Below are 230,686 nucleotides of genomic sequence, written 5' to 3'. Positions count from 1 at the left end.
CTCATTTGATAAGCTTCTTTACCTAATTTGTAATTTATACTTAACGAACTATCTACAAACCCTTCAAATTGTTGAAATGTTAGATTATTAAGTATAATTCTATTTTTTCTTAAAATTTGTTCATTTTGTTCTTCTATTTCTTTTAATTCTTGTAAAGTATTAGCTTCATTTATAATTAAGAAATTTACATCTAAAAGTGAATATTCATCTAAATTTATTTGATTAATTAATTCTAAAACTGCTGCATCATCTTTTTGGTGTCTAGCAATTTGTGTGATTTTTTCATCTGTAATTAAATCATTATCAATATTCATTTTAGCTTTATCTAATAATTTATTTGTTTTATCAAAATCTGTATATGGATAATTATTTCAAATAACTTTTGATTTTGTATTTAAAATATCATTTATTCACCCATTTTCTAATGTTGTAGGCAACTTGCTAATTGCTTTAATAGACATAAATTTATCGTTAATTTTTATGTATTTCTTATTAAAAATTACTTCATTATAGTTAAATAATTCATCTAAGAAATCTACATTTTCTTCAATAAAAAATTTATCTTTGTTTTCTTCGAAATATTTTTCGATATCTTTATCAGTTACCCCAAAACTTCTATATTTGTTTAAAAATTTTAATAAATCAACACCTTCAACTTTTTCTAAACCTATTTTTGAAGCATTAAAATAATTGAAAATGCCTTCTGCCTCAGTTGCTAATAATTCAAAATTAGGTGCATTAATAATTAAATAATAATTATTAACTTCAGAGTTTGCTTTAATATTTTCAAAATCATTAATATTGTTATTAATGTATTCTTTATATTCTTCTTTTATGTTTTTGCTTTTTATGAAATTTATATTTTGATTGAAGTTAATATCTTCATTTAAACAAACAAAACTAAATTTGTTCTTAAACATATCTAAACTTCTCGCTAAATTCTCCACATAAGCACTTTGTGTTTCTGGATCTTCAGATCAAATATTATTTCCGTGAATTTTAAAAACAACAAACATATTGTCATTTATATTAGTTTTAGCAATTAAAGAATCTCATTTTTAAATTAAAAAGATAATTACTTTTTCAAGCAACTATCTATAAATATTTTTTATTTTTTCAAAAATTGTATTTACTTTATTTTTAGCAATTAAAGAATCTTGTGTTTTTAAATTAAATTTATAATCAAAAGTGTCGATTCTTGCTATCTTATTTCTGTTTTTTACTCTTGGACTATGTTCAAAAATATAGTTTAAGTAAAAAAATGCATAGTCATAAACTGCTTTTCTTACGCTATCACTAGCATCACTTAAAACTGGCAGCACTTCATTAAGTTCTGTGTTTTCACTTAATCCAGTAAGGGTATAAAATGGCATTATTGTATTTAAAAGTTCATTATAAGCAAATCTGTATGTATATATAAAATCATCTGTTCTAGAATATCCAAATAAATCAGCTATTACATAGTTTTTTTCTTTATCCTTTATTATTTGTGATTCATTTAAAGCAAATGTATCTAATCCAACAAAATCTAAAATAGCTTTTCCATATTCCTTTAAAGCTATTTTAAAACTTTCATAATTATTTAAATTTTCTTTTTCTAAAGTTAAATCACCTTTTGAAATAGCGTATAAATACTCGCTAATACTTTTATCACTAGGTAAAATTTCATCAATTTTCATTAATGCTAATTGAAATTTTAAAGCCTTTAAATAAACCTGTCTTTCTCTTTCTTCTACAAAGTAATTTTTAGCAGCACTATATAAAGCTAAATCCAATACATTCGGCGATCCATAATTAGCTGTTTCTAGCATTTTTTGACCATCTATCGGATTATAAATATAACCATAATATTTTTCATCATAAGCATTAGCCACTCAATTTCTATATCTATTTTTTATTTTGAAATTTGTTGAAAATGAATATGGTAAAACTCCCATTTGAAAATCCTTATTATTTCATATATTATTATCATAATTAGTGCTTATTACATTATCAAACCATAGTTTATGAACTTGTGCTCTATTTCTATCTTTATCTTTCGAATGAACACTTGTCATTGTATCATTAGCTTCTCTATAAGGACTTGCTTTAAAAAATCTAACATATTTATTTTTATAATGCTCTTTTTCTTTTTCAGGATATTTATAAAAATACTCTTCATTTTCATTTTGATATCCTATTTCAGAAAAATATTTATGATTTGAACTTTCTAAGAATTCAATCATTTTTTGCACAAATTGTTTATTCATAGATTTGTTATTAAGTTTATTATCACCTTCTAAAAACATTCTTATCATACTGAAAAATTCGCCAAGTACTAAATATTCAATACTAAACTCATTTTTCATTCATTCTTGATATTCAGGATCATTTCTTTTAGTTTCATACTCAGCATCATGTTTTTCTATTTCTGCTTTGAATTTATCCCTTTGTGCTTTTGTCATTCACCAATCACTAACAAGATTCTTTTCTCTGCCTAATGTTTTAGCGTCTAATGATGAAATAAATGGCTTGGTAATTAATTCTTTTCATTTATCAGTGTAATAATAATCAACATCATAATTTTTTTCATTTAAAACAACATCTTTAAAATAGTATTTATGATTTGGTTTTAAAAAATAATTAGTGTCATTTTCTTTAAAATATAATCTACCTTCAGCTAAAAGTTGCTTATCAACTTCTGGATCATTTTCAGAATCTTTTTCATATCCGCCATGACTTGGTTGGCCTCCGCCTCTTAAATCTCTATAACTTGGAACTTGAATGCAAGAATTAACTAAAAATAAACTACTTATACTAGAAAGAGTAAATGAATAACTTAATATTTTTTTAACTTTTCTGCTCATCTTTACCTCTTATAATTTATTATTTATAAATAAATTATATCATAATTTATAGTTTTTGCTTTCGATTCAGTTTTCAAAGAACAATAATAATAACTCATTTTAATGTTACAAATGTAATAATGCCAATTGTTGCATATTTTTTTGCTTCTAAACTTCAACTTATCTCCGTTGTATTGATAGCAAAAAGATAAAATGCCAAAAATATTGATATAACTACAGCTATACCAGTTAAAATTGTTAAAAACTTTTTACTCATTTTAAAATGGCCTTTTTGACCTATTATCTTTCTGGCTCTTTTGGTATGCATAAGTTTCGTTAGTTACAAAATTCCTTTTTCCTGTCGAAACTTTTAAGACTTCAATTTTAAATTCATTAAAATCTAGCATTTTAGAAGCTTCAGAAAAAGTTTTGTAGAATCCAATTATTTTCCGCATACCGTTATCAAATACCTGTACACACATAAAATTTTCTTTTAACTGTGTCATAAAAACCTCCTACATATTTAATAATGATGATCCAATAAAGGTTGTTTCATATTCATTAGTTTTAGCATCTTTTCTAACACCTATCTCTCCTATAATTCTTACTTCTTTATCTTGTAATTCACCAAAATTCTTAAATATTTCACTATCAAAAAAAGTAATTCTATAAAAACTATTTTTTACCTTTAGATTAATTACAAAAAATTCTTGATAACTTTCTTTGAATTTGTCAAAGTATTTCCCTTTAAATGTAGAGCTAACTTTACCAATAAACAAAAAATTAGCTTTATGTTTTTCTGTATTTTGTTCTTGTATATTATCGTCAAACAATTTTTTTAATACTTGTTCTTGCAAATTATAATTATCATTATTCATTATCTAGCTCCTTTTCATATCTTCTTATTTGTTAGTCATTTTTATTCTTTGACTAACTCCATATACAAATTCATAATTTATATTTTTAATTTTTTGAGCATCATTAAAAACTTTTTTAACTTCTTTTGAATTTATACTTATACTTCCTGATGATTTTTTAGCATTAAATTTCTTTCTAATTAATTCATATCCTAAATTTCTTCAATGCTGTTTAACTTTTTGATAATTTTCTTTATTAATATCAAAATAATTAATCCATATATATTCTTCTTTTGATTTCTTCAATTTTAGATCCTCAATTCCATTTTAGTTTCTTTTTTATCGCAAAATTGTTTGACTAATTCATCAAATTGCTTGTTTGGCTTTTTTAATTTTTTTTGAATATATTCATCAGTAATAACCTCTAATGAAACTAAATTAATTTTATTTTCTTCACTATTTATTTTTACATAGTTATCTTCTTTAATGTTGTTTAATAATTCTAAATTTGTTGTCAAATCAGGTATATATTTTAAGTATTCAGTTTCAAGACCTTCTTCTTTACAATTATTGTGTAATTCAATGTATAAATCCTTAAATTTTTTAACATTAATTTCTTCTAAATAATCTTTAAATATTTTTTCACTCATTAATGTTTTTTTAAATTCAGCATAATTATTCTTGATAACAATATGCATTTTTTCTTTTTCACTTAATTCTTCTTGAGCATCATTCTCATCAAATTCAAATAACTTACTTTGTTTGTAATTAATTATTTTTTGCTCTACATGAGTATTAATTTCTTCTTCAAATTGTGTTTGTTTTTGTTTTTCGAGTTTTTCATTTATATGAAATATCTTTTCATACATATCAAAAAATCTTTTATTTGTATTTTCGTCTAAATATTTAAATACATCTTCTTTAACATCATCTAAAAAAGCTTCACTTTTATTAAACGAGCTTTCAAAACCAACTTTTACTAAATATCTTTCAAACCCTCTTGCGAAAATTTCTTCATGGTTCGTTAAATAATCTTTTAAATTACCATGAGCAATATTTTTTATTTCTCCTTTTCTTTCTAATTCATTAAATTTATTGATATAAATTTTTTTTAATTCCTGAAATTCAGGATTTATCAACGAAAAAGGAAGTGTAATATTTTTTTCATATAATTTTTTACCAAGTTCATAGTCAATGTAATGTGCATATTCATGCATAAAACTTTGAATATGCGGAACATCATTATCTTTATGTTGATTTACATTTATTGTTATATTCTTAGCATGTGGAAAATAAACACCTTTAGCTTTTAAATTATCTGTTTTTCTAAATCTTAAAGTCAAATCTTTATTAAATTCCTCAAGTAAAAATGGTTTTATTTTTTTAAACTCTTTTGACAAATTATCAATAACTTCAAAATTAGAATTTGGATCTATTTCAAATTTCTTAAATATTTCTACAAAACTTGTTGACTTAGCTTTTTCTAAAGCTTTTAATGTCATGTTCTTTAAATCTTCATAAGATTTAGCTTTTTTATGATAATTTGTCTCAAATGATTTAATAGCATTTAAAAAATTAAATTTTTCATTAATATACAAAATACTTTTATTTCGTATTTTAATAATTTCGCGATATCAGTCAGCTTGTGAATTTATTTCGTGTTCACTAGGAACTTTATCAATTACATTATTTTTCAATAACAATTCTTTAAATGTTTTAGATGAAAATGTAAGTATAGAGTTGGTATTAATTTTATGAATATCTCAAAAAACTTTGAATCTCATTGAGGTTCCTGTGTTATAGTACGTATGTGCTTTAAATATATATGATGGTTTATATACTTTTACATATTGGCCTTGTCCAAATTCAGCTTTATTAAATTTTTTATTATCCATATTTATATAAAGAAGATTATTTACTTCACTAAGACCTTTTACATCAATTGGGTTATTATATGTGTTTTCATTTATTTTTTTTCAAACCATGTCTTTTTTCTCCAAACCAAGAGAATAACTTAGTATTTCAAGGATAATTTTCTCTTTTTGTTCTTTGCTTTCGCAAAATTCATCTAACAAAAGCCAAAAAACTGAATTAGTAAGATCTGAATAATTATGTTTTGAAAATTGTTCTTGTTCTTTGGTTCCTCATTTAGGTACATAAAAATTTAATTTTTCATTATATTTATCTTTTCTTTCCTTTTTAGCAAAATAATCTTTTAAAATTCTGTTTAGTATTTTTTCATTTTCAAAAAAGTTCATTTTAGTTGCCCTCCGCTTCTAGATATTTAGCTAATTCATAAGAAGCAAGCAATAATTTATAATAATTTTCCTGTGTTTTTTCTACTTGTAAATGATGATATAAATTAAGAGTAATAATATTTATCTCTTTTTTGTTGTCTGTTGCTCATTCAATAAAATCGCTAAAATAAGAGCTTGTTACTCGTTGTGGCTTTCTGTTTTCTTTAACAGCCAGTTTGTTTTCTTCCTCTTGAAGTTTCTTTATTTCATTAATCATAGATTGCTTAATAGTTTCTTCTTTTGCTTCTTCTTCATCTAGATTATTTTCAATTAAATTTTTCATATATAAATCTTGTATTTCTTCATTAGGTTTTTCTTTAACTTCTTGTTTCTTTAGCTTTTTCTCCGCATTAAACTCTGGTCTATATAAAACATTACTTATTTCTATATAATCTTTTTCTATCTCTTTTTCTTTATTTATAAAATTTCCTTTCATTAATAACTCTATATCTTTTTCTGAATATCAAACTACATTGTCATAGCTTAATTCTACATATTTACCTTTTTTATTAACTAACTTAAGAGCAATTGAACTATAAATGCTCTCTAATCCTTTTTCTCTTAAGTCTTTATCTACTTTTTTAATTAGTTCATCATATAGATGAATGTTATTTTGCTTTAAAAATTCTTCTTTTTTCATTGATACTAGTCTCCTGTTCTTTCTATCTTTATAACTATCATTGTGTAAAGGAATTTTTTATTTAGTATTTGAACAATCTCGCTATCAAATTTACTAAATAAATATTACGAAATAAAACTAATCTTATTTTCTTTACTTTTCCCAGAATTTACATTTTTCCTCCTTTAGATTTCTTGTATTTTTTAATAACTTTATCATTGATAAATTCTTTTAATTCTTCCTTTGCTAATTCTTTAAAATCATCTTCTGAATTTTGATATTCTTTATAAAGATTGCTTATTCTTTGGAATTCATAATTTAAATTGTTTTTTTTCAAAATGTTTTTTATTTTGAAAAAGTTGCCATTATTTAAATATTCTTCAATTTCATTAATATTTAAATCTTTCTTTTGTTCACCAATATCATCATCTTCTTCATCATCTACGTCCTCTCTCATAGAAATTTGAGTAGTTTCAAATACATTTTGCCTAATCACTTTAAAGTCCTTATTATCATTTCTTAACTCCTTTTGATTCTTAATTTGCTCAAATCTCTTTTTAGCTTCAATTTCATTTAAGTTTTCTAATTGCATAATCTTATTTATTTCTTTTTGTATTAGGTTCTCTGTTAGGTTATTGCTTTCTTTTTTAAATCAACTATCAATATCAAAATGCTTAAATTGTAAGGAATTCTCATTATCATCAAATTTAAATTTATCATTAGAAAAATATTTATAAGTTAAATTTGTTTTGATATATAAAGGAGGTAATCCTTCAATAAAGACCAAAATATTTGAGGCGGCTTTTTTGCTTAATTCTTGTATTGAAATCAAGGGTTTTTCTTGATAAGAAATATTCTCACTTGTATTTTTTCCATTTTTTGAATATGAATATTTTTCAACTTGTTTAGTTCCTAGTTTATTAATGAAGTATTTTTTAGTATTTTCATCTGATGAATTTAAGAAATAAACAAATTGAAGATTAGAAAGAATGATATTATCAACTTCTCTATTTTCGTTAGTATTATATTTTTTAAGTTGATTTTTATCTTGTAACACTAAGCAAAATAAAATATTTCTAGAACGATTTATTGATAGTTTATTATCTAAATTAGGAATTTGGGGTAGGTTACCAAATTCTTCTAAAATAATCAATAATCTTCTTTCTAACTTTTCAAATCCTTTTTCTTCTAAATTTCTTTTTGCTTTATCAATAGCTCCTTGATAAAGTTCATCAATTAATAAACTTACTAATTTATGATTTGCAGTATTTTGATCTGCATAATGAATAAATACAACAAACTTTTGCTTTTCATTATTAAAAATATCGTTAATATTAAACCGCTCTGAATACGATGTTAAATTTTTAATAAATTCATCTTTTACAAACATATCTAATGATCTAAGTCCATTTTGAAGTTGAGACCCTAATGTAGCTTCTGCATTTGAAACCATACTTATATAATCTTTATAAATTGAATTTCATAATTCATTATCATTTTTATGTTTTTCCAAAATTTTATACAATGTTAAATTTTGATATTTGACGTTAAAATTAGAGGTAATATTTTGTGCAATATTAGTAAAATTAAAATCTTTTGCTTCAAAGTTATTTAAATAAAACTTCATTAACAAAAACGTTTTTGCAACTATTTCGATAAATTTTTTTCCTGAAGAATTTCAAAACTCATTAGCTTCGCCTCCTAATCCTCAATTAAGATTATCAATTAAAGCAATCAATCTTTTATATGACTCAAAAAGCAAATCTAAATTTTGCTTTTTTTGTGCTTCTTCAACAATTTGAAAAACTGTTAACAAAGGATTTCAATTTAGACTTTTTTTAGTGTTTTCAAAGTCTATAACATAAATTTTGTATCCTTGCTCTTTTAGTCTTTTTCCTGTAAAAGTTATTATTTCTCTTTTAGGATCATTAATTATTAAATTTGGTCTATATTCTTCATCTAAATTAATGTTATATAAAATATTAGGTAACAAAATTCTTTGTGTTTTACCTGAACCAGTCCCTCCAATTATTAGTGAATTTTTGTCTATATCTTCATGCTGAATATTTAACCATTTCTTTTTATTCTTTTCAAATTTTAAAACTCATGAACTAGATTTGTTAAAACCATAAGAACAATGCTTTTTAAATAATGAATAATCTTTCTCCTTATTAATTTCATTTAAAAGCCAATTAGAATTATGATCTTGTTTTCTTCTTAATACTTTTCATAATTTTTTTATATTTTCTTTAAATAAAAAGAAAGCAAAAACAAAATTAAGTATTAAGTAAATAAAAGTAATTGCTGTTAAAAAATTTTTATTACCCTTTTGAAAATTATTTACAAAACTAAAATTTAAAATATTTCAAATCTTTAAATTTTTAAAATTTCCCTTTTGTATAATTAAAAATTCAAATAACCCAAATAAAATTCAAAAACTTAGTAAACATACAATAATAAAAGCAAATAATTTAAAAACAATTAAGACTTTACTATTCATAACTAATTCCTTTCATTTTTTCATATTCCTCAATTGATTTGGATTCGAAAAATTGATAAGCCAGCCGTTTTAAGTATTTAGTATCTTTATCATAATAAGCAAAATCTTTTTCAAACATTTTTTTAAAGCTATTCTTGTATGTGTTTTTTGTTGAATTTGTCTTTTTATCTAGTCATTCTGATCTTTCAAATTTCAAAACTTCTTTTAAAATAGCATTATTTATTTTTCTTTCAAATTCTTTTTCCTCTTTCAAAAGTCTCCTCATAAATTCCTCTTTTAAAATTTGAGAATCGATTTCTAATTTTTTATATTCATTTAATGTCTTGTAAAAATTGTTGTAAATCATAAAGAAACTATGATTATTTTTCATTAGTGTTTCTTTTATTTTTAAAATTATTTTTTGTGAATGTGGTGTTAAATGTGAATATCATTGATTATTATTTATTTGACATTCTTTTTTTATTTCATCAATTTCAGATTTAAATTCCTTTTTGACTTCTCTAGAATTTTCATTTTCAATTAATTTTTTTTCAAATTTGATTTTAATATTTCTTAAATTGTTATTTAATTTATTAATTTTTTCAATATCTTCATCAAAAGTAAACTTACTTAAAATATCTAATTTCAATTCTTCGAATTTTCTTCTAGTAATATTTTGTTGTATTCCAAATAACTTTCTATCTTTATTTCTTTTTAATTTAGTTTCTCAAAAACTAATATGAATATGTGGATTATTTGTGTTACCATGAATAGCATAATAGATTTCTAAGTTACTGATATCAAACCCAAGGCCACTTGATTTTAATCATTTAAATAAACAATCTTCAATTAATTTTTTCCAAGCATCTTCCCCTATCATTCCATTTTTTAACATATCATCATTTGAACTAATCACCATATCATAAAATGGTGTTTTTAATTTAGCTGATGCTTCTTTTACTTCTTTAATATCGATATTCTTAAAATATTTTCCATTCTTAAAAGCATACAGGCCACTTGGCGGATTATCTAAATTCGCTTTTAAATATTCTCTGTATGTTTTTAAAATTTCATTTTTTTTTCTTTCGCCTAACAAAGTCAAATCACTTGTTAGCTCTTTTTCTCTTTCGGCATTTAGCTCACTCATTGCAACAGCTTTATCTTTTCTAATAAAGTAATCTACTCAAAAACCATTTTCAACTCAATCTTTATGATTTCTATAATTATTTAATCCAGTATAGTATCCTTTGTCATTTGTAATAAAATTAAAGCTTATATAAAGCTCTTTCTCTTTTTTTGTCAATTTGCCACCTTTCTAATTAAATTAATATATTAAGTTATTAATTTAATATTCTCACACATACTAAGGTCTATAGAAAAGAAAGCTATCACTTTCTTTGTATTTTACTTACATAAAATAAAGTTACATTTTTTGGCATTTTTTTAAAAATCAAAAAAAAATAGGAAATTTAAGAAAAAAACGTAACACTAAAAATCAGTTTCTTAAAAACCGTTCTTACAACCAATAAAACTAGATAAAATCAAAAATAAATAGAGGTTGTAAAAGTAAGTAATATTCCGACTTATAACAATCAGTAAGCAAGAATATTACTTACTTTTACTTTTATCAACATAATCTATTTAACAAAATTGAATTCGATCTAATTTATCATAAAAAGTTCTAAATCTTTTAATTACAGACTTTTCGAATTTATATTTAACACAAAATACATCTTCATATTTTTTGTTAGCAAAAATAAACAAAATTTGAGTTATAGCTTTTTTAATTCTTGAAGCATTTTCATTTTTTTTACTTGAATTAAATAAGTTATTGCTAAGTATTTTTTCATCTGCTTTTTTTATTTTTATGGTTAAAGCTTTTTTCTTATTATTTTGCTTTTTCAATCATTTTAAAAGCATTACTTTCTTAGCAAATTCTCTTCCGAAAGCAAGTAAACAAAAAAGTAAATTGTCTTTAAATTTAACAACAAAACCTGGTTGATTTTTTTGGTTTAAAATTAAGTTAAATTTTTTTATTTTTATTTTTTTAAAATCAATTTCAATCAAGCCAAGTTCCCCAAATTTTTTAAGACTGTTTTCAACTGTTTGCCTTGGAATTCTAAATTGATTTTTCATAATTTTTTTAAACTCTAAAATTTCAATATTGTTTTTAATTGTTTTGAATCGTTTGCCTCTTTTCCAAAAAGCTTTTAACAAACAAAAAACTAAAAGATCACATTGACTTAATAATTTAAGTAAATTCTCATTAGTTTTAAGTTTAATATTTTCAAATTCTAAAAATTTAAAAATATTTTTAAAATCAAAATCTTTATAAACTTTGATATCAAAACCTTTAGTTCCTAAAGACTCAACAACAGATTTGAGTATGTATTTTTGATTTCTAGTTTCTAAAGCTTCTATAATTCTTTCTGTTTTTAATTTTTGCTCCCATTCTTTAGAAGTCATAAAGATAATTTCTTCAAGATGATGTTTAATTACTGACATAATTTTTCTCCTTTATTTTTCAATTCATAAAAATTATGGTATAATATATTTATCAAGATGATGTATATGCGGGTTTGCTTTTAGGTCCCGCATATTTTTTTCATCTCTTTTTTATTACTTGATATAAAAACACTGACTTTTTGAGTCAGTGTTTTTATCGTTTTATTACCACCCCTTTTTCTGCCGGGTCCATATTAATTTAATTTTAACAGAAAAATATTTTAAATGCTTAATATTAGGGCTTAAAAACCCCAAACTAAAAATAAAGCTCATTCATATTTATGAGCTTTATTTTTTAGGTATTAAGCTGATGCTTCAGCGTTTCTTTGTTGTCTTCTTACGTCTCTAGCATGTTCTTTAGCTAATTTTTGTCTTCTTTTTTCAAGACGTAATTTATTTTTTAATCTTACGATTTTACGCATAATATGCTCCTTGTTCTATCTACATTTTTTATTATTTTATAATATTTTTAAAATTTACTTAAAAATATTTTTTATTTATTCAATTCCATTCTTATTTTTGAAATTTAATTTAATTGGACAACCATCAAAATTAAATGATTGTCTAAGTTGATTTTCTAGGAATCTTTCATAAGAAAAATGAACAAACTTATTATTATTTACAAAAAAAGTAAAGGTTGGAATTTTGGCAAGTTCTTTACGGGCGTAATATATATTTAAGCGCCCACCATTAAAGGGTTGTGCTGGCTGAATGCTTTGGGTTTCTAAAATAAGAGTGGATAATAATGAAGGTTTAATATCTCTTTCTAGGTTTGCCCTAACTTCGGTTAGTTTATCAGCAAGCTTATTTATTCTTTGGTTGTATTTAGCAGAAATAAATATAATTGGTACTCAAGGGACAAAATGAAATTTTTCACGCAGTTTTTTTTCGTATTGAGCCATTGTATTAGTTTCTTTTTTAATTAAGTCTCATTTATTAATTACAATAATAATTGGTTTATTATGATCTAAAGCATAACCAATTATTCTTGAGTCAAAATGAGAGATTTCAGGCTGAGTTGCATCAATTACTACAAGTGAAAGATCTGATTCCATTAAAGAGTTCATAGCCCTTAATAAAGCATAGTGATCAACACTTTCGACTAATTTAGATTTCTTTGTAATTCCAGCTGTATCAATAACCCTATAGCTTGTGCCATTGATATCTACAATTGATTTAACACTATCTCTTGTAGTTCCGGGTATTTCGGAGACAATTGAACGGTTTTCATTTGTTAAATTATTAAGCAGTGAACTTTTGCCAGCATTAGGTTTACCAATAATTGCTAGACTAAATAATTCTTGATCATCAGGTTCAGAAAAATCTAAATACTTCATACAAGCATCTAAAACTGAACCGACACCTTCACCATGTAATGCAGAAATAGGAAAGATTTCATCAACACCTAGTGCATATCAACCATAATCAAAATCTTGATTAGCTTCTAATTTATTGGCAACGGCAATTATGGGTTTGTTACTTTTTCTTAAAGTATTCATGATGAAAAGTTCATCATTCGAAATTTCAGTTCTTCCATCAAAAATAAATAAAATTACATCAGCTTCTTCAATTGCAATTTTAGCTTGAATTTGAATTTGTTGTTGAAATGGTTTATTTTCAATTTCGATTCCACCAGTATCAATTAATTTTATTTGTTCACCAGATCATGAAATTGTTTCGTATAAGCGATCCCTGGTTACACCTGGTTCATCGTAGACAATTGAAATCTTTTTACCTATAATACGATTAAATAAAGTGCTTTTACCAACATTTGGTTTTCCAATTATTGCTACTGTATTTTTCATTAGTTAATTGTTTTACTTTCTACAATTTTTAGAATTACATTAAGTAATTCTTCGAGTGTTAAATTTGTACAATCTATAAAGGTAGAATCATGAGTTTTATGCAAAGGATCTATTTCACGATTCATATCTTGTTCATCACGTTTTTGAATATCTAACAAGATTTCATTGAAATTAACATTATACATGAGCTCTCGGTTTTGTTTCATGCGACGGTGAGCCCTTTCTTCGGCGGAAGCTCAGAGAAAAATTTTAACTTCGGCATGAGGCATAATTTTAAAGGTAGTATCCCTACCATCAATAATATAACCTTTATTTTGATTTGTAATGGTTTTTATTTGATTCACTACATAATTACGAACTTCTGGTATTTTAGCTATATTTGGTGTTACTTGCGAAATATAATCTGCTCTTAGTTTAGTTGAAACATCAATTCCATATAGCTGCACTTTATCATTTTCTAGTAATTTAATCATTCCGTTTTCTAAGGTTTTGATTACATTTTGTGCATCACGAGTATCAATACCTTTATCAATAACATTTTTAGTAATTGCCCTATAGATGCTTCCGCTGTTTATAAAAGTATAGCCCAAGATTTTTGCTAATTCCTTTGCTACTGTGGATTTGCCTACACCACTAGGGCCATCAATTGCAATATTTACTTTCATCTATTCTCCTATTTCTTGGTTATATTATATATAACTTTTTTTAGTTTGGCAAAATATAAAAAATAAAAAGTTATAAATTATAACTTTTTTAAAATGTCAACCCCTTTAAATGATCAGCAAGATCCTTTACTGTTATTTGTATTTTATTGGTTTTATTAATTACTTTTACTGAAGAGATTAAGTAAACCATAATTATGTTTTTAGGCGTTTGGGGCTGATCAAAGGTTGGTATTTTACTTGGTAATGATAAACCAAAATAAATAGTTCTTTTGATAAGGGTTTTGAAAAATAATTTCTTGCCAAAACTAAGCATAAATGTACTATTTGAAATATAATTGTCAAAATTAATGATTTTATCAGGTCCATATCGTCTAAGGGATTGCTTTAAGACATAATAACTTTTTTCGGCTTGATCAAAATCAATAACTGCTTGTTGTGCAAATTCTATTAATTCTTCTGGTCGAATTTCATCTTTTGCTTTAATTTGAGTTAAATAATAAATTATTAAACCAATTGTTATTAAACACGCAACAACTAGTATATAACTAGTAATTGATTCACTACTTGTTATTACCTTATATTCACTGCCGGAACTGTCAATTCTAATTCCTTTATCGTTTGTTAAATATTCGCCTACTGTAATTATTTCTAGTTGGATTAAAATAGTGTATGCAAGAGCAATTAGCAGTAAAATAGTGGCAAAAGCCAATGTTTTTAACATATTTTTTTGGTTTGCTTTATAAACACTTTCGTTAAAAGTCCAAAGACGATATTTAGTAACTGAAATACCTAATGATGTTGTTAATGCTATAAAAAACATAGCAAAAGCTAAATGTCCTGTATTACTAAGATTCATAATATATTAATTATACAAAAGAAACTAAGATATTTAATCAGGTAAATATTTAAAATTTTAAAAAACAAGTTAAAATATATAAAGTATTTTATATGGAGTATAAATGAGTATAACAAATGACAAAATAATAATTACTGGTGCTAGAGAAAATAATTTAAAAAATATTTCTTTAGAAATTCCAAAAAACAAACTAGTGGTATTCACTGGTTTAAGTGGTAGTGGCAAAAGTTCATTAGCTTTTAACACAATTTATGAAGAAGGTAAGCGCAGATATGTTGATTCTCTAAGTTCGTATTCGAGAACTTTTTTAGGCGGAACCAAGAAACCAAATGTTGAAAAAATTGATGGATTAAATCCATCAATTGCTATCGAACAAAAAACAGTTCATAATAATCCTCGTTCAACAGTTGGTACTGTTACAGAAATTTATGATTACTTTAGACTTTTATATGCACGCATTGGGAAAGCATATTGCCCTAAACATAATTTAGAAATTACATCCCAGACTACTAAAGATATTTTAAATTCAATTTATAAATTAGGAGAAGGAACTAAGTTAATTATTTATGCTCCTTTAGTGGATCGCGAAAAAGGAACTCATATTAATTTGCTTGAAAAATTAAAAAATGAAGGTTATTTACGGGCTAAGATTAATGGAGAAATTTTAAGTTTAAGAGATAAAATTGAACTTGATAAAAACCATAAACACACAATTGATTTAGTCATTGATCGGGTAGTTTTAAATGAAGCAAATTACAACCGTATTTCAGAAGCTATAAATATAGCAACTGAAAAAAGTGAGGGTATTATAAAAATTGAAAATGTTGAAACTAAAGAAATTTTCAATTTTTCTAAATTACATTCATGCATTCACAAAGATTTCTCAATTTCTAAAATTGATACAAGATTATTTTCATTTAATGCGCCTTTTGGGATGTGTGACAATTGCAAGGGTCTTGGTTTTGAAACAAGAGCATCTGTTGATGCTTTAATTCCTGAATCATGAAAAACTATTGGCAATGGAGCTATTAAATATTTTGAAAACTTTATCAATACTCCTAATTTAGAATGACAAGAATTTAAAGCTTTATTAGACCATTATGAAATTTCGCTAGATACACCAATTGATGAAATTCCACAAGGTAAACTAAGATATATTCTTTATGGTTCAGATGTAGAAATCGAATATATGTTAGTTTCTTCATCTAATAATAAATATCGTAAAAAGCAATTTATCGAAGGAATATTAACTAAAATAGAAAGATTGTATTTTGAAACTGCTTCTGAACACCGCCGTGACTATCTTAAAAAATATATGAGTTCAGTTACTTGTAATGTATGTAAAGGAGCAAGGTTAAATCAAGCTGCTTTAAGCGTTAAAGTTGATAATAAAAATATTTATCAAATGACTAAATTATCAATTTCAGATGCTTTATTTACTTTTGAAAATTTAGTTAATAATCTTGATGAATATAGTAAAACAATCTCAAATATCATTACAACTGAAATTATTAATCGTCTAACTTTTTTAAACAATGTTGGTTTGGATTATTTAAGTTTAAATCGAAGTGCTGAAACTTTATCAGGTGGAGAAGCACAACGCATTAGATTAGCAACCCAAATTGGTGCAAATTTAAGTGGTGTTTTATATGTGCTTGATGAACCTTCGATTGGCTTGCACCAGCGTGATAATTTACGATTAATTGAAACTATGAAAAAGATGGTTGATTTAGGAAATACTTTAATTGTAGTTGAACATGATGAAGATACTATTTTTGCCGCAGATCATATTATTGATATAGGACCTCATGCTGGCGAATCAGGAGGTGAAGTAGTTGGTCAAGGAAGTATTGAAGATATTATTTCTAGCGAAAGATCAATTACAGGGAAATATTTATCTGGTGAGTGAGAAATACCAATTCCTGTTTCAAGACGTTCTGGTAATGGTAAAACAATTACTATTAAAGGAGCTAAAGAAAATAATTTAAAAAACATTGATATTACAATACCTTTAGGAAAATTAGTTGGTGTAACTGGTGTGTCTGGAAGTGGCAAAAGCACATTAATAAATGATATTTTAGTTAATGGATATAAACAAATGCAAGGTATTGCTGAAGGATTAAGCCATAAAAAAGCTGATTTCAAAAACATTGATGGATTAATCAATGTTGATAAAATTGTGCAAGTAAACCAAAGCCCAATTGGAAGAACTCCGCGCAGTAATCCAGCAACATATACTGGTGTTTTTGATGATATTCGCGAAATTTTTGCTAATGTTGAAGAATCACGAATAAGAGGTTACACAAAAGGGAGATTTAGTTTCAATACTCCAGGCGGACGATGTGAAAAATGTAGTGGCGATGGTTTTTTAGTAATTGAAATGCATTTTTTACCTAACGTATATATTACATGTGATCAATGTGATAGTAAACGTTACGATAAAGAAACCTTAGAAATTAAATATCAAGAAAAAAATATTAATGATGTTTTAGAAATGAGCGTGGATGAAGCAATCGTTTTCTTTGATTCTAAAATTAAAATTATTGAAAAATTAATGTTTTTACAAAATGTTGGTTTAGGATATATTAAATTAGGGCAAATCTCAACAACATTATCTGGAGGCGAAGCGCAAAGGGTTAAATTAGCAACTCATTTACAACGTAAACCTACTGGAAAAACAATTTATGTTTTAGATGAACCAACTACTGGATTACATAGTCATGATATTAAAAAATTAATCGAAATTTTCAATCATATTGTGGATAACGGAGACACAGTAGTTGTTATTGAACATAATTTAGATGTGATTAAATCTTGTGATCATTTAATTGATTTAGGACCCGGTGGTGGAATTCATGGTGGTAAAATAGTTGCTACAGGAACACCTGAACAGGTGGCCAAAAATATTCATAGTTTTACCGGTCAATTCCTTGAAAAAATATTTTCACGAAATCAAAAATAAATATTAATAACTTGTATAATAATAACATATTGTAAAAATCGAGGTCAAATGAATAAGAAAAAGAAAGTGAGTGTTGCTGAATTAATTAAATTTTTTGGTTGAAAGGTTTTAAATGATCCTGCAACTAAAATTAATTATAATTATATTTATCAACCAGCTATTAAACGTGTTGGTTTGGAATTAGCTGCATTTTTAGCTTATGATCGCTTGAAAAATAATGTTATTTCTTGGGGGACTAGCGAATCTTTATGATTTCAAAAAATAGGAAAAAATGCATCAATTAGAGCTATTGATCACGTTTTTAAATTACAACCACCTTTGGTAATCTTATCAAGAGGTGTGGCCAAACCAGCTTTAAATTGAATTATTGAATCTGCCAGTAGATATGGAGTACCAGTATGTCAAGTTAAAATGAGTTCTTCATTACTAACTTCAAATGTAGGGTCATATCTTAATAACCACTTTTTAGATGAAACACAAGTGCATGCTTGTTTAGTCTTAATTGGGGGAACTGGTGTTTTAATTATTGGTAATAGCGGGGTTGGTAAATCAGAAGCGGTATTAGAACTTATTCAACGAGGACATGTGTTTATTAGTGATGATTCTGTTTTAATTGGTGATGGAGGTAATATCTTTATAGGTCGCTCGCCCAGAATCACTGAACACTTACTTGAAGTACGCGGAATTGGGATGATTAATGTAAAACATATTTATGGAGTTAAATCTGTTGCCGAATCATCTGTAATTGATTTAGTTGTTGAATTAGTTAAAACTGATAAACAATACGAATTTGACCGTTTAGGTTTAGATTTTTTAAAATATCCAATCTTTGGAAGATATATCCATAAAATTCAAATTCCAATTAAAGAAGGCGGTTCAGCTGCATCTTTAATTGAAACTGCTGTTGGATTTTATCTTTCAAAGCGGGATGGTTTAAATGTAATTAAAGAAATAGAAAATAGGAGGTTAAAAGAAAATGAATAATTTAAATGGACCTAGTTATGTGCCTGAAGTTGCATTTCGTGAAGGGACACCAAGTATCTTATTTACCATTGGTTCTTTTCAATTCTATACATATTCATTAATGATTATGTTAGGATATTTAACTGCTATCTTAACCATTTTTTACTTCTGAAGAAGGGAAAAAATGAATATTGAGGTTTTATACGGGCTTATCTTGATCACCATACCAATGGGTATTATTGGTTCGCGTCTTGGGTTTGTATTTGAGGAACTTATATATGATAGTGAACCCTTTAAAGGGTCCGCCTGGTATGCGATATGAGATGGAGGTCTTAGTATCCAAGGTGGAGTTTTCTTCACCATTATAGCCGATATGACTTATGCTTATACTAAGAGGCATCTTGTTGATATACGTAAAGCAACTTCAATTATTATTCCAACTATTTTAGTTGGGCAATTTGTGGGGCGGTTTGGAAACTATGGAAACCATGAGGTTTATGGAAAAATTGACTGAACTGGAGCTAGCTCTATAATTTTTGGTAAAAGTTTTGCGGATAATATGTATATTGCCGATGCTTATACTGATTCTTTAGGACTTGAAGGGGCTTATAGATATCCATTATTCTTATATGAAGGTTTAGCAAACTTAGTTGGGTATTTAATCATTGTATGAATTTTTAATTTATTTTGAACATTTAAACCAGGCGCAACAGCCGGATTATATTTATTATGATACGGTGTTGTGCGGCTTGCCTTAGAACCACTAAGACAAGAATCATATTTATTCTATTCTATTGTGGCATTATTATTTGCATTATCAGGAAGTTTTATCTTCATTTACTTTGCTTTTTGATCACGTGTAAAATACGTCACAAATGTTAAATATAAAATTTTTAAACATTATGAATATAAAAATCCTGAATATTACTATGCATATGTAAACATTAGTTCATTTAGTAATATTTTCAAAAAAGTATTAACATATACAGTATTTAAGTAGGTATTAATGGAAACAAAAACAACATTTGATTTAGTGATTATTGGTGGTGGACCTGCAGGTTTAAATGCGGCTTTATACGCTTCAAGAGCAAATTTAAAAGTAGCATTTATTGAAAAAGGTGCTCCAGGAGGAAAACTTTCACAAACCAATAAAGTAGAAAATTGAATTGGCACAGAAATTATTGATGGTTGAGAATTAGCAACTCAATTTATGGATCATGCTACTAGTTTTGGTGCCCAATATAAATATGGGGAAGTTGTCGAAATTGTAAATCACGGTGATTTTGACAAGGAAGTTAAATTAGCGGATGGTTCTTCAATATATGGAAAAACTATTTTAATTTCAACTGGAATGAAAAACAGAGAGCCAAGTTTTATAAATGGGTATCATGAATTTTTACACCGCGGAATTAGTTTTTGCGCAATTTGCGATGGTCCTTTATTTAAAGGTTCCCCGACATTAGTTTTAGGTGGTGGAAATTCAGCTGTGGAGGAAGGAACCTATTTAACAAAAATAGCTTCACATGTTTATTTTGTAATTCGTGAAAAAGAATTTACAGCTGAAAAAAAACTCGTTGAAGATTTATATAAAGCTTCAAATATAACTATTTTTAAGGAATCACAAATTTCTTTATTAACTGGTGCTAATTCCTTAGAAAAAGCAGTTATTAAAAGCTTGGTTGATGGAACTGAGCAAACTATTGAAATTGCATCATTTTTCCCTTATATTGGAATGGAAGCAACAACAACCTTTGTTAAAGATTTAGATATTTTAGATGAGCGTGGTTTTATTATTACAGATGAGAACATGCAAACTAAAGTTAAAGGAATTTTTGCAGCCGGAGACATTCGTCAAAAAGAAATTCGCCAAATTGTTACTGCCGCTTCTGACGGAGCAATTGCGGCTAAAAAAATCTCAGATTTACTTAATTCACTATAATCAAAAATATGCGAAATTTATCGCATATTTTTTTTATAATCAGTTTGGCTCCAGTAAAAAAGTAACTAAAAAGATATTTATAAAGCCTTAGATGTTTGTAATTAAAAAATCTATTAATTGGAAATGTCACATGCAAGTTTTTTTGCATGTGACATTGTTTTTGTCTGCCTTGTAATAAAATAGTTGTATTAATAAATTTTAAAAAAATGAAAGGAGACCTTAAAATTATATGAAAAATTTAGAAAAATATATTTGTGTTTTTGACAAATATCGAAAAGAAAATAAATATCAACATTTTAAAATTGAAGAGAATTACAACACTATCTTGAAAATGCAAGGAGCTCTTGAGTCGCATCGAAAATTACGATCAGATCAAATCGATCTAGAACAACTTTTTAATATTTTACAAGAACTTTCTGAAGGCTTCTCAATCCAAGAAGTAGCTAAGATTTCTAACAGAGACATTCGAAGTATAAAAAGTAAAATCCAAATTATTACAAATCGCAAACCACTTAGTTTAGATAAACACAATCGCTATGTTTGTGCTAAGTGTTCAAAAAGAGTAATGCGGGTTAAAACCCTTAATTTTACTAAACTATACGAACATTTATTAGGTTATTCATTTTCGCGACTCTTTTTTGTAAGTGATGCAATTAAAGAGAAATGAAAGGCCTACAGAAAATATTGGTATAGTGAGCTTAATACATACAATAAAAATAGAAATAAAAAGAATTTGCAGCAAAAAGAAGTTAAGAAATCAGTTACCTATCTTGTGAATTCTTTTAAAAAATTATCCCCTGATGAATTTGCTCCTTCACCTAGTACAATTTATAAAATAATCAAAAAATACCCTTATTTCCTTGAATTTGACCACATTGTTAAAAAATCTGAAGGCAAATATGGCATAAGGAAGAAAAAACAAACCAAACCTAAAACATTAAAATATGCTACAGAAATTTCAAAACGTCCAGCTTATATTAATGATCGCTCTGAACACGGCCATTTTGAATTAGACACCGTTATTGGTAAAATCAATGATACATATTGTATTGTGACCATAATTGAACGGCAAACCAGAATGTCTTATGCTATGCTCTCAAAACGCAACTCCAAAGCTACAAAACAAACTCTTCTCAAACTAATCAAGAAACATAACTTAGACATTAAAACTTTAACAGTTGATAATGGTAGTGAAAATGTCTTATTGCACCAGGTTATTCCAACTGAAAGACTATTTAAATGCCAACCATATAGTTCATGACAAAAAGGTTCAATAGAAAATATGCACCGCTTAATTAGGTATTACATTCCCAAAGGAAAAAGCTTAGATAAATACTCTCAGCAAGAAATTGATTATATGATGGAAAAAATAAATAACTATCGACAAGTTGTACGGCAATATAAGATAACCTAAAATTTTTTTTAATCCCCCGCCTTTGATTGCAATCAAAGGGGCCTTACTTTTGGCAAAAGTAAGCAAAACCGACGAGAAAACACTGCCGTGTTTTCTGTTTTCGCATACATTTTTTTATCTAAAAATTATGTTAAAATTAAAAGACAATTATTTTGTTAACATCTCGCAAGTGACTTTTCCAAAAAACATAATTAAAAAATCAAAAATCTGTAATTTATAATATAATTATATTATATTTGATTTATAAATAAGTAATAAAGGAGAAATAATGTTAAAACGTAAACAAAAATTATTCTTATTGATTGGTTCAAGTGGACTTGTGTTTACTGGTGTTACCACAACACTTATTGCACAAACACAAACTACAACAGAGCCATTTAAATTTAGAATTGATACGGAGGCTACTCCGAATTTTCAAGCTGAAAAAGTTGATCAAACTAATTCAAAAACTAGTGCAACTGATTATAACTTACCTAAAGCTAAACAAGAAGAAAAAATAGTGGCCCCACCTGTCGAAGAGACACCACCACAAACTATTTTTAATCCAATTATTAAAGATCCAGAAAAAGAAAAAGAAAAGGAGGAAGAAGTTTTACCACCTTCAGCATCTGATCCAATTAAAGATGCACCAAAGAAAGATGTGGAAATACCTCCAACAGTGGTTCCTGAACCAGAACCTGAAAAACCTATTAAAGAAACTCGCAAAATCAAAATTGAAGATATTGAATTTGAAGCAGATATTCAAACAATTCCAAAACGTCAATATGAGCAATCGGACGTAGAAAAAGGGATAACCAATCGGATTCCATATTATGCTGAAATTACTTTTGATGTTATTAATGTAAAAAATGCCTTAACTGATGAAAATATTAAAAAGAGTACAGGTGCTGCACAAGGCAAGGCTGAAAAAATAGGGGCATATACAACTCCATATATTAGTGCATTGCAAGATGATAGAGATATTGAAGCAAAACAAGCCCAAATTGCGAATGATGGCAATGTATCTGAACACTTTGGTAATTTATGGTTTAGATACCATATGCTTTTAACTTCGAAAGAAAATGTTAAACAATATCTTTTAGATTCAGTTACAGATGAACAATTAGATAAGTGATGAAATATGAAAGAGACATTAACATGACCTAGAAGCATCGGCACTGAAACCAGAGAACTAGGTAAGATGTTAATCTTAATGCATATTGATCCTAAAAAAATTACTAAACTATCTCAAACTGAAAAAGATAGTTTAGCAAATGGTTATATTATTCCTGAATATGGTGGTGATGTTTATGTTAATGCAAATGGTGAATGAACATCATTAACTCATGAACCAGTTGTTAATACTGTTCAGGCTGAATATAAACGTAACAATCAAGTTTACCGTGTTATGGGTAATAACACATGGTATTGAAGAAGTTCTGAAGATGTGCTGTTAGGTAAATACCATAACTGAAACAAACGTGATATTACAGCACAATTTAGATCTGAAGGTTTAGATATTCCTGATCGTGGTATATCAATTAATGAATATACTAGAATTGAAAAAGTCGAAGGTTCTGACCGTGAAAAAACAGTTGTGGTTACAATTGATGTTGTACAACCAGATGCATACAAAAAAGCTGAAAAATTAATTGCTGATTTACAAGCCAAAGGTAAGGAAATCACCGGATATAGAATTATGAATATTGGGAAATCAGGGGCTGATCAAAACATGGATAAAATCTTTGCAGCTTTACCTAAAAAACTTCCATTATTAGAACTATTCTTTGAGTCTAAGAATACATCTGCTTTAAAATACCTTAAAGATAAAGAAATTGATGAACTTTCATTATTATCAAATAATAGATTAAATGTTAATGCTGACGATTGATCAATTAACCCATGAGCTTTAAATAAAGTTGCATGAGTTAATATGGCTGATTATAACACAACATTCTCAACTGATCCAAACCAACCTCCATTTTACTCACGGATTACCTTTGATAATTTAGGATTTGACGCAGAAGATTACAAAACACTTGGTGATTGAACAATTATCAATAATGGACTAAGAATGGCTTATTGAACAAGAAATAATGAAAGAATTTTCCAAGGAGCTTGAGGACCAGGATTAAAACCTGATCGTAGCAGTGATGGAAATTCATACCCTATGGGTGTTGATTTTTCACGGATTCCAACTATAAAAACTTTAAGAGGTATGGAATTTCATGATATTACTAACAAACAAAAATCGACACGTAAACTAAACAAAATTAAATTATTCAATGATGGTGCTGTATGAGAAGTTAATACAACTGATTTAAATGAAGCACAATTTGATGATATCTTAGCAAAACCAGTTGCACCTATGGAACCAAGACCTAAAATTACCTTTAGCAATGGTAAAAATACAAAAAGTATTAGAATCCGTCCAACACAAAACGTTCAAAACTTAAATAGCGACGGATTAAGACACTTAGCAACTTTAATTAAATATTCAGATAGTACATTTAACAGACAAACTCAGATTATTGTTACCGATGGAGCCGTTGACCTTTACAACACCTTGAAAAATGCAGGTTATAACGTAAGATACACCAGCACTGAAGATGAATTTGAAATTGTATAATTAAAGGAGAAAAACAAATGAAAAAAAGATTGATACTAAGCTTAGCAAGTGGTGGAATTTTATTTCCAGTAGTTGCTATAAGTTGTGGGCAAGAATCAAAACCCACCCCTTCTGATCCAGTTGCTGCTTATAAACAAAGCCATGCTGACATTTTAAGCAAAACTCAAGAAACAGTTGTTGTGGCTGATGAACCAAAAGTTACAACAGCATTAACTGCTTATAATACTTTAGATGCAAATATTAAAACATCTTTAACAAGTGAAAAAACATTACTAGATCAACTTAATTCTAAAATTGTAGAACTAAAACAACAAAATCCTACCCCTCCTGTTCAACAACCTCCATTATCGAGAGAAGAAATTACCCAACAAGTAAATTCTAAATCATTAAATGATTTAGGAACACTATATTTTGAAGTTGAACAGCAAACTTCAAATGGGTTTACTTTTAGCCAACGAATAACAGATTTTTCTCAACTTTCTATGTCGCAAGCTTTAAATGCTCGTTCTGGGTTTGCTCCAAAAGATGAAAGAATTCTTTCAACTTTACTAAATGTTCGACTAGCTGATGATAGAAGTGGGTTAATTGCTTTTATACAATTTGGCAATGGAGAAACTAAACAATATAAATTAACTGGATTTGCAGAAGAAAATGGTTATAATAGCCAAGGTAGATTAGAAACTGAAGAAGAGAAAAAAGCTCGTGAAACAACTCAAACTCAATATGCAGTTGAATATAATAATGTTCAAAAGTATGATTATGATTTAAATAATATTCAAAGAGCACTTGATTCTAATGCTTACCCAAGAAGTTTTACAACTACTAATGTAGCAAAAGAAAAATATAATAAAGTAGCAAAAGAATTAAATATGCTTGATTATGATACTGCATCAAAATTTGGGTTTGTTATTCCTAAATATGATGCTTCAGGAAATGTATCAGGTCTAGATGTTCCGACCAGGGGACCAAGAAGCACCACACATTGATATGACCACTATAAGACTTCTGCTCCAAGTCCACAAAGAAATACAGGTTTACCGAGAAAATTAGTTAATGATAATTATGCTGAAGCAGCACTACAATCATATTTACTAAGTTTTAGAGCACCAATATTTACTAATGATGAAGCAATTCAAATTAAACTTGAACAAGCTCTAGAAGCAGTAGAATTTGATATTTATAAAATGGCAGATTTATTAGATGATAAAACTGCAGCTGCTGAAATTAAAAAGCGTTTAGATGATGATAAGGTTTCAAATAGAACAGGTAAGAATACTGAAGCTGTGATTGATGCAGTATTTAAAGATATTATTGCAAAGTTGGAAGCAGAAGGCGGGGGAGATCCTGCTAAAACTGAGAAAATGTATGAAACTAAATATACTCCATTTATTAAAGAACATTGGCAGAAACTTTATGATGCTGTAGATTCTAAAAAAACTTTTTCACCAGATATCTTAACTCGTTTAAAGAATGATATTAATGAAAGAACAGTTCGTGATTATGAATCATTTAAAAATTACAAAAATAGAGCTAAATCTAAAGTTGGTAATGCCGGAACAGCATGAATTTTAGACTATGAGAAAAAAGATGATAATTCATATCCAACTAAATGGTATTTTGCAACTAATTACCATGTTATAAATGGGTGAAATGAAAAAACACTTGATAGCATCCGTATGGATATTCTTGGGAGAACTGACCAAAAACACATCTTTAATGCTATAAAAGTTTTAAGCATTGAAGATAAATTCAATAAAATAGATGTTAACAAAAATGCCTTTAAAAATATTTTTGATGGTCGTAATGTCTTAAAAACTAGTCCATATACTCTTTCAAAAGATGATACTGTTAAAGATAAAGAGGAGTTTATTGATTTTGCAGTTTTTGAAATTGACTTTACAAAATTTGAAGATAAGGATCGTAAAATTGGTGAAGAAATAAAATCCCCACAAGATTTTGCTAAATTCTTTACTAACGATTATGCTAATTTAGATGATAAATTAAAACTTAAAGTTCCTAAATACGATTATGTAAATGATTTTGATAAAATTAACCAACCATTACTTGCCAAACCTGGATCACCTGAAGCAACTAAAGCATATGATAATTTATACGTTGTTTCATATCCAAAAGCAAAACAACAAGGATTTTATGATTTTTACTTAAATGATCATACAGATATAGATCAAAAAGCAGTAATTGAATCAACTCATACTATGTGAACTAATGCTTCATCTACTTGATATGACGTATCTTCACCTAATAAATCAGATGAAAGAACCGTTAAACGTCTTGAAAAAGGTGGAACATTATCTCATATGCTTAACTTAAGACAATTCAAAGATAAACCTGGTGTATATGATAACTTCATCGTTGCTCCACGTTCATCGGGAGATAAATATTTAGAATCACATGATGATAAAAAACAATATGTAAGCAGCGGTATTGGTATGCTACTTAAAAACTTTGAAGTAGGTGGTGGAGCCAGTGGTTCGGCAATTAGAAATCAAAATAATGAAATCATGGGTATTTTAACTACAGTATTCCAATTTTCAACTACTTCAGCAGGGGTAGCAATTCGTTCAAATGGATTTGACTATAAAGGTCTTTATGGAACCTACAACTTACCACAATATGATTTAGTTTATGGTGGCGGGAAAGATCAAAGTAATTCATATCGTGAAGCTTTAGTTAAACTATATCCAAATTCAAATATGAAAACAAACTTAATGCCTGAATCTATTAATAAAGTTCCAACAGGCTACGAATTTAATAAATAATATAAAAACTATATGCAATTTGCATGCATATAGTTTTATTTTAAAAACTTTTATGATAAGTATTAGAATTTTGAATGTACATATAGAAATCATCATTAGGATTATGTGATTCATAGATATTCAATACTTATATGATATTAGTAGATATTAATAAATATTTAGCGGAAATAATTTTTGAATATTTTGTTATTTGTTTTTTGGAAAAGTCACACGCGAGATATTAACAAAATAATTGTCTTTTAATTTTAACATAATTTTTAGATAAAAAAATGTATGAGAAAACAGAAAACACAGCAGTGTTTTCTCGTCGGTTTTGCTTACTTTTGCCAAAAGTAAGGCCCCTTTGATTGCAATCAAAGGCGGGGGATTAAAAAAATTTTAGGTTATCTTATATTGCCGGACAACTTGTCGATAGTTATTTATTTTTTCCATCATATAATCAATTTCTTGCTGAGAGTATTTATCTAAGCTTTTTCCTTTGGGAATGTAATACCTAATTAAGCGGTGCATATTTTCTATTGAACCTTTTTGTCATGAACTATATGGTTGGCATTTAAATAATCTTTCAGTTGGAATAACCTGGTGCAATAAGACATTTTCACTACCATTATCAACTGTTAAAGTTTTAATGTCTAAGTTATGTTTCTTGATTAGTTTTAGAAGAGTTTGTTTGATAGCTTTGGAGTTACGTTTTGAGAGCATAGCATAAGACATTCTGGTTTGCCGTTCAATTATGGTCACAATACAATATGTATCATTGATTTTACCAATAACGGTGTCTAATTCAAAATGGCCGTGTTCAGAGCGATCATTAATATAAGCTGGACGTTTCGAAATTTCTGTAGCATATTTTAATGTTTTAGGTTTAGTTTGCTTCTTCTTTCTTATGCCATATTTGCCTTCAGATTTTTTAACAATATGGTCAAAATCAAGGAAATAAGGGTATTTTTTGATTATTTTATAAATTGTACTAGGTGAAGGAGCAAATTCATCATGGGATAATTTTTTAAAAGAATTCACAAGATAGGTAACTGATTTCTTAACTTCTTTTTGCTGCAAATTCTTTTTATTTCTATTTTTATTGTATGTATTAAGCTCACTATACCAATATTTTCTGTAGGCCTTTCATTTCTCTTTAATTGTATCACTTACAAAAAAGAGTCGCGAAAATGAATAACCTAATAAATGTTCGTATAGTTTAGTAAAATTAAGGGTTTTAACCCACATTACTCTTTTTGAACACTTAGGACAAACATAGCGATTTTGTTTATCTAAACTAAGTGGTTTGCGATTTGTAATAATTTTAATTTTACTTTTTATACTTCGAATGTCTCTATCAAAAATCTTAGCTACTTCTTGGATTGAGAAGCCTTCAGAAAGTTCTTGTAAAATATTATAAAGTTGTTCTAGATCGATTTGATCTGATCTTAATTTTCGTTGTGTCCCAAGAGCTCCTTGCATTTTCAAGATAGTGTTGTAATTCTCTTCGATTTTAAAATGTTGATATTTATTTTCTTTTCGATATTTGTCAAAAACACAAATATATTTTTCTAAATTTTTCATATAATTTTAAGGTCTCCTTTATTTTTTGAAAAATTATCAATACAACTATTTTATTACAAGGCAGACAAAAACAATGTCACATGCAAAAAACTTGCATGTGACATTTCCAATTAATATTAAATATTACTTTTTTATTGAAATTATTTCGAAGTTTTTTTAGCCTCTTCCGGAATATTAACTATTTGAGTTTTGTATTTATCTGCATTTAAATATGAAGATAAGGCACTTTCAAATTTATTTTGGTCTAGTGATGCTCCGGATGCTGAGACCTTCTTAGCATATTCAATTAAGGTATCAATATATTTATCACCTTCATATGCTAAAACTACTCCATCATTAGCATCAACATTTAACATACCATATCCATCACCACCAGCCAAAATAAAGTCATTTGTAACAATGTAGTAATTTTGATTTGGATCAATAGCTTTGTTATTTACCTTAAAGCTTGATGTATCTGCTTCTCAAACATATTCTTCTAATTGTGTTTTAGTATTTAGTTTTTTAACTGCATTAACAGTGTAAGAAATGTTGGTAGATAGTTGGGCAAAACCACCAGCTTTACCAGCACCTAAACCATGTTTTAAAGCTTCAATAACAACCGAACCTTTAACTCTAACAGCAGCGATTCTATTGCCAAATGGGCTGACTGCTAAAGCATCTCCACGTGATATTTCACCTTGTTTTAGGTCAGAACGTAATCCGCCACCATTTAGAAGGCCAATAGTATTATCTAAAGTTCCAACTTCAAAACCTTGTCTTGAACCCCAAGGCTCTTGAGTTACAAATCCTCAAGCTAGCGCATCAGCAGCATAAGTTCCGAGGCTTGTAGGCATTAATCTACCTTTCCAGTATGAAGTTCCATCAATGTTTACACTGGTCACGTGTTCAAATACTCCTGGAGAATCAAAAGCTTTAACTGAGTTTTCTTTAGCAAACACTGTTTTTAGACGTGCTAATAATTTATCACTTAAATTAGCATTGTAAATTTCAATTTGACTAATATCTCTTAAAACTTGGAAAACTTGAGTAATTTTACCAGTAGAAGTATCAAAAGTTATGTCAATATCACCTAAATATTTAGTATATGCTTCAGTTTGAGTTATATAAATATTTTTAGTATCAGTTACTTTATCCTTGTTATTTATTGGAACAAATGAATGGCTGTGGCCATCAATAATTAAATCTAAACCATCACCAGCATCTTGTTGTGCAAGATAATCTGATGTTCAAGTTGCATCGTTTCTACCTGTTCCAAGATGAGTAGCAGCAATAATTAATTTAATTTCAGGATTGTTTTGTTTAATTTCATTAACTGCTTTTTTTAGTTCATCACTTGGTGATCTAAATTCAACTAGTGCCGAATTTTTAGGGTGCGAAGTATAAACTGTATCAGGGGTTGTTAAACCAATGATTGCAACTTTGATTCCGCTTTCTAATTCTTTGATAATGTATGGTTTAAAGACTCTTTTACCAACTAAATTTTGATCATAACGATCTGGTTTGTTGGTTTCATTTGCATAATCTTTGTAGTATACATTAGCTGAGATAAATGGCATTTTAATACCCTCTTTATCTTGAGAAGTGCTTTCATTTAATGCTAAAATATGCTCTAAACCATAGTCAAACTCGTGGTTACCAACAGTAACTGAGTCATATTGCATATATTTAGCAATTTGTGAAATTGTTTTTCCTTTATCCGAATCTGATAAAGGTAAACCTTGAATCATATCACCTGCTGATATTAATAAATCACGTTTCTTATCAGCAAGGTATTTACTGGTTTCCACCATACCAGCATATTTGTTGTATTTAGAGTCATCAAACTCAATTCTTCCATGTTCGTCATTAGAGTGGAAAATCTTTACTGTTCTTAAAGTTGAATTTTCAGATTTTTCTGCTTCTCTTAAACGAGTAAAGAAATAATTGTAATTATGAACTAATGGGGTTAGTTTTGCTTTAGCATTAAAAAATAAATCAAAGATTTTATCTTCAATAGCTGTTTTTTTTGTTTCATCTTTTTCAGATGAAAGTTGTGCTTTTAATTTATCAAGTTCTTTTGCAAAAGTATCAATTGCTTCATTGTAACTTACATTATTTTTTCTATATAAGTCACGTCAGTGTTCTGCAGAATAAACTGGTTCAACACGTGGTATATCTGGATCACCAGCAATAGGTTTATTACTTCCAGAACAAGATACAGCAACTGCAAAACCTGATGATAATGCAGAAATTGTAGATAATTTAAATAGTAATTTCTTGTATTTCATAAATAAGCTCCTAATATATTTTATGTGTATATTTATATTATATAACATCTATAAGAATATGCAATTCATACAACAAGAAAATATTTTAAAATTAGTATTTTTAAAATAAATCTATTTAATATTTAAATTAAAAAATCATATGCAATGTTTTTGCATATGATTTGTTAGTGTTTTTTGGAAAAGTCACTTGCGAGATGTTAACAAAATAATTGTCTTTTAATTTTAACATAATTTTTAGATAAAAAAATGTATGCGAAAACAGAAAACACGGCAGTGTTTTCTCGTCGGTTTTGCTTACTTTTGCCAAAAGTAAGGCCCCTTTGATTGCAATCAAAGGCGGGGGATTAAAAAAAATTTTAGGTTATCTTATATTGCCGTACAACTTGTCGATAGTTATTTATTTTTTCCATCATATAATCAATTTCTTGCTGAGAGTATTTATCTAAGCTTTTTCCTTTGGGAATGTAATACCTAATTAAGCGGTGCATATTTTCTATTGAACCTTTTTGTCATGAACTATATGGTTGGCATTTAAATAGTCTTTCAGTTGGAATAACCTGGTGCAATAAGACATTTTCACTACCATTATCAACTGTTAAAGTTTTAATGTCTAAGTTATGTTTCTTGATTAGTTTGAGAAGAGTTTGTTTTGTAGCTTTGGAGTTGCGTTTTGAGAGCATAGCATAAGACATTCTGGTTTGCCGTTCAATTATGGTCACAATACAATATGTATCATTGATTTTACCAATAACGGTGTCTAATTCAAAATGGCCGTGTTCAGAGCGATCATTAATATAAGCTGGACGTTTTGAAATTTCTGTAGCATATTTTAATGTTTTAGGTTTGGTTTGTTTTTTCTTCCTTATGCCATATTTGCCTTCAGATTTTTTAACAATGTGGTCAAATTCAAGGAAATAAGGGTATTTTTTGATTATTTTATAAATTGTACTAGGTGAAGGAGCAAATTCATCAGGGGATAATTTTTTAAAAGAATTCACAAGATAGGTAACTGATTTCTTAACTTCTTTTTGCTGCAAATTCTTTTTATTTCTATTTTTATTGTATGTATTAAGCTCACTATACCAATATTTTCTGTAGGCCTTTCATTTCTCTTTAATTGCATCACTTACAAAAAAGAGTCGCGAAAATGAATAACCTAATAAATGTTCGTATAGTTTAGTAAAATTAAGGGTTTTAACCCGCATTACTCTTTTTGAACACTTAGCACAAACATAGCGATTGTGTTTATCTAAACTAAGTGGTTTGCGATTTGTAATAATTTGGATTTTACTTTTTATACTTCGAATGTCTCTGTTAGAAATCTTAGCTACTTCTTGGATTGAGAAGCCTTCAGAAAGTTCTTGTAAAATATTAAAAAGTTGTTCTAGATCGATTTGATCTGATCGTAATTTTCGATGCGACTCAAGAGCTCCTTGCATTTTCAAGATAGTGTTGTAATTCTCTTCAATTTTAAAATGTTGATATTTATTTTCTTTTCGATATTTGTCAAAAACACAAATATATTTTTCTAAATTTTTCATATAATTTTAAGGTCTCCTTTCATTTTTTTAAAATTTATTAATACAACTATTTTATTACAAGGCAGACAAAAACAATGTCACATGCAAAAAAACTTGCATGTGACATTTCCAATTAATATATGATTTGTTAGTTAAACTGAGATTGATATAAATTGTAGTAAAAACCTTTTTCTTGTAATAATGATTCGTGAGTTCCTCTTTCGATAATCATTCCATCATTAACTACAAGTATTAAATCAGAATTTTTAATTGTACTTAGCCGATGAGCAATTATAAAAGAAGTTTTATATTCCATTAACCTTAACATTGATTCTTGAACTATTTTTTCAGTGCTTGAATCAATGTTTGAAGTGGCTTCATCTAAAATTAAAATATTTCTATTGGTTAAAATCGCCCTTGTCAAAGACAATAATTGTTTTTGACCTTGAGAAATATTTGACCCATTATTTTCAATTAAGGTATCATATCCATTTTCTAAAGATAAAATAAAGTCATGTGCTTTTGTCATTTTGGCGGCATCGATAATTTCTTCCCTTGATGCTTTTGGATTTGCCTTCTTTAAATTATCAATAATTGTTTCATTAAATAAAAATGAATCTTGTAATACAATTGTCATAATATCCCTTAAATTATTTGTATCAATTTCTTTAAGTTCATGACCATCAATTGTAATGCTTCCAGATGTATAATCATAGTATTTAGACAATAAATTAACAATCGTAGTTTTTCCTGCTCCAGTAGGCCCAACAATAGCAATTTTTTGTCCCCGATTCGCAGAAAAACTTGCTTGTTTTAATTGATATTCTTGAGAATCATTAAGGTATTTAAAAAAAACATTTCTAAATTCTACTGTTCCTTTAACTGATTTATATTCCAATTCATTAGTATTATTATTAAAAGTTTTTCAAGCATAAAATCCATATGGATCATTTGCATCAGTTTCCTCAAATTTATTAGTTTCTTGGTTTAATGATACTTTGACTATTTTTATTTTTTTATCTTTTATAACTGGCTCAGGCTCATTTAATAAATTTCCTACCCGTGTTGCTGATGCCACAGCACTTTGTGCCCCAAATATAGTACCTAGTGCATTTTGAAATGGACCTAAGAAATTTCAATTAAGCGAGATATAAGTTACTATTAAACCAGAAGTAGCAATATTAGTAGTTTGTCCCATAATGCCTGGCACACCTCAAATTGGTTCTTGCCTAAAGAAGAAAAAGGCTGAAATGCCGGCAATCACTAAAATTATACTATTTGACATTATTGAATAAACAATTTCAAAACTTCGAGAAACCAAATCACTTTTAAAACTAACATTTCTAATATCTCTGGTTAACTGTTCAAGTTCTTTTAAAATAGGTTTTTGTTTTTCAAAGGAATTAGTAATTTTTGTATTTGTTAATGTTTCTTCAACAAATGCATTCAACCTTCCAAAAGCATTACGTACTTTTTCAAAGTAAGGTTGAGATTTTTTAATTAACACCATAACACTAAAAAGCATTAGTAAAGTTAATGGTATGACAATTAATGTCAATTTAGCAGAAACTAATAACATCATTATTAAAGATAAACTAATGTTAATAAAAGCATTAATAACCGCTGATAAAACTTGGTTTAATGAAAAAGCAATATTTGTCACATCACCTATAATTGTTGAAATTAAATCACCAGCTTTATTACGATCATAAAAGCTAATATTTAATTTAAGCATTTTCTTTATAATTTTTTTTCTGATATTTGTAGCAGTTCCAAAACTAACTTTAACAAAATATCTATTTTCTAAATATCTAAAAATTCCATAAATAATATAACAAGAAGCTAGAAGCACTAAAATTAGTGCAAAGCGGGTTGTATTAAAATTTTCAAAAGCACTTTTCCCGTTTGCGATAGGATCAAAAAAGGAACTTACAACTAGCCCAACTAATAAACTACCTAAAATATATGCAACGGCATTAATAAAGGAAAAAAGACCACCGAGCATAGTTTGTTTTTTAAAATCTCTAGCGAAAGAAAATAATAGTTTGACTGCTTGCCATGATGAATATTTTTGTTTCATATCTTTCTCCTTATCTTATTGTTCTAATTGATTGTGATAAATATCTTTATATCAATCACATCTAGCAATTAGTTCACTATGACTACCTCAATCAATAATTTCACCATTGTTTAACACTAAAATTTTATCAGCATCTTTAATTGAATTAACTTTTTGAGAAATAATAACCGTTGTACATATATAATTTTGTGCAATATTTTGCACCATTTTTCTGGCTGTTAAATTATCAAGAGCACTAGTTGTATCATCAAGGATTAAAACTTTTGGATTAGTTAATAAAGTACGAGCTACTGATAAACGTTGTTTTTGTCCACCAGATAAATTTTTCCCTCTTTGCTCAACAACATGTTGAAAAGTATCACTGAATGAGTTAACAAAATCAGTTGCACAAGCACTTTCAATTGCCTTATAAAGTTCTTCTTGTGTAGCGTCCTCTTTTGCAAATTTTAAATTTCTTTCAATGGTCCCAGAATAAAGCATAGCTTCTTGAAATACAATTCCAACTTGCTTATGTAATTGTGATGAATTAATTTCATTAACTTCTTTGCCAGCAATTTTTACACTACCTTCAGAATATTTCATATTATTAACTAAAATATTCGCCAGCGTTGATTTACCAGAACCAGTAGGGCCAATAATTCCTAAGGTTTGCCCAGCTTCTAATTTAAAATTAATATTTTTTAAAGCATACTTTTCAGCAGTTTCAGAATATTTATAACTAAAGTTTTTAAATTCAATTGAATATTTGCTTGGATCATTTGGCAATGATTTACCATTATATATTAGTAATTCATCATATTCACAAGTAATTACATCCATGATTCTTTTTGATGATACCCTTGCCCTAAAAAATGTCCCTAAAAACTGCCCAAACATTGAAACACCTAATGCCATCATAAACTCATACTCAATAAAAGTATTAATTTTAGCAATTAATTTACTTACATCTTGAGATGGATTAGCAGCAAGTAACCGATATCCCCCATAAAAAATAAACACAATAACTAAATTAACTGCAAAAAAGAAGAACGGCATACTAATAGAAAAAATATTAAAAATATTAATTCCATTTTTCTTCCATGCTTTATTTGTTTGTTTAAATTTTTGATATTGTTGTTCTTGTAAATTGTATGCTTTGATGAGTCTTGCTCCACTGATTATCTCATTAACTGATTTAGTATTATTATCAATAATTGTTCGACCCTTAATAATTAAAGGCATAACTTTTACTAAAATATATAAAATCGAACCAACAATTAAAGGAACAATTGCAACAATCGTTCAAGTTAAGGTTAAGTCTGTTAAAATTGCAAATGTTAATCCAAATGCTATAAATAATGGCGCTTTAATTAAAGCACTTGTAGCTCCAACTAAAAACTCTCAAAAAACTGCAACGTCATCAGTAATTCTTGTTATCAAAGATTCAACACTAAAATGTGAAATATCTTTTAAGCTAAGTTTTTGATATTTGGCATATAAAATATTCCGATAAAATTCAGAAGCATTTTCACCAGCTCATATTATTATAAATAAGCTGACAAATGATGTTAAAGCGCCGCCTATTATTAATCCTATTGTGCTCAATAATAAAAATATAAATGCTGAAACAAAGTCTTTTGAACTATAAATTACATTTTTAAAAACTTCAATTTCATACAATTCTTTTTTATCGATTAATAGTGGTAAAAATTGCGATATGAAAACTGGAGTTAACATTGTTAACCCAACATTAATGAATAAAAGTAATACACCAAATAAAAATTGAATTTTGATTTTTCTTGGTAAGATTATTAAAGTTTTTATCATAAAAACCTCTTATTCTACTTATAACTAAAATTGTTATAATATAATTATTTTATTAAATTATTTAAAAAAGTTATAAAAAAAATGGCGATCACGAGAGGATTCGAACCTCTGACCACAAGCTTAGAAGGCTCGTGCTCTGTCCTGCTGAGCTACGCGACCACGTGGTATAATTTTAACATAAATTAAAAAAAATCAAAAAAATTCATTATAATTTTTTAATATTAAACTAAAGGAGTAATATGGATATTTTAAAAAAACGAGTTGTTGTAGGACTTAGCGGCGGTGTTGATTCCTCTGTTGCAGCTTATTTGTTAAAAGAGCAAGGTTATGAAGTAGTAGGACTTTTTATGCGTAATTGAGATAGTCTTGCCAACAATGATATTTTAGGAAATAATACCTTAAATGATGAAGCATGCCCACAAGAAGTTGATTATAAAGATGCACTGTCTGTTGCTAAAAAACTTGATATTCCATTGCACCGTGTTGACTTTGTAAAAGAGTATTGGGATAATGTTTTTCAAAATTTTATCGATGAATATGCAAAAGGACGAACCCCTAATCCGGATATTTTATGCAATAAATATATTAAATTCAGTTCATTTGCGAAATATGCATTTGAACAATTAAAAGCTGATTATATTGCAATGGGCCATTATGCTAAAGTCGAAAATGGTTATTTACTGCGAGCGAAAGATCAAGATAAAGATCAAACTTATTTTTTAGCTCAATTGACTAAAAAACAGTTAGAAAAAGTTTTAATGCCACTTTCTGAGTTAACAAAATCAGAAATTCGTAAAATAGCTGCTAATTTAGGTTTAATAACAGCCAATAAAAAAGATTCCACTGGAATTTGTTTTATTGGTGAGCGTAGTTTTGGGAAATTTCTCCAAAATTATATTCCTGCACAAGAAGGAGATATCATCGATATAACTACAGAACAAATTATCGGAAAACATGTTGGTGTTTTTTATTACACAATTGGACAACGTAAAGGCTTGAATCTAGGGGGGATGAAAGAACCATATTATGTCTGTGGTCATGATGTATCACAAAATATTTTATACGTAGCTCAAGGCTCTAAACCCAAATACTTAATTTCAGATTCATTAATTGCTTCAAATTATACTTTTAATAATCTAAATTACAATCCTGAAAATTTAAGTGCTAAATTTAGGTACCGCCAAAAAGATATTAAGGTTAAAATAGAAATTTTAAATGATAAACAAATAAAAGTATTTTACCCAGATACTTCATCAGCAGTTACACCTGGACAACAAGTTGTTTTCTATGATGGAAATTATTGCATTGGCGGAGCTACTATTGATGAATTATTTATTAATAATAAAAAAATTGATTACCTTTAGGAGTAAATATGAAATCAAAAATAATTAGAGAAAAATGACTTAAATTTTTTGAGCAAAATGATCATTTAATAATTCCATCTAAAAGTTTAATCCCACAAAATGATCCTTCATTATTATGAATAAATAGTGGTGTAGCCACATTAAAGGATTATTTTGAAGGCAAAAAAATCCCACCTTCTGGAAAATTGGTTAACTCACAAAAAGTAATTAGAACTAATGATATCGAAAATGTCGGTGTCACTGCCCGCCATCATACCTTTTTTGAAATGTTAGGTAATTTTTCAATTGGAGATTACTTTAAAAAAGAAGCAATTGAATTAGCAACAAAATTTTTGCTTGAGGAATTAAAATTAGATAAATCAAAGTTATATTTTACATATTATTATGAAGATTTAGAAACAAAAGATTTATGAATTAAGCAAGGATTTAGCGAAGAGCATATGATACCCGGAGATAAATCTACTAACTTTTGGGAAGTTGGATCTGGACCATGTGGTCCTAATACTGAAATTTTTTATGACCGTGGGGAAAAATATGATAAAAGAGGTATTGAGCTTTTAAAAAATGATATTGAAAATGATCGTTATGTCGAAATCTGAAATATTGTATTTTCAACTTATAATTCAGATGGTGAAGGCAATTACACAGAATTAAAACAAAAAAATATTGATACTGGGGCAGGTTTTGAAAGAATTGTTTCGATCATGCAAGATGCTCCTACTAACTTTGATACAGATTTATTCCTGCCAATCATCCACCAAGTTGAAAAATATACAAAATATCAATATCAAACCCAAAACTACTTCATTAAAGATATTAAACAAACTGAAATTAACACCTACTTTAAAGTTATTGCGGACCACATGAGATCAGTTGTTAATGCAATTGCTGATGGAGCAAAACCATCTAACGTGGGCCGTGGCTACATAATTCGAAGATTAATTCGCCGCAGTTTATATTTTGCAATCTTACTTAATATTCAAGAACCGATCCTACATAAATTAGTAGAAACAATAAAAGAAACATTGCCATATGAATATGATATTAAACCAATAATAAAAATTATTATCGATGAAGAAGAATCTTTTTCAAGAACAGTTGAAAATGGTAGACAATTATTAAATAAACATATTTCAAGTGGACAAAGCATTTTTGATGGTGCCCTAGCATTCAAATTATTTGAAACGTATGGCTTCCCCATTGAATTAACAGAAGAAATTTTAGCTGCTAAGGGCATCTCAGTAGACAAAGATGCCTATTTAGAAGCAAAAAAACAACATGCAGATTCAAGCCGGGGAACTAAAATTTCGGGTATGGATAAAGTTATTAACTCACTAACTTTAATAAAACAAAAAATTGATAATTTTATAGGTTATGAATTTACACATAATAAAACCAATATACTTCATCTATTAGATGCTGATGCATTTAAAGATTCAATTAACGGAATTGGTTATTTAATTTTGAAAGATACACCTTTTTATGCAACCAGCGGTGGTCAGAGACATGATAAAGGTTATATCTTACAAAACAATATAAAAATTCAAATACTAGATGTATTTAAAGATAAATATGGAAATCATATACATAAAGTAGAAGGCTTAATAAACTTATCAGACCCAATCGAATGTTATGTTGATACACAAATTAGACTTGGTTTAGAAAGAAACCACTCTGGAACTCATTTTTTATTTGCAGCGCTTAGAGATGTTCTAGGACCTGAAATTAAACAACTGGGAAGTGATAATAACGAAGAAAGACTAACTTTTGACTTTCCAGCTGATTCAAAGCCCACTCTTGAACAAATTAACCAAGTTGAAAAATTGGTAAGAAGCTATATTAAATTAAATGCACAAAGACATTATTTAAATATGACTACTAACCAAGCTAAAGAAATGGGCGCTATTATGACACTAGAAGAAGCTGAATATATGAACCCTAATTCTGTAAGGATAGTAAAATTTGATAATATTACAGCTGACTTGTGCGGCGGAACTCACCTTAGTAATTCTGGAAAATTAGAAAACTTTAAAATAGTTAGTGTAGAAAAAAAATCTGCCGCTGTTTTCAGAATTCGTGCAATTTCATCACACAAGCTAGTTAATGAATATCTTGAAAACCAAAAAGATGAATTGCTTTTAGAAGTTAATAAACTTATAAATAGAAATATAAATCTAAACGACAACTATAAATTTAATTTAAATTTATCTGATGATTTAGAACTAGCAATACAACAACTCAATAAAGCAATCTCCTTAATCAGAAATGATTATGTTAAATTACAAAAAGAAAAAGAACAATCTACAATTTTTTCATATGATGAAATTAATTTTAAAAATGTGTCAAACCATAAATATGGATTTATAAAAGTTGCAGCAAATGAAAATATAAAAGTGATAGCAACTACACTAAGAGAAAAATACCAAAATTCAACTTTCTTCATTATTAATGATTTAGAAACTCCAATGCTTGTTGTAGCTTCCAAGACACATAATTCTAATTACCTTGCCCAACAAATATTTAAAGAATTTGGTGGCAAAGGTGGTGGGAATGCAATTTTATCCATGGGTAAAATAGCAAATACAACAAACTTGGAAATATTTATCCAAGAAAAATTAGTATGAGAAAATTAGGATTAGATATTGGAACTAGAACTTGCGGAGTTGCCATAACTGATGAATCAGAAATTATTTCCTCAAATTTGGAAACCCTTCGCTACAATGAAAAAGAAGCTAGCAAAGAGATTACCAATTACATTAGCCAATTATTAAAAACTCATAAAATTGATGGATTGATTATTGGATATCCCTTAAAAATAGATGGAGCCAAAAGCGCTACAACTTTATATGTTGAAAAAATTATTAATCATTTAAAAACAAACATAAATGTGCCAATTTTGTTAATTAATGAACAATATTCCACAAAAAAGGCGCATGAAATTATGCTTAGTGCTGGATTAACTAACCAAAAACGCAAGAAACATAAAGATAAAATAGCTGCCCAATTAATCTTAGATGATTATTTAGAATACTATAAAGATAGACAGGAGATACCATGACTTGAAGAACTATTTTAATAATTTCGGCTGGTGTCGCAATGTTTTTAGGTTTCGGAATTTATATTGGGATCTTAATTTGAACCAAGAAATATACCAAAAAATATAAAGATAAATTACAACGTGAATCATTAGAACAAATTAAATCGTTGCGTAACGATATTGGGATTTTGCCTTTTGAATTAGAAAATTATTTTAAATCCAATGTTAATCCATATGATATTGAAGGCATGATTAATACAATATTTCTTAATAATTATCAAGATAAGTTAATCTTGGCAAAAGAAGAAGAATTTGCTTTTTCGTGTTTAGCGATAAAAACCAAAGGCACAACATATTATGATATCAACAACCTCAGCTTAAATAAATTAAATCAAGGACGTTTAAATCACCCTGATTTATATACTAATCCAATTAACATTTATGATAATCATGTAATTGATTTCCTTGGTGTTTTTAACACTTCATATGACTTAAATACAATTTATAATATGTTTTATTCAAAACTTAAGCCAAATGGAATGATTTGCATTTCATTGGAAAAAATCAAACGTAAAGATCTTAATATTTTTATAAGTTTTCTAAAAGATAAAAAGATTAACTATGAGATATCATACTTTTCATCAAGATTTTTATTTATTACGAATAAAAATCTTGAAAATATAGTAAAATAAAAGGAATATTACATACTCAGGAGATATAATGAGCGAATTAAACAATAATAAAATACATTTATCAAAAGAAAAATATGATGAATACCTTAAAGAATATAATAAATTAATTAGTGTTGAGCGTCCTGCAGTTCAAGAAGCCTTAAAAGAAGCCCGCGCACAAGGTGACCTTTCTGAAAATGCTGAATATGATGCAGCCCGTGAAAGACAAGGAATCGTCGAAAGTAGAATTAAAGAATTAGAAGTTATCATCGATCGTGCCATTATTATTGAATCAAATGCAAATAGAAAAAATAATAATGTAGACATCAACACTGAAGTGGAATTTTATAATATTGATAAAAACACTACGCATTCCGTTAAAATAACCGGTTCACATGATGCAAATCCTTTTGACAATAAAATTTCAACCCGTTCACCATTAGCAACGGCAATGCTTGGAAAGACTATTGGTGATGAAATTGAAGTAGAAGCTCCAATTAAATATACTATTAGAATCTTATCAATCAAACATTTATAGAAATATTCAATCACTAGATCATGCACAAAATTTATTGCATATGATCTTTTGTTAATCTTTTTATTTACACAATAGCAAAAAACCCACAAATTAACTACTTTATTAATTTAATCCATATGTAAAATTTTATTACATATGGATTTTTATTAGTTTTCTATATATATATATATATATATTATATATTATGGTAAAATTATGCAATAAATTAAACAAGGAGGTTTTAAATGACAAAAGATAAAAAAATAGGTTTACTTTTATCTATAGCTATGATCGTTGGATCAGTAGTCGGGATTGGTATCTTTTTCAAAAACGGCTCTATTTCGCGGGCTACTGATGGAGATGGTTTAAGCTGATTATTTGCATGAATCATTGGAGGACTTATTTCAATGTGTGCTGCTGTATCATTTGCTGAAATAGGTTCCTTTAAAAATGGTAAGTTATCTGGATTAAGTAATTGAGTTTACAAAGTAACTAAGAATGAAAAATTAGCTTACCATAATTCGCTAGGATACTCAATATTTTATTGAGGTATTCTAAGTGCAGTATTAGGAATTTTTGCATCTGAAGCATTCTTTTATTTCTTAATATTAGCTGATGTTGAATTTGCAAAATCTGTTACGTTAGTAACACACGTCTTTGTGGGATTGTTCATAACAATTATTTATATCTCTTTAAATATATGGTCATACCAAGTAACCGCCAAATTTCAATTTGTAATTACAATTATTAAATTTATACCTTTATTTGCTGCGCTATTTATTGGAATTATTTTCCCAACAACTCATAATAATGATGGGACAAATGCATTTTTAAAAAATGCTTTCTCAATTAAAGGTATTGTGGCAGCATTGCCAGCTGTATTATTTGCTTATGATGCTTTTTTAGTTTCAAACTCTATGTCTGAGAAAACTAAAAATCCTACAAAAACGCTACCAAAAGCAATTTTAATTGCTATGACATTTATTGTTATTCTTTATTCATTAATTGCAGTTTCATCGATACTGCACTCATCTGGTTCAGTACATGGTGTATTAAATGACTCTTTACCAGATAAATGAAAAACAGGTATTACTACCGCTGTAATCTTCTTTATCTTCTTATCTGCTTTAGGAGTTACTAACGGTATTTCAGCTGCCTTTGTTAATGAAATGCGTATAAGTGTAAGGAATAAATTTTTATTTGGCTCAAGCTCATTATTAAAGAAATTTGGTGAATTAAAAACTACTATTATTTACATTGTATTAGTTCATGCATTTTACTTTTTAATAATTTTAGTACCAACTTTATCATTAAATACTGATATTATATTAGATGCAGTTTCAAACTTCACTACTCTATTCTTCTTCATTATTTATGGTTTAGTTATACTAAAATATAGCTTAAAAAGAAAATCATATTCAGAAACAAAAAAAATGAATGATTATCTATTTTACATTAGTGCAATATTGGCAGTACTTGGAATTTTATTTGTTGAATCTTCATACTTATATTTCCAATTTGCAAACCTTGCCTCAGATAAAACTAACCCTTCAGGTTGAGGTGTTTTCTGAGATAATGGGAAAAGTGATTTAATTAAAAATTATGTACCTATTTTACTTTATGTAATAACATTAGCATTTCTTATAGCTTTACCATGAATCAACTACTCTTTAGAAAAAGCAGTCTTCAAAAGAGATATCATAAAAGATTTTATAAGTTCTACTGATATTATTGAATAAAACTAAAAGATATTCATTATAATGAATATCTTTTTAAATAACAAAAACCTTTAGGTATTATCCTAAAGGTTTGTTTTCAGATTATTTTTTATTGATAAATAATTTAATAACTTTTTCAATTTCAACAAAGATTATTAAACCAAGTCCTAAAATAATTGGGATAAACCAATACACAATGTTATAATTTTTAATTTGTGAAATTTCAGCCATTTTAAAGACATCTCTTACTCCTGGAGTAAAGGCGGCAAATAAAACACATATTGTTGAAAAAATAGTTGCTAAATAAACTAATTTATATTTAGTTCAACTAAACATAAAGATAGATTTTTTAGACATTAGATTAAGAGAGTTGAGACTAGCCCCAATGCCTAAGGTAACAAACATACTTGTGGAAGTTAGCCTAATAAATTGATCACCTGCAATATTTTCACTTCTTGCATAAAATGCAACGATTACATATGATAAGATTGAGAAAAAACTTAAAATTAAACTATAAATTACTAAGTTCTTCCCCATACCACGTGAAAAGATACTTTCGGTTTTTTTAAATGGTTTACGTTTCATAGCATCAACATCATTAGGACTCATTCCTAATGCGATAGCTGGTAAACCATGGGTTAATAAGTTAATTCATAATAATTGTGAAGCAGAAAGAATAATTAAATCCTTTCCTTGAATATCATTTTTAAAGATAAATGATAAAACAAATAGTCCAATTAACATTACAATGATTTCAGTAAGCGATGATACTAATAAATTTAATATAACTGATTTAATACGGTCAAAAGTTTCGCGGCCACTTTTAATTCCTTTAACAATCGTAGTAAAATTATCATCCGTTAAAATAACATCTGCAGCTTGCTTAGAAACATCTGTTCCAGTAATTCCCATAGCAAGGCCTACATCACTTGCTTTTAAAGCTGGAGCATCGTTAACTCCGTCTCCCGTCATTGCGACAACTTTATCATGCGATTGCCATGCTTTTACAATTCTTAATTTGTCAGCTGGGCTTACTCTTGCATAAACAGAGATATGTTTAACTTCATTTTTTAATTCTTCATCAGACATATTTGCCAGGGTTGTTCCGTTAATTGACTTATCACCTTCTTGTGATATTCCTAATTCTTTTGCTATTGCTAAAGCAGTAGTTAAATGATCACCAGTAATCATAACTGGCTTAATTCCACCTTCTCTAGCTTCAACGATGCTCTCTTTAACACCTTGTCGAGGTGGATCAATCATGCCAACTAAACCAAGAAAAGTTAAATCTTGTTCATCTTCTAAAGATAATTTAGTTTTATCTTTAGAAACATCTTTGTAAGCTAAAGCAATTACTCTATAAGCTTGCTTTGATCATGATTCAATTTTTTCATAATATTTTGTATCTACATTTCTAGATTTACTTAAAATTACATCAGGAGCACCTTTAACAATTATTGTATTAAAATCATTTTCATTGTTAACTAAGATACTCATTGCCTTACGATCGCTATCAAAAGGTAATGAATCTAATCTATTATGCTTTAAATAAAAATTACCTGCTGAAATATTATTTTTCATTCCATAAATTAAGATTCCTGTTTCAGTAGGATCTCCAACTTCTTCATATTCTCCTCTTTCATTTAAAACAACAGATGCATCACAACATGCCACAAAATAAGATAAGGCTTTGGAATTGGCAAGTGAACTAGGGTTAGTAACATCCTCAAATTCAACCACTGTCATCTTATTTTCAGTTAGTGTCCCAGTTTTATCTGAACAAATAACATTTGTAGCACCTAATGTTTCAACTGAAGGGAAACTTTTAATAATAACATTTTCATTAGCCATTTTTGAAACACCAATAGCAAGCAATACAGTGGTAAAAGTAATTAACCCTTCCGGTATTGCTGCGACAGCAAGCGAAATACCTACGATTAGTGCACTAGAATAAGTTTCTGGTTGATTTCAACCATTTGGTATTAATAAAGTATTAGTAATAAGTAATTGGGTGATTGTGGTAATAAATAATAAAATAACACCACTAATACCAAAGATTTTACTCAATTTATTTAATTTAATTTGTAATGGTGTTAAATGTACTTCTTGAGTTTCAATTAAAGTATTAATTTTACCTATTTCTGTTTTTAAACCTGTTTCAGTTACTAAGATAATTCCACGACCTGTAGTAATGTAAGTTCCAGAAAATAAATAATTGCTTCTTTCCCCAAGCGGAAGTTCAGCAGCATCAAGTTCAAAATTAACTTGCTTATCTACTCCAGTAGATTCACCAGTTAAAGCTGATTCAACTGCTTGAAGCGAATAAGATTCAAGCAAAATACCGTCAGCACTTACATAATCACCTGCTTCAACAATTACTAAATCACCTGGAACAATTTCGCTAGCAGGTAATGAAATTGTTTCTCCATTACGAATAACCTTTGAATTTAATTGATTATTTTTTTCGAGCGCTTTAACGGCTTGATCACTTTTTATTTCCTGATATGTTCCAAGACATGAATTTAAAATAATGACAATTAAAATAATAAATGGTTCAACAAAACTAATTACAATTTCAGTTGTATCAGGTTTATGACTTGCACCAAATGTTTCATAAAATGCAACTGATAAACTAAAAATTGCGGCTATTAAAAGTAAAATAATCATAAAATCTTTAAATTGTGATAAAAAGATTTTAAAGATGCTTTTTTTCTGAGTAGTTTTTATGGTATTTGGTCCATATTTTTCTAAAAAGTCTTTTGCTTGTGCAGATGTTAAACCAAGACGCTTTTTAACATATTCTTGATTCAGATTTTTATTCAAAATTCCTCCTTAATTAAAAATATTATGCATATGGAATTGCAAATAATATTAATGAAATAATTATGTTTAATAATATTATTAAAAATAATGATTTTAGTTTCTTTATTAAATATCACGATGCTGGTATGCCTAGCAAAACATAAATTTTTAATAAAATATTTTTGTATCCTGAAAATACTTCTGAGGTAGGTTTTTGTATCAAAATATAATTATCACTAGTTTTATTAAATGAAAGTTGAGGCTCAAAAATACCTAAAAATAATTGAATTGCGAGTGCAAACATAATGCCAGCCACTAATGGTTTCATTATAATTAATAAATTCTTCATATATGTATTTTTCTTAAATTTATCAACATATTTCATGGCTAAAACCATAATGATAATTGCTGGTAAGCAAAATATAACATAGGTGATTAAAACAGCGATAATCATTCATCACTCATTATTAGCAACTAAATATCCTGTTATAAACCCAAATTTAGTAGATACAACTCCAGGTGTTGTATTTGAAACAGTAAAAATATTAATAATCTTTTCTTCACTAATACCTAAATCAAATTGATTATTTAAAAATTTTCAAAATCATTCAAATACAGGCATAAACACCTGCCCCCCACCAAATACTGATAACGATATCAATATTAAAAAAGGAATTGAAAATAATAATGCAATAAACATATTATTTGCTCTTTCGCTTTCATATTAGATAAACAATGCTGTAAACGAGTATAACACAAATGATCGCAAGAACCGGGGTATTGTATGGACTTGGGATAAATAAACAAAATGCCAAAGAAAAAATAAAAATAATAATTCAAATTGGACTTTTCATTCCTTGCTTTGCTTGCTTTAAAAATCGATAACTAAAATCAAGCAAGAAAGCAATAATTGAAACAAGCACACCAACTGAAATAATTTTTACATATTCAAAAGGTATTTTATTAAACATTAGTAAAATTCCAAATGCAACTAAGATATGGGGCAAAATACCTAATAAAGTTACTAAAGTTCCTTTTATTTTGCCGAGCATCTTAATTGCGATATAGGAAATAGTTTGAATTACTGAAGCCCCGGGCAACATATTAGTAACTATTACAACTTGGTTAAATTCTTCATTATCTAGTCACTTTTTTTTATCAACTACTTCCCTTTTAATAATTGGCATTAAGGCATTACCACCACCAAATGCAATAAAACTAATTTTTAATATTAATCAAAATACAACCCAAAAATTTACTTTTTTCTCCATATGCTCCTTAAAAAAATATTATTTAGATACTAAATAATATTTTTAAATTAAGCTAAGTATAATGGTATATAAATTAATGATATTAGATAGTAAAAGGTATATGTATCAACAATGAAGTCATTGTAAAGACTTTTAAATAATTTTTGTTTATTAAGTGTTGGCTTTCAATCTAAATCCATAAAGTAAAAATCACTTGAAAACTCAAAATAAATGTAATTCCCTAAAGATGTGATTGACAGCTTTCTAACTTTTGAATTTTTATTATCTTTAAATCTTTTTAATGATGTTTCCATAGCTAAAGGAGTGTACATCATTCTAATTTTAAGATCATCATCACTTCTTGGCACAAAAACTTTATTAAATTCCTTGTTTTCTAATTTTATGTCGTTAAATAACTTTTTATATAGTTTCTTATGATTTTGATTATTAAATAAACTGAAGTTAAATGCTTTTTCACCCAAATTAGTTGTATCAATAATTAAAAGACATGAATAATAATGCTCAGTTTTTCGGTTACCCTTAAAATCAGTTGTTACTCTTTCTCATTGTGCATTTCTTAAATAAGCAGGATATTTCTTATCTAAGTTTCACATTTTCTCAGGCCCCATTCTTATAACATAAGCATCATCAGGCACTTCATATCTATGGCTTTGAAAAGCAGATTGATTAATAGCAGTTTTGGCAGTTGCAGTTTTATAACCAATAAAATTAAAATTAGGGTCTAAAATTGCAAATGAATCTCGATAAACTTTTTCAACATTAATACGATCTTCCATATTTTGAAAAATTAAATCTTTAAGTCTTTTGTATTTTCTATATATCAATACCGTTGCAAAAAATAATATTGCGCCAATAATAATTAAGACAAATCCAGAAATAATCACAGTTAATATATTTTCCCCTTTAGGTGCTGCTGCAAAAACAATGAAAGCTATTAGAATTAATAAAACCCCAATGCCAGCAGTTGTATAACCGGCTAAAGCTCATTTCTTAGCTTGTTTATATTCTTCGCTATCAAAGGCATTCTCAATAGCTGCATTAAATAATGGTATTACCTTTTCATCCACTTTATCTTTATAAGTTTCAAAAGGCATATAATCAGATACTATTTTCATATAAGTTCTCCTTTATTTATATTTATATTAGTAAAATAATTATAACAAATTTATAGTAATGGTTATAAAAATAACTATAATAATAACATGTATAAAATTAAAAACTTATTTATTTCAACAACAGATACCGTTGTTGGCATTGGTGGGGTTGTAAATCAGCAAACATTGGATGAAATATACCTTGTGAAAAATCGAGACTTAAATAAAAAAATAATAATTTTAGTTAGCGATTATAAGCAACTTACACCATTCCCTGAATGAAACAAAAAAGCACAAGAAATTGCCCAAAAATATTGACCTGGACCAACCACAATTATTGTAAATAACCAAGGTTTTCGCATGCCTAATCATCAAGGGTTGTTGGATCTAATAACTAAAATTGGTCCAATATATATGTCAAGTGCAAATATTTCAGGATATCCTCCAATTAAAATAGAAGAAGCAAATGTAATTTTTCCGCAAATACAAAAAGTTTACAATTTTGGCCCGGGATCAGGAGTTCCAAGCACAATAATTAATTTAGATACTAACGAAGTAATAAAGAGGTAATATGCAAGAAAAAATTTATATTAACTGGAGCACATTTAAACGGGTTTTTGCATTAAACCCAACATTAATTTTCAATACTGAAAAAATTATTGAATACCTAAATAATCAAGCGAATTCAAAAATAGATATTGATGAATCTGAAGATGAAGTAAGTTTATCAAGTCAATTTGAACAACTACACGAATTAATGCTTGATTATGATGAGACCAATACCGATTCATATATTGAAATATTGGCTTCTAATTACCCAAAATATAAACAAAAAACTGAAGAGTTTTTAATACAAACTCTCAACCTTTCAAAAGAAAATATCAAAATTATATCCTTACAATCTAACAAAGATATAAAAATATTTCAAACTATAGAGGCAATAAATAATTCTATTAGTTTAAACCAAGAATTACTTATTATAAACCCTGTAATAGGTTTTGATAAAGTATCAAAGCTTAATACATTTACATTTTTATATAATCCTTTTGCATTGCATATTAAGCAAGGAAAAATAATTGCTTATTTATTATCTTATACTTCAACATCTAAACCTGAAACTTATTACCTTTCATATTATTTATACTCGCTATCAAATGAGCTAGGTTTAGAAATATACGACATTAAAAATATTATTATTGATCCACGAACCAAGATCTTTGGGTACCCACAAAAAAATAAAATTAATTTTTTAATCACACAGGCAGCTTGAATATCTAATTCAATTGTTAAAAGTCGAAATAATCCTTATTTAGATTATATAAATGATTTAGAATTTTTCTTTAAAAAATCTGGTTTAGGTCTTCAATTTTTAAACAAAAATTATGAAAATGATTCAATTCATAATTATCCTATAAATTATCAAAACCAACAATTTGATAATAGCTTTATTTCTTGTGCCAAAAATAAAAAAATAGTTCAAGATATCTGAGTAATTAATAAAGCATGTTATAAAGAACCAATGCTTTCATCTTTAAACAATTTTTATAATTCAATTAAATATGAAATAGATTCAGATAAATACATTGGAGATCAAAGTTGGCAAAATATCTTTTATGGTTTTGAAATATATCCTAATCATAACAAAAAAATTGTTATCCCAAATCTAAAACCAGCATCAAAAGCAAGTTCACTAAAGGAATTTTATGAATTTGAAGATTTTAGTTGGTATTTAAATATTGTAATAAAAGCATATGAAGAATTTAATGAAAATATAAATTTAAATGCTCTTTTATTTTTTGCATCTTATTATGATTCAAATGAGGCGCAAAACAATAAAATAAAACAACAAATTAATTATTGATTAAAAAATGATAATGTTAACTATCAAATAAATTATCAATGGTTAGAAATTAATGATTTTTTTATTAACGATAGTAAGGAATTAATCGCCTTATTAAGAGAATACTTATTAAAAAAGAATAACCAAGAATATATTCAATTTTCTGGTAAATTTAAACAATCTAAAAATCTTAGATCGATAAAGGATTTACAAAACTCTATAAATGATTTTAAATCAATTCCTAATTCTTTCAACCTAGAAACCTTAAATATTATTAAACAATTGCATATTAAAGATGCAATTGTCTCTTGGTACGATTATGAAGGTTTTTCAGATATATTCCCTCCAGTTGACGGAATAGCAAGTTATAATCAAGTAGTGTGCCAAGTTTCAGTTATTACAACCAAAAATGGCATAGAACAAAGTTGTGAAAATATTGTTAAAGACCCCAAAAACATCTCGTGTCAAGATTTTGTTGATATTATTGATTCAATATACCGTGATGGTTGTGATTATTACGTTGTATATAATAAAGGATACGAAAACACACGTAATTCAGAAATTTTAAAATTAGTAAAAAATAAACTATATAAAGGCGAGGACCTTGAATTCTCACAGTGACTAATTCATAAATACAATGCAAAAACAATAGACGAAGCATGTAATATTTTTGCTAATAAAATCCATCACATCAACTCAAATACTATTGATTTAGCAGATGTTTTTACTCCTAAAAAACAAGTTGATTTGCTAGAAGAAAATATTTTTTACTTCCAGCAAACTGATAATAACATTAAGCAAATAAAATTAGAAAGAGAAACAAATAGTTCTTTACCAATTTCATATATTCAACTTTCATATCTCAAGGCATTTTATTCAATCAAAAAAATTGAAAAATTTATTACAGAAAATAATATTCAACTAAAAAATATGATTTTTCCATATTCTGCATTAAAAATTCAAAAAGGAACAATGGCTATGAAGGAAGCAATAAATAGATTTCTTGATGCCACTAATGATTCTGTGTGAGAATATAATATAGTTCCGGAATTAAAAAAATATTGCGAAAATGATGTAAGAGCAATGATTATGGTTTATGACTTAATCATGTACTTAGCTCAAACCTTTTTTAACAATATTAGCGATTTTGAATATAAATTAGATAATACAAATGGTTTTGTTAACAATGGAAAATACCAAATTAAAGATGGTAATTTATATTTTGACTTACCACTATAGCATCAAAATATAATTTTATGGTAAAATAAAACTTAAGGACAGGGGTGCTATTACAAACGTATAGCTGAGAAATACTCTTATAAGCTGATCTAGTTAATACTAGCGTAGCGAGTCTATTTTCTCCATACTTTGTCCAGATTGGAGAAATATGAAACATCTATTTAAAAAAATAATATTTACATTTGGGCAATTGCCTTTAATCGGTGTTGTTGCTTTATCATGCACAAACCAAGAAAATAATAAAAATATCCTAAGGATAAATATCGGGGCAGGTTTAAATCCTACTCAGGTCAACGAATTTCAAACAACCCTTAATGAAGAAATTAAAAAACAAGGTGGACAATTTCAAGTCAAAATTTCTACTGAAGCTTCATTTAATGAATATAGTAAAAACTTTGATGATTTAATTAAAAATAAACAAGACTTGGTGTTTATATCACCAGGTAAAGTTCTCAACAAAAAGAAGGAAATCCAAGATAATAATATTGAACTTGGAATCCAGACTTATACTAAAGCTCTTATAGGGTCAAGTCCAGAAAATAATGAAACATATCAAAATGGTTTAGAAAATGATCCTCTTCGCAAACTTGCCCAATCTCAGCAAGTTCTTTTTGATAAACTTCCTAGGTCCCAATGAGATGATCTAGTTAACGGTAATAATTATGCAAGTTATTTATATAACAATTTTTATTCTGGTAATTTAACAAAATACTATCGCGGAGTAATTTATATAGTCGCAGATCCACAAACAACTCAGGAAATTATCGATGCATGAAATAAAAAAGATTTGAATAAATTTTTAAGTTTTGGGTATGTTCATAGCAATGACAAAGAATCTGCAAGCAAATACATCTTACAACAAGCACTGCTTAAAAAACACTTTGGTGATCAATTCACCTCATTGCTTGATTTAATTAATAAAAATGCTAATTATAAAATGGATCCAAAACCTTTAGTAAATATTTATAAAACCTCCCTAAATAACCAGAAAATCTTTTTTGATGCTGAAGGTCTTTATACTTATACTAAATACAAAGATAGCAATGATCCTTTCACAATTAACCAAGAAACTAGACCAAATCAAAAATTTACTTTTTTAACAACAACAGATCCACTTCCGAACAGTATTGGAATTTATAAAAAAAGTATTGATAAAGGTAAAATTCAAATTCTTGCAAAAGCATTAAAGTCGTTAGCAACCACTAAAAATGATTTATGAGGTCCTAGCCACGGATTTTATAGTTATGATTATATAAATGATCCAGAAAAAAATATTTGGTTAATTTTAGATAATATAGGAAATTAAAATTGTTATTCAAAAAAGTTCAAATTGCTTACAATAATTCAATAATTATTAATGGTTTTAATGCAAAATTTCTTACTGGGGAACTTTGTGGTTTAATTGGACCAAGTGGGTGTGGCAAAAGCACATTACTTAAATCAATTTTTAATCATTCATTAGTAAAAAATGGCATAATAACATATCAAAACAAAGATGTCTTAAAATTTAATAAAAAAGAGCTCTTAAATTTCAAAAAAAGCATTTTTTACTTAAGACCGGAAAATAACTTAGTTGAAGATTTGGATTTTTATCAAAATTTACTAAGTGATTTTAGTCAATATAAAAATTGATTTTATAGGCTTTTTAAAATAATTACAAAAACACAAAAAGAACAACTCTTTGATATTTTAACAAATTTAAAGGTTCAAAATCTTGCATTTCAAAAAATATCAAAACTATCTTCTGGGCAAAAACAACGTTTAAGTATTGCTAAAATGATCTTTAATAAACCAAAGATTATTTTAGCAGATGAACCAACAAGCAATTTAGACATTGAAAATACAAAAGTTATTTTTGAACTTTTAAATCAATATAAAATAGATAGCCATGTGATTGTTGCAATACATGACTTAAATGCAGCATTATCATATTTTGATAAATTGTTTGTATTTGATAAAAAAAATAACGATATCTTAGAAATTGACCCTAAGAATTTAAATTTTGAAGACTTAAAAAAATATTATGAAACATAATAATACTTTTACAACAAATTTAAAAAAGAAAGAATGAAAGCGCAATATCTTAATTATTCTTTCACTATTATTTTTTATATACTGTTTGTATCAAATTGGTGTTTTTAATAGTTTTTATCCTTCTGGATTTAAAAGATTTATAAACCATTTAAGAGATTTATTTACATTTAAAAATTCACATCCTGAGTTATCTAATAAAAATTTATGAGTTTTAAATTTTGAATATTTGTTTATAACTCTTAAATCAGTTGTTGGTGGTTCAATCTTTGGATATTTACTAGCTTTTCTAACCTCATATTCAGGTGCTAAAAATATTAACAAAAATAAATATCTAGCATTTTTTATTAGGTGGTTTGTAATATTCTTAAGGTCATTTCCTTTAATCATGTATTTATTTTTATTCCAAGGTATTTTTAGTCCTTATTTATCAGCATTTTTTATATTCTTTTGAAGCACATGATTATGAGTCCATAAATTCTTAATTCAAATAATTGAAAATACTGATTGTAAGTATTATTGAATTGATCGCTCATTAGGGGTAAGTAAATATTCTAGTTTTAAAAAGAATATTTACCTGCCTAATAAAAATAGATACACAATGAATATGTTGTTATCACTTGATACAAATATAAGATGAAGTTCAATTTTAGGAAGCATTGGTATAGTAGGAATTGGTTTTTGAATAGAAAACAATAAAACCCAATTTATTTATTTAGGAATTAGCCTTTTATATATATATTTAATTACAGTTTTCTTTGAAGTCTTAATAAGTCTTTATAATAATTACTTAAAAGATTATTTATATAAAGTTACTTCAAATAAAAACTATCATAAAACAGTCACATATAATTTTCCGAAATATATATGGGGTATTTTAAAACTACTGTTTTTAGTCATCTTGGTATGGAGCTTAGTTGAATTGTTTAATAATCAACATATTCAATGAAATATCCTATGGTTATTTTTAAAAGATTTTTTTAATTGAGATTTTAGTGATTTAGTAAATAATTCTTTCAACGATTATTATGATTATTTTTTAATCATAATTAATGTTTATGCTGCCGTTTATAGTGCTTATTGACTTTCTGTGCTATATTCCTTTTTTATGAGTGAAAAAACTGATAAAGTTTTTCTTTCTTGATTTTTAAGGGGATTCTTAGTATTTTTAAAAACTATACCAATAGTAGTTTTCTTTATTTTATTTAATGCTTTTTTAGATTCATTAACGGTTTTAAACATTGTTTTATTTATAAGTGCATTTCGAACCTTAGTTAAGCATTTAGTAAGTAAAATAAATAGTTTTTCAAATGACGAAATAAACCTATATAGAACCTTAGGTTTAAAAGATTTGCAAATCTATTTTCAAAAAATTTATCCACGTATTCAAAAAGATATTTTTTCACTTATTTTCTTTGAATATGAAAGTACGTTTAGAAATGCTTTGACATATGGAATTTTTTCAAGCATTTCATTAACTTCTAAAATTCAATATTACCATGAAAGAAATATTTATAATACAACAATACCGCTGCTTTTGCCGAGCATTCTATTTTTTATAACCTTAGAAATAATTTATTACCTTTATAAAAATAATTGGAATACACCAATACCATTTAACTGAATAAAGGCTTTAATTAAAAAATATAAATAAAAAGAACAATTACATGTTCTTTTTTCTATTAAAATTTATTCTTTGGTAAATAAATATGTCCATTAATGCTTGTGACATCGGAAACTGAAATAAATGCATCTTCATCAATTTTTCGAACGTCTTTAATAATTCGATCTACTTGTCTAAATAATGTAATAGTGGTAATAACATTAAATCGATCTTTAGAATATCCTCCGTTGGCATGAAACTCAGTAATACCTGTAACTATTTTTCTTTCGTGTGTTAGCAGTTCTGAAATTTCATCAGCTTTATTGAGTGAAAATACTTCAACACGTACTAGTTTAAACTTAGGATATAATTTATTTAATGCCATTATATAAACCACGTTAGTTAAAACAGTAGCCAAAAAGTTTGGTGATAAATATAATTCAAAACTTCAAGCTTTTTTGGTAATTTTCAATAATTCTGTATTATCAGAATTAGCAGATGTTATATTCTTGCCAGCTTCTTGAAGTAATAATGACCCAGGTAACCAAGAACCAACTAACACACCAATTAAGACAATAATAATGTTCATATAACCAGAAATTGTTCCGAATGATTTTTGTTTGGCATTAGCATATCATTCACCTATTACACCAGTTACACCAGCTGTTCCACCAATAATTTGTATTATTGCAAAAATTCACGCTAGTAAATAACCGTAAATAACAGCATAAGCAAAGAGTGCTATGATATTTCCACCATCGCTTCACAAAAGAGGTATAATAGAACTTAACTTTTGTTTAAATTCTGGTAATACTTCTTTAACTTTTGGATTCGAAAATTCCCCGATAATATATACTCCATTTGCTCCAGGAATCAGCCCAATTGAAAAAGATACAATTGACGAAACAACTAAAAATAATACTGTTAAATTACTAAATAATTTTCCAATTTTTCTATACCCAAAAATAAAAATGGGAATACTTAAAATTATATAAGCAATTCAGAAAATAAATTGCTCAATTAAATTACGAACAGTTTCTGTTACTTGACCTTCTTTAAATAAAACAACCACAAGCCTTGCTAGTGCTTGTCCAAATGCCGCAAGACCAAAATTATAAATTCCAACATTCTTTACAAAGAAAACGCTAATTACACCAAAAAATATTGCAGTTACAACAGTTATCAAAACTATTTTCCATGTTGGCATATAAGAATATAGTTTTGATAATTTTAAACCAAAGTTAGACATTTTGGTTCTCTTATAAACTGTATTCTTTTTAAAAATTTTGTCAACTCCTTCACCAATTATTGCTTTTTCAATTTCAATTGACTTAGCACTTTTAAAGGAATGACGTTTGTTTGCATTTTCATTATTATCTAATGAATTATGTTCTTCATTTTTTATATCCATGTTCCTCCTTTGCAGAAAAAAAGAAGATACATAAGATAACTACGAGTTATTTTATGTACTAATATAATTTTATAATATTTTTAAAAAATTGGTTCAAAAAAGTTAAAAAAAGTATTTTGTTTTTTTATTTTATGTTATAATATTAGAGCAATTAAGCAAGAAGTTAATTGCCCAGGTGGCGGAATGGTAGACGCAAGGGACTTAAAATCCCTCGGTCGCAAGACCGTGCTGGTTCAAGTCCAGTCCTGGGCACCAAATGATGTGCGTCCTTAGCTCAGCAGGTAGAGCAAATGGCTTTTAACCATTGGGTCAGAGGTTCGAATCCTCTAGGACGTACCATTTCAGAAATGACCTATAACACCTATTAAGGTGTTATTTTTTGTATTATTAATTCTTTATTATAAAATATTGAAAAAGGTAGTCTTAAGACTACCTTTTTTTGTTATCTAGTTTTGTCAAATTTGTAATTGCTAATTTGAGCATACACCATATCGTCTTTGCGATATTCAGAATATTTTAAGTCACTTTTTATAGTTCAAAGTAATAATGGTAAGCCAATTTCTTTGTAACGTGCTTTGTCTTTATCGTATAAAACTGTCCATGGGTGAAGAAATTGACACACTTCCTTGATTTCTTTTAACTCAATCTTTTTCAATTGTGATTCAGTTCAGAATAAAAATCCTAGTAAAAATCTCTCATTTAATAGTCTCATGTTACGTAAGGTTTGGAAATTAAATGATGAGAAGATAATTTTTTCAAAAAATTTATCACCATATTTTTCAGCTAATTTATTAATCTTAGACTCAATTCCATAATATGGTTTTTGGTCAGTTTTAATCTCAATATTGATTAATTTATATAGATCTAAATATTTGTCTAAAAATTCTTCTAAAGTTAGAATAGTTTGTTTTCTAGTTTTTACTTTAAAGAATTCACTATGGTCATCTTTTCTAAGTTCATCTAATGTGCTATGTTCAATTTCTCTATCAACTAAAGCAGTGCGTTTAGTATTTTCATCATGAATAATAACTAATTTTTTGTCTTTAGTTAAATGAACATCAATTTCTACTCCATCAAAGTCATATTGATAAGCCATTTCAAAAGCTAAATCAGTATTTTCAGGTGCGATTGCTGAATATCCGCGGTGTGCTAAAAGTAATTGTTTTTTAGGCATTTTCAAGAGTTCTCCATCTGTGATTTGTTTTACCTAGTTTTTTAAGTTCTTTAACATTTGATATGTATACAGCTAAACCAGCTAATACCCCTAGTAATGCAATAGATAAACAAATCACTAAAATAATTTGATAACCAACAACTGATGTGTTAGTTAAACCTGCTGGTGTATAGGCTTTCCCTACAGCACCAGTTATTTCATATAATCATGCATCAATTGAGAAACCAATAAATGATAATACACCTACACTTGAAGCATATGAATTTTTTTCAATTTCAATTTCACCAATTTGAGCATATCTTAAAGTTACCATTGCTCATGATAAAACACCAGCAAAGATAAATAAGGCAGATGTTAAAACGATAATAAATATATCAGTTGATGTTTTTGTATATGTAGCCGCAGTTACACCTTTAAGATCTGGGGCTCCATATCCTGTAAGAATAATTGCGCCAACAACTATAATTCCAATTCCTGTTGCAATTAATAAGAATAAGATGTATGATCTAAATTTATCAGCTCAACGACCAATAAAGGTTGATACAATACTTCTAAGTCCGTATGTTCTAATTCCTCCTAGCACTGCTGCTAAAATAGCTGGTGCTAAGAATGCGTTGTTTAAAAGTTGTACTAAGTAGTACGCAAAGACACTTTGGAATGTATACATTCCCATTAAGAATACAGATAAAGCTCAAAGTTTTCAGTTTTTCATTGCTTTGAAAACTTGAATAATGCTTTTCTTTACTCTTGCTCATGACATTTTTTCAGTGTTTTTTTCCATTGGTAATTCAGGTACCATGAATAACACTAAGAATGAGGTAAGGATTAAAAATCCTGCGATACAGAATGCATAAACTGCGAAAGGAAGTTGTGCATTATCTGTATCAACAACTTTAGGTGATCAAACATTGGTAATTAATAGTCCGAGTAGGAATACTAAAAATAACCCGATTACACCATTTGCTGTACCTTGAATCCCATAAGCTAAACCTTGGTTTTCTTTAGTTGTTTGTTGTGAAACAAGTTTTCAAAGTGGTGTCCAGAAGACTAAAGTAGATGAAACCCCTCATAGCCCTCAAATAGTTGCATATTGTCCAAATAATGAATCTGGAGATTGTGATTTAGCATTTAAAATGGTAATTCCAAATCAAACTGTGATTGCCCCAGTTGAAAAAACAGCGGATCAAAGTAATCATCTGGAACTAAATTTATTAGCTAAAAATCCTCCTGGTAGTTGAGTTGCTAACGTAACTCAACCAATAATAGCAGTTAGTCTCGCTACCTGATCTTCCCTTATATTTAAATAAGTATGTAAGTTAGGAATAATATTTTTAATATAGTAAGGGGCTGCAATAACAAATACATCAGCAGCCGCCAAAATAATTAAAGCTATAATTTGTTTGTACGTTAATCCTTGCAGTGATTTTTTAAATTTCTCTAAATAACCATTCATATTTATACCTTTCTATTTAAATATTTATTTAATTTAAAGTTTATGTGTAAACAAATTGCTATTTTATAAATTTTTAGTATTATACTTGGTCTAGTAGTATTTAAATTAATATGGGAATATTTTGAATTAGTTATATCACCATTGCATGTAGTATAAACTTCTATAAAGGGTGCAAAAATGAAAATACTAAATTAATTTTAATGTCTTGGCTTTAATAATTAGCTTTGTTCAAGACATCTTTATATTATTTGTATTTTCATTATAATAAACTTTAAATTTAGAGTTATGAATCTTTTTAAAAGCAATAATATTTTAACTTATATTACGAAAATAAATAAAATAAGCACATAAATAATAGTTAAAGCATAATTCTATTGTTAGATTCATAACTATCTTTTTTGTAAATTTTTAAAACTTACATATAAATTATATTAAAAAAAAAAAAAAAAACTTGTATCTTTCTTTGATATGTCAAGTTCTTAAAGCATATAAATACAGTATTTAAAGTGGTTTTATTTCTCTAACTTTTAAACCTCATAAGTACTAAAAAGCATGCATTTAATCTTAAAACTTTATAAATTTCTTGTTTTTTATTTTGTGTAAAAATATAATCCACAAATATTTTCTTAGAAAAATAAAAAAATAAAATAAATTAAAAAAAAAAAAAAACGAGTTTTGCAAACTCGTTTTGGGTCAAATTATGAAATGGTGCGAACGAATGGACTTGAACCATCGACCTCACGATTATCAGTCGTGTGCTCTAACCAGCTGAGCTACGCTCGCATTAGTAAGACTATTATACCATATTTTTGAATAATAGTCAAATATTTATTATTAAAATTAACGTTTTGAAAATTGTCTTGCACGACGGGCTGCTCGTAAACCAGGTTTTTTACGTTCTTTAGCACGAGCGTCTCTAGTAAGCATACCAGCAGCTTTTAAAACTGGGCGGTAATCAGCACTAGCTTCTAACAAAGCACGAGCAATACCTAATCTAATAGCACCAGCTTGCCCGCTTAAACCACCGCCTTTTACTTTAACTGAAACATCGAATTGACCTGTTGTTTCTGTTAGTACAAATGGTTGATTGGCATCTTTTAAGTAAATATCTGAAGTTAAGTATTCACGAGCGTCTCTAGAGTTAACAATGAATTTTCCTGCACCCTTTGTTAACTTAACACGGGCTACTGAAGATTTTCTTCTACCTAAGGCTTTAAATTCTAAATTTGCTGACATAATTATTTAACCTCTAATCTTTCTGGTTGTTGTGCTTCATGCTTGTGATCTGGTCCTGGATAAATAAATAAATTACGACGCTGTTTGTTCCCAAGTTTAGTGTGTGGTATCATACCATGCACAGCTTTTTCAATTAAAGCAGCAGGTCTTTTTACTCTTAATTTTGCAGCCACAATGCTTTTAAGTCCACCAGGATAGCCTGAGTGTGAGTAGTAAACTTTATTTTCTTCTTTTTTACCAGTTAAAACTACTTTTGCGGCATTTATTATGATAACATTATCACCCATATCTGCATTTGGAGTAAAAGTTGGTTTGTGTTTTCCTCTAAGTACTGAAGCAACAAAAGTTGATAGACGTCCTACAACTTGTCCTTCTGCATCAATTACATACCATTTTTTATCTGCTTTTTGTGAATTAACTATTGTTGTTTGTCTCATTCTTCCTCCACGTTAATTTGTAAACTTATAATATTATAGTTGTATGATTTTTTTAAATTTGCCTAGTTATTATATCATAAACATTAAAATATTAAAATTTTTATTTTGTTAAATTATTTACATTAAGTTTATCTATAAAAATTAAAATTAAATATTTAATTATTATAATATATAAATACTATTAATTGGAAATGTCACATGCAAGTTTTTTGCATGTGACATTGTTTTTGTCTGCCTTGTAATAAAATAGTTGTATTAATAAATTTTAAAAAAATTAAAGAGATAAAGCCGGACAGAAAAGTTAACATGTAAATGTTAGCTTTTCTGTTACCATTCGTTGGTACCAACGAAGAATTTTTTTGAAAGGATAAATTATGTCAAGACATTTAAAGAAAGAAGAATTTGCAAAAATATATGAAGAATATCAAAAATCAGGTTTCCCAGGTGCTTTCCAAGCTATTTACCAAATATCACCAGAAACAAAAAACTTACAAAGAAATAGTGTAAAAGTTAGAATTAATAAAATAATTAAGTATTATAATTTAGGTATGGAAGACTTATTGCAGACAAAGAAAGGTGAAAGCCGTAAAAAAGGAAGCGGCAAACCTAAGACGAAAAGAGAACCAAATTGAGATATTTTTGATCGTGATGATTTGTTACAAATAGCTAAAAGATATTATGAAATTACCAACGAATTACCTAAAAGTAAGAAAGTTATTGAATCTAAAAGTTTTAGTATAAGTTATGTTAAGCTTGCAGAAGTTTTTGGCATTTCTAGACAAACAATTTCTAAAACTCAAAATATTAAAATTGCACAAAAACTCCCTAAATATAGTGATGTAATCGAAAAATCGTTCGCAGAAACAAAGTCAAGATATGGAAGGTTAAAACTAAGTGTTTACATATCTAAAAAATACAAAATAGATATAAACGAACGTTCATTAGGGAGATATATGAACCTTTTAGGCCTAAAATGTAAGCTTAGACAAAAATCAAAACGAAAAGAAATTAAAAATCTATCTACTCAGATTGATAACTTCGTAAATCGTGATTATAATGATCAAAACAATCGAAATATTTATGCAACTGATGTTTCATATATAAAAGCGCCAAAAGATGTGTTAGAATCACACGTTTATTTGTCTGCAATTTTGTCTCATAAAACTAAACAAATTGTTGGTTTTAAATTATCAAAAAGTAATAATCTAGAACTAGTTTTAGACAATTTAAATTCATTAAAGCAATACAAATACAAAAACTTTATCATTCACTCAGATCATGGCTTTCAATATACACATCATCAATATATTAAAGAAGTTAAAAATCTTGGTGGGATTATTTCGTTATCAAGAGTGGGAAATTCTCTTGATAATCGAGAAATTGAATATTGGTTTGGAATCATTAAAACTGAATTATTAAATGATTTAGATTATTCAAAAATAACATTTAATGAACTTAATGATATGATACAAGAATATGTAATTTGGTACAACAATGACCGAATTCAATCAAACTTAAACTGAAAAACTCCACAGCAATTTGCTATGGAATTATAAATAACTAAAATGTTAAATTTTGCTGTCCATGTTTAAGACCTTAAAATTATATGAAAAATTTAGAAAAATATATTTGTGTTTTTGACAAATATCAAAAAGAAAATAAATATCAACATTTTAAAATCGAAGAGAATCATAATACTATTTTGAAAATGCAAGGAGCACTTGGGACACAACGAAAATTAAGATTAGACCAAATCGATCTAGAGCAACTTTATAATATTTTACAAGAACTTTCTGAAGGCTTCTCAATCCAAGAAGTAGCTAAGATTTTTAACAGAGACATTCGAAGTATAAAAAGCAAAATTAAAATTATTACAAGTCGCAGACCACTTAGTTTAGATAAACACAATCGCTATGTTTGCCCTAAGTGCTCAAAAAGAGTAATGCGTGTTAAAACCTTAATTTTAGTAAACTATACGAACATTTATTAGGCTATTCATTTTCGCGACTCTTTTTTGTAAGTGATACAATTAAAGAGAAATGAAAGTCATACAGAAAATATTGGTATAGTGAGCTTAATACATACAATAAAAATAGAAATAAAAAGAATTTGCAGCAAAAAGAAGTTAAGAAATCAGTTACCTATCTTGTGAATTCTTTTAAAAAATTATCCCCTGATGAATTTGCTCCTTCGCCTAGTACAATTTATAAAATAATCAAAAAATACCCTTATTTCCTTGATTTTGACCATATTGTTAAAAAATCTGAAGGCAAATATGGTATAAGGAAGAAAAAACAAACCAAACCTAAAACATTAAAATATGCTACAGAAATTTCAAAACGTCCAGCTTATATTAATGATCGCTTGGAACATGGTCATTTTGAATTAGACACTGTTATTGGTAAAATCAATGATACATATTGTATTGTGACGATAATTGAACGGCAAACCAGAATGTCTTATGCTATGCTCTCAAAACGCAACTCCAAAGCTATCAAACAAACTCTTCTAAAACTAATCAAGAAACATAACTTAGACATTAAAACTTTAACAGTTGATAATGGTAGTGAAAATGTCTTATTGCACCAGGTTATTCCAACTGAAAGACTATTTAAATGCCAACCATATAGTTCATGACAAAAAGGTTCAATAGAAAATATGCACCGCTTAATTAGGTATTACATTCCCAAAGGAAAAAGCTTAGATAAATACTCTCAGCAAGAAATTGATTATATGATGGAAAAAATAAATAACTATCGGCAAGTTGTCCGGAAATATAAGATAACCTAAAATTTTTTTAATCCCCCGCCTTTGATTGCAATCAAAGGAGCCTTACTTTTGGCAAAAGTAAGCAAAACCGACGAGAAAACACTGCCGTGTTTTCTGTTTTCGCATACATTTTTTATGTAAAATTTATGTTAAAATTAAAACGCAATTATTTTGTTAATATCTCGCAAGTGACTTTTCCAAAAAACATTTTCCAAAAAACAAATTTTTTTCTTTATATTTATATAATTTTATGTTATAATATAGTTCCTTAAATTATTTTATAATGTAAATTTTAATATAAGTGAGGCTTGAAAAAGCCTCATCTTTTTTATACAAAAATTTAAATGTTTATTACATAAAAATAACTAGAAAATACGGACAGGATTTTTAAGTAGTTACTACTTGCCTTATTTTTTGAATATCGTCAAGATTAAAAATGTAAAAAGTTACTTTATAATAATCCTTAGAATTAATTAAATAATTTTGGTATTTGTTTAAAATACCAACAATTTTAGAATTATGAAACAAAGGGCTACCGAAGAATTGATTATTAATATGTGCTGGATGATTATAAGTTACGGTTTGATCTGTTTTTTCTATTTCCGAAGATAAAGCAGTTATAGAAGAATGAATAGATTTAAACATGCCAAAGTAAATTTGTTTATATAGTATTGATGTTGGCTGTATAGGGGTGTATGATATAACTTCATCTATGTTAAGGTCTAAACTTTTAGCTGAACTAATTTGTTCAATTACATTATGATTATTTGAAAATTCATTTCTTATAGGTTCACCACCATGATTTGGAGCCTGAATAAGTCTATCTCCTCAACTTGAAGATAATTTAGATTTTTCTATTGCATAGACTATATAATTTTCGTGATTAAGAACTATGTCAAAGATAACCTTGCCACTAAAAAAATATAAAGGATAGTTATTTTCCAAATTTGTATTTGTTAGGCTGATATCAATTGTTTTTTGATTTAAATTTTTTAAATCTCCACGGCTTGTTAAAAAATAATATTTATCATTATTTGTTGTTAAGTAAGTAGAAGTAAAAGTTTGATATGTGTCTTGTTTGTTTTGAGCATCCTGAAACTTAACGATAGTTTCTAATATAAAATTTTGTTTTTCTTTATTTTCATTTGCCAACTCTTTTTTAAGTCTTATTTCTGGAACATCCCCACAAGAAATAGCAATAGGGAATATTGTTGATATTGATAATCCTGTTAAAAACATTTTAAATAAATACTTGCGCCATAACATAATTACTCACCATCAGTTAATTTCTTATAATACAAATATTTACCCCATGCCTCTGTTTTTTTATCTTCAAGATAGGAACTAGCTTTTTGTGTTAGTTCTTTTACTTTTGGAGCTAAGTAGGCAAAGGGACCATTAATAACAAGACTTTTTAAAAAAGAAGTTAAAAGTGCGGTCCTGCTAAGTGTATTTGATCATTTTTCTAAAATATCCAACACTACACCAGTTGATAGCCCAACGATCACACTATCATCATTAGTAGTCATTGCCATTAATATTTTAGCTATAATTCAACCTTTTTTGGCCTGAGCAGCCGGAATGTTAAGACTCAAATAATTAAGATAAAGTTCAATAAAATCTAAACCAAGTGGCAACATTTGAAATAATTCTCCAAAACCTTTGACAATAAATTCAACCGCCTCTAGAGCTATATAAACCGATCATCAAAAGGCCCTTGGAAATCAATGATATCAAGCCTCTTCTAAAAGTTCTTTATTTTGAAAGTTATCTTTTGTAGATTTAATTAAATTAAGTGCAATTGACTGTATTTCTTTTTCTGTTAACTTATTTTTTAATTGCTGTTGAACAATATGCTTAACTTAAGTTTCTATGCTATTTATATAATTTTTATTATTTTGGTTGCCTTCAAAAACAATTTTAATTAAAGAATCTCTTAAATATTGTTGAGGGCGATCTTTGTAGTCGATTGTAATTTCTCCTTGAAATTGTTTTTGCTGTATAGGCACACTAGCAAGTAATGTTAAAGGTGCAGCAATTACTACACCGGGAATATAATTAAAAACTGTTGTTTTTCATTTCTTAATTGGAAAATGCATTTACTAATAACTCCTTAATATTTTTGTATTATTTGCAAATAAATATTTAATTCTTTAGTATGTTATCTTGAAGATAACTTGCTTGGTTATTTAATGTTAACAGACATATAAATATTATAATAGATTTTTGTGTATTTTGCGATTTAGTGTATAATATATTTCTTAAACAGTTATGTTAAAATCTCATAAAATACGGTGCCAAGAAAGGTGCCGTATTTTTACTGTAATATAAGATATTCAGAGGAAAATGCAATATTTTAAAAGATAAATGCAGAAATAAAGATTTTATGGAGAATTTTTGCTATTTTTAAATTATTAACTGAAGATATGAAAAACCTTATTAATAAAAAACAAAACCAATAACTAATTTAGTTATTGGTTTTTAAACTCTTCTTTTAAATATTTATCAGGTATTGCATTTAGGTTAATATGGCAATAACCCATTGGATTTTTCATCAAATATTGTTGATGGTATTCTTCAGCTAAGGTTTGGTCGCTTACTGGCAAGAATTCTAAGTAATTTTTCTTACCTTCTTTTTTAACAAAATGATTATTTAATTCTTTAAATTTATTAAGTAATTCCTCATTATTTGTATAAATACCAACTCGGTATTGTGTTCCTTGATCTCCCCCTTGTTTATTTAAAGAATAAGGATCAATTATCTTTAAATAAAAATCTCAAATTGTTTCTTCGCTTATGATTGAATCATCATATTCTATGCAAACTGCTTCAACGTGCTTTGATGTAGTACACACCTCTTTGTATGATACACCTTCAAAACCTCCGTTAATATAATATGATTGTGCACTTAAAATACCTTTGATTCTTGAAAAGAAAGCCTCTACACCTCAAAAGCAACCACCTGCTATAAATAATTCTTTTTTCATGTGTTTATTATATTAAAAAAATAGTTATAAAAAATAACTATTTTTGATGTTTTATAGTTAATGTAAATTGAGCGCTAAAAAGTGAAATTGAAATTATTTGTCAAATAAGCCCTCCAACAAAAGATCCTATTGGAGCATTTGCAGCTGAGGCTTCGATAATTTGTAAAATTCATCAAATAATTCAAACGAAATTGTTTGTTATATAAATAACAAACATTCCATATGACAATCCTCCTCATTTGTGTGTTTTTAATGATTGTATGAATTGTGGTAAAAATGCTAAGGTTGTAAAAGCAGGGAAAACAAATCCCATAATTGCTTCAACTGTAGAAGGAATTAATAATGATGTTCATACTCCACCTGCATAAATAATTATATGTAAAACAACAAAAATTAAGCCAATAATAAGATATGCACCAAGAGCACTTCAGGCCTTAACTTTTAATTTTTTGTTAAATTCTGTTTTATATAAATACATTAAGCCCAGCGTTATTGTTTCAATAATTAATGTTATTGTATTTGGAATTATGATATTATGTAACGAATTTGGACTTAGCGCTGATCATACAATCCATAAAAGAATACCAGTATGAAAAATCCAAAAAGAATAGAAATTTACATCACCAGTTTTTTTGTCTTTTATTATTTTGAATAACTGAGGAATACTAAGCGAAGCCACTAAAATAGCTCCAATGTACCCTAATATAGTAATTGCTAATTGCATTATATAATTATACCACATTTCAAACATGATGGTTAATTAGACCTATCCATATGATTAAATATGAAAATTTTTTAAATAAATATATATAATTTATTTTATGAATGATACAATCGCAGCAATTAGTTCAGGATCTAGAATCAATCAACCAATATCAATAATACGTTTAGCGGGCCCTGATACCTTAAATATTATTAAAAAAATATTTAAAGGGAAAATAGGGACAGATCATGATATTACTTATGGTAATATTTATGATGAAGAAACATTAATTGACGAAGTTTTGGTTATGTGGTTTTTGGGCAAAGAAAAAAATGGTAAGATTATTTATAATAATTATGTCGGTGAACCAATTGTAGAAATAAATTGTCATGGAGGAATTGTTGTTACCAACAAAGTTTTAGAACTTTTATTATCAAATGGAGCAAGAATGGCTGAACCAGGAGAATTTACTCGCCGTGCTTTTTTAAATGGTAAATTAGACTTAATAAAAGCTGAAGCAATACATGATTTAATTATGGCTAAAACATTAACACAAGCTAAAGCTAGTGTTCACCGTTTTACTGGTCAAACTTCTAACTTAATAGATAGTTTATCGAACGATATCGCTCTTTTAATTGGGATGTCTGAAGTTAATATTGATTACCCTGAATATGATGATATAGAACAACTAGATAGCCAGATTATGCTTAAAAAACTTAAAGTTTTAAAAACTAAATTTGAAGAAATTATAAAAGTGTCGAATGATAGCCGCTATATGTTTGAAGGGGTTAAAGTTTCGATCTTAGGCAAACCAAATGTCGGGAAGAGTAGTATACTTAATGCATTGCTTTCGGAAGAAAAAGCTATTGTGACAGATATTGCAGGAACAACAAGGGATTTAGTAGAAGCTTCATATCAAATTAATGGTATTTTATTTAAATTAGTAGATACTGCTGGATTACGAAAAACTGATAATATAATTGAACAAATAGGAATTGAACGATCATTAAAGCAAATTGAAGAATCTGATTTAATAATTCATGTTGTTGATCCAATTCAAGCTGAGAATGATTTTGATAAAGTGATTCAGGAAGAAAGCAAAAAACAAGGTAAGTTTTATTTAAAAATTCAAAATAAGTCAGATTTAGCTAATAATCAAAAGCAAGATTTAATTTCTGTTAGTGCTTTAAATAATGATATAAAAGAACTTGAAAATGCATTAGTAAAAAACTTCGAAAATTTAGATATTATGGATAAACGTATTTTATCTAATACCAGGCAGCTATCTTTAATCCAGAAAGCACATAATTCATTAATTCAAGCTGAGAAATCCATTTTAGATAATGCTACTTTTGATGTAATTATTGTCGATTTATATGATGCCTGGGATTCACTGCAAAATATTAAAGGTCAAGTAAATCGCGAAGATTTACTTGATGTTATGTTCAAAAACTTTTGTTTAGGTAAGTAATATGAGTAAAAAAAGAAATAAATTTATTGATGCACATTGCCACGTTTCAACTAGGTCATACCAAGAATTTCACATTCAAGAAATTATGGAAGCAGCTGAATACAATAACATTGAATTTTTTATTAATAATGGTGGACACCCACAAGAAAATATTGAGGCCATTGAATTAGCCAAAAAATACCCTTTATTTAAAGCTTGTATCGGAATTCACCCAGAAGCTGGCAAAGATGGAGATGACTATCTCCAAGTTAAAGAGTTATTGGAGTTAAATAAAGAGCATATTATTGCAATTGGTGAAATAGGTTTAGACTATTATTATGAAGATTCACCAACTCGAGAAAATCAAATAGCAAGTTTTGAAAATCAGGTTAAATTGGCATATGATAATAATTTACCGTGTGTAATTCATATTAGAGATAAAGATAATGAGTATTTAACATACCAAGATGTATATAACATTTTAGTAAAATATCCTAAAATTAAATGTATGTTACACACATTCGCCGGAAACTTAGAATGAGCCAAAAAGTTTTTGGAATTTCCAAATTTATATTTTTCTTTTAGCGGGGTCGTTACTTTTGGATCTTCAATAACTACTAGGGAAGTTATCGAATTTTTACCTTTAGAAAGAATTTTAAATGAAACAGATGCACCGTTTTTAAGAGTGCATCCGTATACTGGGCAAAAGAATGAACCTAATACCGTTTTATATGTTTATTATTATATTGCAGGCCTAAAACAAGTAGGTTTAGATAAATATGTAGATCGTATTAATAAAAATGTTAGAAAGTTATTTAATTTATAATGAAAGATAAGAAACACGTTTTTGCCAAAAAGAAGTTTGGGCAAAACTTCTTACATGATTCAAATATTATTAATAAAATAGTTTCATTATTTGATATTAATGATCAAGTTATAGTTGAAATAGGACCTGGTAGAGGGGCTTTAACTAAAGAATTAGTTAGAAAAGCAAAACAAGTTATTGCCTTTGAAATTGATAAAGATATGGTTGATGTCTTAAATAAAAATATTAATCTTAATAACCTTGATTTGAGACATCAAGACTTTTTAAAATCAGATTTATCAAATTTACCGAATTCAATAGTTATTGCCAACATACCATACTATATTACAACAGATATTTTATTTAAAATCTTTGAACACGGAGATAAATTTTCAAAGGCTATTTTAATGGTTCAAAAAGAAGTAGCACAAAGATTAATAGCTAAATATAAAACTTATGATTATTCTAAATTAACTGTCAGTGCTCAATATTTAGCTAAAGTTAATTTAGAATTTATAGTACCTGCTGGTTGTTTTATACCTGCCCCGAAAGTAGATTCTGCTATTGTTTTATTTGAATTTTATCCAAATATCACAAAAGAATCTTGGTTAGAACTAAAAGAATTTTTTAAACTATGTTTTGCTAATAGAAGAAAAAAACTTAGTTTTAGTTTAAAATCTAAATATTCATTTGAGAAGATCGATAATGCATATTTAAAACTTAATTTAAATGATAATACAAGAATTCAAGAATTAGAAATAGAAAAAATATTAAATTTATATCAAGAATTAGAAAAATAAAACGTTTATGCTTAGCTTACAAGCATAAACGTTTTTTTATATTTGTTTTAATTAACTTTATCAAAACTCAATAACCTATCCCTATAATATTCATATTGTTTTTGCTAAGGTTTATTTCAGCTGGTAAGCCTTTAGTTAAATCGTTTGTTAAGTCAGAGAAATTATCTAATATTTCAACAATTTTGTTTTGAATTTGAAGGGGAGGGATAGGAATATCTAAATTATAAATATCATTAGTTCTTAAGTTAGGTATAGCACCAATAGCTTGTTTTTGTAGTTTTAATTCACTATTTTTTAAAACATAGTAAAGATATTTATGATTAACATTATTGTTAATATCAGTTATAACAAATAAACAATCACCAGCTCAGAAGTTTTTACTTTGTCAAGAAACAAAGCCAGCGGATCCTACTCTTGCAATAGTTATTTTATTTTCAGTATAGTTGTATTAATCTCAAAAACCAACCGGAGAAGTTCCTCCATTTATTACTGGGTAACCATTATTTTTTAATTTGCTTTTTAATAGTTGTTTTCCTTGTGTGCATTTTGTAATATCACCAAGTTTTTTGAAGATTATAAAAGTATTTATAGAACTATTTTTATCAAAACCAAACACATATTCAAAGAGTTTGGCTAATCCGGAATTATCTTCTCTCTCTCTCTCTCTCTCTCAATATCATTAATATTAAACGATAATAAGAGATCTCTATAATATTCATATTGTTTTTGTCTTAAAGATATTTCAGAAGGCAATCCAATTTTGAGATCATGACAAATTTGCTCAAAGTTGTCTAAGACTTCTGCAATGCGGTTTTGCACTGGAAGGGGTGGCAGGGGAATTTGAATACCGGCCATGACATTACTCATTAGTTTGGCATTTGCATTCACTCCTTTTCTAACGTATTTCTTTGTAATTATTTGAAGTACATAAGCTATAAACTTCAGGTTATTGTTATGAGATAGTGGAGTTAGTAAGCCACAAATATTTGTGATACTAAATTTACCGGTGCGATAAAATACTGTTCCAGCATAACCGTCTGTGGTCCAGGTAATATATTCTCCATCGTATTGGTACGTATTAATCTTACCAAGTTCACCGTTATTTTCGGTTTGTGATGAATATACTGGATACTCTCCTGGGTTATCTCTAATATAATCTTTAGAGATAACAATTCCTCTACTTAATTTAAATAATTGATCAATTCTTTTGTATTCTACCTTAACTTTTGAATCATCAAAAGTTAATAATTTATCGCGATAATACTCATATTGTTGCTTACGATATTTAAGTTCTGTGGTAAGTTCTGTGGTAAGTTCTGTGGTAAGTTCTGTGAAATTGTCTAGAATTTTCACAATTTCATCTTGGATAGCGCGGGGAGGGAGGGGAATATCTAAATTGTGGACTGTATCTGATTTTAAGGCGGGTATTGTACCGAATACTGATTCAATAAGTTCTTGTTCTTTATTCTTTATAACATAATATAAATACCTTGCATTAACTGAATCTTTTAAATCTGTTATAACTCAACAAGCATCAATTGCCCAAAACTTTTGAGTTTCTCACCTTACATACCCGGCAGTACCATACCGGGCTATTGAAGTTGTATTTTCATTATAGTTATATTCATTTCAATACCCTATTGGATTAATTCCTCCGCTCATTACTGGGTAGCCTTTATCTAGTAATTGGCTTTTAGTAAGCCTTTTTCCGCTTTTACATTTTGCAACTTCGCTAAGTTTTACTATTTTTACTCCATTAGGACATAATTCTTTAATCAGTTTCTCAATTTTGTTCACTATTAAACCTCCCTTTAAATAACATTAAATATTATTTAATTATAGCACATAAAAAGGTTATAGAAAAAGCAAGGTGCAAGACTTGCTTTAACATTATTTTTTATGTTTTAATGTGGAAAATAAAAGAACATCACGTATAGATTCTTTTTCAGTTAAAAGCATAGTTAAACGATCAATTCCAATACCGCAGCCACCAGCAGGAGGCATACCATAATTTAATGAATCTAGAAAGTCTCAATCAATATCACTAGCTTCATCATTTCCATTGTTTTTTTCTTCTAATTGTGCTTCAAAACGTTCCAATTGATCAATAGGATCTGAAAGTTCGGTATACATATTAGCATATTCTTTAGTATTAATAAATAATTCAGCACGCTCTGTAAATCTTGGATCATTTGCTTTAGCAGTTAATGGTGATATTTCGATAGGGTGTCCATAGACAAAGGTTGGTTGAATTAATGTTTTTTCAATTAATTGTTCAAAAAGTTCGTTAATAATATGACCTAATTGGAAGTATTTTTGTAGTTTAACACCATTCTTTTTGGCGACTTCTAAAGCTTTTTCTAAACTAATGTTTCTAAAGTCTACATTAGTAACTTTAGAAACAGCATCTACCATATCAATTCTCTTAAATGGTGTTTCTAAATCAATTTCAACACCTTTATTAAGAATCTTTGTTTTACCTAATTTTTTAGCGATTTGTTTAATTAAGGTTTCAGTACGATTCATCATACCTTCAAGGTTTGAATAAGCCTCGTAAAATTCAATTGATGTAAATTCTGGATTATGAGTAGTATCAATTCCCTCATTACGGAAAATACGTCCTATTTCATAAACTCGATCAATTCCACCAACTAAAAGTTTTTTAAGTGGAATTTCAGTTGCAATCCTTAAAACAAAATCTTGGTTTAAGGCATTATGATGAGTGGTAAATGGTTTTGCTGAAGCTCCTGAAAGGTAGTTATGTAAAAAAGGAGTTTCCACTTCCATATATTCTAAACCATCAAAATATTGTCTAATTTCTGAAATAATTTTCGTTCTTGTTCAAAACACCTTCTTTGATTCTTCGTTCATAATTAAATCGACATATCTATGTCTGTAGATTTCTTCAACATCTACTAGTCCATGGAATTTATCTGGAAGAGGTTTAAGGGCTTTAGTTAAAAGTTTGATATTGGTTGTTTTTATACATACTGCACCGGTATTTGTTTTCATAACTTTACCTTCAACATAGATAATATCACCTATATCAAAAGTATTAACTAATGATGCTAAAGATTCATGTTCTTTTTTGTTAAAGTAAACTTGGATCTTAGAATGATAGTCTTGAATTAAGATAAAAGGGCCCCGCATAGTCATAATTCTACCCGCTACTGCAACTTCATGATTAGAGTCATGTAACTCTTCTTTAGTATATGATTCATAAGTTTTAAGAATATGATCTGAATATTGTAGTTCTTTTAGTCCATTTGCTTTGGCAAATGGTTCAATATTAAGATCTTTATAAGTTTTTAATTTATTACGTCTGACAAGTTCTTGTTCTGTATATTTTTGCATTGTTACCTACTTTTCATTGTTTAATTTTTTTAAAAGTTCTTCTAATCTTAATGAACTTTCATTAATTTTTGCTTCACTTCTTAAAAAGTCTTCTTGTTCATCTTTTAGTGTTTGTTTTGAAAATAAATCCTTTGTTTGAAAGTCTGATTCATTTTCTAGTTTAAGGAAATTTATTTTTATTAATGATTGTATTTTTAAATCTGTTTCAAAACCATGTTTTATAGTTGTTGGAATAAATAATTCTTCAATAAAACTTTGATTGCTTGAATTTTGACCAATAATTTTAAAATTATAACCTGTTTGTAAATCTGCAACTTTAAAATTATCAATATTAATTATTTTTTTACCTTTGATTAGTTTTGTTACATATTGTAACTTACTAACATGTAGATGCTTAATTTGGCCATTACTGGTAAGAATATTTAAGATATCCTGGTTTTTAACCATGATAAATTGGGCCACCTTATCATTAAGCGAAAGATAAATTCCTTTATTTCCTTTTGCTTTAGGTGAGTAAATCGCTAAGTCAGTTTCACTATATAAAGAGCATAAACCATTATTTGTTAAAATGAGTATATCATGTAAGCCATTACTGATTGTAACGTTTACAACTTCATCACCACTAGAAATGTTAATTGCTGTATAACTTTTATTAAGTTTTTGTACTTTAAAATCTGATAATTTTACTTTTTTAAATAAACCGTTTTTTGTACCAATAACTAAAAAAATCTTTTCGCTTCAATTATTAACTTTAATAACTGAAACAACCTCTTCGTTTAGTTTTCAATCAACTAGTTCACTAAGTTTTTTCCCAGCTTCGCGCCATTTATATTCATTAATTTTATAGATTGGCAATTGAATATAATTACCATGAGTTGTAAAAATTAATAAAGTATCCATTGAATTAAACTTAGTGAAATATTTTAAGAAGTCATTTTCTTTTAAGGGGTAAGATGATAATGAATTAGAACTCACAGTTTTATCACTTAATTTTTTTAAATATCCTTGTTTAGTAATTGCTACATAACTATCCACATCTTTGATTAAATCCGTTTCTTGGTATGTAAAGATATAATCTTCTTCAATTATTTGTGTTCTTCTAGGATAACCAAAGAGTTTTTTAATTTCTTTTAGTTCGTTAATTATATACTCATTAAATTTATCTTCATTACTTAACAACAGTTCAAAGAGACCAATATTTTTTTGCAATTCCTCTTTTTCTTGGTTTAAAGCTTCTTTGTCTGTTTTACTTAATTTATATAATCTAAGTTCAGCAATGGCGGTTGCTTGATTTTGAGTAAATTTAAAATTATCAATTAAGGCTTGTATAACCCCTGCTTTTGACCCCTGTGCATTTCTAATTACAGATATGATAGCATCAGTTATTTCACTTACTTTTAAAAGCCCCAAAATTATTTCTAATCTCAAATTACTTTTTTCTAAATCGAAAGTTATGGTTTTTGTTTTAACCTCTTTGACATGTAAAATGTAATTATCTAAAAGATCTAATAAAGAAGCTAATTTGGGTCGACCATTAACAATAACTACTTGGTTATAGTTATATGTATTTTGTAATTTAGTTTTGCTAAATAAATAACTCATAATGCTTTTATCGTTAGAATCTTTTTCTAAGGTTAATAAGATGTTAATTCCTGATCGGTCTGATTGGTCTTTAACTTCTAATAATCCAGCAATTGATTTATTTTGAATTATTTCGTCAATTGAATAAACCAAAGCTGATTTTACAACCCCATATGGGATTTCAGTTATTTCAACAAATTTATATTCTCCTTTAGTATAAATATCATATTTACTAAAGAGTCTTATTTTATTTTTGGTTGAATTATTACCATATTCAAAAGCTTCAATGATTCCACTAGTTCCATGAATAATCCCCCCAGTTGGAAAATCTGGACCTTTAATATATTTTAAAATTGATTTTAAAGATGCTGTAGGATTTTTGATTTTATGAATTGTTGCATCAATGATTTCATTTAAATTATGCGGCAACATGTTAGTAGCCATACCAACTGCAATACCCATAGCCCCATTAACTAATAAATTAGGGAATAATGTTGGGAGTACTAAGGGTTCTTTTTCTGAATCATCAAAATTTGGGACAAATAATGTGGTTTTTTTCTTTATATCTCCAATCATATATTTAGCTATTTTTGATAATCTTACCTCAGTATATCTCATTTGAGCAGCTGGATCGTTATCAATTGAACCAATATTACCATGCATATCTAACAAAGGAATATTATTTTTTCACCATTGAGACATATTAACCATGGCTTCATAAACTGAGGAATCTCCATGAGGGTGATATTTACCAATTACATCACCAACAACCCTAGCGGATTTTTTATAAGGCTTGTCAAAGTCTAAACCAAGCGAAAACATTGAATAAATAATTCGTCGCTGCACTGGTTTAAGTCCATCACGTGCATCAGGCAAGGCTCGCTGCTGGATAACATATTTAGCATATCTTTCAAAACGTTCTGATAATGTTTTTTCTAATGTTTCATCAATAATTTTTTCAAGTGTTTGGTTGATTTTAGTTTTCATTTAATTCCTCGATTTATTTAATCTTTGTATTAATTATAGCACGGAAAATGTGTTTTTATTATACTAATGCTTTTATTAATTAATAAAAAAGAGATTAGTACCATTTTATTAGTTTTGTATACAAGAAAACTAATATTTTAATTATTTAAAAGAAGATTAATTAAATTAATCTTCTTTCTTTATTGATTTTTTGTATTCATTATTATATCATGACTCTATTTTATTAAGGTATGTCTTTTTATCATCTCCAGGACTAATAAAACCTACTCGCTTAAATACTAATTCTTTACTTTTAGGAACCTTAAAGACTCCTCAATAATTATATATTCTTAGTATAGTCGTACTAGGGTAGGAAAAACCTACATTTCCAAGGTCGTGAATTTCAAATTTATTACTATCTTCATGTGGTATTAAAATACTATGTTCAAGTTGACGAGGTATTATTGTATCATAGATAAATACATCATATTTATTTAAGGTCTCATAAACATCCTTTGCATCTAAAAAAACGTCTTCAAAGTATTTTTTAATTTCAGATTCAATACCTTCAACATTACTAACATCATGTCATTCTATATATTTCTTAATAATAAAATTATTAAAGTCATCTGCTGTAGATATTTTAATATATCCATTATGTTTATTGCCCTTAGGAACGTCATTAAAAATACCTGCATTAAGTTGTTGACGTCCATTAGTTGTATTATTAGGACTCCAGGGTGTATTATTTGTTACAAATGTTGCTACTTTTACAAATTTATAAAAGTCTTGTTCAATTGACACATAAATATCTTGAATTTTTTGGTATATTGTGTTTTCGTCTTCTATTGGTGGCTTGTCTTCGCCAGAGGATTGTTTGTGTTGGCAAGAGATAAGCATAAAGGCAAAACAAAAGAAAGCGCGGCTAAAAATATTTTTTTAATTTTCATCGTTTTTAACCATGTGTGTTGCTGCAATTAAGTCATCAACAGAATTTCAAAATGAATTTATAGAAAATTTATAACCATGGTTTATAAAAGTTTGACTAGATTTTAATTGAAATTTATTTTTATGAGTTTCATTTCATTTTTTTTGTGTACATTTAAAAATTATACATTATTCTATTTTTATTAAAATATTTTGATATAACAATACTTTAATTTTACAAAATAATCCTATTCAAAACTGAATAGGATTATTTTGTCCCAAATAAACGATCCCCAGCATCACCGAGTCCAGGAATTATATATCCTTTGTTATTTAATTCTTTGTCAAGTGCTGCAACGAATATCTTAACATCTTTATGTTTCTTGTGAATAACATCTGTTCCATATTTAGATGATATTAAATTAACAACAATAATATCTCTAAATCCATCATCTTTTAATTTTTGAATTGCAATATCTAAAGATGCCCCTGTAGCAAGCATAGGATCAAGCAAAATAACTTTTGCATTTTTGTTTATTTCTGGTAATTTGTATAAATATTCTTTAATATTTCCGTCAGTATCGCGGTATAAACCTATATGACCAATTTTAGCATGAGGCAATAGTTCACTAAAGCCCTGAACCATACCAAGGCCTGCCCGTAATATTGGAATTAATAAGATAGGTTGATCATATGAATTAGCTTCAAATGCAGTATTTGTTCCGCTAATTTTTTGAGTTTTAGTTGTTATATAATCTTGCATAACTGGATATACAAGCAAACGTGACAAATCATGCATAATCAATCTAAATTGTTCATGATTTGTTTCGATGTTTCTTAGCTGATCTATTTTAATATTAATAATAGGATGGTTTATAACTTTTAACATAAATTTGTATCCTTTTTTATTATTATACCAGTAATCATATATAATAATATATAGAATAGTATGAATTTGAATTTATATTAATAAGGAGAATAAATGAAAAAAATAAATAAAAAATTTCTATCAATCAATAGCACTATTTTGAGTGCATTTGGTTTTCTTGTTTTAACAAGTTGTGCAAGCGAACCAAGTAAACCAGTAGTACCACCAAATAATGATACACCTAATCCTCCCGATAATGGTGGTGGCTCTAATCTTCGCGAAGTAGATCCAAATATTTTTAAAACACAACTCCCTACATTACAATCTGTAAAAGAGTATGTAAATGGGAAAAGTTTTGAAGAATTATTTAAAGTTAGTGGTTCTTTTATTGATTCAAGTAATTTTAAACAACAATTAACAAGCAAACAATTTAGTGATCAGCTTGCTTCTAATGAACTTGAAGTTTCGCTTAAAGAAGCTCATTCAGATAAGTTTTTCTTTGTAAATGCAGTTTCGCTTGAACAAAATACAGTTAGATTAATCTTTGGTTATAGAGATACTGAAGAATATTTTAATTTTGAAGTATCCGGTTTTAAAGCTGAAAATAATTTTATAATTCAACAGCGAAGCGCCTCACAATCTGAGTGAGGTAAATATGTTAGTTCTACACAAAAACAAAGATATGAAAAAGACATGGAACAATATGATCAAGGTCTTGCGAGAAATTCCCAATTAAGAGAAACAAATATAAAAACTAGCGATAAGCAAAAGTTTGATCTTAAAGCTAATGAAGTAGGAGTGCCAACTTATGATAGATCTAATCGTTTAGGAATGACAATTCCTGAATATGATGAGGCTGGAAATTTTATAGGCTTAAATATGCAAAAAGCGGAGGCACCAAAAACTTATTCATGGGTAGATGGATACAACAAGGAAACATTTAAAAATATTGGTTTAGCCAGAACTATTACTAATGAACAATATGCAACGATGGCAACTCAAACATATCAATTTAAACTAACCAATTGATCTGTTTCTATTAATGAACAAGAAAGAAACTTAGCAAAAGAAATCTTAAAAAATGATGATAAATTAGTTCACAATTTATTTGAAAAAATAAAGGATTCTGCTAAAAAACAAGAGCTAAAAGATAAACTAGACAGAAATATTAAGACCCCTGGTGTTGTCGATGAATTAATTTCCCAAGGTTGAAATCAAATATTAGCTGAAAATTCAGATTATCAACAAGCTTCTTCCTTGTATGATGAATATATTATTGGTCGCCAAAATCTTATTTTAGATAAAATGAATAACACCGCAGGATTAAGTGAAAAAACAAAAGCAAATATTACTAAAAGAGTTAAAGAAACAACTAACTTTAGACACTTGGAAAATTGATACCGTAGTGTTACACCTCATGCAGGTACGGCATGAATAATTGACCATGAATTAGCCCCTCAAGGTCAATATCCTAAGAAATTTTATTTTGCAACTAATTTACACGTACTTGACGGAATGGATAAAGATAATTTTGAAAATTTCCAATTAACTGTTTTAAATGAAAACAACCCATCACTTTATCAAAAATTGGAAACTGTACCTCATGATGATAGATATGTATCATTAGATTTTGCTGGAAATAATAAACTTTCATTAAAACGTATTTTTGATGGTCGTGATTATTTACAAAAAGACCCATCTGACTTTTTAGCCGATAAAACATTTGATAAAAAAGAATTCATTGACTTTGCAGTATTCGAAGTTGATTTTAGCAAAACCAACTTCACCGAAGAACAAATTAGAAGTATTACTAATAATTATGCAGATAAAAATGATAAAAAAATATCTTTTGTTAATTATGATTATTTACATAACTACAAAAAAATTGACATACCTTTATCATTAAATAAAAATGAACTGCAAAAATTACGTGAATATGACAGTTTGTTTGCACTTGGTTATCCACAAACTCAAGCAAATGGATTTTTTGACTTCTTTTTAGATAAATATGAAGATGAAGTATTGATTGCAAATGCAAAAAATACTTATAGTTTGTGAACTAATGCTTCATACGATCTTTACAAAAAGCCTGGCCCAACTAATGATGAAGCATCTAAATTAAATTATGAATTAGGATATGGACTATCATATGCACTAGGATATCGTACTTTTATTGATAAACCAGGTGTTGTAGATCAATTTTTAAGTGCCCCACTATCTGGTGCTGGTGCTTATCGTTCTTCGGATGATGGCAAAGAATATGTTGCTATGAATTTAGGATATATGCCAAGACGTTTTGCTCCCGGTGGTGGTGCATCAGGTTCTTCAGTTAGAAACCAGGAAAATAAACTCGTTGGAATTTTCCATAGTGTAAATCAATCAGCATTAACAGGAATTGCTGCAGCTTTTAGATCAGAAGGATTTAATTACCAAGAACTTTATGGCTCATACAACTTGCCACAGTATGATGTTATTTACGGAGGTGGGAAGGATCAAAAAGTAGGTAAATCATACCGTGAGGCATTATTAAAAGAAAATCCAAATCTTAAAACACACCTATTTCCTAATGGACTTAATACAATTCCTGAAGAATTCCAATTTAAAAATAACTAAAAGAAAAAAACTACAAGGAAACTTGTAGTTTTTTTTTGATATAAATTTGTAACAAAATTATTTAATAATTTTTGTTACTGAACCAGCACCAACTGTACGACCACCTTCACGAATTGAGAATTTTGTTCCTTCTTCAACCGCGATAGGAGCAATTAATTTAACTTTTAAGTTAACGTTTTCGCCTGGAATAACCATTTCACGTCCAGCTTCGAATTCAACTCCACCAGTAACGTCTGTTGTACGGAAGTAGAATTGTGGTTTATAGTTTTTGAAGAATGGAGTGTGACGCCCTCCTTCTTCTTTTTTAAGAACATAAATAGCTGCTTCGAATTCTGTGTGAGGGATAATTGAACCAGGTTTTGCTAAAACTTGACCACGTTCAATTTCTTCACGGTTTACACCACGAAGTAATAATCCTGCATTATCACCAGCCAATGCTTCTTTAAGGTTTTTACGGAACATTTCAATTCCTGTAACAACTGTTTTTTTAGTAGCTTTAAGTCCAACGATTTCAACTTCGTCGTTTAATTTTAAAGTTCCACGTTCTACACGTCCTGTTGCAACAGTTCCACGTCCTGTAATTGTGAAAACGTCTTCAACAGCCATTAAGAATGGTTTTTCAAATTCTTTAACTGGAGTTTCGATGTATGTATCTACAGCATCCATTAATTCCATAATTTTTTCTTCATATTTAGCATTTCCAGCTAAAGCTTCTGAAGCTGATCCACGGATAATTGGAGCATTATCTCCATCAAATCCATATTCTGAAAGAAGACCACGAATTTCTAATTCAACTAATTCGATCATTTCTTCTTCACCTTCTAACATATCAACTTTGTTTAAGAAAACAACGATACGAGGAACACCAACTTGTTTAGATAAAAGAATGTGTTCACGAGTTTGAGGCATAGGTCCATCTGTTGCAGCAACAACTAAGATAGCCCCATCCATTTGAGCAGCACCGGTAATCATGTTTTTAACGTAGTCAGCGTGACCTGGACAGTCTACGTGAGCATAGTGACGTTTTTCAGTTTGATATTCGATGTGTGAGGTGTTAATTGTAATCCCACGTGCTCTTTCTTCTGGTGCGTTATCAATAGAAGCATAATCACGAGCTTCTGATAATCCTTTTTTAGCTAAAACTGTAGCAATAGCAGCAGTTAATGTTGTTTTACCGTGGTCAACGTGTCCAATAGTACCAACGTTAACGTGTTCTTTACTACGGTCAAAATCTAATTTTGCCATTTTTTTCCTTTCTGAAATTTGTATTTATTTTGTTATATATAATTTTTATTAATGTATGTTTTAGCGCTAAAACCAACCTTAGTCTAGTCTTACACCTAGATCCTGTCCATAATTTTTAGTATATTATTTTACTAAAATATTATTCTTAGCGTTAATTTTAATACTAGTATTGCTTAATGTATTTATTAAGTTATATGTAATTATACCAGAAAAAAATTAGAATTAAAACAGCTAAAAATTACTAAAAATTTAATGGTTTAAATATCCAATTTTTAGTATTAAAAAAATGATTTTATTATTTGTGCCTTAGCAAATTTTTAGTCTTTAATTGCTTTTTTATTTATTAATATTTTAAAATTCGGTAAAATATTTATACATATAGATTTAGTTGAAGTTATCTATATGTTGTTTTATATCACAAAATTCAAGGAGAAAATATGAATAAATCAAATTTTGACGACAAAAAATATTTAGACAAATTGCACGCTTGATGGAGAGCAGCTAACTATTTATCTGTTGGTCAAATGTACTTAAGAAAAAACCCATTATTATTAGAAGAACTAAAACCAGAAGATATCAAAATGTACCCAATTGGGCACTGAGGAACAATTCCTGGACAAAACTTAATTTATGCACACTTAAACCGTGTTATTAATAAATATGACTTAGAAATGTTTTACATCGAAGGTCCAGGACATGGTGGACAAGTTATGATTTCTAACTCATACTTAGATGGAAGTTATACAGAATTATTCCCAGAAATTACAAAGGACTTAGATGGTCTTACTAAAATGTTCAAAAGATTCTCATTCCCTGGTGGAACAGCATCACATGCGGCACCAGAAACTCCAGGTTCAATTCACGAAGGTGGTGAATTAGGATATGCGCTTTCACATGCTACAGGAGCTATTTTGGACAACCCAGATATTATTGCGGCTACTGTTATTGGAGATGGAGAAGCTGAAACTGGTCCATTAGCAGTAGGATGATTTGCAACATCGTTTATCAACCCAGTTAACGATGGTGCTGTATTACCAATTTTACACATAAATGGTGGTAAAATTTCAAACCCAACTATTTTTGCAAGAAAATCTAACAAAGAAATTGAAAGCATGTTAGCCGGGTATGGTTGGGAAGCTATTTTTGTAGAAGCTGATGTTAATGATCAAGTCGGCATTCACGAGCAAATGGCTAAGAAATTTGACTTAGCTATTGAAAAAATTAAAAAAATTCAAGCAGAAGCTAGATTAAAACCAGCTGAAGAAGCTAAAAAACCAATTTGACCTGCTCTTATTGTAAGAACACCTAAAGGTTGAACACAACCAAACAAGATCAATGGCTTAACTTATGAAGGAAGTTTTAGAGCTCACCAAGTTCCATTGCCTGTTACATCAGAAAACCCAAAAATGATGGATGAATTAAAGACATGATTAATGTCATATCATCCACATGAATTATTTAATAAAGATGGTTCATTTAAACAAGAATTTGCCGAAATTGCTCCTAAAGGCTTGAAGAGAATGGGAATGCACCCAGTTGCAAATGGTGGTGTAAATCCTACACTTCTTAACTTTGGAAATTGAGAAGATTTTGCTCTTAAATTTTCAAAACCTGGAGAAATTAAAGGACAAGACATGGTTACAGCCGGAACATGATTTGCAGATATGATCAAACGTAACCCAACTAACTTCCGTGCTTTTGGACCTGATGAAACTAAATCAAACAGACTATTTGATATTTTCAAAGTAACAAATAGACAATGAATGGAAAAAATTGATCCAGAATTAGATGAATTTTTAAGTCCTGCTGGTAGATTAATTGATTCACAATTATCTGAACACCAAGCAGAGGGATTCTTAGAAGGTTATGTATTAACTGGACGTCACGGATTCTTTGCTTCATATGAATCATTTTTAAGAGTAGTTGACTCAATGCTTACTCAACACATGAAATGAGTTGTTAAAGCTCGTAAAATTGATTGAAGAAAAGATTACCCTTCATTAAATATTATTGCTACTTCAACAGCATTCCAACAAGATCATAATGGTTATACACACCAAGATCCTGGCATCTTAGGACACTTAGCTGATAAACGTCCAGAATTAATTCGTGAATACTTACCAGCTGACTCTAATACTTTATTAGCTGTCCTAGATAAAGCATTTAGAGAAAGAGATGTTATTAACTTAATTGTTGCTTCTAAACAACCTCGTGAACAATTTTACTCAGTTGCAGAAGCTAAAGAATTAGTTGAAAGAGGTTATAAAGTTATTGATTGGGCTTCAACTACAAAACCTGGTGAAGAACCAGATTTAGTTGTTGTGGCATCAGGTACTGAACCAAACTTAGAAGCTTTAGCATCTATTTCAATTCTTAACAAACATTTCCCAGATCTTAAAATTAGATTTGTTAATGTAGTTGATTTATTAAAATTAAGACACCAAAGCATCGATCCTCGTGGATTATCTGACGCTGAATTCAATAGTGTATTTACAACAAATAAACCTATTGTATTTGCATTCCACGGATTTGAAGGGCTTATTAGAGATATCTTCTTCTCACGTCAAAACCACAACTTATTTATTCATGGTTACAGAGAACATGGTGATATTACAACATCATTTGATATTCGTTTAATGTCAGAAATGGACAGATTCCACATTTCTCAAACTGCTGCTCAAGCTGTATATGGTGAAGCTGCAAAAGACTTTGTTAACTTAATGGAACAAAAAGTTGCTTACCACAATAAATATATTAAAGAAGTTGGTATTGATATTGATGAAGTTAGATACTGAAAATGGGAAGGTCTTAACAGAAAATAAATATAATAAAAAAACTATCCATATAATTTGGATAGTTTTTATATAATTATTATTAGATTAGGAGAATAATGAAACATACAATTAAAAATATTACCGTTGAAGGTAATGAATGAATTAAGATTCAAAATGAATCATTAAAGTTTTTAGAAAATCAAAAGCAAAAAGTTAACCAACAAGCAATTTTAGACTTTGCATCAAATGGATATATCCAAGTCGCTATTAATAATGAATTTCATGCTTTATCTCAAAAAGTTAATGATTATGTATTTTATTTTAGACCAATGGTTATTAACAAAACTGTTAATATTAACAAACTTAGTTTTGATTTTAAATCGTATTATATAGATAAAGATGACATAAAAGACTTTACAAATGATGCATACAAAATGCTTCCGTTCAATTTAAGACCAAATTATCAACTAGAAATTGCATCATTTACTGAGCAATATATTACCAACTTTAAATTTAGAAAATCAAAAGATGATGGGTCAGAAATTGAACATAGCGATGTGGTTGTGTTGGAGGTAAAAGACGTTAAAAATAATTCAGCTCAACATTTTGAAATTATTGCTTCAAAAGATGTTCCGCAAGAAAACCTTGAATATGTTATTTTAACAAAGAAAAATGGTGAAACATTTACTTTTGCGCCTAACCCCGAATTCAACTTAGAAATTAATGTTAAACAAGTATTTAAAATGGTTCAGGAGCCAATTACAGACTTAAATGCATCAAAAATAGGGATTGAGAATATTAATACTTTAAAAGATGTGAAAGAATTTATCCATGATTCATTAATGGAACAAATTGTTAGTGAAGCTTTATTTGAATATGGTTGAAGAGTAATTGATAGCATTCGTCAAGCTAACAAAGAAATTGAATTACCTGAAGAATTAATTCAAAGTGATATTGAAGCATTTAATTTTGCTCCAGATTTTACGGGTAACAAATACGAAATTGTTAAAAATTCAATTTTAAATTACTTTTGGTTTAATTATGTTGCAAAAGTGTTTGAAATGAGCATCACGAATGAAGAGTTAGATTATGAGATTAAGAGAGTGCAATCATTTTTAAATAATCCAAATAATAATCAGGTTGATGTGAGGCGTGCAGCTGATGCTGTGTTAATGAAAAAATTAGCGCATAAATTATTAAAAGAACAAAACAACGCTTTTATTCCTGCTTTTGAAAAATATATTATCTTCCAAGACAAAAAACAAGAAAAGTAAAATATTTGTTATTAAATAGTATTTAAATTTTACAAATAATAAAACCTAGCAGAAAAGGATTTTCTGCTAGGTTTTAAGTTATCTAAATGTTTTTCCTAGTTTAATTAATTTTTGTGTTTTGAAAAGTGTTGATACTTATTTATTTTTTTATGTTTATCTTTGGGCAACATTATGCACATAGTAAATTCACCTTTAATTGTCTCTAGACCAGAAAAATATTTAATTAAACTAGAGGGGTTATCAATAAATCAATTTTCATGAATTTTTGTTAATTCTTTAGCTAAGGATACTTTAATTGAATCGTTAAAGACAGCATAAAGATCTTGTAATACGTTTAATAATTTATGAGGCGAAACAAAGTAAATATAGGTATGATTAAACTCTTTAATTGAAGTTTGAAAATCCTTAATTCTTTGGTTAGTTTTATCCTTGACAAAACCTAAAAAAGTAAAAGTATTACTAAAACCTGAACCGACAAAAGCTAAGATTGGAGCACTTACACCTGGAATAAATTCTACAGGAATATTTTCATTTCTTGCAAATGTAATAATACTAAAACCTGGGTCAGAAACTGCTGGCATTCCTGCATCAGAAACAATTGCTACATTTTTGCCATCTTGAACTAATTCAACTATTTTTGTTACAGATTTGGATTCTGTAAAAGCATTATTAATAATTAATTTTTTATTATTTATTTGAAACTTATCAAGTAATTTTTGTGTAACTCTTGTATCTTCGCAAGCGATTACATCAACAAATTTTAATGTCTCAAGGGCTCTTAATGTTATGTCATTTAAATTACCAATGGGGGTGCCCACAATATAAATCTTAGACATTTACTTCTCCTAATTTTAATAATAAAACTTGTTTCTGAATTTTAAAATTAGCATTTAGTTTTAGAGATTGAAAGAAGTTATTTATATCTTTAATTCAATTACCAACCCTTGGATATGAATTTCACAAATCTTTTTTTAAATTGTTTAGTTGCATAATATATTTGTTTTTATTAAAGTTAGAGTTGTCTTGAATTCCTAAAATTGCATACTTTAAAATATTTAAAATAAATTTATTTTTATTATGGTTTTCTTTGGATAAATCCTCATTTAAATCTAAATATAGCAAACTAAATTTAGATTTATTTTTAATAATATTTTTAAGTGTTTTAGTGTATTTTAAAAATAAATCTTCATAGTCTTGTGAACTATATTCATGGATTAATTTTTGATCATAATTTGAAAAAGATTTTGCAATTACACTAAAACCATCACCAGCATTTGTTTCATCATTGTCAGTTTCTAATTTAAGTAATTGCGCCCTTGATAAAATTGTTGGTAATAGTTCTTTTGGTTTTTTGGAAAAAAGAAAAAAAACAATATTGTCAGAAGGTTCTTCAATTTCTTTTAAAATCTTATTTAATGACTCTTTTTGAGTATTTTCTAAGTTTTCAATAATAGCTATTTTATATTTATATTTTGAATCAATGTTATTAAGTATCAAATTATTAAAAAAAGATTCTATTGTATCTTTTTTTAGTTTTTCAATACTTCCATCTAAATAATAAATATTTGGGAATAAAGACTGTAGATCTAAGTTTTCTAGATTTGTATCAGGTAATTCCTGGTCATTTAATATAAAAATAAGCTTTGCAATTTGCACTTTTGCATTAAAGATTTTCTTAGTATCAAATATGTATAAGTGTGCTAGTTTATTTTGTGTTATAAGTTTATTGATTTTTTGATAAATATTTTGCATAATTAATTGTTGATAAAATCAAGGAACTTTTGATTCTTGTTAAGTTTTTCAAAAATTTCATCACAAACTTCTTCAGGAGAGTTCAACCCATTTACCACTACAAAACGCTTTGGATCTTCATTAATTAAGTGTTTAAATCCTTGATCAACTTTATGATGAAATTCCAGTTTTTCATTTTCTAAGCGATCTTCAAAAAGTCTTGAGCTATCTCTACGTTTTTTAGCGTCCTCAGGAGTTATATCTAAAAAAATTGTAATATCAGGAATTGACTTATTGATTATAAGATTTGTTAAATCCTTGGTAAATTGATACCCTAAATCGCGTGCAAAACCTTGATATGCATAAAAACTATCAATGTAACGGTCGCAAAGAACTATTTTACCTTGTTCTAAAGACGGCCAAACCACTTTTTCTAAGTGAATTCTGCGACTTGTTGAATAAAGCATAGATTCAACCACAGGAGATAGATCACTACTTGGATCTAATATAATTTCACGGAGTTTTTCTGCAACTACAAGATCTTTGCCACCTGGCTCCCTTGTTTCTATTATTTCTTTAGTTGGAAAGAATTCTCTAAGTTTTTTAGAGAATTCTTTAAGCACTGTAGTTTTACCACTACCATCTAAACCTTCAAATGTAATAAACATATCTTATTCCTTTATTCAATTGTTTTTTTACGATTTGCTAAAGATAATTTCAAGGTTAATTCATCAATATAATCAACTGAAGAACCAACTGGTAAACCCACAGCTAGTTCAGTTATTTTTTGATTAACAGGTTCAATAAAGTTCTTTAGCACATGTTTGGTGATTTCACCATCCATATTGGGAGAAAGTCCAAGGATGATTTCATCAAAGTTTTGTGAGTATTCGACTAATTCATTAATTAAATTTTGTTCTTTTTTAATAATATATTCTGAAAGCAACTTTTTACGAAATACAAAATATTTGCCTTTATAAAACTTTGCTTTTTCAATTTTTTGCATAATTTGCAATGATTCAACAATTAGTAATTTATTTTCTCTATCATAACTATTACAAATTTCGCAAGATTGTTTATCAAATAATGGTGCAGTGCACATTTTGCAATAAACAACATCATATTTTAATGATTTTAATGAGTTTGCTAATAAATTAACATCTTGTTCAGAAGATTCTAAAATTCAGTAAATAATTCTTTCTGCAGTTTTTTTACTAATTCCAGGAAGTTTTGTTAATTTAAGAAGTGTATCAGTAATTTTTTCTGAATGAAACATTATTAAAATGGAAAGCCACCAGGCATTGCAGGAGTCATATCATCTTGTTGTTTTTTAATTTCATCCATTAATTCATTAAGTGCAACAACAAGAAGATCTTGAAGTAATTCCTTATCATCTGGATCAATTAACATATCATCTAATTCAATATTTTTAATTTCGTTATTTCCAAATGCAGTTATTTTAATTCCTTGTTTTTCAATAACAAACTCTTTTGCTGCTAACTGTGCTTGTTTGTCTTCTAATTCTTTTTGTAAGTTTTTAAATTTCTTTAATAATTCTGGGTTCATATTTATTCCTTTTTATTTCCTTGGGTTAATATAAATTTCTGGTTGAGGCTCTTTTAAACTAGCTGGTAATTTAATTTTACCATCAGGTCCTTTTAGAGCATTAATTTTTTTAATTATAATACTTTTATCTGATGCATTTAAGAAATATAGTTTTTTAAATGTGTCTTGTAATATTTCAGAAATGTAATATTGCATATTATGGTCTTTGCTTTGTAAACGTAGTTTCTCAAGGTAAGATGATTCATCTTGAACAAAAAAGACAATTGCATTTTTACTAGCAATCCAAATAGTCGCATTTTTAAGTAAGTTTTTTTGTTCGTAAAACTCTTGATTTACTACTGTTGAGATCATTTCTGCATCTTGTTTTAATTTAGTATATTTTTGCGTGTAATCCTGTTTTTGTTGATGTTTTTCAAATTGAGCATACAGAAAAACATTAACAATATCATTATAAGTTGTCTCATCATAGATTATTGGATTTGAAGGTTTAAAATTTGCTGAATTATTTTTTTGATTATTGAGTTCTTCTAAAACATCGTTGATTATGGCTTGTGATTCAGGAGTGATTGTTTTTAATTCTTGTCCTAAGTCTAGTTTCCTAAAAATAAATTTGTCGTTAAAGTAATTATCACCACTCACTTGTGCAAAAAAGTCTTGGTGGTCAGATTTTGTATTATGTTCTATAGCAGGTTCTAATTTTGTTTTTATTACTTCTTTAGGCGGTAGATCAGTTTTAGGGGCGACTTCTGGAATTATAGTTGTGCTTGGATTTAAATTATCCATTAATGAAATAAATTCAATCTGTAATAATTCATATGGATTTTCGTGATTTTGTAAATTTACTAGTAATTTATAAAAATGATCATATAAAATAACTGCATTTTTTGAATCTAATGTAATGTTAAGTATTTGAGTTTTAGAGGCTCAAGCTAAAAAACCTTCATCTTTTGTTTTGTAGTATAACAATCATTCTTTAGAAATATTCATTAATGCACGAACGAGATAAGAAGCATCTGACCCATTATTGTTAAATTCATTAAGTAAACTAATAAGATTATTTAAATCATGTTTTAAAATAGCATTAAGCAAGGTTATGTAATTATCAACGGATGAAAGTCCAAAATTAGATTCAAGTGCAGCTTGACTAATGTGGTTATCATTAAAAGAACTTGCTTGATCTGCAATTGACAAAGCATCCCTCATGCCGCCAGTAGCTAAAAGAGCAATCATTTTTAACGAATCTTCTTCATAACTTATTTTTTCATTGTCTAAAACATCTTTTAAATGAGATATAATGTTTGAATCACTCATGCGTTTAAAATTGTATCTTTGGACCCTTGAAAGAATTGTTAAAGGTATTTTTTGAGGGTCAGTTGTAGCTAAGATAAAAATGCTATGGTGCGGAGGTTCTTCAAGTGTTTTCAATAAAGCATTAAATGCAAATTTAGTAAGCATATGTACTTCATCAATAATATAAATTTTATATTTTGAATTAATTGGTGATTGTTCAATTTTATCTTTTAATAGTCTTATTTCATCAACACCATTATTTGAAGCAGCATCCATTTCAATAATGTCAAAACTGCGATCACTATCAATTAGGCATAAATCGCAGGCCTTAGTTGGATTACCGCTATGCAAACAATTTAAAACAGAAGCAAAGATTTTTGCCAATGAAGTTTTTCCAGTTCCTTTTGGACCACAAAATAAATAAGCATGGGCTATTTTACCGGTCGTAAGAGCATTTTTTAAACTTTGTACAACGTGTTCTTGACCTACAACTTGGTCAAAAGTTTTAGGACGATATTTGCGATACAATGTTTTATAACTATCCATTAATTAACCTCCATTTCTTAAAAATCTAATATTAATTATAATTTAAAAAGTTTTTAATTTTTTTAGGTTTTTTTATTTTTTCTAAAGGGGACTATTCTGAAATCTATAAATGCCCAGAAACAGGCAATTTTATTGAAAATTATATTATTCATATAAGTATTTTGTTGTTTATAGAATTATAAAAACTCATGTCGCTTTTGTAGTGCAAATGAGTTTTTCAAATTAATTTTAATAATATTATTTAAATTCTTGGGTATATTAGAGGTTTATATTATTATGGTAACAATACCATAAAAGACTACGAGCAACAGATGTAAATAAAACTTAAATAATTTAGGTAATTAATTCAGGTGCATTAGTATGATGATAACCTAATAAAGATATTTACTATTAGATTATGTATTGTATTATCTAATAAACTTTGTTTGTTGAGATAAAGTTTTTTTATTTTGTTTTATTTTTAGTAAATTCTTTACCATATCATTTGGTCATTGTTTTAATGTATTCAAATGGGTCATATGAATCTTTATTATATTTGATTGGAGTATTAAACGTAACATTTTTGTTTTTAGCAATTTTAAAAACAGCCCATGAAGTAATTCCAGTGATAGAATCAGGAAATCCTGAAGAACGGCTATCTTGAATCACATTGATTAATATATTATCATTAGTATAAATTGGAACAATTTTTGAGGCTCACCATTCCTCGTTAATGTCATGTTTATTTTCAATAATATATAAATCATTATTATTTAATACATTTGTTATATCTTTATTTTTTAAATATATTTGTTTAAACATTTCTTTTATTTCTGTATCACTCATATTTACATCATCTTTGTTGTAAAGTTCTTTTCATTTATCAATGATAATATTCTTAAATTCATCAATATTTGTTATTTTGACAAATTGGTTATAGACTAAGTTAATACCCTTAAAATAATTCTCGTTAAACCTAGGCACATTATAATTTTCATTAATTTGGTCTATATCTTTAGTTAATAATCAGGATTCAGGGATAAAAGGTGCTATTTTAGCAAAATTACCAAATGAACTTGCTATTTCATTTAATATATGCATTGTTTTCCCTATATCTATCTTATCATCTTCTTCTCCTTATTGTCGTTGTCTTTTTTGGCTCTGTAGGTGTATTTTGAATTTTGTTTTTGGTTTGGCCTGGGTTTATTGAATTAACAGGATTAAGAGAGTTATTATTTGCTATTTTTGGATCAACTGGTTCTGTACTTGGTGCTGGTTTTTCAATAGACTTATCAATTTCAGCCCCACAAGAAGTGAGAATAAATAGAACTGATAGAATGGTTGTAGGAAGTAATATTTTCTAGTTATTTTCATGATTATCATTATTATAATTATAACTTCAATATATTATTAAATATAAATGCGTAATAGTTACAAATATTGCTTAATATAGTGTTTATATGTTTATTTAATTAAAATAGCGACAATAATTAGATTGTTGCTATTTTACTTCTTTAAAACTCAATAACCTATCCCTATAATATTCATATTGTTTATGTCTAAGATTTATTTCAGCTGGTAAGCCCTTAGTTAAATCATTTGTTAAGTCCGAGAAATTATCTAGGATTTCAACTATTTTGTTTTGGAGTTGAAGTGGAGGGATAGGAATAATAAGATTATTGACAACTTCCATCGATAAGGATGGAATAGTTGTTCCGTATTTTGCTTCCATTAACTTCTCTTGATTATTCTTAATTACATAATATAAATATTTATAATTAAGAATATCATTACATTCTTTAATTACGTATAAATGTGCACCTGCTCAAAACTTTGAGTTTTGTCATTGGACAAACCCAGCTGATCCACCTTGAGCTATAGTGATTTTATTTTCATTAAAATTATATTCATGTCAATAACCAGTAGGATTTACACCACCATTTATAACTGGATATCCACTTGTAACTAATTTGTCCTTGTTAAGTTGTTTACCTTTAACACACTTAGCTACATCACTAAGTTTTTGGTATTTAACCCCATACCCAAAACTAACGAGTTCAAAACCAAAGACATATTCAAAGAGTTTGCTTAATCCTGAATTATCTTCTCTCTCTCTCTCTCAATATCATTAATATTAAATGATAATAAGAGATCTCTATAATATTCATATTGTTTTTGTCTTAAAGATATTTCAGAAGGTAACCCAATTTTGAGGTTATGGCAAATTTGCTCAAAGTTGTCCAATACTTCTGCAATGCGGTTTTGAACCGGAAGGGGAGGGAGGGGAATTTTAATTTGTCCAATTGCTTTAGCATTAAATTGAGGCTGTGTGCCAATTGAGACAATTTTTTTGGCTTGATTTCAATATAAATTAGATTTAGAAAAATGTCAATAATATTTATTACTAATTATTGTATTATCTAAATCTATTTTTATTAAATAAGATGCAAATACTGCAGGTTCATCAGAATCAAAATATAAAGTTTTACCATATGAACCTGTTCGAGAAACTAATAAAGCACCTTTCTGTAATATATATTTTTCTAGTCCGGCTTCACTAGGGATATACTTTTTGTTATCCATTATTAAACTACCATCTTCAGATATATCAGTAATTCTGATATATCTGAAATCACCCGCATCTTTAGATGATCCTGTATAGCCATATGTAAATTTAGCAATTTGATCTAATGTAATTTCCTTTATTGAATCATCAAAAGTTAATAATTTATCTCTGTAATACTCATATTGTTGCTTACGGTATTTAAGTTCTGTGGTAAGTTCTGTGGTAAGTTCTGTGAAATTATCAAGAATTTTAACAATTTCATCTTGGATCGCGCGGGGCGGGATTGGGATATTTATATTTGCCATTAGTTTTTTAGAAACATTATATCTTGTTACTCCAGAAGCTGTTTTTGACAATTGTCTTCTTAAATTGTCTGATCTAAACAAATGTTTTAAAAAATGAGGGTTAAAGATTGTTTTGTTTTGAATTCTTCAAATAAAACAAAAACTATTTAAATAATAATTTGTATTTGGCTCTTCAGTAACTACTGACGACATAGCACACTCATCAGGATTTTCTGAAGAACCAGTAAATATAACATCCATATATTCTAATTTTATTTGTTTTTCATTTGGGAATATTTTTACTTTATCGGGTAAATCTAGCCGTACAGAAGGATTTTTAAAAACATTCATATATGTTATAAAATTACAATTCCCATCAGTAAAATCATTTTTAGATTTACCTGTTAATCCACCAAAGAATTGGCCCAAATTAGAAAGTTTTTTATATTCAACACCATCTGGACACAATTCTTTAATTAACTTTTCAATTTTATTCATAATGATTCCTTTAACATATAATAATTAATTTTAACAGAAAATATTCCACCGCCTATTATCAATATTATTTAATTAGATTTATATAAAATAACTAGTTTTATTGTATAATTGAGCAAATCAAACAATAATATATAAATACACTAAATATAAGCAAGGAGAAAAATGTCAGCAATTAAAAAAATTCATGCACGTGAAGTGTTAGATTCACGTGGGAATCCTACTGTGCAAGTAGAGGTTTATACACAATTAGGTGGATACGGATCTGCTATGGTTCCTTCAGGAGCATCAACAGGATCTAGGGAAGCTCTTGAATTAAGAGATAAAGGATCAAAATACGAAAACAACTGATTTGGTGGTAAAGGTGTTATGTTAGCAGTTGACAATGTTAATAACATTATTGCACCAGCAGTTGTTGGATATGAAGTTACTCAACAACGTAAAATTGACCAATTAATGATTTCATTAGATGGGACACCTACAAAATCTAAATTAGGTGCTAATGCTATTTTAGGAGTTTCATTAGCTGTAGCTCGTGCAGCAGCTCATGAATTAGATTTACCATTATACAAATACTTAGGTGGTTTTAATGCACACCAATTACCAGTTCCAATGTTAAATGTCATCAATGGTGGAGAACATGCTTCAAACACAATTGATTTTCAAGAATTCATGATTATGCCAGTTGGAGCTAAAACACTTAGAGAATCATTACAAATGGCTAACTTTGTATTCCACAATTTAGCTAAATTACTTAAAAAGAATGGACACGGTGTTCAAGTTGGTGATGAAGGTGGGTTTGCTCCAAACTTCAAATCACATGAAGAAGCTTTAGATTTCTTAGTTGAAGCTATTAAAGTATCTGGTTATGTACCAGCTACTTCAGGTGAAAAAGCTGTTGCAATTGCAATGGACTGTGCATCAAGTGAATTATATGAAAATGGTGTTTATACTTTTGGTAAATTAAAGAAAGCTATTGAAACTAAACAACCAGGATTTGAATCACTTAAAGATGTTAAACTCTCTTACACTACTGACGAAATGATTACATACCTTAAAGGATTAATCAATAAATACCCAATTATTTCAATCGAAGATGGTTTTGCAGAAAGTGATTGAGAAGGGTTTAAAAAATTCACAAAAGAAGTTGGTCACAAGGTTCAAATCGTTGGTGATGATTTAACAGTTACAAATACTGCAATCTTAAAACGTGCTATTGAAGAAAAATCAATGAACTCAATTTTAATTAAAGTAAACCAAATTGGTTCATTAACTCAAACCTTTGATGCAATTCAAATGGCTCAAAAAGCAAACATGACAGCAGTTGTTTCGCACCGTTCAGGAGAAACAGAAGACACTACTATTGCAGATATTGCAGTAGCTATGAATGCTGGTCAAATTAAGACTGGTTCAATGTCAAGAACAGACCGTATTGCTAAATACAACCGTTTATTATCAATTGAGCAAGAATTATGCTCATCAGCAGAATTCCAAGGTGCTAAATCATTTTATAACTTAGAAAAATAGTTAATATTTAAAACATCTTGCTTTAAGCAAGATGTTTTTTAATGAATTGTGTTGAATAGTCCAAATATTTATTCATAATTATAACTATTCACAAAGTTATTTTATTTTTTTATTATAATATTAGTATGAATTGAACAAGTGAAAGTAAAAAAAAATTAATTAACACTCGCATTATTCCAGCGATTATAATGGTTATTTTCTTAATCTTTTTATTAGGGTTTAACCATTATGTATTTTATTTGGCTGGGAACAGTTTACAGAATAATATATATATTCCTCTATATATACTTGCAATTTTACTAATAACAAGTGTGGGTTATTGAGTTTGTTATGAACTTGCAAATGGTTTTATACAAGATAAAAAAGCAGCATTAGTTCAAGCTTTATTTATGGCAATTGCATTGCCTATTTGAGGGATTCATTATTATGCCGCAAAAGGAGAAGGAAAGATTATTGGAGAATATATTGCAATAGATTTTTTACCTTATTTGTTTTTCCTTGATTTTAGATTTTTTCCATTACTTATTTTGGTTTTATTATTACCATTATTCTCATATCCACTAATAAAAATATTAGTATTAAAAATAACACCAAACCAAATATTATATAAAAACTATTTTAAGAATATTTTATTATTTATAGCAAGTTATTTAGTGATATGGATATTATTTAGAACTTACCTATTATTACATCTTATACCAGATGGACTTTATTATATTTTACTTTGTATTATAGTGCCAGCTGCTCATGATATAGGAGGTTTTTTTGGCGGCATGTTCTTTGGAAGAAAATTCTTTGTTAAAAAACTTGCACCAGCAATTAGCCCAAATAAAACAATTGAAGGGGCAATTGTTGGAATCCTATCAGGGATATTTACCATTTTTGCATTTTCAATTTTTTACTATTTTATCTTCAAAAATAATGAAAATACTTCTTCAAATGATTTAATTAGTAGAATAATATTTATTTATAAAACAACCGGCTTTCATCTTAAAATTCTTGGAATTGCAAACTTTATAATCTTTGCTCCAGCTTTTGCATTAACTGGTGATTTATATTTTTCATACTTAAAACGTCGCTTAGATCTTAAAGATTTTTCTAAGATTTTAAGAGGACATGGTGGAATGTTAGATCGAATTGATAGTATCGCATTTGTATTTGTACTGTTATTTATTTTAGCAGCGATTTTATAGGAGGTTTTATGAATTATAGTGATAGAGCATTTGATAAATTGGCCAAAGGTATTAAATTACCTTTTTTAATAACTTTAGAAGATGTCTCAATTATTGATGCTAGAAATGATAATGGATTAATAGCTGGTAAGATTTTACTGAAAAGAGTTCCTGATATACGTGAGTTCTTGCAATTTGTTTATCATATTGAACAAAACAGACATTTATTTTCGTCTCTAACATATGAAGTCCAAAATTACTATCAAGAGCAAGAGATTTTTCGTGATTATATTTATCATTTTCTTGGTGCTTTTGCCAATTTTAAAAATATTCACCCATTAATTAATAAACAAAATGATATTTATTATAGTCATGATAAAAGTAAATGAGTTTTAAAATATACCAATCGTGAATATGAATTGGAATATAAAAATGCTGTTAGTTTTTTAAATAATAATTTTCCACGTTTTGGTCTGGGCAACGTGCAAGTAGAAATTTTATTTGACAAATTTGATTTAAAACTAAATATTAAAACTAATCAAGATTATATTAATTCACAATTTGATTTATTTGTGAAACAAGGTATAAATATACAAGAATTTCAAAAAAATGCCCGAAATAAATTTAGTAACAACTTTAATCGCTCTTACAGATTAATTGAGTTAGATCAACTTAAAGACTATAATGATTTTGATAATTTACCAGTTACATTTACTGGAACTATTTATAAAAATGAGTTATACGAAAGAAATGGAACTAGAATCCACAAATATAAAATTACTAATGAAAAGGATGCTACTTCATTAGTTCACTTTGTAACTAATGAAGAAAATCCTGAATTAATAAGTGTGGGAAATAATGTAAAAGTACAGGGAATTTATAATTTAAAAAACCATAATTCAATTTCATTTCAAAAATCAAAAAATGTCAGAGTTGATAAAATTGAAGTAATTGAAAAGAATCAAGGAAATTTCAAAGAAGATTTAGATATTGAAAAGCGAATTGAATTCAATACTAAAAGCAAAATGAATGCAATGGATGGACTTTTAGATGCTGAACAAATTGTACAAATTGCTAAAAAATATGGACATAAATCAGTTGCAATTTTAGATTCAACAAGCTGTCAAGCTTATCCAAAGTTTGCATTAGCCGCAAAAAAAGCAGGGATTAAGCCAATTTATGGTGTTTCTTTTGATGTCATTTCTAAAAACAATATGATATTTTTAACTGAATTTGATAATAAAAATATTATGGATGAAACATATGTTGTTTTTGATATCGAAACAACAAACCTTTCCCCAAAATTAGGAGAAATAATTGAATTTGGCGCAACTATTATAGAAAAAGGGAGCATTGTTGAAGAGATTCAATTCTTTATTAAAGCAAAACAAAAACTTAGTGAATTTACTATTGAATTAACTAAGATCACCGATGAGATTTTAAAGAAACAAGGTTTAGAACTTGATGAAGCTCTTGCAAAAATCTATAAAATTTTGAATAATAGAACAGCAATTGCACATAACGCAAAATTTGATATGAATTTTATTGTTCAAAAATTCATTGAGTCTAATATTGAGCCGCCTCAAACTGTGTATCTTGATTCATTAATGATTTCAAGATGTGTGTCACCTGATAATAAAAAGCACCGCCTTGGAGATTTTGCAAGTGCCATGGGTATTGATTATGACTCAGATGTGGCCCACCGCGCCGATTATGATGCATATGTATTAGCTAATTCTTTAATAAAAGCTTTTGAAAAACTAAAAAATCAAGGTATTTATGATTTTGTATCCTTAAATAATTATTTACCGAACGGCTTTGAATATTTTAAAAAAATAAATACGAGTAATAGCCAGATAAGTGTAATAGCGAAAAATCAAGCGGGTTTAAAAGAATTATTTAAACTTGTTTCACTTGCTTCAACTGAAAGGCACTTTAATGGTCCTAAATTATTTTGAGACGACTTGCCTCGAACAAATAATTTACTATATGGATCTGGGGGTCTAAAAAGCCCTTTAATCGATTCTTTATTATATTCATCAGATTCAGAAATAAATAAATTAATTGAAAAATTTGATTATATTGAATTGCCACATCCTGATGTTTTTTTACATAAAACTTCAATTGGTGGATATTCAAAAGATGATATTAATTTCTTACTGAAAGATTTGGTTAATAAAACAAAAGCAAAAAATAAAACATTAATTGCAATAGGTGACGTTAGATTTGAAAATACAGAAGATAAAACTTTTTACAAATCATTAGTTTATTCTAAAGGTATTGGAGGAACCCCACACTTTTTATTTAGTTATAAAGATGCATATAAACTGGAAATACCAGATCTAAGCTATTTAACTACTGAAGAAATGAAAGATAAATTTGCTTTTTTAGAAAATGTAAACTTAATTGATGAAATAGTAGTTAAAAATACTAATTACTTAAATTCATTAATTGAGGATAATATTCAAGTAATTAAAGATAAGTTATATACTCCTACATTTGATAATTCAAAAGAAAAATTACCAGAGTTAGTATTTCAAACTGCTAAAGAAAAATACGGTGAAGATTTGCCAGAGGTAATTTTACAAAGAATTAATAAGGAATTAGATCCAATTATTAAATATGGATTTCATGTTATTTATTGAATATCACATATTTTAGTAAAGAAATCAAATGATGATGGGTATTTAGTTGGAAGTCGAGGTTCAGTTGGGTCTTCGCTAGTTGCTACTTTATCAGGTATAACTGAGATTAATCCCCTTGAACCTCACTATATTTGTGCTAATTGCAAATATTTTGAAATGGTAGATAATCCACCTACATCATCTGGATTTGATTTAGATGATAAGAATTGCCCTAATTGTAATACTTTATTAGGTAAAGATGGCCATTCAATACCTTTTGAAACATTTTTAGGCTTTAATGCTGATAAAGTGCCTGATATTGATTTAAACTTTTCAGGAGATTATCAACCTATTATCCATGCTGAAGTAAGAAATTTATTTGGCAAAAATAGTACTTTTAGAGCCGGAACTATTTCAAGTATTCAAGAAAAAACTGCCTATGGATATGTTAAGGCAGCAGTTGAGGATTATAGTTGAAATTATACACCTGATTACATCGATTATGTTTCTTCAAAAATAATCGATGTAAAACGAACAACAGGTCAACACCCTGGCGGGATTATTATTATTCCTAAAGAGTTAGATGTTGAAGATTTTACCCCTATTAACTTTCCGGCTAATGATGAAGATAGCGATTGGAAAACAACGCATTTTGATTTCCATGCAATTCATGATAATGTTTTAAAATTGGATTTACTTGGCCACGTTGATCCTACTGCAATTAGAATGCTTGAAAGATTAACCGGTTTAGATGTTAAAAAAGATATTCCATCAAAAGATCCAAAAGTTATGTCATTATTTACATCACCAAAGGAATTAAATATTGGACCTGAAGATATTGGAGGTGAGAAAACTGGAGCACACGGAATTCCAGAATTTGGTACTGATTTTGTGCGTAGAATGTTAACACAAGCTAAGCCACAAAGTTTTGCTGATTTAATTGCTATTTCTGGCCTGTCACACGGTACAGATGTTTGAAGTGGTAATGCGGAAGAATTAATTACAAAAGAGAAAATGAAACTTTCAGATGTTATTTCATGTCGTGACGATATTATGTATTTTTTAATCAAACACGGTGTTTCAAACTTAGATTCATTTAATATTATGGAAAATGTACGTAAAGGTAAGGGGTTAAGTAGCGCGGACGAAGAATTATTGCGAAGTAAAAATATTCCTGAATGATCTATTAAAAGTATGAATTTAATTAAATATATGTTCCCAAGAGCACATGCAACTGCCTATGTTTTGATGGCTTGGAGAATAGCATGGTTTAAACTTTATAAACCATTAGAATATTATGCAACATTCTTTACAACGAGACTTAGTGAATTTGATATTGAAATTTTAGGCGAACAATATAAAGTGCTTCACAAAATTGATGAATTAAGAGGCAAAAAAGAAAAAACAGTTAATGAGCGCAACCTATACGCTACTCTTGAAATAGCAAGGGAAATGTATGCAAGAGGATACGGATTTTTAAATATTGATTTAAATAAATCTTTAGAATCCGAATGAGTAATTGATTATGAAAAAAATTCCTTAATTGCACCTTTTAGTGCAATTAAGGGATTAGGAGAATCAGTAGCTAAAAAAATAGTGCAAGCTAGAGATCAAATGCAATTCCAAACCAAGGAAGATTTTAAAAAGCGTAGTGGAGTTAATGCAACATTATTTGCCGAAATTGATCGCCTAGGGGTTTTAGAGGGACTAAGCGAAAGAGATCAAATGTCGCTTTTTTAAGTTTAACTAAATTTTATTTAATTATAAAAGGCAGAGTCAAAGTTTAATGCACTTGGCTTTTGTTTTTTATATATTATGCTATAATATAGCAAACACCTTATTGCTTAATTGTGATGGGTGGTTATTTATCTTTGGAGAAAATTATGCAAAAAGAAAAATATTTATTTGCCATAGATTTAGATGGCACAACACTTTTTTCAAGTGCAACTGGGGAAATACATGACTTAACAATGGCTGCTATTAAAAGAGCTAAAAATGAAGGTCATATTGTATGTATTTTAACCGGAAGACCATGAAGAAGTACACAACGTATCTATGAAACTTTAGGGCTGGACACTGTTGTTTCTAACTTTAATGGAGCTCACATCCATAATCCTTGTGATAAATCTTTTATTCCACATATCAAATATTTAAACCTAAATGAAGCTTTATATATTTTAGGTGATGAAAAAGTCCAAAAAGAAATTACTAATATTGCAATTGAAGGACCTGACTGAGTGCAGCTTGAAAAACGCGATGAAGATTTAGAGAAAGTTTTTGGTTTTTCATCAGCACCAAAATTAAAGTTTGGTTTAGATTTTTATAAAATTCCTTTAATGCCTACAGGTATTTTATTTGATGTACGAAAAGACACAGATGTTGAAGCTTTAAGATGTTATCTTAAAGCAAGATATGGTGATTTAGCTGAATTTTCATATTGATCAAAAGGAGAAGGTTTAAGCCCAGTCTTTGATATTACTAATATTGTGGCTAATAAAGGAAAGGCATTAAGTGTTTTAACTAGGTATTATGATATAAAAACAGAAAATATTGTTGCTCTTGGAGATGGATTTAATGATGTTCCGATGTTTAAAATAGCCAATGTCTCAGTTGCTATGGGAAATGCATCAAAAGATGTTAAGAGATATGCGAATGTTAGAATTAATAAAACAAATAAAGATGGTGGAGTTGGGTGATACATCAACAAGTTTTTAGATAACCCAGAGGCAGAAATTCAAAAAGCAACAGAAAAAAGAAAAAGAATTAGACAATTTGAGGAAGAGTAGTGAAATTTCTTCAATTAAATGAAGAAATTTTATCTTCAAATATTTTAGGTATTGATGAAACGGGAGTAGGGGATTACTTTACTCCTTTAGTTGCTTGCTGTGCTTTTTTGCCACAGGAAATGCATCAATGAGCAAAAGAACTTGGAGTTAAAGATTCCAAGTTACTAACAAATAGAAAAATAAAAGAAATAGGCAAGGAATTAAAATTAAAAGTACCAAACTCTTTCTATGTCTTATCACAACAAGGTTATAACACAATGGTTACTAAAAAATTTAATGCTAATGAACTTAAATTTTTTATTCATACCAATGCAATTTTAAATTTTGAAAAAAAATATCAAATTGTAAATAAAGAAATTGTGGTTGATCAATACTCGACGACTAAATCAATTGATCGATATGCTCAGCGATTTAGTTTTATTGATGATTTTAATAACTTATATAATAAATATAATCAGATATATTTAACTCAAAAAGCTGAACAAAAATATTTATCAGTGGCCTGTGCATCTATTTTGGCTCGCTATTACCTTTTAGAATATATGGAAAAGCAAAATAAGGATTGAAATTTTGTTTTTCCCTTTGGAGCGAGCAAAGCGGTGAAAGAAAAAGTATTAGAGTTTAAAAAAAATCATGGGGATCTTACCTTATGGAAAGTTGCTAAAACAAATTTTAAAATTTAATTTGTTCTTTTTTGGTTTTACGTAATACATAAATTTAACGATACTTCGGAGGAAAAATGGCCGAAGAAACAACAAACTTAAATAAATCAATTATAAAAACAGCAATTACACAAATTGAAAAGAAATTTGGAAAAGAATCAATTATGCTTCTTGGTGATGTCAACGATATTACTGTTGATACATTCCATAGTGGTAGTTACATCCTTGATAAAATTTTAGGAATTGGTGGCTATCCTAAAGGGCGAATTATTGAAATTTATGGACCAGAAGGTTCAGGAAAAACTACTTTATCATTACATGCAATTGCAGAGGTGCAAAAGCGTGGTGGAATTGCTGCCTTCATTGATGCAGAACATTCAATTGATGCAGTGTTTGCGAGTAAACTTGGTGTAAATACTGATAATTTAATTTTATCCCAACCCGATTCCGGTGAACAAGCCTTAGAAATTGTTGATATTTTAGCAAGGCTTGGAAATATAGATCTTATAGTCGTTGATAGTGTTGCGGCTTTAGTCCCACTTGCTGAATTAAATGGGGAAATGAATGATCAACAAATTGGTGCACAAGCCCGTTTAATGTCTAAAGCATTGCGAAAAATTACTGGTAATTTAAACAAAAATAAAACAACAATTATTTTTATTAATCAACTTAGAGAAAAAGTAGGGGTAATTTTTGGAAATCCAGAAACCACACCAGGCGGAAGAGCATTAAAGTTTTATGCAAGCATTCGAATTGAAGTACGTAAAGGAACACAAATTTCAGGAGACAAAGAAATCTCAGGTAATGAAGTGAAGTTTAAAATTATTAAAAATAAATTAGCTCCACCATATAAAAGTGCTCAAACAGAACTTTCCTTTAATGAGGGAATTGATAAATATGGTGAATTAGTAGATATTGCTGTTGATAATAAAATTTTCGACAAAAAAGGTGCTTGGTATAGTTATGAAGGCAATAACGTGGCCCAAGGTAAGAAAAATGCTAAAGACTATATTAAAGAAAATCAAGAAATAATGGATAAAATACTTGCTTCTTTAGAACAAATCAAAGCAGATAAATAAAAAAGAGAAATTCTCTTTTTTATTTTTATTTAATTGTATTATGATTATTAACATGAAAAAAAAGAAAAGTCTTAAGGTCTTATTTATTGGGGATATTTTTGGTTTGCCAGGAATTGTTACCGTTGAAAAATTTTTACACAAAATAAAAAAACAACATAATGTGGATTATGTTATAGCGCAAGGAGAGAATATCACAGGTCGCAAAGGACTTAACGAAAATGACTATAACCGCCTTTGTAAAACTGGTGTTGATTTTTTTACTATGGGCAATCATGTTTGAGCTAATTTAGATATATATAATATTATAAATAATAGCAATATAGTTAGGCCGTATAATGTGATTAGCAAATATCCAGGAGTTGGCAGCCAAATAGTAAATGTTAAAGGATTTACTTTAAGAATTACTTCAATGATGGGGCAGACTTTTAACGAACTAAGACATCCATGGCTTGAAAATAGTGCCAGTAATTTTATTACTGCTGTGGATGAGTTATTATATGATGCACAACCGTCAGATTTTCATATAATTGATTTTCACGGCGAAACCACAAGTGAAAAATATATTTTTGCGTTACATGTTGATGGGAAGGTTGATGCAGTTTTAGGAACTCATACACACGTTCAAACGAATGATGATCATTTGCTTCCACACGGAACACTTTATATAACAGATGCAGGAATGACAGGGCCAATTGATAGTGCAATTGGTGCTAGAGTTGAAGAAGTAAAAAATAAGATTATTAATCCTGATTCAAGAGATAAGTTTTATGTTAGTTCCAATAACACACAATTTAATGCTGTTTTATTAACTTTGTATAAAAAAGGATTAATAAATAAACAAAACAAAATTAAAAAAGTAAATTTATTTAATTTAAAGATTTATTAAATTATTATTCATAATTAATTATCTTAATAATAAAACAATATATATAGCTTGATTATATTAAAAATTTTTTGGTTTTTATAACAATTCAATGAATTATTTTATTTTTTAAATATCACTAAAAAAAATACCCAACAAAAAAATAAAAAAAAAATATTTTGGTTTTTATTTTTTTGTACTATAATTATCTTGCGCTTTTTGAAAAAGCAGCATGAAGTTCTTTGAAAACTAGATATACACACAAAACATGACAGTCAATTTTTTCGAGAGTTTGATCCTGGCTCAGGATGAACGCTGGCTGTGTGCCTAATACATGCATGTCGAGCGGAGTTCTTTTAGAACTTAGCGGCGAATGGGTGAGTAACACGTACTTAACATACCTCTTAGATTGGGATAACGGTGAGAAATTATCGCTAATACCGGATACTTATATAGTTCGCATGAATTATATATAAAAGGAGCCTTAAAGCTTCACTAAGAGATTGGGGTGCGGAACATTAGCTAGTTGGTAAGGTAATGGCTTACCAAGGCGATGATGTTTAGCGGGGTTGAGAGACTGATCCGCCACACTGGGACTGAGATACGGCCCAGACTCCTACGGGAGGCAGCAGTAGGGAATTTTCCACAATGGACGAAAGTCTGATGGAGCGACACAGCGTGCAGGATGAAGGCCTTCGGGTTGTAAACTGCTGTTATAAGGGAAGAAAAAGCATTAGAGGAAATGCTAGTGCCTTGACGGTACCTTGTCAGAAAGCAACGGCTAACTATGTGCCAGCAGCCGCGGTAATACATAGGTTGCAAGCGTTATCCGGAATTATTGGGCGTAAAGCGTCTGTAGGTTGTATGTTAAGTCTGGCGTGAAAACTTGGGGCTCAACCCCAAATTGCGTTGGATACTGGCATGCTAGAATTGTGTAGAGGTTAGCGGAATTCCTAGTGAAGCGGTGAAATGCGTAGATATTAGGAAGAACACCAATTTGGCGAAGGCAGCTAACTGGGCACATATTGACACTGAGAGACGAAAGCGTGGGGAGCAAACAGGATTAGATACCCTGGTAGTCCACGCTGTAAACGATGATGATTAGCTGATAGAAAATCTATTGGCGCAGCTAACGCATTAAATCATCCGCCTGAGTAGTATGCTCGCAAGAGTGAAACTTAAAGGAATTGACGGGGATCCGCACAAGCGGTGGAGCATGTGGTTTAATTTGAAGATACGCGTAGAACCTTACCCACTCTTGACATCTTCTGCAAAGCTATAGAGATATAGCGGAGGCTAACAGAATGACAGATGGTGCATGGTTGTCGTCAGCTCGTGTCGTGAGATGTTCGGTTAAGTCCTGCAACGAGCGCAACCCTTATCCTTAGTTAATTTTCTAGGGAGACTGCCCGAGTAATTGGGAGGAAGGTGGGGACGACGTCAAATCATCATGCCTCTTACGAGTGGGGCAACACACGTGCTACAATGGATAGTACAAAGAGACGCAAAATGGTGACATCAAGCAAATCTCAAAAAACTATTCTCAGTTCGGATTGTAGTCTGCAACTCGACTACATGAAGTCGGAATCGCTAGTAATCGTAGATCAGCTACGCTACGGTGAATACGTTCTCGGGTCTTGTACACACCGCCCGTCACACCATGGGAGCTGGTAATGCCCGAAGTCGGTTTTGTTAACTACGGAGACAACTGCCTAAGGCAGGGCCGGTGACTGGGGTGAAGTCGTAACAAGGTATCCCTACGAGAACGTGGGGATGGATTACCTCCTTTCTACGGAGTACATTAAGTTACAATTCATTTTAGTAACAATTACCAATTTATGATATGGTTATCATTTCTTATTTAATGTCATGGTTGAGATAACCCAACATGTATATCTAGTTTTGAGAGAACTTCTCTCATTTTGTTCTTTGAAAACTGAATAGTAAAGATAAATTAATATAACAACGACATCAAAAAATAAATTAGTCAATTTGTTTTGGATAACCGAGTAATTATTTTATAAATAATTTATTAAAATGTCTTTGAATACATCAACAACAATAGGTAAATATTGAACTTTTAAATAAGTAAGAGTGAGTGGTGGATGCCTTGGGTCTGGAAGTCGATGAAGGACGTGATTACCTGCGATAAGCCTCGTGGAGCTGGATATGAGCTACGATACGGGGATTTCCGAATGGGGAAACCTAGTTAGAGTAATGTCTAACTGCTTCAAGATGAATAAAATAGTCTTGATTGCGAGACACGTTGTGAACTGAAACATCTTAGTAGCAACAGGAAAAGAAAATAAAATATGATTCCATTAGTAGCGGCGAGCGAAAGTGGAAGAGCCCAAACCACCTTAGGGTGGGGTTGTAGGACTATCTACATAAAGTTACAAATTTTTGTTATAGCAGAAAAAGTTGGGAAACTTTAGCATAGAGGGTGATACTCCCGTATGCGAAATAGCAAAAACTTTTGATAGCATCCTGAGTAGGGCGGGGCACGTGAAACCCTGTCTGAATCTGCCGGGACCATCCGGTAAGGCTAAATACTAACCAGACACCGATAGTGAACTAGTACCGTGAGGGAAAGGTGAAAAGAACCCCGGGAGGGGAGTGAAATAGATTCTGAAACCACTTACTTACAATTAGTCAGAGGCCGTTAATGGCTGATGGCGTACATCTTGCAGTATGGACCGGCGAGTTATGTTAACATGCGAGGTTAAGCGGAAAAAAGCGGAGCCGCAGAGAAATCGAGTCTTAATAGGGCGTTTAGTATGTTGACATATACCCGAAACCAGGTGATCTATTCATGAGCAGGCTGAAGCTTGGGTAATACCAAGTGGAGGGCCGAACCGTAGTACGCTGAAAAGTGCCCGGATGACTTGTGAATAGCGGAGAAATTCCAATCGAACTTGGAGATAGCTGGTTCTCCTCGAAATAGCTTTAGGGCTAGCGTGTGATGTTAAACTTTGGTGGTAGAGCACTGAATATGGAATGGCCGCGCCTAGCGGTACTGACTATAATCAAACTCCGAATACCATTGTGTATTGTCATGCAGTCGGAACCGGGGTGCTAACGTCCCGGCTCGCGAGGGCAACAACCCAGATCGTCGGCTAAGGTCCCAAAATTATGTTAAGTCAGAAAGGTTGTGAGATTTCATAAACAACTAGGAGGTTGGCTTAGAAGCAGCCACCCTTTAAAGAGTGCGTAATAGCTCACTAGTCAAGAGATCTTGCGCCAATAATGTAACGGGAGTAAAACATAATACCGAAGCCACGGGTACGTAAGTACGTTAGAGGAGCGTTCTTAATGCAACGAAGTCAGACCGTGAGGACTGGTGGAGCGTTAAGAAGTGAGAATGCCGGTATGAGTAACGATTCGTAGTGAGAATCTACGACGCCTATTGGGAAAGGTTTCCTGGGGAAGGTTCGTCCACCCAGGGTTAGTCAGGACCTAAGGAGAGGCTGAAAAGCGTATCTGATGGATAACAGGTTAATATTCCTGTACTGCCTTGTTATAGTGATGGAGTGACGGAGAAGGATAGCACTACCTATTAATGGATTTAGGGGTAAGTAGTGACTGGTGAATATAGTTAAATGCGTATTCTATAACTGGGAGCTACGATGCATAAGGCTTTGGCCTGAATTGTGTGATTTCATACTTCCAAGAAAAGCTTCTAAACGTTTAAATAACAGGGTACCTGTACCGAGAACGGACACACGTTCCCAAGATGAGTATTCTAAGGCGAGCGAGAAAACCAATGTTAAGGAACTCTGCAAATTAACCCCGTAAGTTCGCGATAAGGGGTGCCAACATTAAACCGTTGGCCACAGTAAATTGTGAGGGGCAACTGTTTATCAAAAACACAGCTCTCTGCTAAACCGCAAGGTGATGTATAGGGGGTGAAGCCTGCCCAGTGCCCGAAGGTTAAGTGGATGCGTTAGCTTAATGCGAAGCGTTGAAATGAAGCCCGGGTGAACGGCGGCCGTAACTATAACGGTCCTAAGGTAGCGAAATTCCTTGTCGGCTAAATACTGACCTGCACGAAAGGCGCAATGATCTCTCAACTGTCTCAACATTGGACTCGGTGAAATTATGGTCCCAGTGAAAACGCTGGGTACCCGCATCAAGACGAAAAGACCCCATGGAGCTTTACTACAACTTCGTATTGAAACTTGGCCTAACATGTGTAGGATAGGTGGGAGACAGTGAGATCAAGGCGCTAGCCTTGAAGGAGTCAACCTTGAAATACCACCCTTGGTATGTTGAGTTTCTAACCTGCCGCCGTTATCCGGCGGGGAGACAGTGCGTGGTGGGTAGTTTGACTGGGGCGGTCGCCTCCTAAAAGGTAACGGAGGCGTTCAAAGGTACACTCAATACGGTCAGAAACCGTATGTAGAGCGCAAAGGTAGAAGTGTGCTTGACTGCGAGACCTACAAGTCGAGCAGGTGCGAAAGCAGGACTTAGTGATCCGGCTGTACGTCATGGAACGGCAGTCGCTCAACGGATAAAAGTTACCCTGGGGATAACAGGCTTATCTTGCCCAAGAGATCACATCGACGGCAAGGTTTGGCACCTCGATGTCGGCTCATCGCATCCTGGAGCTGGAGTCGGTTCCAAGGGTTTGGCTGTTCGCCAATTAAAGCGGTACGCGAGCTGGGTTCAGAACGTCGTGAGACAGTTCGGTCCCTATCTGATGTGGGCGTTGGAATATTGATGAGAGCTGCTCTTAGTACGAGAGGACCGGAGTGGACGTACCGCTGGTGTTCCAGTTGTTCCGCCAGGAGCATAGCTGGGTAGCTAAGTACGGAAGGGATAACCGCTGAAAGCATCTAAGTGGGAAGCCTCCTCAAAGATAAGTATTCCCTTGAAATTCCTTGTAGACTACGAGGTTGATAGGATGGAAGTGTAAGTGTAGTAATACATTCAGCTGACCATTACTAATAAATTGATAGGTTTAAAAGTTAAATGTATTCATGACATTTTAATAAATTACTTTACTGTTCAGTTTTCAGAGAATAAGTAAAAACTCCCCTCAGGGGAGTTTTTTTTGTTTAAGGTTAAAAATTTAATTTGCTTGTTAAACTAAAATATTTTATTAAATGGACTAACAAATTTAGGATATAGGATCAATCCTTAAATTAATTTTAGTGCAATTTTATGGGTCACTATAAAACTGCTGCATTTTCTGTTTTGATATACATTTTTTATGTAAAAATTAAAAGATAATTGTTTTCTTAATATCTCGCATGTGACTTTTCCAAAACTCAATTTCCCTTGATCAAAAATTTTTTTATGATATAATTTTATTAGGTATATTTAAAATATTAAAATTATTTATTAGAATGAAATTGTATTAATAGCAAAATATACTATTTTAATAAAAATAATATTACATTAAAATTTAATTTATATAAAATTAAGGAGATAATTATGAAAAAGAAACTAAAAGTTTGCTTTTTAACTTTAATAAGCACTAGTGCTTTAACAACATTTTTTGCTACGCCAGTGGCTAAACATATTACACGAGATACAATGTGATATGAAAATCTTAATGACATAAAATTTGAAACTAGGGCCCAAGGTACCACTATTGCATTAAATCAAAATAATGAAGCAATTGCTATGCCAGTTAACAATAATTTTGAATTGAAACTATTACTAAACCCTGGTTTTGAAACTGAAAATGAAGAATTTTTAACCAATTTTAATCATATTTTTATAAATAAAGTTAATCAAAATAATTTAAAATATAAATCATTTGAAAAACTTACAATGATGCCTATTGTATGATTTTATTTTGAAAATGAATTTGAAAGAAAAACTTTTGTAGATAAAATTTGAAATTGAAAAGAAATTTTCAAAATTATATTATTTAAAAATGAAAAACCTGAACCACAAGCAAAAATTGATGTACTTAATCATATTCTTTCTGACAACGATCGACTTTATGGTGGTGGGTCATATAACTATGCTCCAGATTCAACAAACCCACACTTTGAAAAATTTAAGCAATCGGTTCAGAAAAATGCTGAAATTGTAAAAGTTAGTGGTTATATGAATAATAACCACATTAATAAAATAGGAGTTTTAGAATCATGAGCATATCCATTTGATAAAAGCTATCAAAAATACTTTAAAAATGGAATTGAAATAAATGATCTTAATGAACAAACCGACCCTAGATATAAAACCCACTCCACAATGGTTTCAATGATAGCAGGTGGAGCATTTGGATTTGATAGAACTTCGCAAATATATTTATATAATTTTGGTAAGCATGAAAGTAAGTGGGCAACAACAATAGAGAAAATGGTAAAAACAGATGGAATTAGGATTATCAATCACAGTTATGGACCATCAATGTATGATGAACGTGGTAATCGATTCCAATCATATGATTTAGGTTACGATGAAAATGCATATTTTTTAGATTATATAACTAGAAAATATGGAGTAATTAACATTTTAGCTGCATCTAATAATGGTGAAAATAATACACATTACATAACAAAACAAAACTTATCTTTTAATACAATAATTATTGGAGCACTTGATGATTCTGCAACTAAGTATAATATTAAAAAGAATATAATAGCTTCATATTCAAATTATCGTCATTTCAAAGAATTTGAAAATATATCGAAGCCATTAGTTGTTGCTCCAGCACAGTTTTATAATCCTGTATATAATATAAATAGTTATTATAATGGAACAAGTTATGCTGCACCTGTAGTAACTGGTTTGATTTCTAACTTACTCAAATATAGATCAGATATTAGAAATAGCGATTATAAAATACCAATTGTAAAAGCAATTTTATCAGCATCTGCTGTTAGTCCAAAGCACGACAATTTAAACTATAAGTCAAGTGGTTATGAACAAAAATTTGGTGCTGGAACTGTTGATTTTTCTGCAATGCTTAAAGCAGCAGATAATATTTCTACAATTAAAATACATCCAACTCAAAATAATGGTTTTATTTTTTCGAGTAATGAAATATTTTTAAATAAAAACCAAACAATTAAAGTATCAAGTTCTTGGTTATTTAACGCTGGTATTTTAAGAAAGAGTGAACCAAACACTCCGCGCATTAATGGTTGACACACTTCATACCACTATTATCCTTGGCTAATATACAAAGATGCTGAATGAAAAAGAAATTATAATGATCCGAAGTGGTTGAAACAATCAGAAGTCCAAAAACGTCAAGGTGGAAAATGATTTACCGATTATGATTTATACCTTGAACGCAAAGATAAAAATGGTAATTGAGTAACAGTATTAAATAGGATGTCAGAAGTAAGTAATGATGAAATAATAGAATATAAAGCAACAGAACCAGGTACATATAGATATCGCATTAAAAAATTTAATAAAATTAATTTTACAAATTCTGTTGAAGATTTAATAGCTGTAACACATGTGGTAAGAAATGAAGATTAATAAAAAGCTATTATTTTCTTTTGGTGCTTTATTAACAATACCACTAACTACACTATCTTGTTCTTTGCCTTGAAATACAAATTTTTATGAGATTTTAGATGAACTTAATGAAAAAGCCAAAACATTTCATACAAAAAAAGTTTTTGTTCCTGAGCAGTGATTAAGAGAGGATGGACATATAAAATCCGAGAGGATTCAAAAAAAAGAAGGAACTAGATTTGCCTTTAATTCTTTTTATTTTGATAATTTTCCTACTGAAAAAAAACTTGGAGGAATTATAAAAATAGAAACTAAAGAAGACTTTGATGAATATATAATTAAACGATTTAAAGAACTTCACAGTTTTGATGATTTTAATGAAGATTCCCAAATTAAAGATTTATTCAGTAGATTATATTTAAATAATAACGAAGTATATGACTTTTTAAAAAATAATACTATTTTCATTAGTCCGTATATTTTAACAACTAGATTTATAGATATAGGTGGGACAATACCTGCTTATGATGAGAATAAAATAATTTTATATTATATTTCTGGGGCCCCTGGCCTTAATTTACCAACAGTAATTCCTCAAAGTTACTTATGAAGTGTCTTTAGCATACCAAAGCATATGAAAATAGAAATTAGACGTGTGGCTAATGATTTATTATCTATGGACGAATATACCAGCCAGGTTATAGAATGATATAATACAGTTTACAAGAAAATTTATCCATAATTTTTTTATATTCAATAATGTTATTAATTGGAAATGTCACATGCAAGTTTTTTGCATGTGACATTGTTTTTGTCTGCCTTGTAATAAAATAGTTGTATTAATAAATTTTAAAAAAATGAAAGGAGACTTTAAAATTATATGAAAAATTTAGAAAAATATATTTGTGTTTTTGACAAATATCGAAAAGAAAATAAATATCAACATTTTAAAATCGAAGAGAATTACAACACTATCTTGAAAATGCAAGGAGCTCTTGAGTCGCATCGAAAATTAAGATCAGACCAAATAGATCTAGAACAACTTTATAATATTTTACAAGAACTTTCTGAAGGCTTCTCAATCCAAGAAGTAGCCAAGATTTTTGATAGAGACATTCGAAGTATAAAAAGTAAAATCCAAATTATTACAAATCGCAGACTACTTAGTTTAGATAAACAAAATCGCTATGTTTGTCCTAAGTGCTCAAAAAGAGTAATGCGTGTTAAAACCCTTAATTTTACTAAACTATACGAACATTTATTAGGTTATTCATTTTCGCGACTCTTTTTTGTAAGTGATGCAATTAAAGAGAAATGAAAGGCCTACAGAAAATATTGGTATAGTGAACTTAATACATACAATAAAAATAGAAACAAAAAGAATTTGCAGCAAAAAGAAGTTAAGAAATCAGTTACCTATCTTGTTAATTCTTTTAAAAAATTATCCCCTGATGAATTTGCTCCTTCGCCTAGTACAATTTATAAAATAATTAAAAAATACCCTTATTTCCTTGATTTTGACCATATTGTTAAAAAATCTGAAGGCAAATATGGCATAAGGAAGCAAAAACAAACCAAACCTAAAACATTAAAATATGCTACAGAAATTTCAAAACGTCCAGCTTATATTAATGATCGCTCTGAACACGGCCATTTTGAATTAGACACCGTTATTGGTAAAATCAATGATACATATTGTATTGTAACCATAATTGAACGGCAAACCAGAATGTCTTATGCTATGCTCTCAAAACGCAACTCCAAAGCTATCAAACAAACTCTTGTCAAACTAATCAAGAAACATAACTTAGACATTAAAACTTTAACTGTTGATAATGGTAGTGAGAATGTATTATTGCACCAGGTCATTCCAACTGAAAGATTATTTAAATGCCAACCATATAGTTCATGACAAAAAGGTTCAATAGAAAATATGCACCGCTTAATTAGGTATTACATTCCCAAAGGAAAAAGCTTAGATAAATACTCTCAGCAAGAAATTGATTATATGATGGATAAAATAAATAACTACCGACAAGTTGTACGGCAATATAAGATAACCTAAAAATTTTTTAAATCCCCCGCCTTTGATTGCAATCAAAGGGGCCTTACTTTTGACAAAAGTAAGCAAAACCGCCGAGAAAACACTGCCGTGTTTTCTGTTTTCTCATACATTTTTTTATATAAAAATTATGTTAAAATTAAAAGACAATTATTTTGTTAATATCTCGCAAGTGACTTTTCCAAAAAAGATATTCAATAATGTATGTTTATATATTTAAGTTCGCAATAAATTAACTATATAAACAAAATAAGTATAAAGAAACCCATATGCAGATATTTATGCATATGGGTTTCTTCTTTAATTATCTTTTCAGACGCTTGTTTTATTTCCATTTATCAATATTTAATAATTTATCTTTGTAAAATTATAGTGAAACCAAAGTTTTAACAATTGATTTGGAACAATTTTAGGGTCGTTATAATGTTAGAGTGTTTTCTGTTTTCTCATACATTTTTTATATAAAATTTATGTTAAAATTAAAAGACAATTATTTTGTTAATATCTCGCTTGTGACTTTTCCAAAAAAACTAAAAAATATTTTCAGTTTTTTTTAATTTATAATTTTAATGTCCTATTAAAATAAAATTAGGGAAATTAACTAATTAATAATATAAAAAAGGAGAAAACTGTGAATTTTTTAAAGAAAAAGAAACATTTTATTAAAAAAATATTAGGAATTGGTTCCTTATTTTGTGTTGCATCCACGGTTTACTTATTACCACATCAACATAGTAAAAATTTAGCTTATTGATATGAAAATTTAAAAACAGACAGGTTTGAAGTTCGGAAACAACTAACAACTTTGCATTCTAGTTCCAATACAACTACTACTGAATATATAGACAATAAATATGAACTAAAAATATTATTAAATACAGAATTTGATGCCAATAATATTGATCAAGTAAATTACTTTAATAAAAATTTTATAACTAAAATTAAAAATACAGGTTTAAATTATTTATCAACAATTACAAGCCTTATAATGCCTACTGTTTGAATTTACTTCAAAGATGAAAAGGATCGTGAAAACTTGGTAAATAAAGTAAAGGGAATATAGTGAACCCATAAAATTGGACTAAAATTAATTTAAGGATTGATGCCTATATCCTAAAGGTGTCAGTCCTTTTAATTTTGTGATAATTCGTTTTTTGTTGTAATAATTTATATACTTGCACATCGCTTTTTCTAAGTCTTCTAGAGTTTTGAATTCTTTTTCATGACCATAAAACATTTCGTTTTTCATGGTTCCAAAAAATATTTCAATAACACAATTATCATAGCAATTTCCCTTTCGCGACATACTTTGTTTAATACCTCTTTTACTTAATTTGTCACGATATTGTTTCATTTGATATTGCCATCCCTGGTCAGAATGCAAAATTAAACCATTAAGATTTTTATACTTTTTAAAAGCTTTATTTAGCATTTGATTCACTTGTTCAAAATTAGGACTTTTTGAAATTGTGTATGAAACAACTTCGCGGTTATGTACATCTATAATTGGTGATAAATATAGTTTTCCACTTGCTATTTTGAATTCAGAAACATCAGTGCTTCAAGTTTGATTCAATTTTGTGGTTTTGAAATTTCGTTCGTAATAAGTATTATGATTCTTTTTGTCAACAATCCTTGTAAGGAGTAAGTTATTACAAATTTTTCCAATTTCACCTTTATATGATTTATATTTTGATTTTGGCTGTAAACCAAATAAATTAAGTAATTTCATCAATCTTTTAACCCTTTTATGGTTAATAATATAACCTCTATTTCTTAGTTCTAAACAAATTCTTCGATATCCATAACGGGATTTATTCTCATTAAAAATATTCGTTATTACTTGTTTTAAATCAAAATCTTTATCATTTTTTGAAAAACTTTGAACAATATAAAAGTATGTTGACTTTGCTAATTGGAAAAAGTCTAGCATTAATTTTAATTTATATTTATGCCTTGATTCAAATATTACTTTTGCTTTTTCTTGTTTGGTTGCTCTGTCCTTTGTTGAACCAAGGCTCTCAATTTTTTTAAGAGGTCTACCTCCATTTCAAGCTGGGCATTTCTTTCTTCGAGTTCTTTAATTCTAGATAATGTTTTATCTTGTTTTGGGTTATTATTCTTTGGCATGGTCATTGGCATTTTACCTTTCTTTTTATTTATAAGACCATTATACCCAAATAATTTAAATTTTTTCACTCATGAATTAATTATTCCAGAATTAATTAATAGTTTTGCTTCCAAAGAGCGGATTGATTTGCCATTTAATACTTGCTTAATAATTTCTAATTTAAAACTAGGACTGAAGTTTCGTCGTTTATTTCTTTCTGTAAATATTTCTAATCCGTGGAGGTTGTACAAATGCTTTATAAACTGAATTGTACGCATATTTACATTAAAAATTTCGGCAATTTGTTTGCTACTCTTACCAGTTTTATATAGTTTTATAATCTTTAGTTTATCTTCTAATTTTAACTTCATAATAAAAACCCCCTAAGTTTTACCAATTGATTTGGTCCAACTTGTGGGGTTCACTATAGAATTGACCCGAAATATTTAAGTTTATAATTTATAAAAATGAATATAAATCTTATAAGGTATCTGATGATATTTTAGAATGGATCTATAAGCCAACACCAGAGGAAAAAGATTATATGCGCAAATATATGGCTAATGAAAGAAATGTTCATAAATACATAAATTCAGTTCATAATAATTTAGATATGGTTAATGGTTTAGGTTATGATAATAAAAAAGTTCCCAACAGTAAAATTGGTATAATGGAACTTTACCACAAAAATTTTGACAATAATTACACAAACTTTTTTTGCAAATAGAATTAATATAAGTGAATCAGAACTAGGAATTGCCAAAAATAAAAAAGAGTATCGTTCTACTTTTGTTTCATTAATTGCTAGCGGTAGACATGGTGTAGATAAAACCTCAACTATATATTTATCAACATTTTCAACACAAGGGGAATGACAAGTTCAACTTGAGAAGATGGTAATTGAAGATGGAGTTAGACTTATAAATCATAGCAATGGTGATGGTATGTTTACTTATTCAGATGTTTCGCATACGTTAGATTACTTGTCAGGTAAATATGGTGTAATTAATGTTATAGCAGCCGGAAATATAAACGACAAAAACCAATATATAAATTCAAATGCATTATCATTTAACTCAATTGTGGTTGGTGCATTGGAAGATCATTCTACTAAAGAAAATATAAAAACAAATTCAGTGGCTTATTATTCAAAATATTGGCTTGTAAATAAACATAAAGATTTAGCAAAACCATTAGTTGTCGCTCCTGGTTATTTTTATCAAGTGGGGCATAACTCAAATCAATATGGGAATGGAACAAGTTATTCTTCTCCGTTTGTTACTGGACTAATTTCTAATTTACTAAAAAATAAACCAGAAATTGATAATTCAGAATTTAGAGTTCCACTAGTGAAAGTGATTTTATCATCCTCAGCAATAACTCCAAAACTAAAGAATTTAACCTATAAAAGTAATGGCTATGAAGAAAAATATGGCGCTGGGACAGTGCACTTTAAATCAATGTTGGAAGCTGCAAATAATTATTCAATCGCAAAGATAAATCCAGCAAGCACTCAAGAACTCATTCTTACAAGTAAATCACTAAAACTATCCGCAGGACAGAATTTAAAAATTGCGGCTTCTTGAACATCTAATGCGGATATTCTTAAAAATTCTGAACAACGCATTAAATATGATCATAATAAAAATTATTTATTTACAAACTATGATTTGATTCTTCAAAAACAAGATAATTGAGGTCGTTGGTACACAATTAAATCTCACAGTGTAGTAAAAAGTAATGATGAACTTATTGACTATCCTGTTTTAAATACTGGGGTGTACAGATATCAAATTTATAAAAGAAATGCTACTTGAAAAACTAATTTTGTTGATGATTTAATTGCAGCAACACACGTGGTGAGAAATGACTAAACTTAAAAAATTGTTAATTTTTTCATCATCATTATTTATACCAACTTCTTTATTGTCATGAAATAATAACTCTGATCCAGATATTAAAAACCCGGGTGAGGATCCATATGCGGATGGTATGTTAGAATATTTTCGGGAAAGAGCTAAAAAGCGTGATGCTGATAATTTATTTCATGAAAAAATATCTGAAGACACAAAAAAAGAACAACTGAAATATGTTGTTGAGAAAGATTTTATAACAGATGAATTAAGAACTTTAAGCGCAACAGAACAGAATCGTCGCTGAACTGAAAAACCTTATAACTGGCACTTTTTTGGTGAACCAAAATATTGGGGAGATCCGGTAATTGTAAAAATTAGAACTCTTGAAGATTTTAATAATTTAATAATAAATAATGCAACGAAATCAAAAACATTTCATAATTATCAAGATGAAAACAAAATAAAAGAACTTTTTGAAACAACATATTTGGGGGGTGAATCAGTAGATGAGGTTTTAAGTAAATCTGATATTTACATTTTTGAACTGGGATCTGATTACAATCTTATAAGAATTGAACATAATGATATATTTTTTGTATATGGTATTAAAAATAGTAGTGCACCAAAATGAAATGTGGGTGTAACGTATTATGATTATTCAGAAATTTGGAAAGTTATGAAGACACCGAAATATAGTCACATGGAATTTAAAAAATATGACGACTTAGATGATATTATATATTGGTATAATGATGTATTTTTACCAGAAACAAAAAAAACAGGGACAGAATAATTCCCTGTTTTTTAACATAAATATAATAAATATGGCCAATTGAAAAATTCCTAAAACTTGTTATTGATTTATTATTGCAGAAGAGGGACCTAAAATTATTGGTGCTTAAATGATATAAAGAGTTAAAAGCAATGTTAATAGATGTGTTAGTATAAACTTTTTGCTTTACAGTATAATATTGTTTAAAACATGTTTTACAGTATAATAAATAATATAAATAGGAGGAAATATTGCGAGGAATAAGCGGATTTGTTAATTTTGGTGATTTTAATAAATTTAAATTGGACCCTACAGTGTGATATAGTATATTTTTTTATAAATATTTTTATATTATTGCAATGCTTATGATTGGAATTCTTATAATTATCCAGTTTTGTTATATTAGAGAAAACTATTTAAAACGAAAAAGTTATCAAATACCATTTTTTAATATTTTTGCTTTATTAAATGGATCTACTAAAGATTTTTTTATGAGAAATAAATTAAAATTAAATGAAGAATATTTTAAGATTATGATGTTGTTTATATCAAGGTATGATAAATATCTAAAAGATTTTATCTACACAGATAAATCTACAAAGTGAAATAAAATTTTTAAAATTTATACTTTTTTATCTGGTTTTAGTGGTTTTGTGTTTCTTGGGTTGATGTATGAAGAATATTATATATTTATTATTATATTTACAATCATAAACTGTATTTTTGTATTTATAAGTTTCTTTATTATTTACAAAGTTGGAAATAATAAATTAATTATTCCAAACTATAAATCAACTGAATTACTTCAAGAATGGTGATTATTTAATCGCGAGTTACCTGATGAAAATTATTTTCATAGCAAATATTCAAATTTTTTTATTAATTTCAACAATAAAAATGGTAAATTTTTCCTAAAAGACAAAGAATTTAAAAATAAGAGAATGAAAATAGAATTAAATATTAATAATTATGACAAAAAAATTTTTACATCATTAGATGATTATAAAAATTTTTTACTTATACTCCCATTAGACAAACTTTATAAAAGCAAAAAAGAAAAGGATCCCCTATGAAAATAAAAAAACATTTCATTAGTTCATTAGATATTGTACAAGCAGCAAGTGCACCAGGCGTTATAAATAATGTGAGTCAGCAACATTTAAAAACTACAAATACTCAACAAAATGATATTAATAAAGCAAAAGAATATTTATCACAAGTTAAGGCTTCTGATATAATAGCAAAGCTTAAAAATCCAACTGAATTAAACAAAATTTTAGAAAAAAATACCCACGATGAATTCGATAAATACCGTAATAAAGCTATTACAGATGTTTTTTCTAAGGTGGTGGTTACTAACGAAGAACAAAATTTAAAGTATATAAATGAAAGAATTTTTAGCATAGATCAAAACCCTATACTATCCTATGCACATTTATACTCTGTAATTACAACACCATTAAAAAAGACTGAACAAGAAAATCTTAAAAATAGTGCTCCTGAAATTATTAAAACTGAACTAAATTGGTATGTTAACAATGATATTAATAATAAAGATTCAGAATCTTCGAAAATATTGCATATTATGTTACAAAAAACAAAACAAGAACTAATACAAAAAGATGTTTTATTAAAAAAATTACAGTACTCGATGCAAACTATTAAAGATATAGATACTGCTATTTTAGTTTTATCATTTGCAGCAGTTGGCGCTAGCCTGATTGCTTTTTTATGACCGCCTGCAGGAGCCCTTAGCATCTCATTAAGTATCATAATAATTATTCTTAATTATATTAAATCAGTTAATATTACAAAATCTAATTATATTAAAAAAACACTTGGTATGTTAGATTCATTGAGAGATGATGGTTTGTTATCAATTAGTAAAGATATGGGAAAGGCTGCTTTTGATAGTTTTTTACTTCATGATGAATTAAAAGCCTTAAAACAAGAATCTGCCAGAGTTTTATCAAAATCAACAGCAACCATGTTATCTGTTGTAAGTTTTATTTATGATGTAAATTCTATGATGGTATCATATGATGAGTTAAAAAAAGACTTGAATGAATTAATGAATATTCATTTTAATATCTGAGAGACTAATGAATTAAAACAGAAAAATAAACAAGAATGAGAAGAATTTAAAAGCCTAAATAAAATTGTAGTTATTTCTGAATCACCACAAGATAAATCGTATAAATATGGAGGAACTAGGGGTACAAACAGACTGTTTAAACGCTTAATTGATGTTAAGATTTTTACTCGTAAGGAAATGCTTAGTATGAGTAAATCTGAACTTGCAAGCTATAAGCTTATAAAAGTTAAACGAACGGTTACTAAAAATAACAAAACATATACATATGAATATATACGCAGCAAATACAGTAACAAAAACTTAAAGGATAATTTAGGTTAAATTATATGCTGCATATAGCTATTATTGTTGGATTTGCAATACTTTCTTTGCTTTGGTTTTTATATGCTATTTTTATTTTCGTACTTAATAAAAAAACTAAAAACCTTGGTTTAATAAATGCTACATTATATTTTTTGGGCTTTGGTGCCACACAAAAATATTTTATGGAAAATAGTATAAAAATTGATGATTGGTTTTTCGAAGCACTGAAGGATCTTTATGATAAATATAGTTTATACTTTCAAAAGAGATCTAAGTTATTTAATGATGCTTCAATATTATCACATATCATAATGATTTCAACAAAGATATTTTCGATTTACATACCAATGCTTTTCTTATTAATAGATACAACCCCATATCCTGGAATTCCATTTTTTCTTCTGTCTTCTATATCTTTTTTTATATTTTTGGCTTATGTTATACATCTTCATTTAAAGAATTATGCTATTGCTAAAATTGATTGGTACAAAATAGAAGAATGAAGATCGTATAATAATGGTCTATCAGATGAAAATTTTCTTAAGCTTAGTGAATTAAAAAATCTATATCAGGAAAAATTTTTAAAACCAAAAAGAATTAGTATTTTATTTACTAAAAAATCAAGAGTTTTATTTATCAATAAAGTAAACTATGATTTAACTGATAAGGAAATTTTTGATACTCCGGAAAAATATTTATATTTTGCTCTTGTTTTACCTTATGAGAAAATATTGATAAATTTTAAAAAGAAAACACATAATTTTATTAAAGATATTTAAAAAACCAAGCAATTAATATTGTTTGGTTTTTAGTTATTAAATTTAAATTGTGAATATTCTTTATTAACACCTTCCTTAAAAACATGTGTTTTCATATTAGGGTTAATTTTAGCAAGTGCTTCGCGGTATGAATTACCTTCTGCTTGGTCTTTACCTCCTCCGTATATTAAATCATATTGAGGTAAGTTATATTTGCCATATAATCCTTGGTAATTATATCCTTCAGATCTAAAGGCAGATGACATACCAAGTAATGTATCAGGACCCACAGAGTGGAAGATGGAAACTAATTCATTTTTATCATTGCGAACTGACGATCCTGAAGCTCCACCAGGAGCTTCATAGTTTGCTAAAGCATATCCCAAGCCCATTTGGATGAGGCTTGTTGTTTTATCATTATAAACAGTTTTTAATGGGTTTGTATCAGTATCTACTAGTGGTCAAGCCAAAAATGCATCATAAACCCCTGGTTTATTTTTAAAAGTAGTTACAGCTGGATTATTAGTTAGGCGATTTCCTATTATATTAGTGTTAGTATTCATATCGAGTTGACCAGTTGTTTGATTTAAATTAATAAACTTAGGATTTTTAGAAACTTGATTTGTTCACAAGTTTCTAAAATTAAAGTCAAAATTATATCTTTCTTCAACATAATTTACAATATCTTTTTCTGTATTCAAATTCCTTGGCCATGATAAATTATTGGCACTAAATTCTTTTGGAAACCCTAGAGCTAGTAAGGTATCTTTTTGAGATCAATCACTATTGGCAAGTGGTTGATCTATTTTGTTATAGTTTGATAAATAAGATTCATTTAAGAATTTAATTTCCCGTTTATTCGCAAAATCATTCGTAATTTTTTTTAGAAAATCAGCTGGATTTTCAAAGGAATTATTATTTTTAGGATTTTTAATTTCTAAACCAACCTTAGAATGCAGGTTGCTAAAATCTATTTCAATAACCACAAAATCAGCATACTCTTTGAATTCAGAAAAGCGGGCTTTTTGTTCTTGTGACAAATAATCCTTTGGATCTGCTTTTAAGAAATCAACAGCACGGTAGACTATTTTAACACGATCTTTGAGGCTTGGCACTTCTAAGTTAATATTAAAAGTTGTGAAATATTCATTTAAAGGTTTATTATCATTATTATTTCGCTCGCGCATTGTTAAATTAGTATTTAAAGGAGCTTCTGGATCTAATCTTGTTAAATTAAAGTAAGTTGTATCTTTGGTAAATTCATTTGCAACATGCAAATTAGTTGCAATATACCATTTAGTGGGATAGTGATTAGTTTCTGAAAGTTCGTAGTCAATAATTCAAGCCGTTCCAAAGTATGAACTATTAATACCTTTGTAAAGGTTAAGTGAATAAGTTTGCATAGCAATTTCTTTATAACTTTCATTGTTTAAAGTGCGACCTAAACCTTTACCAGGATTATTATTTAATTTAGCATAATTTTCTTCTGTTTTATTACTTAAAAAATCTCATTTAACCTGGATATTTAATCCGTCTATTTCCCCATTTTCTTTATAACTTGGAATTGTATTTGATTTATATCTTTGATTGTCAAAAGTATCATGCTTTAAGGTTTTAGCTAAAGTATCAAATTTTTGGGCATTTTCAGGTGATGTAGCTAATTTATTTTGGTTACGATAAACAACACCATCTTGGTATTGCGAATTTTGCTTTTGTTTGTTTAATAGTTTTAATTGGTCAACCATGTTTTTATTTTCAAGGTCAAAACGGCCCGCATTATTTTGATTTAAATAAAAATCAATATTATCTTTTTGTTCCTGAGTCAATTGTGGTGTTGGGGTGGGTGCTGGATTAACAGGTCCAGGGTCGCCAGGACCAGGTTCAGTTCTTGGTGTTGGGTCTTGTGGCTTGGTTTGGCAACTTACCAAAGCAAAAGGTAAGGATAAAGCACCTATGTTAAAAATTCATTGTATTTTTTTCTTCATAATTCTCCAATTATTAGTTTATTTATTACGCCTAAAAATCCAACATATTATGTTGGATTAAAAGTATTAATTGTTAAATTTAAATTCAGGGTATTCTGCACTTACTCCGTTTTTAAATAAGCGCGTTTTGATATTTGGATATAACTTGGCAAGTGATTCTTTATATGAATTTTGTTGGTCTTTGCCTCCTCCGTATATTAAATCATATTGAGGTAAATTATAATCTCCAAATAATCCTTGGTAATTAAATCCTTCAGATCTAAAAGCGGCAGCCATCCCAAAAAGTGTATTATTAGCAATTGAGTGGAAGATTCCCACTAATTCATTTTTTTGGTTTCGTACTGATGAACCTGAAGCTCCTCCAGGAGCTTCATAGTTAGCTAAGGCATACCCAAGTCCCATTTGAATTAGTTTAGTTGATTTATTATTGTAAGTAACAGTCAAAGGTGCTTCAATATTGTTAACAAGAGGCCAAGTTAAAAATGAATCAAAAACACCAGGTTTATCTTTAAAGGTAGTTACTGAAACATGGTTTGTTAAACGGTTACCTACAATTTCAGGTATTTTAGTTAATGAATCATAAGAAGTAACTTTATCAATTAATAAGTAACTAGGATCTTTAGCAACATTATTAGTTCAAAGATTCATTTGACCTAAATCAATATTATAAGTTTCTTCAATATATTTTTGTGCCGCTTGAGGGTTGTTTGCTTGGTTTTGAGGTATTGGGATACCATGACCAAAATTCGAAGGATAACCTAGGGCAAGTAAGTAATCTTTTGAATTTGCAGTGCTTGCATTATTGTTTGCTAAAGGTGTATCAATAGGTTCGTAATTTTTTAAATACGAATCTTTTAGGAAGGTAGTTTGTTTATCTTCTGTTTTAGTAGCATAATTGTTAGTTAAACGCTTTAAAAAATCTTCAGTATTTAAAAATGCATTTGAATTAGGTTTTGGACTATAAATTTCCAAAGCACTTTTATCATTTACATTAGAAAAATCAATTTCAAAAACTGCTAAATCTGCATACTCTTTATATTCAGCAAATTCTGATTGCTGTTTTTGGGATAAATAATCTTTAGGGTCTTTTTTAAGAAAGTCCACACCTGTATAAACAAGCTTAATTTTATTTCGTAATTCAGGTTTTGTTAAATCAATTTTAAATTTAGTAAATCATTGATTAAATACGCCTTGTGAATCTTTTTCAGATTCAAGTCTATCTTTAGTTGAAATAGTTTGGTTTAATGGTGTATCTTCATCAACGCGGCCAATCCAAAAGGTTTTGGTATCTTGTCCAAGGTATGAAACTACATGCAAGTTGCTTGCTAAATATCATTTAGTTGGGTATTTACCATCTTCAGATAATTCATAATCTAATATTCATGCTGTACCTGAATATTGTCTTCCAGCATAGGGGTCATTTGGATTAGCTGAATTATTGCCTGAATTATCAATAGTAATTGCAAAAGTTTCTAGTGCAACGTCTTTGTATTTTTCATGGGTTAAAGTTCTTCCTAGTCCTTTGCCATGGGCTTTATTTACACCAACTAATAAATTTTCAATATCACTTGGAGGAATAACTACTTTCTTTTGAATATTTAAACCATTAATTATTCCAGATTCATTATAACTTGGCAAAGTAAATGATTTGTAACGCGAATTATCAAAATTGTCAAGTCTAAGCTTTTTAGCAAGATCATCATATTTATCTTTGTATGATTGATTTGTATCAAGATTATGTTGTAATTGTAATACATCACGCTGCGCTTGCTGAATTTGCTGATTATTTCGGTGTACTTCATTAAGTTGTCTTAGTTGATCCACTACAAACTTATTGTCAAAATCAAACCTTTGTGCATTATCATAGTTAACAAAGTAATCCAAACGAGTTTGGTCTACATCATTCAACTCTTGATTAGGATTTTGAGTTGTATTATTGCCCTGGTTTGGTGGTGTATTTGTTTGAGTGTTATTTTGGTTTGGGTTACTTATCTTTGCAGGTGGGTTTGGATCTGCTGGTTTTGTATCTTGTGGTGGATTAGGGTCATTTGGAACTTGACCAGTAGAGTTTCCAGGGTTGGTAGAATTACCATTACCAGGATTTGGGTTAATAGGGGTTGGATCTGGCTGCACCGGCGCTGGTTTTACTGGAGCTGGGCTTACCGGTGTAGGCTCTACTGGTTTAGTAGGTTCTTGAGTATTAGTGCAACTTACGATTGTAAGAGGCAAAACTAAAGAGGAAGTTGTAAGTAATAAATATCATTTTTTCTTCATAATTAATATCTTTCTTATTTAAATTTTATTAAATGGAAATGTCATATGCAAGTTTTTTGCATGTGACATTGTTTTTGTCTGCCTTGTAATAAAATAGTTGTATTAATAAATTTTAAAAAAATAAAAGGAGACTTTAAAATTATATGAAAAATTTAGAAAAATATATTTGTGTTTTTGACAAATATCGAAAAGAAAATAAATATCAACATTTTAAAATTGAAGAGAATTACAACACTATCTTGAAAATGCAAGGAGCACTTGGGACACAACGAAAATTACGATCAGACCAAATCGATCTAGAGCAACTTTATAATATTTTACAAGAACTTTCTGAAGGTTTCTCAATCCAAGAAGTAGCCAAGATTTTTGATAGAGACATTCGAAGTATAAAAAGTAAAATTAAAATTATTACAAATCGCAGACCACTTAGTTTAGATAAACACAATCGCTATGTTTGTCCTAAGTGTTCAAAAAGAGTAATGCGTGTTAAAACTCTTAATTTTACTAAGCTATACGAACATTTATTAGGCTATTCGTTTTTGCGACTCTTTTTTGTAAGTGATACAATTAAAGAGAAATGAAAGGCCTACAAAAAATATTGGTATAGTGAGCTTAATACATACAATAAAAATAGAAATAAAAAGAATTTGCAGCAAAAAGAAGTTAAGAAATCAGTTACCTATCTTGTGAATTCTTTTAAAAAATTATCCCCTGATGAATTTGCTCCTTCGCCTAGTACAATTTATAAAATAATCAAAAAATACCCTTATTTCCTTGACTTTGACCATATTGTTAGAAAATCTGAAGGAAAATATGGCATAAGGAAGAAAAAACAAACCAAACCTAAAACATTAAAATATGCTACAGAAATTTCAAAACGTCCAGCTTATATTAATGATCGCTCTGAACACGGCCATTTTGAATTAGACACCGTTATTGGTAAAATCAATGATACATATTGTATTGTGACCATAATTGAACGGCAAACCAGAATGTCTTATGCTATGCTCTCAAAACGCAACTCCAAAGCTATCAAACAAACTCTTCTCAAACTAATCAAGAAACATAACTTAGACATTAAAACTTTAACAGTTGATAATGGTAGTGAAAATGTCTTATTGCACCAGGTTATTCCAACTGAAAGACTATTTAAATGCCAACCATATAGTTCATGACAAAAAGGTTCAATAGAAAATATGCACCGCTTAATTAGGTATTACATTCCCAAAGGAAAAAGCTTAGATAAATACTCTCAGCAAGAAATTGATTATATGATGGAAAAAATAAATAACTATCGACAAGTTGTCCGGAATTATAAGATAATAAAGCCGGACAGAAAAGTTAACATGTAAATGTTAGCTTTTCTGTTACTATTCGTTGGTGCCAACGAAGAATTTTTTTGAAAGGATAAATTATGTCAAGACATTTAAAGAAAGAAGAATTTGCAAAAATATATGAAGAATATCAAAAATCAGGTTTCCCAGGTGCTTTCCAAGCTATTTACCAAATATCACCAGAAACAAAAAACTTACAAAGAAATAGTGTAAAAGTTAGAATTAATAAAATAATTAAGTATTATAATTTAGGTATGGAAGACTTATTGCAGACAAAGAAAGGTGAAAGCCGTAAAAAAGGAAGCGGCAAACCTAAGACGAAAAGAGAACCAAATTGAGATATTTTTGATCGTGATGATTTGTTACAAATAGCTAAAAGATATTATGAAATTACCAACGAATTACCTAAAAGTAAGAAAGTTATTGAATCTAAAAGTTTTAGTATAAGTTATGTTAAGCTTGCAGAAGTTTTTGGCATTTCTAGACAAACAATTTCTAAAACTCAAAATATTAAAATTGCACAAAAACTCCCTAAATATAGTGATGTAATCGAAAAATCGTTCGCAGAAACAAAGTCAAGATATGGAAGGTTAAAACTAAGTGTTTACATATCTAAAAAATACAAAATAGATATAAACGAACGTTCATTAGGGAGATATATGAACCTTTTAGGCCTAAAATGTAAGCTTAGACAAAAATCAAAACGAAAAGAAATTAAAAATCTATCTACTCAGATTGATAACTTCGTAAATCGTGATTATAATGATCAAAACAATCGAAATATTTATGCAACTGATGTTTCATATATAAAAGCGCCAAAAGATGTGTTAGAATCACACGTTTATTTGTCTGCAATTTTGTCTCATAAAACTAAACAAATTGTTGGTTTTAAATTATCAAAAAGTAATAATCTAGAACTAGTTTTAGACAATTTAAATTCATTAAAGCAATACAAATCCAAAAATTTTATCATTCACTCAGATCATGGCTTTCAATATACACATCATCAATATATTAAAGAAGTTAAAAATCTTGGTGGTATTATTTCGTTATCAAGAGTGGGAAATTCTCTTGATAATCGAGAAATTGAATATTGGTTTGGAATCATTAAAACTGAATTATTAAATGATTTAGATTATTCAAAAATAACATTTAATGAACTTAATGATATGATACAAGAATATGTAATTTGGTACAACAATGACCGAATTCAATCAAACTTAAACTGAAAAACTCCACAGCAATTTGCTATGGAATTATAAATAACTAAAATGTTAAATTTTGCTGTCCATGTTTATAACCTAAAAACTTTTTTTAATCCCCCGCCTTTGATTGCAATCAAAGGGGCCTTACTTTTGACAAAAGTAAGCAAAACCGACGAGAAAACACTGCATGTTTTCTGTTTTCTCATACATTTTTTATGTAAAATTTATGTTAAAATTAAAACGCAATTATTTTGTTAATATCTCGCAAGTGACTTTTCCAAAAAACACTTATTTAAATTTAAATTCTTCAGGTATATTATTAAACCCTTGAGGGAATAACATTGTTTTAAGATTTGATCTTTCTTTTAGCATAGTTTCACGGTATGAGGTATTTTGATCTTTACCTCCACCATATACTAAATCATATTGAGGTAAGTTATAAGAGCCATATAAACCTTGATAGTCAAAACCTTCAGATCTAAAGGCAGCAGCCATTCCAAAAAGGTTTTGACTTGCAATTGAGTGGAAGATTGCAACTAATTCATTTTTTTGGTTTCGTACTGATGAACCTGAAGCTCCTCCAGGAGCTTCATAGTTAGCTAAACCATATAACAGTCCCATTTGCATCATATTAGTTGTTTGACCATTATAAACAGTAGTTAATGGATCACCAGTTTGCCGAATTAATCCTCAAGTTAAAAAAGCATCTGAAAGACCAGGTTTATCACTAAAGGTAGTAGCTCCAATATGCTGAGTTAATCTATTACCAGTAATGGATTTATTTTCTTTAAATTCAAAACCTTCTTTATCAGTATGAACATGTAAGTATTTAGGGTTTAATGATAGTTCATTAGTTCATAAATTCTTGTTACCTAAATCTAGATTATAGGTTTTTTCTACATAGTTTAAAATACCATATGGATTAGTACCATCATCAGCTTGTTGTTGTACACTTTGTGGTCAAGTAACAGAACGGTATCCAAAAGATTGTGGATATCCTAATGCATATAAGCGATCAGTTGTTAGTTCCGTAAAGTTAGCTAATTTAGTATTAATTTTTTCATAATCTTGTAAATATGATGTACTTAAAAACTTAACTTTATTTTCTTCTTTACTTGCAAAATTATTAGTTAATTTTTGTAAGTAATCCTGTGCATCTTTAAAGTTCTCATTTGTTTCCTTACCTGCAGGAGCATTAATGCTCAATCCTTCATTACTAGTTACATCAGATAAATCAATTTCAATAACAGCAAAATCTGCATATTCTTTATAATTAGCATATTCTTGTTTTTGAGATTCGACTAAATAATCTTTAGGATCAGCTTTTAAAAAGTCAATTGCTTTATATATGACTTTTGCTTTGTTTTTTAAATTTTCTTTAGTTAAATCTAGATTAAACTGAGTAAAGTATTCATTATAATGAATTTCATCAGAAGCTTCTGGCCATCCACTTCCTTTGTTCTTAGCTGATAATGTTTTATTAAGTGGAGCATCAGCATCTAACCTAAGTAATTCTAATTTAGTAGTTTTTTCACTTAAATGAGTTGCTACGTGTAAGTTTGTGGCTAAATATCATTTGGTAGGGTATTTACCATTTTCTGCTAATTCATAATCCATAATTCAAGCAGTTCCATGGTGTTCTTGATTTGAACTCTTAGTTGAATTATCAATGTTAATTGAAAAGGTTTGTAAGCCTATATTTCTATAAATATCATTAGTTAAGGTTCGACCAAAACCAATTCCACGAGAATTATTTAATTGTGCATTTTCGGATTCTAATTTACTTGGCGGTAGGATAAGTTTCTTTTGGACATTTAAACCTAAAAATTTACCATTAGCATCATAACTAGGAATAGTAAAAGATTTAAGCTTTTGATTTTCCCATGTGTCTAAGCCCAATTGGGTTGCTTTTTGATCAAACTCAGCAATTTTTGCTTGGGGAGCAGTGATTGATTTTTGGTAATCAATAACTGCTTTTTCTTTTTCGTTTAAATTATTATAAGCATTTTTATGATATGCTTCAATTTGATTTAAAAAATCACCATTATCTAATTCAAATCTACGTTTATTCGTAGCATTGACATAATAATCTAAAAGTTTTTGTTGGTTTTCTGAAATAGTGGGTTTAGGTTTGTTTCCTGGGTTTCCTGGGTTTCCTGGGTTTCCTGGGTTTCCTGGGTTTCCTGGGTTTCCTGGGTTTCCTGGGTTTCCTGGGTTTCCTGGGTTTCCTGGGTTTCCTGGGTTTCCTGGGTTTCCTGGGTTTCCTGGGTTTCCTGGGTTTCCTGGGTTTCCTGGGTTTCCTGGGTTTCCTGGGTTTTGAATAATTGGGGCGGGCGCTGGGCCCGGTTTAACCGGCTCAGGTTTGTTTTGTGCTTGACAACTTACTGCAGCAATTGGAATAATGCTTAAAGTAGTTAGTAAGCTAAATATAGTTTTCTTTTTCATTATTTATTTACTCCTTATTAATAATTATATTTTACTACTTTAACAATAATTTTATATTTATAAAATAAATATATAATTTATTAATATGATTTATAAATTAAATTCTGACTTTAAGCCTGGTGGAGATCAACCAAAGGTAATTGACTTTATCAGCAAAGGAATAGATAAAGGCAATGAACACCAAGTTATACTTGGTGTTACGGGATCTGGAAAAACATTCACTATTGCCAATATTATTCAAAATTTTGATCGTCCTGTATTGATCTTATCACATAATAAAACGTTAGCTAGTCAACTATATAGTGAATTAAAAGGTTTTTTTCCTGAAAATTGTGTTGAATATTATATTTCGTATTTTGATTATTATCGTCCTGAAGCATATATCTCAAGCACAGATACTTATATTGAAAAAGATTCAAAAACTAATGAGCAAATTGAGATAATGCGGATGAAAACTGTGAATTCACTTTTAACTCGTAAGGATGTTATTGTGATTGCTTCAGTTAGTGCAATATATGGTGCATTAAACCCGGCTATTTATTCGCAAAGTTTTTTAAATGTATATGTTGAACAAGAAATATCAATCCAAGACTTTGCTCGTAAATTAATAAATATTAAATATGAACGTAATGATGTAAGTGATTTAAGTCCAGGCCAATTTTCTGTTAAAGGAGATATTGTAATTATTAGGCCTGCTGATTCAGAAACTAATGCTTTGCAAATTAGTTTTTGGGGAGATAATATTGAAGAAATATCATTAGTTGAGCATTTAACCAAAGATATTATTAAATCACTAACTATTTATAATTTATCACCTGGTGATGCATATGCAGCGGAAAATTCAATTTATGATCAAATTATTCCTAAAATAGAACAAGAATTAGCAAGTCAATTAACTTACTTTACTAATGAAAATAAGTTAATTGAAAAAGAAAGAATTAATCAAAGAGTAAAAAATGATATTAATGATTTAAAAGAATTTAGAATGTGTAAAGGGATTGAAAATTATTCAATGTATTTAGATGGTAGGGATTTTGGCCAAAGGCCATATACCTTACTTGATTATTTTCCTAAAGATTCATTAATTTTTATTGATGAATCTCATATTACGGTTCCGCAAATCAATGCCATGATTAGTGGGGATCAATCCCGTAAACGTAGTTTAGTAGATTATGGATTTCGTTTGCCATCTGCTTTAGAAAATCGACCTTTATCATTAAAAGAATTTGAAGAAGAATTTGAGTTTAAAAAAATCTATGTTTCGGCTACACCAAGCCAATATGAACTCAATAAAGCAAATGGTTTAGTTGCTAAAATGTATGTTAGGCCTACTGGCTTAATAGACCCTGAGATTATTGTCAAACCAACTAAAAACCAAATTGAAGATATTTTCGAAATATTAGAAGTTCAAAAACAAAACAATGAGCGGACAATTATTTTAACAACTACCAAAGAATCAAGTGAAAAGTTATCTGAATATATGCAGCAAAGAAATATTAAAGCTGCATATATTCACTCCGAACATACTATTTTTGAACGTAATGAAATAATTAGAAAGTTAAGACTTGGTACCTATGATGTAATTATTGGTATTAATTTATTACGTGAAGGAGTTGATATCCCTGAAGTTTCTAAAGTGCTTATTTTAGATGCTGATAAAGGTGGATTTATGCGTAGTGAAACAAATTTAATCCAAATTGTCGGTAGAGCTTCACGTAATGTTAATGGTCAAGCCATTTTATATGCTGATACTATTTCTGAAGCAATGCATAAATGTATCGCCGATAATCAAGAAAAGCGGAAAATTCAATTAAATTTTAACGAAAAATACAATATAATTCCTAAGTCAGTTGTTAAAAAGATTCCTACTTTACTTGAAGATAAGCAACTTAGTGCTTCAGTAAATAAGATAATGCAAACTAAAACAAAAGGTAAAAAAGCAAGTAAAAAACACCTTATTGAACAATTGACTAAGGAGATGCTAAAAGAAGCATCTAACCGTAATTATGTAAAAGCTCAAGAACTAAAAGATTTAATTCTTGAGCTTGAAACTGAAGGAGAAAGAAATGTATAAATACCAAGATTTAATTGAGAATAAAGATTCAATTACTTCATGAAGCATTGATGTAGTATCAATTTATGATGCTTTTCGAAAAATCTTTTTATTAGTTATGGATAAAGAGGATAAATTATTCCATGAATTAACATGAAATAATTTTGTCAGAAATTCAAACTTTTCATCTGTCGTAAATAAATATATTTTCTATTTATTTAAATATTTAAAAGATGATTATATTGGCAATGATCAGGGTATTAAAGATAAACTATCTAAAATAAATCACTATTATGATTTAGATAATAGTGATTATCCAAATCATAAATATCAAGATGATATTTTAATGATCGCTAAGGATATCTTTAAATTAGCTAAATTAGATGGTGATGTTAAAGATATTATTTTGTTAGTTGAGAATTTTAAAATATTCCAAAACCAAGATTTTAAGGACAAATTATCTAAAGCTAACTTCGAATTCGAACCATTTAATGGTTGCGATATTCCTTGATAGTAAAAACTCCAACGAAAGTTGGAGTTTTTAATAGTTTTATTTTATTTAAGGTATTGTTCTTTGTATATGTTTTGGGGAAGGATTATCAACAGAATTTTTAGTTTATATATTATTACTTATACTTAAATCAATTATTTCAATTTTTTTATCATCAAGCGATGTAAGTTTATCAACAACAACAAAATGAGTTGTCCTTGATATACTAGTATTTGTGGTTTCAATAGAACTATTAGATCTCACTGGAATATATTTATATATATATTTAATAATCATTTTCTTATTAGTAATTTCAATGTTGTCAATTCAGTATCCTGAGCCTTTGGCATCTCCACCAGAACTATAATGATAAGTATCTAATCCGTTTATAATTAAAATGGTTTGCTTATTAAAATCAACGTTTTTAAATTTATTCTTTATCTCTTTATAGTCTTCTGGAAAATCATCAAGATTGTTTATAAGAGTAAAAATTCTATCTTTTCAGTTGTTAGGGTGATTTTCCAGTCAATTAGCAACTATTTTATCAGTTACTAAGTCACTTTCTTGCGAAAGTTTATCCAGTTCATCCTGTGTGAACCTATCTTTTTTTCTATACTCTTTATTTATTTCATCCAAACGATTAAATAATTCATTATTTAATGTTTTAAAGTTATCATCAATTAATTTATAAACACCTATACCTATAAATGAAAATGTAACGTTTTCTCTTGATCAAAGGCGTGTATTATTTTCTAAAACATTTTCTCCGTCCCCTCCTCTTGGATAATGTTTTCTAATTCCTGAATATCCATTTTGTGTTTTGAAATCAGAATAATAGGGCTCGGTAACTTCATTTGAACAAGAACTTAAAACTAAAGGAATTGTTGCTACTACACATAAACCTAAAGAATTAATTACTTTTTTAGTACGTTTTACTCTTAACATATGTGAATGCCACATCTCTTGCAATATGATTTTTATCACTACGATAAATTAAAAAATCATAATAGCCAGCCTTTTGAGCTGTAAACTCTACTGTTTCAGTGTTATATTGCTTATGTGTAGAATTTGTTATTAAGTTATTTTTTGAATTAAAATTTAGATAAAAAACAACAGAAATACTTACAAAACCTGTTATCATCCTAAACAAAAACTTAATTTTATTATTAAATATTGACATATTATCCTTTTTTTTAATTTGATATTAATTTTTTACCCATTTTTATTATTAAACAATACCACTGGGACATCAAAATTATAACATAAATTATTAAACTTAATTTCCCGGTGTTTTAAGAACTATTTGATTGGATTATGTCAAACAAGATAAACCATTTTCTCCTTTATAAAACTTACTTTTAGACTTCTACAAAATTATAGATAATAAAAAAGTTGACATATAAATGTCAACTTTTTGTACTCCTTTATAAGTTGGAGACTTTTATATATTAATCATTAACGTTTTATTATTCAACTGAAACTTCAGCACCCGCTTCAGCTAAAGTAGCACGGATTGATTCTGCTTCTTCTGGTTTAATGTTTTCTTTAATAACTGCTGGTAAAGCATCTACAACTTTTTTAGCATCCATTAATGAAAGACCAAGAACTGCTTGAACCGCTTTAATAACTGGAATTTTCTTACCGTTATCTGCTTTTAAAACAACTTTAACACTTGTTTTTTCTTCAGCTCCACCTTCAGTAGGAGCAGCAGCAACTGCCATAGCAGCCATTGGGTCAATACCAAATTCTTCTTTCATTGCTTCTACTAATTCCATTACTTCTTTAATTGACATTTCTTTTAATGATTCGATAAATGTTTCTTTTGTTAATTTAGCCATAATTAAATTTCCCTTCTATATATTTAAAATAATTATTCTGATTGTGTTTCACTATACATTTTAAGTGATAAACCTAATTGTTGTAAAGGAGACATCATTGAACGCGCAAGAATTGCAAGTGCTTCTTCATAAGTAGGAAGAGTTGCGACATCTTTAACACCTTGAGCATCAATAACTTTACCTTCAAATGTTCCAGCTTTTACAACCATTAGTTTGTGTTTTTTAGCAAATGATACTAATAGTTTTGCAGCTGACATACCATCATTGTTTGAAAACAAGAAGATATTAGGACCAACTAAATGTTGTTCTAGATCTGCTAGACCATTATTAGCAGCAGCAATTTTGAATAAACGGTTTTTGTATACTTTTACATCAACGCCTACCTTAGCTGCTTCAACTCTAAATTTCTCTAATTCGGCAACTGTAAGGCCACGGTATTCAGCAAAAGCTACAGCAACTGAATTTTTAATTTTATTTGAAATTTCAAGAACAACTTCTTTTTTAGCTTCTTTAAATTTTGATTCTGCCATTTAAGCCCCCTTTCAAAATATTTATATTTGCAATACTAGAAATGAAGACATACATTAGGCAACATATTAAGCTTTAAGATTATTAATAAAGCAGTTGCTGTCTTTATGCATTGCCGCTTTATTATATAATAATTTTTAAAATTACTAAATAAAATTTTTTTTGTTTATGGAATTTGTTTTTTGGAAAAGAATTATGTTCTGTTTTCTTTTGGATTTTAATAATTTTTAACATTTTATATATTTTTCCCAAAGTTATTTTAAAAATTTAATAAATATTATGTCTAAAATAAGCATAAAAATTCCCATATTATTGAATTATATGGAAACGTTTCCAGATTGTATATTTTATATGTTATAACTATATACTATACATTAATATATTCTTTTATTTGCTGATAAAGTATTAAAAATTCTATATAAAATGTACAAAATCTTATGAATGTCATTAATTTTTATCTTGACCAGTACAAACCACCACCAACATATTGGTTTTCTACTCATATATATATATATATATATATTAAAATTAAATTAAGGAGATATTTAATTTTAAACAAGCATATATATTTTTTATTAAATAAATCCTTAATTTAAATTAACAAAAACATATAAATATAATATTGAGGACATATAGCTTATGAAATTACGAAAATTTTTATTAATAACAACTAATTTAATATCTATAACCACATTTACCGCTGTATCATGTACACCAGGTAAAGATGGTCAAGATATTAATAAGTACTCAATAAAAAGTTTTAGAGTACTTAAAACAACTGAAAATTCTGCTGAATTAGCAGTTAAAATCACTGGTTTAACATCTATTGATAAATTAGATGTTAAAATCGATGATAAAGATTATACCTTTACAGTATCAAATTTAACTAAATTAGGAGAAAATGAATACAAAATAGTTATTACAGGTTTAACTAAGAATAAAGAATATGAAGTTGACGAAATTGAAGTTAACGATAATGTAGACTTCAATATTGATCAAAAATTTAGAACATCAAATGGCGAGCAAGCGCAAAACACTGCCCCTGCTCCAAAAGATCCAACTAAAGAGCCAGACAATGGTAACCCTAAAAATGGACAAAATACTAATAATTACGCCCTAAAAAGTTTTAGAGTACTTAAAACAACTGAAAATTCTGCTGAATTAGTAGTTAAAATTACTGGTTTAACATCTACTGATAAATTAGATGTTAAAATCGATGATAAAGATTATACCTTTACAGTATCAAATTTAACTAAATTAGGCGAAGATGAATACAAAATAGTTATTACAGGTTTAATTAAGAATAAAGAATATGAAGTTGACGAAATTGAAGTTAACGATAATGTAGACTTCAATATTGATCAAAAATTTAGAACATCAAATGGCGAGCAAGCCCAAAACTCCGCCCCTGCTCCGAAAGATCCAACTAATAGTAATGCTAACCAAGAACCACCTAAAGAAGGAAATGTACCTCCTAACCCAGGTCCTACTGATCCAACGCCAAAAGATCCAACCAAAGAGCCTGCCAATGATAATGGCGCCCAAGAACCTCCTAAGACCGACCCAAATCCTGCCCCAGCACCAAAAGATCCAGCAACAGAAGAACCTGGAACTGGTGTAAACCAACAGGATGAAGAAAAAACAAACAATGGTACTGATAATGGCTCAACTGGCACAGTTAATCCCGAAAAACCTGCTCTTCCTGAACCCACACCACCTACTAATGATGGAACTAACAATCAAGATAGTAGTCCAACAAAACCGGATGAATCAGAAACTGAAAAAAATAATAGTAGTGAGAATTCTGGAACAACTAGTACCAAACAAGACAAACAACAAGAAACACAAAAACCAGATAATGTAGACTCTACTAGTGGCACCAGCAATACTGATTCTTCAAATGTCAGTGAAGAAGAAAAGTCTGAAACTGACCAAACTTCCTCAGGTAATTCCGGAAATGGATCTACAAGTAATGCAGAATCAGGTTCTACAGGAACTAGCACTGGAGAGACAGTTTCACAACCTGACAGCACGAGTTCAAACGGACAAACTGAATCATCAGGTTCAGATAGTACAACTACTAGCCAATCTCCAACAACCCAAGATGGTGGTCAAACCACTAAGCAAGAAAACACTAAAAAAGTAACTTCAACTTGAAGTGCTGATAATGATAAAACTAATGCATCATCAGAGAAAAACTATTATAAATTTGAAGATCAAAAACAAGATATTTATAAAGAAACGCTATTAAGATCAGATATTTATACAGACCTAAAACTAGGTGATATTTTACCATTACGTAACTTTATGGCTGCTATCTTAGGGATTAGTAATATTAATGATTTACATGGAAGTAATCACCAGAGTGAACACTTAATTAAAGCAGATTTATTAAAACCTAATGCAACTGGATATGAAAATGAAAAAGAAAATAATGAATTACATGTTCGAAAACTTGAACATCATTTCTTTGGTGCAAATGGTGACAATGTAAATGAAATAAATCCTTTAATTACTAAATTAGAAAACGCTCTTAAGTATGACATTAAAAATAAAAAAGATCCTTCTGAAACTCAAATTGTGTCTAGCGCTTCTAATGGGTCTACAACAACTGAAGGAATGCAAAAGATTAGGGATGATATAAATAAAAAAGTGCAAGATTTTGTCAATGTTTACCGTAAAGATGGTGCTTTAAGCGATGAAGATCGTAAAAAATATGTTGATTGATATTTAAATGTTTATTTAAATGTGGCTCGTGTGAGGGTAATTTTCAGTGAATTAAAAGATCATTATACAACTAATAATTCTTCAAATACACAAGAACCTAAATGAGATGATATTTTCCAGAAAATCTTCCCATATAAAAAGGATTCTTCTTCCTCTTATGAAGGTAAGGAATTTGTAGATAGTTTTTGAACAAAAGGCGGGACAAATACTTCTGGTAATACTGACACAGATCCTAAAGCAGAGGCAAACTATATTAAAGTAACTGATCGCCAAGGTATTTTAGATAATCTTTATAAACATATTGATGATCAATTTACTAAAATAACTGAGCCAAACCTAAAAGATATTTTACCTTTAAGAAATACTGTTGCATCCCTTTTAGGTATCGCAGATGTTTCTAATTTAAAAGGAAAAGAAAATAATGGTAGTGGTGCTCAGGATGATAAAGATTGATTAGTTGCTAAAGAACTTTTAAAAGATGGAGTTAGTGATTCTACCACCGACCCATCTTATAATAGTATGAAACATACTAGTGGTGATGCTTTGCATGTTCGTAAAATCGAAAAAGAAATTTTTGGGATAAATGGTGATGGTGAAAATAATAATAAAGAACAAACTATTAGAAACTTTATTAAAGAATTAGCTAATAAATTACCTAGTGTAACTCAAAATACTGCAACAACACATTCTGAAACTACGCAAGCACAAGTTCCAACAACAGAACCAGAAAAAACATTGCATGATATTAAAGAAAAAGCTAAGAAATTTGTTGCTGCTTATGCAAAAGAAACAAGCTCTGGTGATGATACTAATCCAAAATTTACCAAAATTACTGATACTAACATTGAGAAGGTTGTCAAACTATACTTTAATACATACTTAAATAAAGCTCGTGTTGTTAAGTGAACTTTAGATTGAATTAAACAAGATGCAAATATTAAACCAACAACAAATACTGGTTCTTCAGGAAGCACAACATAATAATATTAATATAATTAAATAATCTATTTTTAAATAGATTATTTGTTATTTTAATTTATATATAAGAGGTAATATTGTAAATGAAAAAACAACTAAAAAAGATATTTAATTTAGCCTTAATTTCAACTCCACTAATTATTAGTGCTGCTTGTACTAAGGTTCCTGAAACAATAACAAAACCCGATCCTGATCCAGGTATAAGAGATATAACGCCTCCCCCTACAAATCCCGGTGGTTCAAATAATCAACAGCCTACTCCCCCTACTATTACATTACCAGGTAATGTCAAGAAATTAAATGAAACTAAAGTTAACGAACTTAAAGAATTACAAAACTCTAAAACCTTATTAAATTGAGGTGATGAAAGTTTTGCTCAAAAAGTAAGATCTAAAAATTTAACTAATCTTACTTATAGTGATGAAGCAACTAATGTTGCTTCAATTGCTCCTTTTAATAAAGAAGCCAAAAGATCTAATGTTATGTACCAACTAACAGTATATTCATTTGCTGATGGAAATAATGATGGAATTGGTGACTTTATAGGTTTAAAAAATAACCTAGATTACTTTGTTAATCTAGGTATTGATACTTTATACCTTTCGCCAATTCACCCAGCTTCATCATACCATGGGTATGATGTAATTGATTATACTGACGTAGCTCCTGAACTTGGGGGGATGCAAGCTTTTGATGAATTTTTAACAGCGGCCCATGCGAAGGGAATTAGGGTCGTCATTGACGTGGTTATTAACCATACATCTTATGAACATCCTTGGTTCCAAAAGGCTTTGCAAGGTGATCCTAAATATAAAAATTATTACTATATGTATGATAAAAATTCTGATGGGCATGCTAAAGAAGGAACCGACGATATACGTCAAAACTTTATTTATGTAAATGAGCCTGGTAAAAATATTCCAAATACTGACTATAAATGAGCGGCAGAATTTTGATCTGGTATGCCAGATTTAAATTTAAAGAATCCTGAATTATTACAAGAGATGTTAAATGTACATAAGTTTTGAGCTGCTAAAGGTGTAGATGGTTTTAGATATGATGCATTTTACCATTTCTTTGACTCAGAAAATATTTATAAAAATACTTCTAATAAAGGTTTAGAGGTTGATTTAATGGCTGAATTTAGAAAGGTTATTGAACAAGAGTATCTTAAAGCAAATCAAAATAATATTTCAAGATCATCTGAAACTGCCTTTATGTTTGGTGAATGATGAGGAAGTTCATCTGATGATAAAGCCAAAGGCAATTGATTTAGTAAAACTGGTCAAAAAGCACTTAGTTCCTTAATTGATGGAACTAAGTGAAAAGATGATGTTAATAATGTTTGAATTCATCCAGGGGATGAATTAAACTTAATTAAATCATTAACTGATTATAAAGGGCAAAAACGTGAATGAATTCCATTTTTAGATAATCACGACGTTGAAAGATGGATTAACAAATTTAAATGACAATTACGTGAAACTGAAGTTAATGATGAACCTCACAAACTAACTGATAAAGAAAGATATCGTTACATTGCCGCAATTTTCTCATTATTATCTCGTGGTGGGTTACCTACCTTATACAATGGAAATGAAATTTTAATGCAAGGTGGCCCAAAAAGTGATGATGATACTAAAGTAAGGGAAGCATATTACTGAAATGATCCTAAGAAAACAGTTTATTTTAAAGAAGCAAAAAATGATGCTGTAGTTGTGCAAACTGGCGCTTCAGTAGGTGAAGGATCAATTGAAAGTATTACTAGTGATCAATCTTCATCTTATAACTTAATATCTAAATTAATTCAACTTCGGCAAAATTACATTTCACTGCGTGAAATGGATGAAAAATATATTTGGTGGGATTTAGACAAAGTATTAGAGTTTTCTGGGAATGATAATGATTTTAAAGGGCATAATACAACCCTGAGGTTAAATGAAGATGGTACTTTGATTTTAATTCTTTATTCTGATTCACTGGAAAATGAATCAAGAATATCTCTTAATTCAAATTATTATGTTAAGGAAAAATTATTAGGAGATAATTTTAGGCATACAACTGAAAATAACAAAGATAGCATTATAGCAACAGGGAAAGGAAAATTTGGAGCTTATTTAATAGCTCCAAGATAATAAATAAATTATGAAGTTTAAGAAATTTTTATTAACTAGTTCAAGTATTATATCCCTTAGTTCTTTAATGCTTGCTTCATGTACTAATGAAAACCCTGGTGCTCCTGATAAACCAAAGCCACCAATTAATGCTAACCCCGGACCAACTAAACCTAATGATCCTGATCCTGGGAATGGTGATGGTAAAAATAAAACTAGCCAAATCAATGAAATCAACCAAAATAAAGAAATTGTTATTGCAATTGATGGTAGTTTAAGACCTTTTTATAATCACGTCATTGATGCTTATAATAAAACTGAAATAGGTAAAAATTATAAGGTTAAAACTGTTTCAAAAGATCTTTGGGGAGCTTTGCAATTAGCCTTTGATTCAAGTGATCAAGATAAAGATTCTCTTGATATTGTCTATATGCCTTCAGATTATATAACACTCTTAACCCAAGCTAAAAAACTTACCTTTCTTGATGAATATATGCCTGAATTATTTAATGAAATAACCAGCCAAATCAAAGCAGGTCCAAGTGAAAAAAATATTATGCAACAATTTGGAAGTGTTAATTTAAAACTAAATAATAATAACACTTCTAAATTACTTGGTATTGTGCATAATACCGAAGGATTAACCTTAGCTTCTAATTTACCTGAAAATGAAGCTAAAGAAATTTTAATGGATAGTTCAACTGATACTTTAGTTGAACTAATTAAAGAAGGAAAGATGCTAGTTAGATTCCAGGATTTTTGGTATTCAAATGGAGTTTTTGCTGGTGTTTTTGAGAAAATAAAACAAGATAATCCTGAGCTTAGTGATATTAATTTAATGACTAAGATCTTATATACAAATCCAGAAACTAACAAAGTTTCTTCTGGATTTATCAACACTGATAAATATAATGTTTATTTTAAAGATGCAATTAAAGTATTTACCTCCTTATTTTTCCCGATTTATGAGGCGGCTTATATAAAAACTGAACAAGAATTTCAAGAAACTCCATGAGCAGCAAAAGGAATTACTCAAACTGATTTAAAAGCAACTTTATCAAATAATGCTAGTGTTGCTAATGATCGTATTTTTAGTTTGCTAAAAAACAATAAAATTAATTTTACGGTAATTGGTTCATGGGATGCTAAATTATCGCAAAGCCAAGCTAATGCTCAAAGTTTTTTCTCGGTTGTTAAAACTGACGAAGATCATGAATTTATCCAGGCTCCAGGAGCTTGAAGTTTTGGAATTAGTTCTAAAAATACAGATGCTTCGCCTGAACGTAAGGATGCCTTAAAGCAATTTATTAAAACTATCTTTGATGTTTCGTCTTATTATGAATTATTTAAAAATGGTACTAATATTCCATTTGTTAAAGAAGTTTATCAAGATTTAAAAGGCGTAATTAAAAAGGAAAACCTAGAAGAATACAATAAATTAACTGACTTAGCTAAATCACAAGGTTACCAAACTTACGAAGAATTAAAAGAATTTTACTTACAAAAACAAGAACAAACCACTGAACTTTCAATACTTTATGAACAAGCAACCTGGGGCGAGTCTTGATCATTAGATCTTGATAAAACTAGCCCAAGTTCAGAGCAAAATATGGTTTTAGTTTCATCTTTAAAAGATGAATTAATTAAAAAAGAACCTAATTTAACTGATCAGCAATTTACCGAAATGAAATTGCAAAATATTTTACCATTACGTAACACTGTAGCTTCCTTATTAGGTATTGAAAATATTGATAATTTAAAAGGTAAAAAATTTCCTGAATGAAGCGATGAGCATACTGACAATTGATTAGTTGGTAAAGATTTACTTAAAGAAGGTGTAAAAGAAAGCCAAATGCGCTATGAAGAAAATGGTCGTTATTCTGAAGAATCATTACATATGCGTAAAATTGAAGAATATATCTTTGGAGTCTATGGTGATAATGAAGCTCAAAAACTGGACTTTATTGATAAATTAACTAAACTACTTTGGGAAGATTATAAAAATAATTCTTCTAAAGTAGAAGAATTAAAAACTTCAATTATTAACAAAGCTCAAAGCTTTGTTAATGAATTTAGCAAAAAAGAATTAACTTTAGAAGAAATTACTAAAATAGTTGAAGGCTATTTAGCTGTATACCTTAATCCAGCATTAGTGCGATTTTTCTATGTTAAAGACTTTACTTCATTTCCAAATACAATTTATAATGAAGCACAAATTGCTGAATTAAAGAATTGAACAAATTATAATACTTGAGGAGAATCTTGATCTAAGAACATTAATACTACTAAAGCAAATGCACAAGAGAATTTTGTTAGTGCACAAGAATTAAAAGATCAAGTTAAAAAACTTAATTCATTGCAAGAACGTGATTATGAAACATTAGAAATTGAGAGTATCTTACCATTACGTAATACGATAGCTTCATTATTAGGTCTTGAAAATGTTAATCATTTAGTAGGTAAAGAAGAAAACCAAGATAAGGAATGGTTGATATCGCAAGATTTACTTAAAGAAGATAGTATTAATCATCCTTTTAACTCATTACTTCGCCATAATACTGAAGCTTTTCATATGCGAAAAATTGAAGAATTTATTTTCAGTGTTAATGGTGATAATCAAGCATCGAAAAATGCTCTTTTACAAAATTTAACTGAAGCGCTAATTAAAGACATAAAGGCTCGCAATAGCAACAATATTGATGAAATTAAAACTTATGCTTATAGCAGGGCTCAATTATTTGTTGAAACTTATAGCAAAGTAGCAGTTGAGCAAGAAACCATAAAACAAGCAATAGACGGATATTTAAATGCTTATTTAAATCCTGCGAAAATAAGAGCTTTAGTTCTAAATATTATTCGTCGTCAATTAAAAAACCAAAGTAATGTAAGTGTTTCCGACGAAGTTTTAGAAACTATCTTAGCTTTTGAAGATAAATTTAAAACCAATAAAACAATGAATGTTTTTGGTTCAACTACTAGCATTGCTGATGGGGGGTTAGGTATTACAAGATTACAACCTATTCGTCCTGATAATTCTAATCCACTCTTTGAACAAGTATGGAATATTATGAATAAAGAGGTTTTTGGTAACAGAGCAATATATGAAAATATGGTGCGTTATAATATTAAAACCCAGGGTGCTTTTAACTCTGAACTAGGTCGAGAATTACTAATTGCCTTTAATAAATATATTACAACCTTAAATGAAGAAAATAAGAATACAAATTTAGTAATTGATAATTAACTATACAAAAATTAAAACAATAATCATTAATTTTATTAAGATTGTTGTTTTTTCTCATTTTAGCAATGCTTTACCAATTGTTGTCAAATAGTTACTCAAATATCCTTAAATTCCGATTAATTTGGACTATAAACAGTGTTAAATATAACTTATTTATTTTTAAATATAACTCAAAGGAAGATTTTCTTGTCCAGAATTATTTTGTAGTATACAATTTAGACTTTTATAAAATATATTTTATTAATTAACATTTTTCATATATAATAGTTTTATTATTATAAAATATCATATATAGCAAAGGAGTAGATTATGGCAAGAGAAGGATATACATTAGCATGTCAAGATTGCAAAATGGAAAACTATATTTCTAAAAAAAATAAGAAAAATCATCCTGAAAAAGTAGAATTATCAAAATACTGCTCAAAATGCAATTCTCATACTAATCACAAAGAAAAAAAATAATATATAAAATATATAAAAAAAGAAACTGATTTTATTCAGTTTCTTTTTTCTTATTATGTAATCTTAATATAAATTCGACTAAGGTTGCTACTAATGGGCCTTGCGGCTGTTGATTAGCATCGGCAGTTCCAGCAATATCACAATGAATAAAATCAATGCCTTTAGTGAATTCTTTTAAAAACATGGCCGCTTGCGAAGAATCTTGTCTTACTATTTTTGATCAACTGGCTAAATCTGCTACCTTTGAACTTTTATTACCTTTATGAAAATCTTCATGTAGTGGCATACGTCAAACCTTTTCTTGTGCTTCGCGCGCTGCTTCATTAAAGATTTCTCATTTTACATCATTTGTTGACCAAATTCCGCTATAAACATTAGATAAACTCGTTAAGATAGTACCAGTTAAGGTCGCAACATCTATAATAGTTGTTGGCTTTAATTTTTCTGCTGCATAATAAATTCCATCTGCTAAGACTAGTCTTCCTTCAGCGTCTGTATCTACGACTTCAACTCATTTACCACTCATTGATTGGTAAACATTCTCAGGTAATGAAGCATCATTATTAATACGATTATCCGTGATGCACATAATAGCACTGACGTTGACTTTAGCTTTAAGTAAAGCTAAAGTTTTAACTGTATAAGCTGCAACTACTGATCCTGACATATCATACTTCATTCCTTCCATATGATATCCTTTTGTGTTAACTCCACCTGTATCAAAAGTAATTCCTTTACCTATAATGCTGGTATGCTCAGTATCTTTTGGATTACCTTTATAAGTGATAATTACAACACGTGGTTCATGGGTACTTCCTTGGTTAACTGAAAGAAGTAAATTCATGTTTAAATCTTCAATTTCTTTTTTAGTTAAGACCTCAACTTTTAAATTATCAATTCCCGAAAAATCATTTGAAATGCTTGAAGCAAGCATTTCAGAGTTTAAGAAGTTTTCCGGTGTAATTTGTAAGTTTCTTACTTGGTTTACAGATTTTGCAATTAAAGTTACTTTATTAATTAATTGCTTTTGCTTTAAAGAAGGTTGTTCAATTAGCAAACTTAAAGATTCTTCTTTAGTTTTTGCTTCTTTTTGATATGTTTTTTTGAATAGTTTTGCTTTTGTAAAAATTGCCCCAAAGACAAATAACCGAATTAATTTATCTGTCTCAAAATGATTACTAAAAGCTTTTAAATCTAATACATAACTTCTTTGTAAATTACTTGCAAAATTACTAAATCATTGTGAAAATTCATATCAAGATTGCTTTTCCTTACTAAAATATACATATGATTCTTTTGTACTTAATTCATCACTAATTGTAAAATTACGTTTTCCGACAAAATTTGGAAATTCAAAACCTTCAAAAGCAGGTTTTAATAATTGTGTATTTGCATCATGTTTATTAATTATTTTTATCATTATTATTCCTTTTCTAAATATTGTTCGATGGCTAATTTAGCACTTTGGCGGTATGCTTTTTGTAAACCGCCAAAACCTAATAAAGTACCTCCAAAATACCTTACTACAATTACTAGGATATTTGTCAGTTTTTTAATTCTAATTAAATCATAAATAACTTTACCGGCGGAATTAGATGGCTCGCCATCATCACTAAAACCTCCATTTTCAATATTATTATTTAAGATTAAATATCCATAGCAAATATGCCTTGCTTTTTTATGCTCTTTTTTGAGTAAATTAATTATTTCTTTTATATTACCTTTATCAGTTATGTTATAAACATATGAGATAAAGGTGGATTTTTTAAAAATAACTTCTATACCTTGTTTAGTCAAAAGTTATTCCTTTTAAATTTCTAACCATTTGTACAAAATGGTTATAAGCTTTAGCTAAATCGGGCTTTCCCTGACTTTTAAAGAAGTTGAATTTTTTAGCATAATCGCTTAAAAGACCATAAACTTCAATTTCATCTAGCGAAGGTTTAAGCCCTAATTTTGCGAGTTTCTCAGGATAATATTTACTTAGTAAAACATAGAATTTAGTTGCTAAAAATTGTGGCGAAAAATTTTCGTATTTAATTGATCCTATTGCCAATAATTTGATGGCAGGTTCTTGGTCATCGAATTTTGGTAATAAAATACCAGGAGTATCTAAAAATAAAAATTCTTTATTTGCTACCCATTTTTTTTCCTTAGTAACACCAGGGAAATTTTCCACTTTTAAGGATGCTTTTTCAGTTACTAAATTAATTAAGGTACTTTTACCACAGTTTGGTACCCCAACAACAAACGATTTAATTTTAGTTTTAATTATTCCTTTTTCAAAATTTCTTGATATTTTTTCTTTATTTATTTCTGTTAATTTACGTAATATTTTATTTTTAGAACTTTGATTACGTAAATCTAGCCATAATAAATGTTCGCCGCTAAATCTCTCATTAATTTGATTTTTTTTGTTTTTATCCATTAAATCAATTTTGGTAAAAATAAATAAGCGTGGTTTATGCGGAGCTATTTTGTCGAAATCTTCATTATATGAACTAATTGGAGCTCTTGCATCTAAGACAACTATAAAAACATCGGCAAGGGCAGCACTATTTTGAATTTCTTTAAAACCCTTGGCCATATGGCCAGGGTATCATTGAACTAGTGTTTCGTGGGTAGTTTCTTTTGTTTCAGTATACATTTTTAACTCCTTCTATTATAAATTTTATCTAAGATTATTCCAGCAGCAACTGCAACATTTAAACTTTCAAAAGCAATTGGTATATATAAACTATGATCTGCGAGGTTTTTTATTGCCTGCGATATTCCATTTCCTTCATTACCTAAAATTACAATAATTTTATCTTCCGAAAATTTAATATCATTAAGTTTTTTGGCTTTTAAATCAAGGAGCGAAGCATATAGAGTAAATCCTTGTTTTTTATAATATTGTAATTCGTTAGCTAAATTTTTGGTTTGGATAATATTTAAATTAAAGATTGATCCTTGACTAGCTCTAATTACTTTATCGTTAAAAGGATCTAAATTTTCTATGATAATAGTATCAAATCCAAAAGCAAGGGCTAAACGCATGATAGTTCCAACATTACCTGGATCTTGTAAATCATTTAAAGCAATAACTTTATTAACTTTTGCAGCTTTTAACTTGCTTTTATCGCATAAAGCAAGGCAATGTTGGGGACTAGTAGTTTTTGCTAAATATTGAATGATGTCATAACTAACTTTTGTTGAATTAGGGTAAATTTTTGAATCTTCTGTTTCAAAAATTTCTAAAACTAAATTATGTTTTAAAGCTTCATTAATTAAATGTTGACCAGAAACCAAAAACTTTTGTTCTAAAGTACGGTACTTTTTTTGTTCTAATTTTTTTAAATATTTAATTTTAGGATTTTGTTTACTTGTTAAAATCATGTTTCAAAAAATCTTTCCCTTTTTCTACTTCGTATAAAGATAATGATTTAAAATTTAATTGGCGCATGATTTCAAAAGCTACAATACAAACTGAGTTTGCTAAATTAATTGAACGCATGGCAGAAACCATTGGTATTCTTAAACAATTATCTAAATTATTTTGCAAAATACTTTTATCAATGCCTGTTGATTCACGTCCAAACATGATTCAAATTTCTTGACTTTGATCATGAATTTTTTGATACTCAATATCACTATATGTTTTTAATCCATAGCGAGTAATATAAAAAATATTTTTATCATGATATTTATTATAAAAACTTTGATATGAATCATGGACTTCGTGGCGAATATCTGAAAGCATGCGTCCAGCTCCCGCTCTTTTTAAGTATTTAGGATGTAAGTCAAAACTTATTGGTTTAATGATATGTAATTTAGCGCCTAAAGCATAACAGGTTCGAATAATATTTCCGGTATTTGGTGAAATTTCAGGTTGGTATAAAACTATATTGATCATAATATTCCTTTTCCTTATAATAATATTATATTACCTTCATTAAATATACTTTTTAATTTTACTAAATTAACCGCTTGAGTAAAATTAAAAATTAATATTTGGTATAATACTTAAAGTAATGAAGAAAAATAACAAAAGAATGAAATTATTCCTCACTTTCATGAATTTATCAATTTTACCTGCTGTGGTAATTTCATGTACTAGTAAGGAAGATAACCCAAAACCCGATGATAAAAAACCTGGGAATGGCAAAGAATCTGCTAAACCAGTAATCCCAGCACCAGTGCAGCCAGATCCAGCCCCTATCAACCCAAATCCTGGTAATGGTAAACCAGGAAATTCTACAGGCCCAGTTTTAAATAACCCTAACCCGCCACAAGATCCACAACCAAAAGATCAAAACCCTGGATCAAGTAATCAAACTAAACCTACTGATCCAGTTAATTCTACAGATTCAGGAAACCAAACAATTGAGCCAAAGCAACCAAATGAAGGTTCAGATGCAAAGACACCTTCTCAAGAACCAAGTGAACCAGAAAACCCTGGGGCTTCTAATGATTCCGCAAATCCCCAATTACGTGAAGAACTATCTAAATTAATTGACAAAGTTCAAGATCCTGATAAAAAGAACTTTTATACATTTAGGTTGCAATTTTCAAGTGATGCTGCATTAAATAACCTTAAAACTGAAGTGCAGCAAACCCTTGCCCAAGAGGAAGAATGATCTAAAGATACTTCGCCTGCCGAAAATAGGCAATTTAGTTTTCCTAAATTAACAGAACGTGAGGCAATTGAAAAAATTAAAAATAAGACTTTTTCAATTGGCTACGGTTGAACATTTGAGACTGAAACTACTCCTTTAGCACACCCACATAACGGAACCGGTTGGTTGCTAGATTATGCTTGGGATGCTAACAAAGAAAATTTAATGCTTTTTATTGCAACAAATTTACACGTACACAAATATGCCTTTAATAGTTTTGACAAAGATTTAAAAAATGATTTTCCAGAGTATTTCACTGAAGCAAAACGAGAAACACTTTATGGGTTTTTAGGTGTTGCACGAGATGATATAAATCTTGACCCAATTCCAAATAACACCAAGCCAAATACCGCTACTAATAGGCCAAGCATTTTCACAAATGAGCCTAAAGAACGCGCGGAGCTTAAAGGAGCAACTTCATTAGGCGATATAATGAAAGCTCCGCAAACTATATTTGCTGCAATGGATTTTTATAATGAAGAAGGTAATAAAAAGATGCTTGATAATGTGTCCTGATACAAAGATACAACTTACCCAGATTGCCGTCCAGGGTTAGATTTTGCTGTTTTCGGAGTGGAAATAAATTATAAAAAACTAACAGAAAATCAAAATCAATATGCATTATTTAAAAAGCATATTGATAGAGCAATTTCCACTTTTGATAAGGATGTTAAAACCATTAAATATGAAGATGATGCATTATACATCCCATTTGATTATGTTGCATCATATTTAAAACCAGGTGCTAATAAACTAAAATCATTGCGTCCTGAACGTTTGTATGTGGCAGGATACCCACAAGTTTCTAATACTGGATTATTTATGTCTAATACTTCTAGTGATTTAGATCATTCAGTTATAATTGATAGAACTACTTTTACAAATAATATTAGTAATGAAAGAGTCTTAGACGATGCAAGGATTGCAATTGGAATTGGTTATTCATTTGCTTTAACTAATTCCTCTTTAGCCGGTGGAACAAGTGGATCAATGGTAACTAATGAATATGGGGTTCCAGTTGGTATTTATAATACTTCATCAAATACCAATGGCACAGATTTATCACAAAGATCTGGCTTTGTTCCATTAATTCAAGGTGAAGATTTAGATTCATCATATGCATATAACTTAATTGATGGAAGCGATAAAACTAAATACCCAATGCAAGAAAAATCTTATCGCCAAAATTTAGCTAAACTTGATAAAATATTAGCTAAATATCCAAAAACAGCATTATTCCCAAATGGGGTGAAACAAACTAACTAAGAGGAGAAAATTATGAATAATACAAGATTATTAAAAATGTTCGAACGAACAGGGGCTGAAGTTTTAATTTCTGAAGCGCCACAAACTAGATTATGGTATGCTAATGTGCAAACCACTGATGGTTTTATTGCCATTGAAAAAGATAAAGCAACATTGTTTGTAGATGGACGCTACATTGAATATGCACAGAAGCATGCAAAAAATGTTGAGATAGTTTTAATTCAAGGAACCAATATGCAAGATTGGTTTAAAGCAAGAAACTTTAAAAAAGTTGCTTTAGAAAAAGATTACTTAATTAAAGATGTCCAAGAAAAAATTATTAATATTGTTAACCCAGAAGAATTAATTTGAGTAAATGGGCAAGAATTAAGAATTATTAAATCTCAAGAAGAACTTAAATTAATGCAAAAAGTCGTTGATATTTCTTTAGCAGCATTAGATGAATTTAAAACTTGAGTTAAACCAGGTATTACTGAAAAAGAAGCAGCCGCAATGTTAAACTTTTTACTTAAAAAACATGGTGCTGATAAAGAAGGTTTTGATGAAATTATTGCTTCAGGTCCAAGCAGTGCCGAGCCACATCACCATCCTACAGATAAATTAATTGAAGATAATAATTTATTGAAAGTTGATTTTGGTGCTAAATATAAAGGTTATACTGCTGATATTACTAGAACTTTTGTAATTGGAGATCAAAGTAAAGTTAATCCAGAAGCTTTAAAAATCCTAGAAATTGTTAAAGAAGCAGCCGCTTTAGGTCGTAAGGCAGTGCGCCCTGGTATTAAAGTTTCAGAAATTGATAAAATTTGCCGCGATTATATTACCCAAAAAGGATATGGGCAATACTTTACCCATTCAACTGGCCATGGTTTAGGTATTGATGTACATGAACTTCCAAATGTTTCAACTCGTTCAAACACTATTTTAGAACCAGGTATGATTATTACTGTTGAACCTGGTATTTATATTGAAGGCTTAGGTGGCGCTAGAATTGAAGATGATGTTTTAGTAACTGAAGATGGTTACTACGTATTTTCTAGACCATATGAAACAAAACAAAACTAAGCAAAATAACTTACTTGAAGCAAATTATCTTCAAGTAACTGGATACCACTCTATTTATTATCAAATATATGGAAATCCGCAAGGATTTCCTATCTTTATAATTCATGGAGGACCAGGCGGAGGCTCAACTCCGATCTTAAATAAATTATTTAATTTAGATGTTTTTAAGTTAATTTATATTGACCAAAGAGGCTGTGGCAAATCTAAACCTCGTTTAGAACTAAAAAATAATACTACTCAAGACTTAATTGAAGATATTGAAGCTGTAAGACTTCATTTAAATTTAAATAAAATAGCTTTATTTGGTGGAAGCTGAGGCACAACACTTGCTTTATCATATGCAATTAAATATCCGCTCAATGTCGAGCGGATATTGCTAAGAGCAGTTTTTTTAGGACGCCAAGAGGATATAGATTTTTTATATGAAGCAAATGGGGCAAGTGATTATTATCCTGATTATTTTGAAACTTATAGCAAGCTAGTTAAGGATATTCCAGGGAATAGTATTTTAGACAAATACTATAATGTATTTACCAACCATGATTCAGAATTTAAAAACTTAGCAGTACAAACTTTTTATAATTGAGAAGCATGCTTAGTTTCAGTTAATAAATTTAGGGCTAAGTTAAATCCAAGCAAACAAGAACTAAAGTCATATTTAGATGTTGCATTATTAGAAACACATTATTTTGTTAACAAATGTTTCTTTGATGATGATAATTACATCCTTAAGCATGCTTCGATGCTTAAGGATATTCCAGTTGATATTGTGCATGGGCGACAAGATGTGGATTGTCGGCCAATTGGAGCTTATTTATTACATAAAGAATTAAGTAATTCAAAACTGTATTTAGTTGATGGAGCAGGGCATACTTCACTTGATAAAAACCTTTGAAATGCTTTAAAAACTGTAACAAAAAATTGAGAAAATATTTATGCTATACAAACCAAGAATTAAGTTTCTTGGTTTTTTATATTTGACTTGTCAAGTGCTTTGAGTATTATTAACAAACTATTATAATTTTTAATAAAATTTAAATATGAAGAAATATTTTAAATTACTATTGAATATAAGTGCTTTGCCAATTTTTGCAAGTACTTTGGTAGCTTGTTCAACTCAAGAATTAAAATATGATCAAGCTCGTGAATTTAAAAAATTGCAAGATACCAAAACCTTATTAAATTGAGGTGATGAAAGTTTTGCTCAAAAAATAAGATCTCAAAATTTAACTAATCTTACTTATAGTGATGAAGCAACTAATGTTGCTTCAATTGCTCCTTTTAATAAAGAAGCGAAAAGATCTAATGTTATGTACCAATTAACAGTATATTCATTTGCCGATGGCAATAATGATGGAATTGGTGACTTTATTGGTTTAAAAAATAACCTAGATTACTTTGTTAATCTAGGTATTGATACTTTATACCTTTCTCCTATTCACCCAGCTTCATCATACCATGGGTATGATGTAATTGATTATACTGACGTAGCCCCTGAACTTGGGGGGATGCAAGCTTTTGATGAATTTTTAACAGCGGCCCATGCCAAAGGTATTAGGGTGGTTATTGACGTAGTTATTAACCATACTTCCTACGAACATCCTTGGTTCCAAAAGGCATTGCAAGGAGATCCTAAATATAAAAATTATTACTATATGTATGATAAAAGTCAAAATAGTAATGAGCAACAAGGAACTGATGATATTAGACATTTATTTAAAGTAGTTAATACCCCTGGTTCAAATCCGCCACAATCTAATTATAAATGGGCAGCGGCCTTTTGATCAGGAATGCCAGATTTAAATTTATCAAACCCTGAAGTGATCCAAGAAATTAAGAATATGCATAAGTTTTGAGCAACTAAAGGAATTGACGGGTTTAGATATGATGCATTTTACCATTTCTTTGATTCTCCTAATATTTATAAAGGAAGAAGTAAAAAAGGCCATGAAGTAGAATTATTTAGTGAGTTTCGTAAAGTAATTAATGAAGCATATAAAGAAGCTGCAAATAATGGAATTGTTCGTTCTTCTAATGATGCATTTATGTTTGGAGAATGGTGAGGTGATTCAAGTGATTCAAATGCTCAAAAAAATTGGTTTAACAAACAAGGAGATGTTTCACTTAGTTCATTAATTGATGGAGTAAGGTGGAAGAATTCGACAGATGTAAGATTAAATTCATATGAGGAACTCAAGTTAATTGAAGGTTTAACTGATAAAAATGGTGTAATTAGGGAATGAATTCCATTTTTAGATAATCATGATGTTGAAAGATGAATTACCAGAATTAAACAAGGAGCAGGGGGAGCTCCAGCGACTACTGAACCATATAAATTATCATTAGATCAACGCAACCGGTATATTGCAGGGATCTTTGGACTTTTATCACGTGGTGGTTTACCAACTTTATATAATGGTAATGAGATTTTAATGCAAGGAGGGCCTAAAAAGCGGGATGTAAATGTTCGTGAAGCTTTTTGGTGAGAAGATACAACTAAGAATGTTGATTTTTACGAACTTAAAAGCCCTGATGATCGGATCTCACCAAAAGCTTCACCTGGCGAAGGAAGCGTTGAATCAATAATTAAAAATCCTAATTCATCATATAATCTAATTGCACAGTTAATTAACCTACGTAAAGAATATATTTCACTACGTGAAATGAATTCTAAATATGTAGTAAGTAATTGAAGGGATATTTTGGACTTTGAAGATGTCCAAAATGGCTTTAGCGTCAATAACACAACATTAAGAAAAAATGATGATGGAACTTATTTATTAATTGTATATAACCCACTTGGTAATAATGAAGCAAAAATTACTTTAAAAAATAATTTGGTGGTCAAAGAAAAATTATTAGGAAGTAATTTTACAATCAAAAATATAGACAATAATGCAACTATTATTGGGAGTGGCCAAGGTAAGTTTGGAGCCTTTCTACTTGGTCCTAAATAGTTTGATATTGCAAGGTAAATTATCAACACTATATTTTAAGTATATTATAAGTGAACAAATAATATTTAATATTTTGCTATAATATTTATAGAAAAATGAAAAAAAAATACAAATTTAAGCGAATTCCGCTCAAAACTAAGTTAAGATATTTTATTTTTGGTAAATATCCACTTGAAAGACGGTATAAACCAAAGATTTTAGAGTACTTATTTATGATTTTTTCAAACATTGTTGCTTTTGTAATCACAATTTTTTTGTTTTTTATTATAAAAAAGGCTATAAACGAAGGTACAGAAGGAACAATATATGGAAATGTTTCCACAAGGTTAAATGCATATGAAAGTCGTATCTTTATTTCAATTCTTTTATTAACTTATATAGTTAATTTGATACTTTCAATCCATGTGCTTTACATTTTGAAAAAAACGGAATTTAATAAAATATTCGCTGTGCTTGGAGTTATTTCTTCATTAACTTTTTTAACTCCATTTGCAATCATTTTTCTAATTATTGCTTATCAAAAAAATGAATTGGCTTTTGAATAAGCCATAGATTGAAAATAGATATTTAAGGAATTATTATGAAAATACGTAAATTTATATTATCAGCAACAAGCTTATTATCCGTAGGTGCATTTGCAGCTGTTTCATGTACCGGTGGTGGTAATGCCAAACAAGAAGAAATTGTTGTTGCAGTTGACGGGGTTCAAAGAGCCTTTTATGAAAAAGCTATTGAAGCTTACAACAAAACAGAATCAGCTAAAAAATACAAAATTCGTACAATTGAAAAAGATGTTTGAGGTGCTTTAGACTTCAGTCTTCAAGGAATTACATCACCTGAAGTAGCTGACATTTTCTATTTACCTGGAGATAGAGTTACTGACTTAACTCAACAAAATGCACTTAGTTATATTGATGAATTTATTCCTAGTTTAATTGATGAATTATCAGCATCAACTGGTGCTACTGCCGCAGAAAAAGAACTTCTTAGAGCATTTGGAACAATTCGTACCCGTGTAAAAAACGGGCAAAATATTACTAATGTAACAAAATTAATGGCAATTAGACATAACACTGAAGCAATTTTAATGGCTTCAAGACTTCCAGAAGCAGATGCTCGTCGTGACTTAAGTAATGCAAACACAGATACTTTAGTTGAACTAGTTAAAGAAGGAAAACTTCTTTTAAGATTCCAAGACTTCTGATATGGTAATGGTGTTTTAGCCGGAGCTTTAGAAAAAATTAAAACTCAAAATTCACTTGATTCAAAATTAAACTTAATGTCAAGAATCTTATACACCGATGAAACTCGTGGTCAAATTACTTCTGGATTTATTGACGGAAACCAATACAATGCTTACTTTAAAGAAGCATTAAAAGTATACTCTTCATTATTCTTCCCAATTTATGAAGCTGCTTTCTTAAAGAGTGAATCAGATTTTGGTCAAACTGTTTGAGGTAAAAAAGGTATTTCTCAATCAGACTTAAGACAAACTTTAGTTAAAGAAGTTGGGGAAGCTCAAGCTACAATCTTTAGTTTAATGAACCAAGGAAAAATTGACTATGCTGTTATTGGTTCATGAGATACACAAAATTCAGAAAAATCAGCTGGTGCTCAATCATTCTTTAACGTAGTTAAAACAGATGATAACACCGAATACTTACAAAGCCCAGGTTCTTGATCATTTGCTATTAATTCAAGAAACAATAGTGCTAGTGAAGAAAGAAAAACTGCTATTAAAGAATGATTTAAAGCAATTTATTCAGTAGCAGCTTACAAAGAATACTTTAAAAATGACTCAAAAGTTCCATTTGTTAATGGAATTCAAAAAACCTTAATTGATGATATTAAAGCGGAAAATTCAGCTCAATTTACTGAAGTTGAACAATTTGCTAAAGATCTTGGATTTGCTTCATATGATGCGCTTAAAACTGAAAGAAATTCAAAAACTGCTAAAATCTCAGTATTAGCAAACCAAAAAGTATGAGGAAATACTTGAAGTGCTGACAAAGATCAAACTAGCCCTTCTGCTGAAGCAAACTTACTTAAAGCAGCTGATCATAAAGCATCAATTGAAAAACCTGAAGTGCTTACTGACGCTGACTTTAATGCAATTGCTTTAGGAGATATTTTACCGCTTAGAAACCTTGTTGCATCATTATTATCAATTAGTGATGTTAAAACTTTAGTTGGGGTTCAAAATTCAGATAACCCAGGAAACGTAGAATGATTAGTTGGAAAAGATTTACTTAAAGATGGATCATTTAATATTCCACAAGCTGAAACCTTGAAACATGGAGATTCTTCATTCCACATGCGTAAAGTTGAAAAAGAAATCTTTGATGTAAATGGTGATAATGAAGATGAAAAAGAAAAAATTATCAAAACATTAACAGAAGCTTTAACGAAAGATAAGACAAACAACAATACAGCAGAACTAGACAAATTAGTTACAAAATACCTAAATAAAGCAAAAAGTTTTGTTTACAACTTTGCAAAATCATCACTAGATGATGCTAAGGTAAAAGAATTTGTTACTTTATACTTAAATACATACTTAAACCCTGCTCGTGTTAGACTATCAGTTGGAGATATTTTCAACAATAAAAAATTTATTGAAGGAAAAGATGCAACTTATAAACAAGTTGATGAAAAAGTTTCAGGGTATGAATCTAAATTAACCTTTAATAAATTACTTAACGTTATCTCATCAACACAAGCAATTAGCGAAGGGGGACTTGGTGTTCTAAAAACCCAATTAACTCGTGCTGATAACTCTAATCCACAATTTACAACAGTTTGAGGATTTATGAATGATCGTACATTTGGTAATGCTGAATTATACAGAGAATTTGCCAATAAAAACATAGATACTCTTGATAAATTTACCAATGAAATGGCCAAAACATTATCTAAAGTTTTTGACGAACAAGCTGGTAAATTGAATGCAAGTAACTCAGATACATATGTAACTATTTCTAACTAATGGTTAAATATAAATCAAACATAAATAAAATTAGTTTCTATACACTTTTAGTACAAATAGCACTACTTACAGCAGTGCTCTTTGTTTGACTGTTAATCCCTTTTGGTATGGGGATTAGTGCTGAACAATATCAGCATTTAACCAGAGATTTAACTGATGAACAAATAAGTGATTTAGGACAACAAATTGCAATGCGCAGTTTAATGTCATATTTAGCAAACACTTTTGTAATCTTATTTTTCTTAGGATATTTAGTAATGCTTAGACATAAGTTAAAACATGGATATATTTTTTTATACTCATGAATGATTGTCTTCTTGACGTTAGCTTTTTCTCCATTTTTTAATGGAACTGAGCTTTTGTCAACCTTGCAAATTGTTATAGGAAGCTTAATATCTATTTTAAATATCAGCTTAATTATCACTTTAATTTATCTCTTGGTGCAATACCACATTAAACGTAAATTTTATTATTATGAATGGTTTAAAATACATAGAGGAGGAAGCAAGTAGTTGTGAAAGAATTAAAACTTTATAATTGATACGGCGAAGAATTCGACAGTATCCTACCGTCTTCCGTTGGTAATTTAAAAGCATATAAAAAACAAGTCAAAAATATTTTCTTGCGTAATAATGACAAAATTAAAGCGCAAGAAAGAGTTGACCGTGACTTATATTTGCGGGCAAGAAATAAATTAAGTGATAATTTAAAACGTGAACTTGCCAGCCATAGAGTTGCATACAAAAATAAAATTGGTGTCCTAAAAGACTCAATTAAAAAGTTAAAACATTTTGATTCAATGCCTTCATTATTACGTTTTGAAATCAAAAAATTAGCTAAAAGCAAAAAAACTATACAAAATTATGCGCAAGACTTTGTTTATTCTTTAACAAAGTCTGCTGATGAACTTAATTATAAAATCTACATTATTGAAGATTTAAAGAAAAAAACATATCTTGATGAAAAAGAAATCTTTAAAAAATATACTATTTTCAATATTATTTTGTTATATATTGAAAATAACCAAGATTTAACTTTTGATATTGAGAAAATTAAAGATCGTTTATTACCGCTTGAAATAGCATGAATAGATAAATTAGCTAAAACTCATAATGTTGGTGAATATTTTTTAGATATTTATAATAAACTCGAAGTTCAAAGAGTGAGTTTAGTAGCTAAAAAGACTGAATTATTACGTCAATATAATGAAACGCACCAATTACAAAAAGAGTTATATTTAAAAGAAAAAAGTAATATTCAATTAGAAACTAAACAAAAGATTTTAACTTTAGAATATGAATATAATGCTAACTTAAAAGAACAACGAGAAAAAGTTAAAGTTAATAAGCAAAAAACCCTTGAAAAAATCGAGACCCAAAAAGAGCAAATTTTAGCTGTAGAACATAAAAACCAGGAACTTACTAATCAAATAATTCAAGAAGCTAAATCAAAAATTAAAGAAATTGATCTTGAATATAAAAAACAACTTGTAAGTTCCAAAATTCGTTCAAAAATCCAAGTTTATAAAGATTTATATAAATTTTTATACAAAAATGAAATTGACTTAGCACAATTTGATTTTACGTTAAACAATCTTTCAGACCAAGAATTAACCCAAAAAGTAACTGAATTACAAGGTTACTTCAACTCATTTCAAACTAACAATGTTTTAGCTAAAATCGCATTAAAAGAATATTTAACGAAACTTAATTTCTTTAAATCATGCCGCGAATTTAAATTATTAGTTAAATCACAATATAAAGAGCAAGTCGGGCAAATTCTAAAAACTTATAGTTATGAAGGATTTTATAACCTTGAAGAAGCAAAAGCTTTAAAAGAATCATTTATCGATTATCGTTTAACTCGCCTTAAATTCTTAGGTGAAAAGATTGAAGCTAAAACTAATTTAGCACAGCTTAAAGAACAAGGTGTTTATGGTCAAGAGCAAAATGATTTTAAAACTGCTAAGGCAAAAATTATTGAACAATTTAAACTCCAAAAATTAGAAGCTAAAAACCGTATTAAAAATAAAGAAATAACTAAAGCAGCATTTAAAAACAAAAATATTGAACTTAATATTTTCAAAAAAGAATCAATTAATGAAGAAAAATTAAAGTCAAAAGTTCAATCAAATAAACAAGTTTTAAAAACTTTATTTTGACGTGAATTTGCTGAAAATAAAATTAATAAGAAACTTTATGAAAGTAAGGTAACTGAAGCTCAAAAATCCATTCCAGTTGAAACTATGAAAAACTTACGTTGAGTTAGTTTATTTATGAACTTTGTTTTCCCAGGTTTTGCTGAACTAGTTTTCTTTAAGCAACGCCTTAAAGGAAGTATTATGGCAGCTGTTTCATTTATAACTATTGCTTTAATTATCCCATTTGCTTTTGGAGCATATTGAAAAGCAATGGGTGGGATACCTGGATTTAGCGACCTAGGAGCAGATGGGCACAGTTTTACTAAGGGATTATTCCCAGATGCTAGGGTCTATTTATTTGGTGGTGTGATCTCTGTGATAGTTTTAGTCTTTGCACTGATTTACCACACCGTTTCAGCCTTAGGAGCTTATCGGGTAGCTAAATTACTGGAATATGGTTCTCGTCCAAGTAAATGAGCCCAAACTAAGCGATGATTAAATACCAGCGGATTCCCTTGAATGATTTCCTTACTTGGATGAATCTTAATGGTCTTTATCGTGGCAACTCCAGTTATTACTTCGATTTTAGTATCCTTTACGAACTATGGATTTAAACACGAAGCCCCAGCTCGTACTGTGGATTGAGTTGGTCTTAAACAATGAGGAAAATGATGAGTTTTCAGAGAACAAAGATTATTCTTATCATTAAGTAGAGTTATTTTATGAACGGCAATTTGAACGGTTTCTTCAACCCTTATTCCGATTTCGCTTGGTATTTTAATCGCTGTATTAACTAATAACCAAAGAATCAGGTTCAAAAAGATCTTTAGACTAATTTATATTTTACCTTGAGCAATTCCGGCCTTTGTTACCTTAACATTTATCCGGAGCCTCTTCAGAGGTGGTGATGATGGGGTAATGAACGTAATTCTCGTGTCAATGGGTCTTTTAAGTAGTTCGAAAAACTGACTTACTGAAATTGGAACAGCTCGTGTTTTAGTTATCTTAGTACAAACATGGATTGGTTATGCTTGAATCTTCATGCTTGTGACTGGTAATTTACAATCAATACCAAAAGACATTTATGAAGCGGGATCAATTGATGGAGCCAAAGGTCGCCAACTATTTTGATACTTGACGTTGCCTTCATTGCTGATTTCAATTGCCCCAATGTTAATTGGACAATTTGTTGGAGCCTTTAACAACTTTACCACCATTTCTATTTTCACAGGTGGTGGGCCTGCTTATGCTAATTCAACTTCATTTGGAGAAGCATCAACAGATATTATTATTTCATGAGTTTATAAATTAACCACAAGTTCAGGACAATTTGAAGGTAACCAAGCCTTTGCTGCAGCCTTAACTACATTAGCTGGTTCATTCAGTATTGCAATTAGTGCAAGAGGATTTATTAAATCAATGTCAAGGAGAGATTAAGAATGTTAAGTAGATTTAAAAGACAAATATTTTATAAACATAAGTTTGATTCGCTTACAATTTCAGAACAAAAACTATCTCCAAAGCGTTTAAAATTTAATGAATCAGACTCAAAGCCACCTACAGCACTTGAGATTATCTGACTGTTCTTTAATTACATAATTTTGCTATTTTGAGCAATAATCATTTTATTCCCAATTGTCTCACTAATAACAGCAGCCTTTAACGTTGCTAACATTCGTGTCGTTGGGCTTTCACCTTTTTCATTTGGTTGAGACAACTTTGCTTACTTATTTACTAATGAGCGTAGCTTATTCTTAACTTGATATGGAAATACATTAGTTATAGCCGGGCTTACTTCTTTAGTATCAACAGTGGCTGTTGCACTAAATGGATATGCCTATTCGCGTTTTAAGTTTACAGGATCAAGGCATTCATTAACAATTGTTATGATGCTACAAATGATTCCGGCAACTTCGTCACTAATTTCGCTATATATCTTAGTAAAATTAGGAGAAACCTTACTTGGATTTTCAGCTATTATGATGTTAATCTTGATTTATTCAGGTGGTGCCATTGCTGGAAATACCTTTATGCTTAAAAGTTATTTAGATACTGTTTCATCAGAATTAGATGACTCAGGAAAAATTGATGGATGTAATAACTGGGGATTATTTTTCAAAATTTTACTTCCAGTTATTAAACCGGCACTGATTATGGTTGCCTTATGATCATTTTTAACTCCTTTTACCGATGTTATCTTGCCAAGGTTCGTCTTAATTGAGAATGACAAAAAAACCTTAGCCATAGGGCTTGATACCTTCATTAATGCTGAACAAAAACATATTAACTATGGTGCTTATTCTGCTGGTTCAATTTTAGCTTCGCTACCAGCATTTGCCTTATTTATGTACTTGCAAAGGTATATTGTGGGGGGACTTAGTGATGGAGCTGTTAAAGGATAATATATGATGAAATATGATAAACATACTGAACAAGAAATGCTAACAAATGATGAATTAGATTTAGAAACTTCAGGATTTGAAACAATTGATATTGATCAAATGATTTCTGAAGTTGGGGAATTTTATAATTCAAATAGCGGCGCACACATAAACTTAGTGAACATCTCTAAAAAATATGAAGGAAATGAAAACTATACACTAGAAAATATTAACCTTGAAATTAAACCTGGAACATTCTGTATTTTTCTTGGCCCTTCAGGTTGTGGAAAAACAACCTTGTTAAGAATGATAGCAGGACTTAATTCCATAACTAAAGGAGACTTGTTATTTAATAACAAAAGATATAATAACTTATTACCAAACGAAAGAAATATTGCAATGGTATTTCAGTCATATGCACTTTATCCACATATGAATGTTTATAATAATATTTCATTTGGATTAAGAATTGCTAAAGAAAGAAAAGATATTATTGATAAACGTGTCAAAGACGTTGCGAAAATTCTTAAAATTGATAATTACTTATATCGAAAACCACGTGATCTTTCAGGGGGACAAAGGCAACGTGTTGCAATTGGCCGTGCTATTGCACGTAAACCGCTTGTATTCTTAATGGATGAGCCTTTATCAAACTTAGATGCAAAATTACGTGAAAACATGAGGCGTGAAATTGTTAATATTCACCGTATGCTTAATACTACAAGTATTTATGTTACTCATGACCAACTTGAAGCAATGACCATGGGGGACCAAATTGTTGTATTTAACGATGGTAAAATTCAACAAAATGGAAAAAGTAAAGAACTTTACTTTAAACCTTCAAATATTTTCGTAGCTAAATTTATTGGTTCGCCAACTATGAATACTTTTGATGCAACTTATCAAGATGGACTCATTTGAGATAAAGCCAAAAAAGTCGCTATTGAAGTAGACCAAGAAACTAAAGATAAATTAAAAGCTAATCAAGAATTAGTGGTTGGTTTTAGAAGTGAAGATTTAAGAATTCACCACGGTGAAAAAACTGGAAATAACTTTATTTCAGGTAAAATTTCAAATGTGGAATTAATTGGTAAAGATCAATTAGTTTTAGTTAAGGTGAGCGATGATTTAGAATTTATCGTTAATGCTTCTAATAGTGAAGAATTTGAATTATTCTCATATATCACAATTGAATTCATTACTTCAAGAATTCATATCTTTGATAAAGAAACCGAAAACAGAATTAACTAATGCAAAAATTTGAAACAAATTATTTAAAGCGTAAAGTTCTTTTAATTAGTTTACTAGTTTTATTAAGCTTGATGTTTATTTTTCAACTGGTAATGATTAAAAAATTCTTTGCTTGAATCGAATATGAGTATCAATGGATTCAAGCTGGTGAATTAAGCAAAACATGAAAAATAGATCAAGTTGAAAATAATGCTCCAGCATTCCAACTTAAAACATTATTTTTATCACTAAATAGTATTTTTCTAGTGCTTACTTTTAGTGCAATAGTACTTGTTTTGCTAGTAATTTATACCTTGTTTAAAAATACATATAATGGTGATCTTTATTTAAAAATTGTGAATTACCTTGTCCCAATTGTCTTTGTATTACTCTTTTTTATTCTTTCATTGCAACCAACGGAAGTATATCAAGAAAACATTATTCAAGCTGAAGATGATGCTGGCGAAATCAGAAACACTCCTTTTAAAAAAAGTGGAGGTCAATTAAGTTACTTACTAACTTGGCTAGCGCTTGGTTTTAGTTTTATTAACATTTTCTTGATTGTAATTGCTCGTAAATCATTTGGTTTTTTAACCAAAGACCAAATCTTAGCAAAACAATTAATTCCAACTGATGAATTAAAAATCAAAATACAAACTATTCTAGATAATAATTAACCTAAAACTCCTTGTAAAAAACAAGGAGTTTTTCATTAAAATATATTTAACATATCAACTTGTATAAGTAGATAAAAATAGTATAATATTAATATGAGCAAGTTATACGAGAAATGAAAGCTAGAAAGAATATTTAAAGGTTATTTAAAAAAGCAAATTATAACTGAGGCTGCCACTTGAGATGATCCAGGCTTCCAAATGCCTAAATATCATTTAGATTACACTGATTTATGAAAAAAAGCCCCTAAAGCTAAGTTATTCAAAAAGTTACGTAATACAAATGTTATTTACCAATTATTAGTTTATAATTTTGCTGATGGTAATAATGATGCTCTAGGTGATTTTATTGGACTTAAAAATAAAATTCCTTATTTAGTAAATTTAGGAATCGATCAATTATGGTTAAGTCCAATTCACCCTGCTTCTTCGTACCATGGGTATTCTGTAATTGATTATTGCAACGTTGCTCCCCAACTTGGTGGCATGGATGCTTTTATTGAGTTTTTATCATGTGCCCATGAAAACGGAATTAAAGTTTACTTAGATTTAGTGTTTAACCATACATCCTATGAACATCCTTGGTTTCAAAAAGCCTTATATAAAGATCCTTTATATGAACAATTTTATCGCTTTGAACCAAGTTATAAAGATTCAGATGTAAAGACAGATACCAAACACATTAGAGCTAAATATCATCGTCTGGATCAAAAGATCCAGGCAACTAATCGTGATTATTTAGGCCGTTTTACTTATGGTATGCCTGATTTGAATTTAGATAATGAATTAGTAATCAAACAACTGATTGAAATTCAAAAATTTTGAACGGCTGTTGGAGTTGATGGCTTTCGCTATGATGCAATTGCTGAATTTTATTCTAGTGAACAAGAAACTAAAGCTAACTTTAATGAAGCCAAGATTTTTAGTTTGCTGCGCGAAGCAAGCAACTCAATAACTAATTTAGAACCAGGTCGCGAGGAAGTTTTTATGATGGGTGAATGAGTCTTTAGCGATCCCTTAAAAGGGTTAGAGTATACCATGTACCAAGGTAAACAAGCTTTAGATACAGTTTATGATGGCTTTAAGTTTTTTAGACATAATCCTGATGTTAGAATTAGTTACCAAGAATTAGTAAATGTGGCAAGCAAGTATGCACTTGCTTCGCCTAAAACTAAATGAGTACCTTTTTTAGATAATCATGATGTTTTTAGATGGCTAGATTATTACCGTCAGAATATTACTAAGTTAAAAAAAACAGAGCATCATAAACCTTTAAGTCTTGATGAATATGAAGCACAAAGAATTGCACTAATGCAGCTATTAGCCTTACCAGCTACACCAATTATTTATTATGGTAATGAACTTGGTTATTATGGAACAAGGATTTATGGAGATCCAACTTTGCGTGAACCAATGAAATGGTTAACGCAAAAAGAAAATTGTTATATTTTTGATAATAAAGTTAAAGAATCACGTAAAGATTATGTTTTATTAACTTCTGCCTTGTCTAGGCCTTGTGTTGAAGAAGCAATTGAAGATCCAAATTCCCTATTTAACTTTATTAAATTTATGCTGAAGCTTAGAAATGATTATCCATTTCTGAGCCACAGAGAACCAAGAACAATTATCGATCCATATCAAGTAATTGATAGCGAGGATTATTCATCATTTATGGTCCGTGCTCAAGACCAAAATGCTAAAAAGCTGTTATTGTTTGGATTTTGCAATTACCAAAATAAATTCTTAGCAGTAGGCAAGATTTCTCGTAACTATCATTTTAAACCTTTATATTTATATAAAGCTAAAAATAATAGTTGAAATATTGAAATAGAAAGAGGAGGATTGATTATTTTTGAATTAACTCAAAAATAATTAGAAAAATTATGAGACCAAAATATAAATTTACATATAAAGATACTTTTCAATTAGATGATCCAGATGTTACTAAAACAAGTGAGATTATTTTATATTTAATTGACTTAATTAAAACCAAGAAAGTACCAGTTAATAAAATTATGCCTTCAGAACACGCTTTAATGGAACGTTTCAAATGTTCTCGTAGTGTTATTGTCACAGCTTACCAAAAACTACGTACTATCGGTGCAGTTTACTCAATTAAAAAAAGAGGACACTTTGTTTCTGAAAACTTCCATAACTTAATTAAACCAGTTAGTTATTTAATTAAAGCTGACCGTCAAATGGGGCATGAAGTGTTTGACTTTGTAGAACCTGAATGATTTGCAGATAAAAACATTATCTTTACAGATGGAGCCAGATTTTTCCAAAAGAAAATTTATAAGAAAAATAAAGTGATTGGTGAAGCTGAAGTTTGATTATCTGCAAAATGACTTGGTAAAAATGAACCAATTGATTTGACTGTACCATTAATTGACACTATTAATAACAAAAAGAAAGTTGAAAACGTAGTTTACCACCTTGAATATGAAAAAGATGTTAATCGTTTAGGGCACCAAAATATGATGGTTTTAACAATGTTTGGTTATGATGATGAAGCAATTTGTATTGCTGGTAAATATTATATTGACCCAGAACACCTTAAATTTTATCACCAAGAAATATCTTTATTATAAAAGAGACAAAAGCACCCTTAATAGGGTGCTTTTTTACTCCTTTTTATGATTGAATCATTAATTTTATATACTATAGATTGACTGGTCAAGTTGTATTAGTAGTTTTTAAAAAATTTAATAATAATGATTATAATTATTGCATATGAAATTAGTCAAAAAAGATTCGCAATTTTTTAAAGAATTTGATCAAAAATTTGCTTATAAGGAAAATGATTTAGGAGTCATAATTTTAGAGAATAAAATTCAAATAAAATTATGGCAACCTTTAGCAAAAGAAGTCTTTCTTTTGCTTTACAAAAAAAATGATTTAGAAAATCCATATTTAAAGTTGTCAATGCAAAAAGTTTATGCACAAACAAGCAATGATATTTTTGTTTGAGATATAACAATTAACAAACAAAAATATCAAACTAGTTATTATAATTTTGAAATTATTCATCAAGGTAATAAAGTAACTAGGGCATTAGATCCTTATGCTAAATCTATGGCTCCATTTAATTGACAAGGGATGGAGGATAAAGTTGGCTTAGGTGCTTTTATTGATTTTAATTCACCAAGAGTAGGAGATAAACCAAGAGATCTAGTTACTAACTTAAATAATTCAGTAGATGCAAATATTTATGAACTGCATGTGCGTGATTTTACAAGTTTAAAACCTAATAGACCAAAATACCAAAAAGTAGGTAAATTTAATAATTTACTAAAACATGATTTATTTGGATATTTAAAAAATTTAGGTTTTACCCACTTGCAACTTTTACCAATCCATGCCGCATATACTGTAAATGATTTAGATAAAACCATTTATTTAAAAGGAACTGGGAAAGGGTGAACTACTAATTATAACTGAGGTTATGATCCACATAACTATTTTACAATTAATGGCCTTTATGCGTCTAACCCAAAAGATCCATATACCAGAATTAAGGAATTTAGAAATTTAGTTGATAAAGCACATGAGCAAAATATTGGTGTAATTGTTGATGTGGTTTATAATCACATGATGACAAACAATATTTTTGATAATATTTTACCTGATTATTATTATCGTGATAAAGCAACTAAACGTCCGGTAAATTATCCACCATTAGCTGACGAAAGATTTATGGTGCAAAAATTAATGATTGATTCATTAAAATATTATGTTGAAGTATTTAATGTTGATGGTTTTCGCTTTGATCTTTCATGTTTTCACCACCAAGAAACTTTGGATATAATTGCAAGAGAACTAAGAAAACTAAATCCAAAGATAATCTTACATGGAGAAGCATGGCCTTTTAGTGACCTTGAATTTAGTAGTTCATACATTAAAGGATCAAGTAATAATACAATTAAATTTGGATATTTTAATGATACTTTACGAGATGCAATTAAAGGAACTGAGCATGAAAAGTATGGAACTGGCTTAATTCATAAATATTCGAAAACTCAGTATAAACAATATGTAACTAGTGTTGTTGGAGGTTTAAAAGATTATGATTTTGGCAATATTCCACATTCGAAAACTAAATATGACTTATATAATGATGATATTGGAATTAACCTAAGTTATAGTGCATGCCATGATGGTATGACTTTATGGGATAAAATTAATATTTTAAGTCCTAAAAAGAGTTTTAAACAGCGTCTTGAAGCCTACCGCCAAGGTTTATTAATGTCATATTTAACCCAAGGGAGACATTTAACTTTAGCAGGAACTGAATTATTGCAAAGCAAACCATGTGATTTAAGTGGTGAAGAAGGCTTTAAATGCCAAGCTAGCTTACATGATGATTTTAATGAAAAACCTGACAATAATGCTTTTATGCCTAATTCATATAAAACTACTGATTATACTAATGGGCTAAAATGAAAACATTTAGAAAATCCTGAGGTTAAAGAATATATTTTTGATTTTCAAGCCAAAATCAATCATTTTAGATTAGCTAATGATTATTTGAGGCTTGATACAAATCAAAAAGTGTTTGAAAGATTAAAATTTGAATATAGTGATCTAGAATCTGGAATTTTAATTTATAGCATTGCAAATCAAGAAGGAACTAAAGAACTTTTAGCCTTGCATAATTTTGGTGATCGAGATTTTGATTTAAGTTTGTATCAAGGTAATTTAATCTTTGATTCAAAAATAGATCACACACCAGGAGTTTTAAAAGCTCATTCAACACAAGTAATAGAAAGGAATAAATAAAAGTGAAAACAATTAAATTAGAAGATAAAATCTTTTATCAAATTTTCCCTCGTTCATTTTATGATGCAAATAATGATGGCGATGGAGATTTAAAAGGAATTACAAAAAAATTAGGATACTTAAAAAATCTAGGTATCAATGGGATTTGGCTTTGTCCAACATATGAAACTCAGTTTGTTGATGCTGGATATGATGTTTTAGACTATAAATCAGTATGAAAACAATTTGGTACTTTAGATGATTTTAAAAAAATGGCAGCTAAGGCTAAAGAATATGGCATAGACATTATTATGGATATTGTTTTAAACCATGTGTCTAACGAGCATTCATGGTTCTTAAAAGCCTTAGAATCACCTTCAAATAAAGAACATAATTACTTTATTTGAAGGGATGAATTAACCCAAGAAGAACAAAAAGCTAAAAGTATTTTTGGTGGCTCAGCTTGAGAATATGTGCCATCATTAAATAAATACTATTTCCACCTATTTTCAAAAGAACAAGTGGATTTAAACTGAGCTCATCCTGATACTATTAAAGCTATGGTTGACGTTATTGATTTTTGATATGATTTAGGAGTACGTGGTTTTAGACTTGATGCTATTAAACATGTTGCTAAAACGTTCGATGAAGTTGATAAAAACCCATATTTTGCTTGAAATAAAGGAGCCGTTGAATATCTGAAAGAATTTAGTAAATTAGCTTTTGCTAACAAACCTGATGCTTATACATTAGGAGAAGCAAGTGGTATTAGTGCACAAGAATTATTACAATATGGAGCAGGTGAAAACAAAGTATCTGATAATTACTTTAATTTTGCGTGGTGATGAATTGGGTGAGGAAAAGAAACAGGGCGCAATGGTCTAGATGCAAATTGAGACTATAAAGAATTTGCTTACCAACAAGCTCCATTCCAAGAAAATCCTCATATTACCTCAGATATGTTTACTAATTTTCTATCAAATCATGATACATCGCGTAGCATTTCGCGTTGAGGAGATGAAACTTTTTACCGTAAAGAAGCGGCTAAAACTCATGCTTTAATGCTCTTAACTTTAAAAGGAATTCCATGCATTTACTACGGAGAAGAAATTGGAATGGTTAACGTTGCTTTTAATGACCGTAGTGAATTTAGAGATGTTGATATTAAAAATGGCTTTAGGGACTTAGTTGACCAAAATCCAATTTATAGCGAACAAGAATTTATTAAATATTTAAATATTAATTCACGTGATGCAGGGCGCGGTTTAATGCAATGAAATAAATCTATAAATGCCGGATTTAATAGAGGGCATAAGCCTTGAATTAAAAATGGGCGTAATAAAGATGAAATTAATGTTTATGCTGCTTTAAAAGATCCAGATAGTATTTTTTACTTTTACAAAGATTTAATTGCATTACGTAAAGATAAATATCATGATATTTTAATCTATGGATTATCAAAAATTTATGTTGACCAAAACGGTGTTTTGGTAATAGAACGTAGCTACCAAAACCAAAAATTAGCTGTTTATTTAAATCCAACTAAATATCAGCTTAGTTTAGAAGCAAAACCAGGAACTTTGATCATGTCTAGTTATAGCGATCAAAAAATGCCACAAACTGTTTTAAGACCATTTGAATCAATACTTATTGAAGTATAAAAGGAGGAATATGAATTACTTAAAATATGATTTAGAAAATAAAACAATTTCACAAATTAAATTTGACAAAAATGTGGTTGCCAAAACTGAGAGTATTTTTGCACTTGGAAATGGACATATTGGAATAAGAAGTGCTGATGAAGAAAATACTTCTTATAACAAAGAAAACTTCTTTGTTAATGGTATCTTTAATAAAGATACCAGAGAAGAAGTATCAGAATTAGCTAATTTAGCTGATTTAATGACTACACCAATTTATTTTAATAATGAACAATTTGAAGTAAGTTGCTGTGATCAATATAATAAAACTTTATATATTAAAGATGGATTTTTAAAAAGAACTATTATAGCAACACGTAAAAGTGGTAAATATGAATTAACCTTTGAAAGATTTGTGTCACGAGATGATGCTAATTTATATGCTCAAAAAATCCAAGTTAAAGTTTTAGAATTAAATGATTTAGGAAAAGTAAATTTACTTATTAAACCAAGAATCAATGGGCAAGTAACCAACTCAGGAACACAGCACTTTAGCGAAGGTCATAAGCGCCGTTTAACAAAAGAATCATTACAAATGTCGCAAACTACGACCATTTCAAAACGTTTTATTGTTCATAACTTGATTACTAAGGCATACCTAAATGATCAATTAATCACCGGTGGAACTGATGATTACATCGTGGAAATGAAGCGCCGCTATATTGGATTTAAAATTAATGTGCCATTAAAAGTAGGCGATGTCTTTACTTTAGAAAAAATTATGTCAGTGCATACACCTGTTGATGCTAAAAAATTGCTTAAACAAGATGAAATACAAGATTTAGCAAATCAAAAACATACTTATTTATTATCTGCTAATTATGAGCAATTAAAGCAAGCTTCAATTGCTAAAATGCATTCAAATGTTTGAAATGAATTTTCAGTGCAAATTGAAGGGAATGGGCAAGCTAAATATGATGCTTTAGCACTGGATTTTGGAATTTTCCACCTTAATGGATTTGTGCCAAGACATACTACTAATATGAATGTTGGAGCTAAAGGACTTTCTGGTGAGGGATACCAAGGACATACTTTTTGGGATACTGAATTCTTTATTAATCCAATTTATTTATTTAATCAACCTCGAATTGTAAGAAACCTTTTAACATATAGATATAAAGGCCTAGAAGGGGCCAGAGCTAAAGCTCTTGAACAAAAAGAACGTGATGCTGAAAGTAACTTGCAAGGAGCCCAATATCCTTGAGAAATGGCTTGACCTACTGAAGGTGAAGTTTGTCCATATTGAGGTCAAGCTGATGTAGTGAGCGGACAGCAAGTTCCAATTGCATCACGTCGTCAAGAAATTCACGTTTCTGCTGATGTTGCCTATGCTGTTGATCAATATTTCCAAGTTACTAAGGATTATAAATTCATGGAAACTATGGGATATGAAATGATCATTGATACTGCAATTTTCTATGCCAATCGTGCTGAATTACAAAGCAATGGCACTTATGAAATTAAAGATGTTATGGGGCCAAACGAATATAAAGGGAATATTGACAATAATGCTTATATCAATATGTTTGCTAAATATAACATTGATTTAGCTCTTAAATATATTGACTATTTAAAAGTAAATAAAAAAGGTGTATGAAATGCACTCCAAGAAAGAATTCCATACCCAATTGATTATCAAAAACTGCAAGATGTATCAGCTAAATTAAAACAACAATTACCAAATGAAAATTTAATTATTGCTGAAAATGATACTTTCTTACAACTACCATTAGTAGATGTTTTACCATTCCAAATGTTGGGGGATGCTGGTAAAAAATTATTTAATACCAAAGAAGGACACCTTCGCCTTGAATCACAACTTGTCAAACAAGCTGATGTTGTATTATTATTAAATATCTTGCCACATTTATATTCTAAAGAAGTGCGTAAAGCCAACTTTGATTATTATGAACCTATTACAACCCATGATTCATCATTAAGCCCGGCTACTTATGCTATTGAAGCAGCAAGGCTTAAAAATATTGAAAAAGCATATTCAATTTTTAAATATGGAATTAACATTGATTTAGGCCCTGCCATGCATACATCAAATGCTGGAATTCATGCTGGAGCATTAGCTGCAATTTACCAAATGATTGTATTTGGATTCGGTGGTTTAGATTGACATAATGGTAAGTTACACTTAGACCCAATCTTACCTGATAATTGAACTAGTTTAAAATACAAATTTAAATACCAGGGCTCAAATTTCGAGGTTAATGTCGGCAAACAAATTTTCAGTGTTAAATTGCAATCAGAAGACTTCAAAGGAAAATTATTTATTAATGTCCAAGGTAAATATGTACCTTTTAACAAAGACAACTTTATGCAAAAAAATAATGTTTTAGAATTTGGTATTAACCGTGATTAAAGGTTTTGTTTTTGACCTAGATGGTGTAATTACTGACACAGCTATTTTACACTTTCAATCTTGAGCACATAAAGTTAAAGATCTGGGCATTGAGTATACTTTAGCTGATAATGAACAATTAAAAGGGATTCCGCGCCTTGAAACATTAAAAGAAATAATTCGCTTAAAAAAACCTGAATTAAAGTTAACCGAAGCAGAATTATTGCAAATTGCCAATGATAAAAATGAATATTATAAAGAATTATTAAAAACTGAAATTAATGAAGCTTCATTATTACCAGGAGTATTAGATTTCTTAAAAGAAGCGAAAGCAAATAAAATTAAATTAGCAATTGCTTCAAGTAGTTTTAACGCACCACTTATTTTAACTAAACTTGGTATCTTTGAATTATTTGATTTTATTGTTTACCCTGGCGATGTAAAAGCAGGTAAACCTGCTCCTGATATCTTCTTACAAGCTGCAAAAGGAATTAATTTAGATCCAAGTGAATGCATTGGGTTTGAAGATGCACCTGCGGGCCTTGCGGGTATTAATGAAGCCAAAATGCATTCAGTAGTAATTACTAATAATTCTCATGAAGATTTTTCTGGTGCAAATTTAATTTTAACTAATACTAGTGAATTAAATTATCAAAAAATTATCAATTATTTTAATCAAAAAACTAAGCTATAAGCTTAGTTTTTTATTTGAATAATTTTTTATATTCTGTATATCCTTCTTGTTCTAAATCCTCATAAGCTATGAATCTCAAAGAACCTGAATTAATACAATATCTTAAACCACCTTTATCTTTTGGTCCATCATTAAAAACATGTCCTAAATGCGAATTTGCACTAGTGCTTTTAACTTCAGTGCGAACCATATTATGTGATAAATCAAGGTGCTCTGAAACAACAGAATGATCAATTGGTTTACTAAATGCGGGCCAACCACAGCCCGAATCAAATTTATCACTAGAAATAAATAGCGGCTTTCCATCTACGACGTCAACATAAATTCCTTTTTCAAAATGTTGGTCATATTCATTTTCAAAAGGTCTTTCGGTGTACCCTTCTTGGGTAATTTTATATTGTAAGTCAGTTAAATGACTGAGATCTTTTCTTTTTTTCATTGTTTTATTATAACAAATTAAAATTAAAGCAACAAACTTACAATAATATATTAAAATATATGCATGGGATTTTTTAAGAATTTAATTAACAAGGTTTTCAAGAAAGAAACCAAAGATGTTGAAACTTTAAAACTAGAATTAAAACAAGAAGAACAAAAAGCAATTATAAATAGTGAGAAATTTAAAAAATATGAGGCAGGTCTAGAAAATAGCTCGAGTCTTGGTAAAAAAATCTTAGAGATACAAAATAAATATAATCAAATTGATGAAGATTTTTTTGAAGAATTAGAAGAACTCTTAATTATGTCTGACATCAATTTAAAATTAGTTAATGTCATTATTGAAAAAATAAAGTCAGAAGTAAGAACGAATAATATTGATGATCCAAAATTAATTGGGGAATTAATTGCGGATCAATTATTTGTGATTTATACCGGGAGCACCATTACAAATACTAATTTAAATTTCCAAAATGATCGTTTAAATGTTTTTATCTTTGTGGGGGTTAATGGTTCTGGTAAAACAACTTCAATAGCTAAAATGGCTCATAAATATATTATGCAAGGCAAAAAGGTTTTAATTGCTGCTGGTGATACCTTTAGAGCTGGGGCAGTCAACCAATTAGGCATTTGAGCTCAGCGAGTAGGAGCGGATATTATTAAACCACAAAAAGAAGGGGGCGATCCATCTTCAGTAGTTTTCCAAGCTTTAGAAAAAGCAACTAGCGAGCAATATGATTTATTAATCATTGATACAGCAGGTAGATTACAAAATAAAGTTAATTTAATGAGCGAATTATCAAAGATGGTTGGAATTATAAAGCGCTTTATTCCTGATGCACCACATGAATCATTATTAGTTTTAGATGCAACTACCGGACAAAATGGTCTTTCACAAGCTAAAAGCTTTAAAGAAATAGCCAATTTAACAGGGGTTATTTTAACAAAATTAGACGGTACATCTAAAGGTGGAATTGTTTTATCAATTAAAGATGAATATAATTTAGATGTTAAATATATTGGCTTAGGTGAGCAAATCAATGATTTTCAAGAATTTGACCTTGAACTCTTTATCTACCAACTAACAAAGGATTTAATACATGCTTCATAAAGATTTGGATAAAATACAGTTTTATACATTACTTTACGAAAAATACAAGAATTTATTAACTCAAACTCAGCGGCAAGTGTTTGAGCTTTATTTTTATCAAGATCTCTCTTATGGTGAAATTGCAAAAATAATGGCAACATCCCGTGCAGCTGCTTATGATGCTGCCAAGAAATCATTAGCTAAATTAATAAAACTTAGTGAACAAGTTTATAATAAATAATCAAAAACAGGCATTTATTTGCCTGTTTTTGTATACTATTTTTTCTATATTCTTATTTATGCAAAGTTTAGAAAACATTTATTAAAATTTCCAATATTCTTTAATATTAAATTAGTCTTATAATTGCGATTTCAATTCTTATAAAATAAAGATTTTGTTCCCTTTTAGAATATAATTATTCTATATTATAGGAGGTTTTAAGAAATGACTTTTTTAAGTACTAAAATTTTAATAACCAAAAGTGAATATGATAATTTTGATTCTTTTATAGCAAAATTAAAAAGTATTTTATTATTTAAAAAAAGCGATAAATATTTTTTGAATAGTAAATTTTCTTCTAAACATCAAGAAATAAAACTAATTGCATTAGTTATAAATTTACAAGATCAATATGATAATGAATATATTATGAAATTGATAGAATCTACATTAGCTAAAACATTTAGTTACGCAAAAAATAATTTTAAAAACGAAGGAGCAAAAGATTATGATTATGTTAATGATAATGATACTTTTAATACATTAATTTCAAATATGTTATATTACATACGATTAGGTTATATTGAGATAAATGATATTTTTGATTTCTTTGCTACAATTTTAATTCAAATGCTTGTCCCTCATAAACTTAAAAATGGGAATAAACGTTTTTGTTTTTTATTTTTAATCAACTTATTAAGAAATTTTGGATTTTATTTTAAATGATCTTCTGATTTAACAATGAAAAATAGTTATCAAGTAGCACAAGAACGAGAAATGTTTTGCTTTGTATCAAGACTGTCAAATAGGTCATATGAAGATTTTATTGAATTATTAAATGATGGAGAACTAATAGCTAATAATGATAAAAACGCAATTTATAAATGATGCTATAATTTTATTATTAAAAATGACAAAGGAACGAGCACTAAAGAAAGACAAGAAAAAGTTAAAAAAGAGATAAAAGAGTGAATTATAAAAAATACATTAATTAATTCGAATCCAGAAAATATGGTATAATAAATACAATATTAAATAGGAGGTATCATGACATTAAAAGAATACGTAGAAAATCTCGATAAATATGTTGAACCGCTTGATGTGCAAATGAAGAGGAATGGAGACTGGGAAAAGCTTGTCAGAGTTATGAAAGCTTTAGCCGAACTATAATTACTTTTTATAATATAAAAGCAACACTTACCTATAAGTGTTGCTTTTACTTAACCTTTATATTCTATTAGTTTTGGGTTATAACGGTAATAGCGCCCTTCTTTAGCTTGATTATGTCCATTTAGCATAGTAGCATCAGCTGAGAAAGTATTAGTCATTTTAACAATACTTTGTCCAACTCCATAATAATCAACTGGAACTTTAAGATCTTCAAATCATTTTATTTTAGAATGGTTAAATCCAGATGAAACAATTATTTTATAGTTAGTAGCTCCGGCTTGATCTAATGCTTTACGCAGGCGAATCACTTGCTCAGGAACTACACCATATTTAGGTGCTTCTTGATCAAACATATGATCTGATAAACTTTTTGAAGTATCAATTCTAACACCTCAAACTTTATCGCCTAAGGCAGTTCATAGTTTTAAACTTTCTTGAATCACGTTATTGTGGTAGTCAACTAAAGCAATTAATTTACGTTTTGGATATAATTTTATATATGCCTGAGCGGCTTTGACAATATCTCCATTAAAACCTTGAACTAAAACATGTGGCATGCTACCAAAGAGATTTTCATCATGAATATCATCTTGGTGTGATTTTTGGGCTAAAGTTGAAACTAGTTTAATTCCACCAAGAGCAACGGCTTTTCCATCGATTTCTTGGGTTATGTAATGATCAGCTCGATCACCCATGAAAATAACTTGTTTATTTCTTGCGGCCCTAACACATTTTGCTGCATTTGTCGCTATAGAAGAATAACGAGTTAAAATTCCATCAATTAACCCTTCTCACTGTCCAAAATCTTGGTAATGACCTTCCAGTTCTAAAACTATGTCTAATTCATTAACTATGGTTCCTTCTGGTAAATATTTAATTGTGTATTTTGTAGTATCAGTCTTAGCTTTTAAGAAAGCTAAGACTTCATTTATACCCCCTAAAATACAATTATTTTTACGTTGGAAAAATTGCATAACAATAACGTTATCGGGCTTTTCGCTTGCTAAAATTTCTTTAGTTGTTTCAAAATAAGCTGCTGTATATTTTTCGTAATTCATCTTCATTCCTATCTAAAGTATTAAAGATTATTATACCATAAAATAATAAAATTAAAAGAAGTGGAAACATTTCCAGGTTTTTTGTTTTTTGGAAAAGTCACTTGCGAGATATTAACAAAATAATTGTCTTTTAATTTTAACATAATTTTTAGATAAAAAAATGTATGAGAAAACAGAAAACACGGCAGTGTTTTCTCGTCGGTTTTGCTTACTTTTGTCAAAAGTAAGGCCCCTTTGATTGCAATCAAAGGCGGGGGATTAAAAAAATTTTAGGTTATCTTATATTTCCGGACAACTTGCCGATAGTTATTTATTTTTTCCATCATATAATCAATTTCTTGCTGAGAGTATTTATCCATGCTTTTTCCTTTGGGAATGTAATACCTAATTAAGCGGTGCATATTTTCTATTGAACCTTTTTGTCATGAACTATATGGTTGGCATTTAAATAATCTTTCAGTTGGAATAACCTGGTGCAATAAGACATTTTCACTACCATTATCAACTGTTAAAGTTTTAATGTCTAAGTTGTGTTTCTTGATTAGTTTGACAAGAGTTTGTTTGATGGCTTTGGAGTTGCGTTTTGAAAGCATAGCATAAGACATTCTGGTTTGCCGTTCAATTATGGTCACAATACAATATGTATCATTGATTTTACCAATAACGGTGTCTAATTCAAAATGGCCGTGTTCAGAGCGATCATTAATATAAGCTGGACGTTTCGAAATTTTTGTTGCATATTTTAATGTTTTAGGTTTGGTTTGTTTTTTCTTCCTTATGCCATATTTACCTTCAGATTTTTTAACAATGTGGTCAAAATCAAGGAAATAAGGGTATTTTTTAATTATTTTATAAATTGTACTAGGTGAAGGAGCAAATTCATCAGGGGATAATTTTTTAAAAGAATTCACAAGATAGGTAACTGATTTCTTAACTTCTTTTTGCTGCAAGTTCTTTTTATTTCTATTTTTATTGTATGTATTAAGTTCACTATACCAATATTTTCTGTAGGCCTTTCATTTCTCTTTAATTGCATCACTTACAAAAAAGAGTCGCGAAAATGAATAGCCTAATAAATGTTCGTATAGCTTGGTAAAATTAAGGGTTTTAACCCGCATTACTCTTTTTGAACACTTAGGACAAACATAGCGATTTTGTTTATCTAAACTAAGTGGTCTGCGATTTGTAATAATTTCGATTTTCCTTTTTATACTTCGAATGTCTCTATCAAAAATCTTGGCTACTTCTTGGATCGAGAAACCTTCAGAAAGTTCTTGTAAAATATTATAAAGTTGTTCTAGATCGATTTGGTTTGCTCGTAATTTTCGTTGCGACTCAAGAGTTCCTTGCATTTTCAAGATAGTATTATGATTCTCTTCGATTTTAAAATGTTGATATTTATTTTCTTTTCGATATTTGTCAAAAACACAAATATATTTTTCTAAATTTTTCATATAATTTTAAGGTCTCCTTTATTTTTTGAAAAATTATTAATACAACTATTTTATTACAAGGCAGACAAAAACAATGTCACATGCAAAAAATCTTGCATGTGACATTTCCAATTAATATTTCCAGGTTTTTTCATCTTATATATACGTATATCAAAGAGAATGATCTATAATTTAATTAGATAACAACGAAAGGAACTATGAAGATTAGATCATTATTTAACAACAAAGATACAATTTACTTGGATAAAAACTTTACTTCTAAAGATGAAGTTTTAAAGTTTTTTGCTAGTGAACTTGTTTCAAAAAACTATGGATTAGATAACCAAAAAATTTACGATCTTTTTAAAGAAAGAGAAAATCAAAATTCAACAGGGATTGGTGATCACATTGCGATGCCACATTTAGGTGATGATACTATAACAATGAGCACTTTGCTCTTTGCTAGAGTAAATAACCTTGATTGGCAAGCATTAGATAATCAACCGGTAAAATATATCTTTGGAATTGCTTTATCAAAAGACCAAAGAGAATCAGGACATATTGAAGTAATGCAAAAATTATCGTCTTTATTACTTAAAGAACAATTTATTAAGGCATTAGACAAAGTTCAAAGTGCTGATGAATTTTTAGCATTATTTGATGCTTTTGAACCACAAGATGAACTTGAGGAATTACTAGATCAAGAAGGAACTTATGACATTGTCGCAGTTACTGCTTGTCCTACTGGTATTGCCCACACTTTCTTAGCTAAAGAAAAGTTAGTTGAGCAAGCTAAGAAAATGAATTTAAGAATTAAAGTTGAAACCCAAGGTGCAGAAGGGGTTAAAAATACTTTAACTGAAAAAGATATTGCCAATGCTAAAGGTGTTATTTTAGCAACTGATCGCGAGATTGAAAAATCTAAATTTAGTAATGCAACTAATGTTTTAGAAATCTCAACCCAAAAAGCAATCTATAAGACTAGAGAGCAAATTCAAGAAATTTTAGATCAAAAAGGAAAGAAAATAAAAGGTGCTAAAACTAGCGAAGAATCATTTGCTGAAATGACTTTTGATGGCTTTAGCGGAAAACTACGTCGTTCTTTAATGTCTGGAATTTCTCACATGTTACCATTTATTGTCTTTGGTGGAATTTTATTAGCAATTGGATTTTTACTAGACATTATTATTGGTGGACTTAATAAAACAGACATTAATTCAAGTGCTTTTTTAAGTAACTTTGGATTTAATGCTCCATTATCAAAAGTTATCTTTGATATTGGAAAAATTGGACTTAACCTTGCTGTCCCTGTGCTGGCTGCTTATATTACTTACTCATTAGTAGGGCGCCAAGGGTTATTGCCTGGATTTGTCGTTGGGGCTATTGCTTCTGGGCAAGTTTCTGGGACATATGCTTTTTTAAGACCTTCAATTGTCAATTCTGGAGTAGCCAACCCCGATTCATTTTTAGGGACTGGTTCAGGTTTTATTGGTGGAATCCTTGGAGCATTCTTTGCCGCAGCAATGGTAATTGTTTTTTCAAAATATATTTTTGGTAAATTACCAAAAACCATGCAAGGAATTAAAAATATTTTATTTATTCCATTATTTGGAACTTTAACAATTGCTTTATTATTCTGAGTTGCTAATATTGTCTTAATTTACATTAACTTAGCATTAGTGTTATTCTTAGGATTATTTGAAAACCGTCCTCAATTGGCTTGAATCTTAGGATTAATTCTAGGTGCTATGATGGCTATTGATCTTGGGGGACCAATTAATAAAGCAGCATATATCTTTGGAACTTTAACTATTGCAAACGGAACATCGAGTGTTTCAATGGCGGCTGTTATGGCTGCAGGTATGGTACCTCCACTTGGAATTGCATTATCAATGTTTATTAGTAAAAAACTATGAACTAAAGATGAAATTAACTCAGGTAAATATTCGAATATTTTATTTGGAATGAGCTTTATTTCAGAAGGTGCAATTCCATATACTTCTAAAAACCCTAAAGTATTAGTACCATCTAACGTGATTGGTGGAGCAGTAGCTGGTATTTTATCAGCTTCATTAGGTGTTAACATAATTGCACCTCACGGTGGAATCTTTGTTGGATTTTTAGCAAGAACTAACTTATTCAGTGATTTTGGGACTTCAGCTGGTTTAGGGATTGTGTTTTGAATTGCTTCAATTTTAGCTGGAGCTTTAGCCCAAGCTGGAGCAATTATCCTCTTTACAAAATTAAACCAAAAATACCCAAATTGAATTTTTGTTAAAAAATAACAAAGCTATGATTTATACCCTTACTTTATCACCATCTTCAGATTTATTAATTAAATCTGAAGATTTCTCTTTAGAAACTGTCAATAGATATCAAGATTCCAAGCTTTTGCCTGGAGGCAAAGGCATTAATGCTTCGCTAATATTAAAACGTCATAACTTTGATAATATTGCCTTTAGCTTATTTGACCAACATACCTTTAATTCGTTCCAAGATTTATTTAAACATGAATCCTTAGAAATTATTAATATTAATCACCCAAAACTAACTAGGATTAATATTAAATATTATGGAGCTAAAGATTCTTTTGAGTTAAACGGACCAAGAACAATTTTAACATCTGAAATTAAAGTAAAAGTTTTAGAGCAAATTGCAAAGTTAACAAGCCAAGATATGTTAATGATCATGGGGTTAAGTGATGATGCATTTTTAAAAGAAATTTTAGAAATTTTAAAACAAAACAAAGTTAACTTTGTTTTGGATATTGATTCACCAAATCTTAAAGAATTTTTAAGTTTCCATCCTTATTTAATTAAACCCAACCTTGATGAATTAAAACGTAACTTTAAGTTTGAAATTAATCATGAGCAAGACTTGCTTAGTGCAATGAAGCAATTGCAAACTTACGGGGCTCAAAATATTATTGTTTCAATGGATAAAGATGGTTCATATGCTTTAACAAAAGATGGACAAATCCTTAAAGCATCAATTATTAAACCAATTAAGGTAGTTTCTGCTACTGGGGCAGGCGATAGCATGATTGCCTTATTTTGTGCTAAATATTTAGAAACTAGTGATGCAGCAAACTCGCTTTTATTTGCCAGTGCTGGAGCAATGGGAACGGTAGCTAGTGAGCACGTTGGAACCTTGGAGCAAACCAAAAAATACCTATCACATGTTAAAGTAAAAGTGCTTCATTAACAAAATAAAATATCACTTTGTAAAAAAGTGATATTTTTAAATAGCAAAATAAATGCTGAGTGCTATTGCAATAAAGAAGATAATTAAGCCACCAATAAAATATCATTTAAGTTTATCAAAAGTTTGCTCACGTTTAATTTTTTCATAAGCTAATTTATTTAATTTTAATTCTTGGTTTGAAATTTCAAAACTTTCTAATTGAGTTTTTAACTTTATTAATAAATTTTGATATTTTTGACTTTTTTTATTCAAAACTTTCTTTTTAGAAAGTTTTGTTAATTCTTGTTTGATATCTTCTAAAAACAATAATCTTAATATTGCATAGTCTTGGGGCAAGTTAGGATTTTGCACTAAAAGGTTCCTAACATGACAACTTGAATATTTTTTGGTTTTTTGATAATTAGTTTTTTGATTTGGGTATTAAGTTCTGTGACAAGTGAATTGATTAACTTGGCTTGATCATTAAGATTATTTCTATTAATTTTTAAATCTAAAAAAACTTGCAAATCACTATGATCTGGTTCAATTTTAATATGGGATGAAGGCATAAGTTTAAAATGCTTTTGCTCTTTAAAAGCATTTTTAATCACATCTTCAATTGCTTCTTTATCAACCATATAAATTTGGTTAAAAAGATATTTTACATTAATTCAATCTTGCATTGTTTATTTACTTTTTCCAACGTATTTACCAGTTTCAGTTGAGACAATAATTAAATCTCCATCTTTGATAAACATTGGGGTTTCAAGTTCAAAACCAGTTTCTAAAATTACTTTCTTTTGTGGGTTAGTTGTGGTATTACCTTTTACGGCATCTGGTGCATTAGTAACTAATAAAGATATATTTGTTTGCAATTCAATATCCAAGACTTCGTCTTGGAATTTACGAATTTGTACTTCCATTCCTTCTTTCAGAAAATTAATTTCTCATTCTAAACGATTTAATGGAATTTCAATTTGCTCATAAGTTTCTTTATCCATTAAAATGACATTTTCACTATCATTATATAAATAATCCATCTTACGTTTATCAATGTGAGCTGGTTTAACTTTATCGCCCCCAGTATAAGATTTAATTGTAGTTGAACCAGTACGTAAATTTTTTACCTTTGCTTTAACGTTGGCTTGGCCCCTACCTTGTTTAGAATGTTGTGCTTCAAGCACAACATAGATTTCACCTTCGTCTTGGAATGTGATTCCTGGTTTAAATTCATTAACATTAATCATAATTTAAAACTCCTTTTTAATATATAGTTAATATTATTATTATACTATAATATGTGTTTTTTGCTTTAGTTCACTTTTAGTTCTTTAATAAAAAATATTTTAATTTATTAATGAATGGAGCAATAGAGAAATGCACAAGATTGAGATGTTTAAAATTTATAAACCAAAACGTAATTTAAAAGAAGGCATTGAAATATTTGCCAAGCGCCCTTGTGAATTATTAATTACTTTAGTAGATTTAAAAGATGAAGTGATTTTTGGGACATTATGCCAAAATCCAGGCCGAGCTTATTTATTCAGTGCTTTTAAAGAACCTTATTATAAAATTCATTTAGATCGTTTTTATAAAATTTCTAAAATAAATTTAGCCAGGCATATTAACTTATATAAATATAATAAAAAGCCATTAAGTTTACCAACTGATAAGCAAGTTAAAATCTTGCAAAGAATGCAAAAAATCTTTGAAAATCGTAATTCAAAATTTAGTTTAACGTATATTTATAAAAAGAATCAAAAGCCTCGATTATTCTTTTAAATGTTAATTAAATAAAACAAAAGTGGATAAAGTATAAATATAAACAAAGCGGTCATTAATATGCCCGCTTTGTTGTTTTATATAAGTGTATTAATATTTTATTAAATTAATGTGTTGAAATACCTAATATATCGTCAATAATTTTATATATTTTTTACTTATATCAGTTCCAAGATTTTTTAATATTACATCATTAAATATTTCATAACTACATTCTTGTTTATTTTTATATATTTTAAATATATATTTAGTTATTAAATTTGCAAAGCAATATGAAGTAATTATGCAAGCGTTAGTTCCTTTTATATCCTAAACAGCACTTGGGATATATCCTGGTGTGAGAACAATTGTGTATTTTGCATTATATAAGTATTAATTGGAAATGTCACATGCAAGTTTTTTGCATGTGACATTGTTTTTGTCTGCCTTGTAATAAAATAGTTGTATTAATAAATTTTAAAAAAATGAAAGGAGACTTTAAAATTATATGAAAAATTTAGAAAAATATATTTGTGTTTTTGACAAATATCGAAAAGAAAATAAATATCAACATTTTAAAATCGAAGAGAATTACAACACTATCTTGAAAATGCAAGGAGCTCTTGAGTCGCATCGAAAATTAAGATCAGACCAAATAGATCTAGAACAACTTTATAATATTTTACAAGAACTTTCTGAAGGCTTCTCAATCCAAGAAGTAGCCAAGATTTTTGATAGAGACATTCGAAGTATAAAAAGTAAAATCCAAATTATTACAAATCGCAGACTACTTAGTTTAGATAAACAAAATCGCTATGTTTGTCCTAAGTGCTCAAAAAGAGTAATGCGTGTTAAAACCCTTAATTTTACTAAACTATACGAACATTTATTAGGTTATTCATTTTCGCGACTCTTTTTTGTAAGTGATGCAATTAAAGAGAAATGAAAGGCCTACAGAAAATATTGGTATAGTGAACTTAATACATACAATAAAAATAGAAACAAAAAGAATTTGCAGCAAAAAGAAGTTAAGAAATCAGTTACCTATCTTGTTAATTCTTTTAAAAAATTATCCCCTGATGAATTTGCTCCTTCGCCTAGTACAATTTATAAAATAATTAAAAAATACCCTTATTTCCTTGATTTTGACCATATTGTTAAAAAATCTGAAGGCAAATATGGCATAAGGAAGCAAAAACAAACCAAACCTAAAACATTAAAATATGCTACAGAAATTTCAAAACGTCCAGCTTATATTAATGATCGCTCTGAACACGGCCATTTTGAATTAGACACCGTTATTGGTAAAATCAATGATACATATTGTATTGTAACCATAATTGAACGGCAAACCAGAATGTCTTATGCTATGCTCTCAAAACGCAACTCCAAAGCTATCAAACAAACTCTTGTCAAACTAATCAAGAAACATAACTTAGACATTAAAACTTTAACTGTTGATAATGGTAGTGAGAATGTATTATTGCACCAGGTCATTCCAACTGAAAGATTATTTAAATGCCAACCATATAGTTCATGACAAAAAGGTTCAATAGAAAATATGCACCGCTTAATTAGGTATTACATTCCCAAAGGAAAAAGCTTAGATAAATACTCTCAGCAAGAAATTGATTATATGATGGATAAAATAAATAACTACCGACAAGTTGTACGGCAATATAAGATAACCTAAAAATTTTTTAAATCCCCCGCCTTTGATTGCAATCAAAGGGGCCTTACTTTTGACAAAAGTAAGCAAAACCGCCGAGAAAACACTGCCGTGTTTTCTGTTTTCTCATACATTTTTTTATATAAAAATTATGTTAAAATTAAAAGACAATTATTTTGTTAATATCTCGCAAGTGACTTTTCCAAAAAAGACTTACTTTTATTGAATTATCACAAAAAATCAAAGAATTTATAAACTGATATAATTATAAAAGAATAAGATAAAAAAAACCTTCCCCAACCATTCCGTTTGGCTTAGCCAAATGGTATGGTTGGGGAAGATAAAACCGTCCGAAAAAAATTTCCCAGTTTATTATTTGTTATTTTTTATTATTTATTTTATAATTAATTAAAGTTATGATTAAAGTTAATAATATTGTATTTAGTTATAAACCAGGTGTGCAAAAACCAGCATTAAATAATGTTAGTTTTGAAATCAATAAAGGAGAATATATAGCCATTTTAGGGCATAATGGAAGTGGCAAAAGCACTTTGTCTAAAGTGCTTGTTGCCTTATTAAAACCACAAGCAGGTTCTTTATCTGTTGATGGTATAGTTTATAATCGTCAAAATTTATATCAAATTCGCAAGAAAATTGGTATTATCTTTCAAAACCCTGATAACCAATTTATTGGTTCATCAGTTGAAGATGATATTGCATTTGGTCTTGAAAACCGCAAGATTCCTCATGAAGCTATGCAAGGCATTATTCATAAAGTGGCGGCTAAAGTTGATATGTTAGAGCATTTATCCAGGGAACCAGAGAATTTATCTGGAGGACAAAAACAACGTGTTGCCATTGCCTCAATTTTGGCTTTAGATCCTGATGTAATTATTTTTGATGAAATTACCAGTATGCTTGATCCTAAAGGTAAAAGCAGTGTTTTAGAAATTATTAAGGAATTAAAAGATAATAAGGAAAAAACCTTAATATCTATTACCCATGATATGGATGAGGCCATTTTAGCTGACCGGTGCCTTGTTTTTTCCCAAGGGCAATTAATTGCCCAAGGGAATCCTAAGGAAATTTTAAATAATCAAGAGATTTTAGAAATTGCTAAAATTGACTCGCCATTTATTTATAAATTAAGTAGTTTACTGCATAATATTGAACCCACATACGGCAGAGAGGAATTGATTAATCAAATATGCAAATCAAAATTCAAAATGTAATACAAATTTTTAATAAAAAATCTCCTTGAGAATTTGTAGCATTAAATGATGTTTCTTTAAAAATTAATGATGGTGAATATCTTGGAATTATTGGATCAACTGGTTCTGGTAAGACAACTTTAATTGAACATTTTAATGGTTTATTAAAGCCAACTAATGGATATGTGCACTGGCAAATAAACGATAATAATAATATTACAGACTGGTTTTATGGTGATAAAACCAGTAAGTTTAAATTTAAAGATTTGCGAAAAAAAATTGGAATAGTGTTTCAATTTGCTGAATATCAATTATTTAAAAATACTATTAAAGAAGATATTGCTTTTGCACCTATTGCTTTTGGAATGCCTAAAGAAAAAGCATATCAAGTCGCTGCTCAATGTTTAGAGGAAGTTGGCCTTGGCCAAGAATATTTAGAAAGAAGCCCTTTTGAATTATCTGGGGGGCAAAAGCGCCGAGTTGCTATTGCTGGTGTTTTAGCTATGAATCCAGATTTCTTAGTTTTTGATGAACCAACTGCAGGATTAGATCCAGTTGGTACAATTGAGATTTTAGATATTTTAAGCAAATTACACCAAAAAGGAAAAACTATTATTAATGTAACACACGATTTAGATCGTGTGTTAGAAAGAACAACACGAACAGTTATGCTACGCCAAGGGAAAATAGTTGCTGATGGACAAACTTATGATGTTTTAAATGATATTAATTTACTTAAAGAAAACTACCTTGAACCACCCAAACTTTTAGCTTTTATTTATGAGCTTAAAGCAAAAGGAATTAATGTTCCAAAAGTAAAGAACATAAAAGAACTAGCCGATTATCTAAATCAAAGTATTTTTGATAAGGAGGATAACTAATGCAACAAAGTGCATTTGGACGTTATATACCAGGGAATGGCTTTGTCTATAAAATTGACCCTCGTATCAAAGTTTTATTAAGTATTTTATTTATTGTTTTACTTTTTATTGCCTCAAATTTTATTGAATTATTGCTTTTAGCTTCATTTATTACAATCATTTCAATTGTAACTACTAAACGTATTAGGCCAGTTTTAAAAACTTTAAAACTGCCCTTAATCATTTCAGTTTTTTTATTTGTGGTTAATTTATATACTGTTAATAACGAAACAGTATATAAAAATAATTATTATGTTTCATACTTTTGGCCAATCTTTACGTCTGGGTCTAAAGACTTAGAAATTGATGGTAAAAAGATTTTGTGAAGTGAATTTTATAATGCTAAAGTTGTTGGCCAAGATACCATTGATTATTACATAAAAACATACGGTAATTATGTGAAGATTCAATATGGGGTTTCGATTAATTCTATTAATCGAATCATTACCTTAGTGTTTCGTTTATATGTGATGGTATTAGTTACTAGTTTATTAACTAATACCACTAGGCCAATTTTATTAAACAAATCAATTGAAAGTTTATTATATCCTTTAAAATTTATTTTTATCCCAACTCATATTATTGCCATGATTATTTCAATTGCTTTAAGGTTTATTCCAACATTAGTAAATGAAATTTTTCGGATTATTAAGGCACAGTCTTCCCGGGGAGTTGATTTTAAACATGGTAATACTAAAGATAAAATAATTGCCTTTAGTACTTTAATTATTCCATTGTTTGTTTCATCATTTCAAAAAGCTGAAGATTTAGCTAATGCAATGGAAACTAGGGGCTATGATCCATACGAAGAGCGTACGAAATATCGTGTTTTTAAATTAAAAGTTAGTGATTTCTTAATTGTTTTATTATTTATGGGGATTTTGAGTATTTTTATCTTAAATAACATAATAGTAAAACATTCATATTTTGATTCTGCTAACGGGGTTTATAAAATTCATAATATTGGACATTATAGCCTAGTTAACTGAATTTTAATGATAAGAGTAGTTTCATAAAAGCAAGGATATCCTTGCTTTTATGTTTTTTATATATTTCTCATAGCCTTAAAAGGATTTTGTCCAAGTGGTTAAAAATCATATTAAGTTATATAAATATGTATTATAATATTAATGTATGTTTTTAACTATTTAGTTAAATCAACATACAAATAAAATATTATTACATTTTTATAGGAGAAACTTATGAAAAAGAAATTATTATCTTTACTTAGCGTAAGTACTGTGTTAGTTCCTTTTGTAGCCGTTTCATGTGGCACAACTCAAGAACCTAAACCAGTTGACCCAACCGCTACTGAAGTTAATGTTTTTAAACAAACACATGCTACAGTTTTAGCTAAGACTGAAAGTAATGTGACCGCTGGCGATGAAGCTAGCGTTAATAGAGCACTAGGAGACTATAATAACCTTAGTGCTGGAGCTAAAGGGCAATTAACAACCCAAAAAAGTAATTTAGATAAATTAAGTGCTAAAATTACTCAATTAAAAGCAGGACAAACTAAAGATAAAGTTGGAACCGGGGACCCTGCTCCTGGTCCAGCACCTAAACCTGAGAGACCTGGTGAAACTACTGGTAATCAAGCAGTTGCTGCTTTAAAAACCGAAATAAGAACTCTGCTTAGTGAACTTCCTTCACGTAACCCACGTAAGTTAGAAGTTGAATTAGGTTTAAATTCTAATAATGATCAAACCAACTTGCAAAGTATTAAAAGTGAATTAGAAACTCTTAAAAATGCTTTAAATATTGCTTATGCAAAATTAAAAACAGCATTAGAAACTAAACTTCCTACTGGTAATAAATTTAAAACAAGAGTTTTAAATTATGTTACTACCCGTAGTTCTACTGCTGATGAAATTACTGAGTTAACTAACTTTGAAACTCAATTAACTCAAGAAGAAAATAGATTAAAAGAAGGAATTGAAACTTTAAAATCAGAACTAGGATACTTTAGTTCTGAAAGTCAATTCAGAAAAGAAAAAGAAGCTGAATTTGCCAAAGCATTAAAAGACCAAACTTACTTCACAGATATCAGCCAATATTCAGAAAAAGAAACTGAAATTCGTGCAAAATATGTCGAGGAAAATAAGAGCAAAGTTCAAGAATACTTCGGAGAAGCTCCAGCAGACGCAAAATACCAAAAAAATAATTTGGTCAACGAAAATGACCAAATGTCGGCTGTTAAACAATGATTTGTGATGGGCCAAAAAGGTGGCAATTTGTTCAGGTACCTCCCAGGAGACTTCTCCCCTACAACCACTAAGTGGAGAGATACAAATCAAAACCCTGCGACAGAAGAATGACAATCAGTAAATAAAAATTGAAAAGTAGACGTAACCTGGGACGACAAAGGAGAACAAAAAGGCACAAACGGAGAACAAGGAAAGTCAACAGCGAATATAGTTCTTTATGCTGTCGAAGGCGATTCCGCACGTGAAGGGAAAGCAAACCACAATACAAGGAATTCAACACCAATAGAAATAAAAAATGTATATGAACCCGGAGTAGACAAAAGTGTTAAAGCGTTGAGTGAGTACACCATGCAAAAGACCTTCCTAAACAATGGAGGAGAACAGAAAACTGGTTTAAACCAAAAACCGGGGTCTATGTACGAGAAAGTAGGGATGGAATTCAATCACACTTGAGCATGGGAATTAACCCACGAAAACAATGGGGGACAAGAAGTATCTAAAGTCCAACTTGAGCTGCAACTGACCAACAACAATCTAAATATGCCAACACACAAGGGCGGAAATGGATGGTGGACCTGACCCGAAGAAATAATAGTAAGAACCAGCACGGATGGCCAGAAATGACAAGAAGTAAACAACCAATCGCACCGGAAAACAAACGATTGACTGGGAGCGGACTATGGGGATCAGTATAAAGATAAACAGCAGGGCGAAGTAAATATACCAAACTGGAGTAACATTGGAGACTGATCCAGTGGGGCTGAGTTCATTAAAAAGTTAACAAATGACACCGGGAAAATTGTTATCGAGTTCGAACCAGTAGAAGCCAAATACGTGCAAATTGAAATCATACCGAAAAAAAACACCAAACAACAGCATGACTCTAATATAACCAAAGATAACTGGTTCATTAACGGGACCCACACAAACGGAGATGCCCCAGGGTCAGTCGTGTGAAAAGAGGCAAATAAAACTACCGGGAACTTAGACACCCCAATATACAGGGTCGGATTCTGGGGGCCCAGTGATACCAACCCCTATAAGGTATCCCAAAAGTCACAAACCGCCGGAGGCCTAATCAAAACTCCTGGTACCATCCTAGTAGAAAAGAAAGTAAAATCTGAAACTTCAAGTGGTTCTACTGGCACCCAAACAACTCCACAAACCGTTGAAGTTAATAACGGTGCAACTGTAACTATAGAAGATTATGATTTAACTTCTTGAAAAGTTAGTGACTTTTGAATTAAGTTTAGAGATGAAGATAAATTAACTATTATCTCACCTAAAATGGCATTTAATATTAAAGAAGTTAAAAAATATTATAAAAAGCAAGAAACAACATCAACTTCTAGTGTGTCAACTACAAGTAGTGATACTGAAACACAAACAACCAATAATGACCCCGTAGCTGTTGAATTAGAAATTAGACCCGAAGATCAACCTAATAATGTCTTTAGAGTTATCTTAGGTAAAGTTCCTAAACATGATACTTTTAAAGGTACAGAACAAAAACAAGTTGATAGTTTAAATAAAGATAACAAACTACTTAAATATCTATTGAAAATAGATATTGATAGATGAGAAAAAGTAGAAGTAGAATCTCATTATAAAACAGAAATTACTAACTTATTTAAAGTACTTAAAACTAAATTAGAAGGTAAAGATACTGTTGTTAATACTGAACATCTTAAAGATTGAGCAGATCTTAAGAATAAGATCTTAGATTACAAAGTATACCCTAAACCAGAAGTAAAAGCTCAAGAAGGGCAAACTACAACTGGGGGGGACAGTAGTACTAGTTCAACAGGTGATGCATCTTCTACCCAAACCCAAACCCAAACCCAAACAAATGGTGCGGGGGGGTCTAGCTCATAATCTAGTGAAGCAAGTAGTGCCGGGACATCTCAAACAACAACAAGTTCTTAATAAAAAAATCAAAGCTTAATTGCTTTGATTTTTCTTTATTCTTGGTCAATTAATTTCTTAGCTTGCGCAAGTTCAACACTGAAAAAGTTTGTTACACCACGCCGTTGCATCGTTGCCCCAAATAACGCATCAACGCGGGTCATTGTGCCGGTTCTATGGGTGATAACTAAAAACTGTGTTTTATGCTTTAATTCTTGTAAATATTGAGCGTAGCGTACAACATTGGATTCATCTAACGCTGCCTCAACTTCATCTAAGATACATAAGGGCAAAGGCCTTGCTCTTAGAATTGCAAAGAGCAAGGAAATAGCAATTAATGCTTTTTCACCACCTGAGAAAAGTTTGAGATTTTTAACTTTTTTACCAGGGGGCTGAGCGTAAATACTTATCCCGCTTTCAAGCACGTTATTTGGGTCTAAGAACTGAACTTTTGCAGTTCCTCCACCAAATAACGAAGAAAATACTTTATGCATTTCATCGTTAACATCGTTAACGATGCTTGAAAGTCTTAGAATGATTTTTTTATCTAATTCTGTTATTGCAGCTAAGCATAGGTTTCGTGCCTCAATTATTTCTTGTTCAGTAGCTGAATCTTTAGTAAAACGAGCATTTAATTCTTCATACTCGGCAATTGAATCTAAATTAACATTACCTAAAGCTTTTATATCGCTCCTTAAACTATCAATACTCTCTTTAGCTGCATTAGCAGCTAAAGAGAGATCAAAATTGTTTTTAGCATAATCTAAGGTCATATTGTAATGTTCGTTAAGTCTTTGTAGATCAATATCTAATTGGTTTTTTGCATTTGTTAAATTATTATTTTTTTTCTTAAAAGAATCTCATAATTTTTCTAACAAACTATGTAATTCTTTTATTTTTTGGTTATTAGATTCAATATCTGTTGATATTGAATCTTTTTCTTGCAGCGCAATTTGTAAGTTATATTCATTTTGGCTGATTTCTTGTTGTAACTTAAGAATATTAGTTTGAGCTTGGTTTAAAGCTTCAAAACTATTATCCTTAAGTTCTAAATCAGCAATTGATAGTTTACTTTTTAATTTATCAATTTGGTTTTGTTTTTCTTTAATTTGGTATTGCAAGGAAGTAAGCTGAGTTATATTAAACTGCATGTTATTTTGCATTGACCTTAAATTATCATTTAAGGTTTGTAAATCAAAAGCAAGCTTTTGATTAATAAGTTGGTTACCATCATGCTCATCTTGCAAGGTTTTAATTTTATCTTCTAAACCAAAGCTATGATCACTTTGCTCCTTGCTTCCTCCAACTAAGATTCCGCCAACTCTAACTAAATCTCCTTGTAATGAAACTACTGGATATTTTTTTTCAGTTATTTTTGAGATAAAGGTAGCTGATTCAATATCTTTAGCTACAATTACATTACCTAATAAAAAATTATTAAGTTTTTGGTATTGCTGATCCACAATAGTTAAATTGCTAGCTAAATCAATATAACCTTTTTGGTTTTTTAAAGCAAATAAATAATCGTCTCGCACATGTTTTGCATCAATTGTAGCAAGGGGGATAAAAGTAGCTCTACCGCCATTGTTTTTTTTCAAAAAATCAATGGCTTTTATCGCTGTATCATTTTGATCAACAACTAAATGTTGTAAGGAAGGTTTTAAAATTGTTTCTAAAGCAACTGTGTATTCACTAGGTGCTTTAATTAAATCGCCGACAATGCCCTTTAAACCTTTAAAAAACGATTTATTTTCTAAAATGGTCTTGGTACCTTGGAAGAGGTTGTTGCGTGATTTTAAGATGTTTTTAAGGTGGTTTAATTGGGCCTTTAATTCTGCATTGCGTGATTCTTTAGCTTTGTATTTCAAAGTTAACTCATTAATCTCTTGAGTTAACTTTGATATCTTTGTATCTAAGTCTAATTTTGTCTTAAAAATTTCATCATATGTTTGTTTAAAAGCATTAAGGTTATTTTCTAAGTCTTGAACTTCAGATATAATAGCTGCTTTTTGTTCTTTGGCATCTGTAGCTAAAGTACCCTGAGCTAATAATTTACGTTTAGTTTTTGCTTCTTGAATACTAGATTCTAACCCATTAACACGTACTTTTAAGGTTTCTTTAATATTAGAATATTGAGCAATTTTAGTTTTTAAATCTTTTAAAAGTTCTAATTTGCTAGTATTTTGTGTTTCAAAATCTTTGATATCTTGTTTATAAGAACTTTCGGTTTCTTCAAAACCTGCAAGTTCTTGCGAGAGAGTATCAACAAGATTTTGGTTTTTATCAATATTAAAAGCTAAATATGGCACTTCAATTTCTTGGAGTACTTTACTTAGTTCTTTATATTTATAAGCTTTTTCAGCTTGTATTTTTAAACCTTCAAGACGTTTTTGCATTTCAGATAATTTTGCTTGGATAATTTTTAAAGATTGTTGTGCTTGATCTAATTTTTTTAATGATTCTTCTTTACGGAATTTGTATTTTGAAACTCCCGCAGCTTCTTCAAAGATTTTACGGCGTTGTTCGTCTGAAGATTGGGCAATATCTGAAACTGTTCCTTGGGAAATAATTGCTAAAGAGCTTTTCCCAATTCCAGTTTCCATGGCTAGCATTTTAATTTCTTTTAAACGGGCTTTTTCGCCATTAATGTAATATTCATTAATGCCTTTATCCCTTTCAATTACCCGAGAGATGCTGATAGTATCAGCATCAATAGAACTTAATCTTTCTTTATTATCAAAAGTTAACGTTACTTGGGCTTTGTTCATGGGCTGGGCTGTTTTAGAGCCAGCAAAAATAACATCAGCCATGGAATCGCCACGGAGTTCTTTGGAACTTTGTTCTCCTAAAACTCACCTAATGGCATCATTGATATTGCTTTTTCCTGAACCATTAGGTCCAACAATGCCAACAATTCCTCCGTTAAAACGGAGCACTACTGGGTCCGCAAATGATTTAAAGCCATGGGCTTCTAATTTAATTAATTTCATTTGTAATTAACCTTTTAATTTTTGCAATTTTTCTAAAGCATCTTGGGCTGCTTGGCTTTCTGCTTCTTTTTTTGATCTTCCTTTTCCTGATCCATAAACATTTTTTTCATGAATTGCTTTAGCTTCAAATTCTTGATGTCCTAATTCTTGAGTTTGGTAAGTCACATTTTCTTTACTCATACTTTGGAATAATTCTTGTAATTTAGTTTTTGGATCTTTTAAATCAGTTAAATTAATTAGGTTTTTATCCTTTACTTCAACTAAAATGAATTTTTTAATAAACATGATAGCATCGCTAAGACCATGGTCTAGGTAAATTGCACCAATTAAAGCTTCAAGCACATCGGCTTGAACCTTTGGTGAATTAATTACATCTTGGTGCATTTTACCAGGACCTGTACGTAATAATTCTGGTAAACCTAGTTTTTGACTAATCATTGATAACATCTTAGTTTCAACAATTACAGCACGGTAACGAGTTAATAATCCTTGGCTAATTTTTGGATTTGTTTTTAAAATGTATGATGAGACTACAAAACCTAAAGTTGAATCCCCTAAGAATTCTAAGTTTTCATAGTTGACATCACTAGGTTGATCATCTTGGTTGCTAAATGATTTATGGGTTGTAGCTTTGATATATAAAGTTATATCAGCTGGTTTAATATTAATTGTTTCTAAAAACTTTTCTAGTTTAATTTGGTATTCTTGATTGTTAGTTTGCATTAGTTTCTCCTTTGAATTCGTTGATTAAATTATTATCAATTGCTTGGTACATTTGGTCTAGTGCATATAAAATGGCAACTTTATCACTTGAACCATGGATTTTTAAAGCTGGTTTTTGTAAGCCAATGATTCAAGCTGCTCCAGAATTACGATAATCTAATTTTTTCATAATATCTTTGAAAACTGGTTTTAATAATAATGCACCAAGTTTAGTTCTGAGCCTTTTTAAAGCTCCTTCTTTAATTGCATCTTTGAAGGATAAAATCGCTCCTTCAAAGCTTTTTAGGATTAAATTCCCGCCATAGCCATCAATGATGGCTATGTCGTAATTTCCTTTTAATAAATTTCTTGGTTCGCTAAAACCAATGTAATTTAGCTCAGGATCTTCTTGCAGCAATTTTGCTGCTTGGATCGTTGTTTCAAATCCTTTATAATCCTCAGTACCGATATTTAATAAGGTGATTTGAGGATTTTTGACCTGAAACATTTTTTGGCTAAAAATTTGTGCTAATTTGGCTCATTGGTGCAAGTATTCAGGCTTAACTTGTAAATTAGCACCAACATCTAAAAATAAGATTTTACGCTGATTTAAAGCGCTGAGTATTGGCATAAAGGCGGGGCGATCAATTTCAGGTAAACGACCAACTTTAAAGGTTAATGCCGTAATATAATTGCCACTTTCACCACCTGAGATAATGCCTTGAGCCTGGTTTTCTTGCAGCATTGTAATAGCCTGGTTCATGGACGTTGGTTCTTTTAAATTTTGCCTCAGGTTTTTTGGATCACTATTTTTATGGTTATTATCAATTAAAGATATTTGCGGATGAATTTCTTTAATTGATAACTTAGATAAATCACCAATTAAAGTGAGTTTTAAGTCTTGGTGATTTATCAAAAATTCTTGGCAAGCTTCTAAATAGGCTTGTGGTCCATGATCTAAGCCATTAATATCAATTACAATATGTTTCATCTTATTCAACTCCTATTAAATAGTGATAATTAGGTTGATTTCCTTCGGTAATTTGCACGTCAATTTCGTAGCGTGTTTCTAAATAATTAGCTAAATCTTGGGCACTAGTGGCTGAGCCATCTTCACCATAATAAATACTGATTATTTCACTTGATCCTTTAATCATTTTAGTGCTTAAAATCCTTAAGGCTTCTTTTTCCGTTTTGCTAGCTGCAATTATCTTACCATTTAAAATTGATAAATAATTACCACTTTGAATATTAATACCATTAATAGTTGTATTACGAACTGCAACTGTAATTTCGCCCCAGGCTACATCGTTAATTGCATCACTAATTAATTCATTATTATCCTCAAAATCAAGTTCAGGGCTAAAATTGATAATTGCACTTAAACCTTGAATTTGGCTTTTAGTAGGAATCACAATGACATTTTTATCATCCACAACTTGGGCAGCTTGCTGGGCTACTAAAATAGCATTTGAAGAATTTGGGAAAACAAATACCGTTTCAGCATTAACATTGTCAATTGCATTAATAATTTCTTGTGCTGATGGGTTTTTGGTTTCGCCAGCTTCCACGATAAAATTAGCTCCTAGTTCATACATTTTGTCAATAATTCCTTGACCAATATTACATGAAACTATCCCACATTTTTGGCGATCTTCTGATTCTTTTGCATTTTGAAGTTTTTCACTATTTGCTTTTGAATTATTAGCTTGTAAGGTCATGTTTTCAGATTTAATTTTAATAAATTCCCCATACTTTTGTAAAAGTGTTAGAAATTCACCAGGTACTTTTGTATGACCATGGACTTTGAGAATTTCATCATCGGTCACAATTACTAAAGAATTAGCTAATTTTTCTATTTCTTTAGTTAAAGCATCTTTATTAAAGTTTTGCCAATCATCTAATTGGATTAAAACTTCAGTACAATATCCAAATTCACCTTCATAAACTTCGCTATCGCTAACAAAGGTTGAAATATCTTCATTTTGTGAAGATATTTCAACTGGGCGATTATTTAAATATTCATTAATGCCTCAAAAGATTTTGTATAATCCTTCGCCCCCTGAATCTGTTACTCCAACTTCACGCAAGATCTTAAGCTTATTTGGTGTTTCATCGCAGCTCTGGCGGCAATATTTTAATAATTTACCAAAAACTTCTTGTAAGGTAATATTTGGATCATTATGATCTTGATATTCTTTAACAATTGCTTCAACGGTTTCTCTTATCACAGTTAAGATAGTTCCTTCTACTGGTTTAAAAACTGATTTATAAGCTCTTTCAACAGCCGCTTGCAGGGCCTTTAAAAATTCAGGCAAACTTAAAGAGTCTTTGCCTTCAGAGCCTAATGCAAAACCTTTAAAGATTTGGCTTAAAATAACTCCTGAATTACCACGAGCTTCATAAATCATGGCTGTTGAGACTAATTTAGTTGCTTCTGAAATAGGTGTAGTTGCATCAACTGTTTTAAGTTTTGAAACAATTGAACTAAAAGTGGAAGACATGTTGGTTCCAGTATCGCCATCTGGGACTGGAAAGACATTTAAAGCATCAATTTTATTTTTTGAATTTTGTAATGAATAGGCTCCTGAAATCATCATATTGGCAAAAGTTAGTGAATCAAGAAAAATTGGTTTATTCATAAATTACTCCTTTAATAGTAATTGTTAAGTTTTTCAGTTTTTGTTTTGTTAATTTAAATTCATAACTAAGTTTTTGGTTTATCTCCATAATTAATTCATTGGCTTGCACACCAGCTAAAATTGAGATTGAAGCTTTGAAACTTCAAATATTATCTAATTGAAAAACTTCAATTAAATCTTCGTAATTAACTTGTGCCACCACATTCATGGTTTGGGAAACTGGATGAATTTCCTTAATTCCTGGTGTGGAGGTTAAGATGTTAACAAATAGTTCTTTGACTTGATTTATGTTCATAAATCCCCTTTGTATAATTTATAAAATAAAAACTTATTATTTATATTTTTATATTATAAATTATAATTATAATTTAACAAATAATATTGTTGATTATTAGGAGACTTTTTATGGCAAATATTGTGGCTAAAGCAATTGTGTTAGAAATTGAATTACGTAATGATAATAACCACGTAGTTAGTTTTTTTACTAACTACGGGGTTTTAAGACTAGTAGCTAGCGGTATTGATAAGCCTTTATCGAAAAATCGTGCTAATTTACAACTTGGTAGTCTTGTAGAAATTGAATATTTTTCTGCAAGATTAAAAGGAAAAACTGGGCGGTTAAAAAAAGCATATTTATTAAAAATGTATGATCTTACGCAGGTGCAAAGAGTGTATTTTTTTAAAAAAATCAAAAAAGTTTTAATGTATATTAGAGAAGTAAACCATTTATATGATTTATATTTAAAAGTATTTGATTATTTAACTAAAGGGTATACTCTCAAGATTTTGACGTTTTTTTATGCTCAAAGTTTATATTATTTTGGAATAAATCCCAGTTTTGAATCATGTTGAGAATGTGGAGAAAACCGTAATTTAGTTTCATTTGACTTTTATGAAGCTGGTTTTGTGTGCAAAGAGCATTGTAATCCTCGAAAACTAATGAGCGTGGAATATTTGAATGCAATTTGGGCTTCATATCACAATTTAAAAAAATATTTATTATTAGTTGATTATAATTTAGATATGAATTTAAGGGCATTATATAAAAATCTATTAGTAGAAGCTGGTTATTACATTTAAAAACAGATCAAATTATTTTGATCTGTTTTATTTTGGAAAAGTTTTTTTCTTATAATTTCGCAATACTTGCAACATTTGCGATTCTTCAAAATAACTGTGCTCTTTATTATGCTTATATTCATTATATTGCTTTTGGGTTAATAATTTATCTTTAAACATGATATCTAGATAATAATCAATGATATTGCTACTAAAGAAATATGAATCGTTATTATACATTCAAATGATGTTTTGAATTTCGTTTAAAATTGCTTCTTTGATTAATGGACCATAATTGAACTTACGGGCATTTTCTTCAAATTCTTCTTTATCTACAATTTGCAATTCTTTATTTGGATAATGTTTGATATCCAAATCATAATCAATAAATTTAATGGTATTATCTTCATAAATTGGGTACGAGGCTAAATTAATATAATAACATTTTGCCCCATCACGAAACATCATAATTGAATTATAAAAACTGGCTTTTGGGATGAATCATAAAGCATCATCTTTATATGATCATCCCTTGCGACCTTTAATATTTTCAATAACCCTTGCGCCTTTTAAAGATAAAACAATATGGCGGGGGTTATGAAACAAGATTTTAGCATTAGTTCACTGGCGGTATAAAAATCCATTATGTTTGTAAGCTTGCACATTTACAATTGAGCCCACTTTAATATCATTAAAATCTCATGACATTATGGTTTAAGCTTTCTTATCGTTGCTTGGTTATTGTTAGTGTCAACAATAAATTTTTCAAAGTTGCTGGTTGTTACATTAGTTGATCTTTGGGTTGAAACAGCTCTTTGAGTTGGTAAGGTAATATTGTATGTTAGTAATTCATCATCAGTTGCTTTGCCATCTTGATTGGTATCATACCATAAATGAATTGTTGAATTATCTTTAACATCCATGAAGTTTTTGGTGATATAACTCACAAAGTTTTGGCTATATCCTGCATCAGCTGGATATAAACGATTTTGAATTTGTTTTTGGCGATTTGTTGAAGGATTTTGACCATCTTCAGACATTTTTGCACCTTCGTCAATATCTTTATGACCAAAGAAATTGAATGTTTTAGTAGTCTCAAATAAGCTTTGTTCATAAATTTTGCCAGCTTGATCTTTTAAAACTAAACCTGTTGCTTTAGTATTTTCTGCTAAATAACCAGAGAATTTTATTAAGGTTGGATAACTAGTATTAGTATTTTCAATACCTCTATCATTATTTCTTAATTCATTTTTGGTAAAGATTTGACTAATTGTTTTGCCATAGCCCATAGTGTCTAAGAATACTTTGTAAAAATCAACTGAGCGATTTTTAGTTTTAGCTTCAGGTAATTCACCAGGTACTTCAACGGTTCGAGTAACTGTTTGAGTGTGTCCAAAGATTGTTTGAACTCTTTCTTGTTTTTGCTCTGTTTTATCCACGACACGATATTTATTGATATCAAAGACTGAGTTTGGTAAAACAGTGGCATTAAACTTAGGACTATTATCATATTTATTATTGCCTTCACCATTTTGGAATCAACCTTGGCGACGTAATGAATCAAAGTTATTTAAATATGTATATGATCAATCCTCGGCATTACCAGAAGGTGAAAAGATTCTAATCCCTTGATACTCTCCTTCTGAATTAGTAAAGTATCTTGATCCAAATCAGTTAATGGTGCTTTTTCTCGCGGCCTCATTATCATAACTTTCATTTTCTTCATCAATTGAAAAATATGATTCATAGGCATATTTAGTATATTCACGTGGCACTAATTCAGTTAAAGAAAAGTTGTATTTAATTCTTGATTTAGTTGTTTTGAATGAACCACTTGGACTAACACTCATTACCTGGCTAATATTGTCATTACCAACTAAATGAGCAGGAGTAGTTAGTTCATTAGCTAAGCGCCAGATATCATTTAATGATAAATTACGGTAGATTAAAGTTTCTTTAATACGAGAATTAACGCCTAGTTTTTCTAAGACTTCATCTTCAATATAGGTTTTTTTCGTAACATCATAATTTAATAAACTATAAAAATTAGCAGTAAAATATGAGTTTCAAAATTGTCTTGCTCCATGTGAATGATCAACATTTTCTTGGGTAGTTCCTGGGTTATAATAAACTTCAGTTAACTGACGTTTATTAATATCTTTAGATTTGGCTTCAGTTACTTGTGCTTTAGGATCTTCAATTAATCCTGTCTCAGCATACACTGTAACTCAGTGGTGCATATATTCATGGAAAATTGTTGGCATTAAATTACCAATAATTTGGTAAGTATCAAAGCCTTTTTCTTGAGCATTTAGACCATTAACAAACATTCTCCGTGAATCAGGCATATAAAGTCCATTTACTTTTTCATTAATGATTGCTAAATCATTAATTGAAATAGATTTCAGATCATGAATTTCTGGCCCATAAGGAATTTTACGTTTAAATTCATGTACTAATTGCAATAATCCTTCTTTACCAAGTAAAAATTTAGTTTCTCCATTTGCTTGGTAACTAAAATCTCTGAAAATTAAACCAATTTCAGGGTCTACATATTCTAAATATGGTTCATTATTACGCATTTTAACTTGTACTTGATCAAGTGAAGTATATAAAGTAGAATTAAGTCTTTTGATTTCTTGTTCTTTTTCTTGAGGTGTTAAAGTACCAATAAAGCCGACTTCTTGCTCAGAAATTGGTAAAAAGTTTTGTACTTTATTTGTATAAATTTCTTTTTTTGGTTGTTGATTTGGTGTTTCTTTTTGTGTTTGACCATTATCTGGATTTATATCTTGCGGTGGATTTTGTATATTGCCTTGGTTTGGATCTTGTTCCTCATCTTTTTTAGGTGGCGTTCCAATGATGCTTATTTCAATTGGGTCACTTTGTTTTGGTTCTTGGGGCCCTGTAATTTCTCTTTGGTTACCAGTGCCGGGATCTGCTGGTTCTTTATCATCTTTTTTATCTATAAAAATACCTGCAATTGAACCAATTCCAGTTAAAAGATTCTCAGTAAAACTACATGATGCTGTAACTGTAGTAATTGATAAGAGTGAAAAAACAGAGATTTTTTTAATTAATTTCTTAAATTTCATAGTTAAATTATACTCCTTTATATTCAATATTTATTAATGTATAATATTATAACAAAATCAAAGAAAATTATTATTCAAACCTATTAATTGGAAATGTCACATGCAAGTTTTTTGCATGTGACATTGTTTTTGTCTGCCTTGTAATAAAATAGTTGTATTAATAAATTTTAAAAAAATGAAAGGAGACTTTAAAATTATATGAAAAATTTAGAAAAATATATTTGTGTTTTTGACAAATATCGAAAAGAAAATAAATATCAACATTTTAAAATTGAAGAGAATTACAACACTATCTTAAAAATGCAAGGAGCTCTTGGGACACAACGAAAATTACGATCAGATCAAATCGATCTAGAACAACTTTATAATATTTTACAAGAACTTTCTGAAGGCTTCTCAATCCAAGAAGTCGCCAAGATTTTTGATAGAGACATTCGAAGTATAAAAAGCAAAATCGAAATTATTACAAATCGCAGACCACTTAGTTTAGATAAACAAAATCGCTATGTTTGTCCTAAGTGTTCAAAAAGAGTAATGCGGGTTAAAACCCTTAATTTTGCTAAACTATACGAACATTTATTAGGTTATTCATTTTCGCGACTCTTTTTTGTAAGTGATGCAATTAAAGAGAAATGAAAGGCCTACAGAAAATATTGGTATAGTGAGCTTAATACATACAATAAAAATAGAAATAAAAAGAATTTGCAGCAAAAAGAAGTTAAGAAATCAGTTACCTATCTTGTTAATTCTTTTAAAAAATTCTCCCCTGATGAATTTGCTCCTTCACCTAGTACAATTTATAAAATAATTAAAAAATACCCTTATTTCCTTGACTTTGACCATATTGTTAGAAAATCTGAAGGAAAATATGGCATAAGGAAGAAAAAACAAACCAAACCAAAAACATTAAAATATGCTACAGAAATTTCAAAACGTCCAGCTTATATTAATGATCGCTTGGAACATGGTCATTTTGAATTAGACACCGTTATTGGTAAAATCAATGATACCTATTGTATTGTGACGATAATTGAACGGCAAACCAGAATGTCTTATGCTATGCTCTCAAAACGCAACTCCAAAGCTATCAAACAAACTCTTCTCAAACTAATTAAGAAACATAACTTAGACATTAAAACTTTAACAGTTGATAATGGTAGTGAAAATGTCTTATTGCACCAGGTTATTCCAACTGAAAGACTATTTAAATGCCAACCATATAGTTCATGACAAAAAGGTTCAATAGAAAATATGCACCGCTTAATTAGGTATTACATTCCCAAAGGAAAAAGCTTAGATAAATACTCTCAGCAAGAAATTGATTATATGATGGAAAAAATAAATAACTATCGACAAGTTGTCCGGAATTATAAGATAACCTAAAAACTTTTTTTAATCCCCCGCCTTTGATTGCAATCAAAGGGGCCTTACTTTTGACAAAAGTAAGCAAAACCGACGAGAAAACACTGCCGTGTTTTCTGTTTTCGCATACATTTTTTTATCTAAAAATTATGTTAAAATTAAAAGACAATTATTTTGTTAATATCTCGCAAGTGACTTTTCCAAAAAACAAAAATTAGATCTTATAAGATTTTTTACCTAACTTAGGATAAAAATGCTATAATATTAATAGATATATGGAGGTTAATTATGTATAAATATAAGGCTAGACTATTATCAAATGGTGAAATTGTTGCCAAATCAAATACATTAGAAGAATTAGAAGGATTAATCAAAGGTTTTCGCCGTGGTCAAAAACATGGTGAACATACCCAAGGTAACGTAAAAATTGAAATTATTCATATTGAGCGCGACCACCTTAGAGGTGAAAATTACTCTAAGGAAGTACTTATTAAAGTAGTTTAAAAAGTTTTCTTACCAAGATTTTGCAAAATCTTGGTTTTTTACATTTAAGGAGATTATTATGCAAAAAGTTTTAGTTATTAATGCAGGAAGTAGTTCAATTAAAATGAGTTTATTTAATAAAGATTCACTTGATTTAATTGCAAGTGGATTAGTTGAAAGAATCACATTGCCTATAGGTAATTTAAGTTTGAAATATAATGGTCAAAAATTTGAAAAAGAAGCACAGATGCCAAATCACCATAAGGCTGTTGAATTATTATATGAATTAATGCAAGAAGCTAATTTAATTAAAGATAAAAGTGAAATTGAGTTTATTGGGTTTCGGATTGTGCAAGGCGGTGATGAAGTAAAAACAACCGCTAAGGTTGATGAGAATTTAATTAAAATTATTGATAAATATGCAAGCTATGCACCATTACATAACCCTGGTGCTTTGCAAGCTATTTTTGCTTTTAAAGATATTTTTCCAAAAGCAAAACTATCAGCTGATTTTGATACCGCCTTCCATACCACAATTGATCCAGTGAATTACACTTACCCAATTAAAAAAGAATTAGTAAAAGAATTAAATATTAAAAAATATGGTGCTCATGGAATTAGCCATGAATATATTACCCAAAAATTACAAAATATTTTAGGTAAACCAAAGGTGACTTTTATTAACTTACACCTTGGTAATGGTGCAAGTTTATGTGCAATTAAAGATTCACAATCCTTTGATACCAGCATGGGACTTACCCCGCTAGCTGGTATTATGATGGGAACTCGTAGCGGTGATATTGATCCTTCAATTCACCAATATGTGATGAAATCAAAAGGAATTTGTATTGATACATTTACCAATATTTTAAATAAAGAATCAGGTCTTTTAGGAGTATCGGGAGTTTCAAGTGATATGCGCGATATTAGATCTGCTGCCGAGCAAGGTAATCAAGATGCAATTTTTGCACTTGATTTATATGCTCAAAAAATTGCGGATTATTGTGCTATTTACTTCAATAAACTTGGTGGTAGTATTGATAGCGTAGTTTTTACCGCTGGAATTGGTGAGAATGTGGCTATGATTCGTGAGAAAATTATTAATAAATTACATTTTAAAACCTTAGAATTATGTAGCAAGGCAAATAATGGAAATATTGAAGATTTTGCCTTAATTTCAACAAAATTAAGTCAAATTCCAATTTATGTAATTAGGACCAATGAAGAATTAGTTATTGCACAAAATGCTTTAAAAATTTATAGTAAATAAAATGGGAGTTAAAAAAGCATTATATGCTGGTAGTTTTGATCCTTTTCATCAGGGACATAAAGAAATACTACAAAAAGCTTTAAAGCTTTTTGATCAAGTATTTCTTTTAGTTGCTCAAAATCCAAAAAAAGAGAAAAATGATATAATAAAGAATATTAACTATATTAAATCCCAAACTAAAGAATTTAAAAATTTAGTTGTTTTAAACCCGTATCCCCAAATCTTAAGTGCACAACTTGCCCAAGATTTGGGAATTAAATATTTAATTAGATCAGCACGGCAAAATTTAGACTATAATTATGAAATTGAATTAGCCAGTCAAAATAAATCTATTAACCCAGAATTAGAAACAATTTTAATTATTCCAGATCATGAATACATAAAATACTCATCAAGTGAACTAAAATTAATTAAGGAGCAAAATGTTTAAATTTGTTAAATCAGCAACAAGTCCTAGTAATTATTATGAGCATCAAAACTATGAAATAGCTTTTTGGGGCCGCTCTAATGTAGGTAAAAGTAGTTTAATTAATGCAATTGTTTTTAATAAAAAGATGGCTAGGGTGTCTAAAACTCCAGGTCGCACACAATTAATTAATTTTTTTGAAAATAATCATGGGGCTGTGCTTGTGGATTTACCTGGTTATGGCTATGCTAAAATTTCAATTGAGCAATCAAAACAAATGATGCTAATGGTGGAAAATTATTTAGAAACTAGGCAAAATTTAAAATGTGTTTATTTATTAATTGATTCGCGCCATGGAATTTTAAAAAACGACGCACAAGTAATTAAATATTTATTAAATATTAATATGCCTTTTGTGCTTGTTTATACTAAAAGTGATAAACTAAGACAAAAGGATTATCAAAACTTGCTTAAATCAATTAAGCAAGTTAACTTAGAATATGGTAACTTTACTTATTTCATTGTTTCAGCTGAAAAACACAAAGGAATTAATGAATTAATTGAAAATATTAATCAAACATTATTAGGAGTATAAGATGGCAAAATTAAATTATCGTAAAGTAATATTATTTGGATCAGGACTATTTGTGCTATTTAGTTCAATCCCACTCTTAGCCACAAAACTGAAAGATACTAAGGTTTTTAAACAAGTAACATATGATGATCAAGTTACTTTACTAAAAGAAGAATTAGGGCAATTTAAATTAGAGGTTGGTAACTTTGATAAAACAATTGTTTATGCTAGTAAGTATGCAAGTAGCCCAATGTATTTACAATCTTCTGTTAATACCCCACGAGGAGATACAAACTTTTGAGCCAATCAATTGGTTCTAAAAAAACAATTAATTACTAGTGATTTAAACCAAGAGAAATTATTTGGTTTAAATCATGCTAAAGGTCGCTTACTTAATTTCTATCAAGATAAATATAATTTATCATTTTATTCATATGCTAATGATTTAACTGGTACTTTATATTTAAAACTCATTTTAAATCCAAAAGGTAGTAAAACCTTAAATACCCAAGTTGAATATATTTATAAATTGGATGGTTTTAAACCTTATGATGAAGTTTCATATAGCCAAGGTATGTTTATTAAAGAAGTCTTACTAAAAGAAGATGTGTTACAAAGTGAATATCCTACTTTAGCTGATTTTGAAACAGCTTATAATAAAGTTAAAACAAATGCTGCTGAAAAAATAAGTTTTTATACTAAAGTATTTAGTTACTATGGTTCATCAAGTTCATCTATGGTTATTCCTAGTTCAATTGAACTTAGTTTTGATCATGAAAAAAATACCATCTTATTTTCTTCAAAACTAAGAGCCATTATTAATGAAGCTAAAGAAGATGATTTAAGTTATTTAAATACCAAAGATACCAATATTAGTGCTTCATATACTTTAAAATATCCAACTAAAGCTCAAGAATAAGATAAAACCTGCCTTAAAGGCAGGTTTTTGCTAAGCTTTGATTAATGAGTAAAGTTTAATACTTGAATCAAAATTTTGAGATGCTTTAAGGTTTGTTAATTCAATTAAAACAATAATTTTAGTAACGCTTGCTCCTTGTGATTCAACTAATTTAATCATTGCATCAATGGTTCCACCAGTTGCTAAAACATCGTCGATAATCGCGATTTTTTGGCCTGGTTTTAGGAGGTTCGCCTGGATTTGTAATGTATTTTGTCCATATTCTAAATCATACTTTTGGGAAATCACTTCTCCAGGTAATTTATTTGGTTTACGGACCATTAAAAATGGTTTATTTGCAGCATATGCAGCGGGGGTTCCAAATAAAAAACCGCGAGCATCAGGCGAGATAATTACATCAACATCATCAAGATAACTAGCTATTAAATCGATGCTTGCTTTAAAAGCGTTAGCATTTGCTAATAAAGGGGCTACATCTTTAAAAATAATGCCTGGTTTTGGGAAATTTTGAACATCTTTAATATATTTTTCTAAATTCATTTTATGTCTTAATTAATACGTACGTCTTCAAAAAAATCAAGCACATCATCTTCGGCAATGTCATTGAAATTTTTAATATGAGTACCAAAATCTTTTCCTTTAATTACTTCTTTAACATCATTTAATTCACGGCGTAAACTCTCAATAACCCCCTCGTGAATTAAATTACCTTTGCGGTATACTTTAACTTTTGCATTCATTTTTACTGTACCTGAGTCTACTAAACAACCGGCAATATGTCCCACTTTTGAATAGTAAAAGACTTTAATAATGTGAGCACTAGCAATTTTACGTTCTTCATAAATTGGAGCTCTTTGTCCTTCTAATAAACTTTGGCAATCTTCAATAATTTTGTAAATAACATTATGTTCAATTAAACTAATCCCTTGCGAAGCAGCATTTTGCTTTACTGTGGTTGGGGTTTTTAGGTTAAAGACAAAAATAATTGCATTTGAGGCTTGGGCAAGTAAAAGGTCATTTCCATTAACGTGCCCAGCACTTGCTGAAATAACTTTAATAATGGCATCATCATTTTCAAGTGAGTTAACTTGTCCTTTTAAAGCTTCGGCAGTTCCGTGCACATCACTTTTAATTAAAATGTTAATAACTTTTTTACCTTCGGCATTGGTGGCTGCTATGCTTTTATCATGTAAAAAGTTCATTTTATCAGCGAAGGCTTTTTCGTTGGCTAGTTTCTTGGCAAATTTTTCATCGTTAAAACCGACAAATTTATCACCAGCATCAGGAGCATAATTTAGACCTGTAATAATAGCTGGAGAACCAGGAACTACTTTGTCAAGTGGTTCGCCTTGAGCATCTGCTAAAGTTCGAATTCTTCCGTATTTTGAACCAGCAACGATGAAATCTCCTTTGATTAAGGTTCCATTTTCAACAATAATAGTTGAAACAACACCAGAACCTTTATCAATTCTTGATTCAATAATAGTTCCAATTGGATAACGATTTGGATTAGCTTTTAAATCCATAATATCAGCTAAGAGCATAATTGCATCAAATAAATCAGTGATTCCATCTCCATTTAAAGCGGATCCATAGACAATTTGGGTATCCCCACCATATTCTTCAATTACTACATCATTTTCAGCTAACTCACCTTTTAAACGATCTAAATCTTTATTAGGTTTATCCATTTTATTAACAAAGACAATGATTGGAACATTTGCGGCTTTTGCATGGATAATAGCTTCTTTGGTTTGGTGCATTACTCCATCATCAGCTGCTACAACTAAAATAATAATATCAGTTACTTTGGCACCTCTTGCTCTCATCTTGGTAAAAGCTTCATGACCAGGAGTATCTAAAAAGGTTATTTTGCTATTTTTATGTGAAATTTGGTAAGCCCCAGTATGCTGGGTAATACCACTAGATTCAGTAGAAACAATATTTGAATTTCTAATTTTATCAATTAATGTTGTTTTACCATGGTCAACATGGCCCATGATGGTAATAATTGGGTATCTTTTTTCAAGATCATCTTGGTGATCTTGAAATAATACTTCATCAAGGAAATTAGTTCCATCGATATTAGTTGCTTTTTGGAAGTCAAAGCCATTGTCAATACACAATTCAGTAATTTCATCTTCATCAAGGATTTGGTTTAAATTATACATTTTGCCTTTTAGGAAGAATTTTTTAATAATATCATTAGCATTAAGTTTGGTACTTTGGGCAAAGTCTATAATTGACATTTTTCCAGTAAATACAAAAACACCATCTTTAAGCTCAGTTTTTGTATTTTGTAATTGTTCTTTAATGTCACTGACATTACTTATTCTGGTTTGTTTTTTGCTCATATTAACTCCTTTAACTGGGTTTCTAAAACTTGATATTGATCCATTGATATATTAGACCTTAAAGAGCGATTAAAGGCTCTTTTTTTGATAATTAATTTCCAATTTTCTTGCGTTGGAAGAAAATAGCAGCCTCGTCCCTTAAGATTTTTATTTCAATCAATTACAAGTGTATTAGTGGTTTTTTGATAATCAAATCTTACAAGATCTTGTACTGGAAGAATTTGATTTGTTGCAATACATTTTCTCGTTAATATTTTATCAATTTTCATCTTCTAAATCACCAAAGTCGAGATTTTCAGATAATCCATAACTAGCTAAATCACTATCAACTTTGAAATCTTTAATTCCTTTATAAACTTGTACAAGGTTTTTTGATTTTTTAGGATTTTCATTAACAGGTTCTCCACTTGTTTTTGCTTCATTATTTTCAAAGTTTTCATCATCAAAAACTTCATTTTCATCTGCAAATGAAGGGTTGAAAATGTACTCTCATTGCTCTTCATCACTCGTAGCCATTAAATCTTCATATGACTCAATACTTTGGTCTGAATCTTTCATTTCATTAGTTAGATTATAAAACAGTTTGTTGATATCATCGTTTTTAGGGCTTTGAGTTTTTGTTTTTCTGGTAGGTTTATCTTGTTCAGGGGTGTTTAAAGTATTATCAATAAATGATTGCAAATCATCATTAAAATTACTCAAGGCAAGTTTCATTTCTTTAACATCCAATAATTCTTGAGTTTGTGAACGTTTGCCAAGTTTTGGCTTTGTTGCTTTAAATAATTGTTTATCTAATAATTTATTTGATTGTGTTTCTTTAAGTTTTTCTTTATTATATGGTAAATTAAGTTCGTTGGCTTGTTGAATACTTTTTACTTTAATTTTAATACCTGTTAATTTTGAGGCTAATTCAATATTAATTCCATCTTTACCAATTGCTCTAGTTATATCTTCATCTTTAACAATTGCAAATGCTGCCCTATGATCCTTGGTTACTAAAATATCAACTGGGACAACAGGCGAAAGCGAATTAGAAATAAATTCTTTTTTATTATTTGAATAACGAATAATGTCAATTGATTCACCAATTGCCTTTGAAGCATCATTGATTCTTTGGGCATTTTGCCCAAAGATTGAACCAATAATATCAAAATCAAACTTACGTTCTGGATTTACACGCACGGCTACTTTTGATCTAATTCCGTATTTTCGTCTGATTCTAACAATTTCTAGATCACCACGTTGTATTTCAACAATTGCTTTAGTTAAAGTGTCTTTAATTTCATTTTTATCAAGCATAGTTACTTCAAGCGGAGTAGCAGTTTTTTCTAAGTTAACTTTTTCTAAGATAACCTTGATATCAGCTCCAGGGTTTAAAGTTTTACGTGGTGGTGTTTTTTTCTTTGGTAATAAAGCACGAAATGCTTCATTATTGTAGAAGATATCAATATCGTATTCATGTTTTAAAGTGGTATTAACTTTAGCAAAGAATTTTTCACCAATTTTATTGCCAAATAATTCTTTTACGCGTGATCTTTCTAATAAACGAGATTCTTGTTTAAAACCACTTAAAATAGCTTTACGCGATCTTTCTCCGAGATCATCAAACTTAAATTCAATTTCTATTTCACTACCTGGTTGATAATTAGCACGTTTGTCTTCAGGAACTTGCGAAAGCAAAAAATCAATAAAGTAAATATTTTTATCTTCATCTTGTTCAAAATCTGGATTAGTAAGATCATCAATAACTTTACCTTTTAAATTAATAATTCTGGCAATTGAATTCTCATGATCTACTCTGATCTCAATTTGTGCATCAGGATCATATGATTTATTAATCGCACGTTGAATTTCAGTTTGGAAGATTTGCACAATATCTTCAAATGGCAGTTTTTTATGTGCTGAACTCACTTTTAAAAGTTCATAAAAAACTCCTTGATGGCTTTTATTTACTTGGGCTCCTTTAGTATCTTTTTTAATTCTAGGCATAATATCTCCTTTAAAATTTTATATATTTTTCAATTTTATTAATTTGATTTACGTTAATTTGGATTTTACGAATATTGCCTTTTTGGTTTCATTGCAATTTCAGAATATCTTGATTAATTTCTAATAATTTTACAATTAAAATATCATGATCAGCAAAAGGTTTTTTTAAGAAGATTTTAAGATCTTGATTTATATAATTAGGCAATTTTGCAAAATCAAGCTCAATTGCTTCGCCTTTAGATAAAACTTCAAGATAATAATTATCACTAAATCAGTTTTGGTTATCTAAATATTCACTGATTGCTTTGGATATTTCTTGAACTTTATCTAAATCATTATAATCAACGGTTACTTCTAATGTTTGGCCAAATGTATTTGTGATTTTAGCACCTAAAATAACTTCTCCAAATTGCTCTGTTAAGATTTTTTTATAATCCATGTTACCTCCTTTTAATAGAAAGAGTTGCTAGCGCAACTCTTTCAAAAATATATCTTGATTTAGTTACATATATTATAACATTTCGAAATGAAATTTAAATTAAATTTACATTATTCTTTGTTAGCAAATTTACCTAAGATACTGTTAATACGTTCACTAGTTGGCATGGCTACTAAATAAGTTCCAGCTACAACAGCATCAGCTCCTGCTTTTAAACATAAAGGACCAGTTTCTGAGTTAATTCCCCCATCAACTTGAATTAAATAATCATAAGAATGTTGAATTCTTAATAAACGTAATTCTTTAATTTTATCTAATGAAGTTTCGATAAATTTCTGACCACCTTTACCTGGTTCTACTGACATAACTAAAACTAATGATAATTTTTTTAAAAATGGTTTAATTTGCTCAACAGTAGTATTTGGTTTAATTGCTAAACCAATTTTTAATTCTTGGTTGTTTTTATTTAAAAATGCTTGAAATTTATCTAGATCATTTTGAATTGCTTCAAAATGAAAGGTGAAGATATCAACTTGGTCCTTGAGGTATTCTAAATAATCATAAGGATTTAAAACCATTAAATGAGCATCCTTAAAATGTTTTAAACCTTGCTGGCTAATTTGTTTAATTTCATCTACTGAAATAGCAGTATTAGGTACAAATTTTCCATCCATTATGTCATAATGGATTCATTTAATACCATTATTAATTAAAGTATTAGCCATATTTAATCTTTGGTCAATTTCTATATTTAATAAACTTGGGGTAACATATTTTTTCATTTTAGCTCCTATTTTTGATTTGTTAATTCATTTTGTAATTTAAGATAATTTTGGTAACGAAAGAAAGGAATTATATTCTGCAAAGCAGCTAGTTTAATTGCACAGCTATCATCTGGTTCATTAACGTGCAAGCATGAGCGATATTTACAAGTTTTAGCTAAAGACTGAAATAATTCAAAGCTTTTGGCTAATTGATATTTATCTAAATCTAGTTTTAAAGCAGAAAAACCAGGAGTATCAATTAAAAAGCCATCTTGAAAATTAATGATTTGAATTTGTCTTGTGGTATGCTTACCTCTGCCTAAAGCCTTGGAAATACTTTGGGTTTCAAAATTAAGGTTAGTTAACTTGTTTAAAGTTGTGGTTTTACCAACCCCGCTTTGGCCCATGAAAGCACTAAATTTATCTTTAAAAATAAATTTATAAGAATTATCTATCTTTTGCGTATTGTCAATTAAATATACTTCATAGCCCATTTGTTGATATTGCATTTGTCATTCTTTTGCTTTGTGAATATCAAGATCCGCTTTAGTAATAAAAATAACTGGCTTAATATTTTTAAATTCTAAAATACTTAAATATTTATCAAGCAAAAAAGAACTAAATTCTGGCTCGTATACTGACATACAAATAATCATTTGGTCAATATTAGCAATATTCGGGCGAATCAAATAATTTTTACGCGGTAAAATTTCGGTGATTAAACCGCCTGAAATTTTGACATAATCACCAACTACTGGCGATAAATTTAAATACCTTAATTTACCAGCTGCTTTGATATTTTGTCTGTTCATTGTGTCTAAGTTTACTATTTTGTAAACTCCAGCTACTAAGGAAAAGATTTTTAATTTAGGAATCATAAATTGCAAAAGAAATTTATACTTGGTTTAAAACCAAATATAAATTTCATAATTTTTGTTTTTATTTAATACCTAATTCTAAATATAAGATTTGTTTAATTTCATTAGCGGCACGTTCTGGTGTATCATTAATCACTTTATATTTAAAAATATTAGCTTCTGCAAGTTCGATTTCAGCTTTTTTCAAACGATATTTTAAAGTATCTTTATTTTCTGAACCACGTTTAACAATACGTTTTTTTAAATCATTTACTGAAGGAGGTAAAATAAAAATAGTTATTAAGTTATACTTTGAATTTCATTCCTCTTTTTCAAATTTATTAATAATTTTTTTTACTCCATTAGTTTCAATTTCTAACAAGGGAACCATGTTTTTATCATGAATTTTTGTTAATTCAGAATTTAAAGTTCCGTAGTAGTTATTTAAGTGGTATGAAAATTCGACAAACTTGCGTCTTTTTAATAAATCACGAAATCGATCAACATCAATAAAATGGTAATGAATTCCATCAAGTTCACCTGGGCGGCGCTTTCTTGTTGTTGCTGAACAAGAAAGCGAAAGGTTTAATTCTTCAAATTCAAATAACAATCTTTCGATTGTGCCTTTGCCTACCCCACTAGGCCCTGATAGAATAATTATTGGTTTTTTCCTTGAATTCTTTTTTACCATAATATAGAAATTTTAACACAAGAATGAAATTTTGCCAAATATTTGTGTCATACTTAAAAAATATGTTTTTTGGAAAAGTCACTTGCGAGATGTTAACAAAATAATTGTCTTTTAATTTTAACATAATTTTTAGATAAAAAAATGTATGCGAAAACAGAAAACACGGCAGTGTTTTCTCGTCGGTTTTGCTTACTTTTGCCAAAAGTAAGGCCCCTTTGATTGCAATCAAAGGCGCGGGATTAAAAAAAATTTTAGGTTATCTTATATTGCCGTACAACTTGTCGATAGTTATTTATTTTTTCCATCATATAATCAATTTCTTGCTGAGAGTATTTATCTAAGCTTTTTCCTTTGGGAATGTAATACCTAATTAAGCGGTGCATATTTTCTATTGAACCTTTTTGTCATGAACTATATGGTTGGCATTTAAATAGTCTTTCAGTTGGAATAACCTGGTGCAATAAGACATTTTCACTACCATTATCAACTGTTAAAGTTTTAATGTCTAAGTTATGTTTCTTGATTAGTTTGAGAAGAGTTTGTTTTGTAGCTTTGGAGTTGCGTTTTGAGAGCATAGCATAAGACATTCTGGTTTGCCGTTCAATTATGGTCACAATACAATATGTATCATTGATTTTACCAATAACGGTGTCTAATTCAAAATGGCCGTGTTCAGAGCGATCATTAATATAAGCTGGACGTTTTGAAATTTCTGTAGCATATTTTAATGTTTTAGGTTTGGTTTGTTTTTTCTTCCTTATGCCATATTTGCCTTCAGATTTTTTAACAATGTGGTCAAATTCAAGGAAATAAGGGTATTTTTTGATTATTTTATAAATTGTACTAGGTGAAGGAGCAAATTCATCAGGGGATAATTTTTTAAAAGAATTCACAAGATAGGTAACTGATTTCTTAACTTCTTTTTGCTGCAAATTCTTTTTATTTCTATTTTTATTGTATGTATTAAGCTCACTATACCAATATTTTCTGTAGGCCTTTCATTTCTCTTTAATTGCATCACTTACAAAAAAGAGTCGCGAAAATGAATAACCTAATAAATGTTCGTATAGTTTAGTAAAATTAAGGGTTTTAACCCGCATTACTCTTTTTGAACACTTAGCACAAACATAGCGATTGTGTTTATCTAAACTAAGTGGTTTGCGATTTGTAATAATTTGGATTTTACTTTTTATACTTCGAATGTCTCTGTTAGAAATCTTAGCTACTTCTTGGATTGAGAAGCCTTCAGAAAGTTCTTGTAAAATATTAAAAAGTTGTTCTAGATCGATTTGATCTGATCGTAATTTTCGATGCGACTCAAGAGCTCCTTGCATTTTCAAGATAGTGTTGTAATTCTCTTCAATTTTAAAATGTTGATATTTATTTTCTTTTCGATATTTGTCAAAAACACAAATATATTTTTCTAAATTTTTCATATAATTTTAAGGTCTCCTTTCATTTTTTTAAAATTTATTAATACAACTATTTTATTACAAGGCAGACAAAAACAATGTCACATGCAAAAAAACTTGCATGTGACATTTCCAATTAATATACTTAAAAAATAATATGTGTTAAAATATAAAAACAAGAAAGATAGATAAATATGTTTTTTAAATTTTACAAAGCAAAAGGTGATTATTCGAATAAACGAATTAGACAATTAGCAAAGGAATTAAATGTCAAAAAAATTGGACATTTAGGTATTTTGGATCCATTAGCCCAAGGCTTAATGATTGTAGCTACTAATGAAGATACACGTTTATTGGAATATATTCAAAATAAAGATAAAGTGTATATTGCAAAAGCAAAATTATTTTGAGAAAGTGATACTTTAGATATAACCGGCAATTTAATTCAAAAGCCAAGTAAAAATATTAGCGAAGAAGATTTAATTAAAGCAATAAACAAAGTAAGTAAATTTACAAGCCAAATTCCGCCTGTTTATAGTGCTAAAAAAATAAATGGCAAAAAAGCTTATGAATATGCAAGGGAAAATAAAGAAATAACATTGAAACCCCAACAAATTAATATTAATGAGCTTAAAATACTTTCATATTCAAAAGAGAACTGTGAATTTAAAATACTTGCTGATGTTTCACATGGCACATATATCCGCACTTTACTTTGTGATATTGCAAGTTTATTAAATACAACATGTGTTATGAGTGAATTAAAACGGCTTAGCATTGGTAAAATTCAACTAAATAATTTGCATCCAAATGAATATGAGCAAGTGAAAAATGATGAATTATTTAATTTACCAATTTATGAAGCGAATGAACCAGAATTAAAACTTTTATTAAATGGAGCTAGTTTTAAAGTAAATTTAGAAAATAAGAGTGAAATTTTTATTGTAAATCCTACAACAAACGAGATTTGTGCTGTAGGCTTAGTTAAAGAACAAGTGTTTTATCCTAAAAAAGTATTTTTAAAGAGGTGTATATGAAAAATTTAAAAGAAATTATTAAAGTTGCGGCTTTTGACATTGATGGAACATTATTGCCTAATGGTGATATTGTGTTTCCTGACAAAATTAAAAAAATGTTTCAAGAACTTAAAGATAATAATGTAGTCAGTGTTGTTGCTACGGCACGAGAATTTGCAACAATTGGTGATTTTTTAGAACAATTAGCACCAGTTGATTATTTTATTGGTGCTAATGGCTCATTTATTTGGGATGTTAAAGCCCAAAAATTTATTTATAAATCAACTATTGATAAAAAAGTTGTGTTAGATATTTATGACAAATTCCAAGATCAAGATGTGCAAATTTCGGTTACTGATTTTGATAAAGTTTATAAAAGTCCAAATATGAATTTAGATACATGGTTTATTAAGCCATTTAAAGATAATTATTTAGATTATCAAGATTGAATGTTGCAAAATACTGATTTATATGTAATTACTTTTGGAACTAATGAACCAGCTAAAGTTTCAAAGCAAGTTCAAGAATATATTGACCAAAATAATTTAGATGTTGAAATTGAATCAAGATGATCAAGAGGCTTTTGGGTAAGCCCGAAAAATGTAACTAAAAGTAATGCATTAAGAATTTTATGTGAACATTTAGGTTTTAGCATGGATAATTTAATTGCCTTTGGTGATAGTTCAAATGACTATGAAATGCTCCGCGATGCTTTTTATGGTGTTGCGATGCAACGAGCTAATGAGAGGCTTAAAAGTGTCGCCAATGATATAGCTTTAGATTGCGAATATGATGGGGCATATTTAAAATTAAAAGAATTAAAAATTATATAAATGAATGATTTAGAAATTTATACTTTAGATAATTTTGAAACAAAAGAATCAGATAATTTTTTGCTTGGAAGTTTTGAATCTTTTCACTTAGGCCATTATCAACTTTATCAAGAAGCTTTAAAACATCCTGGCCGAATCATTTTAGTTACTTTTCAGCAAGATAGTTTCGACTTTAAAAATAAAGGGAAATATTTTCAAGGTAATCATGCTAACTATTTTAATTTGGCACAATTAAACATAGATTGTGTAATTGAACTAGATTTTGCAAAAGTTAGAAGTTGTGCAGCTTTAGAATTTTTAAATAAATTAAGCAATAAAAAGTCAATCAAAGTATTTGTTGGGCAAGATTTTATTTTTGGTAGTGACCGACTTCGCGCAACTGAATTAGATCTAAGCAATAATTCATTAATTGATTTGCAGATTGTTGAAATTTTTAAATTTAAAAATCAAAAAATTTCAACAAGTTTATTAAAAGAATCTTTAGAATTTGGTGATTTAGATTTAATTAATGATTTATTAGTTTATAACTTTACCATTGATGCAATTTATCATGAAACTAAGTTATTAGTTAATCAAAAACAACTTTTAATGCATCCAGGTATTTATTTAACGATTTTATATTTAGATGCTTTAGCCTATTTATCTTTAACACATGTGTCATTGCAAAAAGAACTATTTTGTTATTTATTATCATCTGAACTTAATTTACTCAAAGATTTAAAAGAGAAAAAATGCTATGTGGAATTTTTAACTAAGCAAAGATTAATTATTTCTAGTTCACAAGATCAACTTACCAAAGAAGACTACCAAGTTGCAAAAAATTATTTAGTCAATTTGAAAAATGCTTAAGTTATGATATAATAAGCAAGCTTAGTATAAGCAAAACAATAATTTTATTCTTGGTTATAACAGCAAAATAGAGTTATAACTAGGTTTAAAACATAATAGATTTATTTAATATATAAGGAGATATTATGGTTTCAAAAGCTAAAAAAGCTGAATTAGTTAAAAAATTCGGTAAAAACAATAAAGATACTGGTAATGTTTTAGTACAAATTGCAATTCTTACAGAAGATATTGAATTACTAAAACCACACTTTTCAAAAAATCCTAAGGACAATCACTCTCGTCGAGGGTTCTTGGCTAAAATTGCACAACGTAAAGTATTATTAAAACACCTTAAAGAAGCAAACTTAGAAGAATACAACAAAATTACCGACGCATTAAATATCCGTAAGTAATTTATTAGTTAGGAGAATTAGAATATGGCAAGAAGATGTCAATTATCAGGTGTTGGACCTTTATCAGGAAACACTCGTTCACATGCTATGAATGCTTCAAAAAGAAAATTCAATGTTAACTTACAAAGAGTAAGAGTGACAATTGATGGTAGAAGAATGACTTTACGTGTTAGTGCAAAAACTCTTAAAACCTTAAAAACAAAAGGTTTAATATAATTAATAAACCAGCAAATTAATATTTGCTGATTTATTTTATTTTTTTAAAAGATATGTTTTTCCTAGTTAGACCTCTTCTTATCTTTGTGAAATTGTCAAGAATTTGACAATTTCGTCATTTTTAGACATGAGAAAATGGAGTATTAGTTCCTATAACTTTTTTTATGAAGCCACCAACATCTTCATTGGGTTTAAATTAATATATATATATATATATATATATATATATAACAAAAATATAAAGTTAATATTTACCATATTATAATGGTTATATTTAAATAATGTACAAAAACCATAATTAATTATCTTATATAAATATAATATATATTATTGTGTTATATTATGGGTCGCTTGTTTTTATAACAATTCAATGAATTATTATATTTTTTAAATATCACTAAAAAAACAACCCAACAAAAAAATAAAAAAATATTTTGGTTTTTATTTTTTTGTACTATAATTATCTTGCGCTTTTTGAAAAAGCAGCATGAAGTTCTTTGAAAACTAGATATACACACAAAACATGACAGTCAATTTTTTCGAGAGTTTGATCCTGGCTCAGGATGAACGCTGGCTGTGTGCCTAATACATGCATGTCGAGCGGAGTTCTTTTAGAACTTAGCGGCGAATGGGTGAGTAACACGTACTTAACATACCTCTTAGATTGGGATAACGGTGAGAAATTATCGCTAATACCGGGTACTTATATAGTTCGCATGAATTATATATAAAAGGAGCCTTAAAGCTTCACTAAGAGATTGGGGTGCGGAACATTAGCTAGTTGGTAAGGTAATGGCTTACCAAGGCGATGATGTTTAGCGGGGTTGAGAGACTGATCCGCCACACTGGGACTGAGATACGGCCCAGACTCCTACGGGAGGCAGCAGTAGGGAATTTTCCACAATGGACGAAAGTCTGATGGAGCGACACAGCGTGCAGGATGAAGGCCTTCGGGTTGTAAACTGCTGTTATAAGGGAAGAAAAAGCATTAGAGGAAATGCTAGTGCCTTGACGGTACCTTGTCAGAAAGCAACGGCTAACTATGTGCCAGCAGCCGCGGTAATACATAGGTTGCAAGCGTTATCCGGAATTATTGGGCGTAAAGCGTCTGTAGGTTGTATGTTAAGTCTGGCGTGAAAACTTGGGGCTCAACCCCAAATTGCGTTGGATACTGGCATGCTAGAATTGTGTAGAGGTTAGCGGAATTCCTAGTGAAGCGGTGAAATGCGTAGATATTAGGAAGAACACCAATTTGGCGAAGGCAGCTAACTGGGCACATATTGACACTGAGAGACGAAAGCGTGGGGAGCAAACAGGATTAGATACCCTGGTAGTCCACGCTGTAAACGATGATGATTAGCTGATAGAAAATCTATTGGCGCAGCTAACGCATTAAATCATCCGCCTGAGTAGTATGCTCGCAAGAGTGAAACTTAAAGGAATTGACGGGGATCCGCACAAGCGGTGGAGCATGTGGTTTAATTTGAAGATACGCGTAGAACCTTACCCACTCTTGACATCTTCTGCAAAGCTATAGAGATATAGCGGAGGCTAACAGAATGACAGATGGTGCATGGTTGTCGTCAGCTCGTGTCGTGAGATGTTCGGTTAAGTCCTGCAACGAGCGCAACCCTTATCCTTAGTTAATTTTCTAGGGAGACTGCCCGAGTAATTGGGAGGAAGGTGGGGACGACGTCAAATCATCATGCCTCTTACGAGTGGGGCAACACACGTGCTACAATGGATAGTACAAAGAGACGCAAAATGGTGACATCAAGCAAATCTCAAAAAACTATTCTCAGTTCGGATTGTAGTCTGCAACTCGACTACATGAAGTCGGAATCGCTAGTAATCGTAGATCAGCTACGCTACGGTGAATACGTTCTCGGGTCTTGTACACACCGCCCGTCACACCATGGGAGCTGGTAATGCCCGAAGTCGGTTTTGTTAACTACGGAGACAACTGCCTAAGGCAGGGCCGGTGACTGGGGTGAAGTCGTAACAAGGTATCCCTACGAGAACGTGGGGATGGATTACCTCCTTTCTACGGAGTACATTAAGTTACAATTCATTTTAGTAACAATTACCAATTTATGATATGGTTATCATTTCTTATTTAATGTCATGGTTGAGATAACCCAACATGTATATCTAGTTTTGAGAGAACTTCTCTCATTTTGTTCTTTGAAAACTGAATAGTAAAGATAAATTAATATAACAACGACATCAAAAAATAAATTAGTCAATTTGTTTTGGATAACCGAGTAATTATTTTATAAATAATTTATTAAAATGTCTTTGAATACATCAACAACAATAGGTAAATATTGAACTTTTAAATAAGTAAGAGTGAGTGGTGGATGCCTTGGGTCTGGAAGTCGATGAAGGACGTGATTACCTGCGATAAGCCTCGTGGAGCTGGATATGAGCTACGATACGGGGATTTCCGAATGGGGAAACCTAGTTAGAGTAATGTCTAACTGCTTCAAGATGAATAAAATAGTCTTGATTGCGAGACACGTTGTGAACTGAAACATCTTAGTAGCAACAGGAAAAGAAAATAAAATATGATTCCATTAGTAGCGGCGAGCGAAAGTGGAAGAGCCCAAACCACCTTAGGGTGGGGTTGTAGGACTATCTACATAAAGTTACAAATTTTTGTTATAGCAGAAAAAGTTGGGAAACTTTAGCATAGAGGGTGATACTCCCGTATGCGAAATAGCAAAAACTTTTGATAGCATCCTGAGTAGGGCGGGGCACGTGAAACCCTGTCTGAATCTGCCGGGACCATCCGGTAAGGCTAAATACTAACCAGACACCGATAGTGAACTAGTACCGTGAGGGAAAGGTGAAAAGAACCCCGGGAGGGGAGTGAAATAGATTCTGAAACCACTTACTTACAATTAGTCAGAGGCCGTTAATGGCTGATGGCGTACATCTTGCAGTATGGACCGGCGAGTTATGTTAACATGCGAGGTTAAGCGGAAAAAAGCGGAGCCGCAGAGAAATCGAGTCTTAATAGGGCGTTTAGTATGTTGACATATACCCGAAACCAGGTGATCTATTCATGAGCAGGCTGAAGCTTGGGTAATACCAAGTGGAGGGCCGAACCGTAGTACGCTGAAAAGTGCCCGGATGACTTGTGAATAGCGGAGAAATTCCAATCGAACTTGGAGATAGCTGGTTCTCCTCGAAATAGCTTTAGGGCTAGCGTGTGATGTTAAACTTTGGTGGTAGAGCACTGAATATGGAATGGCCGCGCCTAGCGGTACTGACTATAATCAAACTCCGAATACCATTGTGTATTGTCATGCAGTCGGAACCGGGGTGCTAACGTCCCGGCTCGCGAGGGCAACAACCCAGATCGTCGGCTAAGGTCCCAAAATTATGTTAAGTCAGAAAGGTTGTGAGATTTCATAAACAACTAGGAGGTTGGCTTAGAAGCAGCCACCCTTTAAAGAGTGCGTAATAGCTCACTAGTCAAGAGATCTTGCGCCAATAATGTAACGGGAGTAAAACATAATACCGAAGCCACGGGTACGTAAGTACGTTAGAGGAGCGTTCTTAATGCAACGAAGTCAGACCGTGAGGACTGGTGGAGCGTTAAGAAGTGAGAATGCCGGTATGAGTAACGATTCGTAGTGAGAATCTACGACGCCTATTGGGAAAGGTTTCCTGGGGAAGGTTCGTCCACCCAGGGTTAGTCAGGACCTAAGGAGAGGCTGAAAAGCGTATCTGATGGATAACAGGTTAATATTCCTGTACTGCCTTGTTATAGTGATGGAGTGACGGAGAAGGATAGCACTACCTATTAATGGATTTAGGGGTAAGTAGTGACTGGTGAATATAGTTAAATGCGTATTCTATAACTGGGAGCTACGATGCATAAGGCTTTGGCCTGAATTGTGTGATTTCATACTTCCAAGAAAAGCTTCTAAACGTTTAAATAACAGGGTACCTGTACCGAGAACGGACACACGTTCCCAAGATGAGTATTCTAAGGCGAGCGAGAAAACCAATGTTAAGGAACTCTGCAAATTAACCCCGTAAGTTCGCGATAAGGGGTGCCAACATTAAACCGTTGGCCACAGTAAATTGTGAGGGGCAACTGTTTATCAAAAACACAGCTCTCTGCTAAACCGCAAGGTGATGTATAGGGGGTGAAGCCTGCCCAGTGCCCGAAGGTTAAGTGGATGCGTTAGCTTAATGCGAAGCGTTGAAATGAAGCCCGGGTGAACGGCGGCCGTAACTATAACGGTCCTAAGGTAGCGAAATTCCTTGTCGGCTAAATACTGACCTGCACGAAAGGCGCAATGATCTCTCAACTGTCTCAACATTGGACTCGGTGAAATTATGGTCCCAGTGAAAACGCTGGGTACCCGCATCAAGACGAAAAGACCCCATGGAGCTTTACTACAACTTCGTATTGAAACTTGGCCTAACATGTGTAGGATAGGTGGGAGACAGTGAGATCAAGGCGCTAGCCTTGAAGGAGTCAACCTTGAAATACCACCCTTGGTATGTTGAGTTTCTAACCTGCCGCCGTTATCCGGCGGGGAGACAGTGCGTGGTGGGTAGTTTGACTGGGGCGGTCGCCTCCTAAAAGGTAACGGAGGCGTTCAAAGGTACACTCAATACGGTCAGAAACCGTATGTAGAGCGCAAAGGTAGAAGTGTGCTTGACTGCGAGACCTACAAGTCGAGCAGGTGCGAAAGCAGGACTTAGTGATCCGGCTGTACGTCATGGAACGGCAGTCGCTCAACGGATAAAAGTTACCCTGGGGATAACAGGCTTATCTTGCCCAAGAGATCACATCGACGGCAAGGTTTGGCACCTCGATGTCGGCTCATCGCATCCTGGAGCTGGAGTCGGTTCCAAGGGTTTGGCTGTTCGCCAATTAAAGCGGTACGCGAGCTGGGTTCAGAACGTCGTGAGACAGTTCGGTCCCTATCTGATGTGGGCGTTGGAATATTGATGAGAGCTGCTCTTAGTACGAGAGGACCGGAGTGGACGTACCGCTGGTGTTCCAGTTGTTCCGCCAGGAGCATAGCTGGGTAGCTACGTACGGAAGGGATAACCGCTGAAAGCATCTAAGTGGGAAGCCTCCTCAAAGATAAGTATTCCCTTGAAATTCCTTGTAGACTACGAGGTTGATAGGATGGAAGTGTAAGTGTAGTAATACATTCAGCTGACCATTACTAATAAATTGATAGGTTTAAAAGTTAAATGTATTCATGACATTTTAATAAATTACTTTACTGTTCAGTTTTCAGAGAATAAGTAAAAACTCCCCTCAGGGGAGTTTTTTGTTAAAGGTTAAAAAGTTAATTTGTTTGTAAAACTAAAATATTTTATTAAATGGACTAACATATTTAGGATATATGATCAATCCTTAAATTAATTTTAGTTTTTTAATTTTTGTATTAATTTTAAAATTATGTAAAAACTATTTAATTCTATTGTGTTTTTCTTAGAAATGAATGATATGTAAAATTCTTTATAAAATGTAAGCAAGATATAGTGAAAGTATAAGTGAATTAATTTATTTAATAAATTTATTAAATGGAAATGTCACATGCAAGTTTTTTGCATGTGACATTGTTTTTGTCTACCTTGTAATAAAATAGTTGTATTAATAAATTTTAAAAAAATGAAAGGAGACTTTAAAATTATATGAAAAATTTAGAAAAATATATTTGTGTTTTTGACAAATATCGAAAAGAAAATAAATATCAACACTTTAAAATCGAAGAGAATTACAACACTATTTTGAAAATGCAAGGAGCTCTTGGGACACAACGAAAATTACGATCAGATCAAATCGATCTAGAACAACTTTATAATATTTTACAAGAACTTTCTGAAGGCTTCTCAATCCAAGAAGTAGCCAAGATTTTTGATAGAGACATTCGAAGTATAAAAAGCAAAATCCAAATTATTACAAATCGCAGACCACTTAGTTTAGATAAACAAAATCGCTATGTTTGTCCGAAGTGTTCAAAAAGAGTAATGCGGGTTAAAACCCTTAATTTTACCAAACTATATGAACATTTATCAGGGTATTCGTTTTCGCGACTCTTTTTTGTAAGTGATACAATTAAAGAGAAATGAAAGGCCTACAGAAAATATTGGTATAGTGAGCTTAATACATACAATAAAAATAGAAATAAAAAGAATTTGCAGCAAAAAGAAGTTAAGAAATCAGTTACCTATCTTGTGAATTCTTTTAAAAAATTATCACCTGATGAATTCGCTCCTTCACCTAGTACAATTTATAAAATAATCAAAAAATACCCTTATTTCCTTGAATTTGACCACATTGTTAAAAAATCTGAAGGAAAATATGGCATAAGGAAGAAGAAACAAACCAAACCTAAAACATTAAAATATGCTACAGAAATTTCGAAACGTCCAGCTTATATTAATGATCGCTCTGAACACGGCCATTTTGAATTAGACACCGTTATTGGTACAATCAATGATACATATTGTATTGTAACCATAATTGAACGGCAAACCAGAATGTCTTATGCTATGCTCTCAAAACGCAACTCCAAAGCTATAAAACAAACTCTTCTAAAGCTAATCAAGAAACATAACTTAGACATTAAAACTTTAACAGTTGATAATGGTAGTGAAAATGTCTTATTGCACCAGGTTATTCCAACTGAAAGACTATTTAAATGCCAACCATATAGTTCATGACAAAAAGGTTCAATAGAAAATATGCACCGCTTAATTAGGTATTACATTCCCAAAGGAAAAAGTCTAGATAAATACTCTCAGCAAGAAATTGATTATATGATGGATAAAATAAATAACTATCGGCAAGTTGTAAGGCAATATAAGATAACCTAAAAACTTTTTTAATCCCCCGCCTTTGATTGCAATCAAAGGGGCCTTACTTTTGGCAAAAGTAAGCAAAACCGACGAGAAAACACTGCCGTGTTTTCTGTTTTCGCATACATTTTTTATGTAAAATTTATGTTAAAATTAAAACGCAATTATTTTGTTAATATCTCGCAAGTGACTTTTCCAAAAAACAGGCTTTTATTTTGTTATTTTAATATTTCGAAAATATCATTTTTTTAATATAATAGAGATATATTTAAATAGTTAGGAGTAAAATTGCAAAATTTAACACTCTCTTTATCAAAGTTATTTTATAAATTTAATAATAAATGGAAAGATTTTTGATCACGTAAAGAACTTTGAAAAAAGGGGATTTTCACATTTTTCTTATTAATAATTTTTATAACTGGCACGACAATTACCGCACCATTTATCAAACTTTCAAATATTAACCAAATTAATGATAATTCATTTTTAAATACTTTAAATTTAATTGGTGGAGGAGGGCTGCGCCAATTTTCAATGTTCGCCCTAGGGATTAGTCCCTTTATTAATGCATCCTTAATTATGATGGTTTTACAATCAAAACTTGTACCACCAATTCATAAGATGAGTCAATCAGGACCACAAGGTAGGCGTAAGATCAACATTATGACACGTTTTATCACTCTTGTGATAGCTTATCCACAAGCTGTATTTTTAACAAGATCATTATCATCAGGAAATTTACGCTCAAGTTTTATCCAAATTACTGGAACAGATATTTTTTCTGAAACTACTATTGTTTATTTCTTAGTGCCAATGATCTTAACTGCCGCTTCATTATTTGCTCTTTTTATTAGCGAGCAAATCACAAATAAAGGAATTGGTAATGGAACTTCTTTAATAATTTTTACAGGAATCGCTGCAAGATTACCATTCCAATTCCAATCTGCTTTTGTTTACTATATTGGTGATTTAAAAAGTCAAAATATTGTTGGAGATATCTTAAGCTTTATTTCATATGTTTTTACATATTTAGTTGTTCTTTTAATTATTGCTATTGTGTATGTAGCAGAAAGACATATTCCAATTCAACAAGTTGGGGCTGGAAGATCTAAAAATAAAAAAGAAATTGGTAAATTGCCAATTAAGCTAAATCCAGGTGGAATTATGCCTATTATTTTTGCAATGATGGTTTTATCATTTCCATCAATGATTGCAAATATTTTGCCGCAAACTAATGCAGCAAAGCAATGAATTGACCTTAACATGCAATTCACTTCACCAGTAGGTTTTGGACTTTTAGTTGGAATCGTATTTTTCTTCTCATTAATTATGGGTATTCAACAATCAAAAGTAGATAAAGTAGCTGAAGACTTTACTAAGAATTCTACTTATATCCCAGGCCTTAGACCCGGAGAAGATACACAAGATTATTTAATTGCAGTTGTCTTTAGATTAAGTGTTTTTTCATCATTTTACTTAGTAATTTTAGCAAGTATGCAATTTGTGCAAACAATGACCGGAATTTTACCACAAAGTATTGCCTTTGGTGGAACTAGTCTAATGATTTTAGTTTCAACAGCATTAGAAACAGTTGGTCAATTAAAAGCACGTAATAAATCAAATAAACTTTCGTTAGCTAAACACCAAACATATAAAAACTTAGAATTAGCTAATGATGATGAAAATAACATTAATAAAAATGAAGGACTTTTATGGTAAAAACAAATTTAATTTTTATGGGAGCTCCAGGCGCAGGAAAAGGTACAGTGGCCTCAATTCTTGCAAATCAAACAAATTTAGTACATTTATCAACTGGAAATATTTTTCGTAATGAAATAAAGAATCAAACGGAACTTGGCAAACAAGTTGAATATTATGTTAATTCTGGTGGTTATGTCCCAGATTCAGTCACTAATAACATTGTTTTAAATGCTATTAATAAATTTAAAGCAGAAGGTAAATACTTTATTTTAGATGGGTATCCTCGCACGAAAGAACAAGCTGAATTTCTAAATCAACAACAAGATTTTTCCTTTAAAATTATTAAATTAGATGTTCCAAATGAAGTCATTATCGAGCGTTTAAGTGGTCGCAGGTTGTGTAAAAAATGTGGAACAAGTTACCATATAAGTTTTAAACCCCCTAAAGTTAGTGGACTTTGTGATCTAGATAATCAAGAATTAATTATTCGTGAAGATGACAAACCAGATAAAATTAATAATCGTTTAAAGATCTACGAAGAGCAAACAAAACCTTTATTAGATTTTTATCAAAATCAAGGTCATTTCATCAATATTTCAGCTACTTTAAGCCCGGATGAAGTTTCTCAAAAAGTATTAGAATTAATTTAA

At 29.3% G+C, this 230,686-nt stretch carries 179 protein-coding genes, 4 tRNA genes, 4 rRNA genes and 1 riboswitch (1 of these 188 cut by a window edge); of the genes, 102 read left to right on the top strand and 85 right to left on the bottom strand.

The annotated features are described in order from the left end of the window. The 13 genes from AC0B4N_RS00935 to AC0B4N_RS00875 form a co-directional block, all read right to left on the bottom strand. Positions 1–1,028, bottom strand: partial view of an Mbov_0397 family ICE element conjugal transfer ATPase gene (locus AC0B4N_RS00935; RefSeq protein ID WP_465102562.1) — the start only. The gene continues 1,339 nt to the left of window position 1, outside the view; the window shows 1,028 of its 2,367 coding nt (coding positions 1–1,028); its start codon is at positions 1,026–1,028; the stop codon falls past the left edge of the window. A 63-nt stretch (positions 1,029–1,091) separates the two neighbouring features. Next, positions 1,092–2,846 carry a CDS14 family ICE transfer lipoprotein gene (locus AC0B4N_RS00930; RefSeq protein WP_465102043.1) on the bottom strand — a complete coding sequence of 585 codons (1,755 nt, stop codon included), beginning with the start codon at positions 2,844–2,846 and terminating at the stop codon, positions 1,092–1,094. Between the two features lie 257 nt (positions 2,847–3,103). Next, entirely contained in the window at positions 3,104–3,331 is a 228-nt protein-coding gene (locus AC0B4N_RS00925) for a hypothetical protein (RefSeq protein WP_465102042.1), read from the bottom strand. Between the two features lie 9 nt (positions 3,332–3,340). Beyond that, the gene (locus tag AC0B4N_RS00920) at positions 3,341–3,703 is read right to left on the bottom strand and encodes a hypothetical protein (protein WP_465102041.1); all 363 of its coding nucleotides are present in this window, start codon (positions 3,701–3,703) and stop codon (positions 3,341–3,343) included. Between the two features lie 24 nt (positions 3,704–3,727). Next, a complete protein-coding gene (locus AC0B4N_RS00915) occupies positions 3,728–3,988 on the bottom strand; it encodes a hypothetical protein (RefSeq protein WP_465102040.1) in 261 nt (86 codons plus the stop codon). Between the two features lie 2 nt (positions 3,989–3,990). Then, on the bottom strand, positions 3,991–5,940 hold the full coding sequence (locus tag AC0B4N_RS00910; protein ID WP_465102039.1) for a hypothetical protein: 1,950 nt from the start codon (positions 5,938–5,940) through the stop codon (positions 3,991–3,993). A 1-nt stretch (position 5,941) separates the two neighbouring features. After that, the gene (locus AC0B4N_RS00905) at positions 5,942–6,619 is read right to left on the bottom strand and encodes a hypothetical protein (protein ID WP_465102038.1); all 678 of its coding nucleotides are present in this window, start codon (positions 6,617–6,619) and stop codon (positions 5,942–5,944) included. Positions 6,620–6,767: 148 nt separating this feature from the next. Beyond that, positions 6,768–9,122, bottom strand: a complete 2,355-nt coding sequence (locus tag AC0B4N_RS00900; RefSeq protein ID WP_465102037.1) for a type IV secretory system conjugative DNA transfer family protein — start codon at positions 9,120–9,122, stop codon at positions 6,768–6,770. Beyond that, positions 9,091–10,380, bottom strand: a complete 1,290-nt coding sequence (mobL, locus tag AC0B4N_RS00895; protein ID WP_465102036.1) for a relaxase MobL — start codon at positions 10,378–10,380, stop codon at positions 9,091–9,093. The genes AC0B4N_RS00900 and mobL overlap by 32 nt, the downstream gene beginning before the upstream one ends. 338 nt (positions 10,381–10,718) lie before the next feature. Continuing rightward, positions 10,719–11,582, bottom strand: a complete 864-nt coding sequence (locus AC0B4N_RS00890) for a hypothetical protein (RefSeq protein WP_465102035.1) — start codon at positions 11,580–11,582, stop codon at positions 10,719–10,721. Positions 11,583–12,079: 497 nt separating this feature from the next. Next, complete coding sequence (gene der, locus AC0B4N_RS00885; protein ID WP_465102034.1) at positions 12,080–13,387, bottom strand: ribosome biogenesis GTPase Der; 1,308 nt, start codon at positions 13,385–13,387, stop codon at positions 12,080–12,082. Then, positions 13,387–14,052: a (d)CMP kinase gene (gene cmk / locus AC0B4N_RS00880; protein ID WP_465102033.1), complete on the bottom strand. Its 666-nt coding sequence runs from the start codon at positions 14,050–14,052 to the stop codon at positions 13,387–13,389. Before cmk ends, der begins: the two co-directional genes overlap by 1 nt. An 88-nt stretch (positions 14,053–14,140) precedes the next feature. Further along, a complete protein-coding gene (locus AC0B4N_RS00875) occupies positions 14,141–14,908 on the bottom strand; it encodes a hypothetical protein (protein ID WP_465102032.1) in 768 nt (255 codons plus the stop codon). Positions 14,909–15,011: 103 nt separating this feature from the next. On the opposite strand from AC0B4N_RS00875, the gene uvrA reads away from it, so the two are divergent. The 7 genes from uvrA (at position 15,012) to mip (AC0B4N_RS00840) (ending at position 27,574) form a co-directional block, all read left to right on the top strand. Then, complete coding sequence (gene uvrA, locus AC0B4N_RS00870) at positions 15,012–17,870, top strand: excinuclease ABC subunit UvrA (protein WP_465102031.1); 2,859 nt, start codon at positions 15,012–15,014, stop codon at positions 17,868–17,870. Positions 17,871–17,918: 48 nt separating this feature from the next. Continuing rightward, positions 17,919–18,854, top strand: coding sequence for an HPr(Ser) kinase/phosphatase (gene hprK, locus AC0B4N_RS00865; protein WP_465102030.1), 936 nt, complete (start codon positions 17,919–17,921; stop codon positions 18,852–18,854). Continuing rightward, on the top strand, positions 18,847–19,833 hold the full coding sequence (gene lgt, locus AC0B4N_RS00860; RefSeq protein ID WP_465101148.1) for a prolipoprotein diacylglyceryl transferase: 987 nt from the start codon (positions 18,847–18,849) through the stop codon (positions 19,831–19,833). Before hprK ends, lgt begins: the two co-directional genes overlap by 8 nt. A gap of 6 nt (positions 19,834–19,839) precedes the next feature. Then, on the top strand, positions 19,840–20,772 hold the full coding sequence (locus tag AC0B4N_RS00855) for an NAD(P)/FAD-dependent oxidoreductase (protein ID WP_465102029.1): 933 nt from the start codon (positions 19,840–19,842) through the stop codon (positions 20,770–20,772). Positions 20,773–21,001: 229 nt separating this feature from the next. Further along, entirely contained in the window at positions 21,002–22,186 is a 1,185-nt protein-coding gene (locus AC0B4N_RS00850; protein WP_465101895.1) for an IS30 family transposase, read from the top strand. Positions 22,187–22,454: 268 nt separating this feature from the next. Further along, positions 22,455–24,794 (top strand): putative immunoglobulin-blocking virulence protein, encoded by a 2,340-nt coding sequence (locus AC0B4N_RS00845; RefSeq protein ID WP_465102028.1) that lies wholly within the window; start codon positions 22,455–22,457, stop codon positions 24,792–24,794. Between the two features lie 17 nt (positions 24,795–24,811). Beyond that, on the top strand, positions 24,812–27,574 hold the full coding sequence (mip, locus tag AC0B4N_RS00840; RefSeq protein WP_465102027.1) for an Ig-specific serine endopeptidase MIP: 2,763 nt from the start codon (positions 24,812–24,814) through the stop codon (positions 27,572–27,574). A 378-nt stretch (positions 27,575–27,952) separates the two neighbouring features. On the opposite strand, the gene AC0B4N_RS00835 is transcribed toward mip (AC0B4N_RS00840), so the two are convergent. The 6 genes from AC0B4N_RS00835 to AC0B4N_RS00810 form a co-directional block, all read right to left on the bottom strand. After that, positions 27,953–29,137, bottom strand: a complete 1,185-nt coding sequence (locus AC0B4N_RS00835) for an IS30 family transposase (protein WP_465102026.1) — start codon at positions 29,135–29,137, stop codon at positions 27,953–27,955. A gap of 140 nt (positions 29,138–29,277) precedes the next feature. Continuing rightward, positions 29,278–31,407 carry a bifunctional metallophosphatase/5'-nucleotidase gene (locus tag AC0B4N_RS00830; protein WP_465102025.1) on the bottom strand — a complete coding sequence of 710 codons (2,130 nt, stop codon included), beginning with the start codon at positions 31,405–31,407 and terminating at the stop codon, positions 29,278–29,280. 356 nt (positions 31,408–31,763) lie between these two features. After that, on the bottom strand, positions 31,764–32,948 hold the full coding sequence (locus tag AC0B4N_RS00825) for an IS30 family transposase (protein WP_465101895.1): 1,185 nt from the start codon (positions 32,946–32,948) through the stop codon (positions 31,764–31,766). 127 nt (positions 32,949–33,075) lie between these two features. Then, entirely contained in the window at positions 33,076–35,007 is a 1,932-nt protein-coding gene (locus tag AC0B4N_RS00820) for an ABC transporter ATP-binding protein (protein WP_465102024.1), read from the bottom strand. A gap of 15 nt (positions 35,008–35,022) precedes the next feature. Then, positions 35,023–36,813, bottom strand: coding sequence for an ABC transporter ATP-binding protein (locus tag AC0B4N_RS00815; RefSeq protein WP_465102023.1), 1,791 nt, complete (start codon positions 36,811–36,813; stop codon positions 35,023–35,025). Between the two features lie 82 nt (positions 36,814–36,895). Further along, positions 36,896–36,972, bottom strand: a tRNA-Arg gene (locus AC0B4N_RS00810). An 89-nt stretch (positions 36,973–37,061) separates the two neighbouring features. On the opposite strand from AC0B4N_RS00810, the gene mnmA reads away from it, so the two are divergent. The 6 genes from mnmA to AC0B4N_RS00780 all read left to right on the top strand — a co-directional run bounded on the left by mnmA (position 37,062) and on the right by AC0B4N_RS00780 (position 44,141). Further along, positions 37,062–38,177, top strand: coding sequence for a tRNA 2-thiouridine(34) synthase MnmA (mnmA, locus tag AC0B4N_RS00805; protein WP_465102561.1), 1,116 nt, complete (start codon positions 37,062–37,064; stop codon positions 38,175–38,177). An 8-nt stretch (positions 38,178–38,185) separates the two neighbouring features. Then, on the top strand, positions 38,186–40,810 hold the full coding sequence (gene alaS, locus AC0B4N_RS00800; protein WP_465102022.1) for an alanine--tRNA ligase: 2,625 nt from the start codon (positions 38,186–38,188) through the stop codon (positions 40,808–40,810). Beyond that, a complete protein-coding gene (gene ruvX, locus AC0B4N_RS00795) occupies positions 40,798–41,253 on the top strand; it encodes a Holliday junction resolvase RuvX (RefSeq protein ID WP_465102021.1) in 456 nt (151 codons plus the stop codon). The genes alaS and ruvX overlap by 13 nt, the downstream gene beginning before the upstream one ends. Then, entirely contained in the window at positions 41,232–41,906 is a 675-nt protein-coding gene (locus tag AC0B4N_RS00790) for a BC85_0335 family putative methyltransferase (protein WP_465102020.1), read from the top strand. Before ruvX ends, AC0B4N_RS00790 begins: the two co-directional genes overlap by 22 nt. A gap of 28 nt (positions 41,907–41,934) precedes the next feature. Further along, positions 41,935–42,423 (top strand): transcription elongation factor GreA, encoded by a 489-nt coding sequence (gene greA, locus AC0B4N_RS00785; protein WP_465102019.1) that lies wholly within the window; start codon positions 41,935–41,937, stop codon positions 42,421–42,423. Between the two features lie 224 nt (positions 42,424–42,647). Continuing rightward, the gene (locus AC0B4N_RS00780) at positions 42,648–44,141 is read left to right on the top strand and encodes an APC family permease (protein WP_465102018.1); all 1,494 of its coding nucleotides are present in this window, start codon (positions 42,648–42,650) and stop codon (positions 44,139–44,141) included. Positions 44,142–44,222: 81 nt separating this feature from the next. Here the strand turns inward: AC0B4N_RS00780 and AC0B4N_RS00775 are convergent, their stop codons facing one another. From AC0B4N_RS00775 to AC0B4N_RS00760, 4 genes are read right to left on the bottom strand one after another with little or no spacing between them, the layout of a single operon-like run. Beyond that, entirely contained in the window at positions 44,223–46,943 is a 2,721-nt protein-coding gene (locus tag AC0B4N_RS00775) for a cation-translocating P-type ATPase (protein WP_465102017.1), read from the bottom strand. Positions 46,944–46,965: 22 nt separating this feature from the next. Next, positions 46,966–47,622, bottom strand: a complete 657-nt coding sequence (locus AC0B4N_RS00770; protein WP_465102016.1) for a chromate transporter — start codon at positions 47,620–47,622, stop codon at positions 46,966–46,968. Between the two features lies 1 nt (position 47,623). Continuing rightward, positions 47,624–48,193 carry a chromate transporter gene (locus AC0B4N_RS00765; RefSeq protein ID WP_465102015.1) on the bottom strand — a complete coding sequence of 190 codons (570 nt, stop codon included), beginning with the start codon at positions 48,191–48,193 and terminating at the stop codon, positions 47,624–47,626. 47 nt (positions 48,194–48,240) lie between these two features. Beyond that, positions 48,241–49,308 (bottom strand): hypothetical protein, encoded by a 1,068-nt coding sequence (locus AC0B4N_RS00760; protein WP_465102014.1) that lies wholly within the window; start codon positions 49,306–49,308, stop codon positions 48,241–48,243. 87 nt (positions 49,309–49,395) lie between these two features. Between AC0B4N_RS00760 and AC0B4N_RS00755 the strand changes: the two genes are divergently transcribed. From AC0B4N_RS00755 to AC0B4N_RS00735, 5 genes are all read left to right on the top strand, one after another. Continuing rightward, the gene (locus AC0B4N_RS00755) at positions 49,396–49,857 is read left to right on the top strand and encodes an L-threonylcarbamoyladenylate synthase (RefSeq protein ID WP_465102013.1); all 462 of its coding nucleotides are present in this window, start codon (positions 49,396–49,398) and stop codon (positions 49,855–49,857) included. A 1-nt stretch (position 49,858) separates the two neighbouring features. Then, on the top strand, positions 49,859–52,366 hold the full coding sequence (locus tag AC0B4N_RS00750) for a UU173 family protein (protein ID WP_465102012.1): 2,508 nt from the start codon (positions 49,859–49,861) through the stop codon (positions 52,364–52,366). A 30-nt stretch (positions 52,367–52,396) separates the two neighbouring features. Next, positions 52,397–52,494, top strand: a riboswitch (TPP riboswitch). A 20-nt stretch (positions 52,495–52,514) separates the two neighbouring features. Then, entirely contained in the window at positions 52,515–53,672 is a 1,158-nt protein-coding gene (gene cypl / locus AC0B4N_RS00745) for an ABC transporter thiamine pyrophosphate-binding lipoprotein p37/Cypl (RefSeq protein ID WP_465102011.1), read from the top strand. Between the two features lie 2 nt (positions 53,673–53,674). Next, on the top strand, positions 53,675–54,400 hold the full coding sequence (locus AC0B4N_RS00740; protein ID WP_465102010.1) for an ATP-binding cassette domain-containing protein: 726 nt from the start codon (positions 53,675–53,677) through the stop codon (positions 54,398–54,400). Continuing rightward, entirely contained in the window at positions 54,390–56,051 is a 1,662-nt protein-coding gene (locus AC0B4N_RS00735; protein ID WP_465102009.1) for an ABC transporter permease subunit, read from the top strand. The genes AC0B4N_RS00740 and AC0B4N_RS00735 overlap by 11 nt, the downstream gene beginning before the upstream one ends. A 28-nt stretch (positions 56,052–56,079) precedes the next feature. On the opposite strand, the gene AC0B4N_RS00730 is transcribed toward AC0B4N_RS00735, so the two are convergent. Beyond that, positions 56,080–57,411 carry a DUF2179 domain-containing protein gene (locus AC0B4N_RS00730; protein WP_465102008.1) on the bottom strand — a complete coding sequence of 444 codons (1,332 nt, stop codon included), beginning with the start codon at positions 57,409–57,411 and terminating at the stop codon, positions 56,080–56,082. A gap of 169 nt (positions 57,412–57,580) precedes the next feature. On the opposite strand from AC0B4N_RS00730, the gene AC0B4N_RS00725 reads away from it, so the two are divergent. After that, positions 57,581–57,666: transfer RNA gene (locus tag AC0B4N_RS00725), tRNA-Leu, on the top strand. A gap of 8 nt (positions 57,667–57,674) precedes the next feature. After that, positions 57,675–57,750: transfer RNA gene (locus AC0B4N_RS00720), tRNA-Lys, on the top strand. A gap of 103 nt (positions 57,751–57,853) precedes the next feature. Here AC0B4N_RS00720 and AC0B4N_RS00715 read toward each other — a convergent pair. From AC0B4N_RS00715 to rplM, 5 genes are all read right to left on the bottom strand, one after another. After that, positions 57,854–58,585: a glycerophosphodiester phosphodiesterase family protein gene (locus AC0B4N_RS00715; RefSeq protein ID WP_465102007.1), complete on the bottom strand. Its 732-nt coding sequence runs from the start codon at positions 58,583–58,585 to the stop codon at positions 57,854–57,856. Next, positions 58,578–60,038, bottom strand: a complete 1,461-nt coding sequence (locus AC0B4N_RS00710; RefSeq protein ID WP_465102006.1) for an MFS transporter — start codon at positions 60,036–60,038, stop codon at positions 58,578–58,580. Before AC0B4N_RS00710 ends, AC0B4N_RS00715 begins: the two co-directional genes overlap by 8 nt. A 706-nt stretch (positions 60,039–60,744) precedes the next feature. Continuing rightward, positions 60,745–60,821 (bottom strand) — tRNA-Ile (locus tag AC0B4N_RS00705). Positions 60,822–60,878: 57 nt separating this feature from the next. Next, positions 60,879–61,274: a 30S ribosomal protein S9 gene (gene rpsI, locus AC0B4N_RS00700; RefSeq protein WP_465101189.1), complete on the bottom strand. Its 396-nt coding sequence runs from the start codon at positions 61,272–61,274 to the stop codon at positions 60,879–60,881. A 2-nt stretch (positions 61,275–61,276) separates the two neighbouring features. Beyond that, positions 61,277–61,711 carry a 50S ribosomal protein L13 gene (gene rplM / locus AC0B4N_RS00695; protein ID WP_465102005.1) on the bottom strand — a complete coding sequence of 145 codons (435 nt, stop codon included), beginning with the start codon at positions 61,709–61,711 and terminating at the stop codon, positions 61,277–61,279. A gap of 374 nt (positions 61,712–62,085) precedes the next feature. On the opposite strand from rplM, the gene AC0B4N_RS00690 reads away from it, so the two are divergent. The 3 genes from AC0B4N_RS00690 (at position 62,086) to AC0B4N_RS00680 (ending at position 64,501) form a co-directional block, all read left to right on the top strand. Further along, entirely contained in the window at positions 62,086–63,267 is a 1,182-nt protein-coding gene (locus AC0B4N_RS00690) for an IS3 family transposase (protein ID WP_465101581.1), read from the top strand. A gap of 50 nt (positions 63,268–63,317) precedes the next feature. Further along, positions 63,318–63,701 carry a hypothetical protein gene (locus AC0B4N_RS00685; protein WP_465102004.1) on the top strand — a complete coding sequence of 128 codons (384 nt, stop codon included), beginning with the start codon at positions 63,318–63,320 and terminating at the stop codon, positions 63,699–63,701. Between the two features lie 119 nt (positions 63,702–63,820). Then, positions 63,821–64,501: an IS30 family transposase gene (locus AC0B4N_RS00680; RefSeq protein WP_465102003.1), complete on the top strand. Its 681-nt coding sequence runs from the start codon at positions 63,821–63,823 to the stop codon at positions 64,499–64,501. A 366-nt stretch (positions 64,502–64,867) separates the two neighbouring features. Here AC0B4N_RS00680 and AC0B4N_RS00675 read toward each other — a convergent pair whose 3' ends face one another. The 5 genes from AC0B4N_RS00675 to AC0B4N_RS00655 form a co-directional block, all read right to left on the bottom strand. Next, positions 64,868–65,746, bottom strand: a complete 879-nt coding sequence (locus AC0B4N_RS00675; RefSeq protein ID WP_465102002.1) for a hypothetical protein — start codon at positions 65,744–65,746, stop codon at positions 64,868–64,870. Between the two features lie 2 nt (positions 65,747–65,748). Further along, the gene (locus tag AC0B4N_RS00670; protein ID WP_465102001.1) at positions 65,749–66,120 is read right to left on the bottom strand and encodes a hypothetical protein; all 372 of its coding nucleotides are present in this window, start codon (positions 66,118–66,120) and stop codon (positions 65,749–65,751) included. A 222-nt stretch (positions 66,121–66,342) separates the two neighbouring features. After that, entirely contained in the window at positions 66,343–66,579 is a 237-nt protein-coding gene (locus AC0B4N_RS00665) for a hypothetical protein (RefSeq protein WP_465102000.1), read from the bottom strand. 372 nt (positions 66,580–66,951) lie between these two features. Next, a complete protein-coding gene (gene msrA, locus AC0B4N_RS00660; protein ID WP_465101999.1) occupies positions 66,952–67,467 on the bottom strand; it encodes a peptide-methionine (S)-S-oxide reductase MsrA in 516 nt (171 codons plus the stop codon). A 37-nt stretch (positions 67,468–67,504) separates the two neighbouring features. Then, positions 67,505–68,191 carry a PQ-loop domain-containing transporter gene (locus AC0B4N_RS00655; protein ID WP_465101114.1) on the bottom strand — a complete coding sequence of 229 codons (687 nt, stop codon included), beginning with the start codon at positions 68,189–68,191 and terminating at the stop codon, positions 67,505–67,507. A 97-nt stretch (positions 68,192–68,288) separates the two neighbouring features. Between AC0B4N_RS00655 and mnmE the strand changes: the two genes are divergently transcribed. Genes mnmE through rsmA form a run of 3 tightly spaced genes read left to right on the top strand, consistent with a single transcriptional unit; the run spans position 68,289 to position 71,225 of the window. Then, the gene (gene mnmE / locus AC0B4N_RS00650; protein WP_465101998.1) at positions 68,289–69,641 is read left to right on the top strand and encodes a tRNA uridine-5-carboxymethylaminomethyl(34) synthesis GTPase MnmE; all 1,353 of its coding nucleotides are present in this window, start codon (positions 68,289–68,291) and stop codon (positions 69,639–69,641) included. Between the two features lies 1 nt (position 69,642). Next, a complete protein-coding gene (locus AC0B4N_RS00645; RefSeq protein WP_465101997.1) occupies positions 69,643–70,446 on the top strand; it encodes a TatD family hydrolase in 804 nt (267 codons plus the stop codon). Next, a complete protein-coding gene (rsmA, locus tag AC0B4N_RS00640) occupies positions 70,446–71,225 on the top strand; it encodes a 16S rRNA (adenine(1518)-N(6)/adenine(1519)-N(6))-dimethyltransferase RsmA (RefSeq protein WP_465101996.1) in 780 nt (259 codons plus the stop codon). The genes AC0B4N_RS00645 and rsmA overlap by 1 nt, the downstream gene beginning before the upstream one ends. A 16-nt stretch (positions 71,226–71,241) precedes the next feature. On the opposite strand, the gene AC0B4N_RS00635 is transcribed toward rsmA, so the two are convergent. The 6 genes from AC0B4N_RS00635 to upp form a co-directional block, all read right to left on the bottom strand. After that, on the bottom strand, positions 71,242–71,571 hold the full coding sequence (locus AC0B4N_RS00635) for a restriction endonuclease subunit S (RefSeq protein WP_465102560.1): 330 nt from the start codon (positions 71,569–71,571) through the stop codon (positions 71,242–71,244). Positions 71,572–71,858: 287 nt separating this feature from the next. Then, a complete protein-coding gene (locus AC0B4N_RS00630) occupies positions 71,859–73,022 on the bottom strand; it encodes a restriction endonuclease subunit S (protein ID WP_465101995.1) in 1,164 nt (387 codons plus the stop codon). Positions 73,023–73,115: 93 nt separating this feature from the next. Then, entirely contained in the window at positions 73,116–74,579 is a 1,464-nt protein-coding gene (gene lysS, locus AC0B4N_RS00625) for a lysine--tRNA ligase (RefSeq protein WP_465101994.1), read from the bottom strand. 6 nt (positions 74,580–74,585) lie between these two features. Then, entirely contained in the window at positions 74,586–77,147 is a 2,562-nt protein-coding gene (locus tag AC0B4N_RS00620) for a DNA topoisomerase IV subunit A (protein ID WP_465101993.1), read from the bottom strand. A gap of 165 nt (positions 77,148–77,312) precedes the next feature. Further along, on the bottom strand, positions 77,313–77,930 hold the full coding sequence (locus AC0B4N_RS00615) for a hypothetical protein (protein ID WP_465101992.1): 618 nt from the start codon (positions 77,928–77,930) through the stop codon (positions 77,313–77,315). Positions 77,931–78,321: 391 nt separating this feature from the next. Next, positions 78,322–78,942, bottom strand: coding sequence for a uracil phosphoribosyltransferase (upp, locus tag AC0B4N_RS00610; protein WP_465101991.1), 621 nt, complete (start codon positions 78,940–78,942; stop codon positions 78,322–78,324). A 93-nt stretch (positions 78,943–79,035) separates the two neighbouring features. On the opposite strand from upp, the gene mip (AC0B4N_RS00605) reads away from it, so the two are divergent. After that, positions 79,036–81,534: an Ig-specific serine endopeptidase MIP gene (gene mip / locus AC0B4N_RS00605; protein ID WP_465101990.1), complete on the top strand. Its 2,499-nt coding sequence runs from the start codon at positions 79,036–79,038 to the stop codon at positions 81,532–81,534. Positions 81,535–81,591: 57 nt separating this feature from the next. On the opposite strand, the gene tuf is transcribed toward mip (AC0B4N_RS00605), so the two are convergent. Next, positions 81,592–82,779 (bottom strand): elongation factor Tu, encoded by a 1,188-nt coding sequence (gene tuf / locus AC0B4N_RS00600; protein WP_465101989.1) that lies wholly within the window; start codon positions 82,777–82,779, stop codon positions 81,592–81,594. A 437-nt stretch (positions 82,780–83,216) separates the two neighbouring features. Between tuf and AC0B4N_RS00595 the strand changes: the two genes are divergently transcribed. Further along, positions 83,217–85,601: a phosphoketolase family protein gene (locus tag AC0B4N_RS00595; RefSeq protein WP_465101988.1), complete on the top strand. Its 2,385-nt coding sequence runs from the start codon at positions 83,217–83,219 to the stop codon at positions 85,599–85,601. 68 nt (positions 85,602–85,669) lie between these two features. After that, complete coding sequence (locus AC0B4N_RS00590) at positions 85,670–86,827, top strand: trigger factor-related chaperone (protein ID WP_465101987.1); 1,158 nt, start codon at positions 85,670–85,672, stop codon at positions 86,825–86,827. 104 nt (positions 86,828–86,931) lie between these two features. Here AC0B4N_RS00590 and rsmI read toward each other — a convergent pair whose 3' ends face one another. The 7 genes from rsmI to AC0B4N_RS00555 form a co-directional block, all read right to left on the bottom strand. Then, a complete protein-coding gene (gene rsmI, locus AC0B4N_RS00585) occupies positions 86,932–87,663 on the bottom strand; it encodes a 16S rRNA (cytidine(1402)-2'-O)-methyltransferase (RefSeq protein WP_465101986.1) in 732 nt (243 codons plus the stop codon). Further along, positions 87,656–88,579 carry a hypothetical protein gene (locus AC0B4N_RS00580; protein WP_465101985.1) on the bottom strand — a complete coding sequence of 308 codons (924 nt, stop codon included), beginning with the start codon at positions 88,577–88,579 and terminating at the stop codon, positions 87,656–87,658. Before AC0B4N_RS00580 ends, rsmI begins: the two co-directional genes overlap by 8 nt. Positions 88,580–88,581: 2 nt before the next feature. Continuing rightward, positions 88,582–89,226 (bottom strand): dTMP kinase, encoded by a 645-nt coding sequence (tmk, locus tag AC0B4N_RS00575; protein ID WP_465101984.1) that lies wholly within the window; start codon positions 89,224–89,226, stop codon positions 88,582–88,584. Between the two features lie 11 nt (positions 89,227–89,237). Then, on the bottom strand, positions 89,238–89,834 hold the full coding sequence (locus AC0B4N_RS00570) for a hypothetical protein (RefSeq protein WP_465101983.1): 597 nt from the start codon (positions 89,832–89,834) through the stop codon (positions 89,238–89,240). Between the two features lie 2 nt (positions 89,835–89,836). Further along, positions 89,837–90,124, bottom strand: coding sequence for a YbaB/EbfC family nucleoid-associated protein (locus AC0B4N_RS00565; RefSeq protein ID WP_465101137.1), 288 nt, complete (start codon positions 90,122–90,124; stop codon positions 89,837–89,839). Positions 90,125–90,136: 12 nt separating this feature from the next. Beyond that, positions 90,137–91,960, bottom strand: coding sequence for a DNA polymerase III subunit gamma/tau (gene dnaX, locus AC0B4N_RS00560; RefSeq protein ID WP_465101982.1), 1,824 nt, complete (start codon positions 91,958–91,960; stop codon positions 90,137–90,139). 444 nt (positions 91,961–92,404) lie between these two features. Next, entirely contained in the window at positions 92,405–93,040 is a 636-nt protein-coding gene (locus AC0B4N_RS00555; protein ID WP_465101981.1) for a hypothetical protein, read from the bottom strand. Positions 93,041–93,120: 80 nt separating this feature from the next. On the opposite strand from AC0B4N_RS00555, the gene AC0B4N_RS00550 reads away from it, so the two are divergent. Further along, complete coding sequence (locus AC0B4N_RS00550) at positions 93,121–93,303, top strand: hypothetical protein (RefSeq protein ID WP_465101980.1); 183 nt, start codon at positions 93,121–93,123, stop codon at positions 93,301–93,303. 137 nt (positions 93,304–93,440) lie between these two features. Here AC0B4N_RS00550 and AC0B4N_RS00545 read toward each other — a convergent pair whose 3' ends face one another. Then, on the bottom strand, positions 93,441–94,031 hold the full coding sequence (locus AC0B4N_RS00545) for a restriction endonuclease subunit S (protein ID WP_465102559.1): 591 nt from the start codon (positions 94,029–94,031) through the stop codon (positions 93,441–93,443). Further along, positions 94,028–95,287: a restriction endonuclease subunit S gene (locus AC0B4N_RS00540; protein ID WP_465101979.1), complete on the bottom strand. Its 1,260-nt coding sequence runs from the start codon at positions 95,285–95,287 to the stop codon at positions 94,028–94,030. The genes AC0B4N_RS00545 and AC0B4N_RS00540 overlap by 4 nt, the downstream gene beginning before the upstream one ends. A gap of 162 nt (positions 95,288–95,449) precedes the next feature. Here AC0B4N_RS00540 and eno point away from each other — a divergent pair, with 162 nt between their 5' ends. From eno to AC0B4N_RS00475, 13 genes are all read left to right on the top strand, one after another. Beyond that, positions 95,450–96,811: a phosphopyruvate hydratase gene (gene eno / locus AC0B4N_RS00535; protein ID WP_465101978.1), complete on the top strand. Its 1,362-nt coding sequence runs from the start codon at positions 95,450–95,452 to the stop codon at positions 96,809–96,811. Positions 96,812–96,936: 125 nt separating this feature from the next. Continuing rightward, positions 96,937–98,004: a phosphatidate cytidylyltransferase gene (locus tag AC0B4N_RS00530; RefSeq protein ID WP_465101977.1), complete on the top strand. Its 1,068-nt coding sequence runs from the start codon at positions 96,937–96,939 to the stop codon at positions 98,002–98,004. A gap of 8 nt (positions 98,005–98,012) precedes the next feature. Beyond that, a complete protein-coding gene (locus tag AC0B4N_RS00525; RefSeq protein WP_465101976.1) occupies positions 98,013–102,347 on the top strand; it encodes a PolC-type DNA polymerase III in 4,335 nt (1,444 codons plus the stop codon). A 143-nt stretch (positions 102,348–102,490) separates the two neighbouring features. Further along, positions 102,491–103,393 carry a Cof-type HAD-IIB family hydrolase gene (locus AC0B4N_RS00520; protein WP_465101975.1) on the top strand — a complete coding sequence of 301 codons (903 nt, stop codon included), beginning with the start codon at positions 102,491–102,493 and terminating at the stop codon, positions 103,391–103,393. Further along, positions 103,393–104,076: a ribonuclease HIII gene (locus AC0B4N_RS00515; protein ID WP_465101974.1), complete on the top strand. Its 684-nt coding sequence runs from the start codon at positions 103,393–103,395 to the stop codon at positions 104,074–104,076. Before AC0B4N_RS00520 ends, AC0B4N_RS00515 begins: the two co-directional genes overlap by 1 nt. 56 nt (positions 104,077–104,132) lie before the next feature. Next, positions 104,133–105,134: a recombinase RecA gene (recA, locus tag AC0B4N_RS00510; protein ID WP_465101973.1), complete on the top strand. Its 1,002-nt coding sequence runs from the start codon at positions 104,133–104,135 to the stop codon at positions 105,132–105,134. 52 nt (positions 105,135–105,186) lie between these two features. Further along, positions 105,187–106,020, top strand: coding sequence for a TIGR00282 family metallophosphoesterase (locus AC0B4N_RS00505; protein WP_465101972.1), 834 nt, complete (start codon positions 105,187–105,189; stop codon positions 106,018–106,020). 256 nt (positions 106,021–106,276) lie between these two features. Next, positions 106,277–107,785: ribosomal RNA gene (locus AC0B4N_RS00500) — 16S ribosomal RNA — on the top strand. 289 nt (positions 107,786–108,074) lie between these two features. Further along, positions 108,075–110,964, top strand: a 23S ribosomal RNA gene (locus AC0B4N_RS00495). The 16S and 23S rRNA genes sit together here, the layout of an rRNA operon. A 468-nt stretch (positions 110,965–111,432) precedes the next feature. Beyond that, the gene (locus AC0B4N_RS00490) at positions 111,433–113,445 is read left to right on the top strand and encodes a S8 family serine peptidase (protein ID WP_465101971.1); all 2,013 of its coding nucleotides are present in this window, start codon (positions 111,433–111,435) and stop codon (positions 113,443–113,445) included. Next, positions 113,435–114,166: a hypothetical protein gene (locus AC0B4N_RS00485; protein ID WP_465101970.1), complete on the top strand. Its 732-nt coding sequence runs from the start codon at positions 113,435–113,437 to the stop codon at positions 114,164–114,166. Before AC0B4N_RS00490 ends, AC0B4N_RS00485 begins: the two co-directional genes overlap by 11 nt. Before the next feature lie 138 nt (positions 114,167–114,304). After that, on the top strand, positions 114,305–115,489 hold the full coding sequence (locus AC0B4N_RS00480) for an IS30 family transposase (protein ID WP_465101920.1): 1,185 nt from the start codon (positions 114,305–114,307) through the stop codon (positions 115,487–115,489). 628 nt (positions 115,490–116,117) lie between these two features. Beyond that, a complete protein-coding gene (locus AC0B4N_RS00475; RefSeq protein WP_465101969.1) occupies positions 116,118–116,549 on the top strand; it encodes a hypothetical protein in 432 nt (143 codons plus the stop codon). A 24-nt stretch (positions 116,550–116,573) separates the two neighbouring features. Here the strand turns inward: AC0B4N_RS00475 and AC0B4N_RS00470 are convergent, their stop codons facing one another. After that, positions 116,574–117,512 carry an IS3 family transposase gene (locus tag AC0B4N_RS00470; protein ID WP_465102558.1) on the bottom strand — a complete coding sequence of 313 codons (939 nt, stop codon included), beginning with the start codon at positions 117,510–117,512 and terminating at the stop codon, positions 116,574–116,576. Continuing rightward, positions 117,455–117,967 (bottom strand): transposase, encoded by a 513-nt coding sequence (locus AC0B4N_RS00465; protein ID WP_465101968.1) that lies wholly within the window; start codon positions 117,965–117,967, stop codon positions 117,455–117,457. Before AC0B4N_RS00465 ends, AC0B4N_RS00470 begins: the two co-directional genes overlap by 58 nt. Positions 117,968–118,288: 321 nt before the next feature. Between AC0B4N_RS00465 and AC0B4N_RS00460 the strand changes: the two genes are divergently transcribed. From AC0B4N_RS00460 to AC0B4N_RS00440, 5 genes are all read left to right on the top strand, one after another. After that, positions 118,289–119,470, top strand: coding sequence for a S8 family serine peptidase (locus AC0B4N_RS00460; protein ID WP_465101967.1), 1,182 nt, complete (start codon positions 118,289–118,291; stop codon positions 119,468–119,470). Further along, complete coding sequence (locus AC0B4N_RS00455; RefSeq protein ID WP_465101966.1) at positions 119,463–120,245, top strand: hypothetical protein; 783 nt, start codon at positions 119,463–119,465, stop codon at positions 120,243–120,245. The genes AC0B4N_RS00460 and AC0B4N_RS00455 overlap by 8 nt, the downstream gene beginning before the upstream one ends. A 470-nt stretch (positions 120,246–120,715) precedes the next feature. Further along, on the top strand, positions 120,716–121,303 hold the full coding sequence (locus AC0B4N_RS00450) for a hypothetical protein (protein WP_465101965.1): 588 nt from the start codon (positions 120,716–120,718) through the stop codon (positions 121,301–121,303). Beyond that, entirely contained in the window at positions 121,294–122,640 is a 1,347-nt protein-coding gene (locus AC0B4N_RS00445; protein WP_465101964.1) for a hypothetical protein, read from the top strand. The genes AC0B4N_RS00450 and AC0B4N_RS00445 overlap by 10 nt, the downstream gene beginning before the upstream one ends. 5 nt (positions 122,641–122,645) lie before the next feature. After that, the gene (locus tag AC0B4N_RS00440) at positions 122,646–123,401 is read left to right on the top strand and encodes a hypothetical protein (RefSeq protein WP_465101963.1); all 756 of its coding nucleotides are present in this window, start codon (positions 122,646–122,648) and stop codon (positions 123,399–123,401) included. Positions 123,402–123,430: 29 nt separating this feature from the next. Here AC0B4N_RS00440 and mip (AC0B4N_RS00435) read toward each other — a convergent pair whose 3' ends face one another. Both mip (AC0B4N_RS00435) and mip (AC0B4N_RS00430) read right to left on the bottom strand, forming a co-directional pair. After that, entirely contained in the window at positions 123,431–125,365 is a 1,935-nt protein-coding gene (gene mip, locus AC0B4N_RS00435) for an Ig-specific serine endopeptidase MIP (RefSeq protein ID WP_465101962.1), read from the bottom strand. 66 nt (positions 125,366–125,431) lie between these two features. After that, a complete protein-coding gene (gene mip / locus AC0B4N_RS00430) occupies positions 125,432–127,639 on the bottom strand; it encodes an Ig-specific serine endopeptidase MIP (protein WP_465101961.1) in 2,208 nt (735 codons plus the stop codon). A 143-nt stretch (positions 127,640–127,782) separates the two neighbouring features. Here mip (AC0B4N_RS00430) and AC0B4N_RS00425 point away from each other — a divergent pair, with 143 nt between their 5' ends. Next, complete coding sequence (locus tag AC0B4N_RS00425; RefSeq protein ID WP_465101960.1) at positions 127,783–128,991, top strand: IS30 family transposase; 1,209 nt, start codon at positions 127,783–127,785, stop codon at positions 128,989–128,991. Between the two features lie 62 nt (positions 128,992–129,053). After that, positions 129,054–130,235 (top strand): IS3 family transposase, encoded by a 1,182-nt coding sequence (locus tag AC0B4N_RS00420; protein WP_465101959.1) that lies wholly within the window; start codon positions 129,054–129,056, stop codon positions 130,233–130,235. 231 nt (positions 130,236–130,466) lie between these two features. On the opposite strand, the gene mip (AC0B4N_RS00415) is transcribed toward AC0B4N_RS00420, so the two are convergent. Then, on the bottom strand, positions 130,467–132,623 hold the full coding sequence (gene mip / locus AC0B4N_RS00415; protein WP_465101958.1) for an Ig-specific serine endopeptidase MIP: 2,157 nt from the start codon (positions 132,621–132,623) through the stop codon (positions 130,467–130,469). 85 nt (positions 132,624–132,708) lie between these two features. Here mip (AC0B4N_RS00415) and uvrB point away from each other — a divergent pair, with 85 nt between their 5' ends. Both uvrB and AC0B4N_RS00405 read left to right on the top strand, forming a co-directional pair. After that, positions 132,709–134,697: an excinuclease ABC subunit UvrB gene (uvrB, locus tag AC0B4N_RS00410; RefSeq protein ID WP_465101957.1), complete on the top strand. Its 1,989-nt coding sequence runs from the start codon at positions 132,709–132,711 to the stop codon at positions 134,695–134,697. Then, positions 134,690–135,190 (top strand): hypothetical protein, encoded by a 501-nt coding sequence (locus AC0B4N_RS00405; RefSeq protein WP_465101956.1) that lies wholly within the window; start codon positions 134,690–134,692, stop codon positions 135,188–135,190. Before uvrB ends, AC0B4N_RS00405 begins: the two co-directional genes overlap by 8 nt. 102 nt (positions 135,191–135,292) lie before the next feature. Here the strand turns inward: AC0B4N_RS00405 and AC0B4N_RS00400 are convergent, their stop codons facing one another. The 3 genes from AC0B4N_RS00400 to rplJ form a co-directional block, all read right to left on the bottom strand. Further along, the gene (locus AC0B4N_RS00400) at positions 135,293–136,111 is read right to left on the bottom strand and encodes a hypothetical protein (RefSeq protein WP_465101955.1); all 819 of its coding nucleotides are present in this window, start codon (positions 136,109–136,111) and stop codon (positions 135,293–135,295) included. Positions 136,112–136,632: 521 nt separating this feature from the next. Beyond that, positions 136,633–137,004 carry a 50S ribosomal protein L7/L12 gene (gene rplL / locus AC0B4N_RS00395; protein WP_465101954.1) on the bottom strand — a complete coding sequence of 124 codons (372 nt, stop codon included), beginning with the start codon at positions 137,002–137,004 and terminating at the stop codon, positions 136,633–136,635. Positions 137,005–137,036: 32 nt separating this feature from the next. Continuing rightward, positions 137,037–137,534: a 50S ribosomal protein L10 gene (gene rplJ / locus AC0B4N_RS00390; RefSeq protein WP_465101953.1), complete on the bottom strand. Its 498-nt coding sequence runs from the start codon at positions 137,532–137,534 to the stop codon at positions 137,037–137,039. A gap of 637 nt (positions 137,535–138,171) precedes the next feature. Here rplJ and AC0B4N_RS00385 point away from each other — a divergent pair. The 4 genes from AC0B4N_RS00385 to rpmG all read left to right on the top strand — a co-directional run bounded on the left by AC0B4N_RS00385 (position 138,172) and on the right by rpmG (position 147,057). Next, complete coding sequence (locus AC0B4N_RS00385; RefSeq protein ID WP_465101952.1) at positions 138,172–141,240, top strand: hypothetical protein; 3,069 nt, start codon at positions 138,172–138,174, stop codon at positions 141,238–141,240. 80 nt (positions 141,241–141,320) lie between these two features. Next, positions 141,321–143,372, top strand: a complete 2,052-nt coding sequence (locus AC0B4N_RS00380; RefSeq protein ID WP_465101951.1) for an alpha-amylase family glycosyl hydrolase — start codon at positions 141,321–141,323, stop codon at positions 143,370–143,372. A gap of 10 nt (positions 143,373–143,382) precedes the next feature. After that, the gene (locus AC0B4N_RS00375) at positions 143,383–146,595 is read left to right on the top strand and encodes a hypothetical protein (protein WP_465101950.1); all 3,213 of its coding nucleotides are present in this window, start codon (positions 143,383–143,385) and stop codon (positions 146,593–146,595) included. 309 nt (positions 146,596–146,904) lie between these two features. Next, positions 146,905–147,057: a 50S ribosomal protein L33 gene (rpmG, locus tag AC0B4N_RS00370; protein ID WP_465101828.1), complete on the top strand. Its 153-nt coding sequence runs from the start codon at positions 146,905–146,907 to the stop codon at positions 147,055–147,057. Between the two features lie 31 nt (positions 147,058–147,088). On the opposite strand, the gene AC0B4N_RS00365 is transcribed toward rpmG, so the two are convergent. The 5 genes from AC0B4N_RS00365 to AC0B4N_RS00345 are packed head-to-tail and all read right to left on the bottom strand — an operon-like array spanning position 147,089 to position 150,952. Continuing rightward, entirely contained in the window at positions 147,089–148,477 is a 1,389-nt protein-coding gene (locus AC0B4N_RS00365; RefSeq protein WP_465101949.1) for a M17 family metallopeptidase, read from the bottom strand. 2 nt (positions 148,478–148,479) lie between these two features. Next, entirely contained in the window at positions 148,480–148,854 is a 375-nt protein-coding gene (locus AC0B4N_RS00360) for a YigZ family protein (RefSeq protein WP_465101948.1), read from the bottom strand. Then, a complete protein-coding gene (gene ylqF, locus AC0B4N_RS00355) occupies positions 148,847–149,704 on the bottom strand; it encodes a ribosome biogenesis GTPase YlqF (RefSeq protein WP_465101947.1) in 858 nt (285 codons plus the stop codon). The genes AC0B4N_RS00360 and ylqF overlap by 8 nt, the downstream gene beginning before the upstream one ends. A gap of 2 nt (positions 149,705–149,706) precedes the next feature. Continuing rightward, the gene (locus AC0B4N_RS00350; protein ID WP_465101946.1) at positions 149,707–150,435 is read right to left on the bottom strand and encodes a TrmH family RNA methyltransferase; all 729 of its coding nucleotides are present in this window, start codon (positions 150,433–150,435) and stop codon (positions 149,707–149,709) included. Then, the gene (locus AC0B4N_RS00345; RefSeq protein ID WP_465101945.1) at positions 150,419–150,952 is read right to left on the bottom strand and encodes a tRNA (cytidine(34)-2'-O)-methyltransferase; all 534 of its coding nucleotides are present in this window, start codon (positions 150,950–150,952) and stop codon (positions 150,419–150,421) included. Before AC0B4N_RS00345 ends, AC0B4N_RS00350 begins: the two co-directional genes overlap by 17 nt. Positions 150,953–151,070: 118 nt before the next feature. Between AC0B4N_RS00345 and AC0B4N_RS00340 the strand changes: the two genes are divergently transcribed. From AC0B4N_RS00340 to pgmB, 17 genes are all read left to right on the top strand, one after another. Continuing rightward, positions 151,071–152,981 (top strand): DUF31 family putative serine protease, encoded by a 1,911-nt coding sequence (locus tag AC0B4N_RS00340; protein ID WP_465101944.1) that lies wholly within the window; start codon positions 151,071–151,073, stop codon positions 152,979–152,981. A gap of 12 nt (positions 152,982–152,993) precedes the next feature. Beyond that, on the top strand, positions 152,994–154,046 hold the full coding sequence (locus tag AC0B4N_RS00335; protein WP_465101943.1) for a M24 family metallopeptidase: 1,053 nt from the start codon (positions 152,994–152,996) through the stop codon (positions 154,044–154,046). Then, entirely contained in the window at positions 154,027–155,004 is a 978-nt protein-coding gene (pip, locus tag AC0B4N_RS00330; RefSeq protein WP_465101942.1) for a prolyl aminopeptidase, read from the top strand. The genes AC0B4N_RS00335 and pip overlap by 20 nt, the downstream gene beginning before the upstream one ends. Positions 155,005–155,086: 82 nt before the next feature. Further along, the gene (locus tag AC0B4N_RS00325) at positions 155,087–157,003 is read left to right on the top strand and encodes an alpha-amylase family glycosyl hydrolase (RefSeq protein ID WP_465101941.1); all 1,917 of its coding nucleotides are present in this window, start codon (positions 155,087–155,089) and stop codon (positions 157,001–157,003) included. Positions 157,004–157,098: 95 nt separating this feature from the next. Further along, positions 157,099–157,548 carry a hypothetical protein gene (locus AC0B4N_RS00320; RefSeq protein ID WP_465101940.1) on the top strand — a complete coding sequence of 150 codons (450 nt, stop codon included), beginning with the start codon at positions 157,099–157,101 and terminating at the stop codon, positions 157,546–157,548. A gap of 35 nt (positions 157,549–157,583) precedes the next feature. After that, positions 157,584–159,989: a hypothetical protein gene (locus AC0B4N_RS00315; RefSeq protein ID WP_465101939.1), complete on the top strand. Its 2,406-nt coding sequence runs from the start codon at positions 157,584–157,586 to the stop codon at positions 159,987–159,989. Continuing rightward, a complete protein-coding gene (locus AC0B4N_RS00310; protein ID WP_465101816.1) occupies positions 159,989–160,501 on the top strand; it encodes a hypothetical protein in 513 nt (170 codons plus the stop codon). The genes AC0B4N_RS00315 and AC0B4N_RS00310 overlap by 1 nt, the downstream gene beginning before the upstream one ends. Before the next feature lie 2 nt (positions 160,502–160,503). After that, positions 160,504–163,566, top strand: coding sequence for a carbohydrate ABC transporter permease (locus tag AC0B4N_RS00305; RefSeq protein ID WP_465101938.1), 3,063 nt, complete (start codon positions 160,504–160,506; stop codon positions 163,564–163,566). 2 nt (positions 163,567–163,568) lie between these two features. Continuing rightward, positions 163,569–164,531 carry a sugar ABC transporter permease gene (locus tag AC0B4N_RS00300; RefSeq protein WP_465101814.1) on the top strand — a complete coding sequence of 321 codons (963 nt, stop codon included), beginning with the start codon at positions 163,569–163,571 and terminating at the stop codon, positions 164,529–164,531. Between the two features lie 3 nt (positions 164,532–164,534). Then, positions 164,535–165,761, top strand: coding sequence for an ABC transporter ATP-binding protein (locus tag AC0B4N_RS00295; RefSeq protein ID WP_465101937.1), 1,227 nt, complete (start codon positions 164,535–164,537; stop codon positions 165,759–165,761). Beyond that, on the top strand, positions 165,761–166,417 hold the full coding sequence (locus tag AC0B4N_RS00290) for a hypothetical protein (RefSeq protein ID WP_465101936.1): 657 nt from the start codon (positions 165,761–165,763) through the stop codon (positions 166,415–166,417). Before AC0B4N_RS00295 ends, AC0B4N_RS00290 begins: the two co-directional genes overlap by 1 nt. Before the next feature lie 93 nt (positions 166,418–166,510). Further along, positions 166,511–168,286 (top strand): alpha-amylase family glycosyl hydrolase, encoded by a 1,776-nt coding sequence (locus AC0B4N_RS00285; RefSeq protein WP_465101935.1) that lies wholly within the window; start codon positions 166,511–166,513, stop codon positions 168,284–168,286. An 11-nt stretch (positions 168,287–168,297) separates the two neighbouring features. Then, entirely contained in the window at positions 168,298–169,005 is a 708-nt protein-coding gene (locus AC0B4N_RS00280) for a winged helix-turn-helix domain-containing protein (RefSeq protein ID WP_465101810.1), read from the top strand. A gap of 142 nt (positions 169,006–169,147) precedes the next feature. After that, positions 169,148–171,193 (top strand): alpha-amylase family glycosyl hydrolase, encoded by a 2,046-nt coding sequence (locus AC0B4N_RS00275; protein ID WP_465101934.1) that lies wholly within the window; start codon positions 169,148–169,150, stop codon positions 171,191–171,193. 2 nt (positions 171,194–171,195) lie between these two features. Beyond that, complete coding sequence (locus AC0B4N_RS00270) at positions 171,196–172,833, top strand: alpha-amylase family glycosyl hydrolase (protein ID WP_465101933.1); 1,638 nt, start codon at positions 171,196–171,198, stop codon at positions 172,831–172,833. A gap of 10 nt (positions 172,834–172,843) precedes the next feature. Then, the gene (locus tag AC0B4N_RS00265) at positions 172,844–175,243 is read left to right on the top strand and encodes a glycosyl hydrolase family 65 domain-containing protein (RefSeq protein WP_465101932.1); all 2,400 of its coding nucleotides are present in this window, start codon (positions 172,844–172,846) and stop codon (positions 175,241–175,243) included. After that, a complete protein-coding gene (gene pgmB, locus AC0B4N_RS00260) occupies positions 175,236–175,916 on the top strand; it encodes a beta-phosphoglucomutase (RefSeq protein ID WP_465101931.1) in 681 nt (226 codons plus the stop codon). The genes AC0B4N_RS00265 and pgmB overlap by 8 nt, the downstream gene beginning before the upstream one ends. A 10-nt stretch (positions 175,917–175,926) precedes the next feature. On the opposite strand, the gene msrB is transcribed toward pgmB, so the two are convergent. Continuing rightward, the gene (gene msrB / locus AC0B4N_RS00255) at positions 175,927–176,355 is read right to left on the bottom strand and encodes a peptide-methionine (R)-S-oxide reductase MsrB (RefSeq protein ID WP_465101930.1); all 429 of its coding nucleotides are present in this window, start codon (positions 176,353–176,355) and stop codon (positions 175,927–175,929) included. A 63-nt stretch (positions 176,356–176,418) separates the two neighbouring features. Here msrB and ftsY point away from each other — a divergent pair, with 63 nt between their 5' ends. From ftsY to AC0B4N_RS00235, 4 genes are all read left to right on the top strand, one after another. Next, on the top strand, positions 176,419–177,465 hold the full coding sequence (gene ftsY, locus AC0B4N_RS00250) for a signal recognition particle-docking protein FtsY (RefSeq protein WP_465101929.1): 1,047 nt from the start codon (positions 176,419–176,421) through the stop codon (positions 177,463–177,465). Then, on the top strand, positions 177,455–177,685 hold the full coding sequence (locus tag AC0B4N_RS00245; protein WP_465101802.1) for a sigma factor-like helix-turn-helix DNA-binding protein: 231 nt from the start codon (positions 177,455–177,457) through the stop codon (positions 177,683–177,685). The genes ftsY and AC0B4N_RS00245 overlap by 11 nt, the downstream gene beginning before the upstream one ends. A gap of 204 nt (positions 177,686–177,889) precedes the next feature. Next, positions 177,890–178,684 carry a type II toxin-antitoxin system death-on-curing family toxin gene (locus tag AC0B4N_RS00240; protein ID WP_465101928.1) on the top strand — a complete coding sequence of 265 codons (795 nt, stop codon included), beginning with the start codon at positions 177,890–177,892 and terminating at the stop codon, positions 178,682–178,684. A 27-nt stretch (positions 178,685–178,711) separates the two neighbouring features. Continuing rightward, the gene (locus tag AC0B4N_RS00235) at positions 178,712–178,834 is read left to right on the top strand and encodes a hypothetical protein (RefSeq protein WP_465101800.1); all 123 of its coding nucleotides are present in this window, start codon (positions 178,712–178,714) and stop codon (positions 178,832–178,834) included. A gap of 50 nt (positions 178,835–178,884) precedes the next feature. Here AC0B4N_RS00235 and AC0B4N_RS00230 read toward each other — a convergent pair whose 3' ends face one another. Together AC0B4N_RS00230 and AC0B4N_RS00225 are read right to left on the bottom strand one after the other, a co-directional pair. Next, the gene (locus AC0B4N_RS00230) at positions 178,885–179,892 is read right to left on the bottom strand and encodes a nicotinate phosphoribosyltransferase (protein WP_465101927.1); all 1,008 of its coding nucleotides are present in this window, start codon (positions 179,890–179,892) and stop codon (positions 178,885–178,887) included. Between the two features lie 269 nt (positions 179,893–180,161). Then, positions 180,162–181,346 carry an IS30 family transposase gene (locus tag AC0B4N_RS00225; RefSeq protein ID WP_465101926.1) on the bottom strand — a complete coding sequence of 395 codons (1,185 nt, stop codon included), beginning with the start codon at positions 181,344–181,346 and terminating at the stop codon, positions 180,162–180,164. Positions 181,347–181,543: 197 nt separating this feature from the next. Between AC0B4N_RS00225 and AC0B4N_RS00220 the strand changes: the two genes are divergently transcribed. Both AC0B4N_RS00220 and AC0B4N_RS00215 read left to right on the top strand, forming a co-directional pair. Next, entirely contained in the window at positions 181,544–183,610 is a 2,067-nt protein-coding gene (locus tag AC0B4N_RS00220) for a PTS fructose transporter subunit IIABC (protein ID WP_465101925.1), read from the top strand. Positions 183,611–183,617: 7 nt separating this feature from the next. Beyond that, complete coding sequence (locus AC0B4N_RS00215; protein ID WP_465101924.1) at positions 183,618–184,529, top strand: 1-phosphofructokinase; 912 nt, start codon at positions 183,618–183,620, stop codon at positions 184,527–184,529. A gap of 36 nt (positions 184,530–184,565) precedes the next feature. Here AC0B4N_RS00215 and AC0B4N_RS00210 read toward each other — a convergent pair whose 3' ends face one another. From AC0B4N_RS00210 to efp, 3 genes are read right to left on the bottom strand one after another with little or no spacing between them, the layout of a single operon-like run. Further along, complete coding sequence (locus tag AC0B4N_RS00210) at positions 184,566–184,880, bottom strand: hypothetical protein (protein WP_465101923.1); 315 nt, start codon at positions 184,878–184,880, stop codon at positions 184,566–184,568. Then, positions 184,880–185,191, bottom strand: a complete 312-nt coding sequence (locus AC0B4N_RS00205; RefSeq protein WP_465101922.1) for an MMB_0454 family protein — start codon at positions 185,189–185,191, stop codon at positions 184,880–184,882. Before AC0B4N_RS00205 ends, AC0B4N_RS00210 begins: the two co-directional genes overlap by 1 nt. 3 nt (positions 185,192–185,194) lie before the next feature. Beyond that, positions 185,195–185,755, bottom strand: coding sequence for an elongation factor P (gene efp / locus AC0B4N_RS00200; RefSeq protein ID WP_465101921.1), 561 nt, complete (start codon positions 185,753–185,755; stop codon positions 185,195–185,197). Positions 185,756–185,885: 130 nt separating this feature from the next. On the opposite strand from efp, the gene AC0B4N_RS00195 reads away from it, so the two are divergent. The 6 genes from AC0B4N_RS00195 to AC0B4N_RS00170 all read left to right on the top strand — a co-directional run bounded on the left by AC0B4N_RS00195 (position 185,886) and on the right by AC0B4N_RS00170 (position 194,151). After that, on the top strand, positions 185,886–186,290 hold the full coding sequence (locus tag AC0B4N_RS00195; RefSeq protein WP_465101793.1) for a hypothetical protein: 405 nt from the start codon (positions 185,886–185,888) through the stop codon (positions 186,288–186,290). Positions 186,291–186,777: 487 nt separating this feature from the next. Further along, entirely contained in the window at positions 186,778–187,962 is a 1,185-nt protein-coding gene (locus AC0B4N_RS00190) for an IS30 family transposase (RefSeq protein ID WP_465101920.1), read from the top strand. Between the two features lie 392 nt (positions 187,963–188,354). Next, positions 188,355–189,170, top strand: coding sequence for an energy-coupling factor transporter ATPase (locus tag AC0B4N_RS00185; RefSeq protein WP_465101919.1), 816 nt, complete (start codon positions 188,355–188,357; stop codon positions 189,168–189,170). Further along, a complete protein-coding gene (locus AC0B4N_RS00180; protein WP_465101918.1) occupies positions 189,146–190,030 on the top strand; it encodes an energy-coupling factor transporter ATPase in 885 nt (294 codons plus the stop codon). Before AC0B4N_RS00185 ends, AC0B4N_RS00180 begins: the two co-directional genes overlap by 25 nt. Continuing rightward, positions 190,030–191,085: an energy-coupling factor transporter transmembrane component T family protein gene (locus AC0B4N_RS00175; RefSeq protein WP_465101917.1), complete on the top strand. Its 1,056-nt coding sequence runs from the start codon at positions 190,030–190,032 to the stop codon at positions 191,083–191,085. Before AC0B4N_RS00180 ends, AC0B4N_RS00175 begins: the two co-directional genes overlap by 1 nt. A gap of 186 nt (positions 191,086–191,271) precedes the next feature. Further along, the gene (locus AC0B4N_RS00170; RefSeq protein ID WP_465101916.1) at positions 191,272–194,151 is read left to right on the top strand and encodes a variable surface lipoprotein; all 2,880 of its coding nucleotides are present in this window, start codon (positions 191,272–191,274) and stop codon (positions 194,149–194,151) included. Positions 194,152–194,237: 86 nt separating this feature from the next. Here AC0B4N_RS00170 and AC0B4N_RS00165 read toward each other — a convergent pair whose 3' ends face one another. The 5 genes from AC0B4N_RS00165 to AC0B4N_RS00145 are packed head-to-tail and all read right to left on the bottom strand — an operon-like array spanning position 194,238 to position 200,810. Continuing rightward, positions 194,238–197,171 (bottom strand): AAA family ATPase, encoded by a 2,934-nt coding sequence (locus AC0B4N_RS00165; protein WP_465101915.1) that lies wholly within the window; start codon positions 197,169–197,171, stop codon positions 194,238–194,240. A gap of 6 nt (positions 197,172–197,177) precedes the next feature. Then, positions 197,178–197,894: a ribonuclease III gene (gene rnc / locus AC0B4N_RS00160; protein ID WP_465101914.1), complete on the bottom strand. Its 717-nt coding sequence runs from the start codon at positions 197,892–197,894 to the stop codon at positions 197,178–197,180. Continuing rightward, a complete protein-coding gene (gene plsX, locus AC0B4N_RS00155; protein ID WP_465101913.1) occupies positions 197,884–198,864 on the bottom strand; it encodes a phosphate acyltransferase PlsX in 981 nt (326 codons plus the stop codon). Before plsX ends, rnc begins: the two co-directional genes overlap by 11 nt. 1 nt (position 198,865) lies before the next feature. Beyond that, positions 198,866–200,515, bottom strand: a complete 1,650-nt coding sequence (locus AC0B4N_RS00150) for a DAK2 domain-containing protein (protein WP_465101912.1) — start codon at positions 200,513–200,515, stop codon at positions 198,866–198,868. After that, positions 200,508–200,810 carry a hypothetical protein gene (locus AC0B4N_RS00145; protein ID WP_465101911.1) on the bottom strand — a complete coding sequence of 101 codons (303 nt, stop codon included), beginning with the start codon at positions 200,808–200,810 and terminating at the stop codon, positions 200,508–200,510. The genes AC0B4N_RS00150 and AC0B4N_RS00145 overlap by 8 nt, the downstream gene beginning before the upstream one ends. A 110-nt stretch (positions 200,811–200,920) precedes the next feature. Between AC0B4N_RS00145 and recO the strand changes: the two genes are divergently transcribed. Further along, a complete protein-coding gene (gene recO / locus AC0B4N_RS00140; RefSeq protein ID WP_465101910.1) occupies positions 200,921–201,595 on the top strand; it encodes a DNA repair protein RecO in 675 nt (224 codons plus the stop codon). A gap of 27 nt (positions 201,596–201,622) precedes the next feature. Here the strand turns inward: recO and AC0B4N_RS00135 are convergent, their stop codons facing one another. Further along, positions 201,623–202,282, bottom strand: coding sequence for a DUF402 domain-containing protein (locus tag AC0B4N_RS00135; RefSeq protein ID WP_465101909.1), 660 nt, complete (start codon positions 202,280–202,282; stop codon positions 201,623–201,625). Beyond that, positions 202,282–204,669, bottom strand: a complete 2,388-nt coding sequence (locus tag AC0B4N_RS00130) for an MYPU_1760 family metalloprotease (RefSeq protein WP_465101908.1) — start codon at positions 204,667–204,669, stop codon at positions 202,282–202,284. The genes AC0B4N_RS00135 and AC0B4N_RS00130 overlap by 1 nt, the downstream gene beginning before the upstream one ends. A gap of 198 nt (positions 204,670–204,867) precedes the next feature. On the opposite strand from AC0B4N_RS00130, the gene AC0B4N_RS00125 reads away from it, so the two are divergent. The 6 genes from AC0B4N_RS00125 to AC0B4N_RS00100 all read left to right on the top strand — a co-directional run bounded on the left by AC0B4N_RS00125 (position 204,868) and on the right by AC0B4N_RS00100 (position 209,683). Beyond that, positions 204,868–206,052: an IS30 family transposase gene (locus AC0B4N_RS00125; RefSeq protein WP_465101907.1), complete on the top strand. Its 1,185-nt coding sequence runs from the start codon at positions 204,868–204,870 to the stop codon at positions 206,050–206,052. A gap of 267 nt (positions 206,053–206,319) precedes the next feature. Then, the gene (locus AC0B4N_RS00120; RefSeq protein WP_465101906.1) at positions 206,320–206,535 is read left to right on the top strand and encodes an MAG6790 family protein; all 216 of its coding nucleotides are present in this window, start codon (positions 206,320–206,322) and stop codon (positions 206,533–206,535) included. 58 nt (positions 206,536–206,593) lie between these two features. After that, on the top strand, positions 206,594–207,784 hold the full coding sequence (locus AC0B4N_RS00115) for an acetate/propionate family kinase (RefSeq protein ID WP_465101905.1): 1,191 nt from the start codon (positions 206,594–206,596) through the stop codon (positions 207,782–207,784). Between the two features lies 1 nt (position 207,785). Continuing rightward, positions 207,786–208,214, top strand: a complete 429-nt coding sequence (coaD, locus tag AC0B4N_RS00110; RefSeq protein ID WP_465101904.1) for a pantetheine-phosphate adenylyltransferase — start codon at positions 207,786–207,788, stop codon at positions 208,212–208,214. Further along, the gene (gene yihA, locus AC0B4N_RS00105) at positions 208,207–208,785 is read left to right on the top strand and encodes a ribosome biogenesis GTP-binding protein YihA/YsxC (protein WP_465101765.1); all 579 of its coding nucleotides are present in this window, start codon (positions 208,207–208,209) and stop codon (positions 208,783–208,785) included. The genes coaD and yihA overlap by 8 nt, the downstream gene beginning before the upstream one ends. Before the next feature lies 1 nt (position 208,786). Then, entirely contained in the window at positions 208,787–209,683 is an 897-nt protein-coding gene (locus AC0B4N_RS00100) for an MAG1430 family protein (protein WP_465101903.1), read from the top strand. 30 nt (positions 209,684–209,713) lie between these two features. On the opposite strand, the gene AC0B4N_RS00095 is transcribed toward AC0B4N_RS00100, so the two are convergent. From AC0B4N_RS00095 to AC0B4N_RS00055, 9 genes are all read right to left on the bottom strand, one after another. Then, entirely contained in the window at positions 209,714–210,223 is a 510-nt protein-coding gene (locus tag AC0B4N_RS00095; RefSeq protein WP_465101902.1) for an adenine phosphoribosyltransferase, read from the bottom strand. Positions 210,224–210,231: 8 nt separating this feature from the next. After that, on the bottom strand, positions 210,232–212,037 hold the full coding sequence (infB, locus tag AC0B4N_RS00090) for a translation initiation factor IF-2 (protein ID WP_465101901.1): 1,806 nt from the start codon (positions 212,035–212,037) through the stop codon (positions 210,232–210,234). Further along, entirely contained in the window at positions 212,013–212,306 is a 294-nt protein-coding gene (locus AC0B4N_RS00085; protein ID WP_465101900.1) for a YlxR family protein, read from the bottom strand. The genes infB and AC0B4N_RS00085 overlap by 25 nt, the downstream gene beginning before the upstream one ends. Further along, positions 212,293–214,026 (bottom strand): NusA N-terminal domain-containing protein, encoded by a 1,734-nt coding sequence (locus AC0B4N_RS00080; RefSeq protein WP_465101899.1) that lies wholly within the window; start codon positions 214,024–214,026, stop codon positions 212,293–212,295. Before AC0B4N_RS00080 ends, AC0B4N_RS00085 begins: the two co-directional genes overlap by 14 nt. 10 nt (positions 214,027–214,036) lie before the next feature. Beyond that, on the bottom strand, positions 214,037–214,465 hold the full coding sequence (locus AC0B4N_RS00075; RefSeq protein WP_465101898.1) for an LSm family protein: 429 nt from the start codon (positions 214,463–214,465) through the stop codon (positions 214,037–214,039). Between the two features lie 110 nt (positions 214,466–214,575). Beyond that, positions 214,576–215,247 carry a ribulose-phosphate 3-epimerase gene (locus AC0B4N_RS00070; RefSeq protein ID WP_465101897.1) on the bottom strand — a complete coding sequence of 224 codons (672 nt, stop codon included), beginning with the start codon at positions 215,245–215,247 and terminating at the stop codon, positions 214,576–214,578. An 8-nt stretch (positions 215,248–215,255) separates the two neighbouring features. Continuing rightward, positions 215,256–216,107 (bottom strand): ribosome small subunit-dependent GTPase A, encoded by an 852-nt coding sequence (gene rsgA, locus AC0B4N_RS00065; protein WP_465102557.1) that lies wholly within the window; start codon positions 216,105–216,107, stop codon positions 215,256–215,258. 61 nt (positions 216,108–216,168) lie between these two features. Then, positions 216,169–216,777, bottom strand: a complete 609-nt coding sequence (gmk, locus tag AC0B4N_RS00060; RefSeq protein WP_465101896.1) for a guanylate kinase — start codon at positions 216,775–216,777, stop codon at positions 216,169–216,171. A 251-nt stretch (positions 216,778–217,028) separates the two neighbouring features. Continuing rightward, complete coding sequence (locus AC0B4N_RS00055; protein ID WP_465101895.1) at positions 217,029–218,213, bottom strand: IS30 family transposase; 1,185 nt, start codon at positions 218,211–218,213, stop codon at positions 217,029–217,031. A 170-nt stretch (positions 218,214–218,383) separates the two neighbouring features. Here AC0B4N_RS00055 and truB point away from each other — a divergent pair, with 170 nt between their 5' ends. From truB to AC0B4N_RS00005, 10 genes are all read left to right on the top strand, one after another. After that, positions 218,384–219,235 carry a tRNA pseudouridine(55) synthase TruB gene (truB, locus tag AC0B4N_RS00050; protein ID WP_465101894.1) on the top strand — a complete coding sequence of 284 codons (852 nt, stop codon included), beginning with the start codon at positions 218,384–218,386 and terminating at the stop codon, positions 219,233–219,235. Then, complete coding sequence (locus tag AC0B4N_RS00045; RefSeq protein ID WP_465101893.1) at positions 219,223–220,038, top strand: YcsE-related riboflavin metabolism phosphatase; 816 nt, start codon at positions 219,223–219,225, stop codon at positions 220,036–220,038. Before truB ends, AC0B4N_RS00045 begins: the two co-directional genes overlap by 13 nt. Then, entirely contained in the window at positions 220,039–220,887 is an 849-nt protein-coding gene (locus AC0B4N_RS00040; protein WP_465101892.1) for an FAD synthase, read from the top strand. A gap of 125 nt (positions 220,888–221,012) precedes the next feature. After that, on the top strand, positions 221,013–221,279 hold the full coding sequence (rpsO, locus tag AC0B4N_RS00035) for a 30S ribosomal protein S15 (protein WP_465101891.1): 267 nt from the start codon (positions 221,013–221,015) through the stop codon (positions 221,277–221,279). 24 nt (positions 221,280–221,303) lie between these two features. Beyond that, the gene (gene rpmB / locus AC0B4N_RS00030; protein WP_465101890.1) at positions 221,304–221,495 is read left to right on the top strand and encodes a 50S ribosomal protein L28; all 192 of its coding nucleotides are present in this window, start codon (positions 221,304–221,306) and stop codon (positions 221,493–221,495) included. A 535-nt stretch (positions 221,496–222,030) separates the two neighbouring features. Next, a 16S ribosomal RNA gene (locus AC0B4N_RS00025) occupies positions 222,031–223,539 on the top strand. A gap of 289 nt (positions 223,540–223,828) precedes the next feature. After that, positions 223,829–226,718 (top strand): 23S ribosomal RNA (locus AC0B4N_RS00020). A gap of 450 nt (positions 226,719–227,168) precedes the next feature. Beyond that, entirely contained in the window at positions 227,169–228,353 is a 1,185-nt protein-coding gene (locus AC0B4N_RS00015) for an IS30 family transposase (protein ID WP_465101889.1), read from the top strand. A gap of 270 nt (positions 228,354–228,623) precedes the next feature. Beyond that, positions 228,624–230,054 (top strand): preprotein translocase subunit SecY, encoded by a 1,431-nt coding sequence (secY, locus tag AC0B4N_RS00010; RefSeq protein WP_465101888.1) that lies wholly within the window; start codon positions 228,624–228,626, stop codon positions 230,052–230,054. Then, entirely contained in the window at positions 230,048–230,686 is a 639-nt protein-coding gene (locus AC0B4N_RS00005) for an adenylate kinase family protein (protein WP_465101210.1), read from the top strand. The genes secY and AC0B4N_RS00005 overlap by 7 nt, the downstream gene beginning before the upstream one ends.

Source organism: Mycoplasma sp. 13536 (genome assembly GCF_055523495.1).
This window is presented reverse-complemented; position numbering and strand designations above follow the sequence as displayed.